At 65.7% G+C, this 230,686-nt stretch carries 204 protein-coding genes and 2 pseudogenes (1 of these 206 running past the window's edge); 114 read left to right on the top strand and 92 right to left on the bottom strand.

Annotation, left to right across the window (positions count from 1 at the left end; genetic code table 11):
• Positions 1–552 carry the 3' portion of a ribulose-phosphate 3-epimerase gene (gene rpe / locus ACL02S_RS03970; RefSeq protein ID WP_412801098.1) on the top strand. 105 nt of this gene lie to the left of the window's left edge, so the window shows 552 of its 657 coding nt (coding positions 106–657); the start codon falls outside the window, past its left edge; its stop codon occupies positions 550–552.
• A gap of 28 nt (positions 553–580) precedes the next feature.
• Here rpe and ACL02S_RS03965 read toward each other — a convergent pair whose 3' ends face one another.
• Complete coding sequence (locus ACL02S_RS03965; RefSeq protein ID WP_412800872.1) at positions 581–1,051, bottom strand: hypothetical protein; 471 nt, start codon at positions 1,049–1,051, stop codon at positions 581–583.
• A 381-nt stretch (positions 1,052–1,432) separates the two neighbouring features.
• Between ACL02S_RS03965 and ACL02S_RS03960 the strand changes: the two genes are divergently transcribed.
• From ACL02S_RS03960 to ACL02S_RS03940, 5 genes are all read left to right on the top strand, one after another.
• A complete protein-coding gene (locus ACL02S_RS03960; RefSeq protein ID WP_412800871.1) occupies positions 1,433–2,056 on the top strand; it encodes a riboflavin synthase in 624 nt (207 codons plus the stop codon).
• 243 nt (positions 2,057–2,299) lie between these two features.
• Entirely contained in the window at positions 2,300–3,559 is a 1,260-nt protein-coding gene (locus ACL02S_RS03955) for a bifunctional 3,4-dihydroxy-2-butanone-4-phosphate synthase/GTP cyclohydrolase II (protein ID WP_412800870.1), read from the top strand.
• Positions 3,560–3,592: 33 nt separating this feature from the next.
• Positions 3,593–4,075: a 6,7-dimethyl-8-ribityllumazine synthase gene (gene ribH / locus ACL02S_RS03950; RefSeq protein ID WP_412800869.1), complete on the top strand. Its 483-nt coding sequence runs from the start codon at positions 3,593–3,595 to the stop codon at positions 4,073–4,075.
• On the top strand, positions 4,075–4,575 hold the full coding sequence (locus tag ACL02S_RS03945; RefSeq protein ID WP_412800868.1) for a PH domain-containing protein: 501 nt from the start codon (positions 4,075–4,077) through the stop codon (positions 4,573–4,575). Before ribH ends, ACL02S_RS03945 begins: the two co-directional genes overlap by 1 nt.
• 78 nt (positions 4,576–4,653) lie before the next feature.
• Positions 4,654–5,190 carry a GNAT family N-acetyltransferase gene (locus ACL02S_RS03940; RefSeq protein WP_412800867.1) on the top strand — a complete coding sequence of 179 codons (537 nt, stop codon included), beginning with the start codon at positions 4,654–4,656 and terminating at the stop codon, positions 5,188–5,190.
• A gap of 25 nt (positions 5,191–5,215) precedes the next feature.
• On the opposite strand, the gene ACL02S_RS03935 is transcribed toward ACL02S_RS03940, so the two are convergent.
• Positions 5,216–7,156 carry a gamma-glutamyltransferase family protein gene (locus ACL02S_RS03935; RefSeq protein ID WP_412800866.1) on the bottom strand — a complete coding sequence of 647 codons (1,941 nt, stop codon included), beginning with the start codon at positions 7,154–7,156 and terminating at the stop codon, positions 5,216–5,218.
• Positions 7,157–7,358: 202 nt separating this feature from the next.
• Here ACL02S_RS03935 and ACL02S_RS03930 point away from each other — a divergent pair, with 202 nt between their 5' ends.
• The 9 genes from ACL02S_RS03930 to secG all read left to right on the top strand — a co-directional run bounded on the left by ACL02S_RS03930 (position 7,359) and on the right by secG (position 16,657).
• Positions 7,359–7,823, top strand: a complete 465-nt coding sequence (locus tag ACL02S_RS03930) for a hypothetical protein (RefSeq protein WP_412800865.1) — start codon at positions 7,359–7,361, stop codon at positions 7,821–7,823.
• Between the two features lie 44 nt (positions 7,824–7,867).
• Positions 7,868–9,910, top strand: a complete 2,043-nt coding sequence (uvrC, locus tag ACL02S_RS03925) for an excinuclease ABC subunit UvrC (RefSeq protein ID WP_412800864.1) — start codon at positions 7,868–7,870, stop codon at positions 9,908–9,910.
• A gap of 105 nt (positions 9,911–10,015) precedes the next feature.
• Positions 10,016–10,996, top strand: a complete 981-nt coding sequence (gene rapZ / locus ACL02S_RS03920; RefSeq protein ID WP_412800863.1) for an RNase adapter RapZ — start codon at positions 10,016–10,018, stop codon at positions 10,994–10,996.
• Positions 10,993–12,039: a gluconeogenesis factor YvcK family protein gene (locus ACL02S_RS03915; protein ID WP_412800862.1), complete on the top strand. Its 1,047-nt coding sequence runs from the start codon at positions 10,993–10,995 to the stop codon at positions 12,037–12,039. Before rapZ ends, ACL02S_RS03915 begins: the two co-directional genes overlap by 4 nt.
• Positions 12,036–13,013 (top strand): DNA-binding protein WhiA, encoded by a 978-nt coding sequence (gene whiA, locus ACL02S_RS03910; protein WP_412801097.1) that lies wholly within the window; start codon positions 12,036–12,038, stop codon positions 13,011–13,013. The genes ACL02S_RS03915 and whiA overlap by 4 nt, the downstream gene beginning before the upstream one ends.
• Positions 13,014–13,212: 199 nt before the next feature.
• Positions 13,213–14,232 carry a type I glyceraldehyde-3-phosphate dehydrogenase gene (gap, locus tag ACL02S_RS03905; RefSeq protein ID WP_412800861.1) on the top strand — a complete coding sequence of 340 codons (1,020 nt, stop codon included), beginning with the start codon at positions 13,213–13,215 and terminating at the stop codon, positions 14,230–14,232.
• A 5-nt stretch (positions 14,233–14,237) separates the two neighbouring features.
• Positions 14,238–15,449: a phosphoglycerate kinase gene (locus ACL02S_RS03900; protein ID WP_412800860.1), complete on the top strand. Its 1,212-nt coding sequence runs from the start codon at positions 14,238–14,240 to the stop codon at positions 15,447–15,449.
• Positions 15,450–15,451: 2 nt separating this feature from the next.
• Positions 15,452–16,237 carry a triose-phosphate isomerase gene (gene tpiA / locus ACL02S_RS03895; RefSeq protein ID WP_412800859.1) on the top strand — a complete coding sequence of 262 codons (786 nt, stop codon included), beginning with the start codon at positions 15,452–15,454 and terminating at the stop codon, positions 16,235–16,237.
• A 186-nt stretch (positions 16,238–16,423) separates the two neighbouring features.
• The gene (gene secG / locus ACL02S_RS03890; RefSeq protein ID WP_412800858.1) at positions 16,424–16,657 is read left to right on the top strand and encodes a preprotein translocase subunit SecG; all 234 of its coding nucleotides are present in this window, start codon (positions 16,424–16,426) and stop codon (positions 16,655–16,657) included.
• An 87-nt stretch (positions 16,658–16,744) separates the two neighbouring features.
• On the opposite strand, the gene ACL02S_RS03885 is transcribed toward secG, so the two are convergent.
• Entirely contained in the window at positions 16,745–17,593 is an 849-nt protein-coding gene (locus ACL02S_RS03885) for an SDR family NAD(P)-dependent oxidoreductase (RefSeq protein WP_412800857.1), read from the bottom strand.
• 54 nt (positions 17,594–17,647) lie between these two features.
• Here ACL02S_RS03885 and ACL02S_RS03880 point away from each other — a divergent pair, with 54 nt between their 5' ends.
• Positions 17,648–18,646 carry an alpha/beta fold hydrolase gene (locus ACL02S_RS03880; protein WP_412800856.1) on the top strand — a complete coding sequence of 333 codons (999 nt, stop codon included), beginning with the start codon at positions 17,648–17,650 and terminating at the stop codon, positions 18,644–18,646.
• A 21-nt stretch (positions 18,647–18,667) separates the two neighbouring features.
• Here ACL02S_RS03880 and ACL02S_RS03875 read toward each other — a convergent pair whose 3' ends face one another.
• From ACL02S_RS03875 to tkt, 7 genes are all read right to left on the bottom strand, one after another.
• On the bottom strand, positions 18,668–19,150 hold the full coding sequence (locus ACL02S_RS03875; protein ID WP_412800855.1) for an SRPBCC family protein: 483 nt from the start codon (positions 19,148–19,150) through the stop codon (positions 18,668–18,670).
• A 47-nt stretch (positions 19,151–19,197) separates the two neighbouring features.
• Positions 19,198–21,585: a thiamine pyrophosphate-dependent enzyme gene (locus tag ACL02S_RS03870; RefSeq protein ID WP_412800854.1), complete on the bottom strand. Its 2,388-nt coding sequence runs from the start codon at positions 21,583–21,585 to the stop codon at positions 19,198–19,200.
• A gap of 142 nt (positions 21,586–21,727) precedes the next feature.
• On the bottom strand, positions 21,728–22,483 hold the full coding sequence (gene pgl / locus ACL02S_RS03865; protein ID WP_412800853.1) for a 6-phosphogluconolactonase: 756 nt from the start codon (positions 22,481–22,483) through the stop codon (positions 21,728–21,730).
• The gene (gene opcA / locus ACL02S_RS03860) at positions 22,476–23,384 is read right to left on the bottom strand and encodes a glucose-6-phosphate dehydrogenase assembly protein OpcA (protein ID WP_412800852.1); all 909 of its coding nucleotides are present in this window, start codon (positions 23,382–23,384) and stop codon (positions 22,476–22,478) included. Before opcA ends, pgl begins: the two co-directional genes overlap by 8 nt.
• Positions 23,381–24,958, bottom strand: a complete 1,578-nt coding sequence (zwf, locus tag ACL02S_RS03855; protein ID WP_412800851.1) for a glucose-6-phosphate dehydrogenase — start codon at positions 24,956–24,958, stop codon at positions 23,381–23,383. Before zwf ends, opcA begins: the two co-directional genes overlap by 4 nt.
• A 3-nt stretch (positions 24,959–24,961) precedes the next feature.
• Complete coding sequence (gene tal, locus ACL02S_RS03850) at positions 24,962–26,143, bottom strand: transaldolase (protein ID WP_412800850.1); 1,182 nt, start codon at positions 26,141–26,143, stop codon at positions 24,962–24,964.
• Between the two features lie 6 nt (positions 26,144–26,149).
• Positions 26,150–28,291, bottom strand: a complete 2,142-nt coding sequence (gene tkt / locus ACL02S_RS03845) for a transketolase (RefSeq protein ID WP_412800849.1) — start codon at positions 28,289–28,291, stop codon at positions 26,150–26,152.
• A gap of 504 nt (positions 28,292–28,795) precedes the next feature.
• Between tkt and ACL02S_RS03840 the strand changes: the two genes are divergently transcribed.
• Positions 28,796–29,785, top strand: a complete 990-nt coding sequence (locus tag ACL02S_RS03840) for a heme o synthase (protein ID WP_412800848.1) — start codon at positions 28,796–28,798, stop codon at positions 29,783–29,785.
• 92 nt (positions 29,786–29,877) lie between these two features.
• Here ACL02S_RS03840 and ACL02S_RS03835 read toward each other — a convergent pair whose 3' ends face one another.
• Complete coding sequence (locus tag ACL02S_RS03835) at positions 29,878–30,843, bottom strand: quinone oxidoreductase family protein (RefSeq protein WP_412800847.1); 966 nt, start codon at positions 30,841–30,843, stop codon at positions 29,878–29,880.
• A gap of 61 nt (positions 30,844–30,904) precedes the next feature.
• Between ACL02S_RS03835 and ACL02S_RS03830 the strand changes: the two genes are divergently transcribed.
• Positions 30,905–31,255: a hypothetical protein gene (locus ACL02S_RS03830; protein ID WP_412800846.1), complete on the top strand. Its 351-nt coding sequence runs from the start codon at positions 30,905–30,907 to the stop codon at positions 31,253–31,255.
• Positions 31,256–31,295: 40 nt separating this feature from the next.
• Here ACL02S_RS03830 and ACL02S_RS03825 read toward each other — a convergent pair whose 3' ends face one another.
• From ACL02S_RS03825 to ACL02S_RS03795, 7 genes are all read right to left on the bottom strand, one after another.
• Positions 31,296–31,535 (bottom strand): hypothetical protein, encoded by a 240-nt coding sequence (locus tag ACL02S_RS03825; protein WP_412800845.1) that lies wholly within the window; start codon positions 31,533–31,535, stop codon positions 31,296–31,298.
• 97 nt (positions 31,536–31,632) lie between these two features.
• On the bottom strand, positions 31,633–32,517 hold the full coding sequence (locus ACL02S_RS03820; protein ID WP_412800844.1) for a universal stress protein: 885 nt from the start codon (positions 32,515–32,517) through the stop codon (positions 31,633–31,635).
• A gap of 151 nt (positions 32,518–32,668) precedes the next feature.
• Entirely contained in the window at positions 32,669–33,643 is a 975-nt protein-coding gene (locus tag ACL02S_RS03815) for a COX15/CtaA family protein (protein ID WP_412800843.1), read from the bottom strand.
• A 101-nt stretch (positions 33,644–33,744) separates the two neighbouring features.
• The gene (locus tag ACL02S_RS03810; protein WP_412800842.1) at positions 33,745–34,536 is read right to left on the bottom strand and encodes an ABC transporter permease; all 792 of its coding nucleotides are present in this window, start codon (positions 34,534–34,536) and stop codon (positions 33,745–33,747) included.
• Positions 34,533–35,465 (bottom strand): ABC transporter ATP-binding protein, encoded by a 933-nt coding sequence (locus ACL02S_RS03805; RefSeq protein WP_412800841.1) that lies wholly within the window; start codon positions 35,463–35,465, stop codon positions 34,533–34,535. The genes ACL02S_RS03810 and ACL02S_RS03805 overlap by 4 nt, the downstream gene beginning before the upstream one ends.
• A 73-nt stretch (positions 35,466–35,538) precedes the next feature.
• Positions 35,539–37,221, bottom strand: a complete 1,683-nt coding sequence (gene mptB, locus ACL02S_RS03800; RefSeq protein WP_412800840.1) for a polyprenol phosphomannose-dependent alpha 1,6 mannosyltransferase MptB — start codon at positions 37,219–37,221, stop codon at positions 35,539–35,541.
• Positions 37,222–37,231: 10 nt separating this feature from the next.
• Positions 37,232–39,493 carry an MMPL family transporter gene (locus ACL02S_RS03795; protein WP_412800839.1) on the bottom strand — a complete coding sequence of 754 codons (2,262 nt, stop codon included), beginning with the start codon at positions 39,491–39,493 and terminating at the stop codon, positions 37,232–37,234.
• 698 nt (positions 39,494–40,191) lie between these two features.
• Here ACL02S_RS03795 and ACL02S_RS03790 point away from each other — a divergent pair.
• The 8 genes from ACL02S_RS03790 to ACL02S_RS03755 all read left to right on the top strand — a co-directional run bounded on the left by ACL02S_RS03790 (position 40,192) and on the right by ACL02S_RS03755 (position 47,574).
• Positions 40,192–40,989 (top strand): helix-turn-helix transcriptional regulator, encoded by a 798-nt coding sequence (locus ACL02S_RS03790; protein ID WP_412801096.1) that lies wholly within the window; start codon positions 40,192–40,194, stop codon positions 40,987–40,989.
• Complete coding sequence (gene sufB / locus ACL02S_RS03785) at positions 40,986–42,422, top strand: Fe-S cluster assembly protein SufB (protein WP_412800838.1); 1,437 nt, start codon at positions 40,986–40,988, stop codon at positions 42,420–42,422. Before ACL02S_RS03790 ends, sufB begins: the two co-directional genes overlap by 4 nt.
• On the top strand, positions 42,422–43,600 hold the full coding sequence (sufD, locus tag ACL02S_RS03780) for a Fe-S cluster assembly protein SufD (protein WP_412800837.1): 1,179 nt from the start codon (positions 42,422–42,424) through the stop codon (positions 43,598–43,600). The genes sufB and sufD overlap by 1 nt, the downstream gene beginning before the upstream one ends.
• 35 nt (positions 43,601–43,635) lie before the next feature.
• Entirely contained in the window at positions 43,636–44,412 is a 777-nt protein-coding gene (sufC, locus tag ACL02S_RS03775; protein ID WP_412800836.1) for a Fe-S cluster assembly ATPase SufC, read from the top strand.
• 1 nt (position 44,413) lies between these two features.
• Positions 44,414–45,685, top strand: a complete 1,272-nt coding sequence (locus ACL02S_RS03770; RefSeq protein WP_412800835.1) for a cysteine desulfurase — start codon at positions 44,414–44,416, stop codon at positions 45,683–45,685.
• A gap of 131 nt (positions 45,686–45,816) precedes the next feature.
• A complete protein-coding gene (sufU, locus tag ACL02S_RS03765; RefSeq protein WP_412800834.1) occupies positions 45,817–46,314 on the top strand; it encodes a Fe-S cluster assembly sulfur transfer protein SufU in 498 nt (165 codons plus the stop codon).
• Positions 46,311–46,709, top strand: a complete 399-nt coding sequence (locus ACL02S_RS03760) for a metal-sulfur cluster assembly factor (RefSeq protein WP_412800833.1) — start codon at positions 46,311–46,313, stop codon at positions 46,707–46,709. The genes sufU and ACL02S_RS03760 overlap by 4 nt, the downstream gene beginning before the upstream one ends.
• Before the next feature lie 244 nt (positions 46,710–46,953).
• Positions 46,954–47,574, top strand: coding sequence for a hypothetical protein (locus tag ACL02S_RS03755; protein WP_412800832.1), 621 nt, complete (start codon positions 46,954–46,956; stop codon positions 47,572–47,574).
• A gap of 66 nt (positions 47,575–47,640) precedes the next feature.
• Here the strand turns inward: ACL02S_RS03755 and ku are convergent, their stop codons facing one another.
• From ku to ACL02S_RS03735, 4 genes are all read right to left on the bottom strand, one after another.
• Positions 47,641–48,588, bottom strand: a complete 948-nt coding sequence (ku, locus tag ACL02S_RS03750) for a non-homologous end joining protein Ku (protein ID WP_412800831.1) — start codon at positions 48,586–48,588, stop codon at positions 47,641–47,643.
• A gap of 67 nt (positions 48,589–48,655) precedes the next feature.
• Complete coding sequence (locus tag ACL02S_RS03745; protein ID WP_412800830.1) at positions 48,656–49,180, bottom strand: DUF6545 domain-containing protein; 525 nt, start codon at positions 49,178–49,180, stop codon at positions 48,656–48,658.
• A gap of 247 nt (positions 49,181–49,427) precedes the next feature.
• Positions 49,428–49,886 (bottom strand): hypothetical protein, encoded by a 459-nt coding sequence (locus tag ACL02S_RS03740; RefSeq protein ID WP_412800829.1) that lies wholly within the window; start codon positions 49,884–49,886, stop codon positions 49,428–49,430.
• Positions 49,887–49,916: 30 nt separating this feature from the next.
• A complete protein-coding gene (locus ACL02S_RS03735; RefSeq protein ID WP_412801095.1) occupies positions 49,917–51,131 on the bottom strand; it encodes a cytochrome P450 in 1,215 nt (404 codons plus the stop codon).
• Positions 51,132–51,350: 219 nt separating this feature from the next.
• Here ACL02S_RS03735 and ACL02S_RS03730 point away from each other — a divergent pair, with 219 nt between their 5' ends.
• Positions 51,351–51,473, top strand: coding sequence for a hypothetical protein (locus ACL02S_RS03730; RefSeq protein ID WP_412800828.1), 123 nt, complete (start codon positions 51,351–51,353; stop codon positions 51,471–51,473).
• A gap of 246 nt (positions 51,474–51,719) precedes the next feature.
• Here ACL02S_RS03730 and ACL02S_RS03725 read toward each other — a convergent pair whose 3' ends face one another.
• Both ACL02S_RS03725 and ACL02S_RS03720 read right to left on the bottom strand, forming a co-directional pair.
• The gene (locus tag ACL02S_RS03725) at positions 51,720–52,868 is read right to left on the bottom strand and encodes a CaiB/BaiF CoA transferase family protein (protein ID WP_412800827.1); all 1,149 of its coding nucleotides are present in this window, start codon (positions 52,866–52,868) and stop codon (positions 51,720–51,722) included.
• Between the two features lie 27 nt (positions 52,869–52,895).
• Positions 52,896–53,504: a TetR/AcrR family transcriptional regulator gene (locus ACL02S_RS03720; RefSeq protein ID WP_412800826.1), complete on the bottom strand. Its 609-nt coding sequence runs from the start codon at positions 53,502–53,504 to the stop codon at positions 52,896–52,898.
• A gap of 159 nt (positions 53,505–53,663) precedes the next feature.
• Between ACL02S_RS03720 and ACL02S_RS03715 the strand changes: the two genes are divergently transcribed.
• From ACL02S_RS03715 to ACL02S_RS03685, 7 genes and pseudogenes are all read left to right on the top strand, one after another.
• Positions 53,664–55,031 carry a 4-hydroxyphenylacetate 3-hydroxylase N-terminal domain-containing protein gene (locus ACL02S_RS03715; RefSeq protein WP_412800825.1) on the top strand — a complete coding sequence of 456 codons (1,368 nt, stop codon included), beginning with the start codon at positions 53,664–53,666 and terminating at the stop codon, positions 55,029–55,031.
• Positions 55,028–56,203, top strand: a pseudogene (locus tag ACL02S_RS03710) (acyl-CoA dehydrogenase family protein); the annotation flags it as partial. The gene ACL02S_RS03715 and the pseudogene ACL02S_RS03710, both read left to right, overlap by 4 nt.
• 86 nt (positions 56,204–56,289) lie before the next feature.
• Positions 56,290–57,399, top strand: a complete 1,110-nt coding sequence (locus ACL02S_RS03705; RefSeq protein ID WP_412800824.1) for a homogentisate 1,2-dioxygenase — start codon at positions 56,290–56,292, stop codon at positions 57,397–57,399.
• Positions 57,396–58,577, top strand: coding sequence for an alpha/beta hydrolase family protein (locus ACL02S_RS03700; RefSeq protein ID WP_412800823.1), 1,182 nt, complete (start codon positions 57,396–57,398; stop codon positions 58,575–58,577). Before ACL02S_RS03705 ends, ACL02S_RS03700 begins: the two co-directional genes overlap by 4 nt.
• Positions 58,544–60,118, top strand: a complete 1,575-nt coding sequence (locus ACL02S_RS03695; RefSeq protein WP_412800822.1) for a class I adenylate-forming enzyme family protein — start codon at positions 58,544–58,546, stop codon at positions 60,116–60,118. The genes ACL02S_RS03700 and ACL02S_RS03695 overlap by 34 nt, the downstream gene beginning before the upstream one ends.
• The gene (locus ACL02S_RS03690; protein ID WP_412800821.1) at positions 60,115–61,251 is read left to right on the top strand and encodes an acyl-CoA dehydrogenase family protein; all 1,137 of its coding nucleotides are present in this window, start codon (positions 60,115–60,117) and stop codon (positions 61,249–61,251) included. The genes ACL02S_RS03695 and ACL02S_RS03690 overlap by 4 nt, the downstream gene beginning before the upstream one ends.
• Before the next feature lie 68 nt (positions 61,252–61,319).
• Positions 61,320–62,486: an acyl-CoA dehydrogenase family protein gene (locus tag ACL02S_RS03685; RefSeq protein ID WP_412800820.1), complete on the top strand. Its 1,167-nt coding sequence runs from the start codon at positions 61,320–61,322 to the stop codon at positions 62,484–62,486.
• A 23-nt stretch (positions 62,487–62,509) separates the two neighbouring features.
• Here ACL02S_RS03685 and ACL02S_RS03680 read toward each other — a convergent pair whose 3' ends face one another.
• Positions 62,510–63,595, bottom strand: a complete 1,086-nt coding sequence (locus ACL02S_RS03680) for a lycopene cyclase family protein (RefSeq protein WP_412800819.1) — start codon at positions 63,593–63,595, stop codon at positions 62,510–62,512.
• Between the two features lie 350 nt (positions 63,596–63,945).
• Here ACL02S_RS03680 and ACL02S_RS03675 point away from each other — a divergent pair, with 350 nt between their 5' ends.
• Positions 63,946–66,156: an MMPL family transporter gene (locus tag ACL02S_RS03675; protein WP_412800818.1), complete on the top strand. Its 2,211-nt coding sequence runs from the start codon at positions 63,946–63,948 to the stop codon at positions 66,154–66,156.
• A 366-nt stretch (positions 66,157–66,522) separates the two neighbouring features.
• Here the strand turns inward: ACL02S_RS03675 and ACL02S_RS03670 are convergent, their stop codons facing one another.
• Entirely contained in the window at positions 66,523–67,287 is a 765-nt protein-coding gene (locus ACL02S_RS03670; RefSeq protein WP_412800817.1) for an SDR family oxidoreductase, read from the bottom strand.
• A 286-nt stretch (positions 67,288–67,573) separates the two neighbouring features.
• Between ACL02S_RS03670 and ACL02S_RS03665 the strand changes: the two genes are divergently transcribed.
• On the top strand, positions 67,574–68,605 hold the full coding sequence (locus ACL02S_RS03665; protein ID WP_412800816.1) for an LLM class flavin-dependent oxidoreductase: 1,032 nt from the start codon (positions 67,574–67,576) through the stop codon (positions 68,603–68,605).
• A 9-nt stretch (positions 68,606–68,614) separates the two neighbouring features.
• Here the strand turns inward: ACL02S_RS03665 and ACL02S_RS03660 are convergent.
• A pseudogene (locus ACL02S_RS03660) lies at positions 68,615–68,725 on the bottom strand (lipoprotein LpqH); the annotation flags it as partial.
• Between the two features lie 193 nt (positions 68,726–68,918).
• Between ACL02S_RS03660 and ACL02S_RS03655 the strand changes: the two are divergent.
• From ACL02S_RS03655 to ACL02S_RS03645, 3 genes are all read left to right on the top strand, one after another.
• Positions 68,919–69,770, top strand: a complete 852-nt coding sequence (locus ACL02S_RS03655) for an SAM-dependent methyltransferase (protein WP_412800815.1) — start codon at positions 68,919–68,921, stop codon at positions 69,768–69,770.
• 375 nt (positions 69,771–70,145) lie between these two features.
• Positions 70,146–71,777, top strand: coding sequence for an ABC-F family ATP-binding cassette domain-containing protein (locus ACL02S_RS03650; RefSeq protein ID WP_412800814.1), 1,632 nt, complete (start codon positions 70,146–70,148; stop codon positions 71,775–71,777).
• An 81-nt stretch (positions 71,778–71,858) separates the two neighbouring features.
• Positions 71,859–72,092 (top strand): helix-turn-helix domain-containing protein, encoded by a 234-nt coding sequence (locus ACL02S_RS03645; RefSeq protein WP_412800813.1) that lies wholly within the window; start codon positions 71,859–71,861, stop codon positions 72,090–72,092.
• A gap of 198 nt (positions 72,093–72,290) precedes the next feature.
• Here ACL02S_RS03645 and ACL02S_RS03640 read toward each other — a convergent pair whose 3' ends face one another.
• The 4 genes from ACL02S_RS03640 to ACL02S_RS03625 form a co-directional block, all read right to left on the bottom strand.
• Positions 72,291–73,253, bottom strand: a complete 963-nt coding sequence (locus ACL02S_RS03640) for an MvdC/MvdD family ATP grasp protein (RefSeq protein ID WP_412800812.1) — start codon at positions 73,251–73,253, stop codon at positions 72,291–72,293.
• 11 nt (positions 73,254–73,264) lie between these two features.
• A complete protein-coding gene (locus ACL02S_RS03635; protein WP_412800811.1) occupies positions 73,265–73,720 on the bottom strand; it encodes a hypothetical protein in 456 nt (151 codons plus the stop codon).
• Positions 73,721–73,967: 247 nt separating this feature from the next.
• Entirely contained in the window at positions 73,968–74,534 is a 567-nt protein-coding gene (locus ACL02S_RS03630; protein WP_412800810.1) for a TetR/AcrR family transcriptional regulator, read from the bottom strand.
• A gap of 345 nt (positions 74,535–74,879) precedes the next feature.
• Positions 74,880–77,711 carry an aconitate hydratase gene (locus ACL02S_RS03625; protein ID WP_412800809.1) on the bottom strand — a complete coding sequence of 944 codons (2,832 nt, stop codon included), beginning with the start codon at positions 77,709–77,711 and terminating at the stop codon, positions 74,880–74,882.
• A 291-nt stretch (positions 77,712–78,002) separates the two neighbouring features.
• Here ACL02S_RS03625 and ACL02S_RS03620 point away from each other — a divergent pair, with 291 nt between their 5' ends.
• From ACL02S_RS03620 to ACL02S_RS03585, 8 genes are all read left to right on the top strand, one after another.
• Entirely contained in the window at positions 78,003–78,542 is a 540-nt protein-coding gene (locus ACL02S_RS03620; RefSeq protein ID WP_412800808.1) for an Rv1476 family membrane protein, read from the top strand.
• A 451-nt stretch (positions 78,543–78,993) separates the two neighbouring features.
• Entirely contained in the window at positions 78,994–80,403 is a 1,410-nt protein-coding gene (locus ACL02S_RS03615; RefSeq protein WP_412800807.1) for an NlpC/P60 family protein, read from the top strand.
• Between the two features lie 133 nt (positions 80,404–80,536).
• The gene (locus ACL02S_RS03610; protein WP_412801094.1) at positions 80,537–81,733 is read left to right on the top strand and encodes an AAA family ATPase; all 1,197 of its coding nucleotides are present in this window, start codon (positions 80,537–80,539) and stop codon (positions 81,731–81,733) included.
• 32 nt (positions 81,734–81,765) lie between these two features.
• On the top strand, positions 81,766–82,716 hold the full coding sequence (locus ACL02S_RS03605; protein ID WP_412801093.1) for a DUF58 domain-containing protein: 951 nt from the start codon (positions 81,766–81,768) through the stop codon (positions 82,714–82,716).
• Positions 82,713–83,714: a VWA domain-containing protein gene (locus ACL02S_RS03600; RefSeq protein WP_412800806.1), complete on the top strand. Its 1,002-nt coding sequence runs from the start codon at positions 82,713–82,715 to the stop codon at positions 83,712–83,714. Before ACL02S_RS03605 ends, ACL02S_RS03600 begins: the two co-directional genes overlap by 4 nt.
• 106 nt (positions 83,715–83,820) lie before the next feature.
• On the top strand, positions 83,821–84,537 hold the full coding sequence (gene fabG1 / locus ACL02S_RS03595) for a 3-oxoacyl-ACP reductase FabG1 (protein ID WP_412800805.1): 717 nt from the start codon (positions 83,821–83,823) through the stop codon (positions 84,535–84,537).
• Between the two features lie 97 nt (positions 84,538–84,634).
• Positions 84,635–85,471, top strand: a complete 837-nt coding sequence (inhA, locus tag ACL02S_RS03590; RefSeq protein WP_412800804.1) for an NADH-dependent enoyl-ACP reductase InhA — start codon at positions 84,635–84,637, stop codon at positions 85,469–85,471.
• A gap of 10 nt (positions 85,472–85,481) precedes the next feature.
• Positions 85,482–86,555, top strand: coding sequence for a ferrochelatase (locus ACL02S_RS03585; protein WP_412800803.1), 1,074 nt, complete (start codon positions 85,482–85,484; stop codon positions 86,553–86,555).
• Between the two features lie 100 nt (positions 86,556–86,655).
• On the opposite strand, the gene ACL02S_RS03580 is transcribed toward ACL02S_RS03585, so the two are convergent.
• Positions 86,656–87,471 (bottom strand): Rv1486c family protein, encoded by an 816-nt coding sequence (locus tag ACL02S_RS03580; RefSeq protein ID WP_412800802.1) that lies wholly within the window; start codon positions 87,469–87,471, stop codon positions 86,656–86,658.
• A gap of 140 nt (positions 87,472–87,611) precedes the next feature.
• On the bottom strand, positions 87,612–88,436 hold the full coding sequence (locus ACL02S_RS03575; RefSeq protein ID WP_412800801.1) for a DUF3097 domain-containing protein: 825 nt from the start codon (positions 88,434–88,436) through the stop codon (positions 87,612–87,614).
• A gap of 125 nt (positions 88,437–88,561) precedes the next feature.
• Between ACL02S_RS03575 and ACL02S_RS03570 the strand changes: the two genes are divergently transcribed.
• Positions 88,562–88,993 carry an NfeD family protein gene (locus tag ACL02S_RS03570; protein ID WP_412800800.1) on the top strand — a complete coding sequence of 144 codons (432 nt, stop codon included), beginning with the start codon at positions 88,562–88,564 and terminating at the stop codon, positions 88,991–88,993.
• Positions 88,993–90,201, top strand: a complete 1,209-nt coding sequence (locus tag ACL02S_RS03565) for an SPFH domain-containing protein (protein WP_412800799.1) — start codon at positions 88,993–88,995, stop codon at positions 90,199–90,201. Before ACL02S_RS03570 ends, ACL02S_RS03565 begins: the two co-directional genes overlap by 1 nt.
• Before the next feature lie 73 nt (positions 90,202–90,274).
• Here the strand turns inward: ACL02S_RS03565 and ACL02S_RS03560 are convergent, their stop codons facing one another.
• Positions 90,275–91,114: an SGNH/GDSL hydrolase family protein gene (locus ACL02S_RS03560; RefSeq protein WP_412800798.1), complete on the bottom strand. Its 840-nt coding sequence runs from the start codon at positions 91,112–91,114 to the stop codon at positions 90,275–90,277.
• A 111-nt stretch (positions 91,115–91,225) separates the two neighbouring features.
• Here ACL02S_RS03560 and ACL02S_RS03555 point away from each other — a divergent pair, with 111 nt between their 5' ends.
• The gene (locus ACL02S_RS03555; protein ID WP_412800797.1) at positions 91,226–91,903 is read left to right on the top strand and encodes an O-methyltransferase; all 678 of its coding nucleotides are present in this window, start codon (positions 91,226–91,228) and stop codon (positions 91,901–91,903) included.
• A gap of 35 nt (positions 91,904–91,938) precedes the next feature.
• Here ACL02S_RS03555 and ACL02S_RS03550 read toward each other — a convergent pair whose 3' ends face one another.
• Positions 91,939–92,622 (bottom strand): TetR/AcrR family transcriptional regulator, encoded by a 684-nt coding sequence (locus tag ACL02S_RS03550; RefSeq protein WP_412800796.1) that lies wholly within the window; start codon positions 92,620–92,622, stop codon positions 91,939–91,941.
• Between the two features lie 92 nt (positions 92,623–92,714).
• Between ACL02S_RS03550 and ACL02S_RS03545 the strand changes: the two genes are divergently transcribed.
• The 4 genes from ACL02S_RS03545 (at position 92,715) to ACL02S_RS03530 (ending at position 96,462) form a co-directional block, all read left to right on the top strand.
• Entirely contained in the window at positions 92,715–94,196 is a 1,482-nt protein-coding gene (locus ACL02S_RS03545) for an MFS transporter (RefSeq protein WP_412800795.1), read from the top strand.
• Between the two features lie 214 nt (positions 94,197–94,410).
• Entirely contained in the window at positions 94,411–95,076 is a 666-nt protein-coding gene (locus tag ACL02S_RS03540; RefSeq protein WP_412800794.1) for an urease accessory protein UreF, read from the top strand.
• A 26-nt stretch (positions 95,077–95,102) separates the two neighbouring features.
• Positions 95,103–95,822, top strand: a complete 720-nt coding sequence (ureG, locus tag ACL02S_RS03535) for an urease accessory protein UreG (protein ID WP_412800793.1) — start codon at positions 95,103–95,105, stop codon at positions 95,820–95,822.
• Complete coding sequence (locus ACL02S_RS03530; protein ID WP_412800792.1) at positions 95,812–96,462, top strand: urease accessory protein UreD; 651 nt, start codon at positions 95,812–95,814, stop codon at positions 96,460–96,462. Before ureG ends, ACL02S_RS03530 begins: the two co-directional genes overlap by 11 nt.
• A 187-nt stretch (positions 96,463–96,649) precedes the next feature.
• On the opposite strand, the gene ACL02S_RS03525 is transcribed toward ACL02S_RS03530, so the two are convergent.
• Together ACL02S_RS03525 and ACL02S_RS03520 are read right to left on the bottom strand one after the other, a co-directional pair.
• Entirely contained in the window at positions 96,650–97,444 is a 795-nt protein-coding gene (locus tag ACL02S_RS03525; protein ID WP_412800791.1) for a hypothetical protein, read from the bottom strand.
• A 137-nt stretch (positions 97,445–97,581) separates the two neighbouring features.
• Positions 97,582–99,015 carry an NAD(P)/FAD-dependent oxidoreductase gene (locus tag ACL02S_RS03520; RefSeq protein WP_412800790.1) on the bottom strand — a complete coding sequence of 478 codons (1,434 nt, stop codon included), beginning with the start codon at positions 99,013–99,015 and terminating at the stop codon, positions 97,582–97,584.
• A 226-nt stretch (positions 99,016–99,241) separates the two neighbouring features.
• Between ACL02S_RS03520 and ACL02S_RS03515 the strand changes: the two genes are divergently transcribed.
• A complete protein-coding gene (locus ACL02S_RS03515; RefSeq protein WP_412800789.1) occupies positions 99,242–100,732 on the top strand; it encodes a cytochrome P450 in 1,491 nt (496 codons plus the stop codon).
• 51 nt (positions 100,733–100,783) lie between these two features.
• Here ACL02S_RS03515 and ACL02S_RS03510 read toward each other — a convergent pair whose 3' ends face one another.
• Positions 100,784–101,629: a serine hydrolase gene (locus ACL02S_RS03510; protein WP_412800788.1), complete on the bottom strand. Its 846-nt coding sequence runs from the start codon at positions 101,627–101,629 to the stop codon at positions 100,784–100,786.
• Between the two features lie 196 nt (positions 101,630–101,825).
• Positions 101,826–102,032, bottom strand: coding sequence for a hypothetical protein (locus ACL02S_RS03505; RefSeq protein WP_412800787.1), 207 nt, complete (start codon positions 102,030–102,032; stop codon positions 101,826–101,828).
• 238 nt (positions 102,033–102,270) lie between these two features.
• Between ACL02S_RS03505 and recC the strand changes: the two genes are divergently transcribed.
• The 3 genes from recC to recD all read left to right on the top strand — a co-directional run bounded on the left by recC (position 102,271) and on the right by recD (position 111,045).
• Positions 102,271–105,630 (top strand): exodeoxyribonuclease V subunit gamma, encoded by a 3,360-nt coding sequence (gene recC, locus ACL02S_RS03500; protein ID WP_412800786.1) that lies wholly within the window; start codon positions 102,271–102,273, stop codon positions 105,628–105,630.
• Between the two features lie 91 nt (positions 105,631–105,721).
• The gene (locus ACL02S_RS03495) at positions 105,722–109,123 is read left to right on the top strand and encodes a UvrD-helicase domain-containing protein (protein WP_412800785.1); all 3,402 of its coding nucleotides are present in this window, start codon (positions 105,722–105,724) and stop codon (positions 109,121–109,123) included.
• Positions 109,120–111,045, top strand: coding sequence for an exodeoxyribonuclease V subunit alpha (recD, locus tag ACL02S_RS03490; RefSeq protein ID WP_412800784.1), 1,926 nt, complete (start codon positions 109,120–109,122; stop codon positions 111,043–111,045). The genes ACL02S_RS03495 and recD overlap by 4 nt, the downstream gene beginning before the upstream one ends.
• A gap of 25 nt (positions 111,046–111,070) precedes the next feature.
• On the opposite strand, the gene ACL02S_RS03485 is transcribed toward recD, so the two are convergent.
• The 8 genes from ACL02S_RS03485 to ACL02S_RS03450 all read right to left on the bottom strand — a co-directional run bounded on the left by ACL02S_RS03485 (position 111,071) and on the right by ACL02S_RS03450 (position 120,783).
• Positions 111,071–113,185, bottom strand: coding sequence for an MMPL family transporter (locus ACL02S_RS03485; RefSeq protein WP_412800783.1), 2,115 nt, complete (start codon positions 113,183–113,185; stop codon positions 111,071–111,073).
• Entirely contained in the window at positions 113,182–114,381 is a 1,200-nt protein-coding gene (locus ACL02S_RS03480) for a peptide synthetase (RefSeq protein WP_412800782.1), read from the bottom strand. Before ACL02S_RS03480 ends, ACL02S_RS03485 begins: the two co-directional genes overlap by 4 nt.
• Positions 114,382–114,406: 25 nt before the next feature.
• Entirely contained in the window at positions 114,407–115,453 is a 1,047-nt protein-coding gene (locus ACL02S_RS03475; RefSeq protein ID WP_412800781.1) for an NAD-dependent epimerase/dehydratase family protein, read from the bottom strand.
• Complete coding sequence (locus tag ACL02S_RS03470) at positions 115,450–115,731, bottom strand: hypothetical protein (RefSeq protein WP_412800780.1); 282 nt, start codon at positions 115,729–115,731, stop codon at positions 115,450–115,452. Before ACL02S_RS03470 ends, ACL02S_RS03475 begins: the two co-directional genes overlap by 4 nt.
• The gene (locus ACL02S_RS03465) at positions 115,731–117,410 is read right to left on the bottom strand and encodes a fatty acid CoA ligase family protein (protein WP_412800779.1); all 1,680 of its coding nucleotides are present in this window, start codon (positions 117,408–117,410) and stop codon (positions 115,731–115,733) included. The genes ACL02S_RS03470 and ACL02S_RS03465 overlap by 1 nt, the downstream gene beginning before the upstream one ends.
• Entirely contained in the window at positions 117,407–118,321 is a 915-nt protein-coding gene (locus tag ACL02S_RS03460) for a hypothetical protein (RefSeq protein ID WP_412800778.1), read from the bottom strand. Before ACL02S_RS03460 ends, ACL02S_RS03465 begins: the two co-directional genes overlap by 4 nt.
• 8 nt (positions 118,322–118,329) lie before the next feature.
• Positions 118,330–119,379, bottom strand: coding sequence for a 3-oxoacyl-ACP synthase III family protein (locus ACL02S_RS03455; protein ID WP_412800777.1), 1,050 nt, complete (start codon positions 119,377–119,379; stop codon positions 118,330–118,332).
• Between the two features lie 708 nt (positions 119,380–120,087).
• Positions 120,088–120,783, bottom strand: coding sequence for a lytic polysaccharide monooxygenase auxiliary activity family 9 protein (locus tag ACL02S_RS03450; RefSeq protein ID WP_412800776.1), 696 nt, complete (start codon positions 120,781–120,783; stop codon positions 120,088–120,090).
• 419 nt (positions 120,784–121,202) lie between these two features.
• Here ACL02S_RS03450 and ACL02S_RS03445 point away from each other — a divergent pair, with 419 nt between their 5' ends.
• Positions 121,203–122,717, top strand: coding sequence for a flavin-containing monooxygenase (locus ACL02S_RS03445; RefSeq protein ID WP_412800775.1), 1,515 nt, complete (start codon positions 121,203–121,205; stop codon positions 122,715–122,717).
• A 75-nt stretch (positions 122,718–122,792) separates the two neighbouring features.
• On the opposite strand, the gene ACL02S_RS03440 is transcribed toward ACL02S_RS03445, so the two are convergent.
• Positions 122,793–123,491: a TetR/AcrR family transcriptional regulator gene (locus ACL02S_RS03440; protein ID WP_412800774.1), complete on the bottom strand. Its 699-nt coding sequence runs from the start codon at positions 123,489–123,491 to the stop codon at positions 122,793–122,795.
• Positions 123,492–123,658: 167 nt separating this feature from the next.
• Between ACL02S_RS03440 and ACL02S_RS03435 the strand changes: the two genes are divergently transcribed.
• The 3 genes from ACL02S_RS03435 to ACL02S_RS03425 all read left to right on the top strand — a co-directional run bounded on the left by ACL02S_RS03435 (position 123,659) and on the right by ACL02S_RS03425 (position 126,959).
• Positions 123,659–125,230, top strand: coding sequence for a succinic semialdehyde dehydrogenase (locus ACL02S_RS03435; RefSeq protein WP_412800773.1), 1,572 nt, complete (start codon positions 123,659–123,661; stop codon positions 125,228–125,230).
• A 47-nt stretch (positions 125,231–125,277) separates the two neighbouring features.
• Positions 125,278–126,108, top strand: coding sequence for an SDR family NAD(P)-dependent oxidoreductase (locus tag ACL02S_RS03430; RefSeq protein ID WP_412800772.1), 831 nt, complete (start codon positions 125,278–125,280; stop codon positions 126,106–126,108).
• A gap of 80 nt (positions 126,109–126,188) precedes the next feature.
• The gene (locus tag ACL02S_RS03425) at positions 126,189–126,959 is read left to right on the top strand and encodes an alpha/beta hydrolase (RefSeq protein WP_412800771.1); all 771 of its coding nucleotides are present in this window, start codon (positions 126,189–126,191) and stop codon (positions 126,957–126,959) included.
• Positions 126,960–127,013: 54 nt separating this feature from the next.
• On the opposite strand, the gene ACL02S_RS03420 is transcribed toward ACL02S_RS03425, so the two are convergent.
• Both ACL02S_RS03420 and ACL02S_RS03415 read right to left on the bottom strand, forming a co-directional pair.
• Positions 127,014–127,814: a putative protein N(5)-glutamine methyltransferase gene (locus ACL02S_RS03420; RefSeq protein ID WP_412800770.1), complete on the bottom strand. Its 801-nt coding sequence runs from the start codon at positions 127,812–127,814 to the stop codon at positions 127,014–127,016.
• A gap of 92 nt (positions 127,815–127,906) precedes the next feature.
• The gene (locus tag ACL02S_RS03415) at positions 127,907–128,779 is read right to left on the bottom strand and encodes a YdcF family protein (RefSeq protein WP_412800769.1); all 873 of its coding nucleotides are present in this window, start codon (positions 128,777–128,779) and stop codon (positions 127,907–127,909) included.
• 209 nt (positions 128,780–128,988) lie between these two features.
• Here ACL02S_RS03415 and ACL02S_RS03410 point away from each other — a divergent pair, with 209 nt between their 5' ends.
• Entirely contained in the window at positions 128,989–129,843 is an 855-nt protein-coding gene (locus ACL02S_RS03410) for a bifunctional 5,10-methylenetetrahydrofolate dehydrogenase/5,10-methenyltetrahydrofolate cyclohydrolase (RefSeq protein WP_412800768.1), read from the top strand.
• Between the two features lie 107 nt (positions 129,844–129,950).
• On the opposite strand, the gene pcp is transcribed toward ACL02S_RS03410, so the two are convergent.
• The 3 genes from pcp to ACL02S_RS03395 form a co-directional block, all read right to left on the bottom strand.
• Positions 129,951–130,619, bottom strand: a complete 669-nt coding sequence (pcp, locus tag ACL02S_RS03405) for a pyroglutamyl-peptidase I (RefSeq protein ID WP_412800767.1) — start codon at positions 130,617–130,619, stop codon at positions 129,951–129,953.
• A 253-nt stretch (positions 130,620–130,872) separates the two neighbouring features.
• The gene (locus tag ACL02S_RS03400; protein ID WP_412800766.1) at positions 130,873–131,667 is read right to left on the bottom strand and encodes a L,D-transpeptidase; all 795 of its coding nucleotides are present in this window, start codon (positions 131,665–131,667) and stop codon (positions 130,873–130,875) included.
• A 116-nt stretch (positions 131,668–131,783) separates the two neighbouring features.
• Positions 131,784–132,443: a cyclodeaminase/cyclohydrolase family protein gene (locus ACL02S_RS03395; RefSeq protein ID WP_412800765.1), complete on the bottom strand. Its 660-nt coding sequence runs from the start codon at positions 132,441–132,443 to the stop codon at positions 131,784–131,786.
• Between the two features lie 150 nt (positions 132,444–132,593).
• On the opposite strand from ACL02S_RS03395, the gene ACL02S_RS03390 reads away from it, so the two are divergent.
• Complete coding sequence (locus ACL02S_RS03390; protein ID WP_412800764.1) at positions 132,594–133,631, top strand: LLM class F420-dependent oxidoreductase; 1,038 nt, start codon at positions 132,594–132,596, stop codon at positions 133,629–133,631.
• A gap of 48 nt (positions 133,632–133,679) precedes the next feature.
• Here the strand turns inward: ACL02S_RS03390 and ACL02S_RS03385 are convergent, their stop codons facing one another.
• Complete coding sequence (locus ACL02S_RS03385) at positions 133,680–134,018, bottom strand: STAS domain-containing protein (RefSeq protein WP_412801092.1); 339 nt, start codon at positions 134,016–134,018, stop codon at positions 133,680–133,682.
• A gap of 415 nt (positions 134,019–134,433) precedes the next feature.
• Here ACL02S_RS03385 and ACL02S_RS03380 point away from each other — a divergent pair, with 415 nt between their 5' ends.
• Entirely contained in the window at positions 134,434–134,865 is a 432-nt protein-coding gene (locus ACL02S_RS03380; protein WP_412801091.1) for a pyridoxamine 5'-phosphate oxidase family protein, read from the top strand.
• A gap of 9 nt (positions 134,866–134,874) precedes the next feature.
• Positions 134,875–135,834: an acyl-ACP desaturase gene (locus ACL02S_RS03375; protein ID WP_412800763.1), complete on the top strand. Its 960-nt coding sequence runs from the start codon at positions 134,875–134,877 to the stop codon at positions 135,832–135,834.
• A 76-nt stretch (positions 135,835–135,910) separates the two neighbouring features.
• On the opposite strand, the gene ACL02S_RS03370 is transcribed toward ACL02S_RS03375, so the two are convergent.
• The 6 genes from ACL02S_RS03370 to mftR all read right to left on the bottom strand — a co-directional run bounded on the left by ACL02S_RS03370 (position 135,911) and on the right by mftR (position 141,318).
• Complete coding sequence (locus ACL02S_RS03370) at positions 135,911–138,196, bottom strand: SpoIIE family protein phosphatase (protein ID WP_412800762.1); 2,286 nt, start codon at positions 138,194–138,196, stop codon at positions 135,911–135,913.
• Between the two features lie 40 nt (positions 138,197–138,236).
• A complete protein-coding gene (locus tag ACL02S_RS03365; RefSeq protein ID WP_412800761.1) occupies positions 138,237–138,869 on the bottom strand; it encodes a SpoIIE family protein phosphatase in 633 nt (210 codons plus the stop codon).
• On the bottom strand, positions 138,862–139,275 hold the full coding sequence (locus ACL02S_RS03360; protein ID WP_412801090.1) for an ATP-binding protein: 414 nt from the start codon (positions 139,273–139,275) through the stop codon (positions 138,862–138,864). The genes ACL02S_RS03365 and ACL02S_RS03360 overlap by 8 nt, the downstream gene beginning before the upstream one ends.
• The gene (locus tag ACL02S_RS03355; protein ID WP_412800760.1) at positions 139,265–139,654 is read right to left on the bottom strand and encodes an STAS domain-containing protein; all 390 of its coding nucleotides are present in this window, start codon (positions 139,652–139,654) and stop codon (positions 139,265–139,267) included. Before ACL02S_RS03355 ends, ACL02S_RS03360 begins: the two co-directional genes overlap by 11 nt.
• Positions 139,655–139,666: 12 nt before the next feature.
• Entirely contained in the window at positions 139,667–140,560 is an 894-nt protein-coding gene (locus tag ACL02S_RS03350; protein WP_412800759.1) for an STAS domain-containing protein, read from the bottom strand.
• Between the two features lie 137 nt (positions 140,561–140,697).
• Positions 140,698–141,318 carry a mycofactocin system transcriptional regulator MftR gene (gene mftR / locus ACL02S_RS03345; protein WP_412800758.1) on the bottom strand — a complete coding sequence of 207 codons (621 nt, stop codon included), beginning with the start codon at positions 141,316–141,318 and terminating at the stop codon, positions 140,698–140,700.
• Positions 141,319–141,358: 40 nt separating this feature from the next.
• Between mftR and mftE the strand changes: the two genes are divergently transcribed.
• Together mftE and mftD are read left to right on the top strand one after the other, a co-directional pair.
• Positions 141,359–142,060: a mycofactocin biosynthesis peptidyl-dipeptidase MftE gene (gene mftE, locus ACL02S_RS03340; RefSeq protein ID WP_412800757.1), complete on the top strand. Its 702-nt coding sequence runs from the start codon at positions 141,359–141,361 to the stop codon at positions 142,058–142,060.
• A complete protein-coding gene (gene mftD, locus ACL02S_RS03335; protein ID WP_412800756.1) occupies positions 142,057–143,280 on the top strand; it encodes a pre-mycofactocin synthase MftD in 1,224 nt (407 codons plus the stop codon). The genes mftE and mftD overlap by 4 nt, the downstream gene beginning before the upstream one ends.
• A gap of 14 nt (positions 143,281–143,294) precedes the next feature.
• Here the strand turns inward: mftD and ACL02S_RS03330 are convergent, their stop codons facing one another.
• Entirely contained in the window at positions 143,295–143,765 is a 471-nt protein-coding gene (locus ACL02S_RS03330; RefSeq protein ID WP_412800755.1) for a MarR family winged helix-turn-helix transcriptional regulator, read from the bottom strand.
• Positions 143,766–144,032: 267 nt separating this feature from the next.
• On the opposite strand from ACL02S_RS03330, the gene ACL02S_RS03325 reads away from it, so the two are divergent.
• Entirely contained in the window at positions 144,033–145,709 is a 1,677-nt protein-coding gene (locus ACL02S_RS03325) for a fumarate hydratase (RefSeq protein WP_412800754.1), read from the top strand.
• A gap of 642 nt (positions 145,710–146,351) precedes the next feature.
• On the opposite strand, the gene ACL02S_RS03320 is transcribed toward ACL02S_RS03325, so the two are convergent.
• Together ACL02S_RS03320 and ACL02S_RS03315 are read right to left on the bottom strand one after the other, a co-directional pair.
• Positions 146,352–147,038: an IPT/TIG domain-containing protein gene (locus tag ACL02S_RS03320; protein WP_412800753.1), complete on the bottom strand. Its 687-nt coding sequence runs from the start codon at positions 147,036–147,038 to the stop codon at positions 146,352–146,354.
• 29 nt (positions 147,039–147,067) lie between these two features.
• Positions 147,068–148,078: an IPT/TIG domain-containing protein gene (locus ACL02S_RS03315; RefSeq protein ID WP_412800752.1), complete on the bottom strand. Its 1,011-nt coding sequence runs from the start codon at positions 148,076–148,078 to the stop codon at positions 147,068–147,070.
• Positions 148,079–148,687: 609 nt separating this feature from the next.
• Here ACL02S_RS03315 and ACL02S_RS03310 point away from each other — a divergent pair.
• The gene (locus tag ACL02S_RS03310; RefSeq protein ID WP_412800751.1) at positions 148,688–149,524 is read left to right on the top strand and encodes an NAD(P)H-binding protein; all 837 of its coding nucleotides are present in this window, start codon (positions 148,688–148,690) and stop codon (positions 149,522–149,524) included.
• A 16-nt stretch (positions 149,525–149,540) separates the two neighbouring features.
• On the opposite strand, the gene ACL02S_RS03305 is transcribed toward ACL02S_RS03310, so the two are convergent.
• The 4 genes from ACL02S_RS03305 to ACL02S_RS03290 all read right to left on the bottom strand — a co-directional run bounded on the left by ACL02S_RS03305 (position 149,541) and on the right by ACL02S_RS03290 (position 158,110).
• Positions 149,541–153,728, bottom strand: coding sequence for a TIGR02680 family protein (locus ACL02S_RS03305; protein WP_412800750.1), 4,188 nt, complete (start codon positions 153,726–153,728; stop codon positions 149,541–149,543).
• A 2-nt stretch (positions 153,729–153,730) separates the two neighbouring features.
• Entirely contained in the window at positions 153,731–155,158 is a 1,428-nt protein-coding gene (locus ACL02S_RS03300) for a TIGR02678 family protein (protein ID WP_412800749.1), read from the bottom strand.
• Positions 155,158–156,771 carry a TIGR02677 family protein gene (locus ACL02S_RS03295; RefSeq protein ID WP_412800748.1) on the bottom strand — a complete coding sequence of 538 codons (1,614 nt, stop codon included), beginning with the start codon at positions 156,769–156,771 and terminating at the stop codon, positions 155,158–155,160. The genes ACL02S_RS03300 and ACL02S_RS03295 overlap by 1 nt, the downstream gene beginning before the upstream one ends.
• 106 nt (positions 156,772–156,877) lie before the next feature.
• Entirely contained in the window at positions 156,878–158,110 is a 1,233-nt protein-coding gene (locus ACL02S_RS03290; RefSeq protein ID WP_412800747.1) for an NsdA family TPR-like regulatory protein, read from the bottom strand.
• Between the two features lie 239 nt (positions 158,111–158,349).
• Between ACL02S_RS03290 and ACL02S_RS03285 the strand changes: the two genes are divergently transcribed.
• Positions 158,350–158,655: a hypothetical protein gene (locus tag ACL02S_RS03285; RefSeq protein ID WP_412800746.1), complete on the top strand. Its 306-nt coding sequence runs from the start codon at positions 158,350–158,352 to the stop codon at positions 158,653–158,655.
• 365 nt (positions 158,656–159,020) lie between these two features.
• On the opposite strand, the gene ACL02S_RS03280 is transcribed toward ACL02S_RS03285, so the two are convergent.
• The gene (locus tag ACL02S_RS03280; RefSeq protein WP_412800745.1) at positions 159,021–159,905 is read right to left on the bottom strand and encodes a PAC2 family protein; all 885 of its coding nucleotides are present in this window, start codon (positions 159,903–159,905) and stop codon (positions 159,021–159,023) included.
• 158 nt (positions 159,906–160,063) lie between these two features.
• Between ACL02S_RS03280 and metH the strand changes: the two genes are divergently transcribed.
• The 9 genes from metH to hisG all read left to right on the top strand — a co-directional run bounded on the left by metH (position 160,064) and on the right by hisG (position 171,411).
• A complete protein-coding gene (gene metH / locus ACL02S_RS03275) occupies positions 160,064–163,660 on the top strand; it encodes a methionine synthase (protein ID WP_412800744.1) in 3,597 nt (1,198 codons plus the stop codon).
• A 69-nt stretch (positions 163,661–163,729) separates the two neighbouring features.
• Positions 163,730–164,014 (top strand): hypothetical protein, encoded by a 285-nt coding sequence (locus tag ACL02S_RS03270; RefSeq protein WP_412800743.1) that lies wholly within the window; start codon positions 163,730–163,732, stop codon positions 164,012–164,014.
• Positions 164,015–164,056: 42 nt separating this feature from the next.
• Positions 164,057–165,694 carry a serine/threonine-protein kinase gene (locus tag ACL02S_RS03265; protein ID WP_412800742.1) on the top strand — a complete coding sequence of 546 codons (1,638 nt, stop codon included), beginning with the start codon at positions 164,057–164,059 and terminating at the stop codon, positions 165,692–165,694.
• 43 nt (positions 165,695–165,737) lie between these two features.
• Positions 165,738–166,493 (top strand): HAD family hydrolase, encoded by a 756-nt coding sequence (locus ACL02S_RS03260; protein WP_412800741.1) that lies wholly within the window; start codon positions 165,738–165,740, stop codon positions 166,491–166,493.
• A gap of 83 nt (positions 166,494–166,576) precedes the next feature.
• Positions 166,577–167,440, top strand: coding sequence for a HalD/BesD family halogenase (locus ACL02S_RS03255; RefSeq protein WP_412800740.1), 864 nt, complete (start codon positions 166,577–166,579; stop codon positions 167,438–167,440).
• A 44-nt stretch (positions 167,441–167,484) separates the two neighbouring features.
• Positions 167,485–168,327 carry a class I SAM-dependent methyltransferase gene (locus ACL02S_RS03250; RefSeq protein ID WP_412800739.1) on the top strand — a complete coding sequence of 281 codons (843 nt, stop codon included), beginning with the start codon at positions 167,485–167,487 and terminating at the stop codon, positions 168,325–168,327.
• A complete protein-coding gene (locus ACL02S_RS03245) occupies positions 168,324–170,138 on the top strand; it encodes a choline/carnitine O-acyltransferase (protein ID WP_412800738.1) in 1,815 nt (604 codons plus the stop codon). The genes ACL02S_RS03250 and ACL02S_RS03245 overlap by 4 nt, the downstream gene beginning before the upstream one ends.
• 99 nt (positions 170,139–170,237) lie before the next feature.
• Entirely contained in the window at positions 170,238–170,519 is a 282-nt protein-coding gene (locus tag ACL02S_RS03240) for a phosphoribosyl-ATP diphosphatase (protein ID WP_412801089.1), read from the top strand.
• 40 nt (positions 170,520–170,559) lie between these two features.
• Entirely contained in the window at positions 170,560–171,411 is an 852-nt protein-coding gene (gene hisG, locus ACL02S_RS03235) for an ATP phosphoribosyltransferase (protein WP_412800737.1), read from the top strand.
• Positions 171,412–171,585: 174 nt separating this feature from the next.
• On the opposite strand, the gene ACL02S_RS03230 is transcribed toward hisG, so the two are convergent.
• Positions 171,586–172,389 (bottom strand): RecB family exonuclease, encoded by an 804-nt coding sequence (locus ACL02S_RS03230; protein WP_412800736.1) that lies wholly within the window; start codon positions 172,387–172,389, stop codon positions 171,586–171,588.
• Between ACL02S_RS03230 and ACL02S_RS03225 the strand changes: the two genes are divergently transcribed.
• Both ACL02S_RS03225 and ACL02S_RS03220 read left to right on the top strand, forming a co-directional pair.
• Entirely contained in the window at positions 172,379–172,570 is a 192-nt protein-coding gene (locus ACL02S_RS03225; protein ID WP_412800735.1) for a hypothetical protein, read from the top strand. The genes ACL02S_RS03230 and ACL02S_RS03225 overlap by 11 nt on opposite strands.
• Positions 172,567–173,400: a tRNA (adenine-N1)-methyltransferase gene (locus ACL02S_RS03220; RefSeq protein WP_412800734.1), complete on the top strand. Its 834-nt coding sequence runs from the start codon at positions 172,567–172,569 to the stop codon at positions 173,398–173,400. The genes ACL02S_RS03225 and ACL02S_RS03220 overlap by 4 nt, the downstream gene beginning before the upstream one ends.
• 49 nt (positions 173,401–173,449) lie before the next feature.
• On the opposite strand, the gene ACL02S_RS03215 is transcribed toward ACL02S_RS03220, so the two are convergent.
• Positions 173,450–173,995 (bottom strand): WKL family lipoprotein, encoded by a 546-nt coding sequence (locus tag ACL02S_RS03215; RefSeq protein WP_412800733.1) that lies wholly within the window; start codon positions 173,993–173,995, stop codon positions 173,450–173,452.
• Between the two features lie 191 nt (positions 173,996–174,186).
• Here ACL02S_RS03215 and arc point away from each other — a divergent pair, with 191 nt between their 5' ends.
• A complete protein-coding gene (arc, locus tag ACL02S_RS03210; RefSeq protein ID WP_412800732.1) occupies positions 174,187–175,947 on the top strand; it encodes a proteasome ATPase in 1,761 nt (586 codons plus the stop codon).
• A 241-nt stretch (positions 175,948–176,188) separates the two neighbouring features.
• Here the strand turns inward: arc and ACL02S_RS03205 are convergent, their stop codons facing one another.
• Both ACL02S_RS03205 and ACL02S_RS03200 read right to left on the bottom strand, forming a co-directional pair.
• On the bottom strand, positions 176,189–177,466 hold the full coding sequence (locus ACL02S_RS03205) for an IPT/TIG domain-containing protein (RefSeq protein WP_412800731.1): 1,278 nt from the start codon (positions 177,464–177,466) through the stop codon (positions 176,189–176,191).
• A gap of 265 nt (positions 177,467–177,731) precedes the next feature.
• The gene (locus ACL02S_RS03200; protein ID WP_412800730.1) at positions 177,732–179,822 is read right to left on the bottom strand and encodes an acyltransferase family protein; all 2,091 of its coding nucleotides are present in this window, start codon (positions 179,820–179,822) and stop codon (positions 177,732–177,734) included.
• A gap of 253 nt (positions 179,823–180,075) precedes the next feature.
• Here ACL02S_RS03200 and ACL02S_RS03195 point away from each other — a divergent pair, with 253 nt between their 5' ends.
• Complete coding sequence (locus ACL02S_RS03195; RefSeq protein WP_412800729.1) at positions 180,076–180,558, top strand: cation:proton antiporter regulatory subunit; 483 nt, start codon at positions 180,076–180,078, stop codon at positions 180,556–180,558.
• A gap of 6 nt (positions 180,559–180,564) precedes the next feature.
• Complete coding sequence (locus ACL02S_RS03190; protein ID WP_412800728.1) at positions 180,565–181,746, top strand: cation:proton antiporter; 1,182 nt, start codon at positions 180,565–180,567, stop codon at positions 181,744–181,746.
• A 38-nt stretch (positions 181,747–181,784) separates the two neighbouring features.
• Here ACL02S_RS03190 and ACL02S_RS03185 read toward each other — a convergent pair whose 3' ends face one another.
• A complete protein-coding gene (locus ACL02S_RS03185) occupies positions 181,785–182,516 on the bottom strand; it encodes a peptidylprolyl isomerase (protein ID WP_412800727.1) in 732 nt (243 codons plus the stop codon).
• A 154-nt stretch (positions 182,517–182,670) separates the two neighbouring features.
• On the opposite strand from ACL02S_RS03185, the gene ACL02S_RS03180 reads away from it, so the two are divergent.
• Positions 182,671–183,039: an arsenate reductase family protein gene (locus ACL02S_RS03180; protein ID WP_412800726.1), complete on the top strand. Its 369-nt coding sequence runs from the start codon at positions 182,671–182,673 to the stop codon at positions 183,037–183,039.
• A 26-nt stretch (positions 183,040–183,065) separates the two neighbouring features.
• On the opposite strand, the gene ACL02S_RS03175 is transcribed toward ACL02S_RS03180, so the two are convergent.
• On the bottom strand, positions 183,066–183,638 hold the full coding sequence (locus ACL02S_RS03175) for an NUDIX hydrolase (RefSeq protein ID WP_412800725.1): 573 nt from the start codon (positions 183,636–183,638) through the stop codon (positions 183,066–183,068).
• Between the two features lie 63 nt (positions 183,639–183,701).
• On the opposite strand from ACL02S_RS03175, the gene ACL02S_RS03170 reads away from it, so the two are divergent.
• Complete coding sequence (locus ACL02S_RS03170) at positions 183,702–184,082, top strand: nitroreductase family deazaflavin-dependent oxidoreductase (RefSeq protein ID WP_412800724.1); 381 nt, start codon at positions 183,702–183,704, stop codon at positions 184,080–184,082.
• Between the two features lie 14 nt (positions 184,083–184,096).
• On the opposite strand, the gene ACL02S_RS03165 is transcribed toward ACL02S_RS03170, so the two are convergent.
• Complete coding sequence (locus ACL02S_RS03165; RefSeq protein ID WP_412800723.1) at positions 184,097–185,308, bottom strand: DUF418 domain-containing protein; 1,212 nt, start codon at positions 185,306–185,308, stop codon at positions 184,097–184,099.
• A 121-nt stretch (positions 185,309–185,429) separates the two neighbouring features.
• On the opposite strand from ACL02S_RS03165, the gene dop reads away from it, so the two are divergent.
• The 5 genes from dop to pafA all read left to right on the top strand — a co-directional run bounded on the left by dop (position 185,430) and on the right by pafA (position 190,537).
• Positions 185,430–186,929 (top strand): depupylase/deamidase Dop, encoded by a 1,500-nt coding sequence (gene dop, locus ACL02S_RS03160; protein WP_412800722.1) that lies wholly within the window; start codon positions 185,430–185,432, stop codon positions 186,927–186,929.
• 207 nt (positions 186,930–187,136) lie between these two features.
• Complete coding sequence (locus tag ACL02S_RS03155) at positions 187,137–187,331, top strand: ubiquitin-like protein Pup (RefSeq protein ID WP_014986166.1); 195 nt, start codon at positions 187,137–187,139, stop codon at positions 187,329–187,331.
• Positions 187,328–188,182, top strand: a complete 855-nt coding sequence (prcB, locus tag ACL02S_RS03150) for a proteasome subunit beta (protein ID WP_412800721.1) — start codon at positions 187,328–187,330, stop codon at positions 188,180–188,182. The genes ACL02S_RS03155 and prcB overlap by 4 nt, the downstream gene beginning before the upstream one ends.
• Positions 188,183–188,184: 2 nt before the next feature.
• Positions 188,185–188,952 (top strand): proteasome subunit alpha, encoded by a 768-nt coding sequence (prcA, locus tag ACL02S_RS03145; protein WP_412800720.1) that lies wholly within the window; start codon positions 188,185–188,187, stop codon positions 188,950–188,952.
• 226 nt (positions 188,953–189,178) lie between these two features.
• Positions 189,179–190,537 (top strand): Pup--protein ligase, encoded by a 1,359-nt coding sequence (pafA, locus tag ACL02S_RS03140; RefSeq protein WP_412800719.1) that lies wholly within the window; start codon positions 189,179–189,181, stop codon positions 190,535–190,537.
• 40 nt (positions 190,538–190,577) lie between these two features.
• On the opposite strand, the gene ACL02S_RS03135 is transcribed toward pafA, so the two are convergent.
• Positions 190,578–190,883, bottom strand: coding sequence for an MTH1187 family thiamine-binding protein (locus ACL02S_RS03135; protein WP_412800718.1), 306 nt, complete (start codon positions 190,881–190,883; stop codon positions 190,578–190,580).
• A 90-nt stretch (positions 190,884–190,973) separates the two neighbouring features.
• On the opposite strand from ACL02S_RS03135, the gene ACL02S_RS03130 reads away from it, so the two are divergent.
• The 7 genes from ACL02S_RS03130 to ACL02S_RS03100 all read left to right on the top strand — a co-directional run bounded on the left by ACL02S_RS03130 (position 190,974) and on the right by ACL02S_RS03100 (position 199,056).
• Entirely contained in the window at positions 190,974–191,969 is a 996-nt protein-coding gene (locus ACL02S_RS03130; RefSeq protein WP_412801088.1) for a helix-turn-helix transcriptional regulator, read from the top strand.
• A gap of 37 nt (positions 191,970–192,006) precedes the next feature.
• Positions 192,007–193,002, top strand: coding sequence for a helix-turn-helix transcriptional regulator (locus ACL02S_RS03125; RefSeq protein ID WP_412800717.1), 996 nt, complete (start codon positions 192,007–192,009; stop codon positions 193,000–193,002).
• On the top strand, positions 193,002–194,051 hold the full coding sequence (locus ACL02S_RS03120) for a 2-dehydropantoate 2-reductase (protein ID WP_412800716.1): 1,050 nt from the start codon (positions 193,002–193,004) through the stop codon (positions 194,049–194,051). The genes ACL02S_RS03125 and ACL02S_RS03120 overlap by 1 nt, the downstream gene beginning before the upstream one ends.
• A 64-nt stretch (positions 194,052–194,115) precedes the next feature.
• Entirely contained in the window at positions 194,116–194,403 is a 288-nt protein-coding gene (gene tatA, locus ACL02S_RS03115) for a Sec-independent protein translocase subunit TatA (RefSeq protein WP_412800715.1), read from the top strand.
• Between the two features lie 98 nt (positions 194,404–194,501).
• Positions 194,502–195,455: a twin-arginine translocase subunit TatC gene (tatC, locus tag ACL02S_RS03110; RefSeq protein WP_412800714.1), complete on the top strand. Its 954-nt coding sequence runs from the start codon at positions 194,502–194,504 to the stop codon at positions 195,453–195,455.
• Between the two features lie 3 nt (positions 195,456–195,458).
• Positions 195,459–198,161: a DEAD/DEAH box helicase gene (locus ACL02S_RS03105; protein ID WP_412800713.1), complete on the top strand. Its 2,703-nt coding sequence runs from the start codon at positions 195,459–195,461 to the stop codon at positions 198,159–198,161.
• A 118-nt stretch (positions 198,162–198,279) separates the two neighbouring features.
• A complete protein-coding gene (locus ACL02S_RS03100) occupies positions 198,280–199,056 on the top strand; it encodes a DUF4333 domain-containing protein (protein ID WP_412800712.1) in 777 nt (258 codons plus the stop codon).
• 180 nt (positions 199,057–199,236) lie between these two features.
• Here ACL02S_RS03100 and ACL02S_RS03095 read toward each other — a convergent pair whose 3' ends face one another.
• The gene (locus ACL02S_RS03095; RefSeq protein WP_412800711.1) at positions 199,237–200,202 is read right to left on the bottom strand and encodes a 5'-3' exonuclease; all 966 of its coding nucleotides are present in this window, start codon (positions 200,200–200,202) and stop codon (positions 199,237–199,239) included.
• Positions 200,203–200,283: 81 nt separating this feature from the next.
• On the opposite strand from ACL02S_RS03095, the gene ACL02S_RS03090 reads away from it, so the two are divergent.
• Positions 200,284–201,411 carry a M24 family metallopeptidase gene (locus ACL02S_RS03090; RefSeq protein WP_412800710.1) on the top strand — a complete coding sequence of 376 codons (1,128 nt, stop codon included), beginning with the start codon at positions 200,284–200,286 and terminating at the stop codon, positions 201,409–201,411.
• On the opposite strand, the gene ACL02S_RS03085 is transcribed toward ACL02S_RS03090, so the two are convergent.
• Positions 201,398–201,844: a TIGR03618 family F420-dependent PPOX class oxidoreductase gene (locus ACL02S_RS03085; protein ID WP_412800709.1), complete on the bottom strand. Its 447-nt coding sequence runs from the start codon at positions 201,842–201,844 to the stop codon at positions 201,398–201,400. The genes ACL02S_RS03090 and ACL02S_RS03085 overlap by 14 nt on opposite strands.
• A 111-nt stretch (positions 201,845–201,955) precedes the next feature.
• On the opposite strand from ACL02S_RS03085, the gene dprE2 reads away from it, so the two are divergent.
• From dprE2 to ACL02S_RS03065, 4 genes are all read left to right on the top strand, one after another.
• Positions 201,956–202,711 (top strand): decaprenylphospho-beta-D-erythro-pentofuranosid-2-ulose 2-reductase, encoded by a 756-nt coding sequence (dprE2, locus tag ACL02S_RS03080; protein ID WP_412800708.1) that lies wholly within the window; start codon positions 201,956–201,958, stop codon positions 202,709–202,711.
• Complete coding sequence (gene cbiE / locus ACL02S_RS03075) at positions 202,708–203,964, top strand: precorrin-6y C5,15-methyltransferase (decarboxylating) subunit CbiE (RefSeq protein WP_412800707.1); 1,257 nt, start codon at positions 202,708–202,710, stop codon at positions 203,962–203,964. The genes dprE2 and cbiE overlap by 4 nt, the downstream gene beginning before the upstream one ends.
• A 116-nt stretch (positions 203,965–204,080) precedes the next feature.
• Entirely contained in the window at positions 204,081–204,698 is a 618-nt protein-coding gene (locus ACL02S_RS03070) for a DUF8020 domain-containing protein (protein WP_412800706.1), read from the top strand.
• On the top strand, positions 204,695–205,447 hold the full coding sequence (locus tag ACL02S_RS03065) for a cobalt-precorrin-6A reductase (protein WP_412801087.1): 753 nt from the start codon (positions 204,695–204,697) through the stop codon (positions 205,445–205,447). Before ACL02S_RS03070 ends, ACL02S_RS03065 begins: the two co-directional genes overlap by 4 nt.
• A 49-nt stretch (positions 205,448–205,496) precedes the next feature.
• On the opposite strand, the gene ACL02S_RS03060 is transcribed toward ACL02S_RS03065, so the two are convergent.
• The 4 genes from ACL02S_RS03060 to ACL02S_RS03045 all read right to left on the bottom strand — a co-directional run bounded on the left by ACL02S_RS03060 (position 205,497) and on the right by ACL02S_RS03045 (position 208,912).
• Positions 205,497–206,069, bottom strand: coding sequence for a PadR family transcriptional regulator (locus tag ACL02S_RS03060; protein WP_412800705.1), 573 nt, complete (start codon positions 206,067–206,069; stop codon positions 205,497–205,499).
• A 117-nt stretch (positions 206,070–206,186) separates the two neighbouring features.
• The gene (locus ACL02S_RS03055) at positions 206,187–207,758 is read right to left on the bottom strand and encodes a precorrin-2 C(20)-methyltransferase (protein WP_412800704.1); all 1,572 of its coding nucleotides are present in this window, start codon (positions 207,756–207,758) and stop codon (positions 206,187–206,189) included.
• Positions 207,755–208,390: a precorrin-8X methylmutase gene (locus tag ACL02S_RS03050; RefSeq protein ID WP_412800703.1), complete on the bottom strand. Its 636-nt coding sequence runs from the start codon at positions 208,388–208,390 to the stop codon at positions 207,755–207,757. The genes ACL02S_RS03055 and ACL02S_RS03050 overlap by 4 nt, the downstream gene beginning before the upstream one ends.
• Before the next feature lie 84 nt (positions 208,391–208,474).
• A complete protein-coding gene (locus ACL02S_RS03045; protein ID WP_412800702.1) occupies positions 208,475–208,912 on the bottom strand; it encodes an Lrp/AsnC family transcriptional regulator in 438 nt (145 codons plus the stop codon).
• Positions 208,913–209,046: 134 nt separating this feature from the next.
• Between ACL02S_RS03045 and ddaH the strand changes: the two genes are divergently transcribed.
• Positions 209,047–209,892, top strand: coding sequence for a dimethylargininase (gene ddaH / locus ACL02S_RS03040; protein WP_412800701.1), 846 nt, complete (start codon positions 209,047–209,049; stop codon positions 209,890–209,892).
• Between the two features lie 191 nt (positions 209,893–210,083).
• Here the strand turns inward: ddaH and ACL02S_RS03035 are convergent, their stop codons facing one another.
• Complete coding sequence (locus ACL02S_RS03035) at positions 210,084–211,280, bottom strand: ferredoxin-like domain-containing protein (protein ID WP_412800700.1); 1,197 nt, start codon at positions 211,278–211,280, stop codon at positions 210,084–210,086.
• A 397-nt stretch (positions 211,281–211,677) separates the two neighbouring features.
• On the opposite strand from ACL02S_RS03035, the gene cobN reads away from it, so the two are divergent.
• Both cobN and ACL02S_RS03025 read left to right on the top strand, forming a co-directional pair.
• On the top strand, positions 211,678–215,253 hold the full coding sequence (cobN, locus tag ACL02S_RS03030; RefSeq protein ID WP_412800699.1) for a cobaltochelatase subunit CobN: 3,576 nt from the start codon (positions 211,678–211,680) through the stop codon (positions 215,251–215,253).
• A 187-nt stretch (positions 215,254–215,440) separates the two neighbouring features.
• Positions 215,441–215,977 (top strand): DUF8020 domain-containing protein, encoded by a 537-nt coding sequence (locus tag ACL02S_RS03025; protein WP_412800698.1) that lies wholly within the window; start codon positions 215,441–215,443, stop codon positions 215,975–215,977.
• A gap of 164 nt (positions 215,978–216,141) precedes the next feature.
• On the opposite strand, the gene ACL02S_RS03020 is transcribed toward ACL02S_RS03025, so the two are convergent.
• Both ACL02S_RS03020 and ACL02S_RS03015 read right to left on the bottom strand, forming a co-directional pair.
• Positions 216,142–217,494 carry a cytochrome P450 gene (locus tag ACL02S_RS03020; protein ID WP_412800697.1) on the bottom strand — a complete coding sequence of 451 codons (1,353 nt, stop codon included), beginning with the start codon at positions 217,492–217,494 and terminating at the stop codon, positions 216,142–216,144.
• A 105-nt stretch (positions 217,495–217,599) separates the two neighbouring features.
• Complete coding sequence (locus tag ACL02S_RS03015; protein ID WP_412800696.1) at positions 217,600–217,968, bottom strand: STAS domain-containing protein; 369 nt, start codon at positions 217,966–217,968, stop codon at positions 217,600–217,602.
• A 466-nt stretch (positions 217,969–218,434) separates the two neighbouring features.
• On the opposite strand from ACL02S_RS03015, the gene ACL02S_RS03010 reads away from it, so the two are divergent.
• Complete coding sequence (locus tag ACL02S_RS03010; protein ID WP_412800695.1) at positions 218,435–219,142, top strand: anti-sigma factor; 708 nt, start codon at positions 218,435–218,437, stop codon at positions 219,140–219,142.
• Positions 219,143–219,172: 30 nt separating this feature from the next.
• Here ACL02S_RS03010 and ACL02S_RS03005 read toward each other — a convergent pair whose 3' ends face one another.
• Positions 219,173–220,282, bottom strand: a complete 1,110-nt coding sequence (locus tag ACL02S_RS03005) for a glutamate--cysteine ligase 2 (RefSeq protein ID WP_412800694.1) — start codon at positions 220,280–220,282, stop codon at positions 219,173–219,175.
• Positions 220,283–220,442: 160 nt separating this feature from the next.
• Between ACL02S_RS03005 and ACL02S_RS03000 the strand changes: the two genes are divergently transcribed.
• Positions 220,443–220,853: a hypothetical protein gene (locus ACL02S_RS03000; RefSeq protein WP_412800693.1), complete on the top strand. Its 411-nt coding sequence runs from the start codon at positions 220,443–220,445 to the stop codon at positions 220,851–220,853.
• Positions 220,854–220,923: 70 nt separating this feature from the next.
• On the opposite strand, the gene ACL02S_RS02995 is transcribed toward ACL02S_RS03000, so the two are convergent.
• Entirely contained in the window at positions 220,924–221,613 is a 690-nt protein-coding gene (locus ACL02S_RS02995) for a histone deacetylase (RefSeq protein WP_412800692.1), read from the bottom strand.
• Between the two features lie 66 nt (positions 221,614–221,679).
• The gene (locus ACL02S_RS02990) at positions 221,680–221,943 is read right to left on the bottom strand and encodes a helix-turn-helix transcriptional regulator (RefSeq protein WP_412800691.1); all 264 of its coding nucleotides are present in this window, start codon (positions 221,941–221,943) and stop codon (positions 221,680–221,682) included.
• A 103-nt stretch (positions 221,944–222,046) separates the two neighbouring features.
• Between ACL02S_RS02990 and map the strand changes: the two genes are divergently transcribed.
• A complete protein-coding gene (gene map / locus ACL02S_RS02985) occupies positions 222,047–222,814 on the top strand; it encodes a type I methionyl aminopeptidase (protein WP_412800690.1) in 768 nt (255 codons plus the stop codon).
• 5 nt (positions 222,815–222,819) lie between these two features.
• Here the strand turns inward: map and ACL02S_RS02980 are convergent, their stop codons facing one another.
• A complete protein-coding gene (locus tag ACL02S_RS02980) occupies positions 222,820–223,563 on the bottom strand; it encodes a DUF8817 family protein (RefSeq protein ID WP_412800689.1) in 744 nt (247 codons plus the stop codon).
• Between the two features lie 109 nt (positions 223,564–223,672).
• Here ACL02S_RS02980 and ACL02S_RS02975 point away from each other — a divergent pair, with 109 nt between their 5' ends.
• Both ACL02S_RS02975 and ACL02S_RS02970 read left to right on the top strand, forming a co-directional pair.
• Positions 223,673–224,221 (top strand): PadR family transcriptional regulator, encoded by a 549-nt coding sequence (locus ACL02S_RS02975; RefSeq protein WP_412800688.1) that lies wholly within the window; start codon positions 223,673–223,675, stop codon positions 224,219–224,221.
• 136 nt (positions 224,222–224,357) lie between these two features.
• Positions 224,358–224,741 carry a PPOX class F420-dependent oxidoreductase gene (locus ACL02S_RS02970; RefSeq protein WP_412800687.1) on the top strand — a complete coding sequence of 128 codons (384 nt, stop codon included), beginning with the start codon at positions 224,358–224,360 and terminating at the stop codon, positions 224,739–224,741.
• 28 nt (positions 224,742–224,769) lie between these two features.
• On the opposite strand, the gene ACL02S_RS02965 is transcribed toward ACL02S_RS02970, so the two are convergent.
• From ACL02S_RS02965 to ACL02S_RS02955, 3 genes are all read right to left on the bottom strand, one after another.
• A complete protein-coding gene (locus tag ACL02S_RS02965; RefSeq protein ID WP_412801086.1) occupies positions 224,770–226,086 on the bottom strand; it encodes a metallopeptidase TldD-related protein in 1,317 nt (438 codons plus the stop codon).
• A 68-nt stretch (positions 226,087–226,154) separates the two neighbouring features.
• On the bottom strand, positions 226,155–227,684 hold the full coding sequence (locus tag ACL02S_RS02960) for a TldD/PmbA family protein (RefSeq protein WP_412800686.1): 1,530 nt from the start codon (positions 227,682–227,684) through the stop codon (positions 226,155–226,157).
• A 112-nt stretch (positions 227,685–227,796) separates the two neighbouring features.
• The gene (locus ACL02S_RS02955; RefSeq protein WP_412800685.1) at positions 227,797–228,564 is read right to left on the bottom strand and encodes a TSUP family transporter; all 768 of its coding nucleotides are present in this window, start codon (positions 228,562–228,564) and stop codon (positions 227,797–227,799) included.
• A gap of 118 nt (positions 228,565–228,682) precedes the next feature.
• Here ACL02S_RS02955 and ACL02S_RS02950 point away from each other — a divergent pair, with 118 nt between their 5' ends.
• The gene (locus ACL02S_RS02950; protein ID WP_412800684.1) at positions 228,683–229,855 is read left to right on the top strand and encodes a sensor histidine kinase; all 1,173 of its coding nucleotides are present in this window, start codon (positions 228,683–228,685) and stop codon (positions 229,853–229,855) included.
• A 139-nt stretch (positions 229,856–229,994) separates the two neighbouring features.
• The gene (locus tag ACL02S_RS02945) at positions 229,995–230,654 is read left to right on the top strand and encodes a response regulator (protein WP_412800683.1); all 660 of its coding nucleotides are present in this window, start codon (positions 229,995–229,997) and stop codon (positions 230,652–230,654) included.
• Positions 230,655–230,686: the final 32 nt, after the last annotated feature.

The raw sequence follows: 230,686 nt of genomic DNA, 5'->3' as shown, positions 1-230,686 counted from the left end.
TTCGTGCCGAATCTCACCATCGGCCTTCCTGTGGTCGAAAGCCTGTTGAAGGTGACCGATATCCCGCTGGACTGTCACCTGATGATCGAGGACCCCGGCCGCTGGGCTCCGCCGTACGCGGAGGCGGGTGCGCACAATGTGACCTTTCACGCGGAAGCCACCGATGACCCGATCGCGGTCGCACGCGATATCCGCGCCGCGGGCGCCAAGGCCGGGCTCTCGGTGAAGCCGGGCACACCGATCGAGCCCTATCTCGAGATCCTGCGTGAGTTCGACACATTGCTGGTGATGAGCGTGGAGCCCGGATTCGGTGGACAGTCGTTCATCCCGCAGGTGCTGGAGAAGGCGCGCATCGTGCGCAACCTGGTCGATTCCGGTGAGTTGCGTCTGCTGGTCGAGATCGACGGCGGTATCAACACCGACACCATCGAAGCGGCGGCGGAAGCGGGGGTCGACTGTTTCGTGGCCGGGTCCGCGGTCTACAACACCGCCGACCCCGCGGGCACTGTACAGGCGTTACGCGGGCAGGCGGCATCGGTACATCCGCACTGACGGGGTTATCCGCCGGGAGCCCGTTGAGCTATTCGCCTCGGATTTCGCACGCGGTGACGGTGCGCATCGCCGCGATCACCGTATCCAGCGATGGTCGGCGCGCGATGCTCTCCGGTGATCGGATCCAGATCCGGTAACCGGTGCGTTCGTCATCCGGAGAGGGCAGCACGACCTGGCAGCCCGCCCCGGCCACCGTGACATACAGCCGGAACAGCTCGGCCGAGACCGAGGTGCTCAGCGGGCCGGGCCGGGCAGGTCCGGTGAGGAAGGTCCACCGCCTGGCTCTGGGATGGTCGATGACCGGACCGGCGATTCCCTCGTGGGTCAGGCGCCGCAGTACCTGTTCGCCGAGTTCGGTAGGCATGCTGATGGCGCCGTAGTCGATGCCGATACGCAGCAGGATGTGGCGTGAGCCCGGATCCAATGTCGCGGGAAGGCGGAGTTCACGGACATACCGCACACATCGCGCTTCCGGGGTCGAATCGAGAGAAGTGATCATTGCGCGCCCCCAACTGTGCAGAACTCGTTCTTTCCCACCGTTGTTTTCCTCGGGTAGTTGAGCATGGTGCGTCGGGTTTCGTGGTGTCACCACATAGCTCCAGGGCGGTGCCGGTGCGTGAAACGACTCGTGTCGACCGTTGAACGGGCAAGTCGGCCGTACAACGATATCGCTTCTGGTGTCTTTCGCGTGTGAATACGCGGTGTGGTCGTGTCCGGAGCGGGGTGCACAACGCTCGCTGTCGCCGCGCTGCGGCGGCGATAGCTCGAGTCGATAGTCTGGATACCGAACAGACACGGACGTCGTTGCCGGTGTCCGCATCGTCCGGCACCAGGTGACAGCGACGACCGGGTGATAACGATGGGACAGGAGTCAGGGCACATGTTCACAGGCATCGTCGAGGAACTCGGCGAGATCGTCGCCAGCGAGCAGCTGGCCGATGCCGCGCGGCTGACGATCAAGGGCAAGCTGGTGACCTCCGATGCCGGACACGGTGATTCGATAGCCGTGAACGGGGTGTGCCTGACCGTCGTCGACGTGGTCGACGCGGACTCGTTCACCGTCGATGTCATGGCGGAGACGCTCAACCGTTCCAGCATCGGCGCACTAGGGCTCGGCGACAAGGTGAACCTGGAGCGCGCCGCGGCGCTGAACAGCAGGCTCGGCGGCCACCTCGTCCAAGGGCATGTCGACGGTACCGGCGCCGTACTCGCGCGTACTCCGTCGGAGAACTGGGACGTGGTGCGGATCTCGCTGCCGGGGAACCTTGCCCGCTATGTGGTGGAGAAAGGCTCGATCACCGTCGACGGTATCTCGCTCACCGTATCCGCTCTCGGCATCTCGGAGGCACCGAGCGAGAACGGCGACCGGGACTGGTTCGAGGTCTCCCTCATTCCGACCACACTCTCGCTGACCAACCTCGGCGCGGCCCCTGTCGGGGCTATGGTGAACCTGGAAGTCGATGTCATCGCCAAGTACGTCGAACGCCTCCAGCAACGCGGCTGAGCGGTCCGAGACAGTGCGGTTCGGGACAGTGCGACGGGAGGTCGGGTCCGCGGCGTCCTGCCTCGGAACCGGTCCATGCGTATCCGGGGGGCTGCGCGCGGACCAGCGTTTCCCGCGGCCGTGCCGAGCCGGTCGAATGGTCCCCGGGGTAGTGCACATGCGCAATCCTGCGGTGCCGCAGGTGGGACAAATAGCGCACAGTACTGTGGTGTGGCACCTATTCCTAGATGGAGCACAGCAGACGTGACCAGGTTCGACAGCATCGAGCGCGCAGTCGCCGACATCGCCGCTGGTAAAGCGGTTGTCGTCGTCGACGATGAAGACCGGGAGAACGAGGGCGACCTCATCTTCGCAGCGGAGAAGGCGACCCCGGAGCTGGTCGCCTTCATGATCCGTTACACCTCCGGCTATATCTGCGTCCCGCTTACCGGCGACGATTGTGATCGGCTCGGCCTTCCGCCGATGTACGCGATGAACCAGGACAAGCACGGCACCGCCTACACCGTCTCGGTGGACGCGCGGGAGGGCATCACCACCGGGATCTCCGGCGCCGACCGCGCGACCACCATGCGGCTGCTGGCCGATGCCGAGGCGAAAGCCGACGATTTCACCAGGCCCGGTCATGTGGTGCCGTTACGTGCCAAGGACGGCGGTGTGCTGCGCCGCCCCGGCCATACCGAGGCTGCCGTCGACCTCGCGCGGATGGCAGGCTTGCGTCCCGCGGGCGTGATCTGTGAGATCGTCAGCCAGAAGGACGAGGGCCATATGGCCCGCACCGAAGAGCTGCGCGTATTCGCCGATGAGCACGAACTCGCGCTGATCTCCATCGCCGATATGATCGCGTGGCGGCGCAAGCACGAGAAGCACGTGGTTCGGGTCGCCGAGGCGCGTATCCCCACGGCGCACGGTGAGTTCAAGGCTGTCGGCTACCAGAGCATCTACGACGAGGTCGAACATGTCGCGCTGGTGCGCGGCGATATCAGCGACGGCGAGGACGTTCTGGTACGCGTGCATTCGGAGTGTCTGACCGGGGATGTGTTCGGCTCGCTGCGCTGCGACTGCGGTCCGCAACTGGAGGCCGCGCTGGAGATGGTCGCGGCCGAGGGCCGTGGTGTCGTGCTGTACATGCGCGGCCACGAGGGCCGTGGCATCGGCTTGATGCACAAATTGCAGGCGTATCAGCTACAGGATTCCGGTCACGATACGGTCGACGCGAATCTGCGGCTCGGCTTGCCTGCCGATGCCCGTGACTACGGCACCGGCGCGCAGATCCTGGTCGATCTCGGCATCAGCTCGATGCGGTTGCTCACCAACAATCCGGCCAAGCGGGTCGGTTTGGACGGTTACGGCCTGCGGATCACCGAACGGGTGCCGATGCCGTTGCGCGCCAATTCGGAAAACCTGCACTATCTGCGTACGAAGCGGGACCGGATGGGACATGACCTGATCGGTCTCGACGAGCTGGATCTGGAAGAACTGGATCTCGGTGAGACGGCACCCTGACCCCTGCGAGCAGACTCCGAAAGGCGGATATCGATGAGTGGTACCGGGGTACCGACCTTCGCTCTTGCCGATGCCAAGGCACTCACCATGGGCATCGTCGCCTCGCGTTGGCACACGCAGATCTGCGACACCTTGGTCGCGAATGCCGAGCGGGTGGCCAAGGATGTCGGCGTCGAGCAGATCACGATAGTGCGCTGCGCCGGCGCTATGGAACTGCCGGTGGTGGCGCAGGAACTGGCCAGGACCCACGATGCGGTGGTCGCGCTCGGTGTGGTCATCCGTGGTGAAACACCGCATTTCGAGTACGTCTGTGATGCCGTGACCGCTGGGCTCACCCGGGTTTCCCTCGACGAGGGCACTCCGGTGGCCAATGGGGTACTGACCACGAACAACGAACAGCAGGCGCTGGATCGAGCCGGACTGCCCGATTCCTCGGAGAACAAGGGCGAGCAGGCCGCTGCCGCGGCATTGGACGCTGCTCTGACGCTGCGCACACTGCGCCAGAGCGCACAGTGATGGCGAGCAAAGGGCTGTCCCGGAAAAACGCGGAGAAGCCCGCGGCATCCGGTGCGGCGCCCGAGTGGGAGTTCGAGGTACGGCCGCGGCGCGCGGTGCGGACCTCCTGGATCGTGGCGATACTGATCGCGGTCGTGTTCACCGTGGGTGGTGTCACGCTGCGCACCGGCTCGACCGGTGTCAACTTCCGGTTCGTCGATCAGATCGCGATGATCGTGGTCGGCATTCTCGGTGGCGCGGCGGTGCTGCTGTTGACCAAGCCGAGAGTGCGGGCAGGCGCACACGGTGTCACTGTGCGGAATGTGATGGGCGATAAGGACTTCTCCTGGGAATATGTTCGGGGCGTTTCGTTCCCGGATCGGAAATCCTGGGCGCGTCTGGAATTGGTCCACGACGAATACGTCCCCTTGATGGCTATTCGCTCCAATGACAAGGAGCACGCGATGCGCGCTATGGATCAGTTGCGCGAACTCATCGCGAAGTATTCCGAAAGTGCTTGATCGCCCGAGAATGCGCCTTTGGTATTCGTTCGGTCCGGCGATCTCACATCGCTCCGGGTTCCGGTCTAGTCTCCCGGTATGGAGCCGGGTGCATTCGTGCTGGCGGAGGCGTTCGCCGATGATCCGCTGATGTCCTATTTCTGGCCGCGGACGCAGCGGCGGCGAAGGGCATTGCCGCTGTTCTGGAGTTCGCGTATTGCCTCGCGCAGGCGAAACGGGCTGGTCGATCTCGCATACGATGCGGAGGGCAAGCTCGCCTGTGTGGCGTTGTGGGAACCTGCGGGGGTGGTCTCGTCGATGGCGAAGCCGCTGACATTGCTGCGCGCCACGGGGCGTGGCACCGTGCGTGTCTTGGCGGCCGCGCGGCAGCTGGATCAAGCCCGGCACGGCACGCCGCAGTGGTATCTCGCCGCGATCGGTACATTGCCACGTGCCCAGGGGCGAGGTCTGGCAGCCCAGCTGATCCAGCGGCGGCTACCCTCTGCGGGACAGCCGTGCTTCTTGATCGCGAACAGTCGTGATCTCGTGCCGTTCTACCAGCGATTCGGTTTCGAGCCGCAGGGTGCGTTGCCGATCGGCCACGGTCCGGTCGTGTATCCGATGGTGCGGACATAACGCAGGTTCGCTCATGGCAGCACGCTCAGCGGCTATCGCCGAGGACCGTGCCCACACGGCGGGGGTCGGCTCCGCCGATCCAGCCGCCCACGGTCTCGTGTTCCAGGACGCCGAGACCGCTGGATTGCGGTGCGACCGAGACCTGGTGGCCGAGTGCGCGGAGCCGGAGTACGAGTGGGTCGTCGGCACCGTTGTCGGTGGTATCGATCGCGGGATGCTCGCCACCGATACCGGTGGTGGGGTCGTTGCCTGCGCCGAATGCGACCGCGGAGACCGCCTGTTGTGGGTCGAGCCCCCAGTCGAGCATGTTGACCAGGGTTTTCACCACGAACTGGATGATAAGGGAACCGCCGGGTGATCCGACGATATGGGTGAGTTCGCCGCGTACGTCGTCGGTGGTCTTCGCGAATACCAAGGTGGGGCTCATCGAGCTGCGTGGGCGTTTGCGCGGCTGGACCCGATTGGCCACCGGCAGGCCGTCCGCGCCCAACGGGTCGGCGGCGAAATCGGTCAGCTGATTGTTCAGCAGGAAGCCGTCGACCATATGGAACGAACCGAACGCGGACTCGATACTGGTGGTCATCGCCGCGGCATTGCCGTAACGGTCGACCACCGAGATGTGGCTGGTGCCGTGCTCCGGCGGCTGCGGGCCGCTGCCCAGCGGGGCCGGGCCGAAATCGCCTGGCGGCGCGGTGCCCATACTGTGCGCGGGGTCGATCAGCAGGGCCCGCCGACGCAGGTAGTCCTGGTCCAGCAGGGTCCGAGCCGAATGCCCTGGCAGCGGAATGAAATCGGTATCGGCCAGATATTTGTCGCGGTCGGCGTAGGCGAGGCGCTCGGCCTCCGCGATGAGGTGTACGGCTTGGGCGGCAGGCTTTCCACCGTTGCGATCGATGGCGTCGGGAGGCATCGTGGCCAGATCGAAGTTCGCCAGGATGCCAAGGGTGGCGGCGACCGCGATACCACCGGAGGAGGGGGGCGGCATACCGCAGATCTCGTGTTCGCGATAGCCGGTGCACACCGCGGTGCGTTTTTTCGCTCGGTAGTCGTTCAGATCCGTGGTGGTGATCAGGCTCGGGGTGCGCCCGCCGGAGGCGCTGCCTGCGGCCGCGACGATATCGTCGGCGATGGCGCCGGTGTAGAAGGCCTGCGCGCCCTCTGTGGCGACGGCGCCGAGGGTTTTGGCCATGGCCGGATTGGTGAGCAGGGCACCGGCGGGTTTCGGGCTACCGTCAGGATCGAGAAAATATGCCCTGGCCGCCTCGTCGTTCGCGAGATCCTGCGCCGATTCCGCGAGCTGTGCCGCGAGGCGGGGACCGATCGGGAACCCGCGATCGGCCAGATCGATAGCGGGCTCGAACAACTCGCGCCAAGCGGTCCTGCCGTGCTCGTGGTGTGCCAGCTCGAGCATGCGCAGCACACCGGGAACCCCGATGGAACGGCCACTGGCACGCGGGCTCGGCTCCGGCTCGGCACGTTCGGTGTCACTGATCCAGCGCAGCGAGTTCTCGGTCGCGGCCGCGGGGGTCACCTCACGGCCGTCATAGGCGTCCACTGTGTGCGTGGCCGCGTCGTAGTAGAGCAGGAAAGCGCCTCCGCCGAGGCCGGATGCCTGCGGTTCGGTCAGCCCGAGCACAGTCTGTGCCGTGACCACGGCGTCCGCCGCGGTGCCGCCATCACGCAGTACCGCACATGCGGCCTCGGTCGCCATCGGGTCCGCGGTGACGACCGCGAATGTGTGGGTACGCACCGGCGTCATATCCGTGCGGTATCCGGTCGCGATTTCCGGAGCGGTTCTCAGTTCCCTGGTACTGCTGTCCGCCAGGGGGGTCCCTGACGTTGCTATCGGTGTGCCGTTCGGGATCGCCGCGCAGCTGCCTCCTGCTCGGTCCGTTCCCGGTGTACAGGCCGTGAGCATCGCGGTAGCCAGCACGGATACCGCCGCGATTGCTCGCCTGCGTCCCATATAGGGACTCTATCGCCGGGTACCGCTGATTTTGTCCGACTACTGCGTGTGCCGCGGATCTAGTGCTGGGCACCGTGATCCGTTCCATCCGCCGAAGTCGGAGTTGTCGAAGTCCGGGTTATCCGGGACGGAACCGTGTTACGGTCCGGCCAGGAGGTTCATCGGGTATATCGGTCAGGTCGGTACCAACGGGGGTGCGTCCATGAGCGCAGCGTGCTGTGGTGAGGAACCGGTCTTCGGTGCGGAAACGACCATGCCGGAGGCGGTTCGAGAGGCGAAGGAAGCCGTATGGGGTATGGCGGCGTTCGCGCTTGTCTACCCGGTGCTCATGGGGCTGACCCGTGGTGCGGACGCGGCAGCTACCGCGGCTACTCAATTCTGTGTCGCCTGGGCACTGGGTCTGCTGGTCTTCGGGTTCATCGAAGGAGCGCGCTCGGTGCGCACTCTGGTCATGGGTTTCGCGCTCCTGCAGGCTGTTGTCGGATGGTACGCGATCAATGATCTGGAGACGGTCCCGCCGCTGGCCGGTCTCGCCGCGGCGGGGTATTCGCTCGGCGCGTCGGCGGCTGTGCTGCGTCTGCTGAGCAGGCCGGAAGCCAAGGCATGGTTCGGTGCCCGGGCTCCTCGACCACCGGATAACGACGACTGGATAGCCACGACCGGGTAATGCGGCCGCTCTGGGCTGTCGGACCCGGTGGATAGGCTGGACGAGTGGCAGATCCAGCGACGTACCGGCCTGCGCCGGGCACTATTCCGGTCGAACCAGGTGTCTACAAGTTCCGGGATGCCCATCGGCAGGTCATTTACGTCGGTAAGGCCAAGAGCTTGCGCAGCAGGCTGAATTCCTATTTCGCCGATGTGGCGAGCCTGCATCCACGCACCGAGCAGATGGTCACCACGGCCGCGAGCGTCGAATGGACGGTCGTGGCGACCGAGGTGGAGGCGCTGCAGCTGGAATACAACTGGATCAAGGAGTTCGATCCGCGCTTCAATGTCCGTTACCGGGACGACAAATCGTATCCGGTGCTCGCGGTCACTCTGAACGAAGAGTATCCCCGACTGTTCGTCTATCGTGGCGCGCGGCGCAAGGGGGTCCGCTACTTCGGCCCGTACGCCCATGCCTGGGCGATCCGGGAAACCCTCGATCTGTTGTTGCGGGTGTTTCCCGCGCGTACCTGTTCGAAGGGTGTTTTTCAGCGGCACAGCCAGATGGGCCGTCCATGTCTGCTCGGCTATATCGACAAATGTTCGGCGCCGTGCGTCGGGCGGGTGAGTGCCGCGGAGCACCGCCGGATCGTCGAGGACTTCTGCGACTTCCTCGCCGGTCGTACCGACCGCTTGGTCCGGGAGCTGGAACGGCGTATGCACGACGCCTCCGAAGAGCTGGACTTCGAACTCGCCGCCAGGTTGCGCGATGATGTCCGAGCGCTGCGCCGCGCGTTGGAGAAACAAGCGGTGGTGCTCGGCACCGGAACCGATGCCGACCTGATCGCCTTCGCCACCGACGAGCTGGAGGTAGCGGTACAGGTTTTTCACGTTCGTGACGGCCGGGTTCGTGGCCAGCGCGGCTGGGTGGTCGACAAATCGGGCGATGCCGTCGATGTCCCGGCGGCAGGCGGTGAACTCGCCGCGCTGGCCGAACAGTTTCTCACGCAGTTCTACGGCGAGCAGGTCGCCGTAGCCGAGCAGGGGGCTGCCGAGCAGGTCACCGCGGCCGAGCAGGGGGCTACCGAGCAGCTCGCCACAGTGGTGCCGCGTGAGGTGCTGGTGCCTGCCCTGCCCGCCGATATCGAGCAGCTCCAGCAGTGGCTGTCACAACTGCGCGGCTCGGCAGTGCGGGTGCGGGTGCCGCAGCGTGGGGACAAGAAGGCGCTGGCCGAGACCGTGCAGCGCAATGCGGAGGAGGCATTGGCGCAGCACAAACTCCGGCGCGCGGGTGACCTGACCTCGAGATCGCAAGCACTGCAGGACATCCAGGACGCACTGGAACTCGATACCGCCCCGCTGCGCATCGAGTGCGTGGATATCAGTCATGTGCAGGGTACCGATGTGGTCGCCTCGCTCGTGGTCTTCGAAGACGGTCTCGCCCGCAAGTCCGATTACCGCCATTACACGATCCGGGAGGCGGCGGGCGACGGCCGATCCGATGATGTCGGCAGTATCGCGGAGGTGACCCGCCGCAGGTTCCTCCGACTGCGCCGCGAGCGCGACACGCCGGAGATCGCGGACCCTGCCGAACCGGGAAGTGACGCGGGCGCCACGGAGCTCACAGCACCCCCCGGTATCGATCCGGAATCCGGGCGTCCGCGCAAATTCGCCTACCCACCCAATCTCTATGTGGTCGACGGCGGGGCACCCCAGGTCGCGGCGGCCGCCGAAGTGCTCGACGAGCTCGGCATCACCGATATCGCGGTCATCGGCCTCGCCAAACGATTGGAGGAGGTCTGGGTGCCCGGCCAGCGCGAACCGGTGATCCTTCCGCGTCACAGCGAGGCTCTCTACTTGCTGCAACGTGTCCGCGACGAGGCACATCGCTTCGCGATCACCTTCCACCGCAGTAAACGCTCACGGCGGATGACGGCTTCGGTGCTGGATTCGGTGCCCGGTCTCGGCGTGGCGCGGCGCACCGCGCTGGTCACTCATTTCGGCTCGGTAGCCAAGCTGAAGCAGGCCACGCTCGAGCAGATCACGGAGGTTCCCGGGATCGGGGTGGCGACAGCGGAAGCGGTCCTCACCGCCCTCCGATCCGAGTAGTCGCCGCACCTGACATTTCAGTTTCGCGTACGTTGTGTTTGCGCCCGATACCGAAAGCGGTGCGCGATGATCGGAAAGGCACCTCAGAAACGAACTCGGTGGGACATGACACGCGTCGAATCGAACAGCAGTACGGGCAGTCCGTCGCGGAGTGCGGGGCGAGCGGGCTTCTCCGACACCCATGGTGGGGCGAATCCGCAGGTCGAGGTCGTGATTGTGACCGGGCTCTCCGGCGCGGGCCGTGGCACCGCCGCGCGTGTGCTCGAGGACCTGGGCTGGTATGTCGCGGATAATCTGCCGCCTGAGCTCTTCGGCCGGATGGTCGAGCTCGGTGCGGCGGCGAAACCGCCGATCCGCCGTCTCGCTCTGGTCATGGACGTACGCAGCCGGTTCTTCACCGGTGATCTCTCGGTGGTCCTCGAACAGTTGCGTGATCTCGGTGTGCGTACCAGAGTTCTGTTCCTCGAGGCCTCCGACGACGTGTTGATCCGCCGTTTCGGTTTCGCCAGGCGTCGACATCCACTGCAGAGCGAGAGCAAGGACGGCACGTTGTCGGCGGGTATCGCCGCCGAACGAGTGCGGCTCTCGGCCGTGAAGGCCGCCGCGGACCTGGTGATCGACACCACCGAGCTGTCCATCCATCAGCTGCACCGCAAGATGGGGGAGGCCTATGGTGGTGGCGCACCCAGCGCGCTGCAGCTCACCGTACAGTCCTTCGGTTTCAAGTACGGGGTCCCGCTCGACGCCGACATGGTGTTGGATGTGCGTTTTCTACCAAATCCGCATTGGATACCGGAGTTGCGGGAACTGACAGGTCAGGAGGCGATGGTCGGCGAGTACGTCTTGTCGCGCCCTGGGGCGGACGATTACCTGCATACTTGCCATCATCTGGTCGAACTGACGATGAACGGTTACCGCCAAGAGGGGAAGCGATACATGACGGTCGCAGTGGGCTGTACCGGAGGAAAGCACCGGAGCGTCGCGATAGCCGAGGCACTGGGCGAGCTGATGAGCGAGGGCGCGGGCGGACCGGAGGAATCGGCCGACGTGGTTCGGGTCGTACATCGAGACTTGGGGCGCGAATGACCGGGTGGGAGTCCGATCCCGGTATCGTCGCGCTGGGTGGTGGCCACGGCCTCTATGCCACGCTGACCGCGGTACGGCGGTTGACCAGGAAGATCTGCGCCGTGGTCACCGTCGCCGACGATGGAGGTTCCTCCGGGCGATTGCGCGCCGAGCTCGGCGTGCTGCCGCCGGGAGATCTCCGGATGGCGCTGGCCGCGCTGGCCGCGGACGCCGAAGGGATCTGGACGCGGACTGTGCAGCATCGGTTCGGCGGCACCGGCGCCTTGGCCGGGCATTCCGTCGGCAACCTGATCCTGGCCGGGCTCACCGAAGTGCTGGGTGACCCGGTCGCCGCGCTCGATGAGCTCGCCAAGGTATTGCGCATCACGGGACGGGTGCTGCCGATGTCGCCGATCGCGCTCGATATCGAGGCGGACGTATCGGGACTGGAAGCGGATCCGCGGGTGAGCCGCTGTATCCGCGGTCAAGTCGCCATCGCGACGACACCGGGTAAAGTTCGCCGGGTTCGGCTGATTCCTTCCGATCCGCCTGCCAGTACCGAGGCGACATCGGCCATCGGACACGCCGATGTCGTGGTTCTCGGCCCCGGATCGTGGTTCACCAGCGTGATTCCTCATGTGCTCGTGCCCGAACTGCATGAGGCGCTGGTGTATACCAGGGCGCGGAAGATCCTCGTGCTCAATCTCGCCGCGGAGCCGGGGGAGACCGCGGGGTTCTCCGCGGAGCGGCATTTGCATGTACTGTCCCAGCACGCACCGGAATTCGCGGTCGACGAGGTGCTGGTGGACTCCGGTTCGGTACCGGAGGGGCGTGAGCGGGAACATGTGGCAAGGGCTGCCGAACAATTGCGGGCGCGAGTAATCTTCTCCGATGTCGCCGAAGGGGGAACGGGACGGCATCATCCGGGAAAACTTGCCGCCGCTCTGGATCATGTGATCCGGCAACCTCGGCCGCATATGGCAGGGCTTCGAGTCGAGGGACGGCACATGGGTCAGGATGTGCGTTCCGGATTGGGTGGAAAGGAGCGCGTCTCGTGGCGATGACAGCCGATGTGAAGGATGAGCTGAGCAGGCTTGTGGTGTCACAGGTGAGTTCCCGCAAGGCGGAACTGTCCGCATTGCTGCGATTCGCGGGTGGCTTACACATCGTCAGTGGCCGGGTGATCGTCGAGGCCGAGGTGGACATGGGTTCCATCGCGCGCAGGCTGCGCCGGGAGATCTTCGAACTCTACGGTTACGGCTCCGACGTGCACGTGCTCGGTGCCGGAGGATTGCGCAAGACCTCCCGGTATGTGGTGCGTGTTTCCAAGGAGGGGGAGGCGCTGGCCCGGCAGACCGGTCTGCTCGACGTCCGTGGTCGTCCGGTGCGCGGTTTGCCCGCGCAGGTGGTCGGTGGCAGTATCGCCGATGCCGAGGCCGCATGGCGTGGCGCGTTTCTCGCGCACGGTTCGTTGACCGAACCGGGGCGTTCCTCGGCGTTGGAGGTCAGCTGCCCTGGCCCTGAGGCCGCGCTGGCGCTGGTCGGGGCGGCCCGCAGGCTCGGGATCGGGGCCAAGGCCCGTGAGGTGCGCGGGACCGACCGTGTCGTGGTGCGCGATGGCGAGGCGATCGGTGCCCTGCTGACCAGGATGGGCGCGCACGGCACCCGGATGACCTGGGAGGAGCGCAGGCTGCGGCGCGAGGTCCGCGCGACCGCGAACCGGCTGGCCAATTTCGACGACGCCAATCTGCGCCGCTCGGCGCGGGCCGCGGTCGCCGCGGCGGCAAGGGTGGAACGCGCGCTGGAGATCCTCGGCGGCGATGTGCCGGATCATCTCGCCGCCGCGGGCAGACTGCGCATCCAGCACCGTCAGGCATCACTGGAGGAGCTCGGTCAGCTCGCCGATCCACCGATGACGAAAGACGCGGTGGCGGGCCGGATCCGGCGGCTGCTGTCGATGGCCGACCGGCGCGCCAAGGAACTCGGCGTACCCGATACCGAATCCGCGGTCACGGCAGAGTTGCTCGACGAAGCCTGAACCGGTCGTACGGTCTGCCTCCCGGTGGACTTCGCCTCGGCGTGGTATCCGGCGTACACGACGTGGAACACGGGTTGCCCGGTGTCTGACCTGGCATCCCGGTCACGGGAATGCCAGGTGCGTGTCGGCGGGGTCGCGGCAGGGCATTAGTGTGAGTAGGGCATCGGAATGATCTGCTGGAAAGCTGAGGAGCGATAACGTGACTGTCCGGGTAGGCATCAACGGCTTCGGTCGTATCGGACGTAACTTCTTCCGGGCGGTGGAGGCGCAGAAGGCGCTCGGCACCACCGACATCGAGATCGTCGCGGTCAACGACCTCACCGACAACGCGACCCTCGCGACCCTGCTCAAGTACGACTCGATCCTGGGCCGGTTGCCGCAGGATGTCTCGCTCGACGGCGAGGACACCATCGTGGTGGGTGACCAGCGGATCAAGGCGCTGGCCATCAAGGAGGGGCCTGCCGCGCTGCCGTGGGGCGACCTCGGCGTCGACGTGGTCGTCGAGTCCACCGGCATCTTCACCGATGCCACCAAGGCCAAGGGGCACCTCGCCGCGGGCGCGAAGAAGGTCGTGATCTCCGCCCCGGCCAAGGGTGAGGACATCACCATCGTGATGGGCGTCAACGACGATAAGTACGACGGCAGCCAGAACATCATCTCCAACGCCTCGTGCACCACCAACTGCCTCGGTCCGCTGGCCAAGGTGCTCAACGACGAGTTCGGCATCGAGCACGGCCTGATGACCACCATCCACGCCTATACGCAGGACCAGAACCTGCAGGACGGTCCGCACAGCGACCTGCGCCGCGCCCGTGCCGCCGCGCTGAACATCGTGCCGACCGGGACCGGCGCCGCGAAGGCCATCGGCTTGGTGCTGCCCGAACTGCAGGGCAAGCTGGACGGCTATGCGCTGCGCGTGCCGGTGCCGACGGGTTCGGTCACCGATCTGACCGCCACCCTGCGCAAGTCCGCCACGCTCGAGGAGATCGACGCCGCCTACCGGGCCGCCGCCGAGGGGCCGCTGAAGGGCATCCTCAGGTACAACACCGACCCCATCGTCTCCAGCGATATCGTCACCGATCCGGCCTCGTCGATCTACGACGCGCCGCTGACCAAGGTGATCGACAACCAGGTCAAGGTGGTCTCCTGGTACGACAACGAGTGGGGCTACTCCAACCGCCTCGCCGATCTCATCGGTCTCGTCGGCAAGTCGCTCTGACGCGCATGACCGTCAAGACACTCGCAGATCTGCTCGCCGAAGGCGTCGAGGGTCGGGGCGTGCTCGTCCGCTCCGACCTGAACGTTCCGCTCGACAACGGCCGGATCACCGATGCCGGCCGGATCATCGCCTCGGTGCCGACCATCAAGGCGCTGGCCGAGGCGGGCGCCAAAGTCATCGTGACCGCCCATCTCGGCCGCCCGAAGGGGGAGCCGGATCCGAAGCTCTCCCTGGCGCCGGTGGCTGCCAGGCTCGCCGAGGAACTGGGCCGCAATGTTCAGCTTGCCGGTGATGTCGTGGGACAGGACGCGCTCGCGCGGTCGGAAGGACTCACCGACGGCGATGTGCTGATGTTGGAGAACATCCGGTTCGACCCGCGCGAGACCAGCAAGGACGACGCCGAACGCGGTAGGCTCGCCGCGGCACTGGTCGAACTGGCCGGAGACGACGGAGCGTTCGTCTCCGACGGTTTCGGTGTGGTGCACCGTAAGCAGGCCTCGGTATACGACGTGGCCACACTGCTTCCGCACTATGCGGGCACGCTGGTCGCGGCCGAGGCCGAGGTGCTGGCAAAACTCACCGAGAGCGCGGCTCGGCCCTATGCGGTCGTGCTCGGCGGGTCCAAGGTCTCCGATAAGCTCGCGGTCATCGAGGCGCTCGCGCCGAAAGTCGACACGCTGGTCATCGGCGGCGGCATGTGCTTCACCTTCCTTGCCGCGCAGGGACTCCCGGTGGGCTCCTCGTTGTTGCAGGAGGAGATGGTCGACACCTGCCGGCGTTTGCTCGAGCAGTACGCCGATGTCATCCATCTGCCGCGTGACATCGTGGTGGCCGACGCCTTCGCCGCGGACGCCGAATCGAAGGTGGTGCCCGCGCACGAGATACCGGACGGCTGGATGGGTCTGGATGTGGGGCCGGAATCGGTGGAACGTTTCACCGCTCTGCTGACCGAGGCACAGACTGTCTTCTGGAACGGCCCGATGGGTGTATTCGAGTTCGAGGCTTTCGCCGCGGGCACGAGAGGGGTCGCCGAGGCGATCGCCACCGCTACCGGGAAGGGTGCGTTCACCGTGGTCGGCGGTGGTGATTCGGCCGCGGCGGTCCGTGCGCTCGGCCTGCCGGAGGACGGCTTCTCGCATATCTCCACCGGCGGCGGAGCTTCGCTCGAGTACCTCGAGGGCAAGGAACTCCCTGGTATCGCGGTGTTGGAGGACTGAGCATGGCACGTAAACCGCTTATCGCGGGCAACTGGAAGATGAACCTCAATCATCTGGAGGCCATCGCCCTGGTGCAGAAGATCGCTTTCGCGCTGCCCGAGAAGTATTTCGAGAAGGTGGAGGTGGTCGTGCTGCCACCGTTCACCGATATCCGCAGCGTGCAGACCTTGGTGGAAGGGGACAAGCTCCTGCTCGGCTATGGCGGGCAGGACGTCTCGGTGCACGAGTCGGGTGCCTACACCGGCGAGATCAGCGCGGGTATGCTCGCCAAGCTCGGCTGTGCCTTCGTCACCGTCGGACACTCGGAGCGGCGGCAGTACCACGCCGAGGACGACGCCACAGTGCTGGCCAAGACCAAGCAGGCGCTGAAGCATGGGATCACCCCGATCGTGTGCGTCGGTGAGGGCTTGAACATCAGGGAGGCGGGCACACATGTCGAGTACAACCTCGAGCAGATCCGTGGATCGCTGAAAGGCTTGACAGCGGAAGAGATCTCGAAGGTCGTCATCGCTTATGAGCCGGTATGGGCGATCGGTACGGGTAAGGTCGCCACACCTGCCGATGCGCAGGAGGTCTGCGGTGCGATCCGCGCCGAACTGGCTCAGCTCGCCTCGCCCGAGATCGCCGCGGAGATTCGGGTGCTCTACGGCGGTTCGGTGAACACCAAGAACGTCGGAGAGCTGGTCGCGCAAACCGATGTGGACGGTGCTCTGGTCGGTGGCGCTTCACTCAAGGGTGACGAATTCGCCACTCTGGCCGCGATTGCCGCGGGCGGTCCTCTTCCCTGAAAGATCTCCGCATTCCAGTCCGGCAGCCCGGTATCGCCTCATCGCGATGCCGGGCTGTTCGCTGTCCCCGTTCCCCGGAGGATCGAGGTAAGTCAGCGCAGACCGGCAGCCGGGCGATCGAGGCCGTGCTACGGCAGTCGAGTGCCTGATTCGGCGTGATCGCGCCGACCGCATAGACTGTCCGGCATGCGGATGTTCCTGGATATCCTCCTGATCGTCACCAGCGTGCTGCTGGTGCTGCTGGTGTTGCTGCACCGCGCCAAGGGTGGAGGTCTGTCCAGCCTGTTCGGAGGCGGTGTGCAGTCCAGTCTGTCCGGCTCGACCATTGCCGAGAAGAACCTCGACCGCATCACCATTTTCGTCGGTATCGTCTGGCTGATCGCCATCCTCGGCATCGGCCTGGAGATCAAATTCGCTTGATAGGGCCGCGCCAGACCAGCCAGGCGATTCCCGTTATCGCGTGGTAGTTGGGCACCGGCAGTACTCGCCCGGCGTATACCGGTGCGGTCAATCGGTGCGCCGAATCCGGCCGTCGATATCGGTGAAACCGTAGTGCTCGGCGAGATCGGCGACCCGCCAAGGCGAACCGGTGCGCGAGTGCCGCCCGGTATCGGTGGCCAGTGCGACGACCGCGCGACCGCAGAACCGTGGTGTCTGTGCCTCGGCAAGGTCGAACGTACCCGCCCCGGGTAGCGTGATCAGACGCCTGCCGTGTACGTCGGGCGGAACCCGCTGCAGCAGTTCGGTATCCACGATCCCCGGCCAGAGCGACACCACGGTCACCTCGGTACCGGAGAGATCGTGTGCCATATCGACGGTCAATCGGTCCACCGCGCTCTTCGCAACACCGTATACGGCGTTGTGCATGTATCCGATCGCTCCGGGGGACGAGATATTGACGATCAACCCACCTGATTCGATCAACAGTGGTGCCGCGTAGACACCGGCGACATAATGCGATCGGACGCCCACGTCGAAGCTCTCGTCCCATACGGCCGGGGGGACCTCCCAGAACGGTTTGCCGAGCCAACGGGCCGCGGCTGGGGAGTTGTAGACGTTGTTCACCAGCACGTCCAGCCTGCCGTGCTCATCGCGGATCAATTCGAACAGTCGTCGCACCGCGTCGTCATCGCGGTGGTCACAGACGAAGGGGATGCCGACCCCGCCCATCGCGTCGATATCGGCCGCTGTCGTGTGCACAGTGCCGGGTAACTTTCCCTGAGCCACCGATCGTCCGGTGACGAACACTGTGGCCCCTGCCGCGCCGAGCTCCAGCGCGATCCCTTTGCCTATGCCGCGGCTGGCGCCGGTGACCACCGCGATCTTTCCTTCGAGCCCGCCGGATATTCCGCTCACGAAACCGGAACACTACCGTGAAACGATAACGTGTTCTAGTACTAGGAGGTCTGTATGGAGTTCACGCAACGATTCGTGACGACGAACGGCATTCGCATGCGTGTGACCGAATGTGGACAAGGGCAGCCGGTGATCTTCTGTCACGGTTTTCCGCATACCTGGTATATCTGGCACCGTCAGCTTTCCGCGGTCGCCGCGGCAGGCTACCGTGCCATCGCACCCGATCTGCGTGGCTACGGACAGACCGACGCTCCAGCCGACCCGGCGGCGTACACCAATCGCGCCGTCTGTGCCGATCTGCTCGGTCTGCTCGACGATATCGGCGCGGAGCAGGCGGTGTTCGTCGGCTTGGACTTCGGCGCGGTACTGGTATGGGAGCTGGCCTTGCGTGCCCCGCGGCGGGTGCGCGGTCTGATAGTCCTGAACAATCCCTTCGTGCCACGGCCGCGACGCGCTCCATCGCAGTTGTGGGCAAAGGCCGCGGCCCGGCACTTCTTACACCTGCACTATTTCCAGACCCCAGGTGTTGCCGACACGGAACTCGGCGCCCGGCCCAAGGATTTTCTCGCCCGCGTGTACTACGCACTCAGCGCCGACTATCACTATCTGGACACCTGGAGGTTCCCGGCAGAAGGCACCGGCTACCTCGATGTACTACCGGAGGCACCCGCGCTGCCATGGAGCTGGCTCAGCGAAGACGAGCTGGATGTCATAGCAAGGGATTTCGAACGCACCGGATTCACCGGCGGCTTGAACTGGTACCGTGCCCTCGACCTGAACTGGGAAATCACCGCCGACTACGCGGATGCGAAAGTCGCCGTGCCCACATATTTCCTGTACGGCGATCACGATCCCGATATGGAGGGGTTCAGCGGACACGATCCGCTGGCCGTTATGCGCGAGAATGTCGTCGATCTGCGCGCGGTGACCGAGATCGCCGACGCGGGCCATCTCGTGCAATGGGAGCGCACCGAGGAAGTGAACGCCTTGCTCACCGCACATCTACGCGATCTGACCACATATCCTTCCTGGCCCTCCGAAGTTCTGTCCTGAGCCGAGCGGCCGTGGGGCCGGCTACCGATATTCGTCGGCCAGTTCCGGATAGCGGGGGGACCAGTGCGGTAGCGGTTGCTGGTCGAGATAAGCCGTGAGGCGGTCGAACAGGTATTGCCAGCGTGGGCCGATGGTGCCCGCGTCGGCGGGGCAGACATGGCGCCGGGTGAGTTCGACGGTGGTGACCACCCCGATCTGGTTCATACTCACTTCGAGTGGACATCCGTCGATACACACGATCAGTTCGTGCGGTGCCTGGCAGTGGTCGACGCGCACAGTGACAGGTCCGGGAATGGGCCCCTCGAGCAAGTCGATGGAGAAATTGCCTTCACCACCGGAAACGTGGCCCAGCCAGTGGCTGAGCTGACTACGTTCGGTGGCTGCCGACCACACCTCGAGTACCGGCCTGCGGAAAGAACGTAGGTAGTGCAGGAGCACCATGTCACCGTCGGCGGTGTGCTGGTGCTCCGGTCGTACCTCGCCGAGCATGGACGTCGCGCTCATTCGATGGGTCCTTCCACTGCTGGTCACCGTTATCGATAGCTATTCCCCTATTCTTCTCCACTATTCTGTGGCCGAATCGAGTTCTTCGGAAAGCCGTGCTCGATGCTGCCGTGGGGCCTGGCCAGGGTTGTCTCCTCCGGCGCCGCATGGTCTTCCGGCACTGTGTGGTCCGCCAGAAGTGCGTGCGCGGCAGCGGCGATCCGATCCTCGTCGAGCAATACGGCGCCCGCGGCCGGGCCGAGCGGAACGAAACTGTCCGCGCTGGTGACCCGGGCGAGCTGCCCGGAGAAACCCGCGTCGAGCAGGGCCGCGAACACTGCCTCGGACACGCCGCCACAGCGGCGGGTTTCGTCTACGACGAGCACGCGGCCGGTCGCGTGTGCGTGTCGCAGCAGGTCGTCCACCGGTAGCGGAGCCAGCCAGCGCAGATCGAGTACCCGCGCGTGGATACCGTGGCGGGCCAGTTGCCGTGCCACGCGCAGGCTCATGGGTATGCCGTTGGCGAAGCTGACCAGAGTCAGGTCCCCGCCGTCACCGTAGACACCGGCCAAGCCGATCTCGATATGCTCGGTACCCGATATGTGTGCCAGCCACCCTTCGTCGCCGGGCCGGTACAGGTCGCGGGTGTGGTACAGCGCGATGGGCTCGAGGAACAAGCACACGCTGCCATCCACTCTGGCCGCGGAGACGCAGGTGCGCAGCATGGCCGCGGCGTCATCGGGACGGGACGGGGAGGCGAGGATCACGCCGGGAATATCCCGTAACGCGGCGATCGAATTGTCGTTGTGGAAATGCCCCCCGAAGCCCTTCTGATAGGCGTAGCCCGCGATCCGCACCACCATCGGGTTCCGATAGCGACCATCGGAGAAGAACGATAGCGTGGCCGCTTCCCCACGGATCTGGTCGGCGGCGTTGTGCAGATAGGCCAGGTATTGGATCTCCGGGATCGGCACGAAGCCTGCCAGCGCCGCGCCGAGCGCGGTACCGAGCACGCTCTGCTCGTCGAGTAGCGTGTCGAATACCCGGCGTGCGCCGAACGATTTCTGCAACCCTCTGGTCACGCCGTACACACCGCCTTTGCGGCCGACATCCTCCCCGAAGACGAGCACATCGCGGTCACGGGCGAGCAGCTCCCGGAGGGTGCCGTTGATCGCTTGGGCGAGGGTCATCGGACCGCCCGGCGCGGTAGTGCCGTTCCCGCTGATGAAGTCAGGAGGACCGCTCTGTTCTGAGGGCAGGCCGGTGCCGGTCCGCTGCGGTGCGGCAGGTCGCCGCTCCTGCAGCGGACCGGATCGAAGGACATCGGCGCGTACCAGCGCGGGCCGGGTCGGGCTGATCGCAGCGGTCACTGCCGCGGCGGAGCCGAGTTTCGGTTCCCGGCATACGAGCTCGGCTGTCGCGGCGACACGGCGTCCCAAGTCGGTGTATGTGGCGAGCATATCGGCGGGTGTGGATACGCCGGAATCGACCAGCAGCCGCGCTGTCGCGAGCACCGGATCACGGTGCAGATCGGCGGCGATATCGGCGGGGCGCCGGTAGGCGGCTTCGACATCGGAGCCCGCGTGGCCGAGCAGCCGGACGGTCCGCAGGTGTAGGACCGCGGGTCCGCGCTGTTCGCGTACCCAGTGGACGGCAGTACGCGCGGTCTGCAGTGCGTCGAGGATATCGCAGCCATCCGCACCGAAATAGGCCAGACCGGGACGGTGGGCGAATGTCTGCTCGATCCAGTCAGAGGGGGTGGGGACACTGATCCCGATGCCGTTGTCCTCACAGACGAACAGGATCGGCACCGGAATCCCTTGGTGGGCGGTATGCACCGCGGTATTGATCGCCCCTGCCGCGGTGGAGTGGTTCGCCGACGCGTCGCCGAAACTGCACACCACTATCGCGTCCGCGGGCCATGGGCCGGGAACGCCGAGCCGCATCGCGCGATCGATGCCGAAGGCCAATCCCACCGCACGGGGGAGATGTGAGGCGATGGTCGAGGTCTGCGGAATGACATTCGCCGCCAGGCTGCCGAACACTTTGTGCCGCCCACCGGAAATCGGATCCGCCGCCGCGGCGACCACACCGAGCAATACATCCCGGATCGGGTCGAGCCCGGGGACCTGACGGGCTCGGTGCACGAAGAACGCCCCGGAGCGATAGTGCAGCAGGGCGGGATCGGTGGTGTGCAGCGCCGCGGCCACCGCGGCATTGCCTTCGTGACCGGAGGAGCCGATGCTGTAGTAACCGCGCCCGGCGCCACCGAGGCGCCGGGCGGCGAGGTCGAGATGCCTGCTGGTCGCTTGGGATTCGAACAGCTCGAGGCATACCGCGCCGGTTATCGCGGTGCCGGGCGCGATCGGCAGGTTCGTCGGTCTGTTCGGTTGCGGGGCGAGTTCTGCGAGGGCTTTCAAAAACCGTTCGTCCAGATCTGCTACCTGCTCGGTCACCGACCGATCATCCCACATACTTGAGTAATCAGCGGGGCATAAGTCGCGATATATCCTGTAAATACCGAATAATTCGGGAAAATTTACGGATAGATCGGCTGATGAAGATCAGGGCCGATAGCGAGCCGGACCAGCGCAGCGCTCAGCGCAGCGCGGTCGCCGCCTCCTGATCGAGCAACCAGGTAGTGGAATCGATGCCTGCCGCGCCCGCCGCGGGAATATCCAGTGGGGACGCGCCACCGATAGCCGCCGCGACTGCCTCGGCCTTGGCCGCACCGCCGACCACCAGCACGACGTGCCGGGTTCGGCGGATCGCGGCCCTGGTAAGGGTCACCCGTACCGGTGGCGGCTTCGGCGAATCGGTCACGGCGACAACGAGTTCGTGCTCTTCGCGCACTGCCTCGGTGTGAGGGAACAAGGAATTCACATGTCCCTCGCCGCCCATACCGAGCAGATGGAGATCGAATGCGCCGTGTTCGGCGAGATAGGCGTGTACGGCCGCGGAGTATTCGGCCGCCGCCTCTACCGGGTCGGGATACTCACCATCGGAGGCGGCCACCGGATGCACGCGCGCCGGGTCCACCGGCACGTGGTCGAGTAGCGCCTGTCCGGCCTGCAGCGCATTGCGCTCCGGATCGTCGGCGGGGACGAAGCGTTCATCGCCCCAGAACACATCGAGCCGCGACCACTCGATGGTGCCGGGCGATGCGCGCACCTGTTCCAGGAGTGCGATACCGGTGCCGCCACCGGTCAGTACCACCGAGGCCGAACCACGTTCGGCCTGGGCCGTGGTGACCACCGCGACGAAGCGAGCCGCCGCTGCGGCGACCAGTGCTTCGGTATCGATATGGACCTCGACCGTATCGCGGGGGAACGGTGAATCGGTGTGGTTACTCATAGATCACCTTCTCGATTCCGGCCAGTGCTTCGGCATAGCTGTCATCGGCATCCAGTCTGCGTAGTTCTTCGGCGAGGCAGTCACGGGTCTCCCGGCGCGCCAGTGCGATCCGCTGGTCCGGATCACCGGTGCGGGTGAGTGTCGCGGTGCGGCCGGTCTGGGGTCGTTCGATCGCGATCGAGACCGTGGGACGGCGCAGTTCCACACGGAGCGGGCCGGTGCGGCGGTGTACCGGGCAGCCGAGCCGAGCGGCCAGCCAGCCGGCCAGGACATCGAGGGCAGGTTCATCACGTAATCCGGACACCGTCACCGAATCCACCGGTTCGAACGGCGGTTCGTCCATCGCCGCGGCCAGCAGGGCGCGCCAGTAGGTGATCCGGCTCCACGCCAGATCGGTATTGCCGCTCGCGTAGGAGCCGAGCCGTTTCTTGATCGCCTCCTGCGGGTCGGTGGCGAAGGTGGCATCGGTGATACGCCGGGTCGCCAGGCGACCTACCGAGTCCTTGGCCGGGAACTCCGGGGCCCCGCGGGGCCACCAGGCGACTACCGGCGCATCCGGCAGGAGAAACGGGATGACGACGCTGCTTTCCTGGTTGACCAGTTCACCCTGCAGCCGGAGCACGATCACTTCGGCGGCTCCGGCATCCCCGCCAACGCGGATCTGCGCATCCAGTCTGGTGGCAGCATTCCGATCGCCGCGGGCGAGGACTACGACGCGACAGGGGTGCTCGCGGCTGGCATCGTTCGCGGCGTCGATGGCCTCCTCGGCCTCGGAGCTGTCCAGGGTGCACACCACCAGGGTCAGCACCCGGCCCACCGTGATCACGCCGTAGCTCTCGCGCAATCGCACGAGGCGCTTGGTGACCTCGCGGGTTCTGGTCTCGGGCATGTCGACGATCATGGCCGCCGCCATTCCCGCCCGGTGCGGGCGAGCATCTCGTCGGCGGAGGGCGGGCCCCAGGTTCCCGCCTCGTACGGTTCCGGCTTGCCCGCGGTGCCCCAGTGCTCCAGTGCCGGATCCAAGATGCGCCAGCCCAATTCGACCTCCGCGTTCACCGGGAACAGGGAGGGTTCACCGAGGAGTACGTCCAGGATCAGCCGTTCGTAGGCCTCGGGTGAGGATTCGGTGAACGCTTCGCCGTAGCTGAAGTCCATGCTGACATCGCGCACTTCCATCTCGGAGCCAGGTACCTTCGAGCCGAATCGCGTGGTGACGCCTTCGTCCGGCTGCACCCGGATGACCAGCGCGTTCTGCCCCAGCTCCGCGGTCATGGTCTGGTCGAACGGCAGATGCGGAGCCCGTTTGAAGACCACCGCGATCTCGGTGACCCTGCGGCCCAGCCGTTTACCGGTGCGCAGGAAGAACGGGACACCGGCCCACCGGCGCGTATTGACCTCCAGACTGATCGCGGCATAGGTCTCGGTCCGCGAATGCGGGTCGAACCCTTCCTCGTCCAGTAGCCCGACGACGTGCTCGCTGCCTTGCCAACCCTGCGCGTATTGCCCGCGGGCTGTGGTCTCGTCCAACGGTTCGATCAGCTGCGTCGCGGAGAGCACCTTGATCTTCTCGGCCTGCAGCTGACTGGGCTCGAAGCTGATCGGTTCCTCCATCGCGGTGAGCGCCAGCAATTGCAGCAGATGGTTCTGGATCACATCACGTGCCGCGCCGATGCCGTCGTAATAGCCTGCGCGACCGCCCAATCCGATGTCTTCCGCCATGGTGATCTGCACATGGTCGACGAAATTGGCGTTCCAGATCGGATCGTAGAGCTGGTTGGCGAAACGCAGCGCCAGGATGTTCTGCACCGTCTCTTTTCCGAGATAGTGATCGATACGGAACACTGTCTCTTCTGGAAACACCCGGTTGACCAGGGCGTTGAGCTCTTGTGCACTTTTCAGGTCGTGCCCGAACGGTTTTTCGATCACCACGCGGCGCCACGGCCTGCGGCCGAACTCGTCGGGAGCCTTCCGCTGCGCCAAACCGTGTTCGGAGAGCTGATCGAGCACGAGCGGGAAGGTTTTCGGCGGGATCGAAAGGTAGAAGGCGTGGTTACCTCCGGTACCGCGCTCCTTGTCCAGGGTGGCCAGGGTATCGGCGAGCTTGGCGAACGCCGCGTCGTCGTCGAAGCTGCCCTGGACGAACCGGATTCCCTCGGCGAGCTGATCCCAGACCTCTTGGCGGAACGGGGTACGCGAGTGGGTTTTCACCGCTTCCAGCACGACCGAGGCGAAATCCTCGTCCGCGTAGTCGCGGCGAGCGAAACCGACCAAACCGAAGGCCGGGGGCAATAGCCCCCGGTTCGCCAAATCGTAGATGGCAGGCATCAGTTTCTTCTTGGACAGATCACCGGTGACCCCGAAGATCACCATGCTGCACGGCCCCGCGATACGCGGGAGCCGTTTATCCCCTCTGACGCGCAGCGGGTTCTGCCACTCGATCGGGGCCTGCTGCCTGGTGGACGGGGTACCGGTCATCGATCAGCCGTTCCCCGCCTCGGTGGAAGAGCTGGGCGAGGAGGTGGCCGCTCGAGTATCTCCCGTCGCGGCTCCAGCCGAACGCAGCTCCTCGGTGGTGGCGGAAAGCAATTCTTCCCAGGACTTCTCGAACTTGTCCACGCCCTCGCGCTCCAGCACCGCGAATACGTCGTCGAGATCGATACCGACCGCGACGAGCTGGTCGAAGACCTCTCCGGCCGCCGCAGCCGTGCCGGTGACGGCGTCGCCCCGGCTCGTACCGTGATCGGCGACCGCTTCGAGTGTCTGCTCCGGCATCGTGTTCACCGTATTGGGGGCGACCAGTTCGGTGACATACATCGTGTCGGGGTAGTCGGGGTTCTTCACGCCGGTCGAGGCCCACAGCGGCCGTTGCCGATTCGCGCCCGCGGCGGCCAGTTCGGCGTAGGCGGCGCCCCCGTCGAACACGTTCTGATATTCGGCATAGGCCGAACGGGCGTTGGCGACAGCGGCTTTTCCACGCAATGCGAGCGCGGCCTCGGTGCCGATCGCCTCCAGCCGCTTGTCGATCTCGGTATCCACTCTGGACACGAAGAACGAAGCGACGGAATGGATCCCGGCCGGATCGTAGCCGTCGGCCACGGCCTGCCGCACACCGTCCAGATAAGCGTCCATCACCGCGCGATAGCGCTCGACCGAGAAGATCAGCGTGACGTTCACACTGATGCCCTGCGCGAGCACCGCGGTGATCGCGGGCAGGCACTCCACGGTGGCCGGAATCTTGATCAACAGGTTGGGGCGGTCGACGATCTTCCACAGCTCGACCGCCTGCGCGACGGTCTTGTCCGAGTCGAACGCCAGCCGCGGATCGACCTCGATGGAGACCCGCCCGTCCACGCCGCCGGTGGCTTCATAGACCGGTGCGAGCACATCGCAGGCGGCCCTGACATCGTCGGTGGTGATGGTGCGGATCGCCGCGGTGGCGTCGGCGCCTTGTGCGGCAAGCTCTTTCACCTGATCGTCGTAGGCATGGCCTTTGCTGAGCGCGCCCTGGAAGATCGTCGGGTTGGTGGTGACCCCGGTGATGCTGCGCGTGGCGATCAGCTCGGCCAGATTGCCGGATCGGATCCGGGTCCTGGACAGATCGTCGAGCCACACCGACACCCCCGCCGCAGCGAGGGCGGCGAGATTTTCGTTCTGAGCCATGAGCGCTTATCCCTTCACGTTCTCCAGCGTGCGCTGCGCGGCGGCAACGACGGCTTCCGGAGTGAAACCGAATTCGCGGAACAGGGTCTTGTAGTCGGCGGAGGCGCCGAAATGCTCGATCGACACGATCTCGCCCGCGTCACCGGTGAACCGGTGCCACGGCATCGCGATACCGGCCTCGACGGCGACACGCGCGGTGACCGCCTGCGGAAGCACCTCGTCCCGGTACGCCTTGTCCTGCGCGTCGAACCACTCCACACACGGCATCGATACCACACGGGTGGCGATGCCCTGCTCTTCCAGCGTAGTGCGGGCGGCGACGGCGAGCTGGAGTTCCGAACCGGTGGCGATCAAGATCACCTGCGGGGTGCCGGTGGACGCCTCGGCCAGGATGTAGCCGCCTTTCGCCACGCCCTCATAGTGGGTGCCGGTCAGGATCGGCAGATCCTGACGAGTCAGCGCCAGCGCCGAAGGACCGTCCTGGTGCGGCGGTTCGGACACCGAGAAGTGTGAGCTGTGCTCGCTGCTGTCGCGCTCGAGGATGGCACGCCAGGCATAGGTGGTTTCGTTGGCATCGCCGGGACGGACCACGTTCAGACCGGGGATGGCCCGCAACGCGGCCAGATGCTCGATCGGCTGATGCGTTGGTCCGTCCTCGCCGAGACCGATGGAGTCATGGGTCCACACGTAGATGGCGGGCACCCGCATCAGTGCGGCCAACCGCACCGCTGGGCGCATGTAGTCGCTGAACACCAGGAAGGTTCCGCCATAGGGGCGGGTCGGGCCGTGCAGTGCGATGCCGTTGAGGATCGCGCCCATCGCGTGCTCGCGGACCCCGAAGTGCATGGTGCGGCCGTAGGGGTTCGCCTTCCACATACCGGTCGAAATCGACTCCGGCCCGAAGCTGCGTTGATCGGGCATCGAGGTGTTGTTGGACTCGGCCAGATCGGCCGATCCGCCCCACAACTCCGGCAGCACCGGCGCCAGCGCGGCGAGCACCTTACCGGAGGCTTTACGAGTGGCCATGCCCTTCTGATCCGGTTCATAGGTAGGCAGGCTCGCCGTCCAGTTCTCCGGCAACCTGCGCTCGGCGAGCCGGTCGAACAACGTTTTGTTCTCCGGATTCGCCGCGGCCCACGCGTCGAACGACTGCTGCCACTGTGCGCGCGCCGCGCTGCCGCGTTCGATGGCCTTACGAGTGTGCGCGATGACCGCGGGATCGACCTGGAAGTTCTGTTCCGGATCGAAGCCGAGGGCCTTCTTGGTGGCGGCCACTTCATCGACACCGAGCGCGGCGCCGTGCGAGGCGCCGGTGTTCATCTTGTTCGGTGCCGGGTAGCCGATGATGGTGCGCAGCACGATGATCGAGGGCTTACCGGTCTCGGCCGCGGCGGCCGACAGCGCGGCCTCGATGGCGACCACGTCTTCGCCGCCCTCGACCACCTGCACATGCCAGCCGTAGGCCGCGTAGCGCGCGGCCACATCCTCGGTGAACGCGATGGTGGTGTCGTCCTCGATGGAGATCTTGTTGTCGTCGTAGATCACCACGAGATTACCCAGCTGCTGCGTGCCTGCCAGGGACGACGCTTCCGAGGTGACGCCCTCTTGCAGATCGCCGTCCGAGGCGATCACATAGATGAAGTGGTCGAACGGGCTGGTGCCCGGCGCGGCGTCCGGATCGAACAGGCCACGTTCGCGGCGTGCCGCCATCGCCATACCGACTGCCGAGGCCAGGCCCTGGCCGAGCGGGCCGGTGGTGATCTCCACGCCGTCGGTATGCCGGAACTCCGGGTGTCCCGGGGTGAGCGAACCCCATTTCCGCAGGTTCTCCAGATCGGTCAGCTCCAGACCGAAACCCGCCAGATACAACTGGATGTACTGGGTGAGGCTGGAGTGCCCGCACGACAGCACGAAACGGTCCCGGCCGACCCAGCTGGGATCGGCGGGGTCGATGCGCATGGTGCGCTGATAGAGGGTGTAGGCCAGTGGTGCCAGGCTCATCGCGGTACCGGGATGGCCGTTTCCGGCGTTCTGCACCGCATCGGCGGCGAGGACCCGGATGGTGTCGACAGCTTTGGTATCCAGATCCGTCCAGTCGTCCGGATAGTTCGGCTGAGTGAGGGCGCGGATGTCGTCTGTGATCGACACGACCGAGGTTCTCCTGACATTGTTTCGTCTACTGCGGGGGCTTTGGGCTACTACGGGGGCTTCGTCGACGGCGGGTGGTTTCTGACGGCGATGATCGCGCGGCAGTTACCGCGTGCATTCCGGGTATACCCAACTACCCTAGATGTGCCTTCCGGCCCGCACTGCGCTAACCCGTGTCTAATCGGCGGTGTGACAGGTTCGATCGGCGGTGCCGTAGCTGGGGCGGATGTTCCGCGCCCAGCCGGATCGGCCGGAGTTCGCCTCGGTGAAGTGACCTGTCCAGGCCCTGGTGAGGACCGTTTCGGTGCGGCGGGACGGCCGTTCTGGTGGTGCGCGGTAGTCGGTCCGATACATCTGTGGTCCAGACCTCTTGTGCGGGGGCGAGGCGAAGGGTTGGGTCGGTGGGGGGCTACCATCCCCTGTAGTAGTCGCACCGCACCGCGTCGGTCGGAGGGGTGCTCGGCGGACCTACCGGATGCGATGCACAGCGTGCGAGGAGAGATAGTGCGGATTGGGCAACAGCCGGGTGGCGATGGTGCACACGGCTCCTCCGCGACGGCGTTGGCCGACCGGTTCACGGGCGCCGGACTACCGTCTCGGCTGATACGGCGGGTGCTGGCTTATCTCGCGCTGACCAAGCCGAGAGTGATCGAGCTGCTGCTCGTCGCCACCATTCCGACCATGCTGCTGGCCGATCGCGGCACCGTCGATATTCGACTGATCCTCGCCACGCTCTTCGGTGGCTGGATGGGTGCGGCGAGCGCGAACACACTCAACTGTGTCGCCGATGCGGATATCGACAAGGTGATGAAGCGTACCGCCAAGCGGCCGCTGGCCAGGGACGCGGTGTCGACCAGAAACGCTTTCGTGTTCGGCATCGTGCTCGGCCTCGGATCGTTCGCCTGGCTGTGGTGGCAGGCGAATCTGCTCAGCGGCCTGCTCGTCGTGGCGACGATTCTGTTCTATGTCCTGGTGTACACCCTGGTGCTCAAACGCCGCACCGCGCAGAACGTGGTGTGGGGTGGCGCCGCGGGGTGCATGCCCGCGCTGGTCGGGTGGTCTGCGGTGACCGGGGATATCGGTTGGCCTGCCATAGCGCTGTTCGGCGTCATCTTCTTCTGGACGCCGCCGCATACCTGGGCGCTGGCGATGCGGTACAAGGAGGATTACCGCGCGGCGGGTGTGCCGATGCTGCCGGTGGTCGCGACCGAACAGACGGTTACCCGGCAGATCGTCATCTATACCTGGTTGACCGTGCTGACCACGCTGGTGCTCCTGCCTGCTACCGGCGTCATCTACGCGGCGGTAGCGGTAGTGGCCGGTGCCTGGTTCCTGCTCATGGCCCATCAGCTGTACGCGGGGGTGCGTCGTGGGGAATCGGTGAAGCCGCTGCGACTGTTCCTGCAGTCGAACAATTACCTGGCCGTGGTGTTCTGCGGTCTCGCGGTGGACTCGGTGCTCGGCTGGGACACCATCGGTAGCTTCTTCGGCTGACAGCGCCGATACCGCCGTCCGGCCGGACTAGCGGATAACCGCTATCCGACCGGCCGAGCAGCCGGCACCGACCTCGGGCCGGTGCCGAGGGCTCATGGAATGAGCACGATGGAGCCGGTGGTTCTGCGGCCCTCCAGATCACGATGGGCCTGTTCGGCTTCGGCGAGCGGATAGGTCGCGCCGATCCGGATATCCACTGTGTCATCGGCGATGGCGGCGAGAATGTCGCCTGCCCGCCAGGTGAGTTCGGCGCGGTCGCGGGTGTAGTGCACGAGGGTGGGGCGGGTGAGGAACAGCGAGCCGTACGGGGCGAGCCGTTGTGGGTCGAATGGTGGTACCGGTCCGCTCGCCGCGCCGAAGAGGGCGAGTGTGCCGCGCACGCGCAATGCGGCCAGACTCGCTTCGAAGGTCGCCGCCCCGACGCCGTCGTAGACCGCGGCCACGCCGACGCCGTCGGTGAGCGCGCGTACCCGGTCGGCGAGGTCGTCACCGTATCGGAGCACCTCGGCCGCGCCCGCCGCGCGCGAGAGTTCCGCCTTGGCGTCGGAGGACACCGTGGTGATCACCCGGATACCACGTGCGGCGAGCAACTGGGTGATGATCAACCCGACACCGCCTGCGCCCGCGTGCACCAGCACGCTTTCCCCCGGTTCCGGTGAGTAGATCGATTCGATGAGATAGTGCGCGGTCATACCTTGTAACAGCGCCGAGGCGGCGACCGGCGCCTCGACCCCGTCCGGTACCGCGATGGCGACCTCGGCGGGCACCGCGACCTTCGGTGCGTAACTTCCTGGCGCTGCCGCCCACGCGATCCGGTCACCCACCGCGAACTCGGTGACCTCCGCGCCGACCTCGGTGACGACACCGGTTCCCTCGGTCCCAGGAATGTAGGGGACGGGGTGCGGATAGCGCCCGGTCCGGATGTAGGTATCAATGAAATTGACACCGATCGCCTCGGTTTCCACCAGCAGCTGGTCCGGCCCGAGCTGCGGATCGGCCACCTCGGTGTACTTCAGGACTTCGGGACCACCGTGTTCGGAAACTTGAATGGCGCGCATGGGATTCAGTTGTACACCCGAAGGGTAGGCCCGTTTACTACTGGTCGGTAAACTACCTGCCATGAGTGCTCAAATCGTTACGGCCCCGGCGAAGCCCTCGGGAGCCCTCGTGGAGTCCGTCAAAGGGTTCGTCGCAGATCACGGCGGTTCCGCCACGGCCGTGCTCCAGCCGCTCGGGCGGATCGGTGTCCGTATCACCCTGGTCGGTGCCGATGGAGTCCTCGGCGATCGGGTGGCCGACAGTCTGGCCGCAGCCAAGGAACTCGTCGCCACGATCGATGGCCTCACCGAATCCGATGAGTGGGATCGTGAGTTGACCGCGATCGTCACCCCACGCACCGGCCACTGGGCCAAAATGGCGGGTTGGGTCGCCAAGCAGACCCGCTTCCCCAAGGCGCGCAACGAGGCTTAGCCGGGAGCGACGGCCCCGGCGGGCGCGGGTATCGTCGAACTCAGGTGCCGCCGGAGTGATTACGCAGCTGACAGACGCCCCAGCGGACGAGCCAGGTGGCAGCGGTCAGATAGAGAATGGCCGCAGCCACCATCAGCACGCCGTAGTCCACCGCCCAACCGGGGAATCTGGTTATCGAGACGATTGCGGCGCTGACCATCATCACGCCTGCGAGCACCGCGATCGGTGCGAGTGGCGTCAGGTCGGCATCGCTATTGTTGCGGGGTGCTGAAGGAGACATACGCGATCGACTCCGGGTGCAGTGCGGTCTATTCCGGGTGCAGTGCGGTCGATTCCCGGTGAAATTCTTCCGGGTTCAGCTCTTTCCAACCGCAATTCTATCGCTCTCGGCAGATAACAACCAGATGCGGCGCATGATGTAGCAGGTTCTGGCTGGTCGATCCGACCAGCAGTCCGGTGAGCCGGTTGTGTCCGCGACTACCGGTCAGCACCAGTTGCGCGTCTTCGGCGCGTTCGAGCAATACTTGGGTCGGCGTGCCCTTCTGAATTACTTTGGTGACGGTGACGTCCGGGTATTTCTCACTCCATCCGGCCATGCGCTCGGACAGCAGTTCCTTTTCCTGCGTGGCCAGCATGGCCCAGTCGTCGAGTGCTGGAGTCCACTGCAGCAGGTCGGGCTCGTTCCAGACGTGCAATGCGATCACCTCGACGCCGAGCGCGGCGGCCAGTTCGAACGCTTCGGCGACTGCGGCGGAGCTGCTTGGGCTGCCGTCGACACCGACAAGCACCGGCCGTTCGTCCGGAAGCGGCCGGTCCGGATGCCCCCGCCATACCGCCACCGGGCAGGTCGCCTTGTTCGCGACCGTCAGCGCGGTCGACCCGAGCAACAGCGTGCTGAACCGATCCCCGAGATTCGCCGCGACGACTATCATCCGTGCGGAAGCGCTGTATTCGATCAGCTTGTGCGCGGGCACGCCGCGCGCGGCGATCTGGTGGATCTGTACCTGTGGGTGTTCGGAGTGCACGGCCTCGAACGCCCCTTCGAGCCGGTGTTGTGCCGCGGCCTTGAGCTCATCGAGCAGACTGGTCCCCGCGGATGCCGTCGCGGCCAGTGGATAGTCGATAGGGGGGACGACGCCGAGCAGTGCCAACGGGACATGCAGGCGATTCGCGATAGCGCCCGCCCAGCGTGCCGCGGCGAGGGCGGTAGTGGTGCCGTCGATGCCGACGACGATCGGCTGACGATCTGTGAGCGGGTTCATCTGTTCTCCGGCGGGTCGTCACGAGGTCTGTTCCTCTACCCTCGCAGCCGAACGCCAGGTACAACCGAGTCCGCGGCCCTCGATAGCGAGGACCTATGGCCCCGGCCCGGGTTCCGGTCGCCCGCTCTGTGCCGCCCGGTACCCGCCTCGTTCAGGCTGTCTGCGTCGCCTGGCCGGACACCGGCAGGCCGATCCGTTCCCTGGTGCGCATCGAAGCCCAGAGTGCCGCGGTGGCCGCGGTGCAGGCCGCTGCCCCACCCACGTGCGCGACGACCAGCGCCGCCGGGACATCGGTGAAGTACTGGACGACGCCGACCAGCGCTTGTGCGCAGACCAGCCCGAGCACTACGAACAGCCGGGACCGTATCGGTGCGGTGATACCGACGGCGAACAGCCCGAACGCCAATCCGATCAGCAGCGCGAGATATCCGACCAGCAGCTGTGAATGCAGATGTACCAGGGTGACGATCTCGATCTGCAGCCGCTCTACCGGGCGCTCGATGCTCTTGTCACCCGCGTGTGGCCCGGCGGCGGTAACCAGGGTGCCCGAGATCAGGACGGCGCTGAGCGCGATGCCGCTGAGCCCGGTGAGCCAGCGCAGCGGCGCGGGAGCTTGCACGGTGGCGATGCCGTCGTCGGGTTCACCGATCTTCGCGTAGAGCACCACAGCGAGCCAGACCATCACCATCGACGCGAGCATGTGCAGCGCGACTGTCCACCACAGCAGGCCGGTGCGGACCGTAATGCCGCCGATGATCGCTTGTACGACGGTGCCGCCGGGCATCAGCCACGCGTACACCAGCACTTCGCGGCGCCGGCGAGCGCGGGTCACCGCGAGGACGACCAGCGCCGCGCATAGCGTGACCACGAAGGTGAGCAGCCGATTGGAGAATTCGACCGCTTGGTGGATAGCGGGGACCTCCGATACCGCGACCGGCGTGAAGCTGCCGGGGAAACATTGCGGCCAGGTCGGGCAGCCGAGACCGGATGCGGTGACCCGGACGACGGCGCCGGTGACCGAGATGCCCGCCTGGGAGGCGATGACCGCGATAGCGATCAGCCGCTGCACTCGAAGCGAGGGCAGCGGCAGCTTGTCGACGAGTCGCAGAAATGCGCGATACAGCACGTAGAAAATGGTAGCCGGGCCGGATCCGGCGGCGACACTCGGTCTACTACGTTCCGTCGTTTCCAGGTGGTGCGCAGTGGAATCAGGTATGAGCAGTGGAATCAATGGAAGCGGAACAGCCGGGTCGCGAGAATGCCCGATCCTGTACCCCATAGCGCGAGCACCGTCACCCCGAACCAATCGATATGGTTGCCGATCGCCTCTTCCAAGGTGACCGCCAGCGCCCCTGATGGCACCAGCCGAACCAGCGTATGCACCATGGCGGGCAGATCGTCGGTGGTGAACACGACGCTGGCGACGCCGAGCATGACGAACCACAGGATATTCGCCAGTGCGAGCACCACCTCGGCCTTGAGAGTGCCGCCGAGGAGCAGACCCATCGCCGCGAACGCGGCCGTACCGAGTGCCATCACGGCCGCGCCGAGCAGTAACCCGGCGGATTCCGGCCGCCAGCCCAGTGCGAAACCGATCCCGCCGAGCAGGACTGCCTGCAGTACGACGACGATGAGCACCGCCGCGCTCTTGCCGGCGATGATGCCCCAGCGCGGTAACGCTGTCGCACCGATCCGCTTGAGTGCGCCATAGCGGCGATCGAAGCCGACGGCGATGGCCTGACCGGTGAACGCCGTGGACATGACGGCCACCGTCAGCACCGCGGGCACGATCGTGTCCACCCGGTGCGTGCCGAGGTCGTCGAACGGCAGCAGGCTCAGGCCGAGCAGCAGGGTGATCGGGATGAACATGGTCAGCAGCAGTTGTTCGCCGTTGCGCAGCAACAGGATCAGCTCCAGCCGAGTCTGGGCGCGCAGCATCCTGATGCGGGAATTCGGGCGGGGAGCCGGGGCGAAGGTGCCGGGCGCGAAACGATTGGTGGTCAGATCGTGCGTGCTCATCCGCGGAGATCCCGTCCGGTCAGTTCCAGGAAAACGTCTTCGAGCCTGCGCTGGTCGATCCGGATATCGGTGGCAAGCACGTTCATTTGCGCGCACCATGCGGTGAGGGTCGCGAGTATCTGCGGAGTGATCTCACCCTCGATCAGATACATGCCAGGGGTGGTCTCTCTGGGGATGAAGCCCTCCGGCAGCGCGGCCCGCAATAGTGCCATATCGAGTTCGGCGGGTGCGCAGAACCGGAGTTGCCCGGCCGCCCCGCGTGCCGTGACCTCGGCCGGGGTGCCGGCGGCCACGATACGGCCGTGGTCGATGATCACCAGCTGGTCGGCGAGTTGCTCGGCTTCGTCCATCAGGTGCGTGGTGAGCACCACGGTCACCCCGTCCCTGCGCAGGGCATCGATCAGCTCCCACACCATCAGCCTGGCCTGTGCGTCCAGCCCTGCCGTCGGCTCGTCCAGGAACGCGATTTCCGGCTTGCCCACCAACGCACAGGCCAGTGCGAGCCGCTGTTGCTGGCCGCCGGAAAGACGGCGATAGGGAGTGCGGCGGTTGTCCTGCAGGCCGAGCGTACGCAGCAACCATTCGGCGTCGAGCGGATCGGCGGAGTAGGCAGCCACCAAGTCGAGCATCTCGCCTGCGCGCGCGCCGGGATACGCGCCACCGCCCTGGAGCATGACCCCGATGCGGGAACGCAGCCGTTCGGTATCGCGGACCGGGTCGAGACCGAGTACGCGCACCGTACCCGCATCCGGCTCGGTGAATCCTTCGCACATCTCGACCGTCGTGGTCTTGCCCGCGCCATTGGGGCCGAGCAATGCGAGCACCTGCGCCTGTTCGACCTCGAAGGTCAGGCCGTCCACCGCCGTGGTCTCGCCGTACCGCTTACTGACGCCGTCGATGCGGACGGCGGGTCCGGAGGTTATGGTCACGACGGCGCCTCACCAGTGCTCGGCTGTGTCGCTCCGGTCGGTGTCGTGTCGATGGCTCCCTCGCTGCGCTCGGTCACGATGTCACACCGTAAGAGGTGGTGGCCTGTGACGGAACCGACACCCCCGTCTGTCCGCGCCACGGTAGTGCGTTACGGGTGATCACCAGGAACAGCACGCCGACGATCACGGTGGCGAGGGCGGCGCCCACGATCTGGAATACCTCGAGGTCGGCGCCGCGCGGCATCAGGATCACGCTCACAATCGCCGAGAACGCCACCGCCGGAACACGGAACACCGGCCGGGTCGCCCACGCGGCCAGCGGCACGATCGCCCACAGCAGGTACCAGGGTTGCACCACAGGGAACAACAGCACGATGGCGCCGAGAGCTACGCCGAGCGCGCCGACCGGATGCAGCCGCCCGGTACCGGTGGCGATCAGCATGCGCACGGTGAAGAAGCCTGCGACCACCGCCGCGATCGGCCGGGTGATACTGAGCAAGGCGGTGGTGTGGTCACCGAGCCCGAGCAGTACGCCACCGAATCCGGTGATGATGCCGAGTGCTGTCGGCAGCGACATCCAGCTACGCACCACACTCGCGGTATTCACCGTGTAGATCCATCCGAATCCGAGCCCGCTCACCGAGCTGATGAACAGCGTTGTGCCGAGAGCGATCACGCCGAGCATCGCGGCTGCGGCAGCGATCGTGCGCAGGGATAGGCCCCAGCGCCGCGCCAACGCCATACCGACGAAGCCGAGCGCGATGATCGAGGTCATCTTGATCGATGACGACAGGGTGATGATGACCGCCCCACTGATCAGCCAGGCGTAGGCTCGGCCGTCGAAGGGGTGGGTGTCTTCGATGGCGCGTAGGCAGAGCTCAAGTCCGGCCAGCATCAGGCCCAGCATCAACGCGTCGTTGTGCACGCCGCCGACCAGGTGGAACAGCACCAGCGGGTTGGCAGCGCCCAGCCACAACGCGCTCACCGGCGCGACACCGCAGCGCACCGAAAGCCGTGGCAGCGCCCAGACGATCAGTGCGACGCCGCCCAGTGCCAGCAGCCGGTGTACCCAGACCCCGGCGATGATGTTGTCGCCGGTGAGTTCGGCGATACCGCGGCCGATCCAGAGGAAAAGCGGGCCATAGGGGGCGGGGGTGTCGCGCCAGATGGTCGGCACGTTGTTGGTGAGGACGTTGTCGATTCCGAGGCCTGCCACCGGCCCCTCTTGATAGGGATCGATGCCGCGTGCGGCGATCTCGCTCTGCGCCAGATAGGAGTACACATCGTTGCTGAACAGCGGGGGCGCGACGCTGAGCGGGATGAGCCAAAGCAATAGCGTGCGGTCCAGCTGTGAGCGGGTCAGCCGGTGTATCGGGGAGCCGCCGGCGCCGCCGACCGCGAATCGACCGAGCAGCAGCCAGGCGAGTACGACGACAACGGTGCCGATCATGCACATGGCCAGTGATCCGGTGTGCGCGCGGGCGAAGATGCCGAGGACCCGGACACCGGAGGTCGGATTCTGGTGTACCGGCTGAGCGCCGATGCCGAGCGCGCTGATCGCCATCAGCACGGTGCCGGTCGCGCCCATCAGACGGATCCTGGCGAGTTGTCGCAGTTCGCGGCGGTCGAGCCCGGGCACCTCCGACTCGTCGCGGTGCAGCACCGCGATGGTGTGATCGGCAGCGGGTACATCGAGTCCGAGTGCCCGGCGTCCCAACGCCAATGTGCCGCGCCGCGCGCTCTCGAGTACCGCCACGAGAGGAAGCCTAGTTCGCGCGGCGCTCACCCTCCTCGGACGGGGAGCTCCATGCCTGGTTCCCGCCCACCGCGGCGTGGACCCGACGTGCATTGATATCGGTCTCGATCGGAGTGCTCGCCGATACGGGTTCGCCGAGCCCGATCTTCCGCTGTACGCGCTGCATCCAGGACGGTGCCCACCAGCAGTAATCGCCGAGCAATCTCATGGTGGCGGGGACAAGGAGCATGCGCAGGACGGTGGCATCGATGAACAGCGCGGCGATCATGCCGTAGGCGATGTATTGCATCATCACCAGATCGGAGAACGCGAAGGCACCGACGACCACGAACAAGATGAGTGCGGCGGCGGTGATGATCCGGCCGGTATACGCGGTGCCGATGCGCACGGCCTCGGTGGTGGAGGCGCCGAGGGCGCGGGCTTCGACCATGCGGGAGAGCAGGAAGACCTCGTAGTCGGTGGAGAGTCCGTAGATGATGGCCATGATCACCACGAGCACATTGGCTTGGATCGGTTGTGGGGTGAAGTTCAGTAAGGACGCACCGTGGCCGTCGATGAAGATCCAGGTCAGAATGCCGAGGGTGGAGCCGAGTCCGAGTGCGCTCATCAGCGCGGCCTTGATCGGCAGCACCAAGGATCCGAAGGTGAGGAACATCAGCAGGGTCGTCACCAGCACGACGAGCGCCACCATCCACGGCATCCGGGTCAGCAGGGTATCGATACTGTCTTTCTGTAGTGCCGGCACCCCGCCGACGAGCATCGACACGGTCTCCGGCTGTTCGATCGAACGCAAATAGTCGATGGTCGGTCCTGCGTTATCGGAGTCGGCGAGAACCGCGGTGGTGCGATAGACATCCGGTTGCGCAGTGGAGCGGGACGGAACATGGAACGGCTCGGCCAGGCCGGGCGCCAGGTTCGCCTGTTTCCATACCGCGCCGACCGCGATGGAATCGGTCGAGACGAACACCAACTCGATCGGATCGGACTTACGCAGTGGAAAGTAGTGGTCGATCTGCTGTTGGGCCAGGCGAGTCGGATTATCCGGCGGTAGATACTTCTCGTTGAACCCGCCGAAGGACAGGTTGCCGATCGGCAGGATCAACAGGAGCAAGACGATGACCAGCGGAACAGCGACCTTGACCGGGTGGCGCATCACCCAGCGGGCGCAGCGTCCCCAGAAACCGTTGTCGACCTCGTGCGCGGAGGTGGATGCCCGGAAACGCGGGAACCCGAGCATGTCCACGCGTGGTCCGAGAACGGCGAGCAAGGCGGGCAGGAGGGTGATCGCGGTCAGCGCCGCCATCGATACCGTCGCGATCGCGCCGTAGGCGATGGACTTCAGGAAACCTTGCGGGAACAGCAGCATGCCGCCGAGGCTTGCGACGATCATCGTCGCGGAGAACACCACGGTGCGGCCCGCGGTCATCACCGTGCGGCGCACTGCGGCAGGGGTGTCGTAGCCCGAGGCGAGTTCTTCCCGGAAGCGGCTGACGATGAACAGTCCGTAATCGATGGCCATGCCGAGCCCGATCATGGATACCACCGGGGAGACGAAGGAATTGACCTCGGTGAACTCGGTGAGCAGCCGGACGATGCCGAAAGCGCCGAATACGGTGAGTCCGCCGACGATCAATGGCAACGCGGCGGCGACGACGCCGCCGAAGACGAACAACAGCAGTATCCCGACCGCAGGGAATGCCAGCAGTTCCATCCGGTGGATATCGGCAGCGACAGTGTCATTGAGCGCCCCTGCCACCGGCTGCAACCCACCGACCTGTACATCAACGCCGGGGATGGCGAAGGCATCTTTGACGGCACGGAAGTTGCGGATCATCTCGGTGTCGTTATCGCCACGGATCGCGATCGTGGCAACCGCACGTTTCTTGTCTTCGGTAGCGGCGCTCGCGCCGCTGATTTTTCCGGTCTCGGTGGGCCAGTACGCGGCGTTGATCCCCGCGATCTGCTCCGGATATCGGCGCGGCAGGCTATCGAGATTGTCGATGATCGTGCGAGAGAACTCCGGATCGTCCACGGTTTTGCCGTCCGGTGCGGTGTAGAGGACCACCACGTCCACATCGTGATTGCGCCCGAAAGCCGCATCAGCGAGTTGTCCGGCGTGCGACGATTCCGAGTTCGGGTCGAACATTCCGCCCGAACTCAAATGGTCCGCCAAGCCGAGCCCGAAACCGGCCAGCCCGAGCATCGCGGCAGCCACCACACCGATGACCACGAACCTGGCTCGCGAAACGAGCTCCCCCCACCACGCGAACATCTCAGCTCACCGTCCCGTTCATGGTCACCCCGGCGCTGGGATCGGTAGTAGTCGTGATGAGTTCGCCGTGTGGTCGGCGTTCGAATCCCGCCACGCCGGACACAGTGATCGCCATGCGACAGACATCCTTTCCGGCAGCGGTTTTCGCCCGATGCGCCTCCAAGCCGAACGAACCGTCCCCATGACCGGTTCCCGGAACCGGTCGGTCTGTGCCGGTTCGTAGCGGCTGTGCCGTCTCACTCGGAGTCATCTCATCCGGATCGGTACCGCCGACCCCGATATCGTGTCGCGGCTGGTGCTGCGTCTCCGGTGCGGCCGGTGGTGACAGGGATCGCTGGTGGGTCCGAGGGCAGCGTGGTATTCGACACCGGCGCCATCAGGCGAATCCTTACGTGTGATGAATCACATTTCTGCCGTTCGGTGCCGCTCGGCATCCGGTGTGATCGTGCTCGGTCGGCGCAATGCGCCGTCGCCGAACGGGTGCGTTCTGTGCCGCTCGGTTTCGGCGGGTGGTCCCGCTGCGCAGGTCAGCTATGGTGCGCGCGATTCGCTGACGGCGGCGGTGTATGGCCATCCGGCTGCTGCGCTCGGGTGGCCACCTGCCGAACCGGAATCCGCACAGGTCGATCGGACGGGAAGTCAGGCTACCCTTATTAGATTTAAGGAACGAATTCCGCCACACTGATGTTGTGAAAACCATGGGTTTGCGGAAGGGCGATACAGGAGCCGGTCGTGCCGGCGCCGGGTCGGCTGCCGCGTCCATGGCGGCCGGCGGCGAAGGGCATACCCGAGCGGCCATCGTCCAGTTACTGCTGGAGGAGGGGCCGATCACCGCGACCGCCATCGGTAGCAGGCTCGGGCTGGCTCCGGCGGGTGTGCGCAGACATCTGGACGCGCTGATCGACTCCGGTCAGGCGCGGGCCTCCCGTTCGGCGCCGTGGCAGCAGAAGGGGCGGGGCCGCCCGGCCAAGCAATACCAGCTCACCGCGGCGGGTCGGGGCACACTCGGTCACGCCTACGACGATCTGGCAGGCGCCGCCATCCGGCAGCTCGGAGAAATCGGCGGGGACCAGGCCATTACCGATTTCGCTCGGAAGCGGGCGCGCACTATCGTGGCCGGGATCGAACCGGCCGCGGCACATACCCCGGAAGAGATCGAGGCGAAGGCCGAGGAGATCGCCGAGGCGTTCACCGCCGCCGGTTTCGCCGCCGCCACGCGCGAAGTAGGCGCGGGTGTGCAGATCTGCCAGCATCACTGTCCGGTCTCGCATGTCGCCGAGGAGTTCCCGCAGCTGTGCGCGGCCGAACTGGAGGCATTCCGGGAACTGCTCGGCACCCATGTGCAGCGCTTGGCCACGATCGCCAACGGCGACTGCGCGTGCACTACCCACGTGCCCCTGCTCGTTCCGCCGACAGTGCGGAAGAAAACGTCCCCTCACCCCGCTGCACAGCCCGCAGCGGTACGAACGAACGACTCCGGAAGGAGTGCCGAATGACGACGACCACCGACCAGGTGCAACCGCTCACCCAGGAAGAGACCATCGCTTCGCTGGGTAAATACGGTTACGGCTGGGCCGATTCGGATGCGGCGGGTGCAAGCGCGCAACGAGGTCTGTCCGAGGCGGTCGTCCGCGACATCTCGGCGAAGAAGAACGAGCCGGAGTGGATGCTGGAGCAACGGCTCAAGGCGCTGCGCATCTTCGATCGTAAGCCGATGCCGCACTGGGGCTCCGATCTCGACGGCATCGATTTCGACAACATCAAGTACTTCGTGCGTTCGACCGAGAAGCAGGCCACGTCTTGGGAGGAGCTGCCCGAAGACATCAAGAACACCTACGACAGGCTCGGTATCCCGGAAGCGGAGAAGCAGCGGCTGGTCGCCGGTGTCGCGGCGCAGTACGAATCCGAGGTGGTCTACCACCAGATCCGTGAGGATCTGGAGGCGCAGGGAGTGATCTTCCTCGACACCGACACCGGGCTCAAGGAGCACCCGGAGATCTTCCAGCAGTACTTCGGCTCGGTGATCCCGGCGGGCGACAACAAGTTCTCGGCGCTCAACACCGCCGTGTGGTCGGGCGGATCGTTCATCTATGTCCCGCCGGGTGTGCATGTGGACATCCCGCTGCAGGCGTACTTCCGGATCAATACCGAGAACATGGGTCAGTTCGAGCGGACCCTGATCATCGTCGACGAGGGCGCCTACGTGCACTACGTCGAGGGCTGCACCGCGCCGATCTACCAGTCGGATTCGCTGCATTCGGCGGTGGTGGAGATCATCGTGAAGAAGGGCGGCCGCTGCCGCTACACCACCATCCAGAACTGGTCGAACAACGTCTACAACCTGGTCACCAAGCGGGCCAAGGCCGAGGCGGGTGCGACCATGGAGTGGATCGACGGCAATATCGGCTCCAAGGTCACCATGAAGTACCCCGCGGTCTGGATGACCGGCGAGTACGCCAAGGGCGAGGTGCTCTCGGTGGCATTCGCCGGCGAGGGCCAGCACCAGGACACCGGGGCGAAGATGCTGCACCTCGCGCCGCACACCTCCTCGACCATCGTGTCGAAGTCGGTGGCGCGTGGCGGCGGCCGGGCCTCCTACCGGGGCCTGGTCCAGGTGAACAAGGGCGCGCACGGCTCGAAATCGACGGTGAAATGTGATGCGTTGCTGGTCGACACGATCAGCCGCTCCGACACCTACCCCTATGTGGACATCCGTGAGGACGAGGTGACCATGGGGCATGAGGCGACCGTCTCCAAGGTTTCCGAGGACCAGCTGTTCTACCTGATGAGCCGTGGCCTCACCGAGGACGAGGCGATGGCGATGGTGGTGCGCGGCTTCGTCGAGCCGATCGCCAAGGAACTGCCGATGGAATACGCACTCGAACTCAATCGTCTGATCGAACTGCAGATGGAAGGAGCCGTCGGCTGATGGCAGTGCAGAATGTTGCCGAAGCGGCCGAGGCCCGCACCCCCGCGGTCAACAAGGGCGAGGTGTTCACCTCCTTCGACGTGGACGCCTTCGAAGTGCCCTCGGCCAAGGACGAGGCATGGCGGTTCACGCCGCTGCGCAGGCTGCGCGGATTGCATGACGGCACCGCGACCCGCGACGGCCACGCGAACATCGAGGTCACCGCGGCCGACGGTGTGACGGTGGAAACGGTGGATCGTGCCGATCCCAGGCTCGGTGCTGCTGGTGTGCCGTCCGATCGCGTTGCCGCGCAGGCCTACTCGGGCTTCGAACAGGCCACCATCGTTTCGGTCGGCGCCGAGGTGGAGGTCGCCGCGCCGGTGACCGTCGCGGTCACCGGTCCCGGCGCGGGCAAGACCGCCTACGGCCACCTGCAGATTCGTCTGGACCGCTTCGCTCGGGCCACCGTGGTCATCGATCAACGCGGCAGCGGAACATACGCGGAGAACGTGGAATTCGTGCTCGGTGATTCCGCCGCGCTGACCGTCGTCGCGGTGCAGGACTGGGCCGATGACGCGGTCCACACCACCGCGCACCACGCGGTGCTCGGCCGCGACGCCACCCTGCGGCACACCTCGGTGACCCTCGGTGGCGATCTGGTACGCCTGACCGGCACGGTTCGCTACGCCGGTCCCGGCGGTGACGCCGAACTGCTCGGCCTCTACTTCGCCGACGCCGGTCAGCATTTCGAACAGCGCCTGCTCGTCGACCACGCGGTGCCGAACTGCAAGTCGAATGTGCTGTACAAGGGTGCGTTACAAGGAGATCCGCACTCGCAGAAGGGCGATGCCCGCACGGTGTGGGTCGGCGATGTGCTCATCCGCGCCGAGGCCGAGGGCACCGACACCTTCGAGGTGAACCGCAATCTGGTGCTCACCGATGGGGCAAGGGCCGATTCGGTACCGAACCTGGAGATCGAGACCGGCGAGATCGTCGGTGCCGGACATGCCTCGGCGACCGGAAGATTCGACGACGAGCAACTGTTCTACCTGCGTGCCCGCGGTATCCCGGAGGATGCCGCCCGCAGGCTGGTGGTGCGCGGATTCTTCCACGAGATCATTCAGAAGATCGCGGTCCCCGAGGTCCGGGAACGGCTGGAGGCGGCCATCGAAGCCGAACTCGCCGCCATCGGCGCCTGATCAACGACTCATACCCGTAAAGGAACTCGAATTCGATGACCACCCTGGAAATCAAGGACCTGCACGTCGAGGTCGCCAACCCCGACGAGACCGGTGCGCCCATCCAGATCCTCAAGGGCGTGAACCTCACGGTGAAATCCGGTGAGACGCACGCCATCATGGGCCCCAACGGCTCCGGCAAATCGACCCTGTCCTATGCGATCGCAGGCCACCCGAAATACACGGTGACCTCCGGCTCGATCACCCTCGACGGTGAAGATGTGCTGGCGATGTCGGTGGACGAGCGCGCGCGGGCGGGCCTGTTCCTCGCCATGCAGTATCCGGTCGAGGTGCCCGGTGTCTCGATGTCGAACTTCCTTCGCACCGCGGCTACCGCCGTGCGCGGTGAGGCGCCCAAACTGCGGCACTGGGTCAAGGAGGTGAAGGAGTCGATGAACGAACTGGAGATCGACGCCGCCTTCGCCGACCGCAGCGTGAACGAGGGATTCTCCGGTGGGGAGAAGAAGCGCCACGAGATCCTGCAGCTGGGCTTGCTCGCGCCGAAGATCGCGATCCTGGACGAGACCGACTCCGGCCTCGATGTCGATGCGCTGCGCATCGTCTCCGAGGGTGTCAACCACTACAAGGAGCGCGAGAACGGCGGCATCCTGCTGATCACGCACTACACCCGCATCCTGCGCTATATCCAGCCGCAGTTCGTGCACGTCTTCGTCGGCGGCCGCATCGTCGCCGAGGGCGGTCCCGAACTCGCCGAGGAACTCGATGCCAACGGCTACGTCCGCTTCACCCAGACCGCTACCGCGGGAGCCTGATATGACCGCGACGGTCCGCACCATCGATGTCGCCCGCCTCCGGGCCGACTTCCCGATCCTGAGCCGCACGGTTCGGGACGGGAAACCGCTGGTGTACCTGGATTCCGGCGCGACAGCGCAGCGGCCTGCCGCGGTGCTGGAGGCCGAACGGGACTTCCTGGTCACCAGCAACTCGGCGGTGCACCGTGGCGCACACCAGCTGGCCGAGGAGGCCACCGACGCCTACGAGGGCGCGCGGGCCGATATCGCCCGCTTCGTCGGTGCCGATGCGGACGAGATCGTATTCACCAAGAACGCCACCGAGTCGCTGAACCTGGTGACCTACGCGTTCGCCGACGACCGGTTCCCGTACCACGTCGGCCCCGGTGACGAGATCGTCATCACCGAACTGGAGCATCACGCCAATCTGGTGCCATGGCAGGAGCTGGCCCGCCGCACCGGAGCGACCCTGAAGTGGTACGGCGTTACCGAGGACGGCCGGATCGACCTGGACTCGCTGGAGTTGTCCGCCGCGACCAAGGTGGTCGCGTTCACCCACCAGTCCAATGTCACCGGTGCTGTCGCGCCGGTCGCCGAACTGGTACGCCGGGCGAGGGCGGTCGGTGCGCTCGTGGTGCTCGACGCCTGCCAATCGGTACCGCATATGCCGGTGGACTTCCATGCGCTCGGTGTCGATTTCGCCGCGTTCTCCGGGCACAAGATGCTCGGTCCCTCCGGCGTCGGCGTGCTCTACGGCCGCCGCGCGTTACTGGCGGAGACACCGCCGTTCATCACCGGTGGTTCGATGATCGAGACGGTCTTCATGGACCACAGCACCTACGCCCCGCCACCGCAGCGGTTCGAGGCCGGTGTGCCGATGACCTCGCAGGTGGTCGGCTTGGGTGCGGCGGTGCGGTATCTGGAACAGCTCGGTATGGAAGCTGTCGCGGCGCATGAGCACACAGTGGTCGGTGCGGCGCTGGCCGGGCTGGCCGAGATCGATGGCGTGCGCGTTATCGGTCCCACCGAGAACATCGACCGCGGTGGCGCGGTGTCGTTCGTGGTCGACGGTATCCACGCCCACGATGTCGGGCAGATCCTGGACGACGAGGGCGTCGCGATCCGGGTGGGTCACCATTGCGCGTGGCCGCTGCATCGGCGTTTCGGCATCGCCGCCACCGCGCGTGCCTCGTTCGCGGTCTACAACACCCTCGCCGAGGTGGACGCGCTGGTCGCCGCGGTGCGGAAGGCCCAGAGCTTCTTCGGTGTGCGCACGGCGAGCATCAGCGATTGAGCCCTCGGTGTACGTGTAGGGAATGCCGAACGATCAGACCTTCGGTGTGAGCGCAGCGAATGCCGACGATGGAACCCTCGGTGTGAGCGCAGCGAATACCGACAATGGAACACAGTGGAGTTGCCTGAGACATGCGCATGGAGCAGATGTACCAGGAAGTGATCCTGGACCACTACAAGCACCCGCATCACCGTGGGTTGCGTGAGCCCTACGGGGCCGAGGTGCACCATGTGAACCCGACCTGTGGTGACGAGGTGACTTTGCGGGTGCGGCTCGGTCACAACGGTGATATCGCCGACGTCTCCTATGACGGGCAGGGCTGCTCGATCAGCCAGGCCGCTACCTCGATTCTGACCGATCAGGTCATCGGTCTTCCGGTGCAGCAGGCGCTGAAGGTGGTCGACTCCTACAATGAGATGATCTCCAGCCGCGGCACCATCGAGGGCGATGAGGATGTGCTCGGCGACGGCATCGCCCTCGCGGGAGTATCGAAATATCCCGCGCGGGTGAAGTGCGCGCTGCTCGGGTGGATGGCGTTCAAGGACGCTGTACTCCGGATCGACCCCGAGCAGCCCGCGAGCACCGCAGCAGAAACGAAGCCTTCGATGGGAAATGGGGAAGTGTCATGAGTGATGCACCGGTTACCGGCACCGCGCCGCAGGACGGGCTCGCCGATCCCGCCGCATCGGCTGAGCTCTCTCCGGAGGACAGCAAGCTACTGGAGGACATCGAAGAGGCGATGCGCGATGTCGTCGACCCGGAGCTCGGCATCAATGTCGTCGATCTGGGGCTGGTCTACGGGCTGCGTGTCGAACAGGACAATATCGCCGTCATCGATATGACGCTGACCTCGGCGGCCTGCCCGTTGACCGATGTCATCGAAGACCAGTCCCGTAACGCGCTGGTGCGCAGCGGCCTGGTGGAAGATATGAAGATCAACTGGGTCTGGATGCCTCCGTGGGGTCCGGACAAGATCACCGAGGACGGTCGCGAGCAGCTGCGCGCCCTCGGGTTCACGGTTTGATGTTCTCCTCGGCCTGAAGGGCCGAGGACTCCTCTCAGCGTTCGCACGGCCAGGTGTGCTTCGGCTCCGACAGTGCGTTATCGGCCGGTCATCGGGTCCGGTCGCATACCGTGGCGGTCCGGTGAGCGGAATACTGGCGGATACCTGGAATCCTGCTCGCCGAGATCGCTGCCTTGATCAGGCTGGTTACCGCGCGAAATGCGAAACGCGGGCGTGCCGGTGAGGTACCGGGGATGATGCGGGAGTGGACGAAACAACGTATCGACAGTCCAGGCTGGCGTTGCACGCGGCCGCGGAATTGCTGATCGCGGGGCCACAGCATCGGGAGGCAGGCACCATTCGGTTGCGGATCGTGCCGGGAGGATTCTCCGGTGCCAAGTGGCCCGTTTCGGTCATCGGGACCGAGCTGGTGTGGCCGGAAGGGCGAATCCGGCTCGCGGGCACCTATCGGGAGGTCGCGCTCGCGGCGGGTATCACACCAGGGGCTCCGGCCAAGGTGTACGAAGACACCACAGGGGTCGATCTCGACGCGGCGATCGAGCTGGACCCGACCGTGGCCGGGTTGATCGAGGAGTGGTTCGCCCGGGGAGACGAGGCGTTGCGGTCGCTGGCGCCCGAGGTGACACCGGTGCTCTGGCCGGAGCATTTCGACCTGGCGAGCACTGTGGGCGAAGTGAATTTCGGCGTATCACCAGGCGATGACGCATATCCGGGTCCGTACGCCTACGTCGGGCCGTGGACGCCGCGCACCGGAGATTTCTGGAACACGTCTTTCGGTGCGTTACGACCACAGGACGAGGTGGATACCGCATCAGCTCTGCTGCGGTTCTTCCAGGAGGGCCGCGAGCACGCGGCGCGGGACTGACCAGCCGATCACTTGGACCTGCCATGCGCCCCGTACGCCACTCCGAGGTGGCTTCTGTCGGGGAACTCAGGCGCCTTTAGGGGCCGCCGTGGTCTTCTCGGCTGGTTTCTTCGGGGTCTTCTTCTTCGTCGCACTCTTGGCAGCCGAGCTCCTGGCTGTGCCACTGTCGACCGTAGACTTCCCCGCCTGCCGCTTCGGCGCGGTTCTACCGGAACCGCTGCCCGCTTCCCAGTGCCCGCCTGCCGCCAGGCTGCGTTGTAGCGCGGCGATCAGATCGACCACCTCGGTCTCCACCTCGCTCGGTGTGGGCTCGGGCTGTTCGGGCGCCTTTCCAGTACTCTTGGCGATCGCCTGGTCCAGCAGGAGTTTGAGCTCGCTCTGGTATTCGTCGGTGAACTGGTTCGGATCGAAATTGTCGGACATGGTCTCGACCAGCGTCTCGGCCAGCGCCATTTCCGGCGGCTGTGGTGGGGTCAGCTCGGCCAGGGAGGTGAAGTCGGCGGCGCGGATCTCATCCGGCCACAGCAGTGTCTGCAGTACCAGAACGCCGTCGCGCACCCGTAACGCGGCGAGTCTGGTCTTCTGCCGCAATGTGAAATGCACCAGCGCGATACGCTCGATCTTCGCGAGCGTCGCGGCCAGCAGCGCGTACGCTTTCGGCGTACCGGAATCCGGTTCCAAGTAGTAGCTCTTCTCGAACAGGATCGGGTCGATCTGGTCGGACGGCACGAACTGCAGGACGGGGATCTCATGCTTCTCCGCCACCGGCAGCGTGGCCAGATCCGCTTCGGAGAGTACGACGGTATCGCCGTCCGGGGATTCGTACTCCTTGTCGATATCGCTGTACTGGACGGACTGACCGCATGTGGTGCACACCCGGTCATATCTGATCCGGCCGCCATCGCGGGCGTGGACCTGATGGAAATGAATATCGTGGTCCTCGGCGGCGGCGTACACCTTCACCGGGACGTTCACCAGCCCGAATGCGATCGAGCCCGTCCAGATCGCTCTCATCTATCGATCGTACGTTCCAGGTGGTTCGCGTTCGCGGCGAAACCCGACCATCCTAATATTTCGGTCGTCACTGATCGCGCATGTTCGGTACGCCGCCGATGGTGGCTTCCTGCCCGAGTTCACCGAGCAGAGCGGGGACGAGCGGGGAGGAACGATAGGCGGTGGCGACTGCGACAAGCCAGCGGAGCTCGCCGGTGAATGAGTGCTCGGCGGGTTGATGGAAGACCGCATTGTGGTCGGTGGCTACCGCGCCGCTGCGATGAAGATGTAGCGCTGCGGCGATCCGTGTGGCTTCGATCGCCGCAGCGCATTCGCTGGTCGGGATGTGCAGTGCGGTGGCGAGCCTGCCTGCGCGGGTGGCTATCTCTGGACGCGCATAGGGTTGAAGTATCAACAATGCGTCACGGATTTCGATGACACACCGGTATAGGCGTGTTCGGATAGATCGCCGTGTGGCAGGGGCGGCTTGTGTGATGGGGAGCGCATCGCGCAGAGCAGTCCACAGCGGACGTAAGCGATAGAGTGCCCACAGGTGCTTCACCACCCCACCTGCCTGCGGTATCAGCGAGGGACACAGGAAGCCGAGCAGCATGATCGCTGCCCCGACGCTGGCGAAAGCCGGAGCGATTTACCAGCAGACCGCCCGAGAGCCCTGCGACCGGAAAGGGCTCCGCGCGCAGCCGCAATGGCCTGGCCCGCTTACGTGCCAGTGCTTCGGCCAGCTGCGTCACTGTGAATCGCCCCGACAGGTTCAGCTCGGCTAATTCAGCACGCAACACCCGATGATTCATCATGGGACGTGCACCTTGTGGATTTTTCCAGATCGCGATCCGCATACCCTATTCGTGGTCATCACATCGTTGTTCGGCTTCGATCCGGTCCAAGACTTCCCATATCGCCGCGACGGCATCAGGGCGGACAGCTCCGGACGCCAGCCGGTCTCTCAACACGAGTGCCAGGGTGGCGGTATCGTCCCTACCTTTGAGTGCGTGGATCAACGCCAGTTCTTTGCTGCGAGCGGTGGCGAGCTCGGGATCTTTCAAGGGGTCCAGGCTGTCGAGGCCGAAATAGGCGCGCAGTGCTTCCAGGGTCTCCAACGAGGGGTTGATGGTCTGTCCGGTGCGCAGTTTCCACAAGTAGTTCGCCGACAGACGTACACCTGTGCTCCGGCCGATGTCTTCTGCCAGGGCTCGGTGTGTGATCTCGACTGTCCGACCGTCACGTACTGTCGGCGGATGCATCGCGTTGATGAGCGTATTGAGCGCCTGTGTCACCGGATATTGTTGTGTCCCTGGCATTTCCGATTGTATCCCCACGGTTGATGGAGTCTATGGCTGTGATTCTAAACTCCTTTCGGAGGCTTCACCTCCCGAGATGGGGACTGCTTCACCTGGTCGGCCAGGTCGTATCGGTAGGGCGCGCGGGCCGCGGTGTCGAAAGCCCGAGCGCCAGGTAATCGCATTCTCGTCGTTGGTCACCCGTAACTCCGGCCAACGGCTGAACAGCTGGTCGAGCACCCCGGCGGTGATCGGACGTACCAATGCGGCACCGATACACGCATGACTGCCGTGTCCGAGCGCCATATGGGACTGAGGTGACCGGCTCAGGTCGAGCTCATCGGGTCGGTCGAATCTCTCCGGGTCGTGATTGGCCGATGCCAGGCATAGCAATATTGTCTGTCCGGCAGGGATCACGTGCCCACCGATCGCGACATCGACAACCGGGAAACGCGGTCCCGCCAACATCTGTGGTGACAGATAGCGCAACAATTCATCGACTGCCGCCAGTTGATCGCCGCAACGGAAAGTATCGAGTTGCCGCGGTCTGTTCGACAATGCCAGTACTGATCCGGCCAGCAGGTCGATGAGCACCTCGTACCAGACGAACAGTAGATAGAACACCAGACCGGTCAGCTGATCGCCGCTCAACTGACCGTCGGTGATCAACCGGGCGAGCACACTTCGGTCCGGAGTCGCTCGGCCGTGCTCGATAACGATCGAGGTGATCTGCTGCATGCTTGCCAATGTGTCCCGAGCTCGCGGTGCCGCGTCCGCACGCATTGTCGATTCGGCCCATGCCAGTAGCCGATCGCGGGCATCGTCGGGCAGTCCGAGTAGGTCGCCGAGTATGACAGCCGGTAGCGGTACAGCGACGCGGTCGACGAAATCGATATCGTCGACCCGCTCGAGCCGGTTGATCGTCGGAGCGATCAACTGCGAGATCCTGGTAGTCCATTCGCCGAGTCGTCGTGGAGCCAATTCGGCGATCAGCCCTCGTCGCAGCCGCGCGAGGTCATCAGGATCACTGGTCTGGAAGGCATCCATCGGGGCTGGAACGGCGAATCCACGATAGTCGCTTCCCTTGGCGAATCGAACGTTCGTCGACAAGCGATTGTCGAGAAGGCAGCGATGGACGTCGGCGGCCCGGGTCACCAACCACGCGGGTGGGCCGTCGGGTGTCGCTACTCGGTGCACACCGCCGCTGTCGTCGCGCAGCGATGACAACACCGGCCACGGATTCCTTGCGAATCCCTCCCCGAACATGTTCAGCACGCTGCCATCTTCACATGTCCGCTATCGGCCACGCTGTCTTACTCGGTGACCGGTGCCGTTTACCTCCTTTGTCAACTGTAGTTAACTACACGATGCCGTCTTGTCCGGCTAACAGAGCTGTTCATGACGCTGCCCGATGGGGCAGACGCCGGTGTGGCACCGGTAGTAGATACCGATAGTGACTAGCTGTCATTGCGTTCGCATGTGTATGTGGCTATTCCGCTGTCGGATACCACATTTGCCTCAGCTGCCGAAAACCATTCTGAACAGGTGATTTTGCTTCATTACTCGGTATTGCCGCTCTGGGCGGCGCAGATGTCACCCATCGAATGAAAGATGACTTGTTGACACCTCGGGGTGACAACGGTAAACCTTAGGCACTCTCCATCGCAGAAACGGTCGGTCGGATTTGCGGGGTATTCGGCCGACCGTTTCTCGTGCGATGAGGACTTCAGCGGCTTTTCTCCGGACCGCTTCCCTGCTTTCGCGGAGAGATTTCCGCCGAAACCATGGATCGGCTTCTTGCCCGGCTGTTCATTGAACTGCCGCATTGTGCGCACCGGGTGGTGTTCGTGGGGTTCAGGTGCTGAACTCCCGGCGAACCGAGTCGGTGTGCGCGCCCAGTTCGGGACCGCCGGAACGTATTTCGGCGGGACTTCTGCCGAATCGCGGCACAATATTCGGCATGGGAATCGGTTGGGGATAGCCGGGTGCTGCCACCTCGGTGACCATCGACCTGGCCCGGTATTGTTCGTCGGCCAGAATATCGGCAGGTGTGTAGATCCGGCCGCGTGGAATCTCGTGCTTGTCCAAGAGCAGTTCCACAGTGCGTGCGTCCAGGCCCGCGGTCCAGTTCGCGATGATGCCGTCGAGTTCGGCCGCGTTATCGCCTCTGGCTTGGTGGGTGGCGAATCGGGGGTCTTCGTCGAGGTCGCTCCTGGCCATGGCCAGGCACAGCCGGTGGAAGAGGCTGTCACTGTTCGCCGCGATGAGGATCTCAACACCGTCGCGGGTCGGGTAGACGTTCGATGGAGCGACGCCGGTGAGTGTGCTGCCGGTCCTGGTCCGGGTGACACCGCCGATGGCGTAGTCGGGGATCAGCGACTCGCTCAACGCGAAGACGCTTTCGTACAGGGCGACATCGACTTCCTGGCCGCGGCCGGTCCGGTGCCGTTCGGTCAGCGCGGCCAGTGCCCCTGAGACCGCGAACAGTGCCGCGACCTGGTCGCCGAGACTGATTCCCGCGCGCACCGGTGGTCGATCCGGATAGCCGAGCAGTGCTCGCAGACCGCCCATCGCCTCGGCGACACTGCCGAACCCACGGTCGTTGGCACGTGGGCCGTCCTGCCCGAAACCTGATATGTGCACCATGATCAGTCCGGGATTACGCGGTGCGATGGTGGCGTAGTCGAGGCCCCAGGCGGTGAGACGACCTGGTGCGAAGTTCTCCACCACGATATCGGCAGCACTGAACACGTCCGCCGCGGTGGCTCGATCGGTTTCCTCCTTGAAGTCGAGGACCACCGACTCTTTGTTGCGTGCGATAGCGGGCCACCACAAGCTCTTGCCTTCTTGCTGTACTCCCCAGTGCCGCATCGGGTCACCTGCCGGTGGCTCGATCTTGATGACCCGAGCTCCGTAGTCGCCCAGTAGCTGGCCTGCGAAGGGGCCTGCGATGAACCCGCCGACTTCGACCACGGTCAATCCCGCGAGGGGTCCGGCGTTCATCGTCTACCTCCTGGTGCGGCGGTGGGTTCAGTCTGTGGGAACGCGACCATAGACAGCGCGGTACCACACAGTGGCAAGAGTTTCGATAGCTGTCTCGTCGTCGGGGGGATCGACATCGGGATCACCGCCCATCGCCAGCCAGGTCCAGCAGAAGCCTTCCAGCATCGATACCAGCGTCGAGGCGAGTACATCCAGTTCGAGCCCGATCGGTGGGTTGATCCGCTCCGCGCTGTGCAGTCCGGTGAGCACCGCTCGGATGCCCGCCGCGCGATTCGCCCGCCAGCGCCGGGCGAACCCCTCGTCCAGCATGGCCATCTGGAAGACGCCGATCATCTCGGGTAGGTACTTTTTGTAGCTGGTCCAATAGGCGCGCACCGCACCGCGGATACCGTCGAGCGGGTCGCCGGTCTTGGCGGCGAGCGACTGCTCCAGTACCTCGGTCGAGAATGCGCCGAGGAGCGCCTCCAGTAGTTGCTCCTTGTTCTCGTAGTAGTTGTAGAACGACGCGGTTGAGCGCCCCGCGACCCCGGTGATATCCGAGATCTTGGTATTGAAGTACCCCTTGTCGGTGAAGACCTCTCGAGCCGCGTTCAACAGCGCGGCCTCGGTGCGCTGCCCTTTGGCGCTCGATGGCATCGGCTTCACCCTTCCGGTGCTCGCCCCGGGTGGCCGGGAGTCCATTTTTTCGCTGCCACATCATCCGCTCTTCTCCGATGCTTGTGCAATTCTGAAACTGAATCTAGCATCAGAAATGTATCTGAGAAACCGGTCCGAGGAGCCCGCACGATGGCGATGATGACCAGATCCCAATATCTCGCCTCGCTCGACGACGGTCGGCGGATTTTCGCCGACGGTCGTGAGGTGCGAGACCTTGTGAACCATCCGCTGTTCGCCACAGCGATCAAGCGAGTGGGTGACGGTTATGCCGCACACCATCGATCGGAGGGGGATGCGAGCGGTCCGTATTTCCAGATCCCCTACAGCAGAGGGGAGTTACGGGGTCTCCTGGAGACCCTGCTCGAATGGGACATGGTCACGGTGACGACATCGCAAGGGTTGATGGCGTTGCTGACCGCCGCGGCAAGAATGCGCTCGACCTATCCCGAGTACGCCACGCGGATCGAGGCATACTTCGAATACTGTCGCGCCAACGACCTGCGATGTGTCCAAGCCATCACCGATGCCAAGGGCGACCGCAAGCTGTCCCCTGGTAAGCAGCAGGATCAGGACGTCTACACCCGTATCGTCGAGCGACGCCCCGACGGAATCGTTGTGCGGGGTGCGAAATTACACATCTCCTCGGCCGCGATCAGCCATGAGTTGATCGTGATGCCGACCAAGAATATGAAGCCAGGCGACGAGGACTGGGCTGTGGCCTGCGCGATCCCGGTCAACTCCCCTGGGGTGCGGATCGTCAACACGAACTATGCCCCGATGAGCAGGCCGCAGGACTTCCCGCACAGCTCGGTCGACAACACCCCGGAGGGCTTCATCCTGCTCGATGATGTGTTCGTCCCCAACGAGCGGGTCTTCCTGGCAGGCGAGACCGATCACTCCGCGACATTCGCGCATGCGCTCGGTCTATGGGAGCGGCTCGGCGGGACAGCCCATCTGGTCGAGATCGGTGACACACTGGTCGGTCTCGCCGAGCTCATCGCGGAGGCCAACGGCACCGAACGGATTTCGCATATCCGCGAGAAGATCGCCGAGATGGTCATCTACGCGACCCTGGTCCGTGCCGGCCTGGAGGCAGCCATCGCGAATGCCGAGCCGAGCCAGGAGGGCTGGTACTTCCCCAGCGAGTTGTTCACCAATGCCGCCAAGCATTTCGGCGCGGCGGAGTTCAGCAAGATGGTCCGGCATCTGCACGATATCGGCGGTGGGGCGATCGTCACCGCGCCGTCGCTGGCGGATCTGGAACATGATGAGGTCGGCCCGCTGATTCGTAAGTACATGACCGCCGCCGATGGCATCGACGGTGAATACCGGACGCGGCTGTTCCACGCGATTCGCGATTACACCGCGGACGCGTTCGGTGGCTGGCAGTTGGTCACCATGCTGCAGTCGGGCGGCGGACTGTATGCCCAGCGCTTGGTGGCGCGTAAGCACTACGATATGGAAAAGGCCAAGCAACTCGGTCGCAAGGTCGCGGGGCTGGTATGACCGCGGCCGATATCCCGACCGATCTCACCGGTTTCGGTCTCTTCCTGCGCGACCGGCTCGCCGGGCTGGTCGAGGAGTTCGCTCGCGCCGAGGACGTGGATCATACGGGTGGGGATCGCATCGCCGCCGTCGAAGAACTGCGGGAAGGCCATGAGGAGCAGGTGCGGCTGGTCAGACGGTTCCAAGCCGCGCTGTTCGACGCGGGCATCGCGATCCCCAGCGGCGCCGTGGAACACGGCGGTATGGGGCTGACGCCCGCACACGACATCGTTCTCGACACCGTGCTCGGCGATATGGGATTCCCCTCCAGGGAAGCGTTGTTCGTCGGAATCAACATCGTCGGGCCTGCGTTACGGTGGCACGCCGCCCCCGCGCTTCGCGAGAGTGTCCTGCCCGCGCTCTATCGCGGCGAGACCGTTGGCTGCCAGTTGTTCTCCGAACCCGGCGCGGGCTCCGATCTCGCCGGGGTGAGCTCACGGGCGGTCCGCGACGGTGATCACTGGATTCTCACCGGTCAAAAGGTATGGACCTCGATGGCGCATCTCGCCGATGTGGGCGAGGCATTGGTACGGACCGACACGGCCGCGCCCAAACACGCAGGCCTGAGCATGTTCCTGGTCGATATGCACGCGCCAGGAGTGACAGTGCGCCCGATCCGGCAGATGACCGGCGGCGCCGCCTTCAACGAGGTATTCCTCGACGGGGTGCGGGTGCCCGATAGCCATCGGATCGGCGATATCGGTGCGGGCTGGCGGGTGGCCAACACCAGTCTCGGCTCGGAGCGGAGCATGATGAGCGGTGCGGGTGGGCCGGTGACCCCGTATGTGCTGGAGCGGTTGACCGCGTTGGTGCGCAGGCTCGGGGTGGAGGCGCAGCCGGAACATCACAGTCAGCTGGCACGTACTGTCGCCGCCGTCGTAGCGATGCGCGCGGCGGCCACATTGAGTCCAGGGTCGTGGACGCATCAGCTCGCGCCGGTGTCCGGATCTGTGCTGAAACTGCTCATGGTGCGAGCAGCCGACGAGATCGCCCGATTGGCCGCGGCGGTCTTGGGTGAGCGGGCGTTCATCGACTTCGGCGAGCCGGACACCTTCGCCTGGTCCGAATTCGTGCTCGGCGTCCCCGCATTGCATATCGCGGGCGGCACCGACGAAATCCAGCTCAATGTCATCGCCCAGCGGGGCCTCGGATTGCCGAGGCCACCGAAACCCGACTCGATCGCCACATCGAGTCAGCATGTCAACAAGGGACAAGTCTCATGGAATCATTCGTCCAGCACCGCCGCGGACGGACCCCACGCCGGATTCACCGCGATGTCGAACACCTCAAAGATGACGAACTCGGTCGATACGGTTTCACCGGCCGAACCGCGCACCTCTACCGGCGCAACGACCCAACGCAGTTCCGGGTCGAGGGCGACCTCAGGCCCCTCGATGCCCAGACCAACGAACTGATACCGACCGACTTCGGCGACCGTGCCGGAGAGCCGTTGCTGCTGTTCCACAACGACGACTGTCGGATCCTGCTGAGCAGGCGCGGTGAAACCGCCCCCTATTACACGCGCAATGTGGACGGCGACGAACTCGTTTTCGTGCACGAGGGCACCGGTCGCTTCGAGACCGAATTCGGCCCGCTGCCTTACCAGCCGGGTGATTATGTCTACCTGCCGAAGGGGACGACCTACCGCCAGGTGCCGCAGGAACGGTCACATCTGCTGATCATCGAGGCCACCGAGGAATTCCGGGTGCCGGAGCCCGGCCCGCTGGGCCGGTTCTTCCCGTTCGATTCGGCATTGGTCGTGGTCCCGGAGGCCGAGGCTTTCGAAGAGGACGGCCGCGACGAGTACGAGGTGCGGTTGCGGCAGCGCAACGGGCGGACTTCGCTGTTCTACCGGTTCAACCCACTGGACGTCGAGGGATGGAAAGGTGACAACTTCCCGTTCGCCTTCAATCTCGCCGACTACGACGTGCTCACCTCCGACAGCGTCCACCTGCCTCCGACCGTGCACTTGTTCATGCAGGCGACAGGCGTATACGTGATGAATTTTCTGCCCCGTCCCGCCGAAGGAGTGCCTGGGGTCGAGCGGCTTCCGTGGTACCACCGCAATGCCGACTTCGATGAGATCGCCTTCTATCACGCGGGCAACGTATTCGGCGTCGATATGCCGGTCGGCCTCATCTCACATGCGCCACAGGGCATCCACCACGGAATTCCCGAACGCGCCAGGGAGCGGTCGCGGCGGAGGTTCGGTGAGGACACCAGGGTCGAGTGGACGGTCATTTCCATTGATACCCGGCATCGGCTGATCCCAGCCCCTGGGATTGTCGCAGCGGCAACAGCAGAGGATACGAAAGAGGTTCAGGCGTGAGCACACGGGTGTACGACTACGAGCGGATCCCGTACCTGGTGGTCTTCGAGGACGATTCCGCCTACCGCGACACTTATGGTGGCGTCACAGAGAACGTGGTGCTCGAGAGTTATCTGCTGCGGCCGAAGGGGGTGCCATCGGACACGGTGATCGTGTTCATGCACCCGATCGGGGGAGGCGCTTATCTGCCGATGAGCAATGCCTTGCCACGCGCCGGACATCATGTCATCTACTGCAACAGCCGTTATCGCGGTGTCGACAGCGCGTTGATCATGGAGAAGGTTGTCCAGGATCTCGGCGCATGCGTCAAGGACGCGCGGGAGCGGCTGGGCTACACCACGGTGATCCTTGGCGGATGGAGCGGTGGCGGCGCACTGTCGCTGTACTACCAGCAGCAAGCCCAGCACGCGACCGTGACGCGCACACCGGCGGGAGAACTCCCCGATCTCACCGCGCTCGATCTGCCCGCCGCGGACGGGATGATGCTGCTTGCCGCGCACATCTCCCGGCACGCCACGCTCACCGAATGGATGGATCCGTCGATCCTCGATGAACAGGATCCGACCAAGCGGGATCCAGAGCTGGATCTCTACAACCCGGCGAACCCCAACCAGCCGCCGTACACCGGAGAATTCGTCGAGCGCTACCGGTCCGCGCAGATCGCGCGCAATCGCCGGATCACCGCATGGGTCAAGGAAACTCTGGCGGAGCTGCGCGCGAGTGGGGAACCGCTGATGGAACGGGCGTTCACGGTGCACGGCACGATGGCCGACCCACGCTGGCTGGATCCGACTCTCGATCCGAACGACCGGGTACCCGGCCGCTGCTACCTCGGCGACCCGCGGATCGTGAACATGGGCCCGGTCGGGCTCGCCAGGTTCACCACGCTGCGCAGCTGGCTCTCGCAGTGGAGCTTCGACGACGCCAATGGCGACGGCATCCGCTGCGCGGCAGATCTACAGGTGCCGACGCTGGTCATCGGCAACCTGTCGGACGACGCCTGTACCCCGAGCCACACTCGGCGTCTTTTCGATGCGGTGGGCCATCCCGATAAGACGTTGCGTCAGATCAAGGGGGCCACTCACTATTACGCGGGTCCGCAGCAACGTCCGTATCTGCGGCAGGCGGTCGAGACCATCACCGCGTGGATGGGGGAGCGGTCGTGGACAGCCGGATGACCGGTGGTCCGGCCTGGCCGGACCCTACGGTGGACGGCGCGGTTCGTGCGCATGCGGCCGCACGCCAGGACGATATCGCGCTGATCGGGCCCTCGACCACTCTGACCTGGCGCCAACTCGACCTGGCGGCAGGCCGGGCCGCGGCGATCATCGCCGCGACCCACGAAACAGGCGCGCGAGTCGCGTGGCTGGGACACAACGATGTCGGCTATCCCATCACCCTGCTCGGTGCGTGGCGCCGCCGTGGCGCGCTGGTAGGGCTGAATTGGCGGTTACCCGACCAGGATCTGGCCGTAGTGTGCCGTGCGGTGGGTTGTACCCATGTGTTCAGCAGCGCGGAATTCGCCGACCGGGCCGAGGCGATCGCAGGCCCCGGGATGCGGGTAGTGGTGGTGGATCAGAGCACACCCGAACCGTGGGCAGGTGACGAGATCGCGGCTCGGCTCGAACCCGCCGCCGACGATCTGGCCTTGATATTCTTCACTTCCGGTTCGACCGGCAGACCCAAAGCTGTTCCGCTGCAACGGCTCGGCGTGGAGATCGGCGCCACGACGCCGACGGCGCACCGGTTCGATCTCCGATCGCGTCTGCTGATCGTGCCCCCTGTCTTCCACCTCGCCGGTGCTTACTGGGCAGAGTACGGCCTGCTGTACGGGATTGCGCAGGTATACCTCGCCGATTCCGCGCCTACCGCGATCGTGGACGCGTTGCGCGAATACCGGATCACGCATGCGGTATTCGTGCCGACGCTGATCCGCTCGCTCATCGACGAACTGCGAGCGAATCCCCGTGCGTTACCGCACTTCCGGCACCTTGCCTATGGTTCGGCATCGATTACGGCCGCACTGTTGCGTGCCGCTGTCGAGGTCTTCGACTGCGAATTCTGCCAGATTTTCGGTACGACCGAGGCCGGGGGTGTGGTGAGCTTTCTCGAACCAGCGGACCATCAGCTCACCGGTGCGCACACCGGCAGGCTCGCTTCCGCGGGTAAACCCGCGACCGGTGTACGGGTACAAGTCCGAGACCCGCGTACCGGAGCGGAAGTCCCGGCGGGCGAGTCCGGTGAACTCTGGTTGCGGACACCGTCCATGAGCCATGGTTATCTGGGCCTACCCACCCAGAGCGCAGCGGTTTTCGTCGACGGATGGCTCAATTCCCGCGATATCGGGCACCTGGACGAGGACGGATACCTGTACATCGAGGGTCGATCCGATGACATGATCATCACCGGCGGTGAAAACGTGCACCCCGACGAGGTCGAGGGAGTGCTTGCCGAACTGCCGAATGTCGCCGAGGCGGCGGTGTTCGGATTGCCCGACGAACTGTGGGGTCACACGGTGTGCGCTGCCGTCGTGGCCTACGACTCGGAACTCACCGCGGACGAGATCATCGGTTATTGCCGCGAACGGATGGCGGGCTACAAGGTGCCACGTGCGGTGTTCTTCCTCGCCGACCTGCCGAAGACAGCTACCGGGAAGGTCGTGCGTGCGCAGTTGCCCGAGTTCTTGGCCATTGCTCTTGGGGACGATACCGGGCTATGAGTGAGCGAACTATGGAACCTGATCTGAGCCGAGACGAGATCCGTCGCGCGATCCGCGAGTTCTCGACCGAGCGGCCAGGAGTCGCCGAGGTACGCGCCTTTTTGGACGCCGATCCTCGCCGCGAAGAGGCCGGGTTCGACCGGTCGAATTGGACGATCCTCGCCGAACAGCTCGGTGTGGCGAGCTTGGGTGCGCCGGAGTCCTGGGGCGGACTCGGCCTCGGAGTGGATTACCTGGTCGCGGCGATAGAGGAGTGTGGCGCCGGTCTCTACCCGGGCCCGGCCCGGGCGGCACTGCTCATGGCCTGGGCACTTGGCGGTCTCGACCCGGACTCGGTAGATCCGGATATCGCCGAGGTCGTGCGGCGTTTCCTCATGGGTGCGGCTGTTCCCGGTGCCCCGCTGCTCGATGCTGTGGAACTCCCGGAGTGCTCGATGGGCAGGCTACGCGGCACCGCGACGGCGGTTACGCACGGCGCGGTCGCCGATCTCGTGGTGTGCCCGGTGCGCACTCCGGATGGCCTCGCGGTCGCGCTTGCCGTTGTCGACCCGGCGGCCGAGCGGATTGTCCGTCCCTCGGCCGACCCGAGTACTCCGGTCGCCGATATCAGCTTCGCCGCCGCACCCGCAGTGCTCGTGACCGAGCCCGCCGATGTCATGGGAACGGAACGCTTCGCGACGGTGCACCGGCTGCTGTGCGCCGCCGAACAGGTCGGCGGCGCCGAGGGCTGTCTAGCGGCGATGGTCTCCTATGCGAAGGTGCGTCAGCAATTCGGCGCACTGATCGGCAGCTATCAAGCGATCCAGCATCGTTGCGCCGCGACCGCTGTCACGATCGCCTCGGCCAGGGCGCTGGTCGCGGCCGGTGCCACCGCGGCGGCGCGGGACGGCGACGTGGTGACAGCGCGGCAGCTGAGCCTGCTGGCCGGGGCCGAAGCAGGGGAGTGCGCCAACGCCGCCGCCGACAGCTTCATCCAGATCTCCGGTGGGATCGGATTCACCTGGGAGCACGACGCCCACCTGTTCTATCGCCGGGCCCGCACCGCGGCGACAATCGGCGGCACTCCGGAACGCCTGCGCAGCCTCGCCGTCACAGCGGGTTGTGCGGGACTGCTGGTCACTGCCGCCACATAGCTCGCGTTCGAAGGAGCGACAGTGCCCACACCCAGGATGGCCGGACCGCATGCTGACGAGAGGTATCCATGAAGAGAGAGTTGTACGGCGCGACGCACGATGATTTCCGGCGTAGCTTCCGACGCTTCGTGGAGATCGAGATCGCTCCGAATCACGAGAAGTGGGAACAGTCCGGGCGTGTCGATCGGGAAATGTTCCGGAAGGCGGGCGAATACGGATTTCTCGGTATGGCAGTACCGGAGGAATACGGTGGTCTCGGACAGGACGATTTCCGGTTCAATGCGATCATCGGGGAGGAACTACAGCGTGCCGGGGTGATCGGCTCCGGTATGTGCCTGACTCTGCACAATGACGTGGTGCTGCCGTATCTGCTCGGCGCCACCGATGAGCAACAGCGTAAACGTTGGCTACCCGGTATGGTGACCGGCGAGATCATGGGCGCGATCTCGATGACCGAGCCGGGCGCGGGCAGTGATCTCGCGGCGTTGCAGACCAGCGCCGAGCGCGACGGCGACCACTACATCCTCAACGGCGCGAAAACCTTTGTGACCAACGGGCTCAACGCGAACTTGTACGTGGTGGCGGTCCGCACCGATCGCACCGAACGCCATCGCGGCATCAGCCTGATCGCGGTCGACGATTCGACCCCAGGCTTCAGCAGAGGACGGCATCTGGACAAGATCGGCCTGCGCAGCCAGGACACCGCGGAGCTGTTCTTCGATAATGCCAGGGTGCCTGCCGCGAACCTGATCGGCGGCGAAGGCCGAGGATTCGGGATCCTGATGGACAATCTGGCACAAGAGCGGCTTGGCCTTTCGGTGTCGGCGATCTCCGCCGCGGGCTCGGCGCTGCGCTGGACCGTCTCGTACTGCGCCGAGCGGGAGGCATTCGGACAGCGGGTGCTGGATATGCAGAACACCCGGTTCACGCTGGCCGAACTGGCCGCGCGAGTGGACGTCGCACAGGTTTTCGTCGACCATCTGATCACCCTGCACGGTCGAAACGAGCTCACCGCCGTTGACGCGGCCAAGGCGAAGCTGATCACCACGGAACTACAGCAGGCCGTGGTCGCACAGTGCCTCCAACTCCACGGTGGTTACGGCTTCATGCGCGAATACCCGATCGCGCGCGCATATCTGGACGCGCCGATCCAGTCGATCTTCGGCGGGACGAACGAGATCATGCGTGAGATCGTCGGCCGAACCCTGGAGCAGACCTATCGGGAGGAGCGATGAGCGGCGAAATGCGGGATGCCTCATCAGCGGTGGGAACGAACCGTAATCCCCAGTGTCGCGCTTGCGATACGCCGACGTAGCCGCCACGGCAGAGCTTCGAACAGCAAACGCATCGCCGTCACCGTACCGCCGAGATCGGTGCGCCCCGACAGATACGCGCGCTGGGCGGCCGCGGGCAGCGTGAAGAACGTGTCGAAGAACAGCGGAATGTCTTCAGGTGGTAGGGCGAGCAGCGCACGCAGCCCTGCTTCGCGTAGCCGCTGGACGGCACGCGCCTGGGCGGGCCATATCCGCAGGCCTGCCACCATCGCATCGGCTGAGGTCAGGGCGGCGCCCACGCTGTATCCGGTCGCTGGATGCAGGAATCCGCCCGCCGCGCCGAACCGGTCTCGGCCCGGTCTGCCGCCCTGCACCGGAAAACGGACGTGCTCAACGGTTTCGGTGCCGGTGAGCCGGATGCCCCTGGAACGCAACCGGTGCCGCAGCCGCGCTCGCAGACACGTACCGGAGAGCGCGGGCTTGCCGGCCAGGCAGGTCTCCTCCAGCAGCATGCGTCCATCGCCGAGTGGTACAGCGTAGAGAAACGACCGTGCCGCATCGGCAGGCGCGCCGTTATCGGCCCGCCAGTCCATGAACAGCGGGTCGAGACCCGCGGCGCGTCCGGTATCCACGATCAGGCCGTATGCCGTCTGCTCGGCTCGTCGCGGGGAGCGCGCGAGGCCGCGCGCATCGATTACCCGGCCTGCGGTGAGTTCCGTACCGGATGCCAGAATCACTCGCTCGTGCGCGATCTCGACTGCGTGATCGGTGATCACCCTGGCACCGTCCACCGAAAGCGACGATTGCAGCCTGCCGGTATCCAATACGGCGTAGGGGCGGTCCACTACGTGTGCCTGCGTGCCCCACACCATCGGCCGGGAGATCGTCGTGGCGACGACATCCGATACCAGCCAATGCGGCAGTTCATCGGCCCAGGCCGCATAGGTGGCTGTCCAGGTACGCCGCGGTGCTGGATCCACCACGGTAACCGTGAGCCCGCGGGCCAGACCACGATGCGCGATGGCGCGACCGGCCGGGCCGAGACCACAGATGAGGAGGTCCGTTGTCATGTCATCTCCGTCCGGGTCCGCGCTGGGGTGTCTCGGTGCATGCGCTCGAGCCTTCCATGTGCTCGTCCGCCAGGAGCACGGTAGCCGTGGCGGTGTATTCGGGCCGAGCGTTCCGGTGCGGCAGCCGGGTGGGTGCCCGCGAATCGGCCCCTGATGGGGCTTCGAGTACGGAAGATGTTCTCGCTCAGGGATTTTTCCCGAATATTGCTAGGATTTCGGACTGGCGACGTCCGGTGCCACGACAGTGGGAGGTGTCCGGGGGCCGGGGTGTGCCGAGAGGCGGCCGGATAGTGGCACCGCGAATGCCGGACGGCGAATGCGGCGACAGGAACGAGTGAGGGGTAAACGCAGTGTTCGGATTGACCAAGCGAGGCAGCCGGTGGATTCTGGCCGTGTTCGCGGTGCTCGCTGTGGCGATGGGTACGTTGAGTGCGACGCTGTTCGACAAAGTGCAGGGCGGTGGTTACATCGACCCTGGCAGTGAGTCGAGTCAGGCGACCGAGGTGCTGCGGGACACCTTCGGCCAAGCCCCGCCGAATCTGGTGCTGCTGGTGCAGACTTCCCGATCGGTGGACGATGAAGCCGTATCCGCCGCCGCGCTCGATCTGGTGGCCGAATTGGAGGCGGTTTCGGGTATCGCGGGGGTCGCTTCGTACTGGACCACGAAGTCGCAGGCGCTGCGTAGTACCGATGGCACCAAGGGGCTCGTCGTGGCCAGCATCCTCGGTTCGGAGGCCGAGGTCGATAAGCGGGTCGGTGCTATCGCCGACCGGTTCGGCGGTACCCACGGACCGCTCGAAGTACGGGTCGGTGGGTACGCGATGCTGCTGCACGAAACGGTGCGGCAGAGTGAGAAAGACGTCATACTGGGCGAATCCATCGCATTCCCGATTACGTTGGTCGCTCTGCTGCTGGTCTTCGGCAGTCTGGTCGCGGCTGCCCTCCCGCTGCTCATCGCCATGATCACAGTGATGATCACGATGGGGACGCTGTGGTTGATCGCGAGTGTCACCGATCTCGCGGCGACCGCGACCAATGTCGCCACCTTGCTCGGACTCGGCCTCGCGATCGACTACAGCCTGCTGATCATCAGCCGCTATCGCGATGAGCTGGTCGCCGGGCGGCAGCCCGCTGCCGCTGTGCTCGTGACCATGCGTTCGGCGGGGCGTACCGTCGCGTTCTCGGCCGTCACCGTCGCTGTCGCGCTGTCGGGCCTGCTGTTCTTCCCGCTGCTGGCCGTCCGCTCGATGGGTTACGCGGGTCTGGCCGTCGCGGCGATCGCCGCGACGGTATCGCTGACCGTGCTGCCCGCGATGCTGTTTCTGCTCGGCACCAGGATCGACAGCGGACAGTTGTGGTGGTTCCTGCGCGCATCCCGTCCTGCCCCCGGCGAGGGCGCATGGCATCGTCTGGCCCGGTTCGTGATGATGCGGCCGGTGCCCATCGGGCTCGCGGTGACCGCGCTGTTGCTCACCCTCGGGGCGCCTTTCCTCGGCGTGAAACTCGGCTTTCCCGATGAACGTTCGTTGCCGGAGTCGATGAACACCAGGCAGGTCAGCGAGACGATTCAGCGCGATTTCGCCGCTACCGAGCAGAACGGGCTGTTCGCGGTGCTGCCGGACAGCGCGTACAGCGCGGCGGGATTGGACGCCATCGCCAGGCAGCTGTCGGAGATCGAGAACATCCGCCGGGTCGATACCGCCACCGGCAGTTACAGCCATGGCGGATTGCTCGCCCCGCCCACCGCGGCCGATGACCGCTTCCGCGCGCCGGACGCCGTCTACCTCACGATGATCCCCGATACCACCGATCCCGATGTGCTCGACCGGATCGCCGATGAGGTGCGTGGGGTGCCCACCGCATCGCCGATGCTGGTCGGTGGGGTGGCCGCGGCGAACGCGGATGCGATCGACGCGGTGGTCTCGGCGTTGCCGTACGCGCTCGTCTTCGTCGTGCTGATCATGGTGATCGTATTGTTCCTGCTCACCGGAAGCGTGGTGCTGCCGCTGCTGGCGGTAGTGCTCAGTGTGTTGAGCTTGACCGCTACCTTCGGTGCGTTGGTCTGGATCTTCCAAGACGGCCATCTGTCCGGATTGCTCGGATTCACTGTCACCGGCGATCTGCCGCCCACGGTTCCGGTCATGCTGTTCGGCGTCGCCTTCGGCCTCGCCATGGACTACCAGGTATTCCTGCTGGCCCGCATCCGCGAAGAGTATCAACGCACCGGATCCACCGCGCTGGCCGTGACCTCCGGTCTGGAACGGATCGGGCGGATCGTCACCGCGGCAGCAGTGCTGATCTCTCTGGTATTCCTCGGCTTCCTCGCCTCCGACATCACCTTTATGAAGGCGTTCGGTATCGGTCTTCCGCTCGCTGTACTGGTGGACGCGACCTTGGTGCGCGGATTCCTGTTGCCCGCGGCGATGGAACTGCTCGGTGACCGGAACTGGTACGCGCCGGGACCGCTGCGTGCTCTGCACCGGCGTTTCGGTATCGAGGAGGGATCGGCCGATATCGCGGTCGGCGATCACGACAAAGGACGGCAGCCCGCCCTGCGCTGATCCGTGATGTGGTAGCCGGACCGGATCCGGTGGGGCCCCGCGGGCAGCCCGCACCGGATGGGACGGCCGCTCGGGCCGCGGGAAGGTGAAGGTGATGACGTATCTTCCCGGCCACGGATTCGGTCGCGGTGCAAACGATTACGGGAATCCGGGTGGCCCACCGCACGCATCGTAGTTGGGTGGGCCCTCGTCGCGGGGGCATACCCGACGGCGGCGAGGAAGTGCCACCGTCCCCGCTACCGAAGCGGTCGACGAACAGACAGCCGAGAATATCTGCCCTATCGCCACGCCGATATACTCAGCGCACTGGCGTTCCGGTAGGGTCCGCCGACCGCATCGGTACCGCGGTGTTGCCGCGTAGCGGGGTCAGAGACCGCCGGTGGACAGGAGCCCGCCGTCCACCCGCACCGTTTCCCCGGTGATCCACGCGGCCTCATCCGAGACCAGGAACCCGATCAACCGGGCCACATCCTCCGGGGTGCCCAACCGCTTCATCGGGTAGCCGCGTGCGGCGCTTTCCTCATCCTCCGAGTACAGCGCGTCGGCGAATTTCGTCTTGACCACCCCCGGCGCGACCGCGTTCACCCGGATATTCGGGCCGAGCTGCCAGGCGAGTTCCCCGGTGAGGTGGATCAGCGCGGCCTTGGAGGCGCCGTACGCGGCGATCACCCCGGTCGAGCGGATACCGGCCACACTGGCCACGTTGACCACGGCACCGCCGTGTTCGCGCATCCACGCCTGATATGCCTGCTGGAGGTAGCCGAGTGCGGCGACCACGTTCACATCGAAGATCTTGCGTACCGCGCCGAGGTCGGCATCCATCAGCGCACCGAACACCGGATTGATGCCGGTGTTGTTGATCAGGATATCCAGCGAACCGAACTCCGTGACCACGCGCTCGACCGCCTCGGCCCGGTCTTCCTCGACCCCTGAGTTCCCCGCAAGGGCGATGACCTGCCCTTGGTGTCCCAGCTCGCGCAGCTCGGCGGCTGCCTGCTCCAGCGGATCCTTCTTCCGCGCGGTGATCAGCACGTTCGCGCCGCGGCTCAGCAGTTCCGCCGCGACCGCCTTGCCGATACCCCTGCTGGCCCCGGTGATCAGAGCGCTCTTACCCAATAGATCGGTACTCATGACATCGCACGGTAGCGTAGCGATACGCGATTGCCGTTACCGCCGTCACATGCGGGCAATGGGGCGGCCCCATGTCGGCCTGCGGAGTTCCACTGTGCTCCGATAGTGGGGAGGTGTCTTGTCCACCGGAACGCGAGTACGGCGTTCCGCACGACGCGAGACTCGTCTCCGGCCATCTGATTGCCGCGAGTAGGGCTCGGTGTGCAGTAATCAGACGGGCAGATCGATAGCCTGTCGTTACAGATCAGCCAAACGCACGGGCAGAACCTTGTTGGGAGTGTCCACCATGCGCCTGACCCTCTTTGTCAATCCCGAACATCCGCCTGGCGACCCGCTGGCCACCCGGCTGGCCGAGCACTTCGAGCAGGTCGCCATCGCCAGGGAAACCGGCTACGACGGGGTGGCGATCGGCACCCATTTGAACTACGGGTCGGCGGCCTGGTTACCACCGTTTTCGACGCTGACGCACCTGGTTCCCGCCGCAGAGGGAATGTCGCTGTCGACGTGCATGCTGGTGCTGCCGTATCACCACCCGTTGCACGTTGCGACCGAGGCCGCCTTCCTCGACGTACTCACCGGCGGCCGTTTCACACTGGGAGTGTCGGCAGGTTGGGCGAACGACGAGTTCCAGTTGATGGGCATCGACCGCCGCGAGCGTATCGGACGCTTCGCCGAGTCACTCGATCTCGTCAAGCGGCTGTGGACGCAGCAGGGTGTCGACTTCGACGGGCGCTACTACCAGGTACGCAACGCCACGCTGGCACTGCGGCCCTTCGCCTCGCCGCGCCCTCCGGTGTGGCTGGGTGGCAGCGTCGAACGATCCGTCCAGCGGGCCGCCGAGCAGGCCGACACCGTGCTCGGCGACAGCTGGGTGGCGTCATCGCATCTGGTCGACTCGGTGATCAGGCAACAGACCGAGGTGTTCTGGAATCGGCTGGCGGAGCTGGGAAAACCACGCCCGGCGGATTTTCCGCTGCTGCGCAATATCGTGGTCGCCGAAGATCGCGCCACCGCCCTGCGCGACGCGGTGCCTTACCTGCAGGCCAGCTACAAGTTGTTCGATAAGTGGGGGCTGTTCACCGAGGTGATCGGGGATCCGGGTGCGGCAGACGACGTCCCCGAGTTGCTGGCAGGCCGGGTGATCATCGGCTCGCCCGAGCAGTGCGCCGAGGAGTTGGTGGCGTTGGCGACGTCCACCGGGTTTACCCGGCTGGTGGCCCGGGTGCAGTGGATGGGCATGCCGCAGTCGACCGTGTGCCGAACAATCGAGCTGCTCGCTCAACAGGTTCTGCCCATGGTGCAGAGCGCGCTGCGCTGAGCGCCTCGGCTATCCGCAACGCACCTCGAATCGGAACGGCGGAGTCGTGGTGTTCGCAGGGTCCGTACGATCGGTACCGCGGATCGTTCCGCTGATGATGTAGGCGCCGCCGTCGAGGCCGACGACATTGTTTCGATGCGCTGTTCAATGGTGGCAAGCCGCTCTCGGCGGGGACGGTATTGTTCACTTCGAATCAGTTCTGGAGGAATACGTGGCACATTCGAACGATTCTGCAGACGATATCGGTGGTGCCGGACGCTTGATTTCGCATGGGGCGCACGAAGGCGTCGGATACCAAGAAATAATAGAGTCGATGAAGCCCCGTTTGCGGGCGGCGGGAGATTTACCCGGAGCCACGGTCGATCAGCAAATCGCCCTGTTGGAGCAGTTGGCTACGTTCGACCTCGGCCGGTTCCTGTTGGAGAACCGGGGCCTGAACGCGTATTGGACACACCAGCTGATCACCTCCCCACCCGGTACTCGCACTGCGCGAGACCCGGACGACCTGGAGTATCGAATCTTCGAGACGATGCCGTTGATCAACGCCTCGCGGGAACGTTTCGATATCTTCCGGCAGCAGTTGCAAAAGCTGCTCAGCCCGGGATCGATTATCGCTTCGATCCCGTGCGGATTGATGGCGGAACTGCTGCTGCTCGACTACGACGGGCTCGATGACGTCACGCTCATCGGTATCGACCTGGACCGAGCGGCCCTGGACGCGGCGCTGGCCTTGGCAGGTGAACGAGGACTGGCCGATCGCCTGTCGGTGCGTCGTGCGGATGCCTGGGCGACCGGCTTGAATGCCGAGGTCGACGCATTGGTCAGTAACGGTCTCAATATGTATGAGCCCGATGACGACCGCCTCACCGCGCTGTACCGTTCGTTCTTCGATTCGTTGAAGCCAGGTGGAACACTGATCACCAGTATCATCACGCCACCGCCCTCGGTTTCGGCGGATTCGCCGTGGCGTATGGACGAAATCGATACGGACTCCTTGGCCCTCCAGGATGTCTTGTTCACGCGGCTCATCGAAGTGAAGTGGAACAACTTCCGTACATACGCCCGAACTCGAAATCAATTGGAACAAGCCGGGTTTTCCGATATCGAGTTCATCGACAACCGTACCCGGATTTTCCCGACTGTTATCGCACATAAACCACGCTGATGTCATCTCGGTCTCGATCGTGCCGACCCTTCGTCGTGGTGTGATCGAAACCGGAGATCTGTTCGGTGACTCTCGGGACGGCCGCGGTACCGGGGCTGTGCGCCTATTACACCCCTCGATCGGCTTCTTCCCAGACTTCTGGTCGGTGGATCCCGGATCGTTGCGGTAGGTCCGGTGGATGGATCGGCACCGTGCGCGACCCGAATACGGTCGGCCATCGTGACACGGTGGCCACCGGCCCGCGGCAACATCGAGGTGCGCGTCGTTTCCGGAGGGCTGGAATGGGGGTGGACGGTTCACTCCGGGTAAAATCGGTGGTTCTTGTGCGCATCGACCGCACAATCGAACAGAACCACGATCCGCGAGGAGAATTTTGTGATCACCGCGACCGACCTGGAAGTCCGGGCCGGAGTCCGCACTTTGCTGTCGGCCCAAGGACCGGCGCTGCGGGTGCAGGCCGGCGACCGGATCGGACTGGTCGGGCGTAACGGTGCTGGTAAGACCACCACATTGCGCATTCTGGCCGGCGAGGGCGAGCCGTACGCAGGCAAGATCCTACGCTCCAGTGAGGTCGGCTATCTGCCGCAGGATCCGCGCGAGGGCAATCTGGACGTACTGGCTCGTGACCGCGTGCTGTCCGCCCGCGGCCTGGACACGCTGCTGCACGAGATGGAGAAGCAGCAGGCGTTGATGGCCGAAGTCGCCGACGACAAGGAGCGCGAGAAGGCGGTCCGCAAATACGGCAGGCTCGAAGAGCGCTTCTCCGCTCTCGGCGGCTATGTCGCCGAGAGCGAGGCCGCGCGCATCTGCCATAGCCTCGGATTACCCGATCGGGTGCTCGGCCAGTCGTTGCGCACTCTCTCCGGTGGTCAGCGCCGCAGAATCGAACTGGCGCGTATTCTGTTCGCCGCCTCCGACGGCAGCGGCGGGCGGTCGGACACCGTCCTGTTGCTGGACGAGCCGACCAACCATCTCGACGCCGATTCGATTACCTGGTTGCGTGGTTTCCTGCAAAACCACGATGGTGGCCTGATCGTGATCAGCCACGACGTGGAACTGCTCGCCGATGTGGTGAACAGGGTCTGGTTCCTGGACGCGGTGCGCGGTGAAGCCGATGTCTACAACATGGGCTGGAAGAAATACCTGGATGCGCGCGCTACCGATGAACAGCGCAGACGCCGGGAACGTGCGAACGCGGAGAAGAAGGCGGGTGCGCTGCGCGCACAGGCGGCCAAACTCGGCGCGAAGGCCACGAAAGCGACTGCGGCGCAGAACATGGCCAAACGCGCCGATCGCTTGCTCGCCGAGCTCGACGATGTACGGGTCGCGGACAAGGTCGCCAGGATCAAGTTCCCCGAGCCCGCGCCCTGCGGGAAGACGCCGCTGATGGCCGAGAATCTCACCAAGGCCTACGGCTCGCTGGAGATCTTCACCGGTGTCGACCTCGCCATCGACCGAGGCAGCCGGGTGGTGGTACTCGGTCTCAATGGTGCGGGTAAGACCACCCTGTTGCGCTTGCTGGCCGGGGTCGAGCAACCAACGGCGGGCGGACTTGTGCCCGGTCACGGCCTGAAGATCGGGTATTTCGCGCAGGAGCACGACACTCTCGACGATAACGCCACCGTATGGGAGAACATCCGCCACGCCGCACCCGACGCGGGCGAACAGGAGTTACGCGGGCTGCTCGGGGCGTTCATGTTCTCCGGTCCGCAGCTGGATCAGCCCGCGGGCACTCTCTCCGGCGGAGAGAAGACCCGTCTGGCATTGGCCGGTCTGGTCTCTTCGGCGGCGAATGTGCTGCTACTGGACGAGCCGACGAACAACCTCGACCCGGTGTCCCGTGAACAGGTGCTGGACGCGCTGCGCACCTATGCGGGTGCTGTGGTGCTGGTGACGCACGATCCAGGTGCAGCGGAGGCATTGTCTCCGGAACGAGTCATCCTGCTTCCGGATGGGACGGAAGATCATTGGTCGGCCGAATATTTGGAACTCATTCAGCTTGCGTGAGTTTCATCACAGTAACCCGTTGATCACCGCTCGCGGAATGCTTAGCCTGGAGGGATGCTGCTCGGCGACTCGGAGGAAGCCATGAGCGACAGGCCCACACAAGGTAAGACCACACTGGGTAAGGGCACGCGTGTCACCGGTAAGTCACGTGACCGCCTGCAAACTCAGTTGAAGAAGCAATACGAGGCGGGTGCGAGCATCCGGTCACTGGCGCGGTCCACCGGCCGTTCTTACGGTTTCATTCACAATGTGCTGGTGGAGTCGCATGTGCAGCTCCGCAGCCGAGGTGGAGCGAATCGCCGCAAGAGCCAATAGGGTCGGATGCGCATCGGTCCGGTTGTGCGTCGGCTCTCGCCGTCCGCATCCGGCATATCGGGTGGCGATCGAGACAGGTTGTCGCCCGAGCCGGTCGCGTGCGGTCAGAGCTGGTGCGCAGCGGCTCGGGCGAGGCAGGGAGCCGAACAACTCTCGGTGCGTGGGGTGATGTGTGTTGCGCGGGATGTCGGTACGTCCTCAGTAGCCCGCGACCATTCCGTCACCGTTCACCAGGAGATTGGCCAGACTGCGGAAGATCGGCAGTCCGGTCTTGATCTCCAGATAGGCGAACTGCCCCTGTGGGTTGACTTCGAGGAAATAGTATTCGCCGTCACGGCCGAGCCGGATATCCAATACCCCGAAGGACAATCCGAGCGCACCCATCAGCATGGCCAGCGATTTGCTCACCGTAGCGGGCAGCTGAGCGGGCCGGAAATCCACCGAGGTGTCCAGGCGGGAGTCCACCGTGCCGATACCGGCCTGTGAGTCGATGCGCACGGCCCACTCGGTTCCCTCCACCCACGTGACCCGGAAATCGCAGCTGGCGTCGATATAGTCCTGGAAGATGGTCGGTGCCGAACGAATCGAGGTGAGCCTGCCGAGATCGGCTCCGGAGACGATCCTGGTCTCGGTGAACTCGGCTCGGCTGGTACCGATGCGTTTGTAAACGACAGGGCCGGGCCGGGATCCGATGAAACTGCGCGCCTCGTCCGGATCGTTGGTGATCAAGGTTTCCGGTACGGCGAACCCGGCCCGCAGCGCGGTCTCCAGCTGCACGATTTTGCGTCCGGCGGTGCGGTCGGCCCCTGGATCGTTGACCCAGCACGCCGGAATGGACCAGAGCAGGCCCTGGATGAATCCATCACATTCGGCTTGCCGGAAGGTGTTGTCCGAGGCGGGGACTCCGGTGGGCACCTGTGTGGGATGCGGGCGCCGCCACCATACCGATCGGACATCATCGAGGCCGATCAGATGCGACATCGACCGTGCGGTGCCGAGCCGATCCAGCCGGAAGCTGCCTGATTCTCGGGGAAAATCGCGGAGGTCGAGCTGAATCGGGCTGATCCGATGGTGTTTTCGTAACGTGACCGCCATCGCAGTGCTGTGTAGATCTCCGGTTTCGGAGACGATCAGGACCGAGCCCTGCCGGCGCGCCGCCATGCGCCTGCCGTTCAATCGAGACTGTCGCAGTTGATGCCGTCGTCGCTCCCGTCGCACGATTTGGTTTGGCAGTAGGTGAACGTCGTACCGCTCGCGTTCGGGTGGCCGGTCAAGCGCAGCTGGGCCGCCCATGCTTCGGTGAGCTTGTGCAGCTGGTCGTCACCACGAGCATGCGACGGTGACTCCGAGATGGTCATCGGGCGCTCGGTCAGATCGATACGCAGTCGCTGGGTGAAGTCCGCGGTGGCGCCTGCGCGAATATCGACGGAGACCGGACGGCAGTCCGGATCGGCATGTGGCACTGCGGAATCGACGATCCGCACGATATCGGCCCGGCGGAACGTCCACGTTCCCTCGGCGACACGCACCCTGATCTCATGGTCGGATTCCGCGACCAGCAGCCCCCGGAGCGGAGGAACGCGATCCCCTTTCGGCGTCGACCCGGGAAGGTGGATTGCGTCGGTCATAGCCGTTTCTCCGATCTGCTCGCCATTTGCCGCGCCCCCCGAGCGTGTGATCGATCATAACGCGGGAAGGGTCTCGATAATCGCAGATCGCGAGCTTTACCGGCTGTTTGCAAACTTGATTACATTACATCAGGTCGAATTCCGGAAAATTTACTATGGATTCCCAAAGGTTACGCTGTAGCCGCCGAGCTGATCTTGGATGCTGCCTCGGGTGGCCGCGGCACGCTTTCGAGGTGCTGATGCCGGATCAGTGTTTGCGGCGGACCGAAGCTTCGACGAGATCCAGCACCGCGGAGAGATTCTCATTGGTGTGCCCGGAGGCGATCCGGGCGATCAGGCCGTCGAGGACAAGATCGAGGTAGCCGAGCAGGACATCGGTGGGGACATCGTCGCGTAACGCGCCCGCGGCCTTACGGCGTTCCAAGCGGGCCAGGGTAGCAGCGGTGAGCTCGGCCGAACGCTGGGTCCAGCCCGCGCGGAACTCGGGATCGGTGCGCAGCCTGCGCGCGATCTCCAAACGCGTTCCGAGCCAGGTGAATTGCTCCGGATGGGCGAGCATATCGCGCATCACCTGCACGATGCCCTGGTTCGCCGCGACATCGGCCATGCGTTCGGCGTCCTCCTGGGCGAGGGCGAGGAAGAGCGCGTCCTTATCGCGGAAATGGTGGAAGATGGCGCCCCGGGACAGCCCGATCTCCTCCTCGAGGCGGCGCACGGTGGCACCGTCGTAACCGTACTCGGCGAAGCACCGGCGTGCCCCGTCCAGAATCTGGCTGCGCCGGGCGGCAAGATGATCGTCACTGACCTTGGGCATCGGGCTCCTCTATCAGGGATGCGCTGACCCCTGATCGGCCCTTCACCGATCAGGGGTTCACAGTACGAGGCGAGTAGTGATCAGAGTGGCCGTATCACGGCGTTTGAGCACTGGTGCCCCAGAGCCCTACTTGTTGCTCGCACTTCGCAACCCGTACGGAGCGAGTCTTACGAGCGACGTTCGCGACCGTCTCGTGTTTGCGTGCCCGAAGCGTATGCGCCTTGTCGTGAGCGGTCAGGCCCGGAGGCGGGAGCCTGCGTAACCACGCAGGGCCCCGCTCACGACGTATCGGACTACAGGCGCGAGTCCCGGGTGCGCGAACACGCGCCGCCGAAGGCGGCGCGATCAGGCCCTGATCATGTTGCGCAGCACGTACTGCAGGATGCCACCGTTGCGGTAGTAGTCGGCCTCACCGGGGGTATCGATCCGGACCACGGCGTCGAAGGTGATCTTGTCACCGTTCTCCTTGGTGGCGGTGACCTTCATGGTCTTCGGGGTGACACCCTCGTTCAACGCGGTGACGCCCTCGATATCGAAGGTCTCGGTGCCGTCCAACTTCAGTGACGCGGCCGATTCACCTGCGGGGAACTGCAGCGGGACGACGCCCATACCGATGAGGTTGGAGCGGTGGATACGCTCGAACGACTCCGTGATGACGGCCTTCACGCCGAGCAGCCGGGTGCCCTTCGCCGCCCAGTCACGCGAGGAGCCCGAGCCGTATTCCTTGCCGCCGAGCACGACCAGCGGGATGCCCGCGGCCTGGTAGTTCTGCGAGGCATCGTAGATGAATGCCTGCGGGCCACCGGCCTGGGTGAAGTCGCGGGTGTAGCCACCGGAGACATCGTCGAGCAGCTGGTTGCGCAGCCGGATATTGGCGAAGGTGCCACGGATCATCACCTCGTGGTTACCGCGCCGCGAGCCGTAGGAGTTGTAGTCCTTGCGCTCGACACCATTGGCTTCCAGGTACTGCGCGGCCGGGGTGCCCGGCTTGATGTTGCCGGCCGGGGAGATGTGGTCGGTGGTGACCGAATCGCCGAGCAATGCGAGCACCCTGGCTCCGGTGATGTCGGTGACCGGCTCCGGGGTCTGCGGCATGCCCTCGAAGTACGGGGGCTTACGCACGTAGGTGGACTCTTCGGCCCATTCGAAGGTCTTGCCCTCCGGAGTGGGCAGGCTGCGCCAGCGCTCGTCGCCCTTGAAGACGTCTTTGTAGTCCTCGAGGAACATATCGCGGGAGATGACCCGGTCGATGGTCTCCTGGATCTCCTGCGGTGAGGGCCAGATGTCCTTCAGGAACACGTCGTTACCGTCGGTGTCCTTGCCCAGCGCGTCGTGCTCGAAGTCGAAGTCCATGGTTCCCGCGAGCGCGTAGGCGATGACCAGCGGCGGGGAGGCCAGGTAGTTCATCTTCACATCGGGGGAGATGCGGCCCTCGAAGTTACGGTTGCCCGACAGCACCGCGGTGACGGTGAGGTCGTTGTCGTTGACCGCCTTGGAGATCTCCTCCGGCAGCGGACCGGTGTTACCGATGCAGGTGGCGCAGCCGAAGGCGACCAGGTTGAAGCCCAGCTTGTCCAGGTACGGCCACAGGCCGGCCTTCTCGTAGTAGCCGTTGACGACCTGCGAACCCGGCGCCATGGAGGTCTTCACCCACGGCTTGCGGGTCAGGCCCTTCTCCACCGCGTTGCGGGCGAGCAGGGCGGCGCCGAGCATGACCGACGGGTTGGAGGTGTTGGTGCACGAGGTGATCGAGGCGACCACGACCGCGCCGTGGTCGAGCACGAAGTCGCCGTACTCCTCGGTGCTCACCTTGACCGGCTTGGACGGACGGCCCTCGGCGTTGTCGGCGGCCGACACCAGCACCGCGTCGTCGTCGGCGAAGGACAGTACCGCCGGATCACTGGCCGGGAAGGATTCCTCGATGGCCTCGTCCAGGTTCGAGTGCGGCGTGCTCGCGGCAGGGCCGGTGACTTCGTCGCTGGTGTAGTTGTGGATGTCCTTGCGGAAGGCGACCTTGGACTCCGACAGCAGGATGCGGTCCTGCGGGCGTTTCGGGCCCGCGATGGACGGCACCACGGTGCTCAGGTCCAGCTCGAGGTATTCGGAGTAGGCGGGCTCGTTGTCCGCGTCGTGCCAGAGGCCCTGCTCCTTGGCGTAGGCCTCGACCAGCGCGACCTGCTCGTCGGTGCGGCCGGTCAGGCGCAGGTAATCGACGGTCACATCGTCGATCGGGAAGATCGCCGCGGTGGAACCGAATTCCGGGCTCATATTGCCGAGGGTGGCGCGGTTGGCCAGCGGCACCTCGGCCACGCCCTTGCCGTAGAACTCGACGAACTTGCCGACCACACCGTGCTTGCGCAGCATATCGGTGACGGTGAGCACCACATCGGTCGCGGTGACGCCCGGCTTGATCTCGCCGGTCAGCTTGAAGCCGACCACCCGAGGGATCAGCATCGAGACGGGCTGGCCGAGCATGGCCGCCTCGGCCTCGATACCGCCGACGCCCCAGCCGAGGACGCCGAGACCGTTGACCATCGTGGTGTGCGAGTCGGTGCCGACACAGGTGTCCGGATAAGCCTGGACCGCGCCCTGCGTGTTCTCCCGGACCATGACGACCCTGGCCAGGTGCTCGATGTTGACCTGGTGCACGATGCCGGTGCTCGGCGGGACGACCTTGAAGTCGTCGAACGCGGTCTGGCCCCAGCGCAGGAACTGGTAGCGCTCACCGTTGCGCTGGTATTCGATATCGACATTGCGCTGGAAGGCGTCTTCGCGGCCGAATACGTCGATGATCACGGAGTGGTCGATGACCATCTCGGCGGGGGCGAGCGGGTTCACCTTGTCCGGATCGCCGCCGAGGGTGGCCACGGCCTCGCGCATGGTGGCCAGGTCGACGATGCACGGCACGCCGGTGAAGTCCTGCATGATGACGCGGGCCGGGGTGAACTGGATCTCGGTGTTCGGCTGCGCGGAAGGATCCCAGTTCGCGATGGCGCGGATGTGGTCGGCGGTGATGTTGGCGCCGTCCTCGGTGCGGAGCAGGTTCTCCGCGAGGACCTTCAATGCGTAAGGGAGTTTCTCGGTGCCGGGCACGGCGGAGAGGCGGAAGATCTCGTAGGAGTTGCTTCCCACCTCGAGGGTGCCCTTGGCGCCGAAAGTATCGATACTTTTCGTCACGTCAGCTCCACTCGTCTGTGAGGGTGGTCGCAGACGGGGCTGTGCCTGCGACCGAGTCTTCGGAGGTGCTCCGGCGCCGCTGAGCGCCGGTTTCCTCGCATTATGACCTTAACAGTACGCTTGTCCTGTGAAACGGTGGGGGGTGGTTCGCGTGCCGGGTATAGATGATGCGACACTCCGTCGCGTACTGTGCTTTCGAGCCAGCAAAGAGGACCTCCCCCGACTCTGCAGTGCTGGACGCCCGTCGCTTCGGATGCGGATGCCGATGCGGCTCGACAGACCGGATGGAAGATGACCGCCCCGCACACCTCCGTTTTCACCCCTCTGGCCACCGAATTGCCGCCGAATGTCACCTCGGACACTGTGCGTTTGCTCAACGCGGATTTGGCTGATGATCATGTCGCGACGTTGACCGGTAAGGACGAGGCGGAGTTGGCGGCCATCGCGGCGGACGCGCGATCGCAGGGCATTCCACTGAGCATCGTGGTCGTTCCCGGTAACCCGGGACGGGAATCGAGCTTACGCGACCTGGCTACCGAAGTGGGGAAGACTCAGGGCGGCACCGTCGTCGTTTTCAGCGACGATTGGGTCGGTACCTACAGCGATACCCTCAGCCGGGTGCGACTGGAATGGGCCGAAGACGCCGCGAAGTACAGCCACGGTGCGAACGCACAGGCCGCGAGCGGCTTCGTCGATCGCCTGGAGACACCGGAATCGGTGTCGTGGACGGCAGTCACCAGCATTCTGCTGGCCGGGACGCTGGCAGTTATCGCCGGGCTGGCCTGGGTCAAAGCCAGGCGCGCGCGCGAAACCGACTCCGGTTCGGTGTGAGTCTCCGAGCTCGACCGCGCGCGGTCCTGGTGTAGTCCTGCGCTGTTCGATCGGTTCGCTGTGCGGGGGATCGGGTGTCTGCGTGGCGTTCGGGCAGGCATCTCGACGGCCTCGCGGTCGATCCGATGTGACGTCGTGCGGAAACCTTCACCTGGAGTGTTCCGGCATCGGATCAGGTGCTGATCAGAGCCATCAGTATCCTTCTAGCTAATCTTTTATCTGATCGGTTTTTTCTAACCACTGGAACACTCTGCCGCGTGAGGCAAATTTCTGGCAAATCAAAGACTGTGGGTGCGATTTGGTTGCCGTGATTCCATCCCTGTCGGATGTGTCGTACCGTCCGAATGGCCTCCGATGAGGGACCATATGTCCCAGGCCATCTTTTGACCAGCGCTTAATGGTCCACCTTATGCCCTTTGGGTATCGCCGGAATCCGGTCTCGGGAGGTGTGATGCGCAGTAGCGGCGAACCGGTCCGCCGACCATCGTTATTGATCGCTATATGGTTGCTATCTATAGTTGTCGCACTGCTCACCCCTGGGGCGGCTACCGCTGTCCCGCCCCCTCCGCTAAATCCCAGCGACGGCCAGATCGTCGAGGCAGGGGCGCAGGTCGAGGCCGGAGTGGTCGAGGTGGGTGCGCTGATCAACCGGATTGCCGAGGTCGATCAGCAGCTGCGCCTGCTCGACGATGTGGTCGCACAACGTAGGGAAGAGGTCAACAAGGCGCTGGTGGATCTGCGGGTCGCGCGCGAAGCCGCTGACGCGGCCGCTGTCGCGGTCGTCGACACCCAGCACGCACTGGCCGATGCCGCGGTGCGGGTCGGTCAGGCACGATATGACTTCGATCAGTTCGCTACCCAGGCCTATACCCGACCTGGTTCCGATTCGATGGTTGCCTACCTGACGGCAGTCACCCCGGCGGAGATGCTCGATCGCGCTCAGTTACTCACGCTGGTTTCGGCACATCGGCAACAGGTGCTGGACCGCCTGCGCCGGGCCCAGATCGATCAGGGCAACAAGAACTCGAGCGCTCGCCATGCGAAGGCGGTCGCGGACGCGGCCGCTGCCACCGCGGCAGCGCGCAAGGTCGAGGCGGAGAACGCGGTCGCCGCGGCGCGAGCTCAGCTCGATCAGCAGGCCGCGCAGCGTGACGACCTGTTGCGTAGGCGCCAGGATGCGCAGAGCAGGCTGGATCAGGCGCGGCGGAATGTGGCCGGTTTACACGAACAGCGCAGCGCGTTCCACTCGTGGGACGCGCAGCGCAGAGCCGAGGAAGCGGCGGTAGGCGCGGCTGCCGCGGCCCGTTCGTCCGCTGATCAGGCCGCACGCGACCGTGCCGCCGAGCTGGCCGCGGGAAAGCGCCCGCACACTCAGTTGGAGGAAGCGCCACCGCCGCGGCGCAGTGGCCCGCAGCTGAGCCCGTCCAGGGTCGGTGGCTCGGCGGCGATCGAGATCGTGGTGGACCGGGCCATGTCCCAGCTCGGTATCACCTATGCCTGGGGTGGTGGCGACGAGGAGGGGCCGACCCTCGGTATCCGCGACGGCGGCGTCGCCGACCGGCACGGTGATTTCGACAAGGTCGGTTTCGACTGCTCGGGCCTCATGGTCTACGCGTTCGCCGGTATCGGGGTCGCGTTGCCGCACTACAGCGGATACCAGTACAACGCGGGGACGCGGGTGCCGGTCGGGCAGCGCGAACGCGGCGACATGCTGTTCTGGGGGGCCAACGGCAGTCGGCATGTAGCGCTGTACCTCGGTGGCGGGCAGATGGTCGAGGCGCCACAGTCCGGTGACGTGGTCAAAGTTTCCCCGGTCCGGGAAGGCGGCATCATGCCGTACGCGGTACGGGTATTCTCCTGAGATATCGGACATCCTGGATATCGAGCGGTGTGGCGAACCTCGAATTCCCGTCATGTCGGGTCCGGTTGCGGCGCAGGTGATCGATACCTGGAATAGTTGTGGCAGCACGCACAGGACCAAGGCGAAAGCGGGGATGTTGGTGACTTCGACGGACGGTGTGAGCGGAGTGAGCTCGGCGAAGGATGTGCCTGCTTCCGCACCCGGCAACCTCGGGCGTGACGTCCAGCTCTTGGAAAAGGCGATCTACGAGGTCAAGCGGGTGATCGTCGGTCAGGATCGCCTGGTGGAACGATTACTCGTCGGAGTTCTCGCGCGCGGCCACGTGCTCCTGGAAGGTGTTCCCGGTATCGCGAAGACTCTGGCCGTGGAGACCTTCGCCAAGGTGGTCGGCGGTTCGTTCGCCCGTGTGCAGTTCACGCCCGATCTGGTGCCGACCGATCTCATCGGTACGCGCATCTACCGGCAGGGCCGCGAGGAGTTCGATACCGAGCTCGGCCCGGTCGTAGCGAACTTCGTGCTCGCCGACGAGATCAACCGCGCGCCGGCCAAGGTGCAGTCGGCGCTGCTGGAGGTGATGGCCGAGCGGCATGTGTCGATCGGCGGCAAGACCTACCCGATGCCGGATCCGTTCCTGGTCATGGCCACGCAGAACCCGATCGAGAGCGAAGGGGTGTACCCGCTGCCCGAGGCGCAGCGGGACCGCTTCCTGTTCAAGGTGGTCGTCGACTATCCCTCGGTGGAGGAGGAGCGCGAGATCATCTACCGGATGGGGGTGACCGCGCCGGAAGCGAACCGGATCCTGCGACCGGAAGACCTGATCCGGCTGCAGAAGGTCGCGGCCGATACCTTCGTGCATCACGCTCTCGTCGACTATGTGGTCCGCGTGATCGCGGCGACCCGCAAGCCCGCCGACTTCGGCATGCCGGATGTGGCGAGCTGGATTTCCTACGGTGCCTCACCCCGCGCGAGCCTCGGCATCATCGCCGCGGCTCGTGCCGTCGCGCTGATCCGTGGCCGCGACTATGTCGTACCGCAGGATGTCGTCGAGGTGATCCCGGACGTATTGCGGCATCGGCTGGTGCTGTCCTACGACGCCCTCGCCGATGAGGTCAGCCCGGAGGATGTGATCAGGCGCGTACTGCAAACCGTCGGCCTGCCGCAGGTCGCCCCGCACGCGGTTGTGCCGGGTGAGAATGCCGCGCACCCGGCCGCAGGGCCGCAGAGCGCCCCGCATCAACAGAGTCCGCAAGCGCACGCACCGCAGCAGACTGCGTCCCAGCCGCCGAACGGGCAGCCTTCGCAGCCCGTGGGCACCTTCCCGCCGAAGTGACCTCGGCATCGGACCCGGTTGTGTCAGTGCCGATGCCGTCGCACGCACCGCCGTCCTTTCACGCAGGAGGGTTGACCGACCCGAAACTGTCGGTCGCGCTGAAGACCCTCGAACTCACCGTGCGGCGCAGGCTCGACGGGGTACTGCACGGTGATCATCTCGGGCTCATCCCAGGCCCCGGCTCCGAACCGGGTGAGGCACGCGCGTATCAGCCGGGCGATGATGTGCGTCAGATGGACTGGTCGGTCACTGCCAGGACCACCCATCCGCATGTGCGACAGATGATCGCCGACCGGGAACTGGAGACCTGGATGGTGGTCGACTTGTCGGCCAGCCTCGACTTCGGCACCGCCGCCTGCCAGAAGCGTGATCTCGCCATTGCCGCCGCGGCCGCCATCACCCACCTGACCAGTGGCGGCGGTAACCGGATCGGCGCGGTGGTCGCCACAGGCGAGCGATTGGTCCGTATCCCGGCACGCAGCGGGCGCGTTCACGCCCAGTCGCTGTTGCGCGGTATCGCGACCACTCCGCACGTACCCGACGGTGTGCGCGGCGACCTGCGCGGCGGTATCGAATCGTTGCGCCGCCCGCAGCGCAAACGCGGGCTCGCGGTGATCATCAGCGACTTCTTGGGCGAGATCGATTGGCAGCGTTCGCTGCGCGCCATCTCAGCCAGGCACGACCTGCTCGCGGTCGAGGTGCTCGACCCGCGTGATCTGTCGCTGCCCGATATCGGTGATGTCGTGCTACACGATCCGGAGACCGGGCGCACTCGTGAGTTCAGCGTGACCCCCACCCTGCGCGCCGATTTCGCCGCGGCGGCGCAACGGCACCGGAGGCAAGTCGAACAAGCCCTGCGTAGCTGTGGCGCGCCGGTGCTCACCCTGCGTACTGATCGGGACTGGATCGCCGATGTGGTCCGGTTCGTGTCCACCCGGCGCCACAGCTTCGGCGCCCCGACCGGGCGGGTGCCACGTCAGTGAGTATTTCGAATTTCACCGCACAGATCTGGCTCGGATTCCTCATCGTCATCGCGTTGATCGCGCTCGGCTATGTGGTGGTGCAGCGCAACCGGCGCAAGCACATGTTGACGTTCACCAATATGCAGTTGCTGGAGAAGGTCGCCCCCTCGCGGCCTGGTCCGTTCCGGCACGTAGCCATCGCGCTGATGCTGATCGGTCTGGTATTCCTCACCATCGCCGCGGCAGGGCCGACAGCGGTGAAGAAGGTGCCGCGCAACCGCGCGACCGTCATGCTGGTGATGGATGTGTCGTTGTCGATGGAGGCGACCGATGTGGCACCGAGCCGCTTCCAGGTCGCGAAGGACGCGGGCAAGGAGTTCGTCGACGGCCTGCCCAAGGGCTTGAACATCGGTTTCGTCACCTTCGCCGGTACCGCGTCGGTGTTGGTGATGCCGACGACGAACCACGAGGCGGTCAAGGCGGCCATCGACAGTGCCAAACTCGCCGAACGCACCGCGACGGGCGAAGGCATCATCACCGCGCTGCAGGCGATCGATACCCTCGCCACGGTGCTCGGCGGAGCCAGTGAACCACCACCGGCGCGGATCGTGCTGATGTCGGATGGAAAGCAGACGGTCCCCGCCTTCGAGGACTTCGACGACCCACGGCACGAGTACGTCGCGGCCCGGCTCGCCAAGAGCAAGGACGTCCCGATCTCGACGATTTCGTTCGGCACCGCATGGGGCACGGTCGAGATACCGGACACCGAGGGAGGACGGTCCAGGCAGCGGGTGCCGGTGGACGACGAGTCGTTACGGGAGATCGCGAAACTGTCCGGCGGCGACTTCTTCAAGGCATCGAGTATGGGTGAGCTCACTTCGGTATACGACACGCTCGAACAGCAGATCGGATACGAGTTGACCAGGGGAGACGTCAGCCGTCCTTGGTTGCTGCTCGGCTTGCTCATCACCGCGGGCGGTGTGGTGACCGGGTTGCTCTACCGTCAGCGGTTGCCGTAGCGGGCTATGACACAGGCACGGCTCGCGGCATCCGGTCGCTGTCGACCGGAATCCGGCCCGGCGGGCCGGTCGTACCAGCCGAACCGGACCAGGTAGGTTGAACCCCATGTCGAACATCACATCCCGGTCGGTCCTGGTGACCGGCGGTAACCGCGGCATCGGTCTCGCGGTCGCGCAGCGTCTGCTTGCCGACGGTCACAAGGTGGCTGTCACGCATCGTGGGTCGGGGGTGCCGGACGGCCTGTTCGGGGTGAAATGCGATGTGACCGACAGCGCGTCGGTGGATAGTGCGTTCGCCGAGGTGGAGGCGCACCAGGGGCCGGTCGAGGTACTCGTGGCCAACGCGGGCATCACCGACGACACGCTGCTGATGAGGATGAGCGAGGAGCAGTTCACCAAGGTCATCGACGCGAACCTGACCGGTGCGTTCCGCGTCGCCAAGCGCGCCAACCGTGCCATGCTGCGGGCCCGCTGGGGGCGGATCGTCTTCCTCGGTTCGGTGGTCGGCATGGGTGGCGGACCCGGCCAGATCAACTACGCCGCGTCCAAGGCGGGTCTGATCGGTATGGCGCGTTCGATCACCAGGGAACTCGGTTCACGTTCGATCACAGCCAATGTCGTCGCACCTGGGTTCATCGAGACGGATATGACCGCGGAGCTGGATGAGAAGTACCACGATATGGCGAAGGAGTTCATCCCGCTGCAGCGGCTCGGTCAGCCGGAAGATGTCGCGGCTGTGATCAGCTTCCTGGCCTCCGAGGACTCCGGTTATGTCTCCGGTGCCGTGATCCCGGTCGACGGCGGCATGGGTATGGGCCACTGACCACATCGACCACCGCATAGCATCGACCACCGCGTAGCGCGGCAGGCCGCGGCCGTCGCGGGCACTCACAATCGAATTTCAGGAGAACCGAGAACTCATGGGCGGACTGCTCGAAGGCAAGACCATTCTGGTCACCGGCATCATCACCGATTCGTCGATCGCGTTCCACGCGGCGGCGGTCGCGCAGGAGCAGGGCGCGAAGGTGATCATCACCGGCATCCCGGAGCGGCTACGGCTGATCGATCGGATCGCCAAGCGCCTGCCAGAGGAGGTTCCTCCTGCCATCGGGCTTGACGTCACCAACGAGGAGAATCTCGCCGCGTTGGCCGATGCGGTGCGGGAGCTGGCGCCAGAGGGAATCGACGGGGTCTTGCACTCGATCGCCTTCGCGCCACGCACCCTGATGGGGCCGGAGGCTCGGCCGTTCCTCGACGGGCCGGGTTCGGACGCCGCCAAGGCGTTCGAGATCTCGGCGTGGAGCTATGCCTCGCTGTCGCGTGCGGTGCTTCCGGTGATGAACGCGGGCGGATCGATCGTGGGTATGGACTTCGATCCACGCACCGCGATGCCGTACTACAACTGGATGGGCGTGGCGAAGGCGGCGCTGGAATCGGTGAACCGGTACGTGGCGCGAGAAGTGGGCGCGGCCAAGAAGATCCGCTCCAATCTGATCGCGGCGGGGCCGATCAAGACTTTGGCGGCCAAGGCCATCGCGGGCACCGCGACCGATGACGCCGCCAAGCTGAACCAGCTCAACGAGTACTGGGCCGGTGCGTCGCCGATCGGTTGGGACGTCAACGACCCCACGGTGGTGGCGAAGTCGATCGTGGCGCTGCTGTCGGATTGGCTGCCTGGCACGACGGGATCGATCATCTATGTCGACGGCGGAGCCAGCCATAACACCTGGTTCCCCGAGGGCATGTCGGCCAACTGAGTCGGACACAATGGCAGACAACGTTATTCGCGCGCCTCAGGCGCTACTGGTGTTGTCCTTCGGTGGTCCGGAGGGCCCCGAGGATGTGATGCCGTTTCTGGAGAATGTCACCAGGGGCAGGGGAGTGCCGCGCGACCGCCTGGAAGCGGTCGCCGAGCACTACCTGCACTTCGGTGGCGTCTCGCCGATCAACGCACTCAACCGGGACATCATCGCCGCGGTCGAGGGCGAATTGGCCGCGGCAGGGCTGGATCTGCCGGTGTACTTCGGCAACCGGAATTGGCATCCTCTCGTCGAGGACACTGTCGCGCGCATGGCCGCCGACGGTATCGGCTCCGCCCTGGTGTTCCCGACCTCGGCATGGGGTGGCTACTCCGGCTGTCTGCAGTACCACGAGGACATCACAAGGGCGCGCGCGGCTTTCGGTGCGAACGCGCCGGAACTGGTGAAACTGCGCCAGTACTTCGACCACCCCTTGCTGATCGAGGCGTTCGCCGAGGCGATCGGTGCGGCGCGCGAGCAGCTCTCGGTAGGCCGTCGGGCCGCCGCCAGGCTGGTCTTCACCGCACATTCCGTTCCGGTATCGGCCGACGCCGCCGCGGGCCCGCCCGCCGATGGTGGCAAGCTCTACAGCCGTCAGGTCGCCGAGGCGGCCCGGTTATGCGCCGCGGCAACCGGTTTCACCGACTACGACCTGGTCTGGCAGTCGCGTTCCGGCCCGCCGCAGGTCCCATGGCTGGAACCGGATATCGTCGACCACCTCGACGATCTCGCGGCGCAGGGGGTCGATGCCGTTGTGGTCTGCCCGGTCGGTTTCGTCTCCGACCATCTCGAGGTCATCTGGGATCTCGACACCGAGGCCGCGCAAAAGGCCGACGAGCTCGGTATGGAGTTCGCGCGCGCTGCCACGCCAGGGACCGACCCGCGTTTCGCGAAGCTGGTCGTCGAGCTGATCTCCGAACATATGCGTGCGATCGAGCCGGATCGGCTCGGCGCTGTCCCCGGATACGGTTGCACCCGCAACGGCACGCCCTGCGCCCCAGGTTGTTGCGCCATAGCGCGTAGGCCGGGTACGGGGAATTGACGTAGCTGCCGATCGCGTCGGTGCTCGCCACGGCGGTACCGACGTCACGATATGTTCCGTCCATCGATCGAACAGGGCTGGTGGCAGCCGGGAAGCGGGGTCAGCGGCCGCCACGTGTCGAGGCGTGCACCGCGACCAGCCTGGCAGCACGGATCACATCCCATAACGGGCGCAGCAGCGATTCCTGCGCGCCGATCGCACTGGCGGAGGTCGGGGCGGAGGCAGGCTCCCGCTGTGCGACGGTGAGTATGGCCGCGACATGGTCGGCGGTATCGAGAATGCGTCGGGCGCGCAGCGGAATCGAGCCGGGGTAGTCGTGCCTGGTGTAGTCGGCGAGTTCGGCCTCGATGAGCTCACGCGGATCGGAATCGGTCGTGCCGACCGAGGTGGTATGCAGTTCCAGCAGCGCGTCCGCGGCATCGCGGACCGCTTCGCGCATAGCGTATTCGGCTTCACCCAGCGACATATCGGCACTGGGCTCGGTAGGGATAGGGGTGCTGTAGACGGTCCACTGCAGGGTGTCCTCGGCGATGCGCTGCGGGATGAGTCCGGTGCCGTCGGTGCCGGGGATGCCGATCAGGACACCTTCCTCCGCGTCGATGACCTCCGCGGCGAACGCCGTTCCGAGGGGGACGCCACGCACATCGCCGGGAACCGGGAGCACCAGCCGCAGCTGTGCTCCCGGCTGCGCCATGATCTTGCGGATCACGGTGAGCAGGGCCATGACTCCGCTCCCCGGCAGGTCGCCGAGTGCGGACCAGGGCAGGTCGGTGCGGCTGCCGGTGCGCAGATCGCCCGCCGCGATGGTGTGTCTCGGCGCCCATGCGTGCAAGGCCGCCAGAACGTCGTCGGGCGCACTGCGGCCGGCCAGCCAGGAGCTCGCCCACACGGTCAGTGTCGCACTTGGAGAGCACATAATTACCGAGCATAAGGGGTAGGCGTTATCGGTGGGCAGCCATGCACATGGCATTCGTGAGCAGCGCGCATGTCGCTTATGCCTGCTTACCGGGTCGGTGCGGACATCGACTGGTGATCAGGCCCGCACTTCGAGGAGGGTCAGTCCGGTTCGGTAACGAAGTCGATGAGGCGTTCCACCGCACCGATGAGTGGCGCCTCCAGATCCCGGAAAGACGTCACCGCGTCGTATACCCGGCGCCATCCGTCCTGCGGAGTACCCCAGTGCAGCCGCAGGCAGACCCCGGTCTTCCAGTCCTCACCGGGTGGCACTCGCGGCCATTGCGCGATCCCGACGGCCGCGGGTCGTACCGCTTGCCAGACGTCGACATAGGGATGTCCGGTCACCAGGACATGTGGCCCGAGTCCGGTGCTCAGTCGCGTCTCCTTGGATCCGGTCACCAAATGGTCGACGAGCACTCCGACTCGTCTGCCCGGCCCCGGCTCGAATGCCGCCAGTCTCGTGGCCAGATTGTCCAAGCCCTCCAGCTGTTCGACAACGATGCCCTCGACGCGGAGGTCATGGCCCCACACCCGTTCGACGAGCGCGGCGTCGTGCACGCCTTCCACCCAGATTCTGCTGTCGCGCGCCGTCCGGGCGCGCAGCCCCTGTACCCGGGTGGATCCGGAGGCCGAGCGAGTGCGTGGCTTCGGCGGTGCCGCGGCTGGGCGGACCAGCGTCACCGGAACGCCTTCCAGCAGAAACGCGGCCTCGCGCAGCGCGAACAGGCGTACTGTGCCACGGGCATCCTCCAGTTTCACGAACTCGCCGTCGTAGCTGCGGTCGAAACCGACCACGGCGCCGCAGAATCCTGTCGCGGCGTCTTCGACAACCAGATCGCGTTCCGCGTCAACTGTGGGGACCGACCGTTTCGCTCTAGGATGTCCGGAGAAGATATCGCCGTACCTGTCACGCCCGCTCACCATCTGAAGCTAGCACTGCCGCTGAGTATTTCACCGCAACGGGGTTCGTCGCGCGTCCGTGCTGATTTCGTGCCGAGTAGTCGGGCGGGTGATACCCCGGATCGGGTCCGGCGCACTAGAGTGGTGGTGTGGTCGCAATACTGTGGCTGGTCGCGGGTATTCTGCTCGCGGCAGCGGAGCTGCTCATCGGGGACTTCACGCTGCTTATGCTTGGTGTCGCGGCGCTGGGCACGGCAGGCATCAGTGCCGCGGCGGATACCTCGCCGGTGGTGGACGCCGTCGTGTTCGCGGGGATCTCGGCGGTGTTGTTCCTCGGCGTGCGCCCGATCATCCGAAGGCGCTTCGGAGCCGCGCCGCCGACGCTGACCAATGTGGACGCGCTTCCTGGTAAGACGGCGTTGGTACTCGAACAGGTCGCGGAGTATTCCGGCCGGGTGAAGCTGGGCGGGGAGGTCTGGACCGCGCGGCCGATGGATACGAACGAAGTCTACGAACCGGGTACGACCGTGTATGTCATGGAGATCGACGGCGCGACCGCCGTCGTCTGGAAGGGGCCTTGATGGCTGTATTGATCGTTGCCGCCGTACTCGTCCTGCTGGTCGTTGTGGTGGTATTCAAGTCGATCGCGCTGGTGCCGCAGGCCGAGGCCGCGGTGATCGAGCGGCTGGGCAGGTATTCGCGCACAGTATCGGGCCAGCTCACATTTCTGGTCCCGTTCGCCGACCGGATCCGCGCCAAAGTGGATCTGCGCGAGCGGGTGGTGTCGTTCCCACCGCAGCCGGTGATCACCGAGGACAATCTGACCCTGCATATCGACACCGTGGTCTATTTCCAGGTGACCAGCCCGCAAGCGGCGGTGTACGAGATCAGCAACTACATCGCCGCGGTCGAACAGTTGACTGTGACCACGTTGCGCAACGTGGTCGGCGGGATGACGCTGGAGGAGACGCTCACCTCACGTGACGCGATCAACGGCCAGTTGCGTGGTGTGCTGGACGAGGCGACCGGACGCTGGGGCCTTCGGGTCGCCAGGGTGGAGTTGAAGAGTATCGATCCGCCGCCGTCGATCCAGGAGTCGATGGAGAAGCAGATGAAGGCCGATCGCGAGAAGCGCGCCATGATCCTCACCGCGGAGGGGCAGCGTGAATCGCAGATCAAGACGGCGGAGGGCGCCAAACAGTCGCAGATCCTCTCCGCGGAGGGCGCCAAGCAGTCGGCGATCCTGTCCGCCGAAGGTGAACGGCAGAGCCGTATCCTGCGCGCGCAGGGTGAGCGCGCCGCCGCCTACCTGCAGGCGCAGGGTGAGGCCAAAGCAATCGAAAAGGTCTTCGCCGCTATCAAATCCGGCAAGCCGACACCGGAACTGCTTGCCTATCAGTACATGCAGACGTTGCCGATGGTCGCTCGTGGTGATGCCAACAAGGTGTGGCTGGTGCCGAGCGATTTCGGCAAGGCGCTCGAAGGGTTCGCCAAGAGCTTCGGCGAGCAGGGTGAGGACGGCGTGTTCCGGTACGAACCGCCTGCCTCCGAAGGCACGGAAACCAAGCCGGAGGACGACTCCGATGTCGCGGACTGGTTCGATACCGCGCCCGATCCGGCCATCGAGCGTGCCGTACGCGCCGCCGAGGCCACGGCCCGCACCCCGGTCGAGGGGATGACACCGACCTCGTCGCAGCGGAAGGGACACGAACCCTCCCCGCACCGGCAGGTGCTCCCGCCACAGGAGGCGTTCCCGCCGAACCAGCCCCCGGAGAACTTCTCCAAGTAGGACCGTGTCCGACCGCCCCGGATTTCGCTGGAGTCCGGGGCGGTGTCGGTAACGGCCGGGTGGTGGAATTCGCTCAGCCGGGTAGTCCGGAAGCGCGGATCGCCGGAATCAGGACGTCGGCGACACCGCGCATACCTTGCGGGGTGGGGTGGTAGGGAACCAGGGTTTCGGTGGCGATCACGGGGTCGAACCAGCGGATGCCCGCGGGTGCGCACATATCGTGGCCCTCCGAGGCGGCACGGGTATCGATATAGGTGGCGCCGTGCGCCGCGGCGGAGCGGGCCACCACCGTATCGAGGCGATCGAACGCCGCCTGCACATGGGCGGCATCGGCCGGGCGCAGACCGACCAATTCGGGACACCCGCCGTCGCGGACATAGCGCGGCCAGCCGTCGACGAAGATCTTCGCTCGCGGAGCCAGGGACGAGAGCTGTTGTAATGCCGCGGAATACGGTTCCGCGATGGCGTCGATATCGGCATCCCAGTCCGGTCCCGCGCAGGCACCGCCGCGGATTCCGGCCAGGTGACAGGCGATGATGTGCTCCGCCATAAGAGCGTCGTTGGCCCCGATATGTACTGTCACCAGTCTGGTGTCCGGGCCGATGGCGTCGAATTGTGGTGCGATACCAGGCTCCTGAGGTGCGGTGAGATCTGCGATACGCGCCGAGTTGCAGGTGCGGTCGTCCAGTCGCAGGCCCAGATCCCTGGCGATCAGCTTCGGTGTGTTCGCGGTCGAGCGCAGGCACCGGGGCGGGGCGGAGAAGTCGAAATTCCGTACGCCGGTGGTCGCCGCGCCGGAGTCGCCGAGCGCGACGTACTCGGCTCCGCTGCCCGCGTGCGCCGCACCGGTCGGAACGGTACTCAGCGTGAGGAATATGCCGATGACGGCCAGCAGGTGCGGAAGATTCGTCATGCCGTGTTCCTGTGCGTCGGTGGCTCGGTAGCGGGACATGCACGTCTCTTATGCGGCAGGTTACTCGAAATGCCGAGTCCGCGGGAGATATCGAGTGGCAGACTGGCGAGGATGATGACACCGGAATGGGCTGATGTGGACCGCTACCTCATCGACGCGCTGGTGGTGGATCCGGCTTCCGATGCCGCGTTGGCGGCGAACAAAGCGGCGGACCTGCCCGCGATCGACGTATCACCCCCGCAGGGGAAGTTCCTGTACCTGCTGGCCAGGACGGCGCAGGCGCGCCGGGTACTGGAGATCGGCACACTCGGCGGGTACAGCACCATCTGGCTCGCCCGCGCGGTCGGTACGCAGGGCCGGGTGGTCACCTTGGAGTTCGACGCACGGCATGCGCGGATCGCGCGGGAGAACCTGGATCGGGCCGGTGTGGGCGATCGTGTGGAGATCCGCGTCGGTGCCGCGTCGGAGAGTCTGCCCGTACTCGCCGAGGACGGCCTCGCGCCGTTCGACCTGGTGTTCATCGATGCGGACAAAGAGAACAATGCGAACTATGTGCGGTGGGCGATGCGCCTGAGCCGACCGGGTTCGGTGATCATCGTCGACAACGTGGTCCGCGGCGGCGCGGTGGCCGATGCGCAGTCCGAGGACCCGAGCGCACAGGCGGCCAGGGAACTGATCGAGATGCTCACCGAGGAGCAGGGCCTGGACGCGACCGTTGTCCAGACCGTGGGCAGCAAGGGCTGGGATGGTTTCGCCTACGCCGTGGTGAACGGCGCCGATATCGAGTGAGCCGTTAGGGCTGGCAATCAGCGCCACCGCCCGAGTCAGGTCGAGGTCATTCGGGCATGGCGCGCAGCCCGTACTTCGAACCCGTCACACAATGCGTCGAGCCCGCTGTAGAGCAGTTCCTCATAGGGCAGGGTGCCTTCCGTATTGTTCATGAGCTCGGCCAGTGCGAGTGGGACCGATCCATCCGCCGCGGCCGTGGCCGGTGACCGTAGCTGGTTGCCGTCGGGGTGGGCGTCCTTGCGGGTCATCAGCGCGGTACTGATCTTCGGCAAGGTGGCGCCGGAGATGTAGTTCCACACCGTGAGGGCCATGTTCGTCGCCTCGCGGGTGGATACCTCCAGTTCCAGGAATCCGTCTACCAACCAGGTCAAACAGGCCAGGCTCGGCGGCCCGAGGCTGTAGCGCGGGGTGGCGAAGGTGAGGAGCACCCATGGATGTTGCCGATAGAGTGCCCAGTCGATCTCGGCGGCGATGCGGACCCGGTCGCGCCAGGTCCACTGTTGTCCTTCCGGTGAAGGGTACGGGGTGCGCCGCGCCACCTCATCGGTCATCGCCGTCAGTAGTTCGTCCTTGTTCGCGATATGGCGGTACAGCGACATAGCTCCTACGCCGAGCCGATCGGCGATGCGCCGCATGGACAGCGCGTCCAAGCCCTCGGTATCGGCGAGTTCGATCGCGGCATCGACGATGGCAGTGCGGTGCAGCTTGTTCTCGGTCACCCTCGGGCTCGCTTTCCGTACTGAACCTGGATGCGTACACTGTACCCGAATGCGTGCGTACGGCGTACGCGCTAGGTGAGAGGATATTCGGGATGGCTGACGCACGGGCGGTGCCGACCATGTCCGCTGGACCAGAACCGGTGGCTTCGCGTCGTGCTTGGCTGGGGCTCGCGGTTTTGCTGCTACCGGTGTTGCTGGTGTCGATGGATGTGTCGGTGCTTTTCCTCGCCTTGCCGAGGTTGACTGTCGATCTGGATCCCTCGGCAGGACAGCAGCTGTGGATTCTCGATATCTACGGGTTCCTGCTCGCGGGCCTGTTGATCACGATGGGCAATCTCGGCGACCGGATCGGGCGACGCACCATCCTGCTGGCAGGTGCCGCGATCTTCGGGATCGCCTCGGTGCTCGCGGCGTTCGCACCGAGTGCGGGCCTGCTGATCGCCGCGCGGGCGCTGATGGGCATCGGGGGCGCGACCCTGCTGCCGTCCAGTCTTGCGCTGATCTCCAGCTTGTTCCCCGACGCGCGCACCCGGGCTACCGCGATCGGTATCTGGACGGGATTTTTCGCAGGCGGTTCGGTGGTGGGACCGATCATCGGCGGTGTGCTGCTGCATCATTTCTGGTGGGGTTCGGTATTTCTCATCAACATTCCGGTATTGCTGATCCTGTTCGCGTTCGGCCCGTTCGTGCTGCCGGAACATCGGGCAGGCGTACTCGGGCCACTGGATCTGCCGAGCGTCGCCCTGTCGATCGGCGGCATCCTGCCCGTGGTGTACAGCATCAAGCACGCCGCGACCACCGGTATCGACGCCGAAGCGATCGCCATCGGACTGATCGGTGTGGTCAGCTCGATCGCGTTCATTCGCAGGCAGCGTCAGCTCGAGGAACCATTGCTCGACCTGGAGTTGTTCACCAAGGCCCGGTTTTCGGTGGCGGTCGGCTCCAGTTCGGCAGGCATGATGTCGCTGGCCGGTCTGAGCTATCTGAGCAGTATCTACCTGCAGTCGGTCACCGGCCGTGACCCGCTGGCCGCGGCGCTGCTCGGCATTCCGATGGCGATCGCGGTGTTCGTCTGCTCGGTCGGTGGTTCGGGAGCAGGGCATCGGTTCGGTGCCCGTGCCACCTTCGTGTTCGCGCTATCGGCCGCCGCGGTGGGTAATCTGTTGCTGCTCGGTGTCGGCGTACATGGTGGACTCTGGGCGTACCTGGTCGGCTCGACCATCGCCGGAGTCGGCTACGGTCTTGCCTTCACGCTGGTGTCCGATGTCGCGGTGTCCTCGGTGCCTGCGGAGCGGGCCGGTTCGGCGGTCGGTATCTCGGAAACCAGCTTCGAGTTGGGTAACGCGATGGGCTTGGCGCTGCTCGGTTCTCTGGCGGCACTGATTTTCCGATCGGGCGGTGATTATCAGGACACGCTCGGCGAAACCATACAGAAGGCTCACGGCGATACGGCATTGATCGAATCGGCACGCGAATCCTTTGTCTACGGTATGCATGCCGCGGTCACCGCGGGCGCGATGGTGCTTGTGGCTATGGCGCTGTCGGCATGGTTCGCCCTCCGCGCCCGTCGTTGATCGCCTCGGCGGGAGACCGGGATCGTGGCCACGACTGCGGAGTCGAGGGGCCGTGGCGTAGTGCCGTTCGGTGCCTCCAGGGATGGATAGCCTTGTACCGCAACGCACTCTGCTGTGCTGCCGAGGGCGCGCCACCGATATGATCGCACGACAGTGGAACACGCACGAAATGGGCCGTACACCCCGGCGACACGCCGGGACATAGGATCGACGGGTGCGTGAATCTGGTACGAGTGATCCGGTTGCACCGAGTCGTGCGACGGTGCTCGCGCTCGCCGACTCTCGGCTGCCGATCGGCGGGCATGTGCACTCCGGGGGGATGGAAGAGGCCATCGCCTCCGGTCTGGTCCGTGATGTGGCGACGGTGGAGTTGTACGTGCGTCGCCGGATCCGGACATCGGGTCTGGTGGCCGCGTCGCTGGCCGCCGCCGTATGCGCGGGTGAACTCGATCCGGTACGCGCTGAGGTGGAGGCCGACGCGCGCACTCCGGCACCCGGCGCGCGGGTCGCCTCCCGCGCACAGGGCCGGGGGCTGTTACGGCTGGCCAAACAATTGTGGCCCCGGCACGATTGGTCCACCCTCGGGACGACACCGCATGCGTCGACAGCCTTCGGCATGGTCGGCAGGACTGCCGCGGTATCGCCGAGGGAGATCGCGGATGTGGTCGTCTACACCACGCTCACCGGCGCGGCGACCGCTGCTCAGCGCCTGCTGGCCCTTGACCCCGCCGCTATCGCCGCGTGCACGATCCGCCTCACCGACCTATGCGACCGGGTTGCCGCGGAAGCGGTGACCGGTCTCGCCACGGTATCCGACCCGCTGCAAGATGTGCTCGCCGAACGTCACCTATTCCGTGATATGCCACTGTTCGCCAGCTGAAGTCCCGAGAGAAGGAGAATCGCCCTATGCCCCCGCATCTGCTCGACGGTGAACCACATGACCACAGCCACGACCGGCCCAAGCGGACTCGTACGCCCGGCGAGCCCTTGCGCATCGGCATCGGTGGGCCGGTCGGATCGGGTAAGACCGCGTTGGTGGCCGCCCTGTGCAGGCAACTGCGTACGGAGTTGTCGCTGGCAGTGCTGACCAATGACATCTACACCACCGAGGACGCGGACTTCTTGCGCAGGCACGCGGTGTTGCCGGACGAGCGGATCACCGCTGTGCAGACCGGCGGTTGTCCGCATACCGCTATCCGCGATGACATCACCGCCAACCTCGACGCCATCGACGACCTGGTCGCGGCGAACCCGCCGTTGGACCTGATCTTGGTCGAATCCGGCGGCGACAATCTCACCGCGACCTTCTCCTCCGGCCTGATCGATGTGCAGATCTTCGTCGTCGATGTGGCCGGGGGTGACAAAGTGCCGCGTAAAGGCGGTCCCGGCGTGACCTTCTCGGATCTGCTCGTGGTCAACAAAACCGATCTCGCCCCGCTGGTCGGTGCGGATCTCGGTGTGATGGAACGTGACGCGGCACGGGTACGGGGCGACCGGCCGACGGTACTGATCTCACTTACCGAGGATCCCGCGGCGACGTCGGTGCTGGCCTGGGTGCGCGAACAACTGCGTCTGTCGGCCGAGCAGGACCGGACAGCCACAGGCGAATCCGCTGTTGCGCACTGAGTTACGGATAGTCGCCACCACCGCGGCACTTCCGGAGATCCATGCTTGTGGCGGGTTGTCGGCCCGCCGGACCGGCCCGCACGCGGTCCATCTCATCGGTACGGCCGCCACACCACTCGGCGGTGACGAGTTCGACGTTGTCGTGCGGGTCGAACCGGGCGCCGAACTGGTGGTGCGCTCGGTCGCGGCAACCCTCGCCCTGCCCGGTACCGCGACGTCGCTTTCGTTCGGGCGCTGGCATTTCGAGGTAGGTAGTGGGGGAGTGCTGGATTTCGATCCCGAGCCGATGATCGTCGCGGGCGGAGCGTGCCACCATACGGTCACCACGATCCGGCTGGCATCCGATGCCAGGCTGCGCCTCCGCGAACGTGTCCAGATCGGCCGGGCCGATGAGGACGGTGGTCGGTGGCGCGGAGACCTGATCGCCGATGTCGGTGATACGCCCTTGTTGCGGCATCGCCTGGAACTGGGCGCCGATACGGCTGCCGACGATGCGCTGGCCGCTGCCCGCGCACTGGAGAGCGAACTCGTCTATCCCGATGAACGCCCGGTCGCGGCAACAGGATTGACCCAGGCCCGGTTACCGCTGGCGGCTGGCGGGAGTTTGTTCACCCGCACCGGATCGTTGCTTGCCGCTTGATCCGGCTTGGCCCGCGTATCCATCGGGACCGGGAGCTCCGTTCGGCTGGAGATAGCTGAGAAGTTGTCATCCGAAGAGATCGCCCCGGGGTGAGGAGCACCGACACGCCGGAGCGTGCCGGTGGCGAGGTGGGCGTCCGGTACCTGTTTCTCCCCGGCCGCCCACCCCGCGGCGCATCCACGTCAGGTCAGTCGCTGATTGTCTGCGGCGGTGCGCTGAGGGCGTGCGCCGCACCGAGGGTCGCCCCGACACCCGCGCCGATGGCGGTTAGGGGGACGGCCATGAGCGCCGCACCGTAGGCGGCGCCGATCGGGCCCGCTGCCAGACCGATCGGCGCGAACGGCAGGCCTATGGCCAGGCCGAGCGCACCCCCGGCGGCAGCGCCGATCAGCGCGAACGGACTGGCCACCGCCGCACCTGCCGCGGCGCCGATCGCGGCGGCCCCGATGGTCTGGCTTGCGACCCGGTCGGATCTGGTGCGCTCCATCCCCACGGAATCGAGAAATGTCGCCAGCTCCGCTTCCGCTTGCGCGGCGCCGTCGTTGAGCTGGATCGCCTGTTCTCGGTAGAGCCAGTCCGGCGCGTCGACCTGTACATCACCGAAACGCAATTTTCCGGGTGGGGGTGCGATCGGCGGCACCGGGTCGACCGGGGCGGGTGCGTGCAGTATCTCCAACGGGGCGAGGTACTCCGGCTCCGGTATCGGCCGTGCCCACAACAGCGAGCTCAGCGTGTCCTCCGGGATCTGCGGCCCCCGGTACGGACGGACATTGGGTGCCTCGGCGGCGGGCCACTGCACGGCCTGATCGGTCTGTTCGGTCTGGGGTGCCGCTGCTTGGGGCGCCGAGGCGGGCGGACCAGCCTCTGCGTGCGCGGTGCCTGCCGCCATCAGCGCCAGGACCAGGGGAACCGTTCCCGCCGCGACGATCGGGCCCATTCGCAGGCGCCGCAGTGTGGGTGCTCTGTGCTTACCCGTTGCCATAGATCACCTTTCATCAGGAAGGGAGACTCCGACGCCTCACATTCGGATCTATTGGCGACCTGGATTGGTCGAGCGCGTTGCGACACTCCGATTTGAAATAGCTGAGTACTTGCTGATCTGGTTCAGCTGACGTAGGCTCAGCCGGCTTTTGCGTCGGTGACAATCTTGTCCACGGCGACTCGGCTGTTGCTGGCGGCACCGAGCGCGGTGGCCAGTTGTTCGGCGTCTTCGTCATCGCCGGTACTGATGGCCTCCAAGGCAAGTCGGGCGAATACCCACTGCTCGGTGGCCGCCATCTGGCCACGGCTGCGGCCGAGGAAGGTGACGAACCACTGGATGACGGTGATGATCCGGCTGCGATAGCCGACCAGGTAGTACAAGTGCAGTGCCAACCAGGCGAGCCACGCGATGAACCCGCCGAATTCTAGTTTGCCCACCTGGCACACGGCGCTGAAGCGCGAGATCGTGGCCATGCTGCCCTTGTTGAAGTACTTGAACGGCTTGCGGTCCTGCGGTGCCTGCCCGGCCAGCCCCGCTTTGATCTGCTTGGCGGCATAGGTCGCGCCCTGGATGGCGCCCTGCGCCTGCCCAGGCACATCCGGCACCGACATCAGGTCGCCGACCACGAAGACATTCGGGTGGCCCTTGACGGTCAGATCCGGTTCGACCACGACTCGGCCCGCCCGGTCGACTTCGGTGCCATCGGACTGCTCGGCGAGCATTGCGCCGAGCGGGCTGGCCTGGACACCGGCCGACCAGACCTTGCACGAGGATTCGATGCGGCGGGTCGTGCCGTCGGAGTCCTTCACCGTGACCCCGAACGCGTCGACATCGATCACCATGGCGTTGAGCTGGATCTCCACGCCCATCTTCTCCAGCCGCCGTTGGGCCTTGCCGCCGAGCTTCGGTCCCATCGGTGCGAGCACCGCGTCCGCGCCCTCGATCAGCACGACGCGAGCGTCGCGCGGATCGATATTGTGGAAGGTGCCCTCCAGGGTACGGTCGGAGAGCTCGGCGATCTGCCCCGCAAGCTCGACACCCGTCGGACCCGCTCCGACGATGACGAAGGTCAACAGGCGATCGCGCTCCTCCTGGGTGGCCGCCAGCTCGGCCTGCTCGAACGCTCCGAGGATCCGCCCACGCAACTCGAGTGCGTCGTCGATGGTCTTCATACCGGGCGCGTAGGTGGCGAAATGATTGTTGCCGAAGTAGGACTGCTGGGCGCCGGTCGCGACGATCAGGCTGTCGAACGGGGTGACGGTGTCCTGGTCGAGCAGGCGCGAGGTCACGGTCTGGTTGCCCAGGTCGATATCGGTGACCTCGCCGAGCAGTACATGCGCGTTCTTCTGCTTACGCAGTACCAGCCGGGTGGCGGGGGCGATCTCACCGACAGACAGGATACCGGTCGCCACCTGATAGAGCAGTGGCTGGAACAGATGAGTCGAGGTCTTGGAGATCAGTGTGACATCGACATCGGCGCGCTTGAGATGTTTGGTGCCGAACAGGCCGCCGAATCCCGAGCCGATCACCACCACCCGGTGACGACCGTTATCGACAGTCTGAGTGCTCATCATCCTGCTCCTCGATGGACCTCGGGGCCGTCTCGACGACGGTTCTTGACACGCCCAACCGTAGCCGCCGCGCAGTGGATCGTCACGACGAGATCCCCTTTTCCGGAAATGCGCAGTGTGATCTCGCCGCGACCTGGGAGTACCGGGCGGAGGGTCGTCATGGCGCCTCGGCTGACCGAATGTACTGAAGAGCCTATGCTGGGATTGTCGTTCAGGGAGGTTCTCCATGGTCGCTATTGACCGTGCGGTCGGCTCCGAGCCGACGCAGACCGAGTCCGAGAATATTACGCTGATCCAGCCCCCGCATGAGCATTTGCTCGATCGGGCACTTGGATTGCTGCCGGAACGCCGCCGGGTGCTGGCCACCCCGCCGCGAGGCAGCGACACCGTCCCGGTGCGTGGCGACAGCGGATTGCCCTATCTCGGCAGGGCATTGCACTACATGCGTTGGGGGCCTGCCGAGATGATGGAACGCTACCGCAGGTACGGACCGGTCTCGCTGAACACCACATTCGGTCTGGACCGAGTGCTGGTCGCCGGTCCGGACGCGGTCGACGAGGTACTCGGTCGCAGGCGCCGCGATTTCGGCCAGGGTTGGGACTACCTCATCGGCCCGTTCTTCCGTCGTGGATTGCTGCTGCTGGAATTCGAGGAGCACAAATTCCATCGCAGGATCATGCAGCAGGCGTTCACCAGGGAGCGGTTGGAGGCGCATTTGGCTGCGCTGACTCCGATGGTGCGTGCCGGTATCGAGGGCTGGGTGCCACCAGGCGCTACCGGCAATACGGTGCCGCTGTTCCCGACGATCAAAGAGCTGGCTCTCGATATCGCGGGCGAAAGTTTCATGGGTATCGATGTCGGCTCACAGCGCAGCAAGCTCATCGACGCATTCGTCGACTGTTCGCACGCGGGGCTGTCGATCATCCGGCATCCGGTGCCAGGCGGCAGCTGGCGGGCCGGGATGCAGGGCAGGAAAGTACTCGAGGAGTACTTCACCATGATGCTGCCGGAGAAGCGGCGCGGCGATTCGGCGGACTTCTTCTCCGGGCTATGTCATGCGCGCAGCGAAGACGGCGGCGTCTTCGGGGACGTGGACGTGGTGAACCATATGATCTTCCTGATGCTCGCCGCGCACGACACCACTACCACGACGGCCACCGCGGCCGCCTACTATCTGGGCAAACACCCGGAATGGCAACAGCGGGTACGGGCCGAGGTAGCAACCATGGACGAACGGCTCGGCGATACCCCGCCGACTATCGCGGACCTGGACGGGCTGAGTGATCTCGGGCTGGTGGTCAAGGAGAGCCTGCGGCTGATGCCTCCGGTACCGGGGTTGTCGCGGCGCGCTGTGCGGGACACCGAGATCGCAGGCCACTATATTCCGGCTGGTACTCAGGTCGATCTCGCTTACCAGGTCAATCATCTGTTACCGGAACTGTGGACCCAGCCTGAGCGATTCGATCCCGAGCGGTTCAGCGAGCAGCGCCACGAAGACAAGTCGCATCGGCTGGCGTGGATGCCGTTCGGCGCGGGTGCGCACAAGTGCATCGGAATGCACTTCGGCACATTCGAGGTGAAGACGGTGATCGCCGCTCTGGTTCGTGAGTACGAGTGGCGAATCCCGGAATCGTACCGAATGCCTTGGGGATTCAGTACGATTCCCTACCCGAGGGACGGTGCGCCCATGACACTGCTCAGGCGTTCGGCAGGCTGAGGGAAGAAGCGCGACCGCCCCCCTTCCAACGGCCCCCTTCCAACGGGGGCCTCAGCGGCCGGCGAGAAGCATTTCCGCGATCTCGGTATCGGTCTCGGCGCCCTCGGGGTAACCGCCCTCGGTTCCCAATGCGCTCATGATGGCCAGGGTGTATCGTTCGCCCGGCCCGGCGAAGCCGACCGAGTTGACCACCCAGCCGTCCTGTTCGGCAGACCAGCCGTTCTTCAAGCCGGGGCGCATCCGCGATCCCGCGCCCCATACACCCCAGTGCTGGTTGGAGTCCACCGCGCGCATCCGGCCGAGCAGGTACTCGCGATCGTCGGGGTGCATCCGGTTGAGGATGTGGTCCATCAGCCGGTCGAGGTCGGCGGGGGTGCATTTCTGGAACGACCAATCCGGGTACAGGGCGGTGTTGGTCGGCTGCGGTACCAGGGAGGTCATCCCATTGGCACGAAAGGCATTGTTGAATGCCATCCGGTCGATACCCGCGTACTTCGTCCAGAGCAGATCCGCGGCAGCGTCGTTCGAGGTTGCCAGCATCGCTTCCATCAGACCGCGGTCATCGGCCGATAAGGTGATCGCGCCGACCCTGGCCCGGTTCAGCAGATCAGCGGCAATCGCGAGCTTGATCGTCGACGCGGTCCAGACCAGGTTCTCGGCGTTGGCATTGGCGTAGATCCCGCCGGACACCCGGTCGCGTAAGACGTAGCCGGTCACGCCGGGGCGGCTGTCGAGATAGTCGTCGACCGCGGCGATGCGCCTGCTCATATCGCAATCGAAGCCGGGCAGACATCCCTGGGTATGCACGAGCGGCGTAGCCCCAGCGACCGGGAGCACGGCGGGTGAGCTCGGAGCGAGGATTGCCGCAGTGGCGAGGACACAGGCGGAGGCGGCCACGCGAGCAATAGTTCGGTTGGCCGGGAACGGGGAACGCACGAGGAATTACGATTGCACATCATAGATCCGGACGCACGTCTTGAGCTCGGCTCGGTATTGTGCTAGAGCAGTGTGTGAGCCTGTGTCGCAGCAGTTTCGGATGCCCTGCGGTGGTCTCTTCCGGTCGGTGTCCCTTCCTATCGGTGAGACCCGCCGGTCAGCGGAACGCGGCGCGCAGTTCTTCGACGGTACGTCCATTGAGACGATAGCAGTGCTCGAACGCCTCGCCGTGCCGTTCCCTTGGCCAGGATTGCAGGACGACGGTGCGCCCGTAGTGTCGTGAGTTGACGAGCTCCCAGCACTCGCCGACCCGGCGGACTGTGAATCCGCCTCTCGGAACCAGGGGAATCACTATCGCATCCATGAACGCGAACCAGCCTTTCGGTAAAGCTCTTTCGTTCCTCCCCGGTGTTGCACTGTCGCACACCGTCCGGACGCGGCCCGCGTGACACGGCGGAGTAAACCGTTCTCATGTGCTCTATTTCACTCTTCGTGTTCTTTCTCGGGTGGGGTGGTGCGGACGCGTTTCGGGTGTCGAGCGTATAAACGTGCACGAAGTCCGTGGTCGGCGCAGCCCGACACCATCGACCGAAAGGGTGTAGATGCCGCTGCACATCCACCGTGCCGAGCGTGCCGACGTGCTTGCCGAGGCTCTCGCCGGGATGTTGGCGACACCGCTGGAAGACCCGTTCGCTGTCGAGGTGGTCGCGGTGCAGGCGAAAGGCGTGGAGCGTTGGCTGGCGCAGACACTCTCGGCGGTGCTCGGAGCGGGTCACGCGGCGGACGGTGTCTGCGCGAATATCGCGTTTCCTTCGCCTGCCGCACTGGTCACCGAGGTGCTTGCCGCGGCGAGCGATGTGGCGCCCGACGCGGACCCGTGGTCCGCGCAACGTGTGGTGTGGACGTTATTGCGGGTTATCGACGCGGCAGTGGCCGAGCCTTGGTGTGCGGTACTGGCCAGACATCTCGACGCGCAGCACCGTGACGGTCGTGCGGATCGTGTCGGCAGGCGTTATGCGACTGCGGCTCGGGTGGCCGCGTTGTTCGAGAACTATGGCGTTCAGCGTCCGGCGCTGATCACGGAGTGGGCAGCGGGCCTCGACACCGATGGCACGGGTAAGGCGATACCCGATGATCTGCTCTGGCAGCCGACACTGTGGCGTAGGCTCCGTGCCGAGATCGCAGCGCCGAGCCCGGCCGAACGATTGGACGCGGCCTGTGCGCGGTTGCGCGCACAACCGGATCTGGTGGCATTGCCCGCACGGTTATCGCTGTTCGGGATAACCCGGCTGTCCGGCGACCAGCGTGCCATCCTGTCCGCGCTGGCCGCTGTCAGGGAGGTCCATCTGTGGCTTCCGCATCCGAGCCCGGTGCTGTGGTCGCGTTCGGCCGAGGTACCGGGAGCGCATTCGCGCGCCGAGGACCGCAGTGCCACGCTGGTATCGCATCCGCTTCTGACCGGCCTGTCTCGCGAGGTCAGGGAACTTCAGCAGCTGGTAGCGCCCGACGCCGGTTCCGACACCTACTATCCCGCCCTCGTGACGTCGCAGGGGGACGAAGCCAGGGAAGCGGATTCGTCTCCGACCTTGCTGCGGGCGGTGCAGACGGGCATCAGGGACGATCGATGGCCACCGGTGGCCGGGGTGGCCGGTGCCGACGGCACGGTGCAGGCGCATGCGTGTCACGGTCCCGCACGGCAGGTCGAGGTGCTGCGGGAATGCCTGCTCGGGCTGTTCGCCGCCGATGCCACGCTCCAGCCGCGCGATGTGCTGATCATGTGTCCGGAGGTGGAGACCTATGTGCCGCTGGTGCGGGCGGCCTTCGAACAGCATGCTCCAGTGGAACAAGGAGATCCGGTGCATCCGGCGCATCGGCTGCGGGTACGGGTGGCCGATCGTGGGCGCGGAGTGACCAATCCACTGCTCATGGTGGTCCAGGTGCTGCTGGAGTTGGCCGATGGGCGGGTGAGCGTGACTCAGGTGCTCGATATCGCGGCCATCGACGTCGTCCGGCGCCGGTGCGGTTTCGATGACGACGATATCGAGCGGTTGCGAGAATGGGCGGTGGAATCAGGCGCACGGTGGGGTATCGGGCAGCGGCAGCGGCAGGCGTTCGGGTTGGCCGATTTCGCGCAGAACACACTCAACAGCGCGGTGGACCGGATCCTGCTCGGTGTTACCGCGGGCGAAACCTCCGATGACTGGCTGGATCTCGTGCTGCCACTGGATGATGTGGACAGTAACGATGTCGACTTGGCCGGGCGTTTCGCCGAATTCGTCGATCGGCTCGCGGTGTGCTTACGCGATCTGCGCGGGCCGAGGCCCGCGCACGAGTGGGCGGAGGTGCTGGGCCGGATACTCGACTTGCTCACCGAGGTGCCGGACACTCAGGCATGGCTACGTACCGAGGCCGGACAGGAGCTCGCCGCCGCCACCGAGCATGCGGACGAGGTGTTGTTGCGGCTGACCGATATCGGGGTGTTGCTGCGGACCCGATTGGCCGCCCGCCCGGCCAGGGCCAATTTCCGCACCGGGGACCTGACGGTATGCGCGATGACGCCGATGCGCTCGGTGCCCCATCGGGTCGTGGTGCTGCTCGGTCTCGACGACGATGTGTTCCCCCGCGCCACTGTCGCGGAGGGCGACAATGTGCTGGTCAGGGAACCGCTTCCCGGTGAATGGGATCCGCGCGGTACCGACCGGCAGTTACTGCTGGAGGCGATCCTCGCGGCGAGCGACACCCTGCTGGTGTTGTACACCGGTGCGGATCCGGTGAGCGGTGCGCAGCGCCCGCCTGCCATCCCGGTCGCTGAGCTACTGGATGTGTTGCGGGCCTACGTCGGGGCCCAGGCGATGGGCGCGGTGGTCACCCGGCATCCGCTGCAGGCTTTCGACCCAGGTAATTTCCGGGTCGAGCGGCCATTCAGTTTCGATGCCGTGGCCCTGGCAGGCGCCCGTGCGACCAGTAGGCAAGCGCAGCCGCCCGCGGCGTTCCTCTCCACCCCGCTGCCCGCCGCGGAGACGACGGATGTGGCACTCGCCGAACTGATCTCGTTCGCCGAGCACCCGATACGCGGTTTCTTGTGGCAGCGTCTCGGTCTGCGGGTTCCCGAGCACGAGGAAGATATCGACAACAGGTTGCCCATCGAGCTCGACGGGCTGGCCAAATGGGAACTGGGCGAGCGTTTCCTCGCGGCTCGTCTGACCGGAGCGGATCCGGCGGGACTGCGGGCGGCGGAATGGCGCCGAGGCACATTGCCGCCCTTCGGTTTCGGTGCCGCTGTGCTCGATGAGGTCGAGCACACCGTTGACCGATTGGTACGTGCCGCGCAGGCGGACTATACGGGTGTGGCCCGCGAGGTGGACATCGCGGTGGATCTGGGTGACCGGCGCAGGCTTATCGGCACAGTGTCGCAGGTGCGCGGCGAAACCTTGGTCCGTACTACCTTTTCCCGGCTCGCTCCGAAACATCGCATGGGCACCTGGATTTCCTTGCTCGCCCTCGCCGCGACCGAGGACAGGTCCTGGCGCGCGGTGAGTACCGGACGCGGCCGATTCGGCCGTCCGGTATGGCGGTGTGCGCTCACCGCGCCCGAGGCGCCGCGAGCAAAGGACATTCTGCGTGCGCTGGTCGCGATACGGGACACGGGACTGACCGAACCGCTGCCGATCGCGCCGACGGCTTCCGCGGTATATGCCGAACGGCGTTTTCGCGGGGCGAGTGTCGACGACGCGATTGCCGCGGCGGAGCGGGAATTCAACGGCGGCCAGAACGGTCCTGGCCCCTTCGGCGATCACACCGACCGCCACCTGCGTTATGTCTGGGGTCCGGCGCCGCGACTCGACGAGTTCATGGCCGCACCGGCTGCCGCGGGCGAGCGGGAGGAGACCACCCGTTTCGGGGCGCTGGCCCGGCGCATGTGGTATCCGCTGCTCGCCGCGGAGAATCAGGGGCAGTCGTGATCGGTATCGGAGTAGCTGTGCGGCCGCTCGCTTCCGCGCTCGTGCTGTCCGCGGAGCGGGTGCTGTCCGGCCGCGGAGGAGGGAGACCCACGTGACCGTTCCCGAAACTATCCTTGCCGCGCCGGTATCCGCCACCGCCTTCGAGTTGCACGGGCCGTTACCGACCGGGACGACCGTGCTGGAGGCCAGTGCGGGCACCGGCAAGACACATGCCATCGTCGGGCTTGCTGTGCGATATGTCGCCGAGGCCGGTATCGATGTCTCGCAACTGTTGTTGGTGACATTCAGCCGAGCGGCGAGCCGGGAACTACGGGAACGCGCTCGTGCCCGGTTCGTCTCCGTCGCGGCCGGATTGGCCGACCCGGATGCGGCGCGCGCACACGCCGACAGCGTGGTCCGGCATCTGGCGCAGGCCGATGTGGGTGAGATACAGCGGCGGCGGCAGCGGTTGTTGACCGCGCTCTCGGATTTCGACGCTGGCACCATCGCCACCACGCACAGTTTCTGTCAACGCATGCTCGACGAGCTCGGATTCGCGGGTGAATACGATCCGGGCACTCGGCTGGTGGAGACGGTCGACGATCTCGTCGACACCGTCGTCGACGATCTGTATCTGCACCGCTATGCCCGCACCGAACCTCCGTTCACGCTGAAAGAGGCCCGTATGCTGGCGTCGGCCGCGGTGCGGGACCGGCATGCGGTGCTTATGCCCGATCGCGAATCCGGTGCGGGCGAGCGGACCGCGTTCGCGCATGCGGTCCGCGCGGAGACCGAACGCAGGAAACGGCTGGCCGGACTGCGTGATTTCGACGATTTGCTGAGTCTGTTGCACGAGGTCCTCACCGACCAGGAACACGGGGAGCGCGCGCGCCGCCGGGTCAGGGCGCGTTACCGGGTCGCTCTGGTCGACGAGTTCCAGGACACCGATCCCTTGCAATGGGAGATCCTGCGCAGGTCCTTCCACGGACATGTCACCGTGGTCCTGGTCGGTGATCCCAAGCAGGCGATCTATGCCTTCCGCGGTGCCGAAGTACTCAGCTATCTCGACGCGGTCGCGCACGCGGATACCAGGGAAGAGCTCACCACCAACTGGCGCAGTGACGCGGGGCTGCTTGCCGCGCTGGACCACCTGCATGGCGGAGCGGTGTTGGGACACAAGGACATCCGCGTGCGACCGGTCACCGCGACCAGATCCTGGTCGCGGTTGTCCGGACCCGAGGAGCTGACCACTCCGATGCGGATCAGGTGCCTGCCGCGCACCGGTGCCGGACCGTTGAACAAATCAGGTTTCCCGGCTGTCGGCCGTATGCGTGCCGAGGTCGCCGCCGACCTGGCCGCTGATATCGCCGACCTGCTCGAGTCCGGTGTATTGCTCGATGTGCATGCCGAACCCGTTGGCACCGGAAGAGATCCGGGTATGACAGCACCCGTCGAGACGGTGCGCAGGCCGATCGAGCCCGGCGATATCGCGGTGCTGGTGCGGACTCGTTCCCAGATCGATGTGGTGCGTGCCGCACTGGACCGTATCGGCATCGGTTCGGTGCTCGCAGGCGGTACCAGTGTCTTCGCCACCACGAGCGCGGTCGACTGGCTGTGGGTACTGCGGGCGCTGGAACAACCACACCGCGGCGACCGGGTGCGGCTGGCCGCGACTACGCCGCTGTTCGGTGTCACCGCGGCCGAGATCGACAAGGAAGGAGCCGATCTGGTCGGGCGGATCAGCGCCCAGCTACGAGAGGCCGCGCGACTGTTCACCCGCGCGGGTTTCGCCGCTGTCTTCGAGAAGATCGCCGCCGAAGCGCAGGTGGCCCAGCGACTGCTCGCCGAAGAACAGGGTGAGCGCAGACTCACCGATCTGCGGCATATCGCACAGCTGCTCGATCAGGTCGCGAGCACCGAGGGACTCGGTCTGACCGCGTTGACCCGATGGCTGGCCGACCGAGTGCGTGATCCGGCTTCCGGTGTCGTCGCCGATCGCAGCCGCAGACTGGACCGGGACGACACCGCGGTGCAGATCGCGACGGTACACGCCAGCAAAGGGCTGGAATTCCCGGTCGTCTACGTGCCCTTCGCGTGGGACAGCGCCAAGAACCCCTATCCGGCGACGCTGCTGTTGCATGCCGAAGACGGCGCGCGGGTGCTGGATGTCGGTGGTCCGGATGCCCCTGGGTATGCCGAACGCAGGGCGCGCAGTGAGGCCGAGGAAGCCGGGGAAGAGTTGCGGCTGTTGTACGTGGCGCTGACTCGGGCCCGGTGCCAGGTCGTCGCGTGGTGGGCGCCGGCGATCACTACCGCGGCCGCCCCGCTGCACCGGATGATCTTCGGGCGAACCGCGCGCGGTGCCGAGGTCGCCGCGCGCGCCGCCGTACCCGTGGACGCGGTCGCCCTATCGACCCTGTCGGACTGGGCCGCCGATGCGGGGCAGGCGATTTCGGTGACAGCGGTCGCTGGGGCGGGTTCCGGTGCGCTCCGGCGGGTACGCGCCGAGCCCCCGCTCGGTGCGCTGGCCGCCGCGCGGTTCGATCGGGTTCCGGATCAGCATTGGCGGCGTACCTCGTACTCGGCGCTGACCGCGGCAGGGCACGGACCGGCCGGGCCGGTGGCCGACAGCGCACCGGAGCACGCCGGGCAGCTTGGTGACGAGCCGACGGACACACCACTTGTCGGCCGGGCCGAGCCGGACCAGCCGGGCGCCGCTTCCTTGATGAACGGATTGCCCTACGGCGCGCAGTTCGGCACTCTCGTGCACGGTGTCCTGGAACGGATCGACACCGACCGGGCGGATCTGGCCGCCGAGGTGCGCGATCGGTGTCGCGAGACGGTGGCCGAGCAGATGGTGGAGGTGGACCCCGATCAGCTCGCCCCCGCAGTGCTCGCGGTGTTGCGGACACCGCTGGAGCACGGTTGCCTGGCCGATATCGCCGCCAAGGACCGGCTCACCGAGCTCGAGTTCGAACTGCCACTGGCCGGCGGTGACCGGACCGGCGCCACCGCGGCGACAGTCCGGAAGATCGCCGATCTGTTGCGTACCCACCTTCCGGCGGACGATGACCTGTCCGGCTATGCCGACCAGCTGGAGGCGTTGCCGGACATCCCGCTGCGCGGTTATCTCACCGGAAGCATCGACGCGGTACTGCGTGTCAGTGCGGGCGCGACCACGCGGTACGTCGTCGTCGACTACAAGACCAACCGGCTCGGCACCGGCGACCTCACTGTCGCGCACTACACCCGCGACCGTATGGCCGCCGAGATGGGGCGTTCCCACTATCCGTTGCAGGCGCTACTGTATTCCGTCGCGCTGCACCGCTATCTGCGTTGGCGATTGCCCGGCTACGATCCGGCGGACGACCTCGGCGGCGTACGGTACCTGTTCGTGCGCGGCATGATCGGACCGGAGACCCCGGCGGGGTGCGGTGTTTTCGACTGGTATCCCCCCGCCGAACTGGTCGTCGCGCTCTCGGCGCTTTTGGCAGGGGAGGAGGCCGGGCAGTGACTTCGATTCAAGTGGCGCAGCGTGGCACCGGACTGTTGCGGACGTTCAACGAGGCAGGGGTGCTGTCGGCCGCCGATGTGCATGTCGCGCTCCGGCTTGGCAAGCTGGGCCGGGAGCCGTCCGAACAGGTGCTGTTCGCCGCGGCGCTGGCCGTGCGCGCCGTGCGCTCCGGCTCGGTGTGCCTTGAGTTGGCCCGGATGCGGGAGATCGGGCTCGACGCCGACGAAACCTGGGATACGGGCATCGATCCGGCGACGCTGCCATGGCCGGATATCGCGGCGGTGATCGCCGCGCTGCGGATCAGCCCGCTGGTGTGTGGGGGACCGGCGGGACCACTGCGGCCGCTGCGGTTGGTGGAATCCCGGAGCCGGGGCGACTTCGGTCCGCTGCTCTATTTGGATCGGTACTACCAGCAGGAACGAACCATCCGGCGGGTGCTCACCGAGCGGTCGGCGCACCATCCGGCGGTCGAGCCACAGCTCGTGCGCCGCGAACTGGACCGATTGTTCGGCACCGAGGCCGGGGCGGCGCAGGACCGCCAGCGTTTGGCGGCCGCGCTCGCCGCGACGCACTGGACCACCGTGGTGGCGGGTGGGCCTGGCACTGGTAAGACCCACACCATCGCGCGGATCATCGCGTTGTTGCTCGCGCACCGCGCGGCGGAGCCCAAGCTGCCCGCGTTACGCATCGCGCTGGCCGCCCCGACCGGCAAAGCGGCCGCACGGCTGCAAGAAGCCGTGCGTGAACAGGCCGATTCACTCGAATTGCCCGAGCTCACCGCCGCCACCCTGCATCGGTTGCTCGGCTGGCAACGCGGCCGCAGCACTCGGTTCATGTATCACGAGCACAATCGGCTGCCCTATGACGTGATCGTCATCGACGAGACGTCGATGGTCTCGTTGACGCTGATGAGCAGACTACTGGCCGCATTGCGCCCGGATACCAGGCTCATCCTGGTCGGTGACCCCGATCAGCTGGCGTCGGTCGACGCCGGTGCCGTGCTGGCCGACCTGGTCGCAGGCCCGATCGCCACCACCCCGAATCCGGTACTGGATCAGGTCATCGCTCCTGGTACCACCGCGGCTCCGGATACCACCGCGGCAGCGGAGGACCCGGCGGGGGAACTGACCGCGCAGGAGCGGATCCGGCTGCGGGGCGGTATCGTGCGGCTGACCCGCGGCCGCAGATTCGGCGGCCGGATCGCGGAACTTGCGGTCGCGGTGCGGGCGGGTGACGCGGATGCCGCGCTCGCGTTATTGCGTGCCGGTGGTGCGGAAGTGTCCTTGTGTATGCCCGATGACCTGGCCGCGGTGCGCGCCGATATCGTGCGAGCCGCGAACGCGGTGAGCGCGGCGGCGTTCGAGGGCGATGCGACGGGTGCGCTCAGCGCACTCGAATCCCACCGGTTGTTGTGCGCGCACCGACGCGGTCCCTTCGGTGTCGAGCGCTGGGATCGGATGGCCGCGGAGTGGGCGGTCGCGGGGGGCGCGGGCGTCGACCCGCAGCAGGCGCCGTGGTATCCGGGCCAGCCGCTGCTGGTCACCGCGAACGATCACGAGGCGCGCGTCTACAACGGTGATACCGGTGTCGTCGTGCGCTTACCCGACGGTTCGCTGCGGGTGGCATTGCACCGCGGCCGCGAACCCTATCTGGTGCATCCCACTCAGTTCCCGGCGGTGGTCACCGTCTTCGCCATGACCATCCACCGCAGCCAGGGCAGCCAGTACGACACCGTATCGGTGGTCTTGCCCGAGCCGGAATCGACCCTGCTGACCAGGGAGTTGCTCTATACCGCGATCACGAGGGCACGCCGTCACGTGCGGATCATCGGAACCGAGGAGTCCATCAGGGCGGGTATCGCGCGCCGGGTGCTGCGGGCCAGCGGACTATCCCGCCGGGAAGGAGAGTCAGGGCCCCGATGACGGGATCGCGCGCGATCCCGTCCGGTCAGGCAGTGGCCGGGGTATGTTCCCTGACCTGCTCGACGGGGGCCGGGCTGCCCCGGCGGCGATACGGAGTCCACCAGTTGGCCGGGCCCATCAGCTGAACCAGCGCGGGAACCAAGAGCATGCGGACCAGGGTGGCGTCCACGATGAGGGCGATGATCATGCCGAGACCGAGGAAACGCATAGGTGTCAGCGGGGACAGGGTGAACGCACCGGTGACGATCACCAGCAGGGTCGCGGCCGCGGTGATGACGCGAGCGGTCTTGACCGTGCCTATCCGCACCGCTTCCGCGGTATCGGCCCCCGCGTCGTGTGCCTCGACCATCCGCGAGAGCAGGAAGACCTCGTAGTCGGTGGAGAGCCCGAAAACCACAGCGATGATCAGCACAAGCATGCCCGCCGCGATCGGGCCGGTGCTGACGCCGAGCACTCCGGCCAGATTTCCGCCACAGAAGATCCAGGTGAGTACGCCGAACGTCGCGGCGAGGCTGAGGAAGGCCAGGAAGACGGCCTTGAGCGGCAATACGATCGAGCGGAACGCCACCGAGAGCAGCAGTACTGTCGCGGTGACCATGACGAGGATCATCCACGGCATCGCGGTGATGATCGAGTGCACACTATCGGCCGTGACCGCCGTATCGCCGCCGATCCACAGGGCGGTGCCTTCCGGGGGAGTCAGGGCGCGGATATCGCGCACCGTGGCAGTCGCCGCTTCACTGCGATCGGTATCGTGCAGGAAGGCGTGGAATACGACGAAATCCTCTGCGCGACCCACCTGCACTACCTGCCGTACCCCATCGACCGCGTTCAGGGCCGATACGGTGGCGTCGACCGCGGCCGACTGCGGTGGGCCGTCCGCCCCGTGCAGCACAGCGGTGACTCCGCTGCTCGCCGCGGGGAATTGCGTGGTGAGTTCTTCCACGGTCGTGCGCATCTCATTACCGGCGGGCAGCGCCCGGTGATCGATGTCGCCGAGCCGCAGACCGGTCAGCGGCGCCGCGAACACCAGCAGGATCGCGCCGACGACCACGGTCACCAGCCCCGGCCGTCGCAGCACGAAGTCGACCACTCGACCCCAGAACCGTTCGGTGCGGTCACGGGTTCGCGCGGCACCGATGCGGGTGCCGAACAGTGCCAGCAGCGCGGGCAGCACAGTGAGCGAAAGCGTGGCGGCCAGTGCCACCGCGATGATCGCACCGAAGCCGAGTGACCGTAGTACCGCCTGCGGGAAAACGAACGTGCCAGCGAACGCGCAGATCAGCAGCAGTGCGGAGAACGCGACGGTACGTCCCGCCGTCGCATAGGTGCGTGTGATCGCCGATGCCTGGTCGTGCCCGGCGGCGATCTCCTCACGGAACCGGGTGACCAGGAACAGCCCGTAGTCGATGGCCATACCCAGTCCGAGCAGCGAGGCGATATTCACCGCGAACGTACTCACCTCGGTGACTTCGGCGAGCAGACGGATCGCCCCCATCGCCCCGAGCACCGCCAGCCCTCCGATCGCGACCGGGAACGATGCGGCGATCAGCCCTCCGAATACCACGACCAGGATGATCAGTGTCAATGGCAGCGAAATGGCCTCGGCCCGGATCAGATCGCGCTGGGACTGCCCGTTGATCTCGTCGGACAGTGCGCTGAGGCCGGATAAGTCGGTCTCGACCCCCGGCACCCGCAGCTGTGGCGCGATCTCGGGGTATACGCTGATGCGCTTGCTGGCGTCACCGGCGAGGAACACCACCGCGAGGGCGTACCGGCCGTCGGCCGAGCGCAGAAACTCTTGTCTGCCGAATCCGCTGTTCCAATAGGATTCGATCGGTTTTTGTAACAGCGCGGGGTCGATCCCGGCCAGTGACTCCTGGACGCGGGGCCCGATATCGTCGAGTGTCTGCCCCTCAGGGACGGTGTATCGGACGACGATATCGGGGTTCTGCGGTCCGAGATGATCGCGTACGAGCTGATCCGCCCGCGCCGATTCGCTGCCGGGGTCGATGAATCCGGCAGCACTGACCTTATCGGCGACTCCGGCGCCGAGCACACCGCATAACAGCATCAGTCCGACCACCACCGCGAGCACCGTGCGTGGCCGGGCGAGGACGACGCGGGCCAGGGCGGTCATCGTACGGTCATATCGCGCGGCGCCAGCTCGGCTTCCAGCTGTGTGGCGATCCGGTCGAGCAGCGTCTCCAGCCGCGCCTCGATGCCTGCGCCGTTGCGGCAGGAGACGGTCAACTCCAATGTGCCGCTGGTCTCGACCATGGTGAACAGCAGCGGCATCGAGCCACTGTGCTGGGGTAGCACGCGCATGGTTGTCGGTGTCCAGCCGGGCACCGCCATTTCCGCGAGATCGAATTTGCCCATATGGGATACGGTGGCCGAAACCATATTCCGGTTCAGCCTGGCACCGAGCCAATTACTCGCGCGCAGTACCCCACGTACCATGCCGGACGGGAACTTCGACAGCTTGCCGTTGTCCAGCTGGTTCAGCTCGCTCTTCGCTTCCAGTCCGGCACGCATCCGGCCGCTGACCACTTCCCAGTTCTCGCCCGGCGCCACATCGAGGAACAGGGGAAGCGCCAGATTGCCGGTGGAGCGCAGTGCGGGGTCGTGCCTGCGCAGGTCGACCGGGATCATGAAGCGCGATGTCACGGTGGACTCGGCGGCCAGTATCGCCGCCACTCGTGCGACGACACCTTTGCCGGTGGCATGGATCGTGCGGTGGCGCAGCAGCCAGCGTGGGGCCGTCGGATCCTGTCTGCCGCGCCCGGTCGGCGCCTTTTTGGTCGGCAGTACCAGGGTGGGTTTACCCGGTGCGCCGACCCTGGCCACCAGCTCCGCGTCCGCGATCGGATCGGGCGCACCGACGGGCGGATACCCGCGCAAGGCGCGGAATACGTCGTCCACCCACATCCGCAGCCCCATACCGTCCATCGCGCCGTGGAAGGCGCGGAACACCACGGTGGTCGATTCCCCGGTGAACAGCAGCACCTCGGTGGTTCGATCAGGGGTCGGACCGATCGGGCTGTTGATCACCACATCGTCTTCCAATGCGGCGTAGTTCAGCGACCACCCCGGTACCACGCGCACCGTAGCCGCGAGGCCACTGTCCACCCACTCGTCACCGTCCCGGACCAGGCGGGTGCCTGGATTGGCCGCCGCGGCCACATCGACGGCCCGCTGCAGCGTGGCCGGATCCAGACTGCCCTCGCCGTGCACAGCCAAATGCATGACGAAGGGTGGGGTCACCGTCCGCGTCGAGAAGTACAGCCGTTCGGTGGGCGTGATCTTCCGGCGGAAGATGGTCGCGTTACTCATCCTGCTCTCCGATACCGAGGGACGTTCAGCGTAGCTGCCGGGTGAGTTCGATCGCCCCGCCCTCGGCCTGCAACCACGTCAGGAAGGCGGACAGTCCGCGGTCGCGGTCCATGATCGGTCGATAGCCGAAATCTCGTGCGGCAGCTGTGATGTTGTACGTGGCGCTGCGGGTCATCAGTGCCACGGCATAGCGTGACAGCGGAGGTGACCAGCGGGTCGAAACGGCCTGGATACGCCAGATCGCCTCGATGACGCCAACGGCCGCGGCAATGACCTTGGGATTCGGCTTCTTGGTCGGTGGTCGGTAGCCCAGCCGGGTGGCCACTTCGCCGAGAAACCCCCAGACATCGGTCTGTTCGGCATCGGCGATGAAATAGGCCTTGCCGCCTACCGCGTCCGAGGCCGCCGCTTTCACACAGGCGTCGACGATGTTATCGACATGGCAGAGCGAAGCGTATACGGTGCGGCCGAAAGACAGGTCCGGCAATGTTCCGGTACCGGTCCGGCCGAGCAGCCGCACGATGGGGCCGGAGCGGTCGCCCGCACCCCAGATCGCCCGCGGGCGCAGCGCGCAGGTGCGGAAGCCAGGAGCATCGGCGGCCAGTACCGCGCGTTCGGCCGCGGCTTTGGTCTCCGAGTACAGGTTCAGGTAGCGCCGCGGGTACGGCACCGATTCATCGATGTCGAGCTGATCGCCGCCGTGATAGTCCATCAGCGCGCTCGGGCTGGAGATGAACACGAACCGGGTGGCTCCACCACGCCGGGCCGAGTCGAGCAGCAGCTCGGTGGCTCGGACGTTCTCGTCCCAGAACTGCTGCCTGGTGCCGCGCTCGTCGACTCGTGCCGCACTGTGGAAGACGATGTCGACGCCACGGGTCGCTTGTTCCAGCGAGGCCGGATCGGTGAGATCGCCGTAGACCAATTGCACCTTGTCCACGGCGTCGCCGAGGTCGGTCAGCTTGCTGGTACGGCGTACCAGGATCGACACGTCGTGCTCGCCGTCGTGTACCAGTCTGCGTACCAGCGCCCCACCGAGGAATCCGGACGCACCGGTCACCAGAACCTTGCTCATCGCCTCTCCTTCGCATCGGGCTGGGTTCGCCACCAGGTCATACCGAAGACCTGAGTCAAGACCGCCGTTTCCAGCCTGCTGCGGCCGGAGTTCTCGGCAGCCCGCAGCGCGGCCGGGATCTGGGCCGCGTGGACGACGGTGCTGAGGAAGGCGTCGAGCCACCATGCCGTGCGCAGCACCCGGTTGTCCGGAACCCTGTCGGTCGCCACGGCGACCGCGCCGCAGGCCAGATAGAGCCACCCGAGGATCGGAATCGCCCGAAGTACCGTGGTTCTCATCATTGTGTTCGTACTCCGAGCTGCTTCGCCGCCCACACCGCGAGTTGTTCGCGTCCGATCTTGGCGTTGTGCCGGATATCGACGGGGAAGGACGGATGGACGAGGAAGTCCTTGATCATCGTGGTGTGGTCGGACTGTGCCCCGAGTGCCCGTAGTGCGGCCAGCACGGTGTCCGCGTCGGCATCCGGTCTGATCTCGACACAGAGCACCGGCCGTTGCGCACCTCGGGTACCGACTCCGACCAGTGCCGTACGGGCGACGCCTGCGACGGTATTGAAGATCTGCTCGACCTGGACGGTGAACACCGGGCCGTCGGCAGTGACCACCCGCTGGCTCTTGCGTCCGCAGAACCAGATCCGTCCCTGTTCGTCGATCCACGCGAGATCGCCGGTGCGATGCCAGATCCGATCACCGTCGACGATCTTGCCCTGGGCATTCGCCCGTTCCGGCCAGTAATATCTGGTGCTGACATTCGGTCCGGCGACGACGAGTTCGCCGATACCACGTGAGCTCTCCAGCCCTTCCGCGAGTTCCTCGGCGTGTGCCCAGGTCGGAATGGGGTCGTCGGTGATGGCCACAATGCGGGCCTGCACCCGATGTGAGGGTCTGCCGATGCAGGTCCCCGCACCCTGATGCGCCCGCTCGACCAGCCCGTCCAGCAGTTCGCGGGATTCGATGGTCGACATCGGCAGCGCCTCTGTGGAGCCGTACCCCGCGACGACCTGCACATCCTCGTTCAGCACCTCGCGCAGCCCGGCGATACACCAATCCGGTACCGGCGCGCCGCCGGAATAGATGCTGTCGAGCGACTTCAGTTCGACCGGATGGGTGCGCAGGTACTCGAGCAGCGGGATCAGTACTGCCGGAGAGGCGAACATGGTCCGCACGCCGAACTTCTCGATCGCGCTCGCCACATGCGCTGGATCGGTCGCGCCTACCTTGCTCGGGATCAGCGGCGGCAGCACACATTGTGAACCCAGCAGCAGATCCAGCACCCCAACCAGCGGAAGGGTGATCAGGGAGGCTTCCGGTGCGATCTCTCCGCGCGCCACATGCACTTGCTCGACCATCGCGGCCAGATTGCCGTGGGTCATCTGCACGGCCTTGGCCGGTCCGGTGCTTCCGGTGGTGAACGCGATCAGCAGCAGATCGTCTTCGGCGGCCGGACTGCTCCCGGTGGGCACAGTCCCTGTGGGGGTCCTGCCCCATGCCGCCAGCGATTCGCCGCGCCAGAACCACCGCTTGCCGACCGTGACCGCGGTGCGGACCGTGCGGAAACTACGCCGGAACAGCACGCGCAGCGCATGCGCCTGCGGAATGCCGATGAATGCCTCGGCATCCACGGCGCGCAGACAGCGCAACATCTTTCGCACACCCATGCCCGGATCGATCACGACGGGTACCGCCCCGATCTTGAGCAGCCCGAACATGATCGCATACAGTTCCGGGCTCGGCAGTACGAGCACGATGGTGCGCGTACCGGTACCGACCCCGGAGGCGGCGAGCCGCTCGGCGATCGTATCCGACCACAGATCCAGCTCGCGGTAGGTCAGACGGCGGTAGGCGGGCAGGCCGTCGGGGCCTGCCCCGTCCGCGTAGCGGATCGCTACCCGGTCGGGGTCGGTCCGGACGACCGCGCGAAAGCGGTCGATGGCTTGCCAATAGGTTCCCGTGGTCACGCAGAGGCCCCGGCGAAGGCAGGCAACCGGTACAGCACCGCGGCGGCCGATGGCCCCGAGCCCGCGGCGACGAACAGTACCTGGCTGAACCCTGTCATCGTGTCGTCCGCGACGGCCAGGTCGTAGGCCGCGGTGAGCGCGGCCGTATGCGGATCGCCCTCGCTCAGGTCCGGTGTGCGGACCGACTGCTGGTCGATACCGAGGGCGGCGGCGAGCTTGGCCGGGAACTCCGGGGTCGGTGTCGACGCGATCAGCGCGGTATCGCTCAGCGCGATACCGTCGGCCTCGGCGAGCGCGTTCCGCGCGGCCTCCAGCGCCACCTCCAGCAGCCGGTCGTCGAAGCCTGGCTCCCGATCCACCGTCATCAGACCGCGACCGACGGTGCCCATTGTCGAGACATCGACATAGGCCTCGACCGCGGGTGAGCCCTCGCCCGCCGCGGTGTGCACCCGGCCGAAACCGACGGGCTCATCAGTACGTTCCAGCAGCAGCGCGGTGCCGCAGGTGGCGTAGGGGAACTCCTCGTCCGCGGCGGAGCGGGCCAGAGAGGGGTGGGTGTCGCCGGAGACGATCAGAACATGCTCGGCACTGCCGGTTTCCAGAACAGCGGTAGCCACCTGTACTGCGTTGAGCACACTGACCGCGCCGTTCATCAGGTCGAACGAGAAGGTCCGCGGATCGTCCTTGGCATATTCGAGGCCGATGCCTGCCGCCTTCTGGATCAGGGCCGATACGGCGGGTTCGACGGTGTTCGAATCGCGGAAGATGCCCGCGTTGATGAGCAGACCGACCTGATCGGCACGGATGCCCGCGCGTTCGAGGCTTTGTGCGGCCGCCCGGCCACTGTGTTCCACGATGCTGTGGGTATCACCGCCGCGGCTGATGGCGGTGGACTTGATGCGTACGCTCATAACAGACCTCAGACCTTCAGCGACGAGATGGTGGTGGACAAGAACCCGGTGACGATGCCTGAGGCCGCCGGGATCATGAGCAACTTCGAACCCGAGGGGATGTTCTGCTCGCTGAGCTGATCGTGCAGGACGACGAAATGTGAAGTGGTGGAAGTGTTTCCGTACTTCTCGATGACCCGCAGATCCGGTGGCATCGGGCTGCCGAACTCACGTTCGGCGATGGCGTTCATCCACGGAATGGCGGCGGCGCCGAACTGATGGTGGATCACGTAGTCGAAGTTCTCGTCGGCGAAGGTTCTGCCCCGCTCTTCGAGGAAGCTGCGCTGGCTGTTGGTGCCGAGCAGGAAGCGGTCTTCGTTGTGCATCTTGCGGTTGTCGGTGTAGAGCGCGATGCCCTGCGTCTTGTCACTCGGCATCCCCAGGCACAGGTGCGAGTGCTCTGCGGCCGTCATCAGCTCCACGTAGTGGATCATGTCGTTTTCGTCGACGGCCTCGTCCAGCACGATGGCGCACGCCGAATCGCCGACCGAGAGCGAAGCGAACTGCGGATCGTATTTCTGGGAAATCTCGTTGACGGCGGTGTCGGCGATCGGAGTAATCGCCTCACCGCTGACCACGAGCCCGTTCCGAACGGCACCGGAACGAATCATCCGATCCAAGATGTACGTACCGGTCAGCATTCCGGCGCAGGCATTCGAAATATCGAACGTAATGGCTTTCTTCGCACCGATAAGACGGCTTATCGAACCGGCGAACGAAGGCTCCATATACATACGGGTGGCGTCTTTGCTCCGCGTGATCGAGGTGGAGATGATCACGTCGAGATCCGCGGCTTCGTACTGTGACCTTGACAGGCAGTCCTCGGCTGCCCTGACGGCCAGCGTGAAGGAATCCTCGTAGTTCTCCGGCCTGGTATCGCGTACCCGCCGTTCCTTGACGCCGGTAATTTTCTCCAGATCGAACGAAGGGGGTTCCTTCAGTCGGGACAGCAACTCCTGGGTGGTGACTATGCTCGAAGGCATGTAGGCGCCGATGGATTCGAAACGAGAATGCGACACGCGCGCTCCTGGGAATCGTGGAGATATGCGGTTCCGGGATCATCTCTGATCTGCGGTGGACCGGACACTACCCGACGGTAACTAGGAACGCCTATGCGCATGATGCGCGTGCGGCCTGAGATGGATATCACTGCGGGAGTACCTGTTCCGAGAGGTATCACCAACTGGTCACCGACTGGCTATGGCGGATATGGCGGTACACTCGGGTCTGGTACACAGTTTTTTCACTGTGCTGGGCGTTCGAAAGAGTGTGGAGTCACCGGGGTGTGAGAATCGCCCGGTTTCGAGATAGCAAATAACTGGCTATTATCCGCATCGGCGAGATGGCGCGGCGGCGTGTCGGGTGTATCCCTGATCGTGTGTGAGTGATTTCACTGCGAGTCTCGCTCCAGTCTCGATTTTCTTCTGCCCGGCTGATAAGGGGTGGCCGCACGGCCATCGGCTCGACATCATCGTCTCGGCGCTGGTTCGCGGCTTTCGCGACCACTCCGTAGTGGCCCGCATGCGAAAGGCGCACTCCCTCGCTCGACGAACTGGTCTAGGTAACCGTGATCATCGTTGTGAGAGTGCGCCTTTCACATTCCTCGTGTCGTCAGCCCGCGGGCATGGTGATATCGAGGTCGGGGGCGTGGTTGGCGTGGTGTGCGTCGTCAGGCTTCACCGATGCGGTGTCGACCGACCTGCGCACTGCGCTCATCTGCTGGATCCCTAATGTGCCCCTCGGAGATGCCGGCCTTGCTGGTGCCCCGGTCCGTTCGGCCGACGACGGTCCGGCCGCTGCTGATCCTGGGACTCACTCTGCGAGTCGGTCGCGGACCCGGTGGAGGTGTCTGTCGTGTTGCTGTCCGTGGTGTCGGTGTCTGTCGTGTCGGTGTCTGTTGTGTCACTTCCGGACCCGTCCACATTCAGGTCGACGCAGGAATAGAAGGCATTGGCGGTGTCGCCGATATTCCAGATGGCTATAAGTTTCTGATAGCCGCTGTACTGACCGAGGTCGATCGTATGGGTGACAGTATCGCCCGGCATTTCGTTATTGCCGTCGACTTCCTCGATCAAGGTGTTGTCGATGTAGTACTCCCAGTTGGCAGTCCTGTGTTGCGCGGTGTTCGTCCAAGTGAAGTCCACTGTGGTTCCGACATCCTGGACCTGCCAGCCTTTACTGTCGTCATCCAGTTCTGTGTACTTGTCCCCGCTGCAGTTCATCAGCCCCTTGGGGCCCTCGACGCTCTGTGGCTCGTATTTGATGTCACCGCAGCTCACCAGGCCTTGCGCACATTGGGCTTGGCGGCTCAGCGGCGAGGAGATATAGCCGTGCGCGCCGGCCGTCGCCGCCGGTAACACCGCGACGACGATCGGTGCGATTCCCGCGGCCACGCCGACGAGGGACAACATTCTTTTAGCCACTTACACTCCTCGAGAGGGGAACAATGGACAGCGATTTATAGACACTGCCCCGTGATTGTCTCGTGATCTGATCTTGATCTTTTTGTTTTCAAACCGTGATTGAGACTATAAGGCCCGGCAAGTAGCCAGTCAATCGCTCGGTGGGGTGAACTGTCACCGGTCTTGATTCCTCGCTCGGCCTTCGTTCCGGTGTAATCGGATTCGGGTCGAGGTTTCCGAGATCGACTTCGGGACTGGGGGGTAAGTGGAGCAACCCGTGGTCCATGGGCTGACTGTGGTGGGCGGTGCCCGGGGTTTCTCCGGCGCCGCGGTGGCTCGGTGGCCCGAGGTATCCCTCGGGGCCGATAGGCTGTGCGTATCGCGGGCGTGTCATAACGACGGTGTGCCCGGACGTTGCCGACGATCGAAGGAAGAGGTTTATGACAACCGCTGTCGAGCACATCGATGTGCTCATCGTCGGTGCCGGGCTCTCCGGTATCGGCGCGGCCTGCCACGTGAGCCGAACCTTCCCGCGGCGGACCTATCTACTCCTGGAGAGCAGGGCAGCGCTGGGCGGAACGTGGGATCTGTTCCGTTACCCCGGAATTCGTTCCGATTCCGATATGTACACCATGGGTTATCGATTCAAACCGTGGGCGGCGGAGGATGCGATCGCTCGGGGCGGCTCCATTCTCGAGTACCTGCGCGAGACTGCCGCGGAATACGGAGTGGACCGGCATATCCGTTTCCGGCACCGCGTTGTCCGTGCCGAGTGGTCCGGTGCGGACAACCACTGGATCGTGCGCGCCGAGCGGACCGATACCGGCGAGACCGTCGTATTCACTGCGGGATTCCTGCTCTCCTGCTCCGGTTACTACCGCTACGACGCGGGGTACCGTCCCGAGTTCGCGGGTACCGAGAGGTTCGCGGGGCCGATCGTGCATCCCCAGTTCTGGCCGCAGGACCTCGACTGCGCGGGCAAGCGGGTGGTGCTCATCGGTAGCGGCGCCACCGCGGTAACGCTTGCTCCTGCGCTCGCCGAGCGGGGTGCGCACGTGACCATGCTGCAGCGCAGTCCGAGCTATATCGTCTCGATGTCCGCCCACGACCGGCTGGCGCTCGCGGCGCGGCGCATCTTGCCTGCCCCCGCTGCCCATGCGTTCGCTCGTGCCGAGAACATCGTGTACTCCACTGCGCTCTACCAGTTCAGCAGGCGTAATCCGGAGGGCATGCGTAAGCGTATTCGTGGCTGGCAGCAACGCTGGCTGCCCGAGGGATACGACATCGATACCCATTTCACGCCCCGATACGATCCGTGGGACCAGCGTTTGTGTATCGCGCCGGGAGGGGACTTCTTCCGGGCGATCCGCCACGGCAACCTCGACATGGTCACCGACCGGATCGAGACATTCACCGAGTCCGGCCTGCGGCTTACCTCCGGTGTCACCCTGGAGGCCGATATCGTGGTCACCGCAACGGGTTTGAATCTTCTCGCGTTCGGTGATGTCGAATTCGTTGTGGATGGCGCGCCGGTGGAGATGGCGGCGAACATGTCTTATAAGGGCATGATGCTGTCCGGTGTGCCGAACTTCGCTTATGTCCTCGGTTATCCGAATGCCTCGTGGACATTGAAGGCAGATCTGGTGTCGGAGTATGTGGTCCGTCTGCTGAAATATATGGACAAGCATGGGTACGCGCGGTGTATGCCGGTCCGGGATCCCTCGGTTCGTTCCGAATCGCTCTTTCCCGGCTTCACCCCGGGCTATGTACGACGTGCTGCGAAACTTTTTCCGGTCCAGGGTGATCGCGCGCCATGGCGGCTGAGCGCTAATTATCTGCGCGATCTGGTCACCTTGCGATTCGGCCGGATCGCCGACCGGGCCATGCTTTTCCAGCGGGCACGGCGGGGTGCGGAAATCGGCGTGGGAGAACAGGTCTCGACCCCCAACGGTTGATGCACCATGGCGATCCATTCGGTTCGGGCTGGTGCCGCCTGCGGGCAGCCCGAACCGATAGCGTGCTGATTCGCGCTACGGTTCGGTGGGGAAGATCGATGGCATGGTCAAGGCGTATTCCATATCGTCCTTGCTGCCGAGGAGGGTGATCAGTACTCGGATCATCGTCAGGCGGGCGGCGGCAACGGTTTCGGTGTCCGATTCGATGCCGGTGCCCTTGTCCGCGGAGATCCGATAGACCACGTATTCGCACAAGTGCAGCGCGGCGTCCAGGTCGATCGGTCTCGGCAAGGTGCGGTCGAGGTCGGTGAAGATTTCGAGCACCAGGCCGCGGATGTCGTCGAGTGCGCGCTCGCGGTATGCCGATACCGGTGAGCCGGAATCGTGCATCTCGGCGAACAGTGGCCGCAGCATAGGGCCGTGCCCGTATGCCCAGCCCAGGTAGGCGTCGATCAGGCGGATGCCCAGATCCACCGGCTCGGAGCTGTCTGCCAGCGCAGTGCGGATACCGCTGACCAATCTGTCATTGGAGCTGTCGAGCACCGCATGCAGCGGTTCGATCGCATTGCCGAAGTAGCGATAGAACGTCGGCCGGGCCAGACCTGCCTGCTTGATGATCTGGGTGACGCTCAGGTTGTGCGAACCGGTGCGGGCGAACACTTCCGCGGTGGCCCGGATTATGCGGGCCCGGACCTCCTCGGCCTGCTCTGGAGTCTGTCGCGGCCGTCCGCGTCGCGTGGTCGTGATCTCGGCTGTCGTGCTCTCAGCTGTCATGGTATCGCCGCACCGCGCGAATCCTGCCTACCCGAGGGCATGACCAATAGCTTGACGCATTACAAAACCTTGACATATCCAGGGACATGACTATTAATCTAACATTGTTGTTCATTTAATTGGGTATGCCTGCGGGCATCGCGCCCATGTTCTCGAGAGGGCTGATCATGACGATTGCCACCCAACCGGCCACCTCCGACGCGTTGCCCTCGTCACTGGTGCAGCCCCTGCTCGCCAATGCTGTCGCGGGCGGTGCTCCCGCTGTCGAGGTGTTCGCCCCCGTGACCGGCGCGAAGATCGCAGATTTGCCGCAGTCGTCCACCCAGGACATCGAGACCGCGTTCGAGACAGCGCGGCACGCGCAGCGTGAATGGGCGCGGCGGCCGGTGCGGGAACGGGCGGCGGTGCTGCGCAGGTTCCACGACATCGTGCTGGCCGAGCAGAACATCATCCTCGACATCGTGCAGACCGAGACCGGCAAATCACGGGTGCATGCCTTCGACGAAGTCGCCGATGTGGCTACGAACGCCAGGCACTATGCCGCGGTGGCCGGTCGGTTACTGACCACACGCAGGCCGAGGGGCGCGCTTCCCGGGCTGACCCGAGTCGACGTGCGGCATCGGCCCAAGGGTGTGGTCGCGGTCATCTCGCCGTGGAATTACCCGCTGGCCTTGGCTGTCTCGGACGCGCTTCCCGCGCTCGTCGCGGGTAACGCGGTGGTCGCGCGCCCGGACAATCAGACTGCCTTCACCGCGCTGTGGGCTATCGACGCCGCGGTACGTGCCGGATTGCCGCGGGGGCTGTGGCAGGCGGTGCTCGGCCGTGGTTCGGTGATCGGCGGCGAGGTGATCGCCCGCGCTGATTATGTCGACTACACCGGTTCCAGCGCGACCGGCCGGATCATCGCCCAGCAGGCGGGGGAGCGGCTGATCGGGTGTTCACTCGAACTCGGTGGCAAGAATCCGCTGTTGGTGCTCGCGGACGCGGACGTATCGCGGGCGGCCGAGATCGCCATTCGTGCCTGCTTCGCCTCGGCCGGGCAGCTGTGCGAGTCGATGGAACGGATCTACGTCCATGACAGCGTGTACGACCGTTTCGTCACCGAATTCATCGAACATGTCGAGAACATCAAGCTCGGTGGCGGGTTGAACTTCGACAACGATATGGGGTCGCTGACCTCTCGGCGGCAGCTCGATACGGTCGTCGCGCATGTCGATGACGCGGTGGCCAAAGGCGCCACCGTGTTGGCAGGCGGTCGCGCGCGGCCGGACCTCGGGCCGTACTTCTACGAGCCGACCGTGCTGACCGGGGTCCGTCCAGGTATGACGCTGTATCGAGAGGAGACCTTCGGTCCCGTGGTCTCGATCTATCGCGCGCACAGCGATGAGGATGCGATCGAACAGGCCAACGACACCGCATACGGGCTGAATGCCAGCGTGTGGACCAAGGACACGCGGAATGGCCGCGCGGTGGCCGCCAGGATCAACGCGGGCTCGGTGAACATCAACGAAGGATTCCTCGCCGCATGGGGAAGTGCCGATGCGCCGGTCGGGGGGCTCGGAATCTCCGGTACCGGGCGCAGGCACGGGCCAGAAGGCCTGCTGAAGTACATCGACACCCAGACCATCGCGGTGCAGCGGGTGCGGCCGATCGTGCCGTTACCCGGTATGTCCGAAGAGACATGGGCGAAGACCATGACGCTCTTGCTGGGGCTCATGAACACGTTACGGCAGAAATAACTCGCACGATTGCCGATACACAAGGCACGGATCGGAAGTGAAGACAGATGGAACTGGATACGGTGGCGGGCAAGAGGGTCCTGATCACGGGGGCCGCGATGGGCCTCGGCAAGGCATTCGCTCAGCGTGCTGTGCGCGAAGGAGCCGCGGCGGTGGAGCTGTGGGACATCAACGAGACCGCGCTGAAGGAGACCGCCGCGGAATTGGCCGGGTTCGGTAGCGCGGTGCATCACCATGTGGTCGATGTGGCGTCGGCCGAAGCGGTCGGCGAAGCCGCGGCGATCGTCCGTGAGCAGCTCGGCGGTATCGACATCCTGGTCAATAACGCGGGCATCGTGCGTGGTAACAGCTACTTCTGGGAAACAGCGAACCGCGCCGACATCGACAAGACCATGGCGATCAACTCGCTTGCCCCGATGTACGTCACGCTCGAGTTCCTGCCCGCCATGGTCGCGGGCTCCACCGAGGCGCGGGTGCTCACCATCGCCTCATCGGCGGCTCTGGTGTCCAATCCACGCATGAGCGTCTACGCCGCATCCAAATGGGCGGCGCTCGGCTGGTCGGATTCGGTGCGTATCGAACTGCAACAGGCGGGCCACGACCACGTCAAGGTCACAACCGTCTGCCCGACCTACATCAATACCGGGATGTTCGACGGCGCCAAGGGATTCCTGTTCACCCCGATTCTGGAGAAGCAGGACGTGGTCGACGCCTCATGGCGCGCGCTGAAGAAGGGTACTCCTCTGGTCGTGATGCCCTTGTCCTCCCGGCTGAACCGTGCACTGACCAACCTGGTACCGATCAAACTGCGCGACCGCATCCTCACGGCGGCAGGTATCTACCGTTCGATGGAGGAGTTCACCGGTCGTAAGCAGTAGCGAGCATCAGCGCGGGGCGACGCGGCTCGCCGCTGCCGCGGAGTCTGGATTACCGAGATATCCCGTGGCAAGGTTGAGTCGTGGACACACCGATCGTCTTCGTCCACGGCACCAATGCCGGGCCGTGGACGATGGCCGATTTCACCGGGTACTTCGCCGAGCGTGGCCTACGGACTCTCGCTCCGGCCTACCGGCATCACGACGAGACGATATCCGGGGAAACCGCGGAGCTACTCGTCGGAACGGGTATCGACGACTATGTCGAGGACATCGCCACGGCGATATCTGTGCTGGACACGGCGCCGGTCATCGTCGGGCATTCACTCGGTGGTGTGATCGCGCAGATCCTGGCCGCTCGTGGACTGGCCCGCGCTATCGTGCTGCTCAACGGCAGTGTCAATTGGGGCGTACTGCCGACCACCGATGGTGAGCGCGCATTGGCCAAGCGCCTGATGTCCGCCGGACCGTTCTGGGAAGGCACACTGCTGCCGGACTTCGACACTATGTCCGAATTCGGCCTCAACAAGCTGGTGCCGGCCGAACAGCGGCGAGTATTCGACCAGCTGGGACCGGAATCGGGACGCGTCATGTTCGAACTGTTCTTCTGGATGTTCGACGACAACCAGACGACCAGAATCGATTACCAGAGTATCGAGTGTCCCGTCCTGATGGTGTCGGGGACCGAAGATCTGGCGGTTCCACCGTCGACCGCGCGCTTGATCGCACAACGCCATGGTGCGCAGACGACATTCTTGGAAGTACCGGGATTCGGGCATTATCTGATGCTGGAGCCGGGCTGGCGGCAGATCGCCGACTTATGCGCTCACTGGTTGCTCGAATCGATCGGGTAGGCGTCCGCGGCGCCAGTTCGTGAGTGATCCGTTCGGGCACGGGACCACTGTCGATCACTGTGGGCGGGTGCCGATCACGACGGTCGCGTCACGGTCATCGGACTCCGCGACGCGGCTTATGAGACCGTGGTCGATCATCCGGGCGAGGACCAGGGGGCTTTGCCGCCTGCTGGTTTCGACGAGCAGGTGCCCGCCGGGGGCGAGCCAGGCAATAGCGTCGGCGGTGACCCGCCGGATGATGTCGAGGCCGTCGTCGCCGCCGTCCAGCGCCGCACGTGGTTCGTGATCGCGTGCTTCCGGTGGCATCCGCTCGATCATCGCGGAGGGGACATAGGGTGCGTTGCAGAGCAGGATGTCGATGTGGCCGGACAGTTCTTCGGGCAAGGGCTCGAAGAGATCGCCGGTGTAGACCGTGGCGCCGAGTGGACCGAGGTTGCGACGGGCGCAGGCGACCGCCACCGGATCGATATCGGCGGCTGTCAGCGTCACCGCGTGTCCCTCGGCGGTGGCGATCGTGGTCACCGCCATACCCACCGCGCCGGAACCACAACACAAGTCGACTATCCGGTGACCGGTCCCGGCCCGGATCAGCTCGATCGCTCGGTCGACAAGGAAGGTGGTGCGTTGGCGCGGTACGAAAACGCCGGGTGTCACGGTGACCCGGAGCTGATGGAACTCCGCCCAGCCGAGTAGATGTTCCAGCGGAGTACCGGTCACTCGCTGGGCGACCAGCACCTCGACGGCGGTGCCGGTCCGTGCGGCGGCGGCTGTGAGTAGCCGCGCCTCGTCCTCGGCGAACACGCAGCCCGCCGCGCGCAGCTGGGCGATCACAGCGGTGGGGTCGGTTGTCGTCACCGAGCCATCCTGTCGTGCGCGGGCATGATCGCGCGACCGAATTGTTCCGGCGGCACGGATCTGTGCTGTGCGTAGGCGAGCCCGGCCGTGGTTCAACGCGATGTGCGTAGCTGAAAGGTGCGGGTGACGTCGAGATAGATACCGCGTTGCGATGACCGGCCCGGCGGTGGTAGCTGCGAGACCAGCTGTTCCAGCGAGGTTGTCGCGCCGACGACCTTGGTACCAGCGACGAGGAAGTCGGCGACGGCCCGGCGAATGTGGTTGGGCGAGGTGACCACGATCGCGCTCGTCGCCCCGGCCGCCCGGAGCATTCGCGTACTGAACAGGGCGTTCTGCACCGTCGAGCCCGCCCGGTTTTCCACATGAATGCGCGCGGCGGGCACACCGTGGGCGAGCAGCCAGCGCCGCATAGCTTCGGCTTCGGTGATGCCGTTACGCGGATTGCCGCCGGTGACGACGATCGGGGAGAACGGTGCGGCGATCGACTGCAGCCACGCGGCGGTGAGCCGGTTGTGCAGCTCGGGGCGCAGCGACCCGTCCGGGAGCAGGCCGTAGCCGAGGACGACGATGCCGGTCTGCGGCCCGGCCAGTGCGGGTAGCGGATTCGGCAGCGTGCCCAACGCGGCGCGGATGGCGCCGATGGCGTTGTCGGTGCCCCGCGCCAGCTCCGGATCCACGACGCGCAGCCGCATCATCGCGTCGAACAGTGCGGGCAGATCACCCGCGTAGTCGGACCAGATGGCTTGTAGGGCGAGCGCTTCGGCATCGCGAGGGTCGGCGCCGATCAGGGTACGTAAATCGGCCCGGCCCGCGGCGTCGTTGCCATTGCGGAAGTTGTGCTGAGCGGAGTTGTAGAGGGCGTTGGTGTCCGGCATCGCCTGTGCGGGAACACCGGCCAGACCGGTGAGTGAACATGCGGTGAGCACCGTCAGGACGAGATGTCGCACATATCGCGAGGTCTTCACTACGGTCGGCACCTTTCCGCTGCGACGCAGGCTTGTCCTTGCTGGAGGTTCGCTGGAGGTGAGTGGATATCACGATACGTGCGTTTTGTCTGTTTAGGCTGATTTTCGCTCGGATGTCGTCAGGCGGTTTCCGCCGTGTCGTCCCTCGGGAACCGCCGACGGGACGGGTACACGGTTCGCCGGCGTGCGCCGGGATAGGCTGTGTCAACGTGGATACCGTTTCGCTGTCCGGCAAAGAACTCGCCGCCGCCATCAACACCGACACCAAGGCCCGTGCCATCGCGCTCACCGAGGGCGGAGCCGCGCCGCGTCTCGTCTTGGTGGTCGCGAACGACGACCCCGCCAGTGCCTGGTACGTGAACTCGTTACGCAAGTCGGCCGAGCGGCTCGGCATCGCTTGTGACACGGTCGATCTCGGTCCCGACGCGAGCAGTGCGGCGATTCGCGCCGAGCTCACCGAGCGTGGTGCGGATCCCGATACGGATGCGATCATGCTGCAGACCCCCCTCCCGGCCGGTATCGCCCTCGATGAGGTGAGTTCCGCGATCGCCGCGGCCAAGGACGTCGACGGGGTGAGCCCGCTGTCGCTCGGCTTGCTCGCGGCCGGGCTTGACGGTTTCGTCCCCGCTACCGCCGCTGCTGTGGTCGAATTGCTCGAGTACCACGGAATTCCGCTCGCCGGAAGGCATGTCGCGGTCGTCGGTCGATCGAATATCGTCGGGAAACCGCTTGCTCAGTTACTGCTGGCCAAAGACGCCACCGTGACGATCTGTCATTCCCGTACCGCCGACCTGGCGGCAAGCACCGGCTCGGCCGATATCGTTGTCGCCGCGGCAGGCCGGATCGGCTTGATTTCCGGTGAACACGTCCGTAAGGGTGCGATGGTCATCGATGTCGGCACCAACGAGGCCGCCGACGGCACGATCGTCGGTGACGTCGACGCGGATTCGGTGCGCGGTAAGGCTGCCGGGCTCAGCCCGGTTCCCGGAGGCGTCGGCCCGGTCACGACGGCTCTTCTGATGCGTCAGGTCGTCACCGCGGCCGAGAATTCCCGGAGCAACTGAGCCGGGCGTGCCGAGTGGCAGTGGCGCCCATCGCCGCTGCGGACGCGGCTGTCGATGCGTGCCACCTCGTCCTCGTTCGGATCGGCCCTACTCGGAATCGGCCGTACTCAGATCTGTAGCCGCGAGCGGACATGGGCTTTGATATCGACGGTGTGCCGAAGCGCTGCGGAGATGGCGACGCGAACTCCGGCGACCGAGGTGGCCAGCGACATGCTCGGTGCGCCCAGATTGCCCTCCATGGCGGCCACCTCCGGTAGATGCGGCAGATGGATCCACCCGGTCCTGGTCTCTAGATCGTGAGTGGCGACGTAGTGCAGTACGCCGTACATGAGGTGGTTGCACATCAACGTCCCCGGCGCGTCGGAGATATCGGCGGGGATACCTGCTTCGCGCATCGCCAGGACCATTGCGCGAAGGGGGAGGGTAGACCAGTACGCCACCGGGCCGTCGGGATCGGTGAGATCGTCCTCCAGCACCCGTCCACTGTTGTCGGCCACCTGATAGCGGGCGGAGTCGTTGAGGTTCTGGGCGATGCGCTCGACGGTGATCATCGCTCGGCCGCCGTACTCGCCCAGCATGACGACGAGGTCGGGGGCAGTCCGGTCGATAGCCTCGGTGACGACGTCGACGCAGTCGAACCATCTGCTCGGTGCGACCACCCCGGTGATCGCGGCGCCGTCGATCTCTGTACCGTCGAGCGCTTCGGCGACTCCCTGGGCAGGGTTCACCGGCGTTGTGCCGTAGAGCTCGAAACCGGATACCAGTACTGTGGCCATCTGCCTCGACTCCCTTCTCAGCTCGGCCGAGTGGTGGTACGGGCGTCTCGGCCATACCGTCGGCCCTGACAGGTCCGCACTACACCAACGGTAGTTCTTCACGGCTCTTCACGCTGAGGTGTACGGCCGGGTTCTGGGTATGGCGGCGACGAAGCGGGCAGACGGTAGGGCGAACTCGGAGTGTTCGATGTTCGCCCATCCCGTCACGCTCCGGCGGAAGGCCCGCTTGCCGCGCCGGAGCGCGGAGCACGGTTCACCAGTGTGTGACCACGGGGTCGCCGACGCCGAGTGTGTGGTAGACCCATTCGGCGTCCTCCGGAGCGAGGTTGATGCACCCATGACTGACATTCGCGAAACCCTGTTGCGCTACCGACCACGGTGCCGAGTGGATGAAAACACCACTCCAGGTGAGACGTTCGGCGAACTCGCCCTCGAAGAGATAGCCCTCGGGGGAGTTCAGCGGAATACCGATGGTGCGGGAATCGAACACCATCGAACGGAACTTCTCCAGTACCGGCCAAGTGCCCGTTGGCGTTTCCCAGCCGGGCTTGCCCATCGACGCGGGCATGGTACGCACCACTGTGCCACCGATACTGATGGTGAATGTGTGCGCGGACATATCCGCTTCCCCGAAAACACCTGCATTGGTGCGGAATTCCGTATGTGCCGCACCGACTCGAACGCTGATGCCCGCATCGGCGGGCAGCAGCCCGGTCGGTGTCCACACCACTTCACGATCGGTGTTCCAGGTGAGAGCGCCCGTGAGTGACTGTGCTGTTCCGATATCGATGGCTGTTCCGATATCGATGGATTGCTCCGCGCGCGTGCGATCTGTGACCGGTGCGGCGAAACGAATGGTCACCGGATGGGCGATCCCGACGACCTGTCCGTTCGAGGGCTCGATCGCCGCTACCGCAGGCGCCGATGGCGCTCCGGCCGATATCGCCACCCCCTGGCCGGAACCGGCCAGTGTCATGATTACGGACACCAGGATTACGGATACCAGGATCACCGTGGTGCGCGACAGGTACCGGATTGCGTTCCCCATGGCTCCACCCTTTCGAGATGGTGGTAGACAAGGGGGAATTCTAACTCTCACCCGATCAATTCGGCCACGGATGTCACCAGAACGGATGGATCCGGTCCGCAGTCCCGGTTACGGGGTTACCTACGTACCGCGTGCACGACATCGGCGTGCAGTGCGTCCGCGCGAGCGACGAGTTCATCGATACGCACCAGGACGGCGGCGAAACCATCGCCCTCGGCCGCGGGCAGCGACGTCACGTTGATCTCGATATTCAGCTGTGAGCTGGCCGCGGCCGCGCGGCAGGCGTCGGCGGCGGCACCGATATCGGTGACCACGTTCGGGTTTCCGATCGGGAACAGTTCGGAGGCCAGCGAGAGCACTTCGTCGGCTTCGTCGACGACCGCGGCGGGCACCCTGGCGGCCTCGAGTAACGCGGAGGTGATCGCGGCGGTGCGGGCGGTGAGATCCTCCTCGGTCGCTTTGGGCATCGCGTAGGCGGCACCGACAGCGGTGAACGCGGCGGCATCGGCATCGGCGAGCAACAGAGCGCGTTCCCTGGCGGCGTCGGCGGCGACGATGATGCGGTCGACCACCGGGCGGTTGTCGGCATCCTTGGCGCGGGTGGTGTAGCGCGCCACCATGGCGACCAGGGCGGCAGCCTGCGCGGCGTGCAGGGCGGCCACCGCACCGCCACCGGGGGCGGGAATCTTGGCGGCCAGTTCGTTCAAGTACTGCGCGAGGGGGGCCTCGCCGAAGGAAGGCGCAGTTTCCGTGGACGACGTGCTGGACTGCGACACGAGAATGTTGCCTTTCGTTCTGCGGCTGGCGCGGGACTTACGGGTAGACGCTACCTGGTGCACCGGCCGGTCCGATTGCGGCCACGCCCTGTCGGGCATTCCCGCGTGCCGGTGCGCAGCTATCGGATAGCCGACGTTATGTTGATTGCTATGCGGATCGGATTGAGCATTAATTACTCGGGCGGTTTCAAGGAGGCTGCGGCCGAAGTCGCCGACCTCGAACGGGCGGGTCTGGACATCGTGTTCGTGCCCGAGGCCTACTCGTTCGATGCGGTGAGCGCGCTCGGCTATCTGGCAGCCAAGACCACACGCCTGCAACTCGCCTCGGGCATCCTGCAGCTCTACACGCGCACTCCCAGCCTGACCGCGATGACCGCGGCGGGTCTGGATTTCGTCTCCGAAGGCCGGTATGTGCTCGGCCTCGGCGCATCGGGTCCGCAGGTGATCGAGGGCTTCCACGGCGTGCCCTACGACGCGCCGATCGGGCGCACCAGGGAACTCGTGGAGATCTGCCGGAAGGTGTGGCGCCGCGAGCGCCTGGAGTACCAGGGCAAGCACTACCAGATCCCATTGCCCGCGGGGCAGGGCACCGGGCTGGGCAAACCGCTGAAGCTGATCAATCATCCGGTCCGCGAACGGGTTCCGGTGCTGCTTGCCGCGCTCGGCCCGAAGAACGTGCAGCTGGCGGCCGAGATCGCGGAGGGGTGGCAGCCGATTTTCTTCCTGCCGGAGCAGGCACAGCAGATCTGGGGTGATTCGCTCGCCGCGGGCTTCGCCAAACGCGATCCCGCTCTCGGTGAACTGGATGTGTACGCGGGGCCTGCCCTGGCCATCGGGGAGAACGTCGAGCCGTTGCTGGAGTTCGTGAAGCCGCATCTGGCGCTCTACATCGGTGGTATGGGTGCCAAGGGCAAGAACTTCTATCACACCTTGGCTACCAAGTACGGCTACGGCGCCGAGGCCGACCGTATCCAGGAGCTGTACCTCGCGGGCGAGAAAGAGGCCGCGGCCAAGGTGGTTCCGGACGCACTGGCCCGTGACATCTCACTGATCGGCCCGGCCGGCTATGTCAAGGAACGGGTCGCGGCCTTCAAGGAGGCCGGTGCGACAGCCTTGAATGTCGTCCCGATGGCAGGCACTGCCGCGGAGCGGGTCAAGCTGATCGAGCAGCTGCGCGAACTGGTGTGAGAAATGCCGCTGTCGCTGCCGCATGATGCGGCAGCGACAGCGAACAAGTCAGTGCCGCTGGAACGCCGCTAGTGCGGCGTCCAAGGCGGAATACAGCGCGAACACCTGATCCAGGCTGGTCATCTTCAACTGGCGGCTGGTCGCAGGGCCTTCGGCCACGATGGCGATCGCCGTCGTGGCGCCCGCTCGCTGATGGGCGGCGACGAGTGCCGCCATACCGGCCGAAGCGAGGAAGCTGACCGCGGTGAGGTCGATGATCAGGGCCTTGGGTTTGCCGCTGAGAACGGAGTCGATCGCGTTCTCCAGCGCAGGGGCCGTCGCCAGATCGATCTCGCCTGCCACCGTCAACACCGTCGCCTCGTCGTGCGCCACGATCGTGGTGGTCATCGTGTCCGCGAGCGGGTATGCGTCTCCGGAAGAGTTGGTCACCTCACCACAACACACAAATAGTGGCGAATCCGCAACTTCGGAGTGTTCATAGCCATACACACTACCTCGGATACCTGCTATGTGGCGGCGTAGATCCACCAAGGAGCCATGCCACTGTCCGGATCGGGCGTCGGGCGTTTCGCTGGTCATCGTGTGCGGGGACTTTCGGCCCTACTCAGCGGCATAGCGCTGCGGGGATATTCGCCGGGGTCCTCTTGGTGATCATCAGTACGGAAGCGGGTCGGTGCGAGGTGCGGTATTCCGAATCATGGTCGGTGCGGGTCCGGCGAACAGTGCCGGTGTGGGCCACCGGATCAGCAAACGCTCGGCAGGGTGCTCGCGGCCACGTGCGGGTCGTCTCGTGACCGGGCCGATGATCGACAGCCCCGCCTGCCGCGATACCGTCGCGCTCGATCGTGTGGAGTCCATGCGGCTGCTGGCCAGTGTGCCGATCGGGCGAGTGGTCTTCACCAGCAACGCCTTACCCGCTGTTCGTCCGGTCACGCACCTGGTCGATGACCATGGCGCCATCATCGTGCGCACCCGGCTCTCCTCCGGGCTCACTACCGCCGTACGTGGAAATTCGCCCATGGTGCTCGCCTATGAGGCCGATGAGATCGATCCGGTCCAGCATCTGGGGTGGTCGGTTGTCGTGGTCGGTCTCGCGCATACGGTCACCGATCCCCGGCGTATCGCCCATTACGAGCAATTGCTACGACCGTGGGCCTGCCGGGAGCCCGACGCGGTGATCGCGATCGAACCCGACCTCGTCACTGGTATCCGACTCGTCGAGAATGGAAGGTAGGCAATACCGTTGGTGCGTGATCTGACCCAGCGCGAACTTCTGACAGAACTCGAGCCCGCTGCCGAGGGCTGTGTGAACCGGCATCTCGCCCTGGCCAAGGACTGGCATCCGCACGACTACATCCCATGGGAGCGTGGGCGCAACTTCGCCATGCTGGGTGGGGTCGACTGGGATCAGGAACAATCTCAGCTGTCCGAGGTCGCGAAGGCGGCGATGATCACCAATCTGCTCACCGAAGACAACCTTCCCTCCTATCACCGGGAGATCTCGGAGAATTTCTCTCGCGAGGGCGCCTGGGGGACCTGGGTCGGCCGCTGGACGGCGGAGGAGATGAAACACAGTACCGTGATCCGCGACTATCTGGTCGTGAGCCGTGGCGTCGACCCGGTGGCGCTGGAGCGAGCCCGCATGGTCCATATGACCAATGGCTTCTCTTCCGGTTTCGCAGCGTCCGAGTCGGACAGCGGGGCGGGGTTCCTGCATTCGGTCGCTTATGTCAGTTTCCAAGAGTTGGCCACCAGAGTCACCCATCGCAATACCGGCAGAGTGTGCGCCGATCCGGTTGCCGACCAGATGCTGCAGCGCATCGCAGCCGATGAGAACCTGCATATGATCTTCTACCGGACCATCTGCGGCGCAGCCCTCGACCTGGCGCCCGATCAGGCTGTCGAGGCCATCGATACGGTCGTGCAGAACTTCCGGATGCCGGGCACGGGGATGCCGGATTTCCGCCGCAACGGTGTGCTCATGGCCAAGCACGGTGTCTACGACTTACGTCAGCATCTCGAGGAAGTCGTCCTGCCGGTGCTGCGCCAGTGGAACATCTTCGACCGGAACGACTTCGGTGCGCGCGGTGAACGGATCAGGGAAGGTCTGGCCGCCTTTCTCGAAAACCTGGAGCGGGTGAAGATCCCGAGGTTCGAAGAGCAGCGCGACCGTGCTCTGGCCCGCGAGCGGGCCAGAGCCTGAGGAGGCCCTGCGTACCGGTTGACCCCTGACGCGGTTGCCTGTCGATAGCTCGACGCCTCGCCAGAGGCGCGGTCGATCACCTGGAGGATCGCGGGTTCGTGCCTCGCAATGGGTTGGCTACCGGGAAGGTGATCGCGGGGAGCGTTACCGACATCCGTACGGTGGTGCCTGGCCCGGAATGGTCGATGTCCAGTTCCTCGGTCAACGCGCGCATCATGTCGATGCCGCGACCACGGTAACCGGGGTCGGCGGAACGTGGCTTCCAGGTCCCGGTGTCGGTCACCGCGATCACTACGGTGTCGCCATCGCAGGTGGCCGACAACTGGACCCGGTCCGTGTCGTTGTCGCGGTAGGCGTGTTCGATGCTGTTGCTGCACGCTTCGTTGGCCGCGGCGACCAGATCGGCCGCCAGATCATGGGGGACCGCCGCCGCGGTCAGCCAGCTCCGCAAGGTACGGCGCAGCAGCGTGAGCGCGTCGGCTCGTGCGGCTTCGTCCATCCGCAGTGGTGCGGGTGGCTGACGGTAGACCACCATGGCCACATCGTCGTCGTATCCGGCCGCGGGCTGTAACCGGGAGAGCACCGCGTCGGCTACTTCACGTGGTAATCGTTCCGAGGTGTCGGCGAGTACCGCGGCGATCTTGGTGAATCCCTCGTCGATATCGACGCCGCGCTGTTCGACCAAGCCGTCGGTGAACAGCACCAGCGTCGAGCCTGCCGACAGTGCCGTGGTTGCCTCGGGACGGCGTGGCTGCTCGAAGGTCGCCAGCGGGACCGACCGGCCACCTTCGAGTAGTCGGCCGGTCGTGCCGACATCGGCGAGAATCGGCGGCATATGTCCCGCACTGCTGTAGCGGACCAGCCCGCGCACCGGATCGAGGATGGCGGCGCATACCGTGGTGCACATCGCGCCGGGGATACGCGCGGCGACGGTATCCAGTTCGGCGAGCAACTGTGCGGGCCCGGCGCCGCGCAGCAGTAATGCGCGGGCAGCGGTCCGCAATTGGCCCATCACCACCGCGGCGGACAGGCCACGACCGACGCAATCACCGACGACCACGCCGATAGTGCCATCGCGCAGCGGAGCCACGTCGTACCAGTCGCCACCGATCTCCAGCGGTGGCAGCGCGGGCTCATAGTGCACCGAGAAGCGCGGCGGCAGCTCGATCGGGCCGAGCATGGCGCGTTGCAGGGTCAGTGAGGTGGCACGCGCTTGGTCGAAGTTACGCGCCCGCTGGACCGCGAGGCTGAGATGTCCGATCAGTAGGGAGAACAACGTCCAATCCGCGGCACTGATCGCGCGGGGCGCGGCGAAGTGCAACCACATCGCGGCATCGCCGGTCTCACCGAGAGGCGCGACGATCCCCGTCGAACTCTCGGCCCCTTCCGGGATAGCGAGCAGACTGCGTGGCGGCCTGCGTCTGCCACGCTCGAGCAGCGCGCGTGCCCCGTCGTCCAGGACCGGGCCTCCGGATACTCCTTCGCCTGCCCCGGTGCCGGAGATATGTACTTCGGGTGCGGCATTGCGGCTGGGCCATACTCCCACCACGGCGGTTTCCGCGCCTACCGTACGCCGCAGCTCATCGAGACCGACCGCCAGAACCTCGACCACACTGGTCGCCGCGCCGACGGCGGTGGCGAGCCGGGAGGCTGCCTGATCGCGGGCCTGCGCATCATGTTCGGCAGTGACATCACGGATGGTGCCGACGAAGATCCGTTCGTTTCCCTCCGGTGCGATCAGTGCGCTGGTACTCACCGCGAGCCATACGTCGCGCCCGTCGCGATGCCGGATCGGGATGACGAACCGCTGTGCCTCGGTGCCGAGATCGGGGTAGTACGGTCCCTCCGGGCTCGACCACGGATGCGGAAGCGGATAGGGGATGCCGTCGGCTCCATAGCCGGTCAGCGCACCGAAAGCGGTGTTGACCTCGATGATGGTGCCTCGGGCATCGGCCACGAAGAAGCCGTCTTGCAGGGATTCGACGAGGGCGGTGCGAAACGCATCCCTTCCGGCGAGATCATCGGCGCGCGAACGTTGTTGTTCGTAGCGGCGGGTGCCGTCGAGATAGCCTCGGGTGGCGATGTCCAGCGGAACCAAGGTCTGTAACAGGAATTCCAGTGCGGTTTCTGGCAGGCGGTTATCGGATTCGCCCGTCGCGGTGGCCACGCCGTGCCGTTGCTGCTGTGCGTCCTGAACCACCCGGAAGTGGTTCTCGGTGAGATCGAGCAGGCTGATGCCCTCTACCAGCGCGCGTCTGCCCAGTTCGTAACCTTCCGCGAGCCCACCCTGAGCGGGCGAATCCAGGTGCCGCCGCAGCGCGTCCGCGTAGTCGGCCAGGAAATCGGCCAGCAGCGCGCTCATGCTGTGTCCCTTCTCGGCTGCCGTCTCCGGGCCTGATCGCTCATGCGCGTGCCCTTGTGCTGCCACGGTGCCTGGCGGCCAGTACGAGCGCGTCGTCGGTGTCTTTGGCGTACCGGGCCAGGATCTCGGCGGTGATCTCGGCAGTCGACTTGGAAAGGTCTACTTCGGTGGCGGATTCGGCGACGATACCGTCGGTGGACATCAACAACAGGTCGCCGGGGCGCACTGGAATGGATTGTGGTTGCAGGTTCGGTGGCAATCGATAGCCGACGATGCCTGCGGTGAGCAATATCGTGGCGTGTACGGAGGGACCGGCGGGGCCCGCGGTGACCACCTGGGATTCGACATTGCCCACACCAATCCAGTGCACCGTGTCGTCCTCACCGAATCGGGCGAGCGAGATCGCCGCGCCGCGGGTATCGGACAGCACCCGATGACAGCGGTTCATCAGCATCTCCAGTGGCTCGGTGCGGTGCTCCGCGAGTACCGCGTCGGCGTGTTCGGCAGCGTCGGCTGCGGCGGCACCGTGCCCGAGCCCGTCGAGGACGGCGAAAAGGACGGTGCCGTCTCCGGCATCGAGGACGACGCCGCGATCACCCGAAGCCTGTTGGCCGGGTAGGGCGCGCCCTGCCATTGCCCACTCGATCCGGCCGATGAACCCGTCCTTATGCACTGTTGGGCACCCACTTCCACATTTCCACCAGGGTGCCGCGCCCCGGTGCCGAGTCGACAGTGAGCCGGTCCATCAGCCGCCGGGCACCGGGGAGGCCGAGTCCGAGTCCACGGCCGGTGGAGTAGCCGTCCTCCAGCGCGCGGGCGATGTCATGGATACCAGGTCCTTGATCCTCGGCCTGCACGATCAGGGCTTGTCTGCCTTCGCGGTCGGCGACCAGTAGACGGATTTCGCCACTACCCGCGTAACTGGTGATGTTGCGGGCTATCTCGGAGATCGCCGTGGAGATCATCGTCCGATCGGTCAGGGTGAAGCCGAGTTTGGCGGCCAGTTCGCGTCCGGCCTGACGTGCGATCACGATGTCACCGGAGACTCTGACCGCGATCACCACATTCTCAGCGGCCACTGTCACGACCGTCTCGATGATGACGGGCCAGGGTCTTGCTGTTCAACCAGGCGAGTCCCTCTTCCAGATCGAGGGCGGTATGCATGTCCTCGAAGGTGAGGCCGAGCTGCACCATGGCGAACGCGACTTCCGGTTGCAGACCGACGATCACCGTTTCGGCGCCGCGCAGCTGCGTCATATGCGCGATGGTACGCAAGGACCTCGCGGCGAAGGAATCCATCACATCGATCGCGGTGACATCGACGATGATGCCGTGCGCGCGATACTTGCTGACCTGTTTCATCAGGTCGTCCTGTAGCCGCTCGGTATCGGCATCGGTCAGCGCGGACTGCACCGAGGCGATGAGATACGTACCCTGTTTGAGAATCGGAACCGGCATGTGCCCGCCCGATCAGCGGCCGTCGCGTTCGGTGACGCGCGAGACCTCGTAACCGAGTAGGCGCTCGGCTTCCTCGATACCACCCTGCAGATCGCCGACCGCGTTCATCTTCGATAGATCCAGACCGATGGTGACCAGGGTCAGGGCGATCTCCGAGGACAGGCCGGTGATGATCACATTGGCGCCCATCAAGCCGGACGCGTCGACGGTCTGTACCAGGTGATTGGCGACCGTGGAATCGATCGCGGGCACACCGGTGATGTCGATGACGACCACCTTCGCGCGGTTGGCCCGGATGGCCCGCAGCAGTTGCTCGGTGAGCTGCCGGGCGCGCTGGCTGTCGAGTACGCCGATGATGGGCAGGATCAACAGTTGCTCGCGCACCTGCAATACCGGCGTCGACAGCTCGCGGATGGCTTCCTGCTGCTGGCGGATGACACGTTCGCGCTCTTGGACGAAGGAGACGCCCACCGTGTTGGCGATGCGGTTGGCGGCCGGTTCGTAGGCGTCGAGCACCGCGTTGAGCAGATCGAAGTCGGCCTGGTACTTCTCGAACAGTGAGCGGGCGAGCACGTCACGCAGCAACAGGACGATGCCGAGGACTTCGTCGGTCTCGACGCCGCGGGGAATGATGCGCTCGGACAGATCGCGCGCGTACGCCTGTAGAGCCTCGACGCTGCCGGTCTCGAGTACCTCGACGTAGTTGTCGTAGACGGAGGTCGCTTCGGAGAAGATCTCTTCCGGGGTCATCGCGGTCAGCAATTGGGCGTCCGTGATGCGCCTCGCCCATTCCTCGCGCAGCGCGGTGCGGTTCTGCCGCAGGTGTTCGACCAGTTGCGGGAGCAGGTTGTCGACCGGGCCCGCGGCCAGCGAATCCGCCGAAAGGCTCATGGACACCTCGGACATGAAAACTCCTGCCCCTTTCGACGGTTGCGTCGGGATCTTCGTGCGTTCGGCAGCTCGCCGTTTCCGAGCCTAGTCATACCCCATTCGAGCCGCAGACCAAACCCGCCGGTTGGCTGCCGGATGCCACTGTGTGACCCTCACCGCGCGGTGGCGAACCCGCGTTCCAGCGCGGCGAGCGCCTCGTCCAGGTATACGGTGAGGTCCGCGTCGGCACGGGCCAGCCAGGCGTCGAACGCGGCTCGGGCCGCCGCGAGTGTGGTCCGTCCGACAGCGAGGGGCAGGAGTCCGTCCTCCGGTTCGCCGAGTCTGCTCGCGGCGAACGCGCTCACCGCGCGTTCCCATGCGTCGTAATGCGTGCCCGCGGTGGCGGCCAGTGCCGGCACCGTAGCCACCAGATGCATCCTGGTGCGTAATTCGGGTACGTCCTCGGCGCGATACCGGTTGGCGTTCACCACGACTCGGCGCACCGCGGTCATCATCGGGATATCGTCGGCGACGGTGGCGAAGGACGTACGCAGTGCCGCGATCTCGTCGTCGAATTGGTACCAGAGCACCTCCGCCTTGGTGGGGAAGTAGCGGAAGAAGGTGCGCCCGCTGATCCCCGCGACGGCGGCGATCTGCTCGACGGTCGTCTCGTCGAAACCCTGCTCGGTGAACAGCCGCATGGCGATCAGTTCGAGTTCGCGCTTGGTGGTGCCGCGTGGGCGGCCGCGCGTGGTCCGGTTCTCCCGCATCGTCTGATTCTGCTCGACCGCCACGGCTCTTGATTATGTCAGTGACTGACGATAATCTCGCGACATGTTGGCGGATCTCACCTGGCCCGAAGCGGGCGAGCGGGCCGCCGCGGGTGCCATCCTCGCTGTCGCGGTCGGGGCGACCGAGCAGCACGGTCCGCATCTGCCGCTGTCCACCGATACCGATATCGCCGCGGCATTGTGCGCCCGGCTGGCCGCCGCCAGAGCCGATGTGCTGGTCGCACCGGCTATTTCGTATGGGGCCAGCGGCGAGCACGCCGGCTTTCCCGGCACTTTGTCGATCGGACAGCGGGCGCTGGAACTGCTGGTGGTCGAGCTGTGTCGATCGGCGACAGACACCTTCGACCGGATTCTGCTGGTGAACTGGCATGGCGGCAATATCGAACCGTTGCGCCGGGCACAGGATCTGCTGCGCGCCGAATCCCGCGATGTACGCCTCCACCTGCCGTGTTTCGATGGCGACCCGCATGCGGGGCGAGCGGAGACCGGACTACAGCTGGCGCTGGCGCCGGACCGGGTGCGTAGCGCTCTTGCGGTGGCCGGGAACACGCGCCCGCTGGCCGAGCTGCTGCCGCGATTACGCGCCGGGGGAGTGCGCGCGGTGAGTGCCAACGGCGTGCTCGGCGATCCGGCGGGCGCGACCGCCGCCGCGGGCGCCACTCTGCTCGATCAGCTGAGCGCTGATCTGCTCGACCGAACCCGGCTCTGGTGGCCGGAGACCTCCCCGGAAAGGACCGGAACATGAACCCGTGGTTCGAGACCGTCGCCGAAGCGCAGCGGCGGGCGAAGAAGCGGTTGCCGAGATCGGTATACGGCGCGTTGATCGCAGGCTCCGAGCGCGGCCAGACCATCGAGGACAATCAGCAGGCGTTCACCGAGCTCGGCTTCGCGCCACATGTCGCGGGCCCGATCGGCGAGCGGGACCAATCGACGACGGTCCTGGGGCAACAGCTTTCCATGCCGGTGTTGATCTCGCCGACCGGTGTGCAGGCGGTACACCCGGACGGCGAGGTCGCTGTCGCCAGAGCCGCCGCCGCGCGTGGTATCGCGATGGGCTTGAGTTCGTTCGCCAGCAAACCGATCGAAGAGGTGATCGCGGCCAATCCGGCGACCTTCTTCCAGTTGTACTGGTGCGGTGGCAAGGACGAGATCCTGCAGCGGATGCGGCGCGCCGAGGAGGCGGGCGCGGTCGGTCTGATCCTGACTCTGGATTGGTCGTTCTCGCACGGCCGGGATTGGGGCAGCCCGGTGATCCCGGAGAAGCTCGATCTGCGGACCATGCTGAAGTTCGCACCGCAGACGCTGGCGCGTCCGCGCTGGCTGGCCACGTATATGCGCTCGGGCAGGCTTCCCGATCTGACCGCGCCGAATATGGCGGTCGGTGATGGGCCTGCCCCTGGTTTCTTCGGCGCCTATGGCGAATGGATGGGTACGCCAGCGCCGGACTGGGCGGATGTGCGCTGGATCTGCGAGCAGTGGGACGGTCCGGTATTGCTCAAGGGAGTCATCCGGGTCGACGACGCATTGCGCGCGGTCGACGCGGGGGTGGCGGGGATCTCGGTGTCCAACCACGGCGGGAACAACCTCGACGGCACCCCGGCCGCGATCCGCGCGCTCCCGGTACTCGCCGACGCGGTGGGCGGCCAGATCGAGGTGCTGCTCGACGGCGGTATCCGCCGCGGCAGCGATGTGGTCAAGGCGGTGGCGCTCGGTGCGAAAGCGGTGCTGATCGGGCGGGCCTACCTGTGGGGCCTGGCCGCGAACGGGCAGGCCGGTGTGGAGAATGTGCTGGACATTCTGCGCGGCGGTATCGATTCGGCGCTGTTGGGTTTGCGCAGGACGCATATCACCGAGGTGGACCGGTCGGATGTGGTGATGCAGGCCGGGTTCGAACGGGCGCTCGGCGTGCCGGGCACAGCCGCGGTGGCCGATCTCCCGGCCCCGACGGTGTCCACATCGGCCTGAACCCGCCGGGACGCTCAGCTTTCGTCCGCCGAATTCCGATGATGCGCGAGCAGTGTGTCGTAGATATCGGCCAATGCGGCCAACTGCTTGCGATCGAGGACATCGATCATGTGCCTGCGCACGCTCTGCACATGCGCGGGCACGGCACCGGCCAGCACCTCGGCACCGCGCGGGGTGAGCAGGGCCGCGGTGCGGCGGGCATCGCCGGGGATCGGTTCCCGTACCACCAGCCCGCGCCGCTGCATCCGGGTGACCTGATGCGAGAGCCTGCTCTGCGACCACTCCAGTCCGGCCGCCAGGGTGGCGAAGCCGAGCCGATGGTCCGGAGCCTCGGCCAGCTGGGCCAGCACCGAGTACTCGACATAGGTGAGGTTGGACTCCCTGGTGGAATCCCGCCCGACCGCCGCGGCGATGAGGTCGCGGGTGCGCAGGAAACCCAGCCAGGCGTGCCGCTCGAGGTCGTCGAGCCGAGTGAGATCGGTCACGGGAATACCCCACATTCTGGCGGATCACACAAGCGTTCCGCGTCGCTGCGCGCGGTGCGCCGCACATGGCCGGGCGCGCGGACACCTGCGTGTTCTCTTCGGGATGACAGGTACCATCACCCGGTTGAGCGTGCAACCTTTCCGCCTATATGTTCGAGATAGGGTTGCCTAACCAGCTACGGGGTGCCGATCAGTGGCTAGGCTCGCTGTGCTCGTGACCAGCCCGGCCGTTCATCGTGTCCGGGCCCACCCGAAGGAGTGTGACTGGTGACCGCGCCGGACTTCCGCTATTCAGACCTGCTGCCGATCGGCGCGGATGACACCCCCTACCGGTTGCTCACCACCGAGGGAGTCAGCACCTTCGAACGCAATGGGCGCACCTTCCTGCAGGTCGAGCCCGAGGCGCTGCGGTTGCTCACCGAAACCGCGATGCACGACATCAGCCACTTCCTGCGGCCTGCGCATCTGCGGCAGCTGCGTAAGATCATCGACGACCCGGAGTCCAGCGGAAACGACCGCTTCGTCGCGCTGGATCTGCTCAAGAACGTCAATATCTCCGCGGGTGGCATCCTGCCGATGTGCCAGGACACCGGCACCGCGATCGTCATGGGTAAGAAGTCCGAGGGGGTGCTCACCGGCGCCGACGACGCGGAATGGATAAGCAGGGGCGTATTCGACGCTTACACCAAGCTGAACCTGCGGTACTCGCAGCTGGCGCCGATCACCATGTGGGATGAGAAGAACACCGGCTCCAATCTGCCCGCCCAGATCGAGCTCTACTCCACCGCGGGTGATCCGGCACACCCCGCCTATAAATTCCTGTTCATGGCCAAGGGTGGCGGCTCGGCGAACAAATCGTTCCTGTACCAGGAGACGAAAGCCATCCTGAATCCCACCAGGATGCTGGAATTCCTGGACGAGAAGATCCGCTCGCTCGGTACTGCGGCCTGCCCGCCGTACCACCTCGCGGTGGTCATCGGCGGCACCAGCGCCGAATTCGCGTTGAAAACGGCGAAATACGCCTCCGCGCACTATCTGGACAACCTGCCCACCGAGGGCTCGATGTCCGCACACGGATTCCGCGATCTGGAACTGGAGGAAGAGGTCTTCAAGCTGACCCAGTCCTTCGGCATCGGTGCGCAATTCGGCGGTAAGTACTTCTGCCACGATGTGCGCGTGGTGCGGTTGCCGCGACACGGCGCCAGCTGCCCGGTGGCCATCGCGGTGTCCTGCTCGGCGGACCGGCAGGCGCTGGCCAAGATCACCCCTGAGGGCGTATTCCTGGAGCAGCTGGAGCGGGAGCCCGCGCAGTACCTGCCCGAGCAGACCGACGCCATCCTCGGTGGTGACGTCGTCCGCGTCGATCTGAACCGGCCGATGGACGAGATCCGCGCCGAATTGTCGAAATACCCGGTGAAAACCCGGCTTTCGCTGTCCGGACCGCTGGTGGTGGCGCGTGATATCGCGCACGCCAAGATCAAGGAACGGCTCGACGCGGGCGAACCGATGCCGGACTACCTGCGCGATATGGCCGTCTACTACGCCGGTCCGGCCAAGACGCCGGAAGGTTACGCATCGGGTTCCTTCGGCCCGACCACCGCGGGACGAATGGACTCCTACGTCGAGCAGTTCCAAGCCGCTGGTGGCTCGTTCGTCATGCTCGCCAAGGGAAATCGGTCCGCGCAGGTGACCAAGGCGTGTAAGGAGCACGGCGGCTTCTACCTCGGCTCCATCGGCGGCCCTGCCGCGCGGCTGGCGCTGGACTGCATCAAATCGGTCGAAGTGCTGGAGTATCAGGAACTGGGCATGGAAGCCGTATGGAAGATCGAGGTCGAAGACTTCCCCGCGTTCATCGTCGTCGACGATAAGGGCAACGACTTCTTCGCCGAGACGCAGAAGCCGATCGCGTTGCGCGTGCGTACCCGCTCCAAAGAGCGCGTCTGAGTGGTTGTTCGGCCCGTGCCGCGGCATATCGCGGCACGGCGGTGTCATCTCGATCGCCGGGACATCACCGTCGGGCCGGGCATCCGCCGCGGAAGCTTTGCACATGCTGGGGAGCGAAATGTGAAATTCCCGCCAGTGATAGCCGTGGGGGTGGTCATGTGATCCACAGCACTGGAATGAAATTGTGGACAGCGTGTCTTCCAGGTGAGTGAAGTCCCGGCTCCTGGCGGGTGATTGCGCGCATATCGGATATATCGGATGGCGATCATGTGAAGTAGCACCGCTTTCTGTGGAATTCGCCGACTGTTGTCCACAGGACACCAGGGGACGTCGAAGTGCGTGGGATTGTCCGTTGCGGCAGGTGGTATTTCGGTAGTCATGCCGGCACGCGTGCCGGTGCGGTGGTGGCCGGGTATATGAGCAGCGCGTCGAGTTCCAGATTTCAGGACTCGGCGTGCTGCTGCGATACCGCCCGGTTGTTCATATGTGCAGGACCCGGCGTCCAGTAGTGGGCGGCCGCGTGATCCCTGGAAGGGAAGCGCGGCCGCCGCTGGGGTGGGTGTTGCTCTGTTCTTACTCGTTGGGTCCTACCGGATATGGTGCCGAAAAGACTCGGTGGTTACCCGGAGGCGCCGGTCATCATTACAGGTAGGTGAAGCTGGCGAAGGAATCGGTGCCTCCTGTAGTGGTGACGTCGACCGATACGGCCCCTGCGGCGTGCGCGGCAGTCGTTGCGGTGATCTGGCCGTCGTTGTCGACGGTGAACGAGGCCGCCGGAGTGCCGCCGAAGGTGACCGAGGTGGCGCCGGTGAAGTTGCTGCCGGAGATCGTCACCGCGGTCCCGCCTGCTGCCGGTCCGCTGACCGGGTTGATCCCGGTGATCACCGGGAACGGAACGTAGGTGTAGATGCCGGGGTTGCTGATGCCTCCTGAGGTGGTGACGGTGACCCCGGCCGCGCCGACTCCGATGGGGGCGGTGGCGGTGATCTGGTTGTCGTTGTCGACGGTGAACGAGACCGCCGGTGTAGCGCCGAAGGTGACCGCGGTGGCGCCGTTGAAGCCGGTACCGGTGATCACCACGGGGGTACCACCCCCTTCCGGGCCCGCGTCCGGGCTGAGCACTAGGACAGTCGGAGCCGCGATGTAGAGGTAGGGGGATGGAACGCTGGTGCCTCCTGGGGTGGTGACGGTGACCCCGACCGTGCCAGGCCCGCCCGCGGGGGCGATGGCGGTGATCTGGGTGTCGGAGTCGACGGTGAATCCGGCGGCGGGGGTGAGGCCGAAGGTGACGGCGGTGGCGCCGGTGAAGCCGGTGCCGGCGATGATCACGACGTTACCGCCTGTGGTCGGGCCTGCTTTCAGGGTGAGGGTGGTGATGGTGGGGACAGTGAGGTAGGTGTATGCGGCTGGGCCGCTGGTTCCTCCTGGTGTCGTGACGGTGACCCCGACCGCGCCGACCCCGGGGGCGCGGTGGCGGTGATCTGGGTGTCGGAGTCGACGGTGAATCCGGCTGCGGGGGCGGCGCCGAAGGTGACGGCGGTGGCGCCGGTGAAGCCGGTGCCGGTGATGATCACCACGGTGCCGCCTGCTTCTGGTCCGCTGGTGGGGAAGAGGGTGGTGATGGTCGGGACCGGGAGGTAGGTGTAGAGGGCTGGGCCGCTGATGCCTCCCAGCGTGGTGACGGTGACCGCGACGGTCCCGTTGCCGGGGGGTGCGGTGGCGGTGATCTGGCCGGCGGAGATGAAGGTGGCCACCACGGTGATGCTGCCGAAGGTGACCGAGCTGGCGGGGGTGAATCCGGTACCGAGGATCGTCACGGAGTTGCCGCCGCCTTCCGGTCCCGAGGTCGGGACGAGGGCCAGGATGGTGGGGGCGGCGATGTAGGTGTAGCCGAGCGCGTTGCTGGTGCCCGCGGCGGTGGTGACGGTGACTGCGACGGTCCCGGCCCCGGCGGGGGCGATGGCGGTGATCTGGGTGGCGGAGTTGACGGTGAACGAGGTCGCGGGGGTGGCGCCGAAGGTGACGGCGGTGGTGCCGGTGAGGTTGGTACCGGTGAGTACGACGACGGTGCCGCCCGTGGCGGGGCCGGAGGTGGGTACGATCGCGGTCAGGGTCGGCAGTGGGGGTGCGCCGTAGGTGTAGGCGACGCCGTTGCTGACGCCGCCGGCGTTGACCACGGTGACTTGCACGGTGCCGGATCCTGGTGGGGCCAGGGCGGTGATCTGGGTGGGGTTGTCCAGGGTGAAGGTGGTCGCGGTGCCACCGAAGTACACCGAGGTGGGGCCGGTGAACCCGGTACCGGTGATGATGACGGAGTTCCCGCCGGAGGGTGGTCCGAAGGTCGGGAAGATGGCGGTGATGGTAGGCATACCATTACCCCTTCGAGTGCTGTGTGGTGATGGGTACGGTTCACCGGGGGGTGCCCGACGTGTGTTGTTGGCCCGGCTCCTCCATTAACGCCCCCGTAACCTTTGCCGGGCAAGGGGTTTCGTAGTCCGCCTCTGTCCGTTTTCGGATTGTTGTCTGGGTCGACGGCGGTCGGCGATTCAGCGGTAGTCGGGTGTGTTGTCTTGCGGCGATATCGCTTCCAGCGATATCGGTCGGGAAAACTTCATCGGTGATCGTCCTATAGCAGCGTTCATACGCAATGACATGCACTCGCGGCGAGCGGTAGGAGGGCATGGATATCGACGATTTCAGCGAGCAGTCGCTCATTGGTTGTTCGTGCGGCACGAAGTCGTCGCGGCGGAGGAAGTCCGGATGGTCGGTGAGCGTGGCGCTCCGACCTCTGATATCCGCGACAACTCCACATCGTGTTGGGCGACAGGTGAGAGAAGGTACCGGTTCACCGGCTGCCCGCACCGTCGGCGCGTTTTCGGGCGGTGCAGTCAATGGCGCAGGTGCCGACGCTTGACCTCGAGTCGACTTCAGGTTGAAGGATCGTCGTCGCTGGGAGTTCGATATGTGAGGAGCGGATTGTGATTCTGGTGACCGGAGCCGGCGGCAGAGTCGGTGGCAGTGTGGTTGCGCAGCTGCGTGCGCGCGGTGAGAAGGTTCGAGCCCTGGTCCGTGACCCGCGGCGCGGCACACCGATGCCGGGGGTGGAGGTGGTGCGTGGCGACCTCACCGACCCGGTGAGCGTTGCCGCGGCGATGGATTCTGTGCGTGCAGTGGTCCTGGTGTGGCCTACCCTCAGTGCCGATGCCGCCGCACCCGCGACGATCGCAGCCATCGCCGAGCGGGCCGAACGTGTGGTGTATTTGTCGGCGAACGGTGTCACCGCAGGCGCGGACGAGGGCATCCTCGGCTCACACGCCATGCTCGAAGGTCTACTCGAGGATTCCGGTATGGATTGGACGTTCCTGCGGCCCAGTGGATTCGCCGCGAACACGTTGGGTTGGGCCGGGCAGATCCGGGATACCGGTGTGGTGCGGTGGATTCACGGTGCGGCGCGGCGGTCGCTGATCGATGAACGGGACATCGCTGCGGTCGCCGTGCGGGCCGCGACCGAATCCGGTCACGTCGGGCAACGGTATGTGCTGACCGGTTCGGAATCGCTCACCCACATCGAGCAGGTGGCGGTTATCGGTACCGCGATCGGCCGTCCCATCCGCTTCGAGGAGATCGATCCGGATACGGCGCGTCGGACACTGTTCGAGGATATGCCGCCTCAGGCGGTCGATGGCATCCTCGCCGCACACGCGGCCATGGTCGCCGTACCGGAACCGGTGACCGACACCGTCGCACGGATCACCGGAAACCCGGCGCGGTCGTTCTCCGAGTGGGCCGCCGCACACGCGGCCGAGTTCGCATAGCGGATAGCGCGTGCCCCTAGGTCACCGGTACGAGTTCGAGCCCGCCGTCGAGCATGCTTGGTATCCGGCGGCGATCGGGTGAACCGAGTGCGGCGGTCAGTTCGGTGCCGTCGTGTCCGGCGAGTATGTCGCCGCTGTCCCATACCAACAGCGTCGCGCTGACGGTGTGTTCGGCCGCCGAGTGCGCCAGATCGTAGTGTGCGCAAGCCGGGACGTGCGGATAGGTGATCCACAGGTCGTAGCCGGTCATGAACAGGTCGAGGTCGAATTGCACGCTCAGGCCGAGGAGTTCGCTGCGGCCGTTGTCGTCGACGCCGGCGAAGGCTTCGTCAAGGGCGAGTAGACGTGGCGCCTGCGGGTCGGCCGAATCGAGCATGACATGTGCCGCGGCGAACAGGGGCAGGTGCAGTGATACCGACTGTTCGCCGCCGGACAGCGCGCTGTGCCTTGCCACGGTGAGCCGGTCTTCGGTGCCGTCGGTGGTGATGAGGGTGAAGGAGAATACGCGCCAGGTGCGGTAATCCAGGGTGGCCGCGAGGATCTCGGGATAGGAGCGTTCGGGGTGGGCGGCTCTGGCCGCCCTGATCTCGCCGGCGAGGTGTGCGCGGATCGTCGCCAGATCCTCCGCGGTCAGTGTCGAGACGTCCCGATCCATCAGTTTGCACATGGCCCGTGCCGGATCGGACAGCTGGTCGGCGAGCAGCCAGTGCACCCCGATGGTGTTGCCCGATGACATCCGCCGCCGCTTCATCTCCGCCCCCATCCTGGCGATGAGTTCGCGTGCGTCGCTGGTGCGTTCGTGGATCTGCTGGGCGAGGCCGGTCAGCAGTGCGTCTTCCAGGATGCGCTGCTCGGCCGCGGTGAGCAGCTGTTCCTGGTCTCGGCGCGCGGTATCGACGCGGGTGGCGAAATCGGACAGGGAGTGGCAGCCGTGTTCGTCGTCGACCTGGACGACGGTGAGGCCGTCGGCCGCGTCCCATCGCAGCCGGTAGTCGTGGCCGCAACCGGCCAGCGCGGCGTCGAACTCCTGTAATGCCGCGGTGGTGGCGCTGCGCGTCGATTTCCGCGCCGTCTCGCTCGCGTGCACCGTGGCTGTCGCGGCGGTGAGGCTGTCGAACAGGGCGGCGACCTCGCCGGGCAGTAACGGTGTTCGCTGGTTCGGCCCGGCCGCCGTGATCCGGTACAGCAGTTGTTCCGGTGTCGACCAGGCGGCGTCGCTGCTCGGCCAGCGGTGCTCGGCGGGGGCGCCGAGCAGGGTGAGCAGATCCGGTTGGGCGTAGGGTGCGAGGGTTTGGACCGCGGTGCGCACTTCGGTGAGTGCGGTGGCGAGCGATTCGTGGGTGGCGCGATAGGCGGCCTCGGCGTCGCCGACTGCTTCGATGGCCGCGTCGGCGGCTTTCCGCGCGGCTTTGCGCTCTGCCCTTGTCGCTTCGATCCGCCGGCCTGCCTGCGCCAATTCGTGATCGATATCGGTCGCGCTCGCACCGAGTGCCGCACGTAAGGTCTCCAGCTTACGTACCTGTTCCTGATAGCCGGAATGCGCGGCCGCCGCCTCTTCGGCGAACACTTCGGCCAGATCGGCGGCTTCGGTGCGGCGGTCTTCGCTCTCCTCGGCGCGTTCGTGTGCGCGCCGGTGCTCGCCGCGCAGCCGCAGCAGGCCCGCGCCGATATTCTCGAAATGCCGGATGGCGGCGGCGAGAGCATCGAGCTCACGGTGGGTGCGGGGAGTGCGGTGCGCGGTGGCGGCCTCCCGCAGTTTCTTCTCCGCCGTTGACAGCTCCGCGACGGCTCGGTCCAGGTCGTGCTCGGCCTGTGCGCAGGTCTCGGAACGAGAGCGCATCATCCCCGCGGTCTCGGCTACCGCTCGTAGCGCGGCGGTGACCGCGCTCGGCCGCGGCAGGGCTTTGGTCGCGGCACCGAGGCGCGCGAGTTCGGTGGTGAGATCGGCCTCGTGCCGTTCGGCGGCATGCCGGTCGTCATCCGCGGCCGCGAGGGCAGCGGTCAGCTCGGCTGCGCGGTGCTCGCGCCGTTCGGCTCGTGCGGTCGCGCCGATGAATTCCACGGCGGCTTTTCGGTGTCTGCCCAGCTGTACGCCCTGGCGGAAGCCGCCTGCCGCGATACTCACCGCGCCGCTCGGTGCCTCCGCGCTCTCCGGCAGGGCGATGGAATCGAGCAGGTCAGCCACGGTGTTCTTCGGCACGGTGCAGGAATCCGAATCGTCCACGATGACGAGCACATCGGCGAGGGTGCGGCCGGTCGGCCGGTCGGCGACGGGCAGGGGCACCAGGAATTGATCCGATTCGTAGTCCGCGGGCAGTTCGCCGTCCGGGCAAACCCAGCCGTCGAGCAGATTCGCCGCTTCCAGTGCCGCCTCGACAGCCGCCGCGGTCTCTGGCGGCACCTCGTCGGCGAAGCGCACCAGGCGCCACAGGGGGGCACCGGGATATGTTCCGGTCCGGCCGGATCGGGCGGCGACGAGAGGCGGCGCGTCGTCGTGCTCGGCGATGACTCGTTCGCGTTCGGCGGTCAGTTCGGCGCTGCGAGCGGCTGCCGAGGTACTGCGCGTACGCGCCTCCTGGCGCTGGGCGCGCAGCGATTCGAGCAGGGGGCCGGTTCGTTCGGCAAGCACCTCGGCGACGGTGGGCGCATCCGAACCCGCGTCGGCTACAGCGGCGTGCAGTGCGTCGAACAGGTCGTCGCCGAGCGGGGTATAGATCGCGCGGTGCTCGTCCCACCACGATCGGAGCGCATGTGCGGCGGTGCTGCGTGCCAGCTCCACCGCCGCCTCGGTATGCGCGATCTCGGCGGCGGTCGTATCGAGTTGGGCATGGGCACGTTCGGCGAGCCGCTCGGCCCTGGCGCGTTCGGTTGCCGCGGTCTCCACCGCCGCCACCGCATGACGGACCGCGCGTACATCGGCATCGCGTTCCTCGGCGTGGCCGCGCACGGTGGTGGTGAGCTGCTCGATCCTGGCAGGCTCGGGCAGTGGTGTCCACGTGATGCCCGCGTCCTCGGCGGCGGTGCGCAGCTCGTCCTCGCCCTTGGTGAGTGTGGCGGTGGCAGTGTCCAGCGCGGTGCGCGCGTGTTCGGCCTCGTGAGTGCGGTGCTCGAGGGTCTGATATGCCGTATTCGCCTTATCGGCGTGTACCTCCGCCGAGAGTTGTAGGCGCCGTACGGCATCGGTCAGGTCGTCGAGTTGCTGTTTACCTTCATAGGCGGTGGAACGTTGCAGGTTCTCCCGGTCGGCGTTGGCTTGCTCATAGGCGCGGTCGGCATCTTCCGCACGGGCTTCGGCGGCGGTACGTTCGGTCTCCCTGCGTTCACGCAGTGTCGTGGCGGCGAACAGTCCGGTGCTCGCGGTGGTGGCCGCGTCGAGCCGGGCACGCACCTGTTCGACATCCGTTTTCGTCTGGACAGCAAGGTATTTCCGGTAGATCGTGACGAAGGCCTTGGTCGCGGTATCGGCCTGTGCCAGCCCTTCCAGGGTGCGGCCGACGTCCTCCATATCGCTGAAAGAACGGGCGGCATCGAGGATCAGCTGCTCGTCCAGCGGACGCAGCCCGCCGGTGAGTGCCTGGGACAGGCCACGTGGGTCCAGATGTTTGGCCAGCTGGGGGCGGCGCAGGGTGAGGATCAGGGTGATCAGCTGGTCGTAACGTTGTGCGCCGAGCCCGAACATCCGCGCGTCGATGGCATTGCGGTAGTCCACCGGCCGGTCCACGATCGAGTCGGTACCGATCTGTTCGGCGAGCTGTTTACGGGTGAACGGGCGGTCCTCCGGATCGATCAGGGAGAAATCCACGCCGACCCGGCCGTCGGCGACGAAGTACCAGCGGGTCACCTTGTCCGAGGATCGGGTGGCGCGCATACCGATACCGATAGTGACCACTTCGGGGTCGTCCCAGCGACCGCGCGCGAACTCCATCCAGACATAGGAATAGGCCGAGTCCTGTTTGCGGTAGAGCAGATTGGACTTCATCGTGCGTTCCTCGCCTGCGAACGGATTGAGCCTGCGTGGTTCGATCCGTCCGTCGAGGACGAAGGGGAACAGCACTTCCAGTGCCTTGGTCTTGCCCGAGCCGTTCGGCCCGCGTAAGACCAATCTGCCGTCCGCGAAACAGAATTCCTGATCACGATAGTCCCAGAGATTGATGATTCCGGCACGGGTGGGGACGAACCGTACTCCGCCGTGAATGAGCGACATCCTCAGTTCCCTTCCCTGCCACTGCCGTCGTCATCGGGTCCGTAGGTATCGGCCGCGGTGACGAATAGTTCCGCGGCCCGCTTCGTGCGGACTGTCACGACCGCGCCCCGGTAGCGGGCCAGCGCGGGCAGCGCGAGCAGTCCGTCGTCGACAGCCAGGACCAAACGCAATCGTTCCAGTAACGCCACCGATTCCGTGGTGAGGCAGGCGACGTCGGCTTGCCATCGTGCGGCGAAGGTGCTGCCATAGCGGTCGGTGAGGGCCCGCATCGTTTCGTCAAGCCATGCTGTGTCGAGGAGTGGATAGCAGGCCGCCTCCGTCGCATCGGCTTGCTCGGAGCCGCTGCCCGGTGCGGTATCGCCGTCGAGCGCATCCATCGACCGCAGCTCGGGCAGCGGGGCGAACAAGGTCGGCTCGGGGATGGCCCGATCGAGTTGCTCGGCCAGTATCGCGCCAGGAGCGGGCGGCGCGGCGCGGCGCGGCAGCGGATTGTCGCTGTCCAGTACGCGATCGGCGATCTCACCCGCGAGCAGCAGGGCGACCTGCGCGAGTGTTCCGTTCCAGGGGAAACGGATATCCGACATCCGTCCAGCGGTGTCGATCAGCGCGACGCCTTCGGCTCTTCGTTCGGCGCGCAATCCGGTGAACAGCTCGACATCCGCGATGATCCGGTCCTGCGCGAGGACACGGCGTTCTTCTGGTGGTCTCGCGTCGAAGTACACCACCGGCTGTTCGACCAGCGCCCGGCGGATCCGGCGGGTGGTCTCGGCGGCATCGGGGCCGGGTTCACGCCCACCCGTGGCTACCGCCGTTTCGGCGAGCAGCCCCCGCACACTGTGCAGATGCTGCAGCGCCCGCGGGGGCCGGAACAGCGCGAGGACCACCGGCCGGTCGATATCGTAGAGGGCCTCACCGGCTTCCGGGTCGCCTGCCCAGCTGCCCGCGTCGCCGTCGGCCACGGTGAGCGCGCCCCGTGCGGTCAGCCAGCCGACCGCGTCGACGAACGCGTCCCGGTCGGCGACATGGTCGATCGACAGGGTAAGGCCGTCCACCCGGCTCGCGGCGGCGGCGACCTGATCGGCCAGCTCGGACAAGGTGATCTGATCACCGGCCCGGCCGAGTGCGGCGAGCGTCACCGCGAGGTAGGCATAGCGGCGACGGTCGAAGACACGCTCGGCCGTGGTGCGGGCGGGCCTGCTCGCCGTGAGCTGGTCCGCTACCGGGAACACCCGTGCGGTGGTCTCGGTGACTTCGAGCCGGTAGCCGAACAATTCGGCGAGATCCTCGCGCAGTTCGGTAGCCCAGCGACGCACCAGAGGCAGCGCGATCCGGTCCGGATAGGTGCGGGTCACCAGATGGTGGACCAGGACGGTCCGTGCGGCGCGTTGATAGTTGTCCAGGGTGAGCGCGTCGATGGTGCGTGCGTGCATCAGCCGTGTTCCCCTCGTGGGTGGGTCCGTGGCCTGCGCGTCGGTTCGATCGTCAGTATCCGATTGTTCATGTGCAGCAGCCCGTGTGCGGTGCGTACCACGGTCGGACCGGAGTGTTCGGACACTGTCAGAGTGACGCCGCTATCGGAACCGGTGGACCCGGCCACCCGGCCGCGCACCGGAACCCACGCGGTGGACGCGGCGTTCAACAGCCGCAGCAGTACCTCGGTTTCCTGTTCATCCAGCACTCGCTGGTACATATCGCCGCTGCCGAGTGTCGCGGCGGCTTCGGCACGAGCGCGCTGTGCGTTCAGCTGCGCTGCCCGCAGGCGCTGGATGCCTGCGTCATTGCGCTGGATCCGGGCGGGCGCACCAGCGGACGGCGGACGCCCGGTCTCGGCGAGCGTCCGCGATATCGCCAGTGGTGGTGCCTCCCACCAGGATCGGGTTACCGGGATCACGTCGGCATCCGGGTGTGCCTGCGCCAGATGTCGTGGTTTGCCGAGTCCGAATACCGCGTCGAAGAGGGCGTGGGCGCCTTCAGCGGTCGGCGTGGCGATGAACCAGCCAGCCAGATGCCGCAGTGCCGATTCTCGACTCACTCCACCGCGGCGTGTTTCGGTGACTCGCCGCAGCAGCGCGAGGACCGCGGCGATAGCGCTCATGGTTGCCTCACGCAGCCGTTCGGCTTCGGTGCTCCCCGTTGGCTCGGCGCCATCGGGCGCGATGAACCATCCACGGAGCCCTGCCCACCTGGCCTGCCAATCCGACTGGCGTTCGGTCGTGCTCAGCAGCACTCGCTCATCGCACTGCGCTGCCAGGACGATCAGTTCTTCGACACCGGTCTGCTCGATCGCGGTGACGGCGGCCGCCAGCCGTGGCGTGAACCGGGCCAGGTCGAGGCTGAACTCCCGCATATGCGCCAGGAGGGCGTCCTTGTAGGCGAGGAACGATTCCGGGGTGATCTCGGTGGTGCGCACCAGATCGCCGAGCCCGAGATAGAAGTGTGCGGCGCGGGCGGCCAGCTCCGAGAGAGCAGTGTCGAGGCGGCGCAGTGTGCGATAGACGCGCGTGGCGTCGCCTGCCCGGTTGGCCTCGGCCAGGGTATGCAGATCGGCCAGCAATTCTGGGAGTACCAGGCGTGATAGCGAGGCTTCCTGAACGCGGGTGTCGAGCACTCCGGCGACCGCGTGATAAGCCTGGAATCCGGCTTGGGAGAACTGGTATACGTAGTGCCGATTGCGGTATTCGGCCAATGTCGCGGCGCGGGTTCCGTCGTAGCTGCGCTCCAGTACACCCCAGTGGTGCAGTTGGTCGAGGAGTGGGCTGATCTCGGCCGCGGTCAGATGCGGTGCCGTCGCTCGGCTCCCCGCGGCGCAGGAGTGGGCCGAGCGTGGTTCTCCCGGTGTCCGTTCCGTCGGATCGGAGGTGCGCGTGAGCCATTCGGCGACATCGTCGGCATGGAGTAATACCGAATAGGCTGCCCGCGCGCTGTCGAATGCGCGCAACACCCAGAGATAGTCGGCGCGGCGTTCGGCGGTGGCGAAGGAGAACAACCGGAGCCGATCATCCCAGTGGGTGTCGTCAGGGCAGCCGAGGTCGGAGTCGGTCACCGGGAACAGGATAGTTGCGAGCTGATCGCCACTCGCACGATGTTCCGGAATCTGTTCTGGATGTGTCCGATTCGTCGCTGTTTGCCAATGCTGGGTGTGGGCCGGTTCACTCCACGGACAATGCGCGCAACTGGTCTAGATAGGTATGTGCGCGCGGATCATCGGGATAGTGTTCGATGATCTCTTGGGCGGTTTCACCCGCGACCCACATCAGGGACGGTAGCGAACGCCGTTTACCGGTGAACGCGCGCATCCCTTCGTCGACCGCCAGTTCCAGGTCGTGATTGCGCACCGCGACCACGGCCAGGGTCAGGCGTGCTTCGGAGATCCGCATCGGGTTGCGTACGGTGCCGTCCGGGCAGATCGCGTTCTTGATGACTTCCCGCGCGTAGGTTTCGGCGAGCCGATCGTCACCGGCTGCCCGGCAACAGTCCATCGCGTAGAAGTCCAGTTTGTGGGTGTCGATGACGAAATGATTGTCCAGATTCGCCGGATGTTCGAATCGCTCCAGGATTGCCCGGCCGTCCGCCAGTGCTGCCTCGACCTCGCGCGAGTTACCGAGCCTGGCCCAGGCTTTGGCGCACTGGGCGGCGAGTTGCGCGCCGACACGCATATCTCGGCTTACTTCCAGCACCGGCTGTACCGTCTCGATCACACCACGGTAATTGCCCTGGGTGAGTGCGAACCAGGCTGTCATTTCCACTGCCCAGGCGGTGATCTCGGCGTTCTCGGCCTCCTCTCCCAGCGAATAGGCAGCACGGCGAGTCGCCTCGGCCGCGGTGCGTCTGCCGAGGTCGTAGTCGACACATCCGACCAAAAGGGCGACCCAGCCGGAGAGAACGAGGATTTCCCGGTGTTGCCCCAGAGTCAGGCGACCGTCCAGCAATGAGGTGATCCTGCGCAGCCACGCCGTGCCTTCGGCATGCAGGTCATAGGGATCGGCGTAGGAATATTCGCAGCACAGGCGTTCGGCGGTGATCCGGATGGCGTCCAGTGTCACCGAGGAGACATCGGACATCCGCAGTCTGGCGATGAACTCGAGTGTGTCCATGCCCGTCGCGGAGAGTAATTCGTCGTCCCGGTTCGGTCGGGCCTTGGGAAAGAAGGCCGAGGTCATCGTATCGAAGGTGGCGGCGATGATCGGGGCGTAGAAATCGTCAGGGCGTGATTCGCCCGATTCCCAACGGCGCCAGTTACGTAGCAGGGTGCTGTCGGTCGGCAGATTGTGCGATGACTTCCCGCGCATCACGCGTACCGCGTCGGCTTGCGACCACCCCCTCGCGTCGCGTTCGGAGCGCATCCGGATAGCCCATACGGGTCGATCGTCGGTAGCGGTCACATCTGTAGTATCGCACCAGTTAACGCGCGGTGGTCGGGATAGGGCAGACCGATGTCACTGGATTGACAGCTACATTCGCATTGTGGCGTGCGGCAGGCTCGATATGAGCGCGGAAAGTTTGCCAGCGAACCGGATAAGGCTATTGACAAGTACATCTGCTTTTGCGTGAAGCGCAATAACCCCGTACAACGGGGGGATCCACTGAAGAGAACGGCGATCCCAATCCAACGGAGGTTCGGGTGGAAGCGTTGATCTATGGATACTTGCGTGACGATCTGGCCGATGGCCATGGCAAGGAGCTCGAGGCGGCGATGAGCAGTCTGGCTCGCGCGGAAGGGCTCTGCTTCGCCGCGACATTTCATGAATCGACAGGGGGCGATGGTACGGCTTTCGCCGAACTCACCGCGGAACTCAAGCGGGCCGACGCACACCATGTGGTGGTTCCCTCACTCGATCACTTTGCCGGTCAGACGATTCCGCGTGACATACTCATCGCGAAACTGGCACAGGAGGCGGCGGCGCAAGTGTGGACCGTGGACAGCTGACCTGCGTATCCACCTCGTCCGATATCGCGTAGACAGCCGTCGCCGCGGCTCAACCGGAACTCCGGTCACGGAGAAACCGGTGGTGCTGGACGCGAGGGTACTGCTCGAACAGTGGATATATCTGCTGTGCAGCAGAGTTGAGCATGAATCATCAGTGGGCACGATGACGTGGGGAACGGCCTGCCGGATCGTTGTCGGGGCCTGGCGCGCTCGCGTACCCGCCGCGATGCGGGGTCACCACTCACTCAGGTGATCCAACGAGGGGTATGCGGGCAGCACCGATACGGGTGAGCGAACCGATCCGGGAGGCGGCAGCGGCGAACGGGATGGCGCCGCGGTGCGCTGGCCGCGGAGTCGAACGAGTTCTAGAGCCCGAAGCTGCCCGGCCCCCGTCTGCGCAGGTACTTCTCGAACTCGGCCGCGATAGCGTCGCCGTCGATCTTGGCCATCGTCTCGTTCACATCGACCGCGGCGTCGCCGCGTTCCTCCAATGACCGAACGTACTCACTGATCTCCTCATCACCCGCGGTCATCTCGTTGACCGCGGTTTCCCAGTCCTCGGCCTGTTTCGGCAGCTCACCGAGGGGCACCTCGATGTCGAGCACATCCTCGACCCGATGCAGCAGCGCGAGAGTCGCCTTCGGGTTCGGCGGCTGGGAAATGTAGTGCGGCACGGCGGCCCAGAACGATACCGCGGGCACCCCGGCTCTTACGCATTGGTCTTGCAGGACGCCGGTGATCCCGGTCGGTCCCTCATAGCGGGTCTGTTCCAGATTGAACCGCTCGGCCGCCTGCTTGTTGTACGCCGAGCCGGTCACCGGCACCGGCCTGGTGTGCGGAGTATCGGCGAGTAGCGCGCCGAGGATGACCACGGTCTGTACCCCGAGTTGTTCGATGAACTCGAGCAGATCACCGCAGAAGCTCCGCCAGCGCATATTCGGCTCGATGCCACGCAGCAGTACTACGTCGCGGTCGCTTCCCGGCGGGGAACACACCGACAACATCGTCGACGGCCACTGGATTTCCCTGGTCACACCGTCCACCTGGCGTACTGTCGGCCGGTTGACCTGATAGTCGTAGTAGTCCTCGGAGTCGAGTTCGGCCAACGGTTCGGCATCCCAGATCAGCTCCAGATGCTCGACAGCTCCGCTGGCGGCGTCACCCGCATCGTTCCAGCCCTCGAAGGCGGCGACCAGTACCGGTTCCCGCAACGTCGGCAGTGCCGAATCGGAAGTTTCACTGGCGTTCACTCGGTCAGCCTACGGCCTATGCCGATATGGCGTGCCCTGGGACAGGCCCGACAGGCGGTGTGTTCTCCGGCGGCCGCCGTGGATGTGGGGTATGCCTGCAGGCACCGGGCTGTGACGCGGCGGCCCGGGTGTCTCCCTCGCCCACTACCCTGGAGTGCATGTCTGCGCCCCTGCCTGCCGAGTTCGACACCACGCTTCTCGATACGCTGCGTCGCCGGGTGGTCATCGGCGATGGCGGGATGGGCACGATGCTGCAGGCCGCCGATCTGACCTTGGACGATTTCCGCGGGCTCGAGGGCTGTAACGAGATCCTCAACGACACCAGGCCGGATGTGCTGCGCGGTATTCACCGCGCCTATTTCGAAGCGGGCGCCGACGCGGTCGAGACCAATACTTTCGGCTGTAACCTGCCCAACCTCGCCGACTACGATATCGCCGATCGGATCCGGGATCTGTCCGAGCGCGGTACCAGGCTGGCCCGTGAGGTCGCCGACGAGATGGGCCCTTCCGCCGACGGCACACCACGGTATGTACTCGGCTCGATGGGGCCGGGTACCAAACTGCCCACCCTCGGCCATGCCGGCTTCGCCGAGCTACGAGACGCCTATACCGAGGCCGCGCTCGGCATGCTCGACGGCGGAGCCGACGCTGTTCTCGTCGAGACCTGCCAGGACCTGCTCCAGGTGAAGGCCGCGGTGACCGGCAGCAGGCGTGCGATGGCGATACTGGGCAGGCGGATCCCGATCATCACCCACGTCACCGTGGAGACCACCGGCACCATGTTGGTCGGCAGTGAGATCGGTGCGGCGCTCACCGCGTTGGAGCCGCTCGGCATCGATATGATCGGCCTGAACTGCGCGACCGGTCCGGACGAGATGAGCGAGCACCTGCGTCATCTGTCCCGGCACGCGCAGGTACCTGTCTCGGTGATGCCGAATGCCGGACTGCCGGTACTCGGCGCGGACGGCGCGGTCTACCCGCTCACCCCCGAGGAGCTGGCGGTCGCGCTGCGCGGATTCGTCACCGAGTTCGGCCTCGCCCTTGTCGGTGGCTGCTGCGGCACAACCCCGGAACACATTCGTCAGGTCACCGCCGCGGTGCGCGAGGTGGAACCGACCCTGCCGCCGCTCGCCGAGCGTCGCACTCCGGTGCACGAGCCGAGCGTATCCAGCATGTACACGGCGGTGCCGTTCGCGCAGGACGCCTCGGTCCTGATGATCGGTGAGCGGACGAACGCCAACGGCTCGAAGGCATTCCGGGAGGCCATGCTGGCCGGGGATTGGCAGAAATGCCTCGGCATCGCCAAGGATCAGACCAGGGACGGCGCGCATATGCTCGACCTGTGCGTCGACTATGTCGGCCGGGACGGCACCGAGGATATGGCGGAGCTGGCGGGCAGGCTGGCCACCGCATCGACTCTGCCGATCATGCTCGACTCCACCGAGACCGAGGTGCTGCGGGCAGGCCTGGAGCACCTCGGTGGGCGCTGCGCGGTGAACTCGGTGAACTACGAGGACGGCGACGGCCCCGACTCACGCTTCCAGCAGACCATGCGGCTGGTCGCCGAACACGGCGCCGCGGTGGTCGCGCTGACCATCGACGAGGAGGGCCAGGCCCGCACGGCGGCGACAAAGGTGGAGATCGCCGAGCGGCTGATCGCCGATATCACCGGTAACTGGGGATTGTCGGAGAGCGACATCATCATCGATACGCTCACCTTCACCCTCGGCACCGGTCAGGAGGAGTCGCGCCGCGACGGCTTGGAGACCATCGAGGCCATCCGTGAGCTGAAGCGCCGCCATCCGCGGGTACAGACCACGCTGGGCCTGTCCAATATCTCTTTCGGTCTGAACCCCGCGGCACGGCAGGTGCTCAACTCGGTGTTCATGCACGAATGCGTCGAGGCAGGCCTGGATTCCGCGATTGTGCATGCCTCGAAAATCCTGCCGATGAGCCGGATCCCGGACGAACAGCGCGAGACCGCGCTGGACCTGGTGTACGACCGCCGTGCCGAGGGCTACGACCCGTTGCAGAAGCTGATGGAGCTGTTCGAAGGGGTGTCGACCTCATCGTCCAAGGCGTCGCGGGCCGAGGAACTGGCCGCGCTACCACTGTTCGAGCGTCTGGAGCGGCGGATCGTCGATGGCGAGCGGGCGGGAATGGACGCCGACCTGGACGCGGCGATGGCCGAGGTGCCGCCGTTGCGGATCATCAACGAGACGTTGTTGTCGGGAATGAAGACGGTCGGCGAGCTGTTCGGGTCCGGCCAGATGCAGTTGCCGTTCGTCCTGCAGTCCGCCGAGGTGATGAAGGCCGCTGTCGCGTATCTGGAGCCGCATATGGAGGCCACCGACGACAGCGGCAAGGGCCGCATCGTGCTGGCCACGGTCAAGGGTGATGTGCACGATATCGGCAAGAACCTGGTCGACATCATCCTGTCCAACAACGGCTACGAGGTGGTCAATCTCGGTATCAAGCAACCGATCTCGACCATCCTCGACGCGGCGGTGGACAAGAAGGCCGATGTGATCGGGATGTCCGGCCTGCTGGTGAAGTCGACAGTGGTGATGAAGGAGAATCTGGAGGAGCTCAACACCAAGGGGGTCGCGGAGCAGTTCCCGGTGCTACTCGGCGGTGCGGCACTCACCCGCTCATATGTGGAGAACGATCTCACCGAGGTGTACGAAGGCGATGTGCGCTACGCGCGGGACGCGTTCGAAGGCCTCCGGCTGATGGACGACATCATGACGCGCAAGCGTGGTGGCGGGCCCGATCCGGACAGTCCGGAGGCCGTCGCCGAACAAGCCAAGGCGGCGGAGCGCAAGGCCAGGCATGAGCGGTCCAAGCGGATCGCCGCGCAGCGCCGGGCGGTCGAGGTGCCGGTCGAGGTGCCCGAGCGTTCCGATGTCGCGGCGAAGTTGCCGGTGCCGGTCCCGCCGTTCTGGGGCACCAGGGTGGTGAAGGGGCTCGCACTGCAGGAGTACTCGGGTCTGCTCGACGAGCGGGCGCTGTTCCTCGGCCAGTGGGGTCTGCGCGGGCAGCGCGGCGGTGACGGTCCAAGCTATGAGGAGCTGGTGGAGACCGAGGGGCGCCCGCGGTTGCGCACCTGGCTGGACCGGCTGAGCACCGAAGGGGTGTTGCAGCACGCCGCGGTGGTGTACGGCTATTTTCCCGCGGTATCCGAGGGGGACCAGGTCGTCGTGCTCACCGAACCGGATCCCGATGCGCCAGAACGCTACCGGTTCACTTTCCCGCGCCAGCAGCGCGACCGATTCTTGTGCATCGCCGATTTCATCCGGTCGCGGGCATACGCCAGGCAGACCGGTCAGGTGGATGTCCTGCCGTTCCAGCTGGTCACCATGGGGCAGCCGATAGCCGATTTCGCCAATGAGCTGTTCGCGGGGGACAACTACCGCGACTACCTCGAGGTACACGGCATCGGGGTCCAGCTCACCGAGGCACTCGCGGAGTACTGGCATCGACGGATCCGTGAGGAGTTGGTCCTCGACGGTCACGCGGTCGCCGAATCGGATCCGGCCGATGTCCTGGAGTACTTCAAGCTCGGCTACCGCGGCGCCCGTTACTCCTTCGGTTACGGCGCCTGCCCCGAACTGGAGGACCGGGCCAAGCTCGTGGACTTACTGGAAGCCGACCGTATCGGTGTGGTGCTGTCCGAGGAGCTGCAACTGCATCCTGAGCAATCCACCGACGCCTTCGTTCTGCTACATCCGGAAGCGAAGTACTTCAACGCTTGAACCGATGGACCACCGCGCGGAGGTCATGCCGCCGTTCCGGCAGTGTTCTGTTGTGTCAGAGGTCCTGTCGTGTCGCGGTTCTGCTATACCGTGATTCTGTTATGCGGTGGCTCCGCTGTGCTGTGGTTGCGTTACGACGTGGTTGCTCTACAACGTGATTTCGGTGATACCGACCGATTCGATCAGTTGTCCCGGCGTGGAAAGGTGGAAGCCGGTCGGGGGAGTGTGCCATTGTCGAAGGCGTTGTTACTGCATCCGGGGCAGTCGGCGGATGCGTTCGCGTCGCTGATTCCGGAAGCGAGCACCACGGCGCGTGCGTTTTCCGGATTCTCCGTGTGTGCGTGCCGAGTGTGAACGTCTGGGCGGGTACGGCAGGTACGTAGGAGGCACACCACCATGACGGCGGATCGATTGATCGCGGGACGATATCGGCTTACGGATCCGATCGGAACCGGTGCCATGGGAGTGGTCTGGCGGGCCACCGATGTACGTTTGCGGCGCACCGTCGCGGTCAAACAGGTGCTGCTCGTTCCAGGACTGTCCAAGTCGGCCGCATTGGAGGCGAAGCTGCGCGCCATGCGCGAGGGCCGGATCGCCGCGCGGCTGCATCATCCGAACGCCATCACGGTGTTCGATGTGGCCGAAGAGGACGGTCAGCCGTGGCTGGTCATGGAGTACCTGGACGCGCCGAGCCTGGCGGCCACCCTGGCGGGAAACCGCACCCTGCCACCGGTGCAGGTGGCCGAGATCGGTGTGCAGGCGGCGAGCGCCCTTGCCGCCGCACACGATGCGGGTATCGTGCACCGGGATGTGAAACCGGCCAATCTGCTTGTCGCCGCGGACGGTACGGTGAAGATCACCGATTTCGGTATTTCCAGGGCTGTGGGTGACGTCACGGTCACCGCCACCGGATTTCTCGCCGGAACCCCTGCCTATCTGGCCCCGGAGGTGGCGCGCGGCGAGAATCCCGAACCCGCCTCCGATGTCTTCGCTCTCGGCTCGACGTTATACGAGGCGGTCCAGGGCACCCCACCGTTCGGCGCGGGGGACAATCCGCTGGCGATCCTGCACGCGGTGGCCAAAGCGGAGATCGAGCCGCCGGAGGCCGCTGGCGCGCTCGGGCCGGTGTTGATGCGTTTGCTGGCCCCGACCATCGATGCCAGGCCGACCATGCACGAAGCGAAGGCAGCACTGGAAGCCGTTGCGCAGGGCAAGGATCCGCATCTGCCACCTCCGGTGACCGCGGTGCTGCCCGCGCCCGGCGCGGGCAGTGCGACAACGGTCCTGCCACATCGAAGCGCTACCGTACCGGCAGGCAGCGTCGACGACAGCGCGGCAACGGAGGTGGTGTCCACTTCTGGGTCCGGTACGCCGCGATCGGTTTCCGCGCACCGCGTTCCTTCCTCGTCAGGTCCGGTCGCTTCCGGCTCCGGCAGCGCGTCCGGCTCCCGGCGTGGCCTCGTGCTCGCGGTGGCCGCCGCGACGGTAGCCGGGGTGCTGGTCCTGGCCGGAGTCCTCGCATCGAGGATCTCCGGAGAGCGCGACCAGAGCGTGGCTACGGCAGGGTCGGTCGCGATATCGAGTGCGGCCATCGGGGAACCACCGCCTCCGGAGCAGGTTCCTGAGCAGGCCACTCCGGTGCCCGCGCCTGCGCAGGTACCGGCGAACCCCGTACCGGAGGCCGTATCGCTCCCACCGGTGATCGATACCACAACCGCCCCGCCGGGTCCGCCGGCGCCGAGCCGGATCGCCTCTTTCATCCGTAGCTACTACGGTATGCTGCCCGGCAATGTGTCCGGCGCCTGGACTCAGTTGTCTCCCGGATACCAGGCGCGGACCGGCTACGGCTCCTATACGGGCTTCTGGGGCACGATTCGCGCGGTACGGGTGGACTCGGTCGAGCAGAATGGGCCGAACCGGGCGGTGGTCGGGCTGACCTATACCTCGAGGAACGGTGTGCAGACCTCGGAGTACCGATGGATCGAGGTCACCGGAAGCAGCGCCGCGCTGACCATCGCCGCATCGGGCATCTAGGGTATCGGGCATTCAGGCCGACCGGACAGGAGATCCACCGAACGTGACCGCGCGACTGGCCGGTGTGCTCTGGGATATGGACGGCACGTTGTTGGACTCGGAGAAACTCTGGGATATCGCGGTGCGTGAGCTGGCGCGGGCGCACGGTCGCGAGATGACCGACGCGGTTCGGCACGCACTGATCGGCGCCTCCGGTCCGAATGCTTTGCGGATCATGTTCACCGGTCTCGGCATCGAACCACAGCCGGAGTCGCTACGGGTGGCTGGAGAGTTCCTGGAGCAGCGGGTGACCGAGTTGATGACCGGTCCCATTCCCTGGCGGCCCGGCGCCGCGGAGGCGCTGGCGATGGTTCGCGCGGCAGGTCTGCCCAGCGCATTGGTTACCAATACCAAGCGATCGCTGGCGGATTTCGGGCTCGATACGTTGGGGCGCCACTTTTTCGACGTCTCGGTGTGCGGCGACGAGGTGGCGCACGGCAAGCCGGAGCCCGATTCCTATCTACGCGCTGCCGAGCTGCTCGGATTGCAAGCGGAACACTGTGTCGCGGTGGAGGATTCGCTCACCGGAGTCCGTGCGGCACAGGCCGCGGGATGTGCGGTACTCGTGGTTCCTTGCGAGATCGCGGTGCCGGAGGCGCCGGGGCGGATGTTCCGCGATTCACTGACAGGGCTTACTCTCGGTGATCTCGAGCACATATTCCGTGGCAGCGCCGGGGGCGGCCGGGTCGTCGAGGCGATCGGCTCCGGCGCTGGTAACGGCTTTCATTCGGCTAGAGTCGCTGTGCCGCAAAGGGAATGAGCTAGCACCGAGGGGTGTGCTGGATTGTCGGAAATATCGCCGAATCTCGGGCGTGTCGGCAAGCGCTGCACCAAAATGACGCCATGGCAGCATTCGGCGTACTCGACGAGATCGTAGATACCGCACGGTATCCCCTCGCGGATCCGGATGGTTCCGACGTGCGCGAGGTAGTGCGCCGCGCCCGCGCGGAACTGGCCGATAGCGGTTGTACCGTACTGCGTGGTTTCATCCGGCCCGAACTCACCGAGACGCTGCGGGCGCAGGGGGAGCGGATGGCTCCGCATGCGTACTACGAGGTCGAGCAGGTCAACGCTTACAACATCCCGCTGGACGCGGAACTGCCGCAGGATCATCCGGCCCGGATCGTGCTCATGCGGGGTAATGCTTTCGTCCCGCGCGATCGCATCCCGGCCGATGCGCTGATCCACCAGCTCTATGTCGACGAACTGTTCCAGCGATTCGTCGCCCGGTGTTTCGAGTTACCGGAGTTGCACGAGTTCGCCGATCCGCTTGCCGGACTGTGTCTCAACGTCGTGGCGCCGGACATGTCACATCCTTGGCATTTCGACACCAACGAATTCACCGTCTCGATGCTGACCCAGCCCGCGGAGGCCGGTGGTGTCTTCGAGTACTGCCCTAATATCCGCACTCCCGAGGTCGAGAATTTCGACGATGTCCGTGCGGTGCTGACCGGCTCCGGCGAGCGGTTCATCCAGCGGCTCGAGCTGCTGCCGGGGGACCTGCAACTGTTCCGCGGCCGATTCTCGTTGCACCGCGTCTCCCCGGTCAGCGGTGCGCGCCAGCGTCATTCGGCCATTTTTGCTTATACCGATCGTCCCGGAGTCGTCGGGACGGTGGAGCGCACCCGGCAGTTGTTCGGCCGCGTGCTACCCGATCATCTCGCCGCCGCGGCCGACGTCGTCCGGGGTGATCGACTACTCGATTGAGCCGAACGGCTCGACTGACCGTGCTCGACCCGAGAGGACCGACAGTGCCAGTGCCGTTAGACACCACCGGGAAAGCGTCTTTCGACGATATCTACGATCGCCCCGATCCACGCGCCTACTACGCGCGTATGTCCAGCCTCGGCTATCGCATTCCGGAGCTGGCGAAGCCGATATTGCAGCAGCAGATCCGGGAATACCGTGCCTCGGCGCGTACCGAGACCCCGACCGTACTCGATATCGGCTGCTCGTACGGTGTGAACGCCGCATTACTGCGTTCCGATACGACGATCGACGAACTGGCCGAGCATTACGCCGCCGCCGCCGACGATGCCGATCGCGCCGAGCTGATCCGGCGCGATCGAGCGCTCCTCGCGGCCCGTACCACCTCCGACCACATCCGTTTCCTCGGTATGGACGCCGCGGGCCCTGCTCTCGATTACGGGTACGAGGCCGGTTTCCTGCACGATGTGGTGCACGCCGATCTGGAGTCGAGCGAGCCGTCCGACGAACAGCGCGCCTTGCTCGCCACCGCGGATCTGGTCGTCTCCACCGGCTGCATCGGCTATGTCACCGAGAAAACCCTGACTCGCGTGGCCACGGCACACCCACGTAAGCGGCCATGGATGGCACACTTCGTATTACGCATGTTCGACTTCGATCCGATCGAGGCGGAACTCGCCGCGCTCGGCTACCGCACCGAGCGGGCACCGGGATTATACGCGCAGCGTAGGTTCGCCTCCGAGGCCGAGCGTGCGCGGGTGCTGAACACCCTGTCCGCTACTGGGGTCGACACCACTGGCAGAGAAGACCAGGGGTGGCTCTACGCCACCTTGTACGTGTCAAGGCCGTTGCCCAGACATCACACCGACACCGAGGATCCGCATTGACCGAACGCACCTTCGCCGCCGACGACCACCTGCCAAGGGTGCCCCTGCCGACGCTGGAGGACAGTTGTAGCCGGTTCCTGCAGTGGTGTGAGCCGCTGCTGACCGCCGAGGAACTCGTCGCCACCCGCGATGCGGTCGATGACCTGCTGCGCGCCGATAGTCCGGGCCGGGTCCTGCACGCGGCCCTCGCGGAGTACGACACGACGCCGGGAGTCGGCAGCTGGCTGGATCTGTTCTGGCCGTCGCGCTACCTGGGCAGGCGGGATCGGATCGCGTTGAACGCGAACTTCTTCTTCTTGTTCCGGGACGACACCCCGCTGGCCGCCTCCACCGATACCACCCAGGTGGGTCGTGCCGCGGGCATTATCGCGGCCGCGGTCGACTACAAGCTGGCCCTCGACGAGGAAGCCGTCGCGCCGGTGGTCCAGCGCGGGCAGAAACTGTCGATGTGGCAGAACAAGTACCTGTTCTCCGAGACCAGGATTCCCGGTGTGGAACAGGACACGGTGCGAGTTCCCTATAGCGCCGAGTGGCCTGGACATTCGGAAGCCCGGCATATCGTGGTGTTCTTCCGCGGCAGTATGTTCCGGATGGACGTGATCGGCCCGTCCGGCGCACCGCATTCCCCGGAGGACCTCGCCGACGGGCTGCGTGCGGTGTTGAAAGCGGGTGCTCGTCCAGCGCGCACCGACACCACCGTGGGGCATCTCACCACCAAGGCCCGTGCGGAATGGGCGGTCAGCAGGCAACGCTTGCTGGAGGATCCGGAGAACGCCGCGGCCTTGGACACCATCGAAACCGCGCTGTTCGTGCTCTGCCTGGAGGACTTCGCGCCGCGCGACGAACTGCACGCCTGCGATCAGCTGCTGCACGGAGACAGTGCGAACCGGTGGTTCGACAAATCGGTGTCGTTCATCGTCTTCACCGACGGGCAGGCGGGTATCAACGTCGAACACTGCGGGTTGGACGGCACCACCATCCTGTCGTTCGTGGACACCCTGCTGGAAACGCCGGTATCCGACCACGCCGCCCGTGCCGGGGCACAGGCGCAGGGATTGCCCTCGGTCGAGCCGATCGAGTTCTTTCTCGACGCGCGACAGCGCAGCGATATCGGATCGGCAGGCGCCGCCTTCGCGCACTACGCGGCCCAGAACGCCACCCAGACCGTATCGTTTCCAGACTTCGGCACTGCCCGTGCCAAGCAGCTCGGTATCTCGCCGGACGCCTTCGCACAGCTGAGCTATCAGCTGGCCCATCGGCGCAGTACCGGGCGCACCGGCGCCACCTACGAGTCCATCGCGACCAGGCAGTACCGCAATGGACGCACCGAGGCGATGCGGGTTGTCACCCCCGAGATGATCGCCTTCGTGGATACGATGCAGGATCCGGATGCCGATACCGCCGCGAAGCTCACCGCGGCCAGGACGGCGGCGGCCGCGCATGTGCAACGGGCCAAGCAATGTCAGGCCGGGGAGGCGCCCGAACAGCATTTGTGGGAGCTGCAGTGGATCCAGCGCCGCCGCGGCGCGGAATTGGGTGTTACCGCACCGATCCCGCTCTACGACAGCCCCGGCTGGACGATCATGCGTGACGACTATCTGAGCACCAGCTCCGCGCCCTCGGCGAATATCCGCTACTTCGGTTTCGGTTCCACCAGCCCCCGGTGTATCGGTATCGCTTACGTCCTGCTGCCCGACCGCTGGAACATCTACCTGGCCACGCCGAAGGCGGTGGCAGGCCAGATGCATGCGTTCGCCGAGCAACTGCATACAGCGGTAGCGGAGCTGGCGGCGCTGCTCACGGAGAACTAGCCGCAGCCGCTCGGTTCTCGCGTATCCGGGGCGGGGCGGGAACCGAGCGGGCGGTGCCCGCGACCATCGGAGGCCGGGACAACCGGCCCATAGCCGGGTCTGAAACAATGGCTCCTCGTGAAGAACTTCGAATCCTTGTTCGCTGAGCTGCAGAAGCGTGCTGTCGATCGTCCGGAGGGCTCGGGAACCGTTGCCGCGCTGGACGCAGGCGTGCACAGCCAGGGTAAGAAGGTGCTGGAGGAAGCCGGCGAGGTGTGGCTGGCCGCCGAACACGAGAGCGACGAAGCGCTGGCCGAGGAGATCTCCCAGCTGTTGTATTGGGTACAGGTGCTGATGGTGGGCCGGGGGCTGGAGCTCGAAGACGTGTATCGACATCTGTGACGGCCGCCCGTTTCCCGATTCTTCGCTCGAAAGGACCCCCATGCTGCGCGTCGCAGTCCCCAATAAAGGCGCCCTGTCCCAATCCGCCGTCTCGATCCTCACCGAGGCGGGTTATCGCACGCGTACCGATTCGCGTGACCTGACCGTCCTCGATCCGGCCAATCAGGTGGAGTTCTTCTTCCTGCGGCCCAAGGACATCGCGATCTACGTCGGCTCAGGTGAACTCGACCTCGGGATCACCGGGCGTGATCTCGCGCTGGATTCCGGCGCACCGGTGCGGGAACGGCTCGCTCTCGGTTTCGGGCGCTCCACTTTCCGCTACGCGGCTCCGGCCGGACGGGAATGGAAGATCGAAGATCTTTACGATAAGCGCATCGCGACCTCCTATCCGAATCTGGTGCTGAGCGATCTGCGCGTCCGAGGTATCGAAGCCGAGGTGATCCGGCTGGACGGTGCGGTGGAGATCTCCATTCAGCTCGGCGTCGCCGACGCTATCGCCGATGTCGTTGGTTCCGGGCGCACCCTGCGCCAGCACAATCTGATCGCCTTCGGTGAATCGCTGTGCGATTCCGAGGGGGTGCTGCTCGAGGGGAAGGACGCAGACCAGAGCGATCGGGCCCGCAATCAGCTCGTCGCCCGTATCCAGGGTGTGGTGTTCGCGCAGCAGTACGTGATGCTGGACTACGACTGCCCCAAGGGGTTGCTCGACGAGGCGTTCACCATTACTCCGGGGCTGGAGTCGCCGACGGTGGCGCCATTGGCCGATCCCGGGTGGATGGCCGTGCGCGCGCTCGTCCCGCGCAAACAGAGTAACGAGCTGATGGACAAGCTGGCCTACTTGGGTGCGAAAGCGATCTTGGCCACCGATATCCGCTCCTGCCGCGCTTTCTGATCGGCGGTCGATCCGCCCGTGCCGTGGCACGGGCGGATCGGTGCGTGTTCGTGTATGCGGCATCCATGCCGCAGCGTTTCAACAGGTGGGAAGCCTGTGATGTGGGTGGAGCACAGTTCTGCGGGTGTGCTGTGTGCCAGGAACCAGCGCGGGGCTGGACGGTGTGCCCGCGGTTCACTCGGATGCGGTCTCTGCCGACGGCGTGTCCTGCCTTCGGCCGCTGGTCGGCCAACCCGGGTAGGGCGGCGGTGTGCCGCCGAACGCCGGGCACAGTGGCTTGTAGTCGCAGTAGGAGCACAGCCTGCTGGTATTCGGTGGGAAAACCCCGGTGCGGCCGGCTTCCAGGATGGCGGCCCACAACGCCGACAAGGTGCGCTCGAAGCGCAGCAACTCCCGCTCGTCCGGGGTGTAGGTGAGGATCTGCTCGTCGGCCAGGTAGATCAATCGCAACTGGGCGGGTACCAGGCCGCGGGTGCGCAGCATCATCAGTGCGTAGAACTTCAGCTGGAACAGTGCCGTGGTCTCGTAGTCCGGTCCAGGCACCCGGCCGGTCTTGTAGTCCACGATGCGCAGCGCGCCGGTCGGGGCGATATCGATCCGGTCGACGAATCCGCGCAGTGGCGCGCCGTCTTCGAGTTCGGTCTCCACGCGTACCTCGCATGATTCCGGATCGAACCGGGTCGGATCTTCCAGGCGGTAGTAGCGCCGCACCAGCGTCCGCACCTCGTGGAGAAACGGATCGAGCTGCTGATCGGTGATCAGCCCGGCGACCTCCGGCTGCCCGTCGCGCACCCGAGCCCACGCCGCGGGCACCAGTGCGTCGGCGCGTTCGGGCAGGCGCTCGGCCGCGGGGAGCCCATAGAGATCCTCCAACACCGCGTGCACCACTGTGCCACGCACCGCGCGCCGGGATGGTGGCTCCGGAATCCGGTCGATCGCCCGGAATCGGTATTTCAACGGACATTGTTTGAAATCCATTGCCCTGGAGGGTGACAGTGCGGGCCGGGTGCTGCTCGCCGCTGTGGCGGACTCCGGCGTCCTCGGGTTGTCGGCAGGGGGCGTTGACGCGGGCGAGCACATACCTGGCAGGCTATCCGGCGGCACCGACACGCCGGTGCGCGGCAAATACGGATTCGGACATCGGAGCGGAGATTCATGACGGCCAGACGGACGGGGCCTTTCACCATCGGCGATCGGGTGCAGCTGACCGATGCCAAAGGGCGCTTGTACACGGTGGTCCTCGAGCCTGGTAAGGAATTCCACACCCATCGCGGCGGGATCAAGCACGACAACCTGATCGGCGCCGATGAGGGGAGCGTGGTGCATTCCACCAACGGCACGCCGTACCTCGCACTGCGCCCGCTGCTGATCGACTACGTGCTGTCCATGCCGCGTGGCGCCGCGGTGATCTATCCGAAGGATGCCGCGCAGATCGTGCACGAGGGCGATATCTTCCCCGGCGCGCGCGTGCTGGAGGCAGGCGCCGGTTCCGGTGCGCTCACCTGCTCGCTGCTCCGCGCGGTCGGGCCGCAGGGGCAGGTTGTGTCCTACGAAATTCGCGCGGACCACGCCGAGCACGCGGTACGCAATGTGGAGACCTTCTTCGGTGAACGGCCGGACAACTGGTCGCTGACCGTCGGCGATGTGGCCGATCACACCGGTGAGCCGGTCGACCGAGTGGTGCTGGACATGCTCGCGCCCTGGGACGCACTGCCCACCGTGTCCAAGGTGCTCGTACCCGGTGGCGTCCTGATCGTCTACGTCGCCACCGTCACCCAGTTGTCGAAGGTGGTGGAGGCGCTGCGGGAGCAGGAGTGCTGGACCGAGCCCCGCTCCTGGGAATCATTGGTGCGGCCATGGCATGTGGTTGGGCTCGCGGTGCGCCCGGAGCACCGTATGCAGGGCCATACCGCTTTCCTCGTCAGCGCGCGCAGGCTTGCCGAGGGTACGGTCACCCCTAAGCCGCAGCGCAGGCCGTCGAAGGGCTGAGCGGGGCTCGGAGGGTGACCGTAGTCGCCCCTGATCGGGTGTGCCCGGTTCAGGCCGGAGCGCAGGGTGCTTTCGCGAAGCCGAGCAGCAAGCAGCCGCTGGCATCGGACAGCTTCCAGGTACCGTCGACGTTCTCCCAGCTCATCGGTACAGCAGGTGCGGCGCCGTGCGGAGATTCGATGGTCACCCGCGCGTTCGCGGTGCTGCCCTGAGTGGTGATGTCGGTGACCGTGAAGCTGAGCGGATAGCCCTGCAGGCCCGCGTTCATCTGGTCGATGTTCGCGGTGCGCTGCTCGCCGTCGACGATCAGCGCGGTCTTCGCCTCGGTGGATACGGCCGGATCGGTGAGTTCGGTCAGTATCGCGCGCAAGGTCTCGCCGGTCGGTTCGTCTGCCGCCTGGTCGGTGCTGCTCGAAGTGGTGGCGGTTGCGCTTGCGGAGGTAGAGCTCGCCGCGGCGGAGGTCGCGGAAGTGGCGGTCGCGGTGCCTGTCTCGCTGGTGTCGCCGGTATTGTTCTCGGAGCCACATGCCACCAGTCCACCGGAAAGGGCCAGCGTCGCCGCGACAGTGATAAGAGGAACGCGCAGTCTTCTCATGGGTGAGAGCATCCGCAGCAACCTTTCGGTTCGGTTGGCGAGCAAGCCCGCCACAGTCGGGTTAGGGCAGGCTAACATGGTGCTCCGGCCGGTGATCGCGGCGCAGATGTGATCACGAAGAAACCATGTCGGAAAGCGAGAACGGATCGCGCCCGGTAGCGTTGATAGACCGGGACTGGGAGGAGCAGCACATGAGCCCCATCGAGAATTCGGATTCGGCGGCCTGGAGAGAGCTCGAGGCGGTACGTGCCGAGGCCGCTGCACTCCGGAGGCAACTCGCCGACTCGCCGGATCGGGCACGGGAACTCGAAGCCCGCATCGATTCGCTGACCATTCGCAATACCAAGCTGATGGATACCCTCAAGGAAGCGCGGCAGCAGCTGGTCGCGTTGCGTGAAGAGGTCGATCGGCTGGGTCAGCCGCCGAGCGGATACGGCATTCTGATCGGCGTGTACGACGACCAGTCGGTCGATGTGTTCACATCGGGTCGCAAGATGCGGTTGACGTGTTCGCCGAATATCGATACCTCGACGCTCGAGTACGGCCAGACCGTCCGCCTCAACGAGGCGCTCACGGTCGTCGAGGCCGGACACTACGATTCGGTCGGCGAGATCGGTACCCTGCGGGAAATTCTCGATGACGGCCGTCGCGCCCTCGTTGTCGGGCATGCCGATGAGGAGCGCGTGGTGTGGCTGGCCGGTCCGCTGGCCAAGGTCGCCGAGATGGACGATCTGGACGATCCCGATTCCCCGATCCGCAAACTGCGCCCCGGCGACTCGCTGCTGGTGGACACGAAGGCCGGATTCGCGTTCGAACGTATCCCCAAGGCCGAGGTCGAGGATCTGGTGCTGGAAGAGGTTCCTGATGTCGGCTACAGCGATATCGGTGGTCTCGGCAGGCAGATCGAGCAGATCCGGGACGCGGTGGAACTACCGTTCCTGCACAAGGAGCTCTTCCGGGAGTACGCATTGCGCCCGCCGAAGGGTGTGCTGCTCTACGGTCCGCCCGGCTGCGGTAAAACGCTCATCGCCAAGGCGGTGGCCAACTCACTGGCCAAGAAGATCGCCGAGGCGCGTGGTGAGGATGCCAAGGAAGCCAAGTCCTTCTTCCTCAACATCAAGGGCCCCGAGCTGCTGAACAAATTCGTCGGCGAGACCGAGCGACATATCCGGATCATCTTCCAGCGTGCGCGGGAGAAGGCGTCCGAGGGCACTCCGGTGATCGTGTTCTTCGACGAGATGGACTCGATCTTCCGTACCCGCGGTTCCGGCGTCTCCTCGGATGTGGAGACCACGGTGGTACCGCAGTTGCTCTCGGAGATCGACGGCGTCGAGGGCTTGGAGAACGTGATCGTGATCGGCGCCTCCAACCGCGAGGACATGATCGATCCGGCCATCCTGCGTCCGGGCAGGCTCGATGTGAAGATCAAGATCGAGCGGCCGGACGCGGAGTCGGCACAGGATATCTTCTCGAAGTACCTCACCGAGCAGTTGCCGCTGCACGATGACGATCTGGCCGAGTTCGGTGGCGACAAGGGGCTGTGCATCCGTGCGATGATCGAACGGGTTGTCGACCGGATGTACGCCGAGAGCGAGGACAATCGCTTCCTCGAAGTCACCTACGCCAACGGTGACAAAGAGGTGCTGTACTTCAAGGACTTCAACTCCGGTGCCATGATCCAGAACATCGTGGACCGCTCCAAGAAGTACGCCATCAAATCGGTACTCGACACCGGTAACCCCGGCCTGCGCATCCAGCATCTCTACGATTCGATCGTGGACGAGTTCTCCGAGAACGAGGACCTGCCCAACACCACGAATCCCGATGACTGGGCTCGTATCTCGGGTAAGAAGGGTGAGCGGATCGTCTACATCCGCACGCTGGTCACCGGGAAGAACGCCAGCGCGAGCCGCGCCATCGACACCGAGTCGAACACCGGTCAGTACCTCTGAGAAGTACATATCGCGAACGGTCGCGTCCGCCTCGGCGGCGCGGCCGTTCGGTCTTCCAGGGGGCGGCTGTCTGAGCACCGCTGAGGTCAGGGTTGTATCGCCGGTGCGATCTCGGCGAGTGCCCATGTAACTGTGTCCGCCACCTCGACGGCACCGGGCCATCCGTCCCGCTGTATCGGCTGTGGATCTGCTGGGGCTTTCGGTGGTCGATACCGCAGAGTTCGCGGTCGGGGCCATCGGCTCACGTCGTGATGCCGAATGCGCCGGTGGGGCTGGTGGCGAGCACGGTGGGAGTGGCGGTGCCGGTGATCGGCGCCGAGACCACCTGACCGGTACCCGAGTTGGCGATGAACAGGGTGTTACCGGAGACGGTGATCCCCGAAGGGAATGCCAGACCGGTCACCAGAGGAGTCGGTGTGCCACCGGTGACCGGCACCGTCGATACCTGATTGGCTCCGAACTCGCAGATATAGAGGAGGTCACCGACCCGGACGAGATCAAAGGGAGTACTCAGACCGGTTGCCAGCAGGGTCGGTGTGCCACCGACCTGCGGCACCGAGTACACAGTGCCGGGGAATGCGCCATCGGTGGAGAACAGCAGGCCACCGTAGGTGTAGGGCAGGGGGTTGCTGGTGCTGTGCAGCAGGGCGGTGACCGTGACATCGACGGTGCCGGTGCCGGGTGGGGCGATGGCGTTGATCTGGGTGTCGGAGACGATGGTGAAGGTGGTCGCTGTCGCACCGAACGTCACGGTCAATGGACCGGCGCCGGTGAACCCGCTCCCGGCGATCTGCACTGTGTTGCCGCCGGACGGGGGACCGAAACTCGGGTTGAGCGAGGTGAGTGCCGGTGCCGCCAGGGCAGGCGCTGATAGTGCGATCACCGATTGTGTCGGCGATCCATCGGTGATCCCGGATACGCCGGTGGGGCTGGTGGCGAGCACGGTGGGGGTGGCGGTGCCGGTGATCGGCGCCGAGACCACCTGACCGGTACCCGAATCGGCGATGAACAAGGTGTCATCGGAGACGGTGATTCCTCTGGGGAGCGACAGACCCGTCACCAGGACGGTCGGTGTACCGCCGATGATCGGCACCGTCGACACCCGACCGGCTCCGAACTCACAGAGGTAGAGGAGGTCACCGACCTGGACGAGACCTATGGGAAGGTTCAGGCTGGTCGACAGCAGGGTTGGGGTGCCACCGGTTTGCGGCACCGAGTACACATGGCCGGGGAAGCCCGCGTCGGTGATGAACAGCAGGCCGGAGCCGCCGTAGGTGTAGGGCAGTGCGTTGCTGGTGCCGTCCAGCAGGGCGGCGACGGTCACCTCGACGGTGCCGGTGCCGGGTGGGGCGATGGCGTTGATCCGGGTGTCGGAGACGATGGTGAAGGTGGTCGCTGTCGCACCGAACGTCACGGTCAATGGACCGGCGCCGGTGAACCCGCTCCCGGCGATCTGCACCGTGTTGCCGCCGGCCTGGGGACCGGAACTCGGGTCGAGTGAGGTGAGCACAGGCGCCATCGGGGCCTCCGGACAGTGAAAGAGGTTGTTCCTAAATGGATGTCAGCGTGGTCGCGACACCGCTATGTCCAGTAACCCACCAACAGCGGCGGTTCCGCAACGAATCCCCAGTCCGTTTTTGTCCGTTTTCATTCCGGGGCTGGATCTCCGATCGGCCGGTCATGCGGGCGACAGTGGTTACCCGACAACGGATATCGATATCCGCTGCTGGGTAACCAGATGTCCGGTGCCTGCGCTGCTGCGGTCGAACCGATTCGGCTGTGCCTCACCACCAGCCGAGGATCGGCGATAACTGTCTGCCGAGTTCCGGTGCGAGCGAGCGCGAGTAGCTGGCGGTGAGGTGGTGTTCGTCGTGATAGATCAGGACGTTGCCTTCGACGACCGCGCACACCTCGGGTTCGCACACCGCGTCGGTCAGGTCCAACGGGAAGACGTTGGGGAAGGCGCCGGTGAATTCGAGTGCGGGATTGACCTCGTTCAGCGCGGCCGTGCGTGGTATACCGCAGCTGATCCGATCGCCCTGTCCGGCGAGGCAGTCGATCGCCCGGTAACGCACGCCATCGCGGCGTAACCACGGGGTGTCGCGAATGGCGAGTACATTGAGCCCGCGCTCAGCCAGCTGAGACCATACGTCCAGATAGTCGGCAGGGGTTTCGTCACCGTCGCCGGACTGGGGGCGGGTCGCGGTGGTGAACACCCAATCCGGCTGATCCACACCGAGGCGGTCGATCACCTCAGCGGACCAGTCCCGGCAGTCCGGGATGGCTTTGCCTTTGTACATCGGTTCCGCCGCCACGGTCAGCGGGCAGCCCATCTTCAAATAGACGGTGATACGGAAGCCGTGCCTGCGCGCCAGCACATCGAGGGCGGGCACCCAGTGTTCGGCGTGTGAGCTGCCGACTACGGCGATGACGCGTTCTGCACTCGCATCGCCGTAGGTGCAGGTGATGACCTCACGGGTGTCCCAGTCCGCGATACACCCGTCGCGGACGGGATAGGCATTGTCCGCTGGCGCTTCGTACACCGTGGGACGCATCTGGGCCTGGGGCGTGCTCGCCCCACCGACCAGTGCTTCCGCGCCGGGGTAATACACCGGGTCGAGAGCGGTGATCGGTTGCGGTGGGTGCGTCCGATAGACGAGCTGCGCACCCACCGATACGGCGAGGACCGTGACACCGAGCACCGCGACCAGTCGAGCGGCGTGGCTGTCGCGGATCGAGGTCTGCTCTGGTGGCTGCCCGGCCCGCATGCGCAGCGGCTCCTCGATGAACCTGTTGGTCAGGTAGGCGAGCGCCAAGGACACTGCGATGACACCGACGCCGCCGAGGAATCCGGCGGTGGGGGTCTGGGTTCGGGCGAGAACGAAGATGAGGATCGGCCAGTGCCACAGGTACAACGCATAGGCCAGTTCACCGAGACGTACGGCGGCGGACGAGCCGAGGAGCTGGTTGGGGAGGGGCTGGGCGGTGGCGGGGAGATTGTTGCCCGCGATGATCAACGCGAGTGCGGCACCGACCGGAACCAATGCGGCAGGCCCGGGAAAGCGTTCGGCACCGTCGATCAGCCAGCCGCACATCAGCACCGTGGCTGTGCCGAGCACGGCCGCGATCACGCGCACCAGGCGTGGCGGGGACAGCCATGGTGCCGTGAGTGCCAGCAGTGCCCCGGCCAGTAGCTCCCAGGCGCGGGCGAAGCTGTCGTAGTAATTCCAGCCCTGCTGCACCGTGGTGCCGTATACGGCGTAGCCGAACGAGGCCGCCGCGGTCACCGTGAAGACGATCGCCAGGCTGGGGCGTAGTGCCGCAGGCCCGGCGAAACGACGGCACAATCGCACCGCCAATGCGATGGCCGCCAGTACGACCAGGTAGAACTGCATCTGTACGGCCATCGACCACAGATGCTGCAGGGGGCTAACGGACGGGTCGGCGGCCAGATAGTCCGACCAGGACAGTGCCAGGTACCAGTTCTGGTAGTACAGCAGTGACGCCAGCGTCTGTGCGGCGATCTCGCCCCATTGGGTGACCGGACGCAGGAGAATGGTCGCGACTATCACCGCGGCCAGTACCGTTACCAGGGCGGGGAGTAAACGGCGGGCGAGGCGGAGCGCGGTACGCCCGATTCGCACCGTGCCGGAGGATTCCGCGCCGCGTACCAGGGCGCCGGTGAAGAAGAATCCGGACAGGACCAAGAAGATGTCCACACCGCCCGAGACCCGGCCGAACCAGATGTGGAAGGCCACCACCAGCGCGATCGCCACTCCGCGCAGACCGTCCAGATCGTATCGGTACCCACCTGCGCCAGTGCGTGGCGAGGCTACTGTTACGGCTGTCGCTCCCGATCGCCCGAGTCGGCTCACCGCACGGGCGACCGTCACCGGGCCCGCGCGGTGTGGCCGGATCGGCAGCCGGAGGTGACGGCTGGGTGGCAGGTAGCTGTCCGAGACATGTCATCTCTCTTATCACGGGAGGTGAACCGCAGTCCAACGGGTGCTACGTGAATGAGGGAGAGCACATGCAGGCGACATGCCGACGCTGCCGCAAATTCGGTCAATACGGACAATTCGGTCAGTTGTCAGCAGGTGGGTGCTCACCGGTCGCTAGGGTGGTGTCGTGAATGTTGAGGTGACACCCCTGCCGGGTATTGGTGTGCGTAAGGAATTCCCATCGGTCAACACACGACGCCGGATCGGGGTCATCGATCGCCGCGACGGCACGATGGACCTGATCATGAGCAAGGCCGAGAACCCGGATGAGGCCGACCATATAGCGCTGTCGGGGAACGAGGCGGCGGTACTGGCCGGTCTACTCGGCGCGCCGCAGGTGGTCGAGCAACCGCGGGAAGAGCAACGCCAGTTCACCGACCTGATCACCCGGCAACTGTCCATCCTGGACCGATCCCGTTACGACGGGCGCAGGTTGGGGGACACACAGATGCGCACGCGGACCAAAGCCTCCATCGTCGCTGTGGTGCGCAGCGGGCAGACCCTTCCCTCTCCAGGGCCGGACTTCACCTTCACCGCCGGTGATGTGCTCATCGTCGTCGGCGCTGCCGAGAGCCTGGAAGCCGCCGCCAAGATCCTGCTGGATGGTTGATCGGCGATGGTGGCACATGAGACCGCGCTCGCGCTGATCCAGCTGGGCGCGGTATTTTTCGGCCTCGGCCTGCTCGGCCGGATCGCTGCGCGCATCGGTATGTCGCCGATCCCGCTGTACCTGGTCGGCGGACTGATATTCGGCACAGGGGGTCTGCTCGAGCTGGAGCAGGTCAACGACTTCATCCACCTGGCCAGCGAAATCGGCGTTGTCTTGTTGTTGCTGCTGCTCGGCCTGGAGTACAGCGCACCGGAATTGATCACCGGTATGCGCCGATCATGGGCCGCGGGTGTGCTGGACGTTGTGCTCAATGCCACGCCGGGGGTACTGGTCGCGCTCGCGCTCGGCTGGGGTTTCACCGGCGCCATCGCGATGGCCGGGGTCACCTATATCTCGTCCTCTGGCATCGTCGCGAAGGTGCTCAACGATTTGGGCAGGCTCGGTAACCGTGAGACACCGGTAGTCCTGTCCATTCTGGTTTTCGAGGACCTGGTGATGGCCGGATACCTGCCGGTGCTCACCGCGGTACTGGCCGGGGTCGGCTTCCTCGCCGGATTGAAGACGCTGAGCATCGCCTTGACCGCGGTCACGGTGGTACTGATCGTCGCGCTGCGCTATGGCCGCTATGTCTCCGCGATCGTCGACAGTGAGGATCGGGAGATCTTCCTGTTGAAACTGCTCGGCTCCGCGCTGCTGGTGGCCGGGGTCGCCTCCGCGGTGCAGGTATCCGCGGCGGTCGGCGCGTTCCTGCTCGGTATCGCGATCTCGGATTCGACCGCGCGCAATGCCACCAAACTCCTGGAACCGCTGCGCGATCTGTTCGCCGCGCTGTTCTTCGTGCTGTTCGGCCTGAGCACCGACCCGGCGACTATTCCACCGGTACTCGGCTGGGCCTGCCTGCTGGCTGTGGTCACGACGGTGACCAAGGTAGCCACCGGATGGTGGGCGGCCAAACGAGCAGGCGCGGGCAGGTACGGTCGGGCGCGGGCGGGCACAGCCCTGGTCGCGCACGGCGAGTTCTCGATAGTCATCGCGGGTCTCGCGGTATCCGCGGGTGCCGTTCCCGGGGAGTTCGCCGCCTTGGCCACTACCTACGTGCTGTTGATGGCGATCCTCGGCCCAGTAGCCAGCCGGTTCGTCGAGCCGGTCCTCACCCTGGCGCGGCGTCATCGCGTCGGGGTGTCCTGACCGGCGCTGATCGGTGCCGGCCAGGACCTTCGGGAAAATCAGTCACGCACAGTGGTCACGGAATCGAGCACGACCCCGGCAGCGGGCGTACCGTCGGTCAGGCCCCCGTCGACGCCGGCGGTGGCAATGGACTCCAGGACGTCCATCCCCGCGGTGACCCGGCCGAACGGAGTGTAGTTCGGCGAGAGCTGAGTATCGCGATACACCAGGAAGAATTGACTGCCATTGGTGTCGGGGCCCGCATTCGCCATCGCGACAGTGCCCGCCGGATAGACGGCGCCGGTCAGGTTCTCGTCTGGGAAGCTATAGCCGGGACCACCTCTGCCGGTTCCGGTCGGGTCGCCACACTGCAGGACGTAGATGCCCGCGGTGGTCATCCGGTGGCACGGCGTGTGGTCGTAGTACTGCTCCCCGGCCAGGAATACGAACGAGTTGACCGTACGGGGTGCGTGTGCCGCGTCCAGCGCGATGGTCACTGTGCCGCAGTTCGTGGTGAGGGTCGCTGTGTACTCGGCGTCCGCGGCGATGGTCATGCCGGGCTCGGTCGGCCATTGCTTATCGTTCGGCTTGCCGGGGGCAGGTGCGGCGCAGGTGGTCATGGCCTGTTCCGGTACGGCCTCAGGAGTCGCTGCTTCAGCGCAGCCCCCGGTCACCGCGGGGGTTGCGCCGAGGGCGAGGACGCTGAGGATCCGCAGCGTTCGCCGCGCTATGCCACGGCGGCCGACACGCAGGCTGCCGACGAGTGCGCGCGCCTGTACTTCGCTGCTCACTGCTGGGAATCTCCTTTATTCGGGTTACGCACCGGATGATGCTGCGCGAATCATCTCACCGTGCCGACCGTAGTGCGGGCAGCCGGTCCGCACCGTCTATCGCAGTCGCTATGGGTGCGGCGGGCCGGTCGGTACGTCTCGGTACTCTGCGTACATGACATCCGGGCAGACCGAGATCTGGCACAACCCGCGCTGCAGCAAGAGCCGCTGCGCCACGACGTTCCTCGACGAAGCCGGTATCCCTTATACCGTGCGGAAGTATCTGGATCAGCCACCGAGCGTCGCAGAACTCCGCGATGTGTTGCGGCGGCTCGGCGCAGAGCCTTGGGATATCACCCGCACCGGAGAGCAGATCGCGAAGGATCTGGGTATGGCGGAGTGGGCGCGTACCGCCGCGGAGCGGGAACGATGGCTCGAGGCACTGGTCCAGTATCCGAAGCTGATCCAGCGTCCGATCGTGTTGACCGCCGCGGGCGGCGCGGTGGTCGCGCGGGACGAGGCCGCCCTGCGCACACTGCGATAACGGCCACGCCCGGCGTGCTCGGGCTGTCAGCCGGTCTGCCGTAGCAAGCCGGGAATCAGCAGCCTGGTGTCCGGGACGAATGGCCAGCCGGGGTCGGCCAGATGCGCGCGTAACTCCTCGTCGGTCCACCACCAGCCGTCGGCGATCTCCTCGGCTTGGTGGCGGACCGGCCCGTCGTAGCGCAGTTCGTAGGCGAACAAATGGCAGCGAATCGGCTGGTTCTGCCATTCGCCGTCCCAGGAGAACGTCGTCAGCAGTCGCGGTGACGGATCGGCTGCGCTCGGCCTGACGCTCAATTCCTCGGCCAGTTCGCGCAGGGCGGTAACGCGCGGCGATTCCCCCGGTGCGACCACACCGCCAGCCAGACAGTCGTGCATACCAGCGAAGACCAGTTTGGTGTCGGTGCGACGGTGTACATAGATCCGTGCACCATCACGCGAGCGCAGGAGCACACCGGCGCTCGCGTGCCACAATCCCTCGCGATAGACCGTGCCCCGCTCGGCAGCGCCTATCGGGTTCCCGTCCGAGTCGTACAGCGCGATCGGTTCGTTACTCGGATCGCCGGGATACGGCGAGTCACGATGCGGTGACACGGACATTGGTCGAGAGTAACCGAGGACAACACAGATATCCCAGGTCACCCGCAGAGAGGACCGCCGCCCATGGTGCTTCCGCGCGCACTGGCGAATTTCAACCGACATATCACCAATCCGGCCGCAGGCGTGCTCGCGGGCCGGGCACCCGGTTTCGGCATCGTGGTGCACCGGGGCCGGAAGTCCGGGCGGTCCTACCGGACACCGGTCATGGTCTTCACGCAGGATGGGACCTACCGCATCGCGCTGACCTATGGCCGGAACGTCGACTGGGTCAAGAATATCCGCGCTGCGGGTGGTTTCACCCTGGAGACCAGAGGGCGGGTCGTCGAGTTGACCGATCCGGTCGTGCGGCACGACCCAGCCGCGGACTGGGCGCCATGGAGTGTCCGGCAGGCGTTGAAGGCGATCTCGGCCGAATATTATGTCGAGTCCCGCCCGGTGGGGTGAACCGGGCGTGGTCGTCATCGCCCCTTGGTCAGAGCCAGATAGCCGGCCTGCCACAACCACTCGACAGGTCCCCGCGGGTATCGGCGCAACCACAGGTGTGCGCTCACCGCGATGAGCACCGACACCAGCAGATACATACCGATGGTGAAGGGGACACGATCGTCCGGTGCGACCCGTGCCGCGAGGCCGAAACCCCAGCCGTAGCACAAGACCGAGGCCAGCAGATTCTGCAGGATATAGCAGCTGAGCGCGGTACGGCCGATTTCGCTGAGCCTGCGGCCGATGAACCCGGCCTGTTGGCGCCGTACGTACCATTCCGCGACCGCCGACAGTATGCCGAGGGCGACGAACGGAGCGCTGCCGTAGCGCGTGAACAGGATGAGGTCACCACCGACCGCGATACCGGCGAGCAGATCGATCGGTGCCGCGATCCCTAACCCGATGATCATGAGCCGGATACGCAGGCGTGTGCCGCCGGGCTCGAATATGCCCGCGCGCAAGAGCCGCGCACCGAGCAGGAACAACGCGATCGACATCGCGAACACGAAAACAGGCTCGACCCGGAACAAGCCCGCGTTGGTGAGGCGGAATACCACCAGATCCCAGAACGAGCCCTCCGCATAAGGATTCGGTTGCAGCGGCGTTCGTGTTGCCTGACTCTGTTGTGGCTCAACGGCAATAGCGAGCGCGATCAGTGTCATCATGGCTATGTGCACGCCTGCCGCGCCGATCAGCCAGCGCCGCTGTACCGGTTCGCTGGTGGCCAGGATGAACGCGACGACGAGGCCGGTCACCGCGTACCCCATCAGTACATCGAACTCGGCGATGAACAGGAAGTTCAGCAGGCCATCGAGAAACAGCAAACCCGCCCGCCATGGATACGTTCCCGGCCAGTTCCGTCCGGCCGTGCTCGCTGAGCGTTGCTGGATGGCCAGTCCGATGCCGAACATGATGGTGAGCAGGCCGAGGAATTTGCCCTGCGCCACCTGTTGCAGTACCCGCTCGGTCCACATCCATTCGCCGGTCGACCTGCCCAGGTCGTAGAGGTAGCCGATCATCCCTTCCGGGTTGGTCAGGATCCAGATATTGGTGCCGAGGGTGCCGAGAATCGCGATACCACGGAGTACGTCCAGCGCGATGAGCCGGGACGGTCGCGGTACCGGTGGTGCTGTCGCCGGGTGGCTTCCTGCCGTCTCCGCCCGCCGATCGGTGCTCTCTTCGACCATCTCCCGACTATCGCGCAGACCTGCGTCGTGCGGCGTCCTCCGTAAGTACCACCTGCGGTATGACATTCAACTCCGCCGGTCGTGACCGAATAGGCCGGGTGCGTCGCCTAGGCTCGACATCATGCAGCGCATCATCGGAATAGAGGTCGAATACGGCATCTCGACCCCGACCGAGCCGTCGGCCAACCCGATTCTCACCTCGACCCAGGCAGTACTGGCCTATGCCGCGGCCGAGGGGGTGCCGCGCGCGAAGCGCACCCGCTGGGACTATGAGGTGGAGTCGCCGTTGCGGGACGCACGCGGATTCGATCTGAGCCGGATGAACGGTCCCGCTCCGGTGATCGATGCCGACGAGGTCGGCGCGGCCAATATGATCCTCACCAATGGCGCGCGGCTCTACGTCGACCACGCCCATCCGGAATATTCCGCACCCGAGGTCACCGATCCGCTGGATGCGGTGATCTGGGACAAGGCAGGCGAGCGGGTGATGGAGGCCGCCGCACGGCACGCTTCCAGCGTGCCGGGGGCGCCGCGGCTGCAGTTGTACAAGAACAACGTCGACGGCAAAGGCGCTTCCTACGGTACGCACGAGAACTACCTGATGAGCCGGGAGACGCCGTTCAACCAGATCATCGCCGGACTCACGCCGTTCTTCGTGTCCAGGCAGGTGGTCTGTGGCTCGGGTCGGGTCGGTATCGGCCAGTCCGGTGACCACGCCGGTTTCCAGTTGTCCCAGCGCTCGGACTACATCGAGGTCGAGGTCGGCCTGGAGACCACGCTCAAGCGGGGCATCATCAACACCCGCGACGAACCGCATGCCGACGCCGACAAATACCGCAGGCTGCACGTCATCATCGGCGATGCCAATCTGGCCGAGATGTCCACCTATCTGAAGGTCGGCACCACAGCCTTGGTGCTCGATCTGATCGAGGCGGGCGAGGATCTGTCGGATCTGCAGCTGGCCCGTCCGGTCACCGCGGTGCACGCGATCAGTCACGACCCGACGCTACGGGCGACGGTCGCGCTCACCGACGGGCGTGAGCTCACCGGCCTCGCATTGCAACGTGTCTATCTGGACCGGGTGATCAAGTTCGTGGACCGCACCGGCAATGACGATGCGCGCGTGCACGACATCATCGAGAACTGGGCGATGGTCCTCGATCTGCTCGAACGCGATCCGATGGAATGCGCGCATCTGCTCGATTGGCCTGCCAAGCTGCGTCTGCTGGAGGGGATGCGCAGCAGGGAGGGGCTCGGCTGGGCGGCCCCCAAACTGCATCTGATGGACTTGCAATATTCGGACGTGCGCTTGGACAAAGGGCTCTACAACCGCTTGGTCGCGCGTGGTTCGATGAAGCGGTTGGTCACCGAACAGCAGGTGCTCGATGCCATGACCAATCCGCCGACCGATACCCGTGCCTACTTCCGTGGTGAGTGCCTGCGTCGATTCGGTGCCGATATCGCGGCGGCCAGCTGGGATTCGGTGATCTTCGACCTGGGCGGGGACTCTCTGGTCCGCATCCCCACCCTGGAGCCGCGGCGCGGTACCAAGGCGCATGTCGGCAGGCTTCTCGACGGTGTCGACACCGCCGCCGACCTCGTCGAGCAGCTCACCACATGACACCGGACCGATCGGCGACAGGTCGCGGTGCGGCGGCAGCGGATCAGGTGGCGCGGCGGTAGCGGATCGGACACAGCGCGGCCGCAAAACAAGCACACGGTCGATGCTGGTGGGTAGTGTTGAAGGACGAGCACGGACAATGCTCATGATCGGGGCCGTGCTCACGTTGGGTTCCGATCATGATGAAGACAGAGGAGGTCGGCTGCCATGGCACAAGAGCAGACCAAGCGCGCCGGGGGTGGCGACGAGGACGAGGGGCCCGACGGTGTGGACGCCGCCGGTCAGGAACGCCGGGAGAAGCTGGCGGAGGAAACCGACGACCTGCTCGACGAGATCGATGACGTGCTCGAGGAGAACGCCGAGGACTTCGTCCGTGCGTACGTGCAGAAAGGTGGCCAGTGACAGTCGGTGACCCCTCGCGTCTCCACTTGGGGTACGCCTTGTCATCCTTCTCCGAGTATTTGCGTATGCATGCCCCGGATCTCTTGCCGACCAATGGATTCGGAACGAGTGCCGCCGGGATTCCCGGCGGCACTCCAGCGCGGGACATCGCACCGCACGGCACCACTATCGTCGCGGTCGGTTACCGGGGCGGTGTGCTGATCGCCGGCGACCGGCGTGCCACGCAGGGAAATCTGTTGGCCAGCAGGGATATCGAGAAGGTCTACATCACCGACAGCTATTCCGCGGCGGGTATCGCGGGCACCGCGGGTATGGCGGTGGAGATGGTGCGGATCTTCGCGGTGGAGCTAGAGCACTACGAAAAGCTGGAGGGCGTGCCGCTGACCTTCGACGGTAAGGCGAACAAACTGTCGAAGATGGTGCGGGAGAATCTTCCTGTGGCGCTACAGGGTCTGGCGGTGGTGCCGATGCTGGTCGGTTACGACCTCGACGCCACAGATCCGGACCGGGCAGGCCGTATCGTGTCGTTCGATGTGGTGGGTGGCCGCAGCGAGGAACGTTTCGGATACGCCGCGGTCGGTTCCGGTTCGACGTTCGCGAAATCCGCGTTGAAGAAGTTGTACGCCAAGGGAATCGATCAGGATCGCGCGCTGCGGATCGCTGTCGAGTCCTTGTTCGACGCGGCCGATGACGATACCGCGACGGGTGGCCCGGATCTGGTGCGCGGTATCTTCCCGACGGCGATCGTCGTCGACGCGGAAGGCGCGGTCGAGGTGCCGGAATCGCGGCTCGCGGAGTTCGCCCGCGCGGTCGTCGCCGACCGTGCGGCCGCCGAAGAGGGGAGCGCCTGATCATGACACTGCCGTACTATGCGTCGGCCGAACAGATCATGCGCGACAAGACCGAGCTCGCGCGCAAGGGCATCGCCAGGGGCCGCAGTGTCGTCGTGCTGGTCTACGACAAGGGTGTGCTGTTCGTCGCCGAGAATCCTTCCGCGACCTTGCACAAAGTGAGCGAACTCTACGACAGGGTCGGGTTCGCCGCGGTCGGCAAGTACAACGAGTTCGAGAATCTGCGCAGGGGCGGCATCTTGCAGGCCGATCTTCGCGGCTATCAGTACGATCGCCGTGATGTCACCGGACGTGCCCTGGCCAATGCTTATGCGCAGACACTCGGCACGATCTTCACCGACCAGCTCAAGCCCTATGAGGTGGAGATCTGCGTGGCCGAGGTGGGGTATCCGGAGCAGGCCGAGCAATCGGTGCTGTATCGGATCACTTTCGACGGGTCGATCGTGGACGAGCGGGAATACGTGGTGATGGGCGGTACCACGGAGCCGATCGTCACCGCGTTGAAATCCTCGTACCAGCCGGGTCTCGACCTGGCCGCCGCGATCGGCGTCGCGGTGCGCGCGCTCCAGGCGGGCGTGCCGGAGGGTACGGAGAAGGAGAAGCGGGTGCTCGGTGTGCACTCGCTGGAGGTCGCCACCCTGGAACAGGCGCGTCCGCGCCGGGCGTTCCGGCGAGTCAACCGCACCGTGCTCGAGCGTTTGCTCAGTTCTTCGCCATCGGATGAGACGAAGAACAGCGATCCGGAGGACGGAGGCTCTTCGGTGGAGTGATCTCTCCGGAGCGCGACACAGTATCCGGCTCCCGGTGATCCACGAGCGGCTTCCCGTTCGTGGATCACCGGGGTTCGGTGTGATACGGGGGTGCAGATCCTCCGGTCCCACCGGGGTGCGGAGTGGGTAAATTCCGGCGAATCGGGCCAAATCGTTGTGAAGACGTATGCATATGGGTTGTCCGGAGCGCCACGCAAGTCCATGACATGGCTGTAATGTCGGTAGTGTGCAGCGACGAATCATGGGGATCGAGACCGAGTTCGGTGTGACATGCACCTTCCACGGTCACCGTCGGCTGTCCCCCGACGAGGTGGCCCGGTACCTCTTCCGCCGGGTGGTGTCCTGGGGCCGTAGCTCGAACGTGTTCCTCCGCAATGGTGCCCGGCTCTATCTGGATGTCGGATCACATCCGGAGTACGCGACCGCGGAGTGCGACAGCCTCGCGCAGTTGGTGACCCATGACCGGGCTGGTGAGCGGGTTCTCGAAGAGTTGCTTATCGATGCCGAGCAGCGTCTTGCCGAGGAAGGTATCGGTGGCGATATCTACCTGTTCAAGAACAACACCGACTCCGCGGGCAATTCCTACGGCTGCCATGAGAACTTCCTCGTGGTTCGCGCGGGGGAATTCTCCCGGATCTCGGATGTGCTGCTGCCGTTTCTGGTGACTCGCCAGTTGATCTGCGGTGCGGGCAAGGTACTGCAGACGCCGAAGGCCGCCACCTTCTGCTTGTCGCAGCGCGCCGAGCACATCTGGGAGGGTGTCTCCTCGGCGACGACCCGGTCGCGCCCGATCATCAATACCCGCGACGAGCCGCACGCCGACGCCGAGAAGTACCGCCGTCTGCATGTGATCGTCGGGGACTCGAATATGTCCGAGACCACCACCATGCTCAAGGTCGGCACGGCGGCCCTGGTACTGGAGATGATCGAGGCAGGCGTCTCGTTCCGCGATTTCGCCCTGGACAATCCGATCCGGGCCATCCGCGAGGTCAGCCATGACTTGACCGGGCGGCGACCGGTCCGGCTGGCCGGCGGCAGGCAGGCCAGTGCGCTGGACATCCAACGTGAGTACTACGCCAGGGCGGTGGAGCATCTGCGCAACCGCGAGCGCGATCCACAGATCGACCAGGTGGTCGATCTGTGGGGGCGCACTCTGGACGCGGTCGAGGCGCAGGATTTCGCGAAGGTCGATACCGAGATCGACTGGGTGATCAAGCGCAAGGTGTTCCAGCGTTATCAGGATCGTTACGGCATGGAACTGTCCGATCCGAAGATCGCTCAGCTGGATCTGGCCTATCACGACATCAAACGCGGACGTGGCGTATTCGACCTGCTGCAGCGTAAAGGCCTGGCCAAACGGGTCACCGAAGATGATGCCGTGGACGCCGCGGTAGACACTCCGCCCCAGACCACGAGGGCCAAGCTGCGCGGCGATTTCATCACCGCCGCGCAGGAGGCCGGGCGCGACTTCACGGTGGACTGGGTGCATCTGAAGCTGAACGACCAAGCGCAGCGCACCGTGCTGTGCAAGGACCCGTTCCGCTCGGTCGACGAGCGGGTGGAACGCCTGATCGCCTCGATGTGACGCCGGGTTATCGGCTGGTATCGGACAGCGTTCCCGACTGTCAGTTCTTCCGGTCCTCCGCCAGGTAGCGCTCGACCGTCGCCACTTTGGCGGTCATCGCGTCGGTGACACCGGGGCGGATATCGGCCTTCAGTACCAGGCTGCACCGTGGCGCGACCGCGAGGATCGCATCGGTCGCCTGTTTCACCACGGCCATCACCTCGTCCCATTCGCCCTCGATAGTGGTGAACATGGCATCGGTGCGATTGGGTAGCCCACTGGCCCTGACCACCCGGACCGCCGCACTGACGGCCTGCCCGATCTCGTCGCCGGTGCCGAGCGGGGTGACGGAGAAAGCGACGATCATAGATCGATGATGCTCGCGCGCACAGCGGCCGCGCAACCGAATCGCGCGCCGCCGCGCGGTGCTGCCGTCGCGCCGGTTACCCTCTACCGGGTGGCGATATCCAAGGTCGAGCGGCTGATGAATCTGGTCATCGCGCTGTTGTCGACCCGGCAGTTTCTCACCGCTGAGCGCATCAGGGACAGTGTGGGCGGATATGCGGACTCCACCAGCGACGAGGCGTTCAGCCGGATGTTCGAGCGGGACAAAAGCGAGCTGCGTGATCTGGGTATTCCGCTGGAAGTCGGACCGGTGAGCCGGTACTCCACGGTCGAGGGCTACCGGATCAACCGGGATGCCTACGAACTGCCGGATATCGGTTTGACCGACGAAGAGGCCGCGGCGGTCGCGGTGGCCGTGCAGATGTGGGAATCACCCGAACTGGCCGCCGCCGCGGAGGGTGCCCTGCTCAAACTCCGTGCGGCCGGTATCCATGTGGAGACCGACGCCGCCGTGGCCTCGGTACCCGCCGTACCCGCCCGTGCTCGTGGTTCGGAACCGGTGCTCGGCAAGTTGCTCACCGCGATCGACGCGGGCAGAGCGGTGCGATTCGAGCATCGTGGCGCGACCAACGGCCCCTACCTGATGCGCGATGTCGAGCCATGGGGTGTGGTCACTCACCGCGGCCGCTGGTACCTGGTCGGGCACGATCGGGATCGGGACGCGGTCCGCAGTTTCCGATTGTCCCGGATCGGCGACGAGGTGACCCCTTATGGTCCGCGCAATGTCGTCCGTAAGCCCGACGGGGTAGACCTGCGAGCTATTGTCGACCAAGTGACCAGTACGGCACCGGTCAGCGGTGCGGCCACGGTATGGGTGGCCAAGGGGCGTGGACGTGAGATCCGCAGGCTCGGCCAGGTGACCGGTACACGGACGCTCGGCGGTCGCGACGGCGCTGTGGTGCAGCTGCCGATTCGGTCCAGGAACTGGCTGGCCCGGCTCATCACCGGCCTCGGTCCCGACGCGGTGGTTCTCGCGCCCGCGGAGCTCAGGGCCGATGTCATCGCGCGGCTGCGCTCGGTGTTCGATCACACGGAGGTGCGGGCATGAGGGTAATGCGAATACCTGTGACGGGTGGTGCGCCGCGGTGAGTTCCCGGCTGTCGGTACGCCTTTCCCGGCTGCTGAACATGATTCCCTATTTCATCGCGCATCCAGGTATCAGCGCCGCCGAGGCCGCCGCCGAACTGGGCGTGACCACCAAACAGTTGATGAGCGACCTCAATCAGCTGTGGATGTGCGGGCTGCCCGGTTACGGCCCTGGTGATCTGATCGACCTGTCGTTCTCCGAGGAGAGCATCGAGGTCACCTTCTCCGCGGGTATCGACCGGCCGCTGCGGCTGACCTCGACGGAAGCGACTGCGCTACTGGTGGCGCTGCGCTCGCTCGTCGATCTGCCCGGTATGGTCGATCCGACTGCGGCACACGCGGCCATCGCCAAGATCGAATCGGCCATCGCGGGCGGGTCGATATCCGCCGAGAGTGTTGGATCACGCGCATTGCCGCAGGAGGCACCCGCCGTGACCGCGGTGCGATCGGCGCTGGCACGCGGTCGTGCGGTGCGCTTGGTGTACTACTCCGCCAGTCGCGATGCGGTGTCCGAACGTATCGTCGACCCGATTCGCATCCTTTTGGTGGATGACAACAGTTATCTACAAGCCTGGTGCAGACAGGCCGAGGGAGTACGACTGTTCCGCTTCGATCGGATCGAGGCCGCGACCGCACTGGCCGAGGCGGCCCGGCCGCCCGCGCACGCCGCCGCGGCGACGGACGGGCTCGACCTGTTCCAGGATGATCCGGCGGTTCCTCTGGCGCGCTTGCGTATTCGCGCCGACTACGCGTGGGTGCTCGATCAATATCCGATGCGCAAGGTCGGGGTATATCCCGATGGCGACCTGGAAGTGACCATGCGGTTCGCCACCCTGGACTGGATGGCGCGTCTGTTACTCGGTTTCGGTGCGGGTGTCACCGCTCTCGATCCGCCCGGCCTGGTCGCCGCGGTGCGCGATCGGTCGGATGCCGCCTTGGCCGTCTACCGGGAAGCCGGATATCCACCGGGCCCGATGAGAACAGAGGAGGCATAGTGAGTGCACGGATCCTGGTACTCGGTGCGGGCAGTATCGGATGTTTCGTCGGTGGCAAGCTCGCGCTGGCCGGCGCGGAGGTCACCCTGGCCGGGCGGAAGCGGATGCTCGATGAGATCACCGCTTCGGGGCTGCGGCTGAGCGACCTCGACGGCGCGGACGACATGCTCGCCGCCGACCGGTTCCGGGTCGCTACCGGACCGGGGGAGGTCGGGCCGGTCGATCTGGTGCTCGTCGCGGTGAAATCCGCGGCCACCGCGGACGCGGTACGCGAATTCGCCGAGGTGATCCGGCCGGGCACCGTGGTGCTGAGCTTGCAGAACGGTATCGGCAACGATTCGGTGATCCGGGAGATCCTGCCGCACTGTGTGGTCTTGGCCGGCATGGTGATGTTCAACGTGGTGCATCATCCCGGTGGCCGCTTCCACCGCGGTACCGAGGGCGGCCTCGCGGTGCAGGATGATCCGGCGCTCAACCCGGTGCTGAGCGTGTTCGAGCGCGCCGGGCTCGGATTGCACCGATACCCGGAGCTGCGCCCGGTGCAGTGGGCGAAGTTGCTACTCAACCTCAACAACCCGATCAACGCGTTGTCCGGACGGTCGCTGCGCGATGAACTCGGTGATCGCGACTATCGCCGATGCCTGGCAGCGGCCCAGCGCGAAGCGCTCGCGGTGATGAACAGAGCGCGAATTCGCCCGGCTCGGCTGACCCCGCTACCACCCAGGGTGATGGCCGCGTTGCTGACCGTTCCCGACGGTCTGTTCCGGCGTTTGGCCGGGCAGGTGCTTGCCATCGATCCGATGGCGCGGTCGTCCATGGCAGATGATCTGGCACTGGGCAGGAAGACCGAAATCGCCTGGCTGTGTGGTGAAGTCGTCGGGCTGGCCACCGAAGTCGGGATGGCCGCGCCGGTGAATCAGCGGTTGATCGAATTGATCAACGCCGCCGAACAGGGTGACCGGCGCACCTGGACCGGTCCTGAATTGTTGGGCCGGCTGCGGGCCGCCGCGGCGGGCGGCCCGGCCGAACGCCGGGTAAACGAGCAGTGACGGCGCCATTCGCGCACTTCATGGTCCGGTAGCATCGAACCATCAGAGTCTTGGGAGGTAGATCATGGGCAGTATGAGCATCTGGCACTGGCTGATCGTCGCAGCGGTTTTCATCATGTTCTTCGGAGCGAAGCGGATGCCCGACGCGGCGCGTGGCCTGGGCCGATCGCTGCGCATCTTCAAGAGCGAGGTCAGTCAGATGCAGAGCGAGGGCAACACCTCGAACGCCGATACCTCGGCGCAGCAGCCCGCTGCCGCGCAGCCCGCTACGCAGTTGCCCGCCGCGCAACAGCCACCGCAGGCTCAGGCATCGCAGGTTACCGAGCCCCGCACCGAGCCGAAGTCGATCTGAGCGGATCAACTCCCACCGGGGTGAGCAGATACTCACTCCGGTCATAGTGCTGTTGCCGAGCTGAGCGAGGCACGTCAATCCAGGGGCTATCACCAACCATGCGAATCCCGTTCGATCCGCGGCGTAGTAAGCGCAGAACCAATCCCGACGGCACCATGTCGTTGGTCGAGCATCTGCAGGAGCTGCGCTATCGCCTTTTGGTCTCGATCGCGGCGGTGGCCGCCACCACCGTGCTCGGGTTTCTCTGGTACGAGTATTCGTTTCTCGGCATCGAGAGCCTCGGCGAGATCCTGCGGGGACCGTACTGCGCGCTTCCCGCCTCGACGCGTGCGGCGCTCAGTGCGGACGGCGCGTGCCGTCTGCTCGCCACCGCTCCGTTCGAGCAGTTCACGCTGCGGTTGAAAGTCGGTATGACCGCGGGCATCGTGCTCGCGGCGCCGATCTGGCTGTATCAGCTCTGGGCATTCATCACGCCGGGGTTGTATGTCAAGGAACGCAGGTACGCGGTCGGATTCGTGGCCTCGGGCACCGTATTGTTCGTCACCGGGGCGGTGCTGGCCTACGTCGTCATCGCGCACGCGTTGAGCTTCCTGCTGACCATCGGCGACAATGTGCAGATCACGGCGCTGAGCGGCACGCAGTACTTCGGGTTCATCATCAACCTGCTGATCATCTTCGGCGTCAGCTTCGAAACTCCGCTCCTGATCGTCGGATTGAATCTGGTGGGAGTGCTGACCTATCAGAAGCTCAAGGCGTGGCGGCGCGGAATCGTCTTCGGATTGTTCGTCTTCGCGGCGATCGTGACCCCACAGGACCCGTTCTCCATGCTGGCGTTGGCCGGTGCGCTGACCGTCTTGTTCGAGGTCGCCGTCCAATTCTCCCGGCTCAACGACTTGCGTCGTGCCCGCGCGGAACGTACGGGCTTGGGTGCGCTGTCCGATGAGGAAGCCTCCGAGCTGGAGGCGCCCGAATCCATCGCTTCCGCGGAGACGATCACGGCAGCCGAGGGGAAATCCGTGAGACCCGTATCGGATTACTCCGATACCCTCTGACGCGTGACAGATCATCGGTCGCAGCCGGACGAGTTGGCCGCATTCTCCGCCGAGCTGAAGTTCCAGCTGGACCCGTTTCAGCGCGATGCCTGTGTGGCTCTAGCGGAGGGCCACAGTGTCCTGGTCTGCGCTCCGACCGGTGCTGGCAAGACCGTCGTCGGTGAATTCGCTGTGCACTTGGCGCTGGCCACCGGCGGGAAATGCTTCTACACCACACCGATCAAGGCGCTGTCGAACCAGAAGTTCGCCGACCTCACCGAACGTCATGGACGTGAGAACGTCGGGCTGCTGACCGGAGATCAGTCGATCAACCCCGACGCGCAAACGGTCGTGATGACCACCGAGGTACTGCGCAATATGCTGTACGCCTCTTCGGACGCGCTACGCGGTCTGGCGTATGTCGTGATGGACGAGGTGCACTACCTGGCCGATCGATTCCGTGGCGCGGTGTGGGAAGAGGTCATCCTGCACCTACCGCCGGATGTGCGATTGGTCAGTTTGTCGGCCACCGTCAGCAATGCCGAGGAGTTCGGCGCCTGGATGGAGACCGTGCGTGGCGATACCGCGGTGATCGTCGACGAGACGAGGCCGGTGCCACTGTGGCAGCACGTCATGGTCGGGCGGCGGATGTTCGACCTGTTCGATACGAAGTCCACCGAGCAGAAGGTGCTCGTCCACGAAGACCTGGTGCGGTTCATCCGGCATCGGGAAGCCGCCGACCGGATGAATGGGTGGGGCGCCACACGCAACGGCCGCGGTGGGCCCCGGCGTAACTTCCGACCGCTGCCACGACATGAGGTGCTTGCCGAGCTGGACAGCGAGGGCCTGCTGCCCGCGATCACGTTCATCTTCAGCCGAGCGGGGTGTGATGGAGCCCTGGCCCAGTGCCTGCGTTCGCGGCTGGACCTCAGCGGAGCGGACCAGCACGATGCGATCGACGCGATCATCGATAAGCACACCGGGGATCTGCCGAAGCCGGATCTGGAGGTGCTCGGTTATTGGGAGTGGCGGGAGGCGCTGCACCGGGGCTTGGCCGCACACCACGCGGGCATGCTGCCCGCGTTCCGGCACACCGTCGAGGAACTGTTCGTCAATGGGCTGGTGCGCGCGGTCTTCGCCACGGAGACGCTGGCGCTCGGCATCAATATGCCCGCCCGTACCGTTGTGCTGGAGCGGCTGGTCAAATTCAACGGCGAATCGCACGCGGAGCTCACCCCGGGGGAATACACCCAGCTGACCGGGCGGGCGGGGCGGCGCGGTATCGACGTCGAGGGCCACGCGGTCGTGCTGTGGCAGCCCGAGGTGGACACCAGCGCGGTCGCCGGTCTGGCTTCCACTCGCACCTATCCGCTGCGCAGTTCGTTCCGGCCTGGCTACAACATGTCGATCAACCTCATCGACCGGATGGGTGCCGAGGAGTCGCGTGCCCTGCTGGAACGGTCGTTCGCCCAGTTCCAGGCCGATCGTTCGGTGGTGGGGCTGGTGCGTGGTATCGAACGCAACGAGGGCGCGCTACGTAAGCTACGCGCTCAGCTGGGCGGTACGGACGGCGGTTTCCTGGACTATCTCGCCCTGCGTGAACGGATCAAGCAGCGGGAACGCCAGCTGGCTCAGCAGAGCCGCGCCGATCGACGCGGCGCGGCGGTGGATGCGCTCGTGGCCTTACGTCGTGGCGATGTAGTGGCTATTCCCTCCGGACGTCGTGCCGGTCTCGCGGTGATCCTGGAGCCGGACGCGACGCCGGGAGATCCACGACCATTGGTGCTCACCGAGGACAAATGGGCCGGCCGGATCTCGGTGGCCGATTTCCCGGTCCCCGCCGAGGCGCTCGGGCGTATGCGGTTACCACGCCGAGTGGACCATCGGACCGCGCGTATTCGCCGCGATCTGGCCTCGGCGCTGCGCAGTACCGGAATCTCGGTGCCTGGCAGGTCGCGGCGCGGCAAACGCGCTACCGCGGCCGACGACCGGGAACTGGCCACACTACGTCGTAGTCTGCGCGCACATCCGGCACACACCAGGCCCGATCGGGAACAGCTTGCCAGGATCGGTGAGCGGTACAACCGATTGCTCCGGGAAACCGAGGCGATGCGTCAGAAGGTCGCCGCGACCACCAACTCGCTGGCGCGTACTTTCGATCGAATCGTCGATCTGCTGGACGAACGCGGATTCGTGCACGCCGGTGAGGTCACCGCGGACGGGCGCAGGCTGGCTCGTATCTACACCGAGAGCGACCTCGTGGTGGCCGAATCTCTACGCAAGGGATTGTGGCGGGGCCTCGGCCCCGCCGAGCTGGCCGGCGTGGTGTCGATCCTGGTATTCGAATCCCGTCAGGAAGGCGGGTATCTCGGCCCGAGTGGTCCGACGGCGCCGATCCGGCGAGCAGTCGGCGCGACCATCGGCGTGTGGTCGGAACTGCGATCGGATGAAGCGCGGCATAAACTACCGCCGACCAGAGAGCCGGATCTCGGCTTTATCGACGGGATCTATACCTGGGCGCGCGGTGACGGGCTGGCCGATTCATTGCTCGCTGGCGGCGATCAGGGTGCACCGCTGTCCGCGGGCGATTTCGTGCGTTGGTGCAGGCAGGTGATCGATCTGCTCGAGCAGATCCACAACACCGCCGACGACTCCGAGATCGCCACAACGGCGGCCAAGGCGGTACGGGCGATCCGACGGGGTGTCGTCGCGGTGGACGCCGCGTAGTCGATTCGGTTGTGATTTGATTTCTTTCGCTTCCCGACCGTGACAGAGTGGGCCGTGCGATGCGGCCGGCGCGGGGGGTGGTTACCGTGTGTAGAACGATGCGAGTGGAGGCAAAGAGATGAGCGGCCCTTACGGACCGAAAGACCTCGGGGAGGGACGCAACGATCCCACCCAGCAGTGGGGTGCGCCGCAACCGGCGGAAGGACCAGGTGCCGCGCAGCAGTGGGGTGCGCCGCAACCACAGGGTGGTCCCGCTGCCGCGCAGCAGTGGGGTGGTCAACCGCAGCAACCGGCTCCGCCGCCCCAGCAGTGGGGGGAGCAACCGCAGCAGCAACAGCAGTGGGGACAGCCGCCCGCGCAGGGACAGCAGCAGTGGGGTGGTCAACCGCAGCAACCGGCTTCGACTCCGCCGCCTCAGCAGTGGGGGGAGCAACCGCAGCAGCAACAGCAGTGGGGACAGCCGCCCGCGCAGGGGCAGCAGCAGTGGGGCCAGCAGCAGGGATGGGGCGGTCAGCCGCCGCAGCAGCAGTGGGGTCAGCAACCGCAGTGGGGTGCCCCCACTGCCCAGCTCCAGCCGCAGGGCGGTAAAAGCAAGGGGCTGGTGATCGGTCTGTCCGTGTTCGGTGTCGCGGTAATCGGTGCGATCGTCGCGCTGGTGCTGATGCTGACCGCCACGGACGAACTGGATCAGGCCGCGGTTCAGGACGGTGTGCAGAAGGTGCTGTCGGACTCCTACGGCATCCAGGATGTCAGCGATGTTTCGTGTCCGGCGGGGCAGCAGGTGACGATCGACGCTACGTTCGAGTGCACCGTGAAGGTCGGTGGTGAGGACAAGAAGGTGTCGATCAAGATCACCAAGGAGGACGGCACCTACGAGGTCGGTCGTCCGAGCTAGGGCCTGTCCGGTACATCCATGGTGTGTGGGGCGCGTAACCGGAGCCCGATTGCCGCGACCTCGATCCCGCCGAGGCAGCTGCCGGTCCCGAAATCGGCAGCTGCGATAGGCGGCATTACGGCAGCGATACTGAGGCGGTAGCCCAGTGCACGGGATTCTCAGAGCCTCCGGCGCATCGGATCAGGCAGTGCGCGCACCGAGCGCCGTGATCAACCGCGTCACCGGGCTCTCGGCGTTGTAGGCGGTGCCGAGTGCCCGTAGTCCCTCCGGGTCGGCGGGTTCGGTGGGGAGGACATCGGAGCGCGAGAGCGTCACATCCGCATCACGCACCACCCGGACGACCTGTGCGGCGGCTTGCAGATAGTCTGCGGCGGTACGGAGTCGGGCCCTGGTCCCCTTGGCCAAGTCGGCTTCGGGATCTTCGACGGCGGCGCACAGTGCGTCGAGCGAACCGAAACGGGAAATGAGCGCGGACGCGGTTTTCTCACCGATACCGGTGACCCCGGGCAGACCATCGGAGCTGTCGCCACGCAACGTGGCCATATCAGCGTATGCCGGTCCCGTATTCTCCAGCGGCACACCGTATTTCGCCGCGACTTCGGCAGGGCCGAAAAGTTCCGCCTTGGCCAGGCCGCGGCCGACATAGAGGACGCGCACCCGCGGTGCGGGCTCGTCGCGTACGAGCTGTAGCAGATCGCGGTCGCCGCTGACCACGATCACCTCGTCGGTGCGCTCCCTGGTGGCCAGGGTGCCAGCCACATCGTCGGCTTCCAGGCCCGTTGCGCCACCGGTCGCGATGCCCGCCGTCTCCAGTACCCGCAGGATCATCTCGACCTGCGGGGTGAGGGTGGCTGGTACCGCTTCGGCGCCTGCCGCGGCCGCCTGCGAGGTATCGAGACGGTGTGCTTTGTACGACGGGACCAGATCGACGCGATAGGCGGGCCGCCAGTCCAGATCCAGGCAGACCACCAGCCTGCTCGGCGTGTATGTGGTGATCAGCGCGGCCACCATATCGACGAAACCGCGTAATGCGTTGACCGGCCTGCCATCGGGCGCGGTGATCTTGTCGGGGATGGCGTGAAAGGCACGGAACCATAAACTGGCTCCATCGATCAACAGCAGGGGCCCACCGGCAGCACAGGTCACGGGCTGAAGATTACGCGCACGCACGGACAGCGTCGCATGATGTTCGGTATCCATCGATGAGCGGCGGGTAACGTCGGACGAATGAGCGCGCATACGGATTCCAGGTTCGAAGCAGATGTCTACCGTGCTCGGCTGGAGCGGGCGGTGGAGCAGATGCGGGCCGCCCATTTGGATGCCTTGTTGATCACTCCAGGAGCGGACCTGCGTTATCTGATCGGGTCGGCGGCCGAGTCGTTCGAGCGGTTGACCTGTTTGGTGATCCTGGCGGATGGGGCGACACCCTCGGTGGTGATCCCGAAACTGGAGCTGGCGGCACTCGATGGCTCGGCGGCGGGTGAACTGGGACTCCAAGTGCTGGACTGGGTCGACGGAATCAACCCGTACGCCCTGGTGAAGTCGGCATTGCATGTCGGCTCCAGGGTGGCTGTCGCCGATGCCATGCCCGCACTGCACTTGCTGCCGCTGGCCGAATCGTTCACCGGTCTGCCGGTATCCGCCACTCCGGTACTGCGTGAACTGCGCATGATCAAGGATCAGGCCGAACTGGACGCGCTGCGCCGGGCGGGTTCGGCGATCGATCGGGTGCACGCGCGGATGGGGGAGTTCTTACAGGTCGGCCGTACCGAGGCCGAGGTCGGCGCCGATATCACGGCCGCGATCGTCGCGGAGGGGCATACCGAGGCGGCGTTCGTCATCGTCGGCAGCGGTCCGCACGGCGCCGAACCACACCATGAGGTCTCCGAACGACGGATCGAGGCCGGGGATGTGGTGGTCGTCGATATCGGCGGCCCGGTCGAGCCCGGCTACTATTCGGACTCCACCCGCACCTACGCGCTGGGTGAACCCGGTGCGGAGGTGGCCGCTCGATACGCCGAACTCGAGCGGGCCCAGGCGGCGGCGGTCGCGGCGGTCCGCCCTGGCGTCACCGCGGCCACGGTGGACGCCGCGGCGCGAAACCCTTTGACCGAGGCGGGTTTCGGTTCGGCCTTCCTGCACCGCACCGGCCACGGGATCGGTCTCTCGGTGCACGAGGAGCCCTATATCGTCGCGGGCAACGACCTCGTCCTGCAGCCGGGTATGGCGTTCAGCGTCGAGCCGGGCATCTACTTCCGCGGTGCGTGGGGTGCGCGTATCGAGGACATCGTGATCGTCACGGCCGACGGCAGCGAGTCCGTGAACAACCGGCCGCGTGGGCTCACGATTCTGTGATCGTCGTTCCTTCCGGCTGTGCCGGTGCGGGCGGTGCGACGAGGGATCTGCTGGACAGGACGCGCTCGACCTGGATGGCGATCACCACTCGGGTCGGATTCTTCCTCGGCACGCGGTAGCGGTTGGTGTACCGCGCGACCGCCTCGGCGACGTCGGCCGCGTCGTCGAGGACGGTGGCGGGACCCTCCAAAGTGATCCATCGGGCACCGTCGACTTGACTGACCGCCGCGTACCCCGAACGGCGCACATTGCGTACCTTCACCGAACCGCCGTCGGTGATGACACGCGCGATTCCCCGTTCCTGGTCCCAGGTGAACCCCACCGCCACCACATGAGGGGTACCGTTCGCGCGCAAAGTCGTCACGGTCGCGAGATGTCGCTCGGTGACGAACTCGAGGGCCACCGGCGACAGCGGAGCAGTACTTGTCGGCATCCAATGACCGTAGCTCTCGCTGCGGGCGCCCCATCAGCCCGGCCTTCGGTATGCCGCAGGCGCGGGGCCCTCGGCGCCGTGTCCCGCGCGGGCCGATGACAGACTGTGCGGATGGGAACGCGTGAGTTGGCGGGCGGGGCTGTGCTGCTGCTGGGCGGGCGCAGCGAGATCGGGCTCGAGGTGGCGCGGCGGCTGGCACCGGGGCGAGAGGTGATTCTCGCGGCCCGCCGCAGCCATGACCTGGAGGTCGAGCGCATGTCGATCGTGGACGCCGGTGCGCGTACCGTGCACACGGTCGAGTTCGATGCCGACGATATCGCCGGTCATCCGGCGCTGCTGGAGAAGATCGTCGCCGAGCACGGGCGGATCGGCATCGCGGTCCTCGCGTTCGGTGTGCTCGGGGAACAGCACCGCGCCGAACGAGATCCCGCCCATGCGATGGCGATCCTGCACACCGACTTCGTCGCCCAGGCCAGTGTGCTCACGGTCTTGGCGAATCTGCTGCGCGCACAGGGGGAGGGGCAGCTCGTGGTGTTCAGTTCGGTGGCAGGCGTGCGAGTCCGGCGGGCCAACTATGTCTACGGATCGGCCAAGGCCGGGCTCGACGGCTTCGCCGGTGGCCTGGCGGATGCGTTGCACGGTAGCGGTGTGCATCTGTTGCTGGTTCGGCCCGGGTTCGTCATCGGGCGGATGACCGAGGGGATGTCCCCGGCTCCGTTCTCCAGTACCCCGAGTCAGGTCGCTGATGCCGTGGTCGAGGGTTTGCGCAGGCGCGCGGGCCGCGTGTGGGTGCCGCGGATACTGCGACCGCTGTTCTTCGTCCTGCGCATGCTGCCGCAACCCATCTGGCGCCGGATGCCGCGGTGAGGGCAGCCGTACCGGTTCCGTGGCAGGGACCGCCGATCGCGGTTGTCGGGATCGGTGCCGATGGCTGGGACGGCCTCACGCGCGCCGCGAGGGAGGCCATCGGCGATGCCGAGATCCTGTACGGTTCCGCCCGGCAGCTCGCACTCGTCCCGGATACGGTGGTGGCGACCAGGGTGCGCTGGCCCACACCGCTGGTGCCTGCGCTGCCCGAATTGTTCGAGCGGTATGCCAGCGCCCGGCTATGCGTTCTGGCCAGCGGCGATCCGATGTTCTTCGGGATCGGAGTCACGCTGGCCCGGCTGCTCGGCGCACCGGCGCTGCGGGTACTGCCGCAGCCGTCGTCCGCTTCGCTGGCCTGTGCTCGGCTCGGCTGGCCGCTGGCGGAGACACCGGTGGTGAGTGTGGTGGGGCGTCCGGTGGAGTCGGTACTGCCCGAATTGGCCGAGCACCGGCGCTTGCTGGTACTCAGCGCCGATGAGCGCACCCCGCGTGAGCTGGCGCGGCTACTGGGACACCACGGTTTCGGGGACTCCGAGCTGATCGTCCTCGAACAACTCGGCGGTCCGGCCGAACGGCTCGACACGGGGATCGCGAAGCGATGGGAACGGCCGCCGGGTGATCCACTGAACATCGTCGCGATCAGCTGCGTAGCAGATCGGGATCGGCCGCGCGCTACCCGCTTCCCCGGCCTGCCGGACGAATTGTTCTGTGGTGACGGCCAGCTCACCAAACAGGAAGTCCGTGCGCTGACGATGGCAGCGCTGGCGCCATCTCCAGGAGAACTGCTGTGGGATATCGGCGGCGGATCGGGCAGTATCGCGATCGAATGGTGTCGTGCGCATCCGGATAATCGCGCCATCACCTTCGAGCGGCTCGCGCGTCGACGGCAGCAGATCACCGACAATGCCGCCGCACTCGGGGTCCCGCAGATCCTGATCCACGGCGAGTTACGCGCCGAGACCGTCGGTGACATCGAATCCGACGCGCCCGACGCGATCTTCGTCGGTGGCGGTCTGACTCAGGATGGCGTGCTAGAGACATGCTGGACGCGACTACGACCCGGCGGCAGGCTCGTCGCGAACGCGGTGACGGCCGAATCGGAATCCGTGCTGCTCAGCTGGGTGGCCGCGAAAGGTGGTGCGCTACGGAAGTTTCAGATCTACCGTGGCGAGCCGCTCGGATCTTTCACCACATGGCGGCCGCAGCTTCCGGTGGCGCAGTGGTCGGTGGTGAAGAGCAGTGGTCGGCGGTGAAGAAGTGAATCGCCGATCCGGAATCATCCGACAATGGGTGAACACGGTGCCACCGACGGGGTAGGGTCTGGGCCGAGTCCGACTCGATCGGAGAACCGATTCCTGTTGGGAGATAGATGAGATACAAGAAGCTCGCGGCGACCGCATTGCTCGCTGTCGCCGCTACCGGGGTCACCGCGGGTACCGGCTATGCCGCGCCCGCCCCACCCGTAACGCAGGACCGGACTGTCATCGCATCGAAGATCACAGGTTCGGAAAACGGCGTCGACTATGTGCTAGAGCTTGCCGACACCGGTAAATCCGTGGTCGCGGGCGTGACCGGCGGTGCGTTCCGGGTCGACGCCGACCGGCAGTCGGTCATCATGACCAATTCGGCGGGGGAGGTCCTCACGACGATCCCGCTCACCATGACAGCAGGCGGACAACAGGTCCGGGTCGCCGCGGAGATCACGGACGCGGACACCAGGCTGATGCTGACCCCGCAACTGACCCCGACCGCCGACGCACCGTCGACCGCCGAGTTCGTCGGCGCGCAGGAGTGGTTCTTCGCCGAATTGCAGCGAGCCTCGCTCGGCGCCCTGGTCGGTGGCCTGATCGGTGGCCTGATCGGCCTCGTCTTCTTCGTTATCGGCGTCGTACCAGGTGCTGCGCTCGGTGCGTTGATCGGTCTCGCTGTCGCAGGCGGGCCTTCGCTACTGAACGCGGGAATCGCCTACTTCAGCGGACAGCCCTGAGAATTCTGCTGCTCGGCGGCACCAGGGAAGCGCGGGAGCTGGCCCATATCGCTTCCGGCGAGCGAGGATTCGAGATCATCTCCTCGCTCGCCGGTCGCGTCCGCGCACCACTGTTGCCCGCCGAAGGTGCGGTCCGAGTGGGTGGTTTCGGTGGTGCGGAGGGATTGCGTGCCTGGCTCGCGGATAACGAGGTAGCCGCGATAGTGGATGCCACTCATCCGTTCGCGGCGGCGATCACTGCCAACGCGGGCACAGCCGCACGTGCCGCAGGGGTGCCGCTGCTGCATCTACGCAGGCCGGGATGGCACGAGCGAACCGGGGATCGGTGGATCCGGGTGCCCGATCTCCCCGCGGCCGCGGCGGTGACAGCGACGCTCGGTGTACGGGTATTCCTGACGATCGGCCGCCAAGGTGTTGACGCGTTCGCCGGGCTGGCTCGGCAGTGGTTCCTGATCCGTGCCATCGATCCGCCGGAAGGTCCGCTGCCGCCGCGGCACGAAATACTCCTCGCTCGTGGACCTTTCGCCGTCGAGGACGAAGCGCGACTGATCGCCGCACAGCGGGTGGATGTGCTCGTCACCAAAGACAGCGGCGGCGACCAGACCGAAGCCAAACTGGTGGCCGCTCGCGCGGCGGGTATCCCGGTTGTCGTCATCGAACGCCCGCCCCTGCCAGAGGGCGCGGAAACCGTGCAGACCATCGCTCAGGTAATGGGCTGGCTGCGTGCGCTGCGAGCCGCGCACGGGTGATCTCGACCGCGAAGAGCGCCGAGCCGGAATACCGTGGGGCGGTCGGCGCTCAGTTGTCGAGCAGTTCAGGGCTGTCGAGCAGTGCGGGCAGTTGGTCGAACCACTCCAGTACGGCCCGCTCGTAGCGGATCCCGAAATCGAGTGTGGCGCGGGCGAAGGCCGATTTCTCTATGGGTTCCTCGGTGAGGTACCGGGCGAGCCGTTCCTGATGGAGCTCACGATTGGCTGCGATGAGACCGTCGAGCCGTTCGCGATCGAGATGCTCCCCGAACGAGAGGGTGAGCAGCAGCGGCGCCCGGATAGTTTCCCCACCGAGATCGCGAGCGATCCATTCACGGAATACTTCGCGTCCCGCGGCGGTGATGTGATAGGGCGTCCGCTCGCGGGCGCCGACTTCCCCCTTCTCGACCAGTCCTGCCGCGTCCATGATGTTGAGCTCGCGATAGACCTGGCTCTGGGTGATCGTCCAGAAGCCGCCGATCCGGTTCTGGGCTTCGGTCACCAGATCCCATCCCGACATGGGGCCTTCGTGTAGGAATCCGAGCAGTGATGCCGCTGTCGAGTTCAGTGGCTTGCGGGTGGCCGCGGTCTTGGTCAACGCCTGCTCCCTTCGCTCTGACATTCCATAGTGGAATGTTGCCGGAACGGGTATACCTGCCCGCCCGGCCGAAGCGGGCATGCTCTGCGTGATGACTCGTTCCGGTCGTATGCGGTTTCGATCGAGCTGCGTCCGCAGATCCTACGCGTCACCGGGCGCTGTGTCCGGTGTCCGGCTGTAGTGTCGGGATGTGTAGACCCGGATGCCCTGACCCGTTTCGAATGCCGTTGTGGTGGACGCGCCGATGATCAGCAGTGTGCGCATGTCCACGTCGGCGGGGTCGAGATCGCCGAGTGTCACCACCCGGACCGATTCGGTCGGTCCGCCGACGTCCCGCCCGAGCACCACGGGCGTGCCGGGTTTGCGGTGCTCCAGCAGCAGGTCCCGCATCGCGCCGACCTGCCAGGTGCGCTGCGATGATGCCGGATTGTAGATCGCGATGGCCATATCCGCCGCCGCGGCCGCCGAAAGGCGTTGTGCCACCACATCCCACGGCTTGAGCCGATCGGACAGTGAGATCATCGCGTAGTCGTGCCCCAGCGGTGCGCCGACCCGGCTCGCTACGGCGTTGGCCGCGGTGAGCCCGGGCAGCACGCGCACAGGAACTTCCCGCCACCGGGGGTCCTCGGCTTCCGCGAGAACGGCCGCCGCCATCGCGAAGACGCCGGGATCCCCCGAGGAGACGACCACGACCTTGGCGCCCCGTTCGGCCAGGTCCAGAGCCATCACGGCGCGCTCGGACTCCACCCGGTTGTCGCTGGCATGGCGACGTTGTCCTCGACGTCGCGGCACCCGGTTCAAGTAGGTGGTGTAGCCGACCAGATCGGTGGCCTCGGTCAGCGCCGAGCGCACCTCGGCGGTGGTCCACTCCGGTGCGCCTGGACCGAGTCCGACGACCACGACTTCGCCGCCGTCGTGGTGCGCGGACTGTGTGCCGGGCACCTGCCTGCCTGCCGCCGAATCCGGTTCGGTGCGGGGTGGCGGCGCGGCCGTCGCCGGGCCGGGAACGAGGGTGATCGCGAAATAGGGCACCTCGGCGTCGTCGACCGCGTCGGCGGGCAGGACGCGTTGCTCGGTGGTGCTCGCTCGCTCGATGTAGTAGGCGTCGGCAAGCCGTCCGGAATCCGAAAGAGCTCGGCGGACACCGGGATAGGTCCGGCCGAGCTTCATAATCGCGGCAGCGTCGGTGGTCCGTAACCGGCGGGTGAGCTCATCGACCGGCAAGGTACCCGGCAACACGGTGAGCACCTGCTCGCCCTCGACCAGTGGGGTGCCCAATGCGGCCGACGCTGCGCTGACCGAGGTGACACCGGGGATGATCTCGGTCTCGAATCGGTCGGCCAAGCGCCGGTGCATATGCATATACGAGCTGTAGAACAGCGGGTCGCCCGCGGCGAGCAAGGCGACCGAACGGCCCGCGGCCAAGTGCTCGGCCAGCCGTTCGGCAGCCTGCTGGTAGAACTCGTCGATCGCGCCCCGATAACCGCCGGGATGTTCGGTGGTCTCGGTGGTCACCGGGTAGACGAGGTGCTCTTCCAGCTGGCCTGGGCGCAGGTACGGTGCCGCGATGCGGCGGGAGATACTGCGGCCGTGGCGCGCACTGTGGAACGCGATGACATCGGCTGCCCCGATCACCTTGGCCGCCTTGACCGTGACCAGTTCGGGATCGCCGGGGCCGAGCCCGACACCCCATAATTTCCCCGGAACGCTCACTGCTGTTCGCTCGCGATCGCGTTCACCGCGGAGGCGGTGATAGCGCTGCCACCACGCCTGCCGCGCACCGTGAGGTATTCGATGCCGCCGGTATCGATCAGCGCGTCCTTGGATTCGGCGGCTCCGATGAACCCGACCGGTATACCGAGGACAGCTGCGGGGCGCGGGGCGCCGTTCGCCAGCAGATCGAGCAGATGGAACAGCGCCGTCGGGGCGTTGCCGATCGCGACGACGGCGCCTGCGAGCCGGTCGCGCCACAGCTCCAGCGCGGCGGCGGAGCGGGTGGTGCCCATGGCCGCGGCCAAATCCGGTACCCGCGGATCGGTGAGCGTGCACAGTACTTCGTTATCCGCGGGGAGGCGTTTCCTGGTCACCCCCGCGGCGACCATGGTCGCGTCACACAGAATCGGCGCACCCGCCCTCAACGCGGTACGCGCGGCGGTGACCACGCCGGGTGAGAAGGCGATGTCCTCGGCGAGATCCACCTGGCCACAGCCATGGATCATCCGCACAGCCACCTGTGCCACATCCGTGGGGAACCTGCTCAGATCGGCCTCGGCATGGATTGTCGCGAACGAGCGACGGTAGATCTCGGCTCCGTCGGTCAGACAGCGGGCACGTACCTCGGACATGCGGTCCACCTTATGGGCCGGGGGACGGGCGGGTCGGCTCGGGTCACGGGGAGCGGGGCAGTGGACCGGGGCCGGTGCGCCGGTTCAGGTCCGTGGACGTTCGAGCAGCCGGGACATGACGATCGAGCTCCTGGTGCGCCCCACACGCGCGTTCTCCCTGATCCGTTCCACCGTCACCTCGATCTCGGCCATATCGGTGGCTATCACGTGCACCAGCGCATCGGCCTCTCCCGCAATGGTCCACACCCCGACTACCTGCGGGATCGGTTCCAGACTGCGTTTGAGTTCGGCGGGGGAGATGTTGTCGCGGTAGTAGACCTCGACGTACGCCTCGGTCTTCCAGCCGAGCGCGGCCGGATTGACCAGTGCGGTGAACCCGGTGATCTGTTTGTTCGCCACCAGGCGGTCGACCCGGCGTTTCACCGCGGGCGCGGACAGCCCGACCGCGCTGCCGATCTCCTGAAAAGAGGCCCGTGCGCGTTGCAGCAGCTGTTCGAGGATTCGCCGATCGAGGTCGTCCATGTCACTTCTCTCCGGTGGTATGCAACAAAGAGCTATTTTTCTACCCGAATGCACAATGAATCATTGTTTCTAGCGCAACAGTAGGCGATTTACCGTCGTGACGACCGAAGGTTTCCTCACCCCTTGGAGTCCCATTGACGTCCGTAGCCCCACTCCACGTCGAGTCCGCCTCGCCTCGCTGGTCGCCGCGCCGGTTCGTCATGTGCCGTCCCGACTATTTCGACGTCACCTACTCGATCAATCCCTGGATGAATCCCGCCGAGCCGGTCGACCGCTCGCGCGCGATCGAGCAGTGGGAGCTGCTGCGCACTATCTACGCGGACTATGGGCACACCGTCGAGGTGGTGCCCGGTGTTCCCGGCTTACCGGATATGGTGTTCGCCGCCAATGGCGGGTTGATCATCGGAGAGCGCGCGATCTCGGCGCGCTTCACCCACCCGGAACGCGCCGCCGAAGGCCCGGCCTATCACCGCTGGTTCGCCCGGCTCGGTTTATCGGGTCTGGTCGCCGCTGCGGAAGTGAACGAGGGCGAAGGCGATTTTCTCCTGGTCGGCGACCGGCTCTTGGCGGGTATGGGATTCCGTAGCTCGCCCTCCGCACACGCGGAGGTCTCCCGACATTTCGGTCTGCCCGTGGTGTCCCTGGAACTGGTCGATCCGCGCTTCTATCACTTGGATACGGTGCTGCTGCCGCTTGGCGGCCGCACCATCGCCTATTACCCGCCCGCCTTCAGCCAGGCATCTCGCGCGATACTCGCCGAGCTCTACCCGGATGCGATCACGGCCACCGAAGCAGACGCGGTGGTACTCGGATTGAACGGTGTCTGTGACGGGCACACCGTATTCCTCAGCAGTCGCGCAACCGATCTGCACGAGGCGTTGTGCGTTCGCGGCTATCACCCGGTCGGGATCGAGATGTCCGAGTTGCTGAAGGCAGGCGGCTCCGTCAAATGCTGCACTCTCGAAATCCACGACAGGTAAGAGCCGACCACCTGACTGTCCCCGGCGCGGTTACCCCACAGCAGGGACCGCAACGCCGCCACGACGATCTCTGCTGTGGCGGAATAGGTCCGCACCAGCATCGATGGTGTGAGATACGTGGATAACCACCTCTGGGTCGGTGATCCGGTTGCTGTCCGAGCCGAGAATCTCTGCCCCAGGCGGGAGGACCGTCAACCGATGCGGTACCCCGTGCTGGTGGCCACGATATCGGTGACCACCCCGCGGGGGCGGCCGCAGCGGCGATCGCAGCCGGACCAGTGTTGCCGACCACCCACCGCGATATCCGACGCGGTGGGTGGTAGTACTTCCGATGCTCCGGTGTCAGGAGCGGTCTCGACGGGTAATACCCGTCCCGCGTCGACCGCCTCCGCCGCATCGGCACGGACATCGGCGTGCGATTTCGCGCACCCCGGCAGTCCGGCACAGGCGCTGACCAGGAGCCAGGGAGAATCGGCGTCGAAGATCATGCCCATCGGGGCCAGTACTCGTACTACCTGCTCGGCGGCCCATTCGGTCAGATCGGTGATCACCAGACTGCGCCAAGGGGTGGCGAAGATGGGTCGTTCGATCGCGGCGAGGAACTCGGCGGTGCGGGCGGTCACCGAGCCGAGGCGCGCACCCGCACCGAGGCTGACCAACCCGTTGTCCTGCGCCAGCCATCCGATCGGCGTCGGTTGCGTCGCAGCGAGCTCGAGCCGATCGGCGGTAGCGGGCAGCCCGAGGAGAGCGATCAGGCGTTCGGCGCCGTTCTCGATATCGTGTAGCCGCCAGTGGCCGGCATCGTCGCCGCGTAGCTCGAGGAAACCGTGTGCGGCGGCGAGCATGACCTCGACCGCATCGGTGGCCGGGAGCCGGATTCCGCTGTCGCCGCCCGCCAGGAGTACCGCGAACTCGTCGGCGCCGAGGGCATGGATCCCGATATCGGCGCCGAGTCCGCTGACATCGCCGCGTCCGTCGTCGAGGGTGAACAGCATCCGGCCGGGCAGTTCGGCCAATCGCGGCGCACCACGCAGCCCGGTGTCCAGCGCCGCGACCAGCGGGTGGATATCGGTCGATCCGCCGATCCGTCCGGACAGCGGCGAAGCGATGATATTGCGCACTCGTTCGTGGGTGCGGCTCGGTAACAGGCCGACGGTCGTCAGCCGGTCGGTCAGCGCGTCCGCATCGCGTACCCGGCGCAGTTGAACATTGCCCCGCGAGGTGAGCTCGATATTTCCGTCCCCCACCGCGTGCGCGGCTTCCGCGAGCGCCTGCCACTGCGCGGGCTCGAGCAGTCCGCCGGGCACCCGGATCCGCGCCAGCGGTCCATCGGCCGCCTCGTGTAGCCGCAAGACGCCTGGACAGGAATCAGGTACACCTCGTGTCATATCTGGTTCAGCCTACGGACCCATGGCAGGCGCGGAATACGCGGTCGGTTGCCGGACGGGCAGAGTGGTCGGACGCCTGCGGAGAGACCGTCGGCCTTCCTGTCCGACGGGAAGCGAATCCCTTGGAAACAGGAACCACCTCGGCACCACAGAGCGGCGCGGGAGGAGTCCAGGTCGTTCACGGCCGGGAAGACACCGATCGAAGTGCGGACGATGCCGGGAGTGTAGGCCGGATGCGGGGCCGGGCCCGGCCCCGCAGGCGGGTAGCATCGGCATGCTCGACGGGTGACGAGGAAACCGGTGGAAGTCCGGTGCGGTCGCGCCACTGTAGAAAGCCAGACCCTCTCCGGCGAGCAGCGAACCCCGATGGGCGCGTCACCCGAGGAAGGCTGCCACTGTGTTTGTGCTGTTGTCCACGTCCGACACCGACTTGCTGAGTGCCCGCGCCAGCGGCGCCGACTATCGGTGGGGCAATCCCGCTCGATTGTTGGTCGACGATGTGCCCGCCCTGGTGGAGGGCGCCGATCTGGTGATCGTGCGTATCCTCGGCGGCAAACGCGCGTGGGAGGACGGGCTGGAGGCGCTTCGCGCGCACGGCGTTCCGCTGGTCGCGCTCGGTGGGGAGAACGCCCCGGACGCCGAGCTGATGGCGTGCTCGACGGTGCCTGGCGGCGTCGCGGCCGCCGCGCACAACTATCTGGCCGCTGGTGGCCCGGAGAATCTACGGCAACTGCACAACTTCCTGTCCGACACGGTATTGCTCACCGGGCACGGCTTCGAACCACCGATCCAGTTGCCCAGTTGGGGTGAACTGGACCGGGTCGCGGCACCGGTGGCCGACGGTCCGACGGTCGCTGTGATCTACTATCGCGCGCAGCATCTGGCGGGCAACACCGCCTATGTCGATGCCCTGTGTACCGCGATCGAACAGGCGGGCGCGCGTCCGCTCCCGCTGTACTGCGCGTCGTTGCGCACCGCCGAACCCGAATTCCTCACGACGTTGCGCCGCGCTGATGCCCTGGTGGTGACGGTGCTCGCCGCGGGGGGAACCAAGCCGGCCACCGCCGCGGCAGGCGGTGCGGACGAGGCATGGGATATCGGCGCGCTCGCCGATCTGGATGTGCCCATCCTCCAGGGTTTGTGCCTGACCACCGGTCGCGCCCAATGGGAGGCCGATGACGACGGCCTGTCGCCATTGGATGTCGCCACCCAGGTCGCGGTCCCGGAGTTCGACGGCCGGATCATCACGGTTCCGTTCTCGTTCAAGGAGTTCGACGCCGACGGTCTGTCCACCTATGTGCCCGATCCCGAGCGCGCTGCCAGGGTGGCGGGTATCGCGACGCGTTATGCCAGGCTGCGCCACATTCCCGCCGCGAAAAAGCGCGTCGTCGTCATGCTGTCGGCCTACCCGACCAAACACGCCCGCATCGGCAACGCGGTCGGTCTGGATACCCCGGCCAGCGCCATCCGTTTGCTCACCGAGATGCGCACTGCCGGCTATGACCTCGGTGCCCCCGGCGAGCTCCCCGGCCTGGACGATCAGGACGGGGACACCCTGATCCATGCCCTGATCGCCGCGGGCGGACAGGATCCGGACTGGTTGACCGACGAACAGCTGGCGGGTAACCCGATCCGTATCGGTGCGGCCACCTACGCCGCCTGGTTCGCCACCCTGCCCGAGGATCTGCGTACCGCGGTGGTCGAGGCGTGGGGCCCGCCGCCAGGGGAACTCTATGTCGACTATTCGTCCGATCCGGACGGTGAGATCGTCATCGCGGCACTGCGTTTCGGCAATGTCGTGCTCATGGTGCAGCCGCCGCGCGGTTTCGGTGAGAACCCCGTCGCGATCTATCACGATCCCGATCTGCCGCCCAGCCACCACTACCTGGCCGCCTACCGCTGGCTCAGCGCTACCGATGGGTTCGCCGCCGATGCGATGGTGCACCTGGGCAAGCACGGGAATCTGGAATGGCTGCCGGGCAAGACCCTTGGCATGTCGGCCTCCTGCGGTACCGATGCCGCGCTGGGCGATCTGCCGCTGATCTATCCGTTCCTGGTCAACGACCCCGGCGAGGGCACCCAGGCCAAGCGGAGGGCACACGCCACTCTGGTCGATCATCTGATCCCGCCGATGGCCCGCGCGGAGAGCTACGGCGATATCGCGCGTCTGGAGCAGCTACTCGACGAGCATGCCAATATCTCCGCGCTGGACCCAGCCAAGCTTCCCGCCATCCGTCAGCAGATCTGGACGCTGATGCGCGCCGCCGAAATGGATCACGATCTCGGCCTCACCGAGCGCCCGGACGAGGACTCCTTCGACGATATGTTGTTGCATGTCGATGGCTGGTTGTGCGAGATCAAAGACGTGCAGATCCGTGACGGCCTGCACGTCCTCGGACAGGCGCCAGAGGGGGAGGCGGAACTCGATCTGGTGCTGGCCATGCTCCGGGCGCGGCAGCTGTGGGGTGGTGAACGTACGGTGCCCGGCCTGCGGGAGGCACTCGGACTCGACGAGTCGGGTGATCAGGCACGGGAACGCGTCGATGCCGTGGAAGACAGTGCTCGCGCGCTGGTCGCGACCTTGCAGGCGGAGCACTGGTCGCCGGCCGCGGTCGACGGGATCACCGATAACCAGGAGGTCCGCCGGGTACTGCGCTTCGCGGCGACCGAGGTGGTACCACGCTTGCGGCAGACCGGCCGGGAGATCGAGCGGGTACTGCATGCCCTCGACGGCGGATTCATCCCGGCCGGTCCGAGCGGTTCACCATTGCGTGGCCTGATCAATGTGCTGCCCACCGGTCGCAACTTCTACTCGGTGGACCCGAAAGCCGTGCCCTCGCGGCTGGCCTGGGAAACCGGTCAGGCCATGGCGGAATCCCTGCTGGAGCGATACCGGACCGACCACGGCGAATACCCGCGCTCGGTGGGCTTGTCGGTCTGGGGCACCTCAGCCATGCGCACCTCGGGTGACGATATCGCCGAAGTCCTCGCGCTACTCGGTGTTCGTCCGGTATGGGACGAAGCGAGCAGGCGGGTCAGCGCACTCGAACTCATCTCGCTCGCGGAACTGGGCCGTCCCCGTATCGACGTCACCGTGCGCATCAGTGGTTTCTTCCGGGACGCCTTCCCCCATGTACTCGCCCTGCTGGACGACGCGGTCCGTTTGGTCGCCGATCTGGACGAGCCGCACGAAGCGAACTACGTGCGGGCGCACGCCGAGTCCGATCTGGCGGCCCATGGTGACCAGCGGCGCGCCACCACCCGTATCTTCGGCTCCAAACCGGGGACCTATGGTGCCGGCCTGTTGCAGCTGATCGATTCGAAGAGCTGGCGCACCGATGCCGACCTCGCCCAGGTGTACACCACCTGGGGCGGTTACGCCTACGGACGTGATCTCGACGGTGTTCCCGCCGCAGACGATATGCGTGGCGCGTATCGCCGGATCGCGGTGGCTGCCAAGAACACCGACACCCGCGAGCACGATATCGCCGATTCCGACGACTATTTCCAGTTCCACGGTGGCATGGTCGCCACTGTGCGCGCATTGACCGGCAAGGATCCGGAGGCCTATATCGGCGACAGCACCCGTCCCGACGCGGTGCGCACCCGGACCCTGTCGGAGGAGACCGCGCGGGTGTTCCGGGCCAGGGTGGTGAACCCGCGCTGGCTCGCGGCGATGCGCAGGCACGGATACAAGGGCGCGTTCGAGATGGCGGCGACCGTGGACTACTTGTTCGGCTATGACGCCACCACCAATGTCGTGGCCGACTGGATGTACGAAAAGCTCACAGAGAATTATGTTTTCGATGATATGAACCGGAAGTTCATGGAAAAGTCCAATCCTTGGGCGCTGCACGGTATTGCGGAGCGGCTGCTGGAAGCGGTGGAACGAAAACTCTGGGAGCATCCCGAACAGGACACCCTCGATCGGTTACGGCAGGTGTATCTCGATACCGAAGGTGAACTGGAATAACTGCCGCGCAACCGCTTTCTCACGTAGCGGGCTGTGCCGCGCTGGATGGTGTACAGCGCTATTCCACAAGAGATCTCGATCTTCCACTGTTGCCGATACAGTCATGCGCATCATGCATGACTGATAAGCTGCCACGGCTGTATCCGGAATACAACAGATCGAAATCGGTTGGAGGACGGGAAAGCTCATGAAGATCCAGAAACTGGTCGCGACCACGTTGCTGACCATTGCTGCCACCGGCATCACCGCGGCCACCGCTTATGGTCAGGCCGAGGTGTCCGGCCCGGCGATCAGCGGCTTCGACCGTGGCGTCGGCTACACCGCGACTGTCGCACCGGACCGGTCCAGTGCGGCGATGACACTTACCTCCGGTACGTTCTTCTCGACACCGGAGGCGGTGACAGTTCTGGCTCCGGATGGTGCGGTCGTCGCCACGGTGCCGACGACCCTGCATACCATCACGGGCCAGGAGCTTCGAGTGGCCCCGAAAATCGACGCCGCCGCAACCACTTTGACGGTGACACCGGTCGCGGCCGCAGCGCAGGGTGCGCCGCAGTTCGTCGGTGCGCCACAGTTCATCGGAAACCCGGGCACCATCGCGGCAGGCGCGGCGATCGGCTGCGTGCTCGGTGCGCTGGTCGGCCTCGTCCTCGCATTCATCGGATTCGTGGCCGGTTGCCTGATCGGCGGGCTCATCGGCGGTATCGACGGTGCGAATCGATAGCGGTATCGCCGAGGTGAATCAATAGCCGGGCGCCGAGTGTGCCCGTGGCAGGAAGGTCGGCCGCACTCGACATGTTCGTCGGGTGCGGCCGACGCCGATGTCACGTCGAATCATGTCGATCGCCGGTATGTGCTCGTGGCCGCTCGTATACTGTGCCGATGTGGTCAGCGGGTCCGAGACAAGCACGCCTCGACCGTGAAGTCGAGTCCGGAGGTATTCACCGTTACCGGTAGCGGCATCTGCGGGGAGAGTGACGCTGCCGACCGTGGCCGGAAGTCGGCGGCGGTCAGCAGATGCGCCAGTAGTGTGCTGGTGACGAAGAGGACCAGGTTGCGGCCCGGGCAATCGGTCTGCCCCGCGCTGAACGGCACCAGCTGCGGGTATTGCTCCGCACGGCCGTCGAGCCAGATATCGGGGGTGAACTCATCGGCGAACGGCAGCAGATCGCTGTCGCGGTGGAATGCCGAAAGAGCGATTATCAGGGTGGCGCCTGCCGCGATGGTGAAGGATTCGTCGCCGTCCCGCCATTGTGTATCGGTGGTGAGATCACGCAGCAGTATCGGTGTGGTCGGCCACAACCGTACTGATTCGAGCACACAGGCACGGAGATAGCTGCGCAGCGCGACCCGCTGGGGTTCACAGGCATCGCCGAGCGCGCGGGCGTGATGTTGTGGATGGGTGCTCAGTACCGCCATCGTACGGCTGAGTGCGCTGCCGGCGGCATCGAAAGCGAACAGCCAGTGCGGGATCTGTCCGACCAGGTCGGCAGTACTTCCCGTCGGTGCCGTTGCCAGTGTCCCGGCGAGGCTGTCCGCCGGGGCGGACTCCACATGGCGATAGAGACGATCGGTGAACTGGTCCCGTTGTCTGCGGCGCGCAGGGGCGAGGAACGACCAGCTGCCCGCGGAGCGCAGCCTGGCGAGTTCATCGGTGAGCACGATATCGTCGCGTCCCCGTTCGCCGAGTACGATCCGGCGGACCAGCTGCCACCAGTGCGCGGTGAATTGTCGTGCGTCCAGATGCCCGTGGCGCAGCGCCGAGTCGATCATTCCGCGCGCCTCGTCGGCGATAGCCGCGGCGAACGGCGTAGCAAGGTGATGCAGTGGCGCACCGGCATCGAGCGCGGCCTCGTTCAGCGCTCGGCGTTGCGCCCGGATCGGCCCATCGGACAGTAGGGCGCCATGCGGTTGGAACTGGCGTGATGGATGCCGCTTCTCCCGATTGGCCGGGTGGAAGGGCGTCGGCGCGCCGCCCAGCACCCGCCCGATATCGGCAGGATCGAGGAGTACCGCGATCCGGCGTCCGAGAACCACGAGTTCGACCGGACCGGAGCCGAATTCACGGCGTAGCTGGCGCACCCGCTCGATGACCCTGGACTCGGCTCCGGCGCGTTCCAGTAGTCCCGACGCCGGTCGCCGCCGGGCGATCACTCCGGAGGTGGCCGAGGCGAATCCGAGATCCGCCAGTGCTGTCACCGCGGGCACGCCCACCAGCCGGTGTTCGCGGTTGTACGCCATACGGCTTCCTCCCGGTGCACTCGGGCCGACACAGTGCCGACGACCGGTCGGTTACCCGGCCACGCGTAGCCGAAACCGCAAGGGGTGTATACGCCGCTGCCGAGCTCAGCTCGGCGAGGGTGTCTCGTCGGCGGCCAGCGCGTCCGCCACGGTGTCGAATACCATGAGCAAACGGTCCAGCGCGGTCACCTCGATCGGCCTGCGCGCAGCATCGCTCGGCACCACCCGCAGCCCACCCGTACCGGTGGCTTCCGAGGCGGCCAGCAGGACGCTCAGACCGGCGGAGCCGAGGAATCCGACATCCGACATATCCACCACGATCGCGGGGGAAGCCGCGCGCAGCGCCTCGTCCAGCGCGGACTGTAAAGACGGAGCGGAAGCCATATCTATTTCACCGTGCACGGTAACGATCACCGCGCCTGCTGCCGAGCTCAGGTGAATCTCCAGCGCCTTGGGCACGCTCTCGGAACTCACAACCAACCTCTCCTGCCGCGTGACCCCGGCAATACACTGCGTCGGCTCTGCCGCATGTCGCGTACTTCTGCCGTTGTCGTGCAGAAAACGAGCATTCCGTCGGTCAACTTACCGCATCCTGTCCCTGGGCAGACACGGTGCGGTGCTACCGAGCGGGGGCGCCCGTCTCGTCCGCCCGGTCACCGGCGGGACGTGTGAGCGGGGTGGGCGGCCAAGGGAATCGCATCGAATATCGCGCGGAACCCAATCCGGGCGGCGGTGCACCGCGAAATCAAGTCATGTGGGTGTGCGCGAAGCGGGTGAGCCGACGCCTCGATGTGAGTCCGAACGACTGCGGTCCGGTTCCTGGAGTGCCTTCGGCCCGGCCGCGGACCTCGATAGGTGGGCGCGTGCCTTGCTCGAGGCAGGCCGGGATGGTCACCGCGCAAGCACCGCACCAGGGCACTGTGTCCGGAGGTGGCCGATCATGACCGAGACCGAACAGTCGCGAGCGGACCTGCTCGCGTTGGCGTATCCCTATGCGATGGACGCGGTCTCCGAGATCGAGCGTCGTCATATCGAAAACCGGGTAGCGAAGGCCGATTCCGCCACCGTAACCGAATTCACCACCGCGGTACGCGGGGGCAGGGAGATGCTGGCCGCGTTGAGCGAGATCGATGCGGTGGCTCCGCCGCAGGCGTTGGAGTCGAAGATTCTTCAGGCGACTCACGGCTCCGGTGACGGTAGTCGCCCCGCCCGGCCGTCCTTGCTGGCTCGGCTGATCGCTGTGCTCATCGCCGGTATGGGGATGCTCGCCGTGCTGATCGCCGGACGGATCACCGAATATCGTACTGAGGCGGTCACGGCCGAACAGGTGCTTGTGCAATCGGATTCCCGGTCTCGGGTACTCGAACTGCCGGTCGGCGGCACGGTGACGGTCAACACTTCGGGACGGCTCGGAGTGGTCGCGGTGACCTTCGACGCAGTACCAGCGCCGCCACCGGGACAGGCCTACCAACTCTGGATGGTGTCCGCTGAGGGGACCGTGCGTTCGGCGGGGTTGCTGACGGCGGTGCCGCAGGCAGGAGTGTCGGCTCGGTTCGATCCGGCGGATATCTTCAGCGTGACGATCGAACCAGAGGGCGGCTCGCCGCGCCCGACGTCGGTGAGCCTCGCCATGCTGGCTCTCGGTTGATCCGGCCGACGACTCCGAGCAGGACCGTGGTCACACTCGATCGCACCCTTCCAGGGTCGCGCGTGCTACTTCGGCGACGACATCACCGACCTCGCCACGTACCTGGAAGGCCGCGACTTGTCTGCGCGCACCGTTACCGCGGGCGAGCAGGCGGGCGAACGCCTCTTCGACGAATTGGCGGTCGCCCGCCGCGTCGAGGGCGGGTGCGACATGGTCGATCAGCCGGTGCAGCAGGGTGCGGATGGGTGCCACCTCCCCGTCGTGTGGGTCGACACCGTCGCCTGCCAGTCCCGAGCGGGCCGCTTTCCAGTACGCGGCCCTGAGCACCTCAGCCGGTACCGCGGGCGGGGGGTGTCCGTCGGCCAAGGATTTTCGCGCCATCATGACGATCGCGCGCACCAATGCCGCCAGCAGCGCGGTTTCCTCGACAGTTGCCGGGATATCGCTGACCCGCACCTCGACGGTCGGGAACGAGATGGATGGGCGGACATCCCAGTAGACCATCTGCTTGTCCAGGATGCTGCCGCTGTTGAGCATCATCGCGACCATGGCTTCGTAGTCGCGCGCCGATTCGAAGTACGGCGGCGGTCCGGCGCTGGGCCAGCGCCGCCACAGGATGCTGCGCCAACTGGCGAACCCGGTCTCGGCGCCACGGTAGATCGCCGAATTGGCGGTCATGGCGAGTAGTTGCGGAAGCCAAGGTCGCAGATAATTGCTCACTTGGATCGCGGTCTCGCAATCAGGGATGCCGATATGCACGTGACAGCCGGAAAGCCCTTGTTCATGAGCGAGTAAACCGAAATTCTCCGCGATACGTTGATAGCGGGGGGTATCGGTGACCGGGAACTCGTGCGGTACCGTCGGCGGGATCCCCACGGCGAGCAGGCGCCCTTCGTTGCGTTCGGCGCAGTCGGCGATGCCACGGCGTAGCTCACGCAGTTGCCGATGCAGTGTGCTGATATCGGTATGGACCGCCGTGCTGGCCTCCACTTGACAGCGAGTCAGCTCCAGTTGCAGATCGATGCCGATGTCCTCGGCTGTGCGAGCTACTTCGACATTACGTGCCAAAGGTGCACCGGTACGCGGATCCGCCAGCAGAAACTCCTCTTCCACTCCGACGGTCGCGCGGCCATCGTCCATGGGGTGAGGATACCCATGCCTCTGCCGGGCGGTAGGTGGAATGAGTCTGAGGTTGCCAGGTGATCGCCGGTCAGCGGATCACGGTGTTCGGTGCCGGGGTTTGAATAGCGGCGCAGCGGAAACTGCCGACGGCGGGGGCCATACCGAAAGGAGGCATCGTATGTTCCGGATCGCTCTACGCAGCACTGTGGCAGTCGGCTTCAGCGCAATACTCGCCGTAGGCGGGGCAGGGGTCGCCGCCGCGGGGCCAGTATTGTCGGCGGATCCCCAGGAAGAGGGTTCCATCGAGCTGAGCGGCCAACCGGACTCGGAGAGCTGGACCTGCGCACTGCTCGGCCCGGCCGAGTCCACCGGTCCACGGATGGATCTCGCTCGGAGCGGGGAAAGCAGGGGCGGATTCGCGGAAGGTAGCACTGTTACCGCGCTGTGCGCCGGGCCGCAGTGGCCGATGGTGACCACCACCACCGGCGTCACCTCGCTCGATGACGATGATCGCGAGGCCGAAGGCGATGACGACAACGGCGATAACGGTGACAACGGTGACAACGGCGAAAGTGGTGCCGACGACTGATCGCTTTCCGGCTCGCCGCGGCAGGCTCGGTGACGCTTGTACCGCGGCGAGACCAGCCCTGCGCTAGATGCTAGATGCCGTCGGCGCGTAGCAGCGCGCCGACGGCATCCGGGTTCCATCGGCGATCGGCGCCGGGGCGGGTGGCGAGATAGCCGGCGACAGCCGAGACGGACCACCTGTGTGCCGCGCGCAGTCCTGCCGCCAGACACCGCAGATAGGCGGCGGCAGGCGGATTGCCGGGCAGATCGCGATAGCGCCAGGGCGCGGTGAAGGTCAGCACGGGGTATCCGTCGTGTGAGCCCGCGCAGATCACGGTCTCGTACCGGCCGGGACCGAGAGTCATCGGGCGACTGCCGGTGATTCCGGTGAAATCCAGCGAGGTGCCGGGAGCGCGGTACATCTCCTGGGCCGCGATATCGGAGAACTGGGCAGTCGTGAGCAGATGGGCGTGCACCGCGATCGCACCGGGACACCGAGGATCGTAGAAGGCACGGCCCCCGGACCAGATGCGTGATTCGGTGGCGAAGTACAGCACTCCTGGTAGCAGCAGGGGGACGGAGCGGATCGGGTCGGTGCTGTCGCGACAGCCGGGTACGGAGAGAGCCCCGCCGTCGGGTCTGCCGCCGCGAAGGTAGGTGCGCAGCCTGGTCAGGCTCATATTCGAGCCGTAGGCGGCATACCAGACAAGGTCCGGGCATGGCTGCGGGTTCGTTCGGCGGGGCACCGAGTCGGCAGCCGGGTCGATATGCGAAGCCCTCATGCTATTCATTCTCGACTTTGCGTCGTGCGCCTGCCTGATACCGATTCGGCAGCGGCGGTTGCGTCACTAAGCCGATGCGGCCAGTCCCGCCGAGCGCCAGATATCCGCGAGGTCGTCGAGCGCGAGCCCCAGTACCCGGCTGAGTGCCACGACGGTGCCGAAGGCGGGGGAGGGCAGGCGACCGGTCTCGATCTTGCGCAATGTCTCCGGTGAGATGCCCGCCGCTCGTGCGACCTCGGTGAGATCGCGGTCGGCGCGGGCGGTGCGCAGGGCGGCACCGAGGCGGCGGCCTGCCTCGATCTGTGCCGGAGTCAAGGGGAGGCGAACCATGTGCTCACGGTACGGAGGGGAGCCGGATACGGCAAGCAGTCCTGACGGTATTTAAATACCTGTAAGGTATCCGGTATTTAAATACCGTTGCACAGGAGGAATGATGGTCGAGTTGAAGAGCCCCGCGGAGATCGCCCGGATGCGAGTGGCGGGGCGTTTCGTCGCCGAGGTGCTCACCGAGCTCAGGGCGCTGGCTCGGGTCGGAGTGAACCTGCTCGAGCTGGAGGCATATGTCCGGGAGCGCATTCACGCACGTGGCGCGCAGTCCTGCTACTGGGACTACACCCCCTCGTTCGGGCGCGGACCGTTCCGCAACACCGTGTGTCTGTCGGTGAACGACGCGGTCCTACATGGGCTTCCGTTCGATTACGCGCTACGAGATGGCGATGTACTGAGCATGGACCTCGCGGTCGGTGTCGACGGCTGGGTCGCGGATTCGGCCTGCACTGTCGTGGTCGGCGTCGCCGCCGCCGAGGATCTGCGGCTGGTCCGGGCCACCGAGCAGGCACTGGCCGCCGCGGTGGCGGTCGCGCTACCCGGTAACCGCATCGGCGATATCTCCGCCGCTATCGCCGCTGTCGCGCGGGAACACGGCTACCCGGTGAACACGGAATTCGGAGGTCATGGACTCGGCCGCACCATGCACGAGGAGCCGTATGTGCCCAACCAGGGCCGTCCCGGGCGCGGCTATCGATTGCGACCAGGACTCACCATCGCCATCGAGCCATGGTTCGCGCGCACAACCGACCGCATCGTCACCGACCCCGACGGCTGGACCCTCCGCTCGGCGGACGGATCACGCACCGCGCACTCCGAACATACGATCGCGATCACGCCGGAGGGCCCGCAGGTGCTGACTCTCGCGGCATGACCGCGCTACGCGGGACGGGAAGCCGCCGGTCCCCTATGTTCGGACAGCCAGGCGGTGAGGTCGTCAGCTGTACGCAGTTCATCGGCGATGACAGCTCGTTCCACGGCGGAGAGCGTCATCGCGCGTAATTCGGCGCGGAACTGCTCGACGCGCTCGGGGTTTTCAGTGGCGACGGCCAGTTCGGTGAGTGCTGCCAGTGCGCGAGCCCGGTCCAGTCGCGGCGCCTCGGTGCGGAATCTCCGGAGACCGACCTCGAGAACTCGGAAGGCTGCCTTGTCGTCGTTTTTGAAATCGCGCAGAATTCCGGCGTTGTCCAGTACTTTGGCCAGCCCGTCCAGTTCCTTCGATCCGCCGTACTCCAGTTCCATGGGTTCGTCGCGCTGGATGTAGATCACCTGGTTGCCCGCCGGGTCGACCACGGTGAAGCGGGACTGCCCCGGTCGATAGCGAGTGATCCGTGGCAGTCCTTTCGCGGGTACTTTGCCGTAGCGGGCGCGCAGCGCCGTGGTGAATGCTCGGTGTCTGTGCGCGATGTCATCGACCATCACCAGGCAGCCGGTCCGTTCGGCAGATACGGAGACGTTCTTGGGCGTCGGTACGAAATGTAGTGCGCATCCACGGTCTTCCACGCTGCCGTAGACGTAGGGGCGGGTCTGTTCGTAAGTCACTGTGTAACCGAGTGTCTTGTAGAAATCCAGCGTGCCGGCCAGGTCGCCAGTCCACAGCTGTGGCACCGCCATGTCGGTCATAGGGGCCCTACTCTCTATTGGTCAAATTTGACTAATAGAGAGTAGGGCCCTGCTCGTTGAGAAGTCAAACTTGACTACCATGGCGGCTTCCGATCGGAAGGAGTTCGCCATGTCGGCTGTGCGCTTGTTGGTGCTGGGTGTACTGCGCTTACGTCAGCCTGCCCACGGCTATGCGGTGCGCAAGGAACTGCTGTCGTGGCGCGCCGAGACCTGGACAAATGTCAAACCGGGGTCGATCTATCACGCGCTCAGGCAGCTCACACAGGAGGGGAAGTTGAGCGCGTCCGATCCCCAGGAAAGCGACCGGGGCTCTGGGCGTACGCTCTTCGAACTCACGCCAGCCGGCGAGGCCGAATTCCACAGACTCATGGATGCCGCGCTGATCAGTGTCGATATGGAAGAACTCGGGGCGGGAATCGCTTTTATGGATGCGCTGCCCAGGCCGTATGTCATCGAGAAGTTGCGTGAACAGCGTCGTCGCAGCGAGGACACGCGCGACAGTCTGCTCGCCATGATCCCGAACTTCCCTGGGCGTTATGAGGCGCCGCATGCGACCGATCTCCTGGAGCTGTGGAGTGGGGTCTTCGAGAATCTGTCGAGATGGACCGAGGGGGTGCTGTCGCGGCTGGAGGCCGGAGAGTATCGGATGCCGGACTGAAGGTGCGTTGTCCGCCGGTTTGTGTTCGGCCGGGCAGGAACATCGGCCATCGGTGATGCCCACGATCGTCAGTACGTCGCTTGTCGGGCCGAATGGCGCCGCGTTATGGCGTGTGTCCGCGGGATACGCTGCCCGCATGACGAATTCGCTGGAAGCTGTGGCCGCGGCCGATTATGTGCTGCTCACCACGTTCCGTAAGGACGGGACTCCGGTCGCCACCCCGGTGTGGGCGGTGACCGAGAACGGAAAACTGTACGTATGGACGGTGACCGACAGCTGGAAGGTCAAACGGTTGCGTCGTAATCCGGCGGTCACCGTGCAGCCGTGCAGTGCGACCGGTAAGCCGCACGGGGACGTGGTGGAAGGGACCGGCCGCGTCCTGGACGCCGCGGGTACCGATCGGGTGCGCGCACTGCTGCGGCGCAAGTATTGGCTCACCGGGCCGCTGGTCATCCTCGGCAGCACGCTGCGGCGCGGTAAGTCGGGCACCATCGGCATCGAGCTCACACTGTCGGCCTGACCCGCGCGCAGCGGTGCGTGTTGCGTGGTCAGGTCGCCTGGCTGACCGAGGACATATGGAAGTCGGGGATCCGTAAGGGCGGCATCGCGGTTCGGGTGAACCAGTCCTTCCATTCCCGCGGCAGGGTGATCTCGGTGGCGCCTGCCTCGGTGGTCCGCCGGAGCAGATCCAGCGGGCTCTCGTTGAACCGGAAGTTGTTCACCGCGGCGGTGACCTCCCCGTCTTCCACGAGGTACACCCCGTCGCGGGTGAGGCCGGTGAGCAGCAGCGTCGCCGGATCGACCTCGCGGATATACCACAGGGTGGTCAGCAGCAGACCGCGTTCGGTGTTGGCGATCATCTCATCGATGGTGGCGCCGGAACCGCCGGTCAACAGCAGGTTCTCTCCTGGTACCGCGACCGGCGCGGAGAACTCGGCGGCGGTGGCGCGCGGGTACACCAGCGCGGAGATCGCCCCGTCGCGCACCCAGTCGACCCGCTCGGCGGGTAGTCCGTTGTCGAACACCGACATCGCCTCAGAGGACGCGGTCGTGGCGACGAACGGACGGTATTCCAGTCCGGGCGCATAGGGGTCCGAGTACAGCGTGAGGGGGATATCGCCCAGATGTTCGCCGACGCGGGTCCCGCCTGCCCGCGCGAACGCGGTATGCCCTTCCTGCGCGCCCCGGCCTTCCATCGACCAGGCGAGGTAGATCATCAGGTCGGCGACCGCGGAAGGGGGCAACAGCGTGTGGTAGCGGCCCGCGGGGAGCTCGACTGTGCGTTCGGCCCAGTCCAGTCGCCGGGACAGCTCGGCGAGCAGTGCGGATACCTCGACGTCGGTGAAGTCGGCGGTTCCTACGCCTGCCCAGGCGCTGGCGAGACCAGAGCCGGTACCGCGCTTGCCGTTGATCTCCACCGAACCGATCGGTTCGACGAAACGTCGGCGGATTCCGGTGGAGGTGCCCAGCCAGGTGGTGTGCACCTGATGGTGTGCGAAACCGTAGAGGCGATCGGCGCTGTCGAAGCCGGTGGCCAAATCCTGGGCGAGATCGGTGAACACGTCGATGCCGGTTTCGCCCGCTCGATCGGCCCAGTCGGTGTCGACGGCGCCGGGTTCGAGCAGGGGCATGGCGTCTCGTGCTGGTTCGGCGGTGCGGGCGGCCTGCTCGCTTGCCCGCACCACTGCCTCGATATCGGCTGGGTCCGCGCTGGTCGAGCTGACCGTGCCGACCCGAGCGAGGGTGGGTCCTGTCCGGACTATCGAGATCACTGTCCAGTTCCGCGATACCGACGTGCCGTTGGTGGTCATCGAATTGCCTGCCCAGCGCAGCGACGCCTCGTGCTGGTCGCGGACGACGACCATCGTCTCATCGGCTTTCGACAGCGCGAGCGCCCGCTCCACGGTCGCGCTCGCGGGGAACAGATCGTCGCTCACCGGCCTGCCTCCGTCCGGGTGTTGAGTACGTTGATGCCACGCACCAGGATCGACGGGCAGCCGTGACTGACCGCCGCGACCTGGCCCGGCTGCGCTTTACCACAGTTGAACGCACCGCCGAGTCGCCAGGTCGAGGGTCCGCCGACCGCTTCCATCGCCCCCCAGAAATCGGTGGTGGTGGCCTGGTAGGCGACATCGCGCACTTGGCCGTCCAGTTCACCGTTCCTGATGCGGAAGAACCGTTGCCCGGTGAACTGGAAGTTGTAGCGCTGCATATCGATCGACCACGATTTGTCACCGACGATGTAGATGCCCTCGTCCACCCGGGAGATCAGCTCGGCGGTGCTGGTATCCCGGTCCGGGTCGGGTCGCAGCGAGACATTGGCCATGCGCTGGATCGGTACATGGTGCGCCGAATCCGCGTAGGAGCAGCCGTTGGAGCGGTCCAGGCCCAGCCGCGGTGCGAATACCCGGTCCAGCTGATAGCCGACCAGAACACCCTCCCGGATCAGATCCCACTGCTGCCCGGCGACACCGTCGTCGTCGTAGCCGATGCTGGCCAAACCGTGTGTTTCGGTGCGGTCGCCGGTCACGTGCATGATCGGGGTGCCGTAACGTAACGTGCCCAACATATCCGGTGTGGCGAACGAGGTGCCCGCGTAGGCGGATTCGTAGCCGATGGCCCGGTCGTATTCGGTGGCGTGACCGATGGATTCGTGGATGGTCAGCCACAGATTGGTCGGATCGATCACGAGATCGGTCGGTCCGGCCTGCACACTGGGCGCATGCACCTTCTCGGCCAGCCATTCCGGGATCCTGGCGAGCTCATGGTCCCAGTCCCAGGTCCCATCGGCGCCGGTGACATACTCCCAGCCGCGGCCTGCCGGTGCGGCCAGAGTGCGCATCGTCTCGAATACCCCCGCCGCGGTATCGACCGTGATCGCCTCCAGGCTCGGATGCAGCCGGACTCGCTGCTGGGTGATCGAGGACCCCGCGGTGTCGGCGTAGAAGGTCTGCTCCTTGACCTGTAGCACGCTCGCGGTGACATGGTCGACCCCGGTGGCGCGCGACAAACGCTCCGAATAGTCCTGTAGCAGAGTGACTTTCGCGCTGGTGGGCATGGTGAACGGGTCGATCTCGTAGTCCGAGACCCAACGCACCCCTTGGTAACGCGGTTCTGGGGCCAGTTCGACGCGCTCGCGATTGAGCGCGCGCAAACTGGTGGCGGTGGTGACGGCGGTGCGGGCCACCTCGGCGGCGGTGTCAGGGGTGAGCGCGATATGCGAGGCGAAACCCCAGGTGCCATCGACGATCACGCGGACGGCGAAACCCAGTTCGGTACTGTCGGTGACGGCCTCGACCAGGCCGTCACGCAACCGGATCGACTGGGTGACCAGCCGGTGCACCCGGATATCGGCGTGCTCGACGCCTGCCGCCGTCGCCGCGGTGAGTGCGGCATCGGCGAGCGCGGCCAGCGGAAGAGCCAGGAACTCGGCGTCCACATCTCTGGAAGTCGTGTTGCTCACCCATCCCAACCTAGCCGGTATCGCATCGCTCAGGGAGCGCACCGTGGGTGGAGGTCCCGGCGCATCATCTCGCGCGCCGAGCCGGTGCTCGCGCTTCGCGCCGGTGCGCGGATCAGCCGAACTGTTGCCAGCCCAACCGGATAACCATCCCGATCACCACAACGAGCAGCACGATGCGCACGAACTCGGCGCCTTTGCGCAGCGCCATCCGGGAACCGGCCACCGCGCCGAGGACATTGGCCACCGCCATCGCCGCGCCGAGTGCCCAGAGGATGTGCCCGGTCGCGCCGAAGAAGATCAGGGCACCGACGTTCGAGCCGCAGTTGATCACCTTGGCCATAGCCGCGGCCCTGACGAATTCGGTGCCGAGCAGGCTCGCGAAGGTGATGATCAGGAATGTGCCGGTACCGGGGCCGAGCAGGCCGTCGTAGCAGCCGATCAATCCCGCCGCCAACGCCACGGTAAGAACGGTTTTGCGCCGGGTGGGCGGATGAGTGGCCAGTGTCATACCGATCGAGGGGCGCAGGGTGACGAACACGGCGACGCCGACCAGCACCACCATCACGATCGGGATGAACAGCGCGCGGTCGATCAGGGAGACCGCGGCGGCGCCCAGCGCGGCCGCCGCCGCCGCGAGTACCGCGGCTGGGAGCAATATCCGCCAATGCATCGGTACCTTGCGCGCGAAGGTCGCCACCGCGGCACCGGTCCCGGCGACCGCGGCGAGCTTATTGGTGCCCAACGCCGTCGGTGGCGCGATACCGGGTGCCACCACGAACAGGGTCGGCAAGATGATCAGACCGCCGCCGCCGACGACCGCATCCACCCACCCCGCCGCCATCGCCGCGGCCAACAACACCATCCAGTCACCGATTCCCACCGCGTCAGACAATCAGACCGCTCAGCGGCCACTGTTCGTGGCCATCGATGCGTGCCATCCGCACTCTCCTCGCCCATACCGGCGGGGGTGGCGTGGGCCGCGCCCCTAGGGTTGATCCGTGCGCAGGTTCAGTTTGTGGCTTCGAGACAAACCCGTGGTCGCCGATTCGGCACTGGCGGTCCTGCTGCTCCTGCTCGAGATCATCGGCGTAGTCGATGCCGAGAACAAACTCGCCTATCTGGCCATCGGCGTGCTGCTTCCGCTTCCGGTCGCATTGCGCAGGGTGTATCCGCGGGCCGTCGCGGTAACCACCCTGGTACTGGCGTTGGCCGCCATACTGGTCGGGTCGCTGGCCGATGACGATGCCGACCACATCACGCTGGTGTCCCAGGGGATCGTGCTCTACACCTTGGTCGCCTACACCGGGCGGCGCGAGGGATCGTGGTACGGGTTCGGCCTTGTGGTCACCGTCGCGCTGTCGATGATGGCCATCGGCAGGCCCTTCGGCTCCGAGTTGCTGTTCACCGTCATGTTCTACGCGCTGTGCTGGACACTCGCGGAATTCATCGGTGCGCGGCACGCCTACGATGCCGAGGTCGCCGCGCGGCTGGTGGTCGCGGACTACAACAAGGAGCGGCGCTTACACGATGCTGTCTCGGCCGAGCGCACCCGGATCGCGCGAGAACTGCACGATGTGGTGGCGCACGCGGTGAGCGTCATCATCGTGCAGGCCGATGGTGCGAAATACGTGCTGCGCCGTGACCCGGAGGCCGCCGAACAGGCGCTCGGCACCATCGCGAGCACCGGCCGCGAGGCACTGCGTGAGCTGCGCAGAACTGTGGCACTGCTGCGCACCGAGCACGCACCGGACCAGGTGCCACAGCACGGCACCGCGGGACTGGCCAAGATGGTGGAGATGATGCGTGGTACCGGTCTCGCGGTAGAGCTGGAGCTGGCGGGCGAACTCGACGATATCGCGCCCGAGGTCAGTCTCGGCGTGCATCGCATCGTGCAGGAATCGCTGACCAATACCCTGCGCCACGCCGGTCCGCACCCGAAAGCGTGGGTGCGGGTGCGCCGCACCGATACGGCGGTGTCGATCGATGTCACCGACACCGGTGTGCCCCCGGCCCACGAACCAGCTGCTCGAATCAAAGGCAGTGGGCTCGGGTTGGTCGGGATGCGCGAGCGAGTCGCTGTGCTCGGCGGCAGCCTGGAGGCCGGGCGCGATACCGATGGCTCCTGGCGGGTACGCGCGAGCATCCCGCTGCAGTCCGATCCGATGGAATGAACTCGGCCGGGGACGCACGTTCCCGTGGACCGAGACCGTGATGCCGGCTCCGCTTCGGTACGGAAGGTGCCGCGCGGGAACGGGTGGGCCGTGCGCAGGCGCGTGCGGACACCCAACGCTGTCGCGTTAGATTGAGATCGTGCCGATCACCGTTCTCGTTGTCGATGACCAGGAACTCATGCGGATGGGATTGAAGATGGTGCTCGGCGCGCATCCAGGTATCGAGGTGATCGGCGAGGCGGCCAACGGTGCGGTCGCGGTCACGCGGGCGGCCGAACTGCGACCCGATATCGTGCTGATGGACGTGCGGATGCCCGTTGTCGACGGGGTCACCGCCACTGCCCGCATTGTGGGAGCCGAGCACGGCAGCCGGGTACTGGTGATGACGACTTTCGATATGGACGAGCATGCGCTCGGGGCATTACGGGCCGGCGCGAGTGGATTCCTCTTGAAGGACACCCCGCCGGAAGATCTGGTCTCCGCCATCCGCAGTGTCGCGGCCGGTGATGCCGTGGTGTCACCGAAGGTCACCAAACGCTTGCTCGACCGTCTTATCGCCGAGGATCGAGCGCCTATCCACGACCCGGAAGTACTCGATGCGCTCACTGCCCGCGAGCGCGAGGTGCTCGAGCACATCGCGGCGGGGCGTTCGAACGCCGAGATCGCCGAGCAGCTGTACCTGTCCGAGGCCACCGTCAAGACGCACGTCGGCCGGGTGCTCACCAAACTGGGTCTGCGCGATCGGGTGCAGGCGGTCGTCTTGGCCTATGAGACCGGGCTGGTTCGCCCCGGCGGCTGACCCGGTGCCTGGCGGTGCTGCGACCAGCGGGT

Origin of the sequence: Nocardia spongicola (genome assembly GCF_047200775.1) — a bacterium.
Classification (GTDB): domain Bacteria; phylum Actinomycetota; class Actinomycetes; order Mycobacteriales; family Mycobacteriaceae; genus Nocardia.
The sequence above is the reverse complement of the archived record's forward strand: the minus strand, read 5'-3'. Positions and strand labels throughout refer to the sequence as shown.

What these genes read in the sequence shown, in the direction of transcription:
- recC (WP_412800786.1), top strand. Translation starts at nt 102,271, where the DNA reads ATGCCGCTGCACATCCACCGTGCCGAGCGTGCCGACGTGCTTGCCGAG.
- ACL02S_RS03575 (WP_412800801.1), bottom strand. Translation starts at nt 88,436, where the DNA reads ATGGTGAGCGGGCGTGACAGGTACGGCGATATCTTCTCCGGACATCCT.
- ACL02S_RS03430 (WP_412800772.1), top strand. Translation starts at nt 125,278, where the DNA reads ATGGAACTGGATACGGTGGCGGGCAAGAGGGTCCTGATCACGGGGGCC.
- ACL02S_RS03935 (WP_412800866.1), bottom strand. Translation starts at nt 7,156, where the DNA reads ATGGGACGCAGGCGAGCAATCGCGGCGGTATCCGTGCTGGCTACCGCG.
- ACL02S_RS03155 (WP_014986166.1), top strand. Translation starts at nt 187,137, where the DNA reads ATGGCACAAGAGCAGACCAAGCGCGCCGGGGGTGGCGACGAGGACGAG.
- ACL02S_RS03165 (WP_412800723.1), bottom strand. Translation starts at nt 185,308, where the DNA reads ATGGTCGAAGAGAGCACCGATCGGCGGGCGGAGACGGCAGGAAGCCAC.
- inhA (WP_412800804.1), top strand. Translation starts at nt 84,635, where the DNA reads ATGGGCGGACTGCTCGAAGGCAAGACCATTCTGGTCACCGGCATCATC.
- ACL02S_RS03070 (WP_412800706.1), top strand. Translation starts at nt 204,081, where the DNA reads ATGAGATACAAGAAGCTCGCGGCGACCGCATTGCTCGCTGTCGCCGCT.
- ACL02S_RS03610 (WP_412801094.1), top strand. Translation starts at nt 80,537, where the DNA reads ATGTTGGTGACTTCGACGGACGGTGTGAGCGGAGTGAGCTCGGCGAAG.
- ACL02S_RS03520 (WP_412800790.1), bottom strand. Translation starts at nt 99,015, where the DNA reads ATGAGCACTCAGACTGTCGATAACGGTCGTCACCGGGTGGTGGTGATC.
- pcp (WP_412800767.1), bottom strand. Translation starts at nt 130,619, where the DNA reads ATGGCCACAGTACTGGTATCCGGTTTCGAGCTCTACGGCACAACGCCG.
- ACL02S_RS03170 (WP_412800724.1), top strand. Translation starts at nt 183,702, where the DNA reads ATGGTGCTTCCGCGCGCACTGGCGAATTTCAACCGACATATCACCAAT.
- ACL02S_RS03830 (WP_412800846.1), top strand. Translation starts at nt 30,905, where the DNA reads ATGAGTGCTCAAATCGTTACGGCCCCGGCGAAGCCCTCGGGAGCCCTC.
- ACL02S_RS03705 (WP_412800824.1), top strand. Translation starts at nt 56,290, where the DNA reads ATGGAATCATTCGTCCAGCACCGCCGCGGACGGACCCCACGCCGGATT.
- ACL02S_RS03090 (WP_412800710.1), top strand. Translation starts at nt 200,284, where the DNA reads ATGAGCGCGCATACGGATTCCAGGTTCGAAGCAGATGTCTACCGTGCT.
- ACL02S_RS03665 (WP_412800816.1), top strand. Translation starts at nt 67,574, where the DNA reads ATGCGCCTGACCCTCTTTGTCAATCCCGAACATCCGCCTGGCGACCCG.
- ACL02S_RS03085 (WP_412800709.1), bottom strand. Translation starts at nt 201,844, where the DNA reads ATGCCGACAAGTACTGCTCCGCTGTCGCCGGTGGCCCTCGAGTTCGTC.
- ku (WP_412800831.1), bottom strand. Translation starts at nt 48,588, where the DNA reads ATGAGAGCGATCTGGACGGGCTCGATCGCATTCGGGCTGGTGAACGTC.
- ACL02S_RS03655 (WP_412800815.1), top strand. Translation starts at nt 68,919, where the DNA reads ATGAAGCCCCGTTTGCGGGCGGCGGGAGATTTACCCGGAGCCACGGTC.
- ACL02S_RS02995 (WP_412800692.1), bottom strand. Translation starts at nt 221,613, where the DNA reads ATGAGGGCTTCGCATATCGACCCGGCTGCCGACTCGGTGCCCCGCCGA.
- ACL02S_RS03900 (WP_412800860.1), top strand. Translation starts at nt 14,238, where the DNA reads ATGACCGTCAAGACACTCGCAGATCTGCTCGCCGAAGGCGTCGAGGGT.
- ACL02S_RS03480 (WP_412800782.1), bottom strand. Translation starts at nt 114,381, where the DNA reads ATGAGTAACGCGACCATCTTCCGCCGGAAGATCACGCCCACCGAACGG.
- ACL02S_RS03515 (WP_412800789.1), top strand. Translation starts at nt 99,242, where the DNA reads ATGGTCGCTATTGACCGTGCGGTCGGCTCCGAGCCGACGCAGACCGAG.
- ACL02S_RS03545 (WP_412800795.1), top strand. Translation starts at nt 92,715, where the DNA reads ATGGCTGACGCACGGGCGGTGCCGACCATGTCCGCTGGACCAGAACCG.
- opcA (WP_412800852.1), bottom strand. Translation starts at nt 23,384, where the DNA reads ATGATCGTCGACATGCCCGAGACCAGAACCCGCGAGGTCACCAAGCGC.
- ACL02S_RS03560 (WP_412800798.1), bottom strand. Translation starts at nt 91,114, where the DNA reads ATGACGAATCTTCCGCACCTGCTGGCCGTCATCGGCATATTCCTCACG.
- ACL02S_RS03370 (WP_412800762.1), bottom strand. Translation starts at nt 138,196, where the DNA reads ATGAGCGCGCTGCTGGCCGATTTCCTGGCCGACTACGCGGACGCGCTG.
- ACL02S_RS03005 (WP_412800694.1), bottom strand. Translation starts at nt 220,282, where the DNA reads ATGGACGATGGCCGCGCGACCGTCGGAGTGGAAGAGGAGTTTCTGCTG.
- ACL02S_RS03875 (WP_412800855.1), bottom strand. Translation starts at nt 19,150, where the DNA reads ATGAGCGCGACGTCCATGCTCGGCGAGGTACGACCGGAGCACCAGCAC.
- tatA (WP_412800715.1), top strand. Translation starts at nt 194,116, where the DNA reads ATGGGCAGTATGAGCATCTGGCACTGGCTGATCGTCGCAGCGGTTTTC.
- ACL02S_RS03795 (WP_412800839.1), bottom strand. Translation starts at nt 39,493, where the DNA reads ATGTTCGCGTGGTGGGGGGAGCTCGTTTCGCGAGCCAGGTTCGTGGTC.
- ACL02S_RS03100 (WP_412800712.1), top strand. Translation starts at nt 198,280, where the DNA reads ATGAGCGGCCCTTACGGACCGAAAGACCTCGGGGAGGGACGCAACGAT.
- ACL02S_RS03645 (WP_412800813.1), top strand. Translation starts at nt 71,859, where the DNA reads ATGAGCGACAGGCCCACACAAGGTAAGACCACACTGGGTAAGGGCACG.
- ureG (WP_412800793.1), top strand. Translation starts at nt 95,103, where the DNA reads ATGCCCCCGCATCTGCTCGACGGTGAACCACATGACCACAGCCACGAC.
- ACL02S_RS03020 (WP_412800697.1), bottom strand. Translation starts at nt 217,494, where the DNA reads ATGGCGTACAACCGCGAACACCGGCTGGTGGGCGTGCCCGCGGTGACA.
- ACL02S_RS03475 (WP_412800781.1), bottom strand. Translation starts at nt 115,453, where the DNA reads ATGAGCAAGGTTCTGGTGACCGGTGCGTCCGGATTCCTCGGTGGGGCG.
- ACL02S_RS02980 (WP_412800689.1), bottom strand. Translation starts at nt 223,563, where the DNA reads ATGACCGACATGGCGGTGCCACAGCTGTGGACTGGCGACCTGGCCGGC.
- ACL02S_RS03580 (WP_412800802.1), bottom strand. Translation starts at nt 87,471, where the DNA reads ATGTGCTCTCCAAGTGCGACACTGACCGTGTGGGCGAGCTCCTGGCTG.
- ACL02S_RS03460 (WP_412800778.1), bottom strand. Translation starts at nt 118,321, where the DNA reads ATGAGCGTACGCATCAAGTCCACCGCCATCAGCCGCGGCGGTGATACC.
- ACL02S_RS03045 (WP_412800702.1), bottom strand. Translation starts at nt 208,912, where the DNA reads ATGGACGACCTCGATCGGCGAATCCTCGAACAGCTGCTGCAACGCGCA.
- ACL02S_RS03915 (WP_412800862.1), top strand. Translation starts at nt 10,993, where the DNA reads ATGACCGGGTGGGAGTCCGATCCCGGTATCGTCGCGCTGGGTGGTGGC.
- sufB (WP_412800838.1), top strand. Translation starts at nt 40,986, where the DNA reads ATGACGACGACCACCGACCAGGTGCAACCGCTCACCCAGGAAGAGACC.
- ACL02S_RS03470 (WP_412800780.1), bottom strand. Translation starts at nt 115,731, where the DNA reads ATGAGAACCACGGTACTTCGGGCGATTCCGATCCTCGGGTGGCTCTAT.
- ACL02S_RS03620 (WP_412800808.1), top strand. Translation starts at nt 78,003, where the DNA reads ATGACCGCCCCGCACACCTCCGTTTTCACCCCTCTGGCCACCGAATTG.
- ACL02S_RS03050 (WP_412800703.1), bottom strand. Translation starts at nt 208,390, where the DNA reads ATGTCCGAGGTACGTGCCCGCTGTCTGACCGACGGAGCCGAGATCTAC.
- map (WP_412800690.1), top strand. Translation starts at nt 222,047, where the DNA reads ATGGTCGAGTTGAAGAGCCCCGCGGAGATCGCCCGGATGCGAGTGGCG.
- rapZ (WP_412800863.1), top strand. Translation starts at nt 10,016, where the DNA reads ATGACACGCGTCGAATCGAACAGCAGTACGGGCAGTCCGTCGCGGAGT.
- ACL02S_RS03035 (WP_412800700.1), bottom strand. Translation starts at nt 211,280, where the DNA reads ATGACACGAGGTGTACCTGATTCCTGTCCAGGCGTCTTGCGGCTACAC.
- ACL02S_RS03565 (WP_412800799.1), top strand. Translation starts at nt 88,993, where the DNA reads ATGGCTGTATTGATCGTTGCCGCCGTACTCGTCCTGCTGGTCGTTGTG.
- ACL02S_RS03735 (WP_412801095.1), bottom strand. Translation starts at nt 51,131, where the DNA reads ATGTTCGGGGAGGGATTCGCAAGGAATCCGTGGCCGGTGTTGTCATCG.
- ACL02S_RS03770 (WP_412800835.1), top strand. Translation starts at nt 44,414, where the DNA reads ATGACCGCGACGGTCCGCACCATCGATGTCGCCCGCCTCCGGGCCGAC.
- mftD (WP_412800756.1), top strand. Translation starts at nt 142,057, where the DNA reads ATGAACCCGTGGTTCGAGACCGTCGCCGAAGCGCAGCGGCGGGCGAAG.
- hisG (WP_412800737.1), top strand. Translation starts at nt 170,560, where the DNA reads ATGCTGCGCGTCGCAGTCCCCAATAAAGGCGCCCTGTCCCAATCCGCC.
- ACL02S_RS03965 (WP_412800872.1), bottom strand. Translation starts at nt 1,051, where the DNA reads ATGATCACTTCTCTCGATTCGACCCCGGAAGCGCGATGTGTGCGGTAT.
- ACL02S_RS03255 (WP_412800740.1), top strand. Translation starts at nt 166,577, where the DNA reads ATGGCAGCATTCGGCGTACTCGACGAGATCGTAGATACCGCACGGTAT.
- dprE2 (WP_412800708.1), top strand. Translation starts at nt 201,956, where the DNA reads ATGGGAACGCGTGAGTTGGCGGGCGGGGCTGTGCTGCTGCTGGGCGGG.
- ACL02S_RS03835 (WP_412800847.1), bottom strand. Translation starts at nt 30,843, where the DNA reads ATGCGCGCCATTCAAGTTTCCGAACACGGTGGTCCCGAAGTCCTGAAG.
- zwf (WP_412800851.1), bottom strand. Translation starts at nt 24,958, where the DNA reads ATGACCGGTACCCCGTCCACCAGGCAGCAGGCCCCGATCGAGTGGCAG.
- ACL02S_RS03505 (WP_412800787.1), bottom strand. Translation starts at nt 102,032, where the DNA reads ATGGATGCGATAGTGATTCCCCTGGTTCCGAGAGGCGGATTCACAGTC.
- secG (WP_412800858.1), top strand. Translation starts at nt 16,424, where the DNA reads ATGCGGATGTTCCTGGATATCCTCCTGATCGTCACCAGCGTGCTGCTG.
- ACL02S_RS03685 (WP_412800820.1), top strand. Translation starts at nt 61,320, where the DNA reads ATGAAGAGAGAGTTGTACGGCGCGACGCACGATGATTTCCGGCGTAGC.
- ACL02S_RS03555 (WP_412800797.1), top strand. Translation starts at nt 91,226, where the DNA reads ATGATGACACCGGAATGGGCTGATGTGGACCGCTACCTCATCGACGCG.
- ACL02S_RS03820 (WP_412800844.1), bottom strand. Translation starts at nt 32,517, where the DNA reads ATGAACCCGCTCACAGATCGTCAGCCGATCGTCGTCGGCATCGACGGC.
- ACL02S_RS03305 (WP_412800750.1), bottom strand. Translation starts at nt 153,728, where the DNA reads ATGTCGCTCATTCACGGCGGAGTACGGTTCGTCCCCACCCGTGCCGGA.
- ACL02S_RS03440 (WP_412800774.1), bottom strand. Translation starts at nt 123,491, where the DNA reads ATGACAGCTGAGAGCACGACAGCCGAGATCACGACCACGCGACGCGGA.
- ACL02S_RS03385 (WP_412801092.1), bottom strand. Translation starts at nt 134,018, where the DNA reads ATGACCACCACGATCGTGGCGCACGACGAGGCGACGGTGTTGACGGTG.
- ACL02S_RS03790 (WP_412801096.1), top strand. Translation starts at nt 40,192, where the DNA reads ATGGGTTTGCGGAAGGGCGATACAGGAGCCGGTCGTGCCGGCGCCGGG.
- ACL02S_RS03940 (WP_412800867.1), top strand. Translation starts at nt 4,654, where the DNA reads ATGGAGCCGGGTGCATTCGTGCTGGCGGAGGCGTTCGCCGATGATCCG.
- ACL02S_RS03025 (WP_412800698.1), top strand. Translation starts at nt 215,441, where the DNA reads ATGAAGATCCAGAAACTGGTCGCGACCACGTTGCTGACCATTGCTGCC.
- ACL02S_RS03930 (WP_412800865.1), top strand. Translation starts at nt 7,359, where the DNA reads ATGAGCGCAGCGTGCTGTGGTGAGGAACCGGTCTTCGGTGCGGAAACG.
- ribH (WP_412800869.1), top strand. Translation starts at nt 3,593, where the DNA reads ATGAGTGGTACCGGGGTACCGACCTTCGCTCTTGCCGATGCCAAGGCA.
- ACL02S_RS03825 (WP_412800845.1), bottom strand. Translation starts at nt 31,535, where the DNA reads ATGTCTCCTTCAGCACCCCGCAACAATAGCGATGCCGACCTGACGCCA.
- ACL02S_RS03265 (WP_412800742.1), top strand. Translation starts at nt 164,057, where the DNA reads ATGACGGCGGATCGATTGATCGCGGGACGATATCGGCTTACGGATCCG.
- metH (WP_412800744.1), top strand. Translation starts at nt 160,064, where the DNA reads ATGTCTGCGCCCCTGCCTGCCGAGTTCGACACCACGCTTCTCGATACG.
- dop (WP_412800722.1), top strand. Translation starts at nt 185,430, where the DNA reads ATGCAGCGCATCATCGGAATAGAGGTCGAATACGGCATCTCGACCCCG.
- ACL02S_RS03190 (WP_412800728.1), top strand. Translation starts at nt 180,565, where the DNA reads ATGGTGGCACATGAGACCGCGCTCGCGCTGATCCAGCTGGGCGCGGTA.
- ACL02S_RS02965 (WP_412801086.1), bottom strand. Translation starts at nt 226,086, where the DNA reads ATGGTCGTCGTCCGCGACCAGCACGAGGCGTCGCTGCGCTGGGCAGGC.
- ACL02S_RS03355 (WP_412800760.1), bottom strand. Translation starts at nt 139,654, where the DNA reads ATGCCGGTTCCGATTCTCAAACAGGGTACGTATCTCATCGCCTCGGTG.
- ACL02S_RS03350 (WP_412800759.1), bottom strand. Translation starts at nt 140,560, where the DNA reads ATGTCCGAGGTGTCCATGAGCCTTTCGGCGGATTCGCTGGCCGCGGGC.
- ACL02S_RS03435 (WP_412800773.1), top strand. Translation starts at nt 123,659, where the DNA reads ATGACGATTGCCACCCAACCGGCCACCTCCGACGCGTTGCCCTCGTCA.
- ACL02S_RS03205 (WP_412800731.1), bottom strand. Translation starts at nt 177,466, where the DNA reads ATGGCGCCTGTGCTCACCTCACTCGACCCGAGTTCCGGTCCCCAGGCC.
- ACL02S_RS03680 (WP_412800819.1), bottom strand. Translation starts at nt 63,595, where the DNA reads ATGACAACGGACCTCCTCATCTGTGGTCTCGGCCCGGCCGGTCGCGCC.
- prcA (WP_412800720.1), top strand. Translation starts at nt 188,185, where the DNA reads ATGACACTGCCGTACTATGCGTCGGCCGAACAGATCATGCGCGACAAG.
- ACL02S_RS03760 (WP_412800833.1), top strand. Translation starts at nt 46,311, where the DNA reads ATGAGTGATGCACCGGTTACCGGCACCGCGCCGCAGGACGGGCTCGCC.
- mftE (WP_412800757.1), top strand. Translation starts at nt 141,359, where the DNA reads ATGTTGGCGGATCTCACCTGGCCCGAAGCGGGCGAGCGGGCCGCCGCG.
- sufC (WP_412800836.1), top strand. Translation starts at nt 43,636, where the DNA reads ATGACCACCCTGGAAATCAAGGACCTGCACGTCGAGGTCGCCAACCCC.
- sufD (WP_412800837.1), top strand. Translation starts at nt 42,422, where the DNA reads ATGGCAGTGCAGAATGTTGCCGAAGCGGCCGAGGCCCGCACCCCCGCG.
- ACL02S_RS03690 (WP_412800821.1), top strand. Translation starts at nt 60,115, where the DNA reads ATGAGTGAGCGAACTATGGAACCTGATCTGAGCCGAGACGAGATCCGT.
- ACL02S_RS03175 (WP_412800725.1), bottom strand. Translation starts at nt 183,638, where the DNA reads ATGTCCGTGTCACCGCATCGTGACTCGCCGTATCCCGGCGATCCGAGT.
- ACL02S_RS03635 (WP_412800811.1), bottom strand. Translation starts at nt 73,720, where the DNA reads ATGACCGACGCAATCCACCTTCCCGGGTCGACGCCGAAAGGGGATCGC.
- ACL02S_RS02975 (WP_412800688.1), top strand. Translation starts at nt 223,673, where the DNA reads ATGTCGGCTGTGCGCTTGTTGGTGCTGGGTGTACTGCGCTTACGTCAG.
- ACL02S_RS03945 (WP_412800868.1), top strand. Translation starts at nt 4,075, where the DNA reads ATGGCGAGCAAAGGGCTGTCCCGGAAAAACGCGGAGAAGCCCGCGGCA.
- pgl (WP_412800853.1), bottom strand. Translation starts at nt 22,483, where the DNA reads ATGAGTAACCACACCGATTCACCGTTCCCCCGCGATACGGTCGAGGTC.
- arc (WP_412800732.1), top strand. Translation starts at nt 174,187, where the DNA reads ATGAGCCCCATCGAGAATTCGGATTCGGCGGCCTGGAGAGAGCTCGAG.
- ACL02S_RS03810 (WP_412800842.1), bottom strand. Translation starts at nt 34,536, where the DNA reads ATGAGCACGCACGATCTGACCACCAATCGTTTCGCGCCCGGCACCTTC.
- ACL02S_RS03230 (WP_412800736.1), bottom strand. Translation starts at nt 172,389, where the DNA reads ATGGATTTCAAACAATGTCCGTTGAAATACCGATTCCGGGCGATCGAC.
- ACL02S_RS03880 (WP_412800856.1), top strand. Translation starts at nt 17,648, where the DNA reads ATGGAGTTCACGCAACGATTCGTGACGACGAACGGCATTCGCATGCGT.
- whiA (WP_412801097.1), top strand. Translation starts at nt 12,036, where the DNA reads ATGACAGCCGATGTGAAGGATGAGCTGAGCAGGCTTGTGGTGTCACAG.
- ACL02S_RS03180 (WP_412800726.1), top strand. Translation starts at nt 182,671, where the DNA reads ATGACATCCGGGCAGACCGAGATCTGGCACAACCCGCGCTGCAGCAAG.
- ACL02S_RS03215 (WP_412800733.1), bottom strand. Translation starts at nt 173,995, where the DNA reads ATGAGAAGACTGCGCGTTCCTCTTATCACTGTCGCGGCGACGCTGGCC.
- tal (WP_412800850.1), bottom strand. Translation starts at nt 26,143, where the DNA reads ATGGCTCAGAACGAAAATCTCGCCGCCCTCGCTGCGGCGGGGGTGTCG.
- ACL02S_RS03315 (WP_412800752.1), bottom strand. Translation starts at nt 148,078, where the DNA reads ATGCCTACCATCACCGCCATCTTCCCGACCTTCGGACCACCCTCCGGC.
- ACL02S_RS03630 (WP_412800810.1), bottom strand. Translation starts at nt 74,534, where the DNA reads ATGCCCAAGGTCAGTGACGATCATCTTGCCGCCCGGCGCAGCCAGATT.
- tpiA (WP_412800859.1), top strand. Translation starts at nt 15,452, where the DNA reads ATGGCACGTAAACCGCTTATCGCGGGCAACTGGAAGATGAACCTCAAT.
- ACL02S_RS03060 (WP_412800705.1), bottom strand. Translation starts at nt 206,069, where the DNA reads ATGTCAGAGCGAAGGGAGCAGGCGTTGACCAAGACCGCGGCCACCCGC.
- ACL02S_RS03300 (WP_412800749.1), bottom strand. Translation starts at nt 155,158, where the DNA reads ATGCACGCACGCACCATCGACGCGCTCACCCTGGACAACTATCAACGC.
- ACL02S_RS03670 (WP_412800817.1), bottom strand. Translation starts at nt 67,287, where the DNA reads ATGAGTACCGATCTATTGGGTAAGAGCGCTCTGATCACCGGGGCCAGC.
- ACL02S_RS03445 (WP_412800775.1), top strand. Translation starts at nt 121,203, where the DNA reads ATGACAACCGCTGTCGAGCACATCGATGTGCTCATCGTCGGTGCCGGG.
- ACL02S_RS03220 (WP_412800734.1), top strand. Translation starts at nt 172,567, where the DNA reads ATGACGGCCAGACGGACGGGGCCTTTCACCATCGGCGATCGGGTGCAG.
- ACL02S_RS02990 (WP_412800691.1), bottom strand. Translation starts at nt 221,943, where the DNA reads ATGGTTCGCCTCCCCTTGACTCCGGCACAGATCGAGGCAGGCCGCCGC.
- ACL02S_RS03715 (WP_412800825.1), top strand. Translation starts at nt 53,664, where the DNA reads ATGACCAGATCCCAATATCTCGCCTCGCTCGACGACGGTCGGCGGATT.
- ACL02S_RS03000 (WP_412800693.1), top strand. Translation starts at nt 220,443, where the DNA reads ATGTTCCGGATCGCTCTACGCAGCACTGTGGCAGTCGGCTTCAGCGCA.
- ACL02S_RS03615 (WP_412800807.1), top strand. Translation starts at nt 78,994, where the DNA reads ATGCGCAGTAGCGGCGAACCGGTCCGCCGACCATCGTTATTGATCGCT.
- ACL02S_RS03725 (WP_412800827.1), bottom strand. Translation starts at nt 52,868, where the DNA reads ATGAACGCCGGACCCCTCGCGGGATTGACCGTGGTCGAAGTCGGCGGG.
- ACL02S_RS03960 (WP_412800871.1), top strand. Translation starts at nt 1,433, where the DNA reads ATGTTCACAGGCATCGTCGAGGAACTCGGCGAGATCGTCGCCAGCGAG.
- ACL02S_RS03525 (WP_412800791.1), bottom strand. Translation starts at nt 97,444, where the DNA reads ATGGCAACGGGTAAGCACAGAGCACCCACACTGCGGCGCCTGCGAATG.
- ACL02S_RS03720 (WP_412800826.1), bottom strand. Translation starts at nt 53,504, where the DNA reads ATGCCATCGAGCGCCAAAGGGCAGCGCACCGAGGCCGCGCTGTTGAAC.
- ACL02S_RS03640 (WP_412800812.1), bottom strand. Translation starts at nt 73,253, where the DNA reads ATGGCGGCGCGCCGGCAGGGCTCGGTCCTGATCGTCTCCGAAACCGGA.
- ACL02S_RS03485 (WP_412800783.1), bottom strand. Translation starts at nt 113,185, where the DNA reads ATGACCGCCCTGGCCCGCGTCGTCCTCGCCCGGCCACGCACGGTGCTC.
- sufU (WP_412800834.1), top strand. Translation starts at nt 45,817, where the DNA reads ATGCGCATGGAGCAGATGTACCAGGAAGTGATCCTGGACCACTACAAG.
- ACL02S_RS03400 (WP_412800766.1), bottom strand. Translation starts at nt 131,667, where the DNA reads ATGGGGAACGCAATCCGGTACCTGTCGCGCACCACGGTGATCCTGGTA.
- tatC (WP_412800714.1), top strand. Translation starts at nt 194,502, where the DNA reads ATGCGAATCCCGTTCGATCCGCGGCGTAGTAAGCGCAGAACCAATCCC.
- ACL02S_RS03740 (WP_412800829.1), bottom strand. Translation starts at nt 49,886, where the DNA reads ATGCCAGGGACACAACAATATCCGGTGACACAGGCGCTCAATACGCTC.
- ACL02S_RS03135 (WP_412800718.1), bottom strand. Translation starts at nt 190,883, where the DNA reads ATGATCGTCGCTTTCTCCGTCACCCCGCTCGGCACCGGCGACGAGATC.
- fabG1 (WP_412800805.1), top strand. Translation starts at nt 83,821, where the DNA reads ATGTCGAACATCACATCCCGGTCGGTCCTGGTGACCGGCGGTAACCGC.
- ACL02S_RS02970 (WP_412800687.1), top strand. Translation starts at nt 224,358, where the DNA reads ATGACGAATTCGCTGGAAGCTGTGGCCGCGGCCGATTATGTGCTGCTC.
- ACL02S_RS03585 (WP_412800803.1), top strand. Translation starts at nt 85,482, where the DNA reads ATGGCAGACAACGTTATTCGCGCGCCTCAGGCGCTACTGGTGTTGTCC.
- ACL02S_RS03380 (WP_412801091.1), top strand. Translation starts at nt 134,434, where the DNA reads ATGATCGACAGCCCCGCCTGCCGCGATACCGTCGCGCTCGATCGTGTG.
- ACL02S_RS03745 (WP_412800830.1), bottom strand. Translation starts at nt 49,180, where the DNA reads ATGCTGCTCGGCTTCCTGTGTCCCTCGCTGATACCGCAGGCAGGTGGG.
- ACL02S_RS03390 (WP_412800764.1), top strand. Translation starts at nt 132,594, where the DNA reads ATGCGGATCGGATTGAGCATTAATTACTCGGGCGGTTTCAAGGAGGCT.
- ACL02S_RS03605 (WP_412801093.1), top strand. Translation starts at nt 81,766, where the DNA reads ATGCCGTCGCACGCACCGCCGTCCTTTCACGCAGGAGGGTTGACCGAC.
- ACL02S_RS03010 (WP_412800695.1), top strand. Translation starts at nt 218,435, where the DNA reads ATGACCGAGACCGAACAGTCGCGAGCGGACCTGCTCGCGTTGGCGTAT.